This window comes from Pseudomonas brassicacearum (assembly GCF_003732265.1).
GTDB classification, from domain to species: Bacteria; Pseudomonadota; Gammaproteobacteria; order Pseudomonadales; family Pseudomonadaceae; genus Aquipseudomonas; species Aquipseudomonas brassicacearum_D.
The window spans coordinates 57,088-287,773 of sequence record NZ_MOBK01000006.1; the positions used below are offsets into that span (position 1 = coordinate 57,088).

The following is a 230,686-nucleotide window of genomic DNA, read 5'->3' on the forward strand; positions in this document are numbered from 1 at the left end:
CCGCGACAAAGGCCGCAGTTTGAACCTCGCTCCCTGCGCCTGACAACCCTCGGTTGTACGATCTTCAACGCATTGAGCGCCAGCTTGAGCATGCGCAGTGACAGGCGCACTCAATCACAGGATAATGCGCCATCTTTTTCGGCGGCTCTGCCCTGCGGGCTGTCTGATACGTTTGCTTGTTTGGCCGCCTTAGCCTGACAACCCTGGAGTGTCTGGTTTGATTGTCTTCCGTTATCTGTCCCGCGAAGTCCTGTTGACCTTGAGCGCCGTCAGCGCCGTGCTGCTGGTCATCATCATGAGCGGGCGCTTCATCAAATACCTCGCCCAGGCGGCCTCGGGCCTGCTGGATCCTGGCTCGCTGTTCCTGATCATGGGCTTCCGCCTGCCGGGCTTCCTGCAGCTGATCCTGCCGCTGGGCCTGTTTCTCGGGATCCTGCTGGCGTACGGTCGCCTGTACCTCGAAAGCGAGATGACCGTGCTGTCGGCCACCGGCATGAGCCAGCAGCGCCTGTTTGTCATTACCCTGTTTCCAGCCACGCTGGTTGCGCTGGTCGTGGCCTGGCTGAGCCTGAGCCTGGCGCCACAAGGTGCCAATCAGTTCCAGCTGCTGCTGAACAAGCAGGATGCGCTGACCGAGTTCGACACCCTCGAGCCGGGTCGCTTCCAGGCGTTGCGTGACGGGACCCGGGTGACCTATACCGAGCAGTTGACCGATGACCGTGTCAATCTGGCGGGTGTGTTCATTTCGCAGAAGAACACCAACTCTGACCAGAAGGATCGCGGGATTTCCGTGCTGGTGGCCGAGAAGGGCCGCCAGGAAATCCGCCCGGACGGCAACCGCTACCTGATTCTCGACAACGGTTATCGCTATGACGGTAATCCGGGGCAGGCCGACTATCGCGCGATCAAGTACGACGAGTACGGGGTATTGCTGCCAAAGCCGGACGTCAGTGACGAAGTGACCGACCGTGATGCAATGAGCACCCGTTCCTTGCTCGACAACACAGACCCACGTTCACGCGCCGAGCTGCAATGGCGTCTGTCCCTGCCGCTGCTGGTGTTCATCGTGACCCTGATGGCGGTGCCGTTGTCGCGGGTCAACCCGCGTCAGGGCCGCTTCCTCAAGCTGCTGCCGGCGATTCTTCTTTATATGGCTTACCTGACCATCCTGATTGCCGCCCGCGGCGCTCTCGACAAGGGCAAGATTCCACATGCCCTGGGGTTGTGGTGGGTTCACGGGTTGTTCCTGGTCATTGGTCTCGGGTTGCTTTACTGGGAGCCGTTGCGCTTGAAGATGGCGAGTCGCCGCAGCGCGCTGGAGGTGGCCCGTGGTTAAGCTCGATCGCTACATCGGTAGCAGCGTATTCATGGCCATCCTCGCGGTACTGGGGATCATTCTCGGTCTGGCGACGCTGTTTGCCTTCATCGACGAGATGGGTGAGGTCAGCGATACCTACACGCTGCTGGATGCTTCCAGTTACGTGTTGCTCACGGCCCCGCGTCGTCTTTACGACATGTTGCCAATGGCGGCACTGATCGGATGCCTGATTGGCCTCGGCAGTCTGGCCAGCAACAGTGAACTGACCATCATGCGCGCCGCGGGCGTGTCGATCGGTCGGATCGTCTGGGCGGTCATGAAGCCGATGCTGATCCTGATGGTCGTGGGTGTCGTGATTGGCGAATACGTTGCGCCGGCCACCGAAGTCACGGCGCAGGCCAATCGCTCGCTGGCCCAGGGCAGCGGTGATGCGCAAAGCGCCAAGCACGGCTTGTGGCATCGCCAGGGTGACGAGTTCATTCACGTCAACTCCGTGCAGCCCAACGGTATTCTGTACGGCGTGACGCGTTATCGCTTCGATAAAGAACGCCACATGTTGTCGGCAAGCTTCGCCAAACGTGCCGAGTTCGACAAAGATCACTGGCAACTCGGCGACGTCACGACCACGGTGTTCCACGACAAGAGCACCGAAGTGGTCACCACCCCCGTCGAGCGCTGGGATATTGCCCTGAGCCCGCAGTTGCTGGACACCGTGGTCATGGCGCCCGAGTCGCTGTCGATCAGCGGATTGTGGGGTTACATCCACTATCTGGCGGATCAGGGCTTGAGCAATGGCCGTTACTGGCTGGCGTTTTGGGTCAAGGTGTTGCAGCCACTGGTGACGGCGGCGCTGGTACTGATGGCGATTTCCTTCATCTTTGGTCCTCTGCGTTCGGTGACCCTCGGCCAGCGTGTGTTCACCGGCGTCCTGGTGGGCTTCACCTTCCGTATCGTCCAGGATTTGCTGGGGCCTTCGAGCCTGGTGTTCGGTTTCTCGCCGCTGTTTGCGGTGCTGATTCCGGCCGGTGTCTGCGCCTTGGCCGGCGTCTGGCTGTTGCGCCGGGCCGGTTGAACGAGGGTTTTTCCTGACTCCGCCGCCATCTGAAACGCCCCTGTCGCAAGACCGGGGCGTTTTTGTACGTGCCGTCTGACCTGCGAACGTGACGCTTGCGCCGTGGATCAGGTACAATTCCCGGCTATTTTTCGGCGGGCTATGCCTGCAGCCTTTTTGAGTGTTGATCCGTGAGTGATTTGAGTCATATCCGCAATTTCTCCATCATCGCCCACATTGACCATGGCAAGTCGACGCTGGCTGATCGATTCATCCAGATGTGCGGCGGCCTTGCCGAGCGCGAAATGGAAGCCCAGGTGCTGGACTCCATGGACCTGGAGCGTGAACGCGGGATCACCATCAAGGCCCACAGCGTCACCCTTTATTACACCGCTCGCGATGGCATCAAGTATCAGCTGAACTTCATTGACACCCCCGGCCACGTTGACTTCACCTATGAAGTCAGCCGGTCGCTGGCGGCCTGTGAAGGTGCGTTGCTGGTGGTCGATGCCGGTCAGGGCGTTGAAGCGCAGTCGGTTGCCAACTGCTACACGGCGATCGAGCAGGGCCTGGAAGTCATGCCTGTCCTGAACAAGATCGACCTGCCACAGGCCGATCCGGACCGCGTCAAGGAAGAAATCGAAAAAATCATCGGCATCGATGCCACCGACGCGGTCGAGTGCTCGGCCAAGACCGGCCTGGGCGTCGACGAAGTGCTCGAGCGCCTGGTCGCCACCATTCCACCGCCGACCGGTAACTACGAAGATCCGCTGCAAGCGTTGATCATCGACTCCTGGTTCGACAACTACCTGGGCGTTGTTTCCCTGGTACGCGTGCGCCAAGGTCGTGTGAAGAAGGGCGACAAGATCCTGGTTAAATCCACCGGCAAGATCCACCTGGTGGACAGCGTCGGTGTCTTCAACCCGAAACACACCCCGACTGCAGACCTGAAGGCCGGTGAAGTGGGCTTCATTATTGCCAGCATCAAGGACATTCACGGCGCGCCAGTGGGCGACACCCTGACCTTGAGCTCGACGCCAGACGTCGACGTGCTGCCTGGTTTCAAACGCATTCAGCCGCAGGTCTACGCCGGTCTGTTCCCGGTCAGCTCCGACGACTTCGAAGATTTCCGTGAAGCCCTGCAAAAGCTCACGCTCAACGACTCGTCCCTGCAGTACACCCCGGAAAGCTCCGACGCCCTGGGCTTCGGCTTCCGTTGCGGGTTCCTCGGCATGCTGCACATGGAAATCATCCAGGAGCGCCTGGAGCGCGAGTACGACCTGGACCTGATCACCACAGCGCCGACAGTAATTTTCGAGCTGTTGCTGAAAACCGGTGAGACGATCTACGTCGATAACCCGTCGAAGCTTCCGGACCTGTCCTCGATCGAAGACATGCGCGAGCCGATCGTGCGGGCCAATATTCTTGTGCCGCAAGAACACCTGGGCAACGTCATTACCCTGTGCATCGAAAAACGTGGCGTGCAACACGACATGTTGTTCCTCGGTTCCCAGGTCCAGGTGACCTACGATTTGCCGATGAACGAAGTGGTCCTGGACTTCTTCGACCGTCTGAAATCGACCAGCCGTGGTTATGCGTCGCTGGATTACCATTTCGATCGTTATCAATCGGCTAGTCTGGTGAAACTGGATGTGCTGATCAACGGTGACAAGGTCGACGCCCTGGCGCTGATCGTGCACAAGGATAACGCGCACTACAAAGGTCGCCAGTTGACCGAGAAGATGAAAGAACTGATTCCGCGCCAGATGTTCGACGTCGCGATCCAGGCCGCCATTGGCGGGCAGATCATTGCGCGGACCTCCGTCAAGGCACTCAGAAAGAACGTATTGGCCAAATGCTACGGCGGTGACGTTAGCCGTAAGAAGAAGCTGCTTGAAAAGCAAAAGGCCGGTAAAAAACGCATGAAGCAAGTCGGCAACGTGGAAATTCCACAAGAAGCCTTCCTTGCAGTGCTCAGGTTGGATAGTTAGGTCCTATGTCACTAAATTTCCCGCTGTTGCTGGTCATCGCCGTGTTCGTCTGCGGCCTGTTGGCGTTGCTCGATCTGGTTTTCCTGGCACCGCGTCGGCGTGCTGCCATTGCCTCCTATCAGGGCAGCGTCAGCCAGCCTGACGGGGTGGTGATCGAGAAACTGAACAAAGAGCCGATGCTGGTCGAATACGGCAAGTCGTTCTTCCCGGTGTTGTTCATCGTGCTGGTCCTGCGTTCGTTCCTGGTGGAACCGTTCCAGATTCCGTCCGGTTCGATGAAACCGACCCTGGACGTCGGCGACTTCATTCTGGTGAACAAGTTTTCTTACGGGATCCGCCTGCCGGTGATCGACAAGAAAGTCATCGAAGTCGGTGATCCGCAGCGCGGTGATGTGATGGTGTTCCGTTACCCGAGCGATCCGAACGTCAACTACATCAAGCGTGTAGTGGGCCTGCCGGGTGACACGATTCGCTACACCGCCGACAAGCGTCTGTTCGTCAACGGTGAGTCGATTGCCGAGCAACTGGTCGGCTCCGAGCCGGGCACGCTGGGCAGCGCTGAGCTCTACAAGGAAAAACTCGGCGTTGCCGAGCACCTGATCCGCAAGGAAATGAGCCGTTATCGCGCCACGCCGGACCATTCGTGGACCGTGCCCGCCGGGCACTATTTCATGATGGGCGACAACCGCGACAACTCCAACGACAGTCGCTACTGGGATGATCCAAGCATTCCCAAGGATCTGCTGGGCATGGTTCCCGACAAGAATATCGTCGGCAAGGCCTTCGCAGTCTGGATGAGCTGGCCGGAACCCAAACTCAGTCACCTGCCGAATTTCTCGCGGGTTGGCCTGATCAAGTAATCACACACGGCGCTGTTGAACACAGCGCCGAATGCTTTTCTGGAGTCGGCACAATCGGCCCCGGCAGCATGAAGCCAATGATATTCAGGACGTAATTTTTGAACACAGCGTTAATTGTCCCAGGCCTGCGCCGTATCACGGCGATGGCGGTGGAATCCAACCACGAACTCAGCGTGGGTAAACCGTGAGCGTCTCCTTAAGTCGTCTAGAGCGTCAGCTCGGCTACACCTTCAAGGACCAGGAACTGATGGTTCTGGCCCTGACTCACCGCAGCTTTGCCGGGCGTAACAACGAACGCCTGGAATTCCTCGGTGATGCCATCCTTAACTTCGTCGCTGGTGAGGCGCTGTTCGATCGCTTCCCGCTGGCCCGCGAAGGCCAGTTGTCGCGTTTGCGCGCACGTCTGGTGAAAGGTGAGACGCTGGCCGTACTGGCTCGCGGTTTCGATCTGGGCGACTACCTGCGCCTGGGCTCCGGTGAATTGAAAAGCGGCGGCTTCCGTCGTGAGTCGATTCTGGCCGACGCCCTGGAAGCGCTGATTGGTGCGATCTACCTCGACGCCGGCATGGACATGGCGCGCGAGCGAGTGTTGGCCTGGCTGGCCGGTGAGTTCGAAGGCCTGACGCTGGTCGACACCAACAAAGATCCAAAAACTCGCCTGCAGGAATTCCTGCAATCGCGCGGTTGTGAGCTGCCACGTTACGAAGTGGTGGATATCCAGGGTGAGCCGCATTGCCGGACGTTCTTCGTCGAATGTGAAATCACCTTACTGAATGAAAAAAGCCGAGGTCAGGGTGTGAGTCGTCGTATTGCCGAACAGGTAGCGGCCGCCGCAGCACTGATTGCCCTGGGTGTGGAGAATGGCAATGACTGATACAAACGCAACTCGCTGTGGCTATGTTGCCATCGTCGGCCGTCCCAACGTGGGCAAGTCCACGCTGCTGAACCACATCCTGGGTCAGAAACTGGCGATCACCTCGCGCAAGCCGCAAACCACCCGCCACAACATGCTGGGCATCAAGACCGAAGGCGCCGTGCAGGCGATCTACGTCGACACCCCGGGCATGCACAAGGGCGGCGAAAAGGCTCTGAACCGCTACATGAACAAGACCGCTTCGGCGGCGTTGAAAGACGTCGACGTGGTGATCTTCGTGGTTGACCGCACCAAGTGGACCGACGAAGACCAGATGGTCCTCGAACGCGTTCAGTACGTGACCGGCCCGCTGATCGTGGCACTGAACAAGACTGACCGCATCGAAGACAAGGCCGAGCTGATGCCGCACCTGAGCTGGTTGCAGGAACAGCTGCCGAACGCGCAGATCATGCCGATCTCGGCCCAGCACGGGCACAACCTCGAAGCACTGGAACGCGTGATCGCCGGTTACCTGCCGGAAAACGATCACTTCTTCCCGGAAGACCAGATCACTGACCGCAGCAGCCGCTTCCTCGCCGCCGAACTGGTGCGCGAAAAAATCATGCGCCAGATGGGCGCCGAGCTGCCGTACCAGATCACCGTGGAAATCGAAGAGTTCAAGCAGCAGGGCAAAACCCTGCACATTCATGCTTTGATCCTCGTTGAACGCGACGGCCAGAAGAAGATCATCATTGGCGACAAGGGCGAGCGCATCAAGCGCATCGGCACCGAGGCACGCAAGGACATGGAGCTGCTGTTCGACTCCAAGATCATGCTCAACCTCTGGGTGAAAGTGAAAGGCGGCTGGTCCGATGACGAGCGCGCGTTGCGTTCGCTGGGTTACGGCGACCTGTAATCGCTTAACTCTGGCTACACAAAGATCGAATGTGGGAGCGGGCTTGCTCGCGAATGCGGTGTGACAGACAACGAAGATGTTGAATGTTAAGCCGCCTTCGCGAGCAAGCCCGCTCCCACATTGGTTAGCGCTGTTTTCACTGGCTGTATTCTCCCTCTAGAGATACTCGACGCCCATGTCCCAAACCCCACCCATCGGCCAACCCGCCTACGTCCTCCACTCCCGCGCCTATCGCGAAAACAGTGCGTTGGTGGATTTCCTCACGCCGCAAGGTCGGCTGCGGGCAGTGTTGCGCAGTGCGCGGGGCAAGGCCGGGACGTTGGCGCGTCCCTTTGTGCCGCTGGAAGTCGAGTTTCGCGGGCGTGGCGAGCTGAAGAACGTCGGGCGCATGGAAAGTGCCGGTGTCTCCACCTGGCTCAGCGGTGAGGCGTTGTTCAGCGGCCTTTACCTCAATGAACTGTTGATCCGCCTGTTGCCCTCCGAAGACCCTCATCCCGGAGTATTCGATCACTACGCGGCGACCCTGCTCGCGCTGGCCGAAGGCCGCCCGTTGGAGCCGTTGTTGCGCTCGTTCGAATGGCGCCTGCTCGACGACCTCGGTTACGGCTTTGCACTGACCACGGACATCCACGGCGAGCCCATCGCCCCGGACGGTCTCTACCGTTTGCAGGTGGACGCTGGCCTGGAGCAGGTCTATCTGCTGCAACCCGGTTTGTTCAATGGCACCGAACTGCTGGCCATGGCCGATGCGGACTGGACCGCGCCCGGTGCGCTGTCTGCCGCCAAGCGTCTGATGCGCCAGGCACTGGCGGTACATCTGGGCGGTCGCCCTTTAGTCAGCCGCGAGCTGTTTCGCAAGCCGTAGTCTCCCCGTATGCTGTGCGCCGAATCTTTAAATTCAGGAGCGCTTCCGTGACCACCAGCAATCGCATTCTTCTTGGCGTGAACATCGACCACGTTGCCACCCTGCGTCAGGCCCGGGGCACTCGCTATCCGGATCCGGTCAAGGCTGCACTGGACGCGGAAGAGGCGGGCGCTGACGGCATCACCGTGCATTTGCGCGAAGACCGCCGGCACATCCAGGAACGCGACGTTCTTGTGCTCAAGGACGTGCTGCAAACCCGCATGAACTTTGAAATGGGCGTCACCGAAGAAATGATGCTGTTCGCCGAGCACATTCGCCCGGCGCACATTTGCCTGGTCCCGGAAACCCGTCAGGAACTGACCACTGAAGGTGGTCTGGACGTGGCAGGGCAAGAAGCGCGGATCAAAGCCGCGGTGGATCGCTTGTCGAAGATCGGCTGCGAAGTGTCGCTGTTTATCGACGCTGATGAGCGCCAGATTGAGGCCTCGCGTCGTGTGGGTGCGCCGGCGATCGAACTGCATACCGGGCGTTATGCCGATGCCGAAACACCGACTGACGTGGCTGAGGAGCTCAAGCGCGTAGCCGATGGGGTAGCGTTTGGCCTGGCTCAAGGGCTGATCGTCAACGCAGGGCATGGTTTGCACTACCACAACGTAGAAGCCGTGGCGGCGATCAAAGGCATCAACGAGCTGAACATCGGCCACGCGTTGGTGGCGCATGCGTTGTTTGTTGGCTTCAAGTCGGCGGTGTCTGAAATGAAAGCGCTGATCCTGGCCGCTGCAAAAGCCTGAGGCCCAAACACAAAACAACTGTGGGAGCGAGCCTGCTCGCGAAGGCGGTTTATCATTCAACATTTCTGTTGGCTGACACACCGCTTTCGCGAGCAAGCCCGCTCCCACATTTGATTTGTGTTGTCAGTGTTAGAGCGGCGCAGGTTCCTGAGCCGGTTTCGACTTGTCGATCCCCGGTACATGCAGGTTGCCTTCCGCCACCTGGTCACCCTCAAGCTGTGGCTGCGTGACCCACGTCAGGATGTCGTAGTAACGACGGATGTTCGCCACGAAGTGCACCGGCTCGCCGCCTCGGGCGTAGCCATAGCGCGTCTTGCTGTACCACTTTTTCTCGGACAGGCGCGGCAGGATTTTCTTCACGTCCAGCCACTTGTCAGGATTCAGCCCTTCCTTCGCCGCCAGTTTGCGCGCGTCATCCAGGTGACCGCTGCCAACGTTGTAAGCCGCCAGGGCAAACCAGGTGCGGTCCGGTTCCTGGATCGACTCGTCCAGCTGATCCTTCATATAAGCCAGGTACTTGGCGCCGCCCATGATGCTCTGCTTGGGGTCGAGGCGGTTGGACACGCCCATGGCTTGCGCGGTGTTCTGGGTCAGCATCATCAGGCCACGCACGCCGGTCTTGGACGTGACCGCCGGTTGCCACAACGACTCCTGATAACCGATTGCGGCCAGCAGACGCCAGTCGACCTGTTCCTTCTTGGCATACGCCTTGAAGTGTTGTTCGTACTTGGGCAGCCGCTGCTGCAAATGCTGGGCGAACGTGGTGGCGCCCATGTAGCCGAGGACGTCGACATGCCCGTAGTAGCGATCCTTGAGGCGCTGCAGGGTGCCGTTTTTCTGCACCTTGTCGAGGTAAGCGTTGATTTCGTTAAGCAGGCTGTTGTCTTCGCCGGCGGCCACGGCCCAGCTCTGGTTGCTGGCGTCGCCGAGGTCAAAGGCGACCCGGATGTTGGTGAAGTACACCTGATTCATCGCGACTTCGTTGGAATCGACCAGCGTCAGGTCGATCTGGCCTTCATCGACCATGCGCAGCAGGTCGACGACTTCAACCGCGTCGGATTCTTCGTATTCAATGCCGGGGTATTTCTTTTTCAGCTCTGCCAGCTGTTCGGCGTGGGTACTGCCCTTGAGCACCATGATCTTCTTGCCGACCAGATCACCCGCGTCGGTCGGCCGCGACTGGCCGTTGCGGTAGATGATCTGTGGGGTGACTTCCAGGTAGGAGTGGGAAAACCGCACCTGTTTTTTGCGCGCTTCGCTGCTGACCAGACCGGCAGCCGCCAGCACCGGGCCGTTAGGCTTGCCCACCTGATTGAACAGGTCGTCAAGGTTGTCGGCGGTCTCGATCTTGAGTTCCACCCCCAGATCGTCGGCGAAGCGCTTCACCAGCTCGTATTCGAAGCCGGTTTCACCGTTACGATCCTGAAAGTAGGTGGCGGGGCTGTTTCGGGTAACCACCCGCAGCACGCCATCCTCCTTTACGCGCTCAAGCGTGTTGGGTTTATCAACACAGCCACTGAGCATCAGGAAGAGTCCGGTTGCGATCAGCCATTTGGCGTACCGCGGACGCAAAGCCGTTGGGGAAAACATCTGCGCAGTATACGCAAAGGACCACGGCCGCCATATCTCGACAGAGAAGGGCTTGTCTGCTAGGCAATTGAAAACCGCTCCGGAGCCCGCAGGAATGGGCCCGAACAGGATTTTGTGACAGAAAAAATAACCCTTTTTGAGCGCCATTCTCAGGCCCGGATCCCCAGTCCGACACGCAGGTGTTGCCGCCTGTACCGTTTCGGGTGATGTCGCGGGCGGTTTAGGCTAGAATGCACGGCCTCAAAGCACACCCCTCCCGAGGCTGTCCCGAAGATGTTGATCCTGCGCGGCGCTCCTGCCCTTTCTGCCTTTCGCCACAGCAAACTCCTTGAGCAACTGAGCCAGAAGGTCCCGGCTGTCAGCGGCCTGTATGCTGAATTCGCTCACTTCGCCGAAGTGACCGGCGTCCTGACCGGCGACGAACAGCAGGTGCTCGCGCGCCTTCTGAAGTACGGCCCAAGTGTTCCGGTACAAGAGCCGACCGGTCGTCTGTTCCTGGTGTTGCCGCGTTTCGGCACCATCTCGCCGTGGTCCAGTAAAGCCAGCGACATCGCTCGCAACTGCGGCCTGAGCAAGATCCAGCGCCTGGAACGCGGCATCGCGTTCTATGTAGCCGGTCAGTTCAGCGACACCGAAGCACAGCTGATTTCCGATACCCTGCACGACCGCATGACGCAAATCGTTCTGGCCAACCTCGAACAGGCCGCCGGCCTGTTCAGCCACGCCGAACCGAAGCCGCTGACCGCGATCGACGTGCTGGGTGGCGGCCGCGCCGCGCTGGAAAAAGCCAACACCGAGCTGGGCCTGGCCCTGGCCGAAGACGAAATCGATTACCTGGTCAACGCCTTCGTCGGCTTGAAGCGCAACCCGCACGACATCGAACTGATGATGTTCGCCCAGGCGAACTCCGAGCACTGCCGCCACAAGATCTTCAACGCCAGTTGGGACATCGACGGTCAGAGCCAGGAAAAAAGTCTGTTCGGCATGATCAAGAACACCTACGTGATGCACAGCGAAGGCGTTCTGTCGGCTTATAAGGACAACGCCTCGGTCATCGTCGGCAACGTCGCCGGCCGTTTCTTCCCGGACCCTGAAACCCGTCAGTACGGCGCGGTGCAGGAACCGGTACACATCCTGATGAAAGTCGAAACCCACAACCACCCGACTGCGATTGCCCCGTTCCCGGGCGCATCCACCGGCAGTGGCGGTGAGATTCGTGACGAAGGCGCAACCGGCCGTGGCGCCAAGCCGAAGGCTGGCCTGACCGGTTTCACCGTATCGAACCTGCAAATCCCGGGCTTCGAACAGCCATGGGAAGTGCCGTACGGCAAACCTGAGCGCATCGTCACCGCGCTGGACATCATGATCGAAGGCCCACTGGGTGGCGCCGCGTTCAACAACGAATTCGGTCGTCCAGCCCTGACCGGTTACTTCCGTACCTTCGAACAGTCGATCACCACCCCGCGTGGCGACGAAGTTCGTGGTTACCACAAGCCGATCATGCTGGCCGGCGGCATGGGTAACATCCGTGCCGAACACGTACAGAAAGGCGAGATCACTGTTGGCTCCAAGCTGGTCGTGCTTGGTGGCCCGGCGATGTTGATCGGTCTGGGCGGCGGCGCAGCTTCCTCCATGGCCACCGGCACCAGCTCGGCTGACCTGGACTTCGCTTCCGTACAGCGCGAAAACCCTGAGATGGAACGTCGCTGCCAGGAAGTCATCGACCGTTGCTGGCAGTTGGGCGACAAAAACCCGATTAGCTTCATCCACGACGTCGGCGCAGGCGGTCTGTCCAACGCCTTCCCGGAGCTGGTCAATGACGGCAACCGAGGCGGCCGCTTCGAATTGCGCAACATTCCAAACGACGAGCCGGGCATGGCCCCGCACGAAATTTGGAGTAACGAATCCCAAGAGCGCTACGTGTTGGCGGTCGGCCCGGCCGACTTCGAACGCTTCCAGGCGATCTGCGAGCGCGAGCGCTGCCCGTTCGCGGTCGTCGGCGAAGCCACTGCCGAGCCGCAACTGACCGTCACCGACAGCCACTTCGGCAACAGCCCGGTGGACATGCCACTCGAAGTGCTGCTGGGCAAAGCCCCGCGCATGCACCGTTCGGCCGTTCGCGAAAACGAACTGGGCGACGACTTCGATCCGTCGACGCTGGAGATTGCAGACTGCGTAGAACGCGTTCTGCATCACCCGGCCGTGGCGAGCAAAAGCTTCCTGATCACCATCGGCGACCGCACCATCACCGGCCTCGTGGCCCGTGACCAAATGGTCGGCCCGTGGCAGGTTCCGGTGGCCGACGTTGCCGTCACCGCCACCAGCTTCGACGTCTACACCGGTGAAGCCATGGCGATGGGCGAGCGCACTCCGCTGGCACTGCTGGACGCTCCGGCGTCGGGCCGCATGGCCATTGGCGAAACCCTGACCAACATCGCCGCTTCGCGCATCAACAAGATTTCCGACATCAAGCTGTCGGCGAACTGGATGTCCGCTGCTGGCCACCCGGGTGAAGACGCGCGTCTGTACGACACCGTGAAAGCGGTCGGCATGGAACTGTGCCCTGAGCTGGGTATCACCATTCCGGTGGGCAAGGACTCCATGTCCATGGCCACGCGCTGGAGCGACGAAGGCGTCGACAAGACGGTCACTTCGCCGATGTCCCTGATCGTGACCGGTTTCGCGCCAGTGGCTGACATCCGTCAGACCCTGACCCCGGAACTGCGCATGAACAAGGGCACCACCGACCTGATCCTGATCGATCTGGGCCGTGGCCAGAACCGCATGGGCGCCTCGATCCTGGCCCAGGTTCACGGCAAACTCGGCTCGCAAGCGCCGGACGTCGATGATGCCGAAGACCTGAAAGCTTTCTTCGCCGTGATCCAGGGCCTCAACGCCGACGGTCACTTGCTGGCGTACCACGACCGTTCCGACGGTGGTCTGCTGACCAGCGTGGTGGAAATGGCCTTCGCCGGTCACTGCGGTTTGAGCCTGAACCTCGACGGTCTGGCTGAAACCTCCGCCGACATCGCCGCTATCCTGTTCAACGAAGAACTCGGCGCTGTGATCCAGGTTCGTCAGGACGCCACCCCGGACATCCTCGCGCAGTTCAGCGCAGCCGGTCTGGGCGATTGCGTGTCGGTGATCGGTCAGCCAATGAACAACGGCCAGATCAGCATCACCTTCAACGGCGAAACCGTGTTTGAAGGTCAGCGTCGTCTGCTGCAGCGTCAGTGGGCTGAAACCAGCTACCAGATCCAGCGTCTGCGTGATAACGCCGACTGCGCCGAGCAAGAGTTCGACGTGCTGCTGGAAGAAGACAACCCGGGCCTGAGCGTCAAGCTCAGCTACGACGTCAACCAGGACGTCGCTGCGCCTTACATCAAGAAAGGCATTCGTCCACAGGTTGCCGTGCTGCGTGAGCAGGGCGTCAACGGTCAGGTGGAAATGGCGGCCGCGTTCGACCGCGCCGGTTTCAACGCGATCGACGTGCACATGAGCGACATCCTGGCCGGCCGTGTCGACCTGAATGACTTCAAAGGCATGGTCGCTTGTGGCGGTTTCTCCTACGGCGACGTGCTGGGTGCCGGCGAAGGCTGGGCCAAGTCAGCGCTGTTCAACAGCCGTGCTCGCGATGCGTTCCAGGGTTTCTTCGAACGTAACGACAGCTTCACCCTCGGCGTGTGCAACGGTTGCCAGATGATGTCCAACCTGCACGAGCTGATCCCGGGCAGCGAATTCTGGCCGCACTTCGTGCGTAACCGCTCCGAGCAGTTCGAAGCGCGCGTGGCGATGGTTCAGGTCCAGGAGTCGAACTCGATCTTCCTGCAGGGCATGGCCGGTTCGCGCATGCCAATCGCCATCGCTCACGGTGAAGGTCATGCCGAGTTCGCCAGCGAAGAAGCATTGCTGGAAGCCGATCTGTCGGGTTGCGTGGCGATGCGTTTCGTCGACAACCACGGCAAGGTCACCGAAAAATACCCGGCCAACCCGAACGGCTCGCCGCGCGGGATCACCGGTTTGACCAGCCGCGACGGTCGCGTAACGATCATGATGCCGCACCCGGAGCGTGTGTTCCGCGCGGTGCAGAACTCGTGGCGTTCGGAAGACTGGAACGAAGACGCTCCTTGGATGCGTATGTTCCGTAACGCTCGCGTGTGGGTGAACTAAGCGTCGTGTACAAGCTGAGTTTTTTTGTTCCGGCCAGTCATGTGGAACAGGTCAAGAGTGCCGTTTTTGCCGCCGGTGGCGGGCGGATCGGCGCTTATGACCATTGCGCGTGGCAGGTGCTCGGCCTTGGCCAGTTTCGTCCGTTGGATGGCAGTCAGCCGTTCATTGGGGAAGCGGGGCAGGTTGAGCAGGTTGAGGAATGGAAGGTTGAGCTTGTGGTCAGCGATGAGTTGATTCGCGCGGTGGTGGTGGCTTTGAAAGAGAGCCATCCCTATGAGACGCCGGCTTATGAGGTGTGGCGGTTGGAGGATTTTTGATCTTCTGGCTGTTGAAATGAGGAACCCGCTGATGAAGAGCAGCGGGTTTTTTATTGCTCGAGATTTGGACTGATGTGCGCAGTTCTGACTGTGGACCTGGCTAGAAGGTAATTTGCGGTAACGGCTACATCGCTTGAGGAAAAATCAGACAGCCTTTTCAGGTTGTCCGTCGGAAGTGCCAAGTCCAGCCTTTGTCCATCACAAACACTTCAATCCACTTGAGGTTCAAAGATGGAATTGCGGGACATAATTACTCCCAGGATTAATTCGAGCAGCACGCTTGGGCAGGCGCTAATTTCGATGTTCAAATCCGTCGAATTTGAACTAGTCGCTGAGGGCAACAAAGAGCCACCGACGACCGTTCTCACCAATATCTTGCAAGATTACCTGGAGGCTACAGATGGCGACGCCCCATAGCAGCCACGTCCTCTCATTCGCTTTGGACACCTTGGTCAAAAAACCTTTGAATCAAGCAGATGACGCTGCGCTGGTCAGCGCTGCCAAAGCTGTTTGGTACTCTGGTTTGAATCTTGAGAGTGAAGTAGCTGCTTTTCTAAACTGCCACACTGATGAGGTGGAAGTTCGGCGGGCAGGCTATTTACTCGAACGGTTTGCTCGTTTTGCTTGCGTGTCCGATAGCCGTGTGTCGGAAACCCTCAATGCTCTTGAGCTTTTTGCGTACTCCACTTCCAAGCAAGGGGAGGCGCCCTGTGCAGTCGTACCCCTTCGTAGGCGCCGTGATGTACTTGCCGTTTCTTGGGGGCTGAATGAAGGCCTCGGCCTGAAGGCTCAAGCTCTCATGCCATTCCAGACTCGGCATTACGAGGCAGAGCAGCGCGCAACGTCTGCTCGAGCTTAGGTGGGCGGCATCCCGATCCGCAGGGGTAGTTGAAATGATCAAGCCCGCAGGGCCGGTGATGGTCTACGAGCGTTGAGACCAAGGTGTTATTTAGGGCCTCATCGCGAGCAAGCTCGCTCCCACAGTGGATCTGTGCACGCCGAACCATTGTGGGAGCGGGCTTGCTCGCGAAGACTGACTATCAGTCGCCAACAATCTAAACCTTGGCACTCACCTCACTACGATTCACCAACACCTCCAGCGCATCACTCAAACTGGCGGCCTTGTCGCCGATCAGCAGATGCCAAACGTCACCTTCCAACTGACTAACCCCCTGGCACCCCAGCGCCTTCAAATCACACTCAGACAATACCTTGCCATCCGCCAGTTGCAACCGGATCCGGGTCATGGCGATACAGTCCATCTGCAACACGTTCTCGCCGCCGCCCAGCGCATTCAGCCATTGCTGCGCTTCCGGAGTGGCCACCGCAGACGGTTTCGGCGCATCAATCACCGCAGCAGGTGAAGACACAATCGCCCGCCCCAACGCCGGCATCGCCAACCGAATTTCATCGGCAATGCTGTCCGCCATCGGCCCGACCACCACCTGCAAACTCCCACCTTTACCTGGACGCACTACCGCCATCGCCCCCAGCGCTTTCAACTCGGCATCGTTGGCTTTGTTGCGATCCACCATGTCCAGCCGCAACCGGGTGGTGCAAGCGCCCACCGTGATCAAATTCTGTGCGCCACCCAATGCCTTGATGTAAGCACCGGCTCGCTCATTCTCGGTGATCACAACCTTGTCGCCCGTCGGCACCTCTTCACGGCCCGGCGTCTTGAGGTTGAAGCGGCGGATACAGAAATCAAACACCCCGTAGTAGATCACCGCATACGCCAGCCCCACTGGAATCACCAGCCAGCCGTTGGTGGATTTGCCCCAGCCGAGAATCATGTCGATGAAGCCGCCAGAGAAGGTGAAGCCGAGATGGATGTTGAGTGCGTTGGTGATTGCCATCGACAGGCCGGTCAACAGCGCATGCAGCAAATACAGAAATGGCGCGAGGAACATGAAGGCGAATTCGATCGGCTCGGTCACGCCGGTCAGAAACGAGGTGAGGGCCATCGACAGGAAGATCCCGCCCATGACCTTGCGCCGTTCTGGCAGGGCGTTGCGGTACATCGCCAGGCAGGCGGCGGGCAGGCCGAAGATCATCATCGGGAACATGCCGGTCATGAACTGGCCGCCTTTCGGATCACCGGCGAAGTAGCGTGACAGGTCGCCAGTGACCATGGCGCCCGTGGTCGGGTCTGTGAAGTTGCCGAAGACGAACCACGCCATGTTGTTGAGGATGTGGTGCAGGCCGGTGACGATCAACAGGCGGTTGAATACGCCGAAGACAAAAGCGCCGAAGCTGCCGCTTTCCATCATCAAGGTGCCGAAGCTGTTGATGCCTTGCTGGATTGGCGGCCAGATCAACCCGAAGATCACGCCCAGGCCGACGGCGGCAAACCCGGTGACGATGGGCACAAAGCGCCGGCCACCGAAGAACGCCAGGTACTCCGGCAGCTTGATGTCCTTGAAGCGGTTGTACAGCGCACCGGCCATCAAGCCGCTGACGATCCCGGCGAGCATGCCCATGTTGATGCTCGCATCCAGCACCTTGAGGGTGGAGATCATCACCAGGTAACCAATCACCCCGGCCAGGCCCGCGGTGCCGTTGTTGTCCTTGGCGAAACCGACCGCAATGCCGATGGCGAAGATCATCGCCAGATTAGCGAAGATCACCTGGCCGGCGTCGTGGATGATCGCGATGTTCAGCAAATCGGTGTCGCCCAGGCGCAGCAGCAATCCGGCAATCGGCAGGATTGCGATCGGCAGCATCAATGCGCGCCCGAGGCGTTGCAGGCCTTCGATGAAGTATTGGTACATGGCGAATCTCCCTGTGCTCTTATTGTTTGAGAGTTGTTGTTTTCAGCTCAGAGGCCATTGCTGGTGACAGGCGTGACGCACGGCCGAAGCGCTGCTCAGCTTGAGCAGGTCGTGGCTGATGCGTCGGCATTCGGCGGCGTCGAGGTGGCGCACGCGGTCTTTGATTTCGCCGATTTGCACCGGGCTCACCGACAATTCGCTGACCCCCAAGCCGATCAACACTGGCGTCGCCAGCGGATCGGAGGCGAGTGCGCCGCAGACGCCCACCCAACGGTTATGCACCGCTGCCCCCGCGCAGGTCTGGGCGATCAAGCGCAGCAGCGCCGGGTGCAGGGCGTCGACGCGTGAAGCGAGACCCGCGTGGTCGCGGTCCATGGCCAGGGTGTATTGCGACAAGTCGTTGGTGCCGATGGACAGGAAATCCGCATGTTCGGCCAAGTGCTCGGCCATTAATGCGGCGGCCGGGACTTCGATCATCACCCCAAGCGCCGGGCGTTCACTCACGCCGAGTTCAGAACACAACGCGTCAAGGCGCTTGCGAATGTGCAGCAGCTCGTCGACCTCGGTGACCATCGGCAACAGGATCCGGCAGCGCGATATCGGGCGAACATGCAGCAGTGCGCGCAGTTGCTGATCGAGCAGTTCCGGGCGCACTTGAGCCAGGCGAATGCCGCGCAAGCCAAGCACCGGATTGGCCTCGACCGGCAGTGGCAGGTAGTCGAGTTGCTTGTCACCGCCGACGTCGATGGTGCGGATGATCACGGGCTTGTCGCCCATCGCATCGAGCACGGCCTGGTAGGCGCAACGCTGTTCCTGTTCATCCGGCGCGGTGTTGCGATCCACGAACAGAAACTCGGTGCGCAGCAGGCCGACGCCATCGGCGCCATTGGCCAGCGCGTCGGCCGCTTCAGCGCTGGAGGCGACATTGGCGGCCACTTCGATGTGCACACCATCGAGCGTCAGTGCGCGGGTGTGCGCTTGGGACTGTTGAAGCGCGCGGCGTTGTTGATGATCGAGTTGCGCCTGATGCACCTCGGCCAGGCGTTCAGCGGTTGGTGTCAGTTCGAGACGACCACCGTCAGCGTCCAGCACCACCGATTGACCTTGCTCCAGGTTCAGCAGCGCCGCGCCCAGTGCAACCATGCAAGGCAAGCCTTTGCCGCGCGCCAGAATCGCCACGTGGGAGGTCGCGCCGCCCTCGGCCATGCACAACCCGGCGACGCCTTGCTGGCTGAGTTGCAACAGGTCGGACGGGGTCAGTTCATGCGCCGCGACAATGGCGCCCGCCGGCACGTCGTAATGCCAGGCTTCGCCGAGCAAGGCGCGCAACACGCGTTGTTTGAGGTCGCGCAGATCATTGGCGCGCTCGGCCAGCAACGGGCTGCCGAGTTGTTGCAGGACTTCGCACTGGGCGTCGATTGACTGGCTCCAGGCGTGGGTCGCGGCGATGCCTTGGGCGATGGAGGTATTCGCCGCGTCCAGCAGTGCCGGATCTTCCAGCAGCGCCAGGTGCGCTGCAAAAATCGCTTCTTCGTCGGTGTTCTTGTGCTTTTTCGCTTGGGCCAGGGTGTGCTGGATTTCGTTGCGCACGACGGTCAGCGCGGTATCGAGCGCATGCCGTTGTTGCTCGGGATCATGACGGCCGGCGTCAACTGGCAGGCTTATGGCGTTCAATCGGAACAGTGGCCCGCCAACCAGACCCGGCGCGGCACAAACACCGTGCAACACACCGGCCTCGGCGGGACGATTGCGTTGGGCGATCGGCGTTGGCGCGGCGGCGTGGCTGTCTTCGGCCAGGGCGGTGGACAGCGCGATCAACAAGGCTTGCAGCGCCGCTTCGGCGTCCGCGCCCTGGCAACTGACTTGCACTTCATCCTGCTCGCCGATCGCCAGGCCCATTAGCCCGATCAAGCTGTCACAGGTCGCCGATTTACCGCCGAAATGCAGCTGCGATTTGCTCTTGAAACCTTGCGCGGTCTGACGAATCAGCGCCGCAGGACGCGCATGTAATCCGCCGCGAAAGGCGACGTGGACATGCCCATTAACTTCGATGCCCGAGGCGTCGGTTTCGACGTGCGCGCCAGAGGCCTGCCGGCGAATGATGTGCAGCAACGGCTCGCCGACCTTGACCGATTTTAGGGTGATCGGCCGTGCCTGAAATTCCTGGCTGTTGGTCAGGATCATCAGGCTGACCAGGCTTTTGCACTGCTGCGCAACCTTGTCCAGGTCATAGCGCAACAGCGGCTGGCCATTGCTGACCCGCGCGCCTTCCTTGACCAGCATCGAGAAGCCTTCGCCCTGCAACTCGACGGTGTCGAGGCCCAGGTGCAGCAGCAATTCGGCGCCGTTATCGGCACGCAAGGTGATCGCATGCCCGGTTCGGGCGACGTGGACGACGACGCCGGCGCAAGGGGCATGAAGGGTGTCGTTCAGTGGGTCGATGGCGATCCCGTCGCCCATGGCGCCGCTGGCGAACACCGGGTCCGGGACCTTGGCGAGCGTGAGCACCGGGCCGCTGAGCGGGGCGCTGAGGGTCAGCTCTTTATTGTTGTTATGCATGGCTCGGTCTCATGAATAAATAACGACGATTCGGATCAATGGGTGCGCGTGACTTTGCTCAAATGACGCGGTTGGTCCGGGTCCATGCCACGGGCGACCGCCAATCCGGCGGCCATGACGTAGAAACTCTGGATCGCCAGGATCGGATCAAGGGCCGGGTGTTCGGCGCGGGTCAGGGTGAGGTCGCGTTCGGCGATGTCATCCGGCGCGGCCAGCAATACCCGGGCGCCGCGTTGGCGCATGTCGGCGGCGAGGCTCAACAAACCGGCCTGCTCGGCACCGCGTGGGGCGAAGATCAGCAGCGGATAGTGTTCGTCGATCAAGGCCATCGGGCCGTGGCGGACTTCGGCGCTGCTGAACGCTTCCGCCTGGATCGCCGAGGTTTCCTTGAATTTCAGCGCTGCTTCCTGAGCGATGGCGAAACCGGCGCCACGACCGATCACCATCAGGCGCTGGCAATCGCGCAGGGCGTCGATGGCCACGCTCCAATCCTGTTGCGCGGCGTCACGCAGACCTTCCGGCAGGGCGTTGCCGGCTTCGAGCAATTCCAGGTCTTCTTTCCAGTGCGCGATCAGACGAGCGCTGGCGCTGAGGGTGGCGATAAAACTTTTGGTCGCGGCGACGCTGCTTTCGGTGCCGGCCAACAACGGCAGGCTGAACTCACACGCCGCCTCCAGTGGCGAACCTTCGGCATTGACCATGGAAATGCTCAAGGCACCACGCTTGCGTAGCAGCCGCAGGCTGTTCACCAGATCCGGACTTTGCCCGGACTGCGAGAAGGCAAACGCCACCTGGCCGCTGACCTTCAATGGCGCTTGCTGCATGGTCACCACCGACATCGGCAACGACGCCACCGGAATGCCCAGCAGTTGCATGGTCAGGTAGGCGAAGTAGCTGGCGGCGTGGTCGGAGCTGCCACGGGCGACGGTCATTACCACTTGCGGCGGCTGACGGCGCAGGCGCCCGGCGATCTCGATCATCGACGGGTCGAGTTGCTGCAGTTGGGCTTGCACGGCCTCGAACGAGGACAGCGCCTCTTCAAGCATTTTTGAAGTCAATGTCTTCTCCTTCGACCATGACGGCGGTCAGTGTGAGTGAGCGATCCAGCCGCACGCAGTCGGCCCAGCTGCCCGGTGTCAGGCGGCCGCGTTCTTCAAGGCCGAGGTAATCGGCGGGGAATTGCGAAAGACGTTGCGAGGCCTCGGCAATCGGCAAACCGATCTTCACCAGATTGCGCAACGCTTGATCCATGGTCAGGGTGCTACCGGCGAGGGTGCCGTCGGGCAAGCGCACGCCGCCCAGGCATTTGGTCACGGTGTGGCTGCCGAGTTTGTATTCACCGTCGGGCATGCCAGCGGCGGCGGTGGAGTCGGTCACGCAATACAGGCACGGTATCGAGCGCAGGGCCACGCGGATGGCGCCGGGGTGGACGTGCAGCAGGTCCGGAATCAGCTCGGCGTATTTGGCGTGGGCCAGTGCCGCGCCGACGATGCCCGGCTCGCGGTGATGCAGCGGGCTCATGGCGTTGTAGAGGTGCGTGAAACTGCTCGCACCCGCCGCCAGCGCCGCGACGCCTTCTTCGTAGCTGCCGAGGGTATGGCCGATCTGCATGCGCACGCCGCGAGCGCTGAGGGCGCGGATCAAGGCGTCATGGCCGGCGATTTCCGGGGCGATGGTGATCACGCGGATCGGCGCCAGCGCCAGGTATTCCTCGACTTCGGCCATCAACGCGGTGTGGGCGAAGTTCGGTTGTGCGCCGAGTTTGCCGGGGTTGATGTACGGGCCTTCGAGGTGCACGCCGAGTACTCGGGCGCTGCCGGTCGGGCGCGTCTCGCAGAACTCGCCGACCGCTTTGAGCACGCTGGAAATCTCTTCGCTCGGTGCGGTCATGGTGGTCGCCAGCAGCGACGTGGTGCCGAAGCGCACGTGGGTTCGGGTGATGGTCTCGAAGGCGGTTGCGCCTTCCATGATGTCTTTGCCGCCGCCGCCGTGAACGTGCAGGTCGATGAAGCCCGGCAGCAGATAGGGCAGGTCATTGTCCGCCGGATCGCAGGGCACGCCTTCGATCGACACGACTTTGCCGTGTTCGTGAATCAGCCGGCCGCGAACCCAGCCGTGGGCGGTGAGGATGTTGTCTTCGGTCATGATCGTTTTCCTGGCGCTTAGCGGCGAAGCTCTGCAACAAAGTCGTAGTAGTCATTGCGGCAATAGGTGTCGGTGACTTCGATGGGCGTGTTGTCTTCCAGATAACCGACCCGGGTCATCAGCAACATGGCGGTGCCGGGAGCGATGCCGACCAGGGCGGCGAATTCGTCCGAGGCGTTGATCGCCTGGATGTGTTGCAGCGCGCGCACGATCGGTTTGCCGATGCCATCAAGGTATTCGTAGAGGGAGTCGCCCACCGCTTGCGGCTTGGGGATGATCGAGGCGGGCAGGGTGCTCATCTCGATTGCCATCACGGTGTCGTCGGCTTTGCGCAGGCGTTTGAGCCGCGCGACCTTGTCGTTGGGCGACAGGCCCAGGCGAATCAGTTCTTCGTGGGTCGGCGGGGTGATTTCCCGTTCCAGCCATTGCGAACCCGGAACGAAGCCCTTGAGCCGGAGCATTTCGCTGAAGCCCGAGAGACGCGACAGAGGCTGTTCCAGACGAGGGGTAATGAAGGTGCCGGAACCTTGGTTGCGGCGGATCAGACCTTGCTCGAACAGCACTTCCAGCGCCTTGCGTGCGGTGACGCGGGAGATGCCGAGCATTTCGCTGAGGCTGCGCTCCGACGGCATGGCCTGTTCGGCTTTCCACTGGCCGGCATGGATGGCCGCTTCCAGATTGCGCGCCAGTTGCAGGTACAACGGCGTGGGTTGGGTGTCGTCGGGGCGCAGGGCCTGGAGATCGTTCATGTCAGGAGTCCGGGGCGGATATTGGAATGTTGTCGCCCGTGAATGGTCTGGAAATTAATACCACTTAAATACCATGTCAATGCCAGTGCTTTGCTGTGGGCGTGGAAAAGCCGGCCCTGTTAAGCGGACTTTTAGGCGGGTGGGTTGAAGTGGTATTAACGAGGGGGTTTTTGAACGCAAAGATCGCAGTCTGGGGTGACGCTTGCACGGGGCATTGGTATCACCCCGGCAGGCGTTGTCTCAGGCTGCGATCTTTTGAAATTATTTTTTTGCTGGCGACCGAAGGTAGCGGTCAGGGACCACAGTTACGGACGAATCTCGATCATCGTGCCGTCCGGCACCAGGCTCCAGACTTCGCGCATGTCCATGTTGCGCATGGCGATGCAGCCATCGGTCCAGTCCAGGGTGTGGAACAGGTCTTCAGGGGTGTCTTCCGTGTCCGGGGTGCCGTGGATCATGATCATGCCACCGGGATCGACACCTTCACGCCGCGAACGGGCGGAGTCGCTGATGTTCGGGTAAGAGATGTGCATCGCCAGGTTGAAGCGATCGCTGACCTTGCGCCAGTCCACCCAATAGAAACCTTCAGGCGTGCGTTTATCGCCCTCCATCAGCTTTGGCCCCTTGGGGTGTTTGCCCAAGGAAATGCGATAAGTCTTGAGCGGCTTGCCGTCATTGATCAATTGCAATTGATGGGCGGACTTGAGAACCAGGACTTTTTCGATGACTTTGCCGTTCACGGTTTCCACGACGGAAGCCTGCGACATTGCGACGAACGACAAGCAGAACACGGCAAGCAACCAGCGCATTGAAACGATATCCCTAGAGGTGTCGGCTATTTTAGTTATAGATGTTTTAAGTGATGGCAGGCTGAGCAAGCGGCGGGATCGACTCGGACCGCACAGGGTAATCCTCGGCCCGCCGGTCAGCGAAGAAGCATTCTAAGGTACGGCCCACGGTGCGGAAAGCCAGGTCGGACCAAGGGATGTCGGCTTCTTCGAAAAGCTGCACTTCCAGGCTCTCGGGGCCGGCTGAAAAGTCCAGGTCCGCCAGCTCCGCGCGAAAGAACACATGCACCTGGCTGATGTGCGGTACATCGATCAGCGTGTAGATGCTCAGGTTGCGTACCCGCGCACAGGCTTCTTCGGCGGTTTCGCGAATGGCCGCCTGCTCGATGGTTTCACCGTTTTCCATGAAACCGGCCGGCAGGGTCCAGTAACCGCGCCGTGGCTCGATGGCGCGTCGACACAGCAACACTTTCGAACCCCAGGTCGCGACACAGCCGGCGACGATATTGGGGTTCTGGTAATGAATCGTATCGCAGCTGTCACAGACAAACCGCAGGCGCGAATCGCCTTCGGGAATGCGCTGGGTCACCGGGTTGCCGCACTGACTGCAAAATTTCATGCTTGGGTTCCTGAATGCTGGGCCTATCTTGGCGTGCGGCGGTGTCAGTCGGCAAGTTGTCGTTTAGCGACATGCCGTGTTTATGGGGTTGGGCGGTCGGTTCGATTGGTGCATGATGCAGGGTAAGGCACAGATCGAGAGCACTCATGCTGGACGAGCTACTTCATCGGGTAAGCAACCACACGCCGACAACGCTGGAAACCGATAAACGTTTCCCCGAAGCCGCGGTTTTGGTCCCCATCACTCGCAGTGATCAACCGGAAATGGTTTTGACCCTGCGCGCCAGCGGGCTCTCAACCCATGGCGGTGAAGTCGCCTTCCCCGGCGGTCGCCGAGACCCCGAAGACCCCGACCTGATTTTCACCGCACTGCGTGAGGCCGAAGAAGAAATCGGCCTGCCGCCGGGTCTGGTCGAAGTCATCGGCCCGCTCAGCCCGCTGATCTCCCTGCACGGCATCAAGGTCACGCCCTATGTCGGGGTGATCCCGGACTTTGTCGAGTACCAGGCCAATGATGCCGAGATCGCCGCAGTCTTCAGCGTGCCGCTCGAATTCTTCCGCAAAGACCCACGTGAACACACCCACCGCATCGATTACCAGGGCCGTAGCTGGTACGTGCCGAGTTATCGTTATGGCGAATACAAGATCTGGGGCCTGACGGCGATCATGATCGTCGAGTTGATCAACCTGCTCTATGACGCCAAAATCAGCCTGCATCAACCGCCCAAGAGTTTTATCAACACCTGAAGCCATCGTTCGTATGGCGTGAACCGAGCCTGCGTGGCCTTGAGGACAACAAGATGAAATATCGCCTGGGCGACGCCCGCGTCGAAACCCATCCGCAGAGCTGGGTCGCCCCCAATGCCGTGCTGGTGGGCAAGGTCAAACTGGAAGAGGGCGCCAACGTCTGGTTCAACGCCGTGCTGCGCGGCGACAACGAACTGATCCTGATCGGCAAGAACAGTAACGTCCAGGACGGCACGGTGATGCACACCGACATGGGCTTCCCGCTGACCATCGGCACCGGCGTAACCATCGGCCACAACGCCATGCTGCATGGCTGCACCGTGGGCGATTACAGCTTGATCGGTATTAACGCGGTGATTTTGAACGGCGCGAAGATCGGCAAGAACTGCATCATCGGCGCCAATTCGCTGATCGGCGAAGGCAAGGAAATCCCCGACGGTTCGCTGGTCATGGGGTCGCCGGGTAAAGTGGTGCGGGAATTGACCGAGCCGCAGAAAAAGATGCTCGAGGCCAGCGCCGCCCACTATGTGCATAACTCGCAGCGCTACGCCCGCGATCTGGTCGAGCAGGAAGAATGAGCGCCACAGAACGACCGGTGCTGTCGCCCTGCGTGAATATTTGCGCGTTGGACGACGATGACATCTGCACCGGGTGCCAGCGCACGGTGGAAGAGATCACCCGCTGGAGCCGGATGACCAACGACGAGCGCCGCGCGGTGTTGGGGTTGTGTCATGAGCGGGCCAAATCCAGCGGGTTGCTCTGGATGATCGGCAAAACCCCGGACGTGTAGCAGCTGCCGAAGGCTGCGTTCGGCTGCGAAGCAGTCGTAAATACTGAGTTCACGGTTTACCTGAAAAACCGAGGTGCCTGATTTTACGACTGCTACGCAGCCGGACGCAGGCTTCGCCAGCTGCTACAAGGTTCGCGTCGGGTTTGGTTGTTGGGCAGGGCTGAAGTAATCTGTGCGCCAAATTGACAGGTATCCCCACGCCCCATGCTCTTCCTGATCGCCTACATCAGCAGCGTCGTGCTGATCAACTACGCCTTTTCCACCGCCCCGCACCTCGACATCATCTGGTCGGCCTGGGGTGGGTTGGTGTTCGTGCTCCGCGACATGGTGCAAACCCGTTTCGGCCACGGCGCCATCGCCGCGATGCTGGCCGCGCTGGTGCTGTCCTACGTCACTTCCGATCCGTCCATCGCCTTGGCCAGCGCCACGGCGTTCGCAGTGTCCGAGTGCATCGACTGGCTGGTGTTCAGCATCACCAAGCGTTCGCTGCATGATCGCTTGTGGATAAGTTCGGCGCTGAGCATTCCCCTCGATACCTTCATCTTCTTCGGCATGATCGACGCCTTCACTCCGGCCGTGATTCTTACCGCCATGGGCTCGAAGTTCGCCGGCGTGACCGCCGTGTGGCTGATCATGGCGTGGCGCTTGCGCAAACAGGCCGTCGTCAGCTGAAGCCAAACCCTCTGGTTCATGTAAAATGCCGCGCTTTCTCCCCATGGGAAGCGCGCCAGGCGCCGCATCCCTCGATGATCCGCTTCTTGAGGACCTGAGATGACCCGTATCGGAACTCCATTGTCGCCAACCGCGACCCGCGTATTGCTGTGTGGCTGTGGTGAGTTGGGCAAGGAAGTGGTGATCGAGCTGCAACGCCTGGGCGTTGAAGTGATTGCCGTCGACCGTTACGCCAACGCGCCGGCCATGCAAGTCGCCCATCGCAGCCACGTGATCAACATGCTCGACGGCGCCGCCCTGCGTGCCGTGATCGAAGCCGAGAAGCCGCATTTCATCGTGCCGGAAATCGAAGCCATCGCCACCGCCACCCTGGTAGAACTGGAAGCCGAAGGCTTCACCGTGATCCCGACCGCGCGTGCCGCTCAGCTGACCATGAACCGCGAAGGCATCCGTCGCCTGGCCGCCGAAGAGCTGGACCTGCCGACGTCGCCGTACCACTTCGCCGATACCTTCGAGGACTACAGCAAAGCCGTTGAAGACCTCGGCTTCCCGTGCGTGGTCAAGCCGGTGATGAGTTCGTCGGGCAAGGGCCAGAGCCTGTTGCGCAGCGCCGATGACGTCAAAACCGCGTGGGACTACGCGCAAGAAGGCGGTCGTGCCGGCAAAGGTCGTGTGATCGTCGAAGGCTTCATCGACTTCGACTACGAAATCACCCTGCTGACCGTGCGTCACGTCGGCGGCACCACGTTCTGCGCGCCGGTCGGTCACCGTCAGGAGAAGGGCGACTATCAGGAATCCTGGCAGCCGCAAGCCATGAGCCCGGTTGCCTTGGCTGAGTCCGAGCGCGTTGCCAAAGCCGTGACCGAAGCCTTGGGCGGTCGTGGTCTGTTTGGCGTCGAGTTGTTCATCAAAGGGGATCAGGTGTGGTTCAGCGAAGTCTCGCCGCGTCCGCATGACACCGGCCTGGTGACCCTGATTTCCCAGGACCTGTCGCAGTTCGCGCTGCACGCGCGGGCGATTCTGGGCCTGCCAATCCCGTTGATCCGTCAGTTCGGGCCTTCGGCTTCGGCGGTGATTCTGGTGGAAGGGCAGTCGACCCAGACCGCTTTCGCCAACCTGGGTGCGGCATTGAGCGAGCCGGACACGGCGTTGCGTCTGTTCGGCAAACCGGAAGTGAATGGTCAGCGCCGGATGGGTGTGGCGTTGGCGCGGGATGAGTCGATTGAAGCGGCTCGGGCGAAAGCGACCCGTGCTGCTCAGGCTGTTGTAGTCGAGCTGTAACCGAGGCGCGGCCTTCGCGAGCAAGCCCGCTCCCACATTTGATCAGCGCCGAGCACAGATTTTGTGTTCACCAAAGATCGAGTGTGGGAGCGGGCTTGCTCGCGATGGCGGTTTATCAGGCGACTCGATTCAAATCGTTATGCCGCGTCTCCTTCAGGCACAGCACCGCAATCAAGCTCAGCACCGCCGCCCCCGACACATACCCTCCGACGTAACTCAACCCCCCCATCGCCACCAGTTTCTGCGCAAAGAACGGCGCCGCCGAGGCCCCGACGATCCCGCCCAGGTTGTAGGCAGCCGAGGCGCCGGTATAGCGAACGTGAGTCGGGAACAACTCCGGCAGCAACGCACCCATCGGCGCAAACGTCACGCCCATCAGAAACAGTTCGATGCACAGGAACAGCGCTACACCCCAGGTCGAACCGTGCGTCAGCAGCGGTTCCATCAAGAACCCGGAGAGAATCGCCAACACGCCACCGATGATCAGCACCGGTTTGCGCCCGTAACGGTCGCTGGCCCATGCCGACATTGGGGTTGCAGCGGCCATGAACAGCACCGCGAAGCACAGTAAGGCGAGGAAAGTTTCACGGGTGTAGCCGAGGGTCGATACGCCATAACTCAGCGAAAACACCGTCGAGATGTAGAACAGCGCGTAGCACACCACCATCGACCCGGCGCCCAGCAGCATCGGTGCCCAGTATTGGCTGAACAGCTCGACCAGCGGGATTTTCACCCGTTCCTGACGGGCCATGGCATTGGCGAATACCGGGGTTTCGTGGAGCTTGAGGCGCACGTACAACCCGACCATCACCAGGACGGCGCTGAGCAGGAAGGGAATGCGCCAGCCCCACGAGCGGAATTGTTCGTCATTCAAAGTCATGGCCAAGGTCAGGAACAGCCCGTTGGCTGCCAGAAAGCCAATCGAAGGGCCAAGCTGCGGGAACATGCCGAACCAGGCGCGTTTGCCCTTGGGCGCATTCTCCGTCGCCAGCAACGCCGCGCCGCCCCATTCACCGCCCAGTCCCAGGCCCTGGCCAAAGCGCAGCACGCACAGCAGGATCGGCGCCCAGGCGCCAATGCTGTCGTAACCCGGCAACACGCCGATCAACGTGGTGCAGACGCCCATCAGCAGCAGCGAAGCCACGAGGGTCGATTTTCGCCCGATACGGTCACCGAAATGGCCGAACAACGCTGAACCCAGTGGTCGCGCAAGAAAGGCGATGCCGAAGGTGAGGAACGCCGACAGCATCTGGGCGGTGCCGGAGGTCTGCGGAAAGAACACCGGCCCGATCACCAGCGCAGCCGCAGTGGCATAGACGTAGAAGTCGTAAAACTCGATGGCGGTGCCGATGAAACTCGCAGTGGCCACCCGGGTGGCGGAGTTCGTCGGCGCAGGCGTGGTTTCGGTATAAGTCGTGCTGGTCGTCATGCGGTTATCCCTGACAGTCATGTGCCCCAGTGGAGCGAATTATTATGGTCGAACACCCAGGGATGTGGGTTTTGATGCGGAGTGCGGGTAGCACTGGGGTGGGGCGGGGCTTGGGTAAGCGCCCCGATTATAGGAAGGCACCTAACGATCAAACAAGGGCAAATCCTTGTAGCAGCTGCCGAAGGCTGCGTTCGGCTGCGCAGCAGTCGTAAAACCAGACGATGCGGTGTTTCAGGAAGTCCGCGTGTACAGGGTTTACGACTGCTGCGCAGCCGGACGCAGCCTTCGGCAGCTGCTACAGGGGGGGCGGGGTGATTAGAGGACGGCTGGCACCGAGCTGGTATGCCAGATCAGCACCCGCGTGACGCGGTTATCTTCGGTTTCCAGAATCTCCAGGCGATAGCGACCGATCTTCAGGCATACCGCGCTGTCCGGAATGGTTTCCAGGGCTTCGGTCACCAACCCGTTAAGGGTTTTCGGACCATCGCTGGGCAGATGCCAGCCGAGGCTCTTGTTCAGATCGCGAATCGACGCCGCCCCATCGATCACCAGGCGCCCGTCGGCCTGGGGATGGATGTGCGGATTGTCCAGACTGTGCTGGCTTTCGAACTCGCCGACGATTTCTTCAAGGATGTCTTCCAGGGTGACAATGCCGAGCACTTCGCCGTACTCGTCGACCACCATGCCCAAGCGCCGCTGCTGCTTGTGGAAATTCAGTAGTTGCAGTTGCAGCGGGGTGCTTTCCGGGACGAAATACGGGTCATGACTGGCCGCCATCAGCGCTTCCATGGTCAGGCTGGCATCCGCCAGCAAATGACGGATGTGCCGGGTATTGAGCACCGCCTCGACCTGGTTGATGTCGCTGTGGAAGACCGGCAGGCGCGTGCGCTTGTTGTGGCGCAATTGCTCGATGATTTCTTCAATTGGATCGTCGAGGTTGATGCCGTCGACGTCACTGCGCGGCACCAGAATGTCGTTGACCGTGATGTTGTCCAGCGCGTGGATCCCGGACAGCGGGTGCGGGCGGCAGACACTCTGGTCGTGATCGTCGTGGCGATCCCCGGGTATTTCGTCTTCGCTCTGCTGCACCACTTTGACTTTGCGGGCGAACGGTCGCATCAGCAACTGGCTGATGGCGTTGAGCAGCCAGGCGGCCGGGTAGATGATTTTCAGAGGAACACCGAGCAAGGTGTTGCCCAGGTTCAGCACGGCGTCAGGGTAACGAGAGGCGAAGGTGCGCGGCAGGTAGTCGGCGAATATCAGCAGCGCGGCGCCGGCGCCAATGCAGGCAGCCCACGGACCATTGGCCGACCAGGTGAAGATCGCCAGCAAGGTGCTGATGACCATGACCAGCGCCCGGCACAAGGTATTGCAGAAGATCAGGCTATTGAGCGGAAAGCTCAGCTTCGCCACCGGTTTGTCGCTCGAACGCGAGGCGGTGCGCTGGGCCAGCAAATGCTGTTGTGCCACTTCAATGGCGGTAAACAGCCCCGACCATAAAATCAGCAGGACCAATACCGCGAGCATCGGCCCTATGGGCAAGTCGTCCATTAATGCCGCTCGTCAGATATGCAGGATGTATTCACGAACCAGCTTGCTGCCAAAATACGCCAGCATCAGCAGGCAGAAACCGGCGAGGGTCCAGCGAATCGCCTTGTGTCCACGCCAGCCGAGGCGGTTACGGCCCCATAGCAGCACGCTGAAGACAATCCAGGCCAGGCACGCCAGCAAGGTTTTATGCACCAGATGCTGGGCGAACAGGTTGTCGACAAACAGCCAGCCGGAGATCAATGACAACGATAGCAGGGTCCAGCCGGCCCAGAGGAAACCGAACAACAGGCTTTCCATGGTTTGCAGCGGCGGGAAGTTCTTGATCAGCCCTGAAGGATGCTTGTGCTTGAGCTGGTGGTCTTGAACCAGCAGCAGCAACGCCTGGAACACGGCGATGGTGAACATGCCGTAAGCGAGGATCGACAAGAGGATGTGGGCGAGGATGCCCGGTTCTTCGTCGATGATCTGCACGGTTCCGGCGGGCGCAAACTGCGCCAGCAGCACGGTCGCGGCCCCCAATGGGAACAGCAATATGAGCAGGTTTTCCACCGGGATCCGCGAGCAAGCCAGCAGGGTCAATGCGATGACAGCTGCGGCAATCAGGCTGGCGGCGCTGAAAAAGTCCAGGCCCAGGCCGATCGGCGTCAGGAGATGGGTAAGCAGGCTGGCGCTGTGGGCCAGTACCGCCAGCACGCCAAGCGTGACCAGCAGGCGCTTGTTCGCCTTGGCGCCGGTGGCCAGACGAGAGCCCTGATAAAGAGTCGCAGCGGCATATAAGCAGGCGGCGGCGAGGGTGGTAAGCAAACTGGGTGACAAGGGGAGCATAAATCCTGTTAGGCAAGCCCGAAAGGCGCTGAGTTTGGCATAGAACCCCCGCCGCACGAAAGTGTGAGGTGTCCGCCAGACGCAGTCTTCGCTATAATCCGCGACCTGCCCACGCCGCAGGCTCGCCGAGCACATGTTTATTCCGGTCTGGGCCGCCATTATCCCGGTCTACACAGGGCCTGAAAGGATCGCGCAATGTTTGAAAACTTAACCGACCGTCTCTCGCAGACGCTGCGCCATGTCACCGGCAAGGCCAAGCTGACCGAGGACAACATCAAAGACACCCTGCGCGAAGTGCGCATGGCGTTGCTCGAAGCCGACGTCGCCTTGCCAGTGGTCAAAGACTTCGTCAATTCGGTCAAGGAGCGCGCTGTCGGCACCGAGGTGTCGCGCAGCCTGACGCCGGGCCAGGCCTTTGTGAAGATCGTCCAGGCCGAGCTCGAAAGCCTGATGGGCGCGGCCAACGAAGACCTGAACCTGAGCGCCGTTCCACCGGCCGTGATCCTGATGGCCGGTTTGCAGGGCGCGGGTAAAACCACCACCGCCGGCAAGCTGGCGCGCTTTCTTAAAGAGCGCAAGAAGAAGTCGGTCATGGTCGTGTCCGCGGACGTTTACCGTCCAGCGGCGATCAAACAGCTGGAAATGCTGGCCGGTGAAGTCGGTGTCACCTTCTTCCCGTCCGACCTGAGCCAGAAGCCGGTCGACATCGCGCAGGCGGCTATTAAAGAAGCAAAACTGAAATTCATCGACGTGGTCATCGTCGACACCGCCGGTCGTCTGCACATCGACGAAGAGATGATGGGCGAGATCAAGGCGCTGCACGCCGCGATCAACCCGGTCGAAACCCTGTTCGTGGTTGACGCCATGACCGGCCAGGACGCCGCCAACACCGCCAAGGCGTTTGGTGATGCACTGCCGCTGACCGGCGTGATCCTGACCAAGGTCGACGGCGATGCCCGTGGCGGTGCTGCCCTGTCGGTTCGCGCCATCACCGGCAAGCCGATCAAGTTCATCGGTATGGGCGAGAAGAGCGACGCGCTAGATCCGTTCCACCCTGAGCGTATTGCTTCGCGCATCCTCGGCATGGGCGACGTGCTAAGCCTGATCGAACAGGCCGAAGCGACCCTCGACAAGGACAAGGCCGACAAGCTGGCCAAGAAACTGAAGAAGGGCAAGGGCTTCGACCTCGAAGACTTCCGCGATCAGTTGCAACAAATGAAGAACATGGGCGGCCTCGGCGGCCTCATGGACAAACTGCCGAACATCGGTGGCGTGAACCTGGCGCAGATGGGCAATGCCCAGGGTGCGGCAGAAAAGCAATTCAAGCAGATGGAAGCCATCATCAACTCCATGACCCCGGCCGAGCGCCGCGACCCTGAGATGATCAGCGGTTCGCGCAAGCGCCGGATTGCCATGGGTTCCGGCACTCAAGTGCAGGACATTGGTCGCTTGATCAAGCAACACAAGCAGATGCAGAAGATGATGAAGAAATTCTCCGCGAAAGGCGGAATGGCCAAAATGATGCGCGGCATGGGCGGTATGTTGCCCGGCGGCGGCATGCCAAAAATGTAAAGAATTCGCGCGAGGGCTTGCTCTTGCGCATCCCCACACGGAAGTGGGATCTCCAGCAAACCCGCACTTGGCGGGAGCTGACTGGCCGTTTTCAACGACGGCTCTATAGCAAATCTGGATGGCGTCCGATAGGCCGCCGGAAAAAGACATTTGCAAAAGTCCGGATATTCCTTAGAATATGCGGCCTTTCGGGCACCTATGCCCGCTGTGCCTTTAGATTTGCAGCACCGACTACAGGAACGATGTTCACATGCTAACAATCCGTCTTGCCCTTGGCGGCTCCAAAAAGCGCCCGTTTTACCACTTGACCGTAACCGACAGCCGCAACCCGCGCGACGGTTCGCACAAGGAACAGGTTGGTTTCTTCAACCCTGTTGCTCGTGGTCAAGAAGTCCGTCTGTCCGTGAACCAAGAGCGCGTAGCCTACTGGCTGAGCGTTGGTGCACAACCTTCTGAGCGTGTTGCTCAGTTGTTGAAGGACTCGGCTAAGGCTGCGGCCTGAGCAATATGAACGCGACGCCAGCTGTTGCTGATGATTTGATCGTTATCGGCAAAATTTATTCGGTTCATGGCGTTCGCGGCGAAGTGAAGGTGTATTCCTTTACTGATCCGACAGAAAACCTGTTGCAGTACAAAACCTGGACGCTCAAGCGCGAAGGCAATGTGAAACAGGTCGAGCTGGTCAGCGGACGTGGGAACGACAAGTTCCTGGTCGCGAAGCTCAAGGGTCTTGATGATCGTGAAGAAGCTCGTCTTCTGGCCGGTTACGAGATCTGTGTGCCGCGCAACCTGTTCCCTGAATTGACCGACGGCGAGTACTACTGGTACCAGCTGGAAGGTCTGAAGGTTATTGATCAACTCGGGCAATTGCTCGGGAAAATCGATCATCTTCTGGAAACCGGCGCCAATGATGTAATGGTGGTCAAGCCTTGCGCTGGCAGCCTGGATGATCGCGAGCGCCTGTTGCCCTATACGGAGCAATGCGTGTTGGCCGTCGACCTTGCCGCAGGCGAGATGAAGGTGGAATGGGATGCGGACTTCTAAGCGTGGCTAACTTGCGCGTAGAAGTGATCAGTTTGTTTCCCGAGATGTTCTCCGCCATCAGCGAGTACGGCATCACCAGTCGGGCGGTGAAACAGGGGCTCTTGCAGCTCACCTGTTGGAACCCGCGAGACTACACGACGGATCGACATCACACTGTGGATGATCGCCCATTTGGCGGTGGTCCGGGCATGGTGATGAAGATCAAGCCCCTGGAAGATGCTCTGGTTCAGGCCAAGGCAGCAGCCGGGGAGGCGGCGAAGGTAATTTACCTGTCCCCCCAAGGCCGTCAACTGACTCAGTCGGCGGTGCGCGAGTTGGCGAATCTGGATGCATTGATCCTGATTGCCGGCCGCTATGAAGGCATTGACGAGCGATTTATTGAAGCTCATGTCGATGAAGAGTGGTCGATTGGCGACTATGTACTGTCTGGCGGCGAGCTGCCGGCGATGGTCCTGATCGATGCGGTTACACGACTGCTGCCTGGAGCTTTAGGGCATGCGGACTCCGCCGAGGAAGATTCCTTTACGGATGGTTTGCTGGATTGCCCGCACTACACCCGACCGGAGGTGTATGCGGATCAGCGTGTTCCCGACGTGTTGCTAAGTGGCAATCACGCGCATATCCGGCGTTGGCGTTTACAGCAGTCCCTTGGTAGGACCTTTGAACGACGCGCCGATCTTCTGGAAAGCCGCTCGCTTTCTGGAGAAGAGAAGAAGCTGCTCGAGGAATACATCCGCGAGCGGGACGATAGTTAACAACGTATCGATGGTAGATCCGACGATTTACCTTAGGAGCACAGCATGACTAACAAAATCATCCTTGCACTCGAAGCAGAGCAGATGACCAAAGAGATCCCTACCTTTGCCCCGGGCGACACCATTGTCGTTCAGGTGAAAGTGAAGGAAGGCGACCGTTCGCGTCTGCAAGCGTTCGAAGGTGTTGTTATCGCCAAGCGTAACCGCGGCGTAAACAGTGCATTCACCGTTCGTAAAATCTCCAACGGTGTTGGCGTAGAGCGTACTTTCCAGACCTACAGCCCGCAAATCGACAGCATGGCCGTTAAACGTCGCGGTGACGTACGTAAAGCCAAGCTGTACTACCTGCGTGACCTGTCCGGTAAAGCAGCTCGCATCAAGGAAAAACTGGCTTAAGTCCAGCTTCCGATGCAGAAAAAAGCAGCCTTCGGGCTGCTTTTTTGTTGCCTGCGATTTATGCCGGCAATGGTTCCGCGAGTGCGCGAGCCATGAAAGACTGTCCACCACTTTTTGGTTACCTGCCTTGCCTGAGTCTTTATGCCTGCCATTGATCATCCCCTGATAGACCAATTCCTCGACGCCCTGTGGCTGGAGAAAGGTCTTTCCGACAACACCCGCGATGCCTATCGCAGTGACCTGGCCCTGTTCAACGGCTGGTTGCAGGAGAAGGGCCTGGAGTTGGTCAATGCCGGTCGCGAGTTGATCCTTGATCACCTGGCCTGGCGCCTGGAGCAGAACTACAAACCCCGTTCCACCGCGCGATTTCTCTCGGGTGTGCGTGGCTTTTATCGCTACCTGCTGCGGGAAAAACTGATCGCCGTCGACCCGACCCTGCGCGTCGACATGCCTCAGTTGGGCAGGCCGTTGCCAAAATCCTTGTCGGAAGCCGACGTCGAAGCCTTGCTCAAGGCCCCGGATTTGAGCGAAGCCATCGGCCAGCGTGACCGCGCCATGCTTGAAGTGCTTTACGCCTGTGGCTTGCGAGTGACGGAGCTGATCAGCCTGACGCTGGAACAGGTCAACCTGCGTCAGGGTGTGCTCAGGGTGATGGGCAAGGGCAGCAAGGAGCGACTGGTGCCGATGGGGGAGGAGGCGATTGTCTGGGTCGAACGCTACATGCGCGACGCCCGTGGCGAACTGCTCAGTGGTCGTCCCAGCGATGTGTTGTTTCCCAGCCAGCGCGGTGAGCAGATGACCCGCCAGACGTTCTGGCACCGCATCAAGCACCAGGCCAAGGTCGCCGGGATCGGCAAGTCGCTGTCGCCGCACACCTTGCGCCATGCCTTCGCCACGCACCTGCTCAACCACGGCGCCGACCTGCGTGTGGTGCAAATGCTGCTCGGCCACAGCGATTTGTCGACGACCCAGATTTACACCCACGTCGCCCGGGCGCGCTTGCAAGACCTGCACGCCAAACATCACCCGCGTGGTTGAGTTGATACGGTTTTTCAATGGAATACCAACCTGTGGCGAGGGGGCTTGTCGGAACGCCGCACCGCCCCGTTCGGTTGCGAAGCAGCCCCATCCTGGCGATTTCTACCTGGAAAATAGACCGCAAGACGACTGCTACGCAGCCGAACGGGGGCAAGCCCCCTCGCCACAACGACCTTATGTGGTAGGCTTTGCCGGTTTGCACGATGGGCGGTTATGACCCGGTGTTTCGGCACGGGCGTTCTGATCGTCCCATTTGTCCGCCTTCAGGAGTTCTCATGCGTCTGACCCAGATTTTCGCCGCCGCCGCCATTGCGTTGGTCAGCACCTTTGCCGTCGCCGATGACGCGGCCGACAAAGCCATTCGTAAAAGCCTGGAAAACCTCCAGCTCGAAGTACCGGTAGAAAGCATTTCCGCCAGTCCGCTGCCAGGGATGTACGAAGTCAAACTCAAAGGCAGCCGTGTGCTCTACGCCAGCGCCGACGGCCAGTACGTCGTTCAGGGTTATCTGTTCCAGCTCAAGGACGGCAAGCCGGTCAACCTGACCGAGAAAACCGAGCGCCTGGGCATTTCCAAGCTGGTCAACGACATTCCGGTTGCGGAAACCGTGGTCTACCCGGCCATCGGCGAGACCAAATCGCACATCACCGTGTTCACCGACACCACCTGCCCGTACTGCCACAAACTGCACGCCGAAGTGCCTGAGCTGAACAAGCGCGGCATCGAAGTGCGCTACGTCGCGTTCCCGCGCCAGGGCCTGGGCTCGCCGGGTGACGAGCAACTGCAAGCGGTCTGGTGCTCCAAGGACAAGAAAGCGGCCATGGACAAAATGGTCGACGGCAAGGAAATCAAGGCCGCCAAGTGCGATAACCCGGTTTCCAAGCAGTTTGCCCTTGGTCAGTCGATCGGCGTGAACGGCACACCGGCCATCGTTTTGGCCGACGGTCAGGTCATTCCGGGCTACCAGCCTGCGCCACAAGTCGCCAAACTGGCACTGGGCGCGAAGTAAATTCGCATCGTCACGGTCAGCCATTGACGATCGTGGTCCGGCAGCGTCATCGCCGGGCCATTAATAGAGAACCGCGAGCACGCGGTTGTTTTCACGGCCGACCTTGAGTCGGCCGTTTTATGGGGAGTTCACAGTGAAACCGGTCAAAGTAGGCATCTGTGGGTTAGGAACCGTCGGTGGCGGTACCTTCAACGTACTTCAGCGCAACGCCGAGGAAATTGCTCGTCGTGCCGGGCGTGGAATCGAAGTGGCACAAATTGCCATGCGCACGCCAAAGCCTCAGTTCCAGACGACCGGTATTGCGATTACCAACGATGTCTTCGAAGTGGCCACGAACCCTGAGATCGACATCGTAATAGAGCTGATGGGCGGCTACACCGTTGCCCGCGAGCTGGTACTCAAGGCCATCGAGAATGGCAAGCATGTGGTCACCGCGAACAAGGCACTGATTGCCGTTCACGGTAATGAAATTTTCGCCAAGGCTCGCGAGAAAGGCGTGATCGTGGCGTTTGAAGCGGCTGTGGCCGGCGGCATTCCGGTGATCAAGGCGATCCGTGAAGGCCTGTCCGCCAACCGCATCAACTGGGTTGCCGGCATCATCAATGGCACCGGCAACTTCATCCTTACCGAAATGCGTGAGAAAGGTCGCACCTTCGAAGACGTGCTGGCCGAGGCGCAAGCCCTGGGCTACGCCGAAGCCGATCCGACCTTCGACGTAGAAGGCATCGACGCGGCTCACAAGCTGACGATCCTGGCGTCCATTGCGTTCGGTATCCCGCTGCAGTTCGACAAGGCTTACACCGAAGGCATCACCAAGTTGACCACCGCTGACGTGAACTACGCCGAAGCGCTGGGCTACCGCATCAAGCACCTCGGCGTGGCTCGCAGCACTGCGGCCGGTATCGAGTTGCGCGTGCACCCGACGCTGATCCCGGCTGATCGTTTGATCGCCAACGTCAATGGCGTGATGAACGCCGTCATGGTCAACGGCGATGCTGCCGGTTCGACGCTGTTCTACGGCGCTGGCGCTGGCATGGAGCCAACCGCTTCGTCGGTGATCGCCGACCTGGTGGACGTGGTTCGCGCCATGACCTCCGACCCGGAAAACCGCGTACCGCATTTGGCCTTCCAGCCGGATTCGCTGTCGGCGCACCCGATCCTGCCGATCGAAGCCTGCGAAAGCGCCTACTACCTGCGCATTCAGGCCAAGGACCATCCGGGCGTGTTGGCCCAGGTGGCGAGCATCCTGTCGGAGCGCGGCATCAACATCGAATCGATCATGCAGAAAGAAGTAGAAGAGCATGACGGTCTGGTGCCGATGATCCTGCTGACGCACCGTGTGCTGGAACAGCACATGAACGACGCGATTGCCGCCCTTGAAGCGTTGACCGGTGTGGTCGGTCCGGTTGTACGGATCCGCGTCGAGCACCTGAACTAAGCCGTTATCGTTCACCGGGCCTGCGTGCGGGCCCGGGTTTGCGAACACTGTCTATTGGAGCCAGTCATGCGTTATATCAGTACCCGCGGCCAGGCACCGGCCCTGAATTTCGAAGACGTCCTGCTGGCCGGACTCGCCACCGACGGCGGTCTGTACGTCCCGGAGAACCTGCCACGTTTCACCCAGGAAGAAATCGCTTCGTGGGCCGGCCTGCCGTATCACGAGCTGGCTTTCCGGGTGATGCGCCCGTTCGTCACCGGCAGCATCCCGGACGCCGATTTCAAAAAGATCCTCGAAGAAACGTACGGTGTGTTCTCTCACAACGCGGTGGCACCGTTGCGTCAGCTGAACGGCAACGAATGGGTCCTGGAGCTGTTCCACGGCCCGACCCTGGCGTTTAAAGACTTCGCCCTGCAACTGCTCGGTCGTTTGCTCGACTACGTGCTGGAAAAGCGCGGTGAGCGCGTGGTGATTGTCGGCGCCACCTCCGGTGATACCGGTTCGGCCGCCATCGAAGGCTGCAAGCACTGCGAAAACGTCGACATCTTCATCCTGCACCCGCACAACCGTGTGTCCGAAGTGCAGCGTCGCCAGATGACCACCCTCTTCGGCGAGAACATCCACAACATCGCCATCGAAGGCAACTTCGATGACTGCCAGGAAATGGTCAAGGCGAGCTTCGCCGACCAGAGCTTCCTCAAAGGCACGCGCCTGGTCGCGGTGAACTCGATCAACTGGGCGCGGATCATGGCCCAGATCGTTTACTACTTCCACGCCTCGCTGCAATTGGGTGGCCCGGCGCGTTCGGTGTCGTTCTCGGTGCCGACCGGCAACTTCGGCGACATCTTCGCCGGTTACCTGGCGCGCAACATGGGCCTGCCGATCAACCAGTTGATCGTCGCCACCAACCGCAACGACATCCTGCACCGCTTCATGAGCGGCAACCAGTACGTCAAGGAAACCCTGCACGCCACGCTGTCGCCGTCGATGGACATCATGGTCTCGTCGAACTTCGAGCGTCTGCTGTTCGACCTCCACGGTCGCAACGGCGCAGCGATTGCCGGGTTGATGGACAGCTTCAAGCAGGGTGGCGGTTTCAGCGTCGAACAGGAACGCTGGACCGAAGCCCGCAAGCTGTTCGATTCCCTGGCCGTGGATGACGCACAAACCTGCGAAACCATCGCCGAAGTGTACGAGCAAACCGGCGAGCTGCTGGACCCGCACACGGCCATCGGCGTGAAGGCCGCGCGCGAGTGCCGTCGCAGCCTGGACATTCCAATGGTGATCCTCGGCACGGCCCATCCGGTCAAATTCCCGGATGCCGTGCAGAAAGCCGGTGTAGGAAAAGCGCTTGAACTCCCTACACATCTTTCTGATTTGTTTGAGAGAGATGAGCGTTGCACCGTGTTGCCAAACGACCTGAAAGCCGTGCAGGCCTTTGTCAGTCAGCATGGCAACCGTGGCAAGCCGTTGTAAGCGGTAAAAGCTGTCACATTTTGAAGCCCGTCTCCTGACGGGCTTTCTCATTTCTGCGTGCCACACTTATTGCGTTTTCGCCCCATGAAGGACGGGCGAGTTGATCGCGAAGGAAGTGGTAATGCAGTTTTTCATAAGGCTCGGACCAGCCGTGTGCTGGATGTTTTTAGTCAGTGTCATGGGCTTTACCCAAACGGCGCTGGCAGCGCAATGGGTGAATTCCGAGGCGAAGGAGGCGGTTGTCGCTGCGGCGATCAAACTCGACGCAGAGGAGTTGCGATGGATTGCCGAGTACCCGCAAGTCACCGTTGCATCCGTGCAGTACCCGTTGTATCTGTTCAAGGATGAGCACGGCCAATGGAATGGCTTGAACAACGATTTGCTCAATCGCATCAGCGTCATGACGGGCTTGAAGTTTGTTCACGAAGAATCGTTTTCCACCGATCAGATGCTCGGGCGTCTGGAAAGCGGCGCGGCGGACATGAGCACGACACTGGCGATGAATGGCGAACGCAAAGGATTTCTGGATTTCAGTCATGCATTCGGTGGTGCTGGCTGGGTGTTCGTCGGGCGGGCAGAAGAGCCTCTGGTGCAGTCCCTCGAGCAGTTGTCGAAGAAAGTCCTGGTGTTGCCGACCCGGCATGCACTCGAAGGTACGATTCGCCACGACTATCCGGCGATCGAACTGCGCTCGGTCAAGACCTATGCCGAAGCCAGGGCATTGGTTGAAAGTGGTGAAGCCTTTGCCACCATCGAAAATGAAATCGGCGCGCAGCTTTATCCGCTGGGGCGACTCAAGGTCGGGCGTGCCGTGGAGGGCAAATGGGAGGCCGATCATCTGGCGGTACGCAAAGGTCAGTCGCCGTTGCTGAGCATCCTCAACAAGGCGCTTGAGGCCTTCCCACCTGCCGAGTTGCGGGCCATTCGCTTGAAGTGGCTTGGCGGAATCGGATCAATGAAGACTCCCTCCCTCTGGCAGCGGCTTAGCCCTTGGGGTTGTTGGGGAGTGATTGTCGTCGGTCTTTTTGGTCTGCTTTCATTGCTCTGGAACCGACGCCTTGCCGGCTTGAACCAGCGACGCCTGACTGACCAGAAAAACCTCAACGATCAACTCGCCTTCCAGCATGCCTTGATGGATGCCATGCCCGATCCGGTGTTTGTACGTGATTTGCAAGGGCGTTTGATCATGTGCAACAAAAGTTATGAAGAGAGTCTGTCGACCCGTTTCGACCAGATTCAGGGGCGACAGTTGATCGAACTCGATCTCTTGCCCAAAGCGACTGCAGAACGCTTGCATGCAGAGTTCATCACCCTGTTGAGTACACGCAAGCCCCGGTTCAGTGAGCGTCAATTGGAGTTCAAGAACGGTGTCAGGGATATCTATCAGTGGACGGTGCCGTTCTACAGTGGCGATGGCCAATTGCGCGGTCTGCTCGGAGGCTGGACGGATCTGGACCGGCGGCGGGGCGAGTGAGACGGCTGTTTTTTGCCTGTCATCTTTGCCGTGCATGCTCTATCAACCAGAGGCGCCGATGCGCCTGCACCTGGAATCCAGAACTTTCTTCTCGGGCCAGTGGTCATTTACTGTGAGCACGCCCCAGGCACTTTGTTTTCGGACTATTGAGTGGTGATCGAGATGGAAAGTATCAGTCTATTGCTCGGTGAGGCGCTGAGCCCGTATCAGGTCACGCTGACCCCGTCGGGTGCCCATGGCGAATGCCTGGTGACGCTGAAGAATGCCGCCGGCGCGATGGTGGTGGAACGAGCCTTCAATCAGGCTCAGTTGACCGACAAGCGTCAGCTGACCGATGTCGTCGACGGCTTGCACCGCGACGTGCTCATTGCCGAAGGACGGCTGGAGCCCTGTGTCATCGCGGCGTTGCGCAATGTGGCCCAGGAGAAAATGCTGGCTCGCAGAAATTGACGTGATTGTTGTGGGAACCTTCCTGCGCTTAAGTCAGTCAGACCATGTAACAGCAGGATCAAGCATTGTGCTCCGGTGCTTGTAGCTTGCTGCTACGGGTCTTTATGTAGACCACGTTTAACCCCGAGTCGTCTCCCCACTTCTCGGGGTTTCTTTTTGCCCGCGATTTGTCAGTGCTCGGCCTGATGCTCGAAAAACGCCTTGGTTTCTGTCAGGTAATCCTTTCGCCTTTCGGGATCGAGCCAGTCGGCGTACAGCTGATCCAGCCGCTCGCGAGGCAGCGTACGCAATAGCTGATTTATTTCGTTGATCGCCTGTCGGCCCTGGGCTGTGTTGGAGCAACCGATGTGCCCGGACAGATATTTGCCCGTGCCTTTGATCGGATAAAACTTCAGCTCGTCATCGGACATGTGTTCTTGACGAGCCAGGTAGCGAATTTCTGGCCAGTAACCCAGCACCACCTGCAATCGTCCCAGACGTTGCATTTGCAACAGGCTGCCGAGCGCGTCGTTACCGTAGTGAGGCATCAGAGCACCGACCGGTGCCTGTTTTAGCAATGTATCGAGGACTTGTCCGTAACTGCGCTCGGCCACCACTCCGACTTTCTTGCCACTGCCGGCCAGCAGCGCCGCCAGATCGACTTCACCGTCGATCAGAAAGGGTTCCAGCACCGATCGATCTTCCTTGCGAACAACAAGGCCATTGCTCACGGCGCGGAAGGCCGGTATCGAAAACGCAATCCACTGTTCCCGCTCCTTGGTCCAGACAAGCGAGGGATCACACGTAAACGACGCTTCGTGGAGCATTTGCATGCCGCGGGCGCGGTTGACCCGCATCAGGGTATGTTCGTACTGCGGCATGCCGGCGATTAATATCGGCAGCATCTGATCGATAATCCCCTGACCTTTTTTCGGTCCCTCGAAGATCATCACTGGCGGTATATCGCGCAGCAACCAGATCAGCGTCTCTTTAGGTTGCGCCGAGGCAGGTGAGGCCAACCCGGCCAATAGCCAGAAAGCCGCCATTGCGCACCCGTTGCGGGGGGCGTGGAGGGCTGATGAAAGCAGGCGCTTCAGCTTAGATGGCCCCGTCTTCACGCAGCTTTGCGATCTGTTCGTTGTCGTAACCAAGATCGTTCAGTACCTGCGCATTGTGTTCGCCCAACTGCGGCCCGACCCATTCCGAAGTGCCAGGTGTCTCTGAGAGTTTCGGCACAATGCCCGGCATCTTGAAATCTTTACCACCCGGAAGCTTGGCCTGCAGGAACATTTCCCGGGCCAGGTACTGCGGATCGCTGAACATGTCTTCGGCACTGAAGATCCGGCTGGCCGGCACGTCAGCCTGATTCAGCTGTTCGATGATCGTGTCCAGAGGCAGTGAATTGACCCAACGGTCGATCACCCCGTAAATCTCGTCGCGACGGCTGTCACGTCCGTCGTTGCTGGCCAGTACCGGGTCATTGGCCAGGTCTTCGCGGCCGATGACCAGCATGAACCGTTTGAAAATCGCATCACCGTTGGCGCCGATTTGCACATGTTTGCCATCGGCGCTGGTGTGGATCGAGGAGGGGGTGATGCCCGGCATGATGTTGCCGGTGCGTTCGCGAATGAAACCAAACACATCGAACTCCGGCACCATGCTTTCCATCATCGCGAAGATCGCTTCGTACAACGCCACGTCGACCACTTGGCCGAGCCCGCCGTTCACTTCGCGATGACGCAGGGCCATCAGTGCGCCGATCACGCCCCAGAGCGCCGCAATCGAGTCACCGATGGAAATCCCGGTGCGCACCGGCGGGCGGTCCTCGAAACCGGTGATGTAGCGCAGGCCACCCATGGACTCACCGACCGCGCCGAAACCTGGCTGGTCCTTCATCGGCCCGGTCTGACCAAAACCGGAAAGACGCACCATCACCAGCTTCGGGTTCAGCGCGTGCAGGACTTCCCAGCCCAGGCCGAGTTTTTCCAGCACTCCGGGGCGAAAATTCTCGATCAGGATGTCCGCTTCACCGAGCAGTTTTTTCAGAATCGCCAGGCCGTCCGGGTGTTTCAGGTTCAGGGTCAGGGACTTTTTGTTGCGCGCCTGGACGAACCACCACAGCGAGGTGCCTTCGTACAGTTTTCGCCATTTGCGCAACGGATCGCCGCCGTCGGGGGATTCGATCTTGATCACTTCAGCGCCAAATTCACCGCAAATGCGCGAGGCAAACGGCCCGGCGATCAACGTGCCCAATTCGATGACTTTCAGACCTGAGAGCGGTTTTCCGGTGAGCGGCATGCGGGATCCTGTAGGACAAAGACTGAGCAGAGATAGCGTTTTAACATAGCCGAACGTCAGACGAGCAAGCAGAATCGCCTTCAGTTCGATGATTGCCTACAGCATCGGTTAGACTTGCCGCCTTTCCTCGTATCAAGAAGCCCGTTCATGGCCCAGCCGTCCACGACCTACAAGTTTGAACTGAACCTCACCGACCTCGACCGCAGCATCTACGAGACCGTGAAGCAGACCATCGCCCGTCACCCTTCGGAAACCGAAGAGCGCATGACCGTGCGGCTGTTGGCCTACGCCTTCTGGTACAACGAGCAGCTGTCATTCGGTCGTGGTCTGTCAGACGTGGATGAGCCTGCCCTGTGGGAAAAGAGCCTGGACGACCGCGTCCTGCACTGGATCGAAGTCGGCCAGCCAGACGCCGATCGCCTGACCTGGTGCTCGCGTCGTACCGAACGCACCAGCCTGCTGGCCTACGGCAGCCTGCGTGTCTGGGAAACCAAAGTGATCCCTGCGATCAAGAACCTGAAGAATGTGCACATTGCTGCCGTGCCTCAGGAAATCCTGGAAACCCTGGCCAAAGACATGCCACGGGTGATCAAGTGGGACGTGATGATCAGCGAAGGGACGATTTTCGTCACCGACGACCGTGGTCAGCACGAAGTCCAGTTGCAATGGCTGCAAGGCGAGCGCGGCTGATCCTGCGCTGGCAACAGACTAATCCCACGTAATCAAGAGAAGCTTCCGTCACCCCATGCGCATCGAACCTCGCCTGTTGCCCGACACCCTGCCATTCCTCGGTGATCTGCCGCCACTGCTGACCCGCCTGTACGCGGCGCGGGGCGTGCTGACCGAGGCTGAACTGGACAAGAGCCTGGCGCGGCTGATTCCGTTCCAGCAGCTCAAAGGCATCGATGCCGCCGTGGATTTGCTGGTGACGGCGCTGGAACAGCGCCAGCGCATTCTGATCGTCGGCGACTTTGACGCCGATGGCGCGACGGCCAGCACCGTGGGCGTCTTGGGCTTGCGCCTGCTGGGCGCGGCTCATGTCGACTATCTGGTGCCGAACCGGTTTGAGTACGGCTACGGCCTGACGCCGGAAATCGTCGAAGTCGCCTTGACCCGTACGCCGCAATTGCTGATCACCGTGGACAACGGTATTTCCAGTGTCGAAGGCGTCGCGGCGGCGAAAAAGGCCGGCCTCAATGTGCTGGTCACCGACCACCACTTGCCCGGCGATGAACTGCCGCTGGCCGATGCCATCGTCAATCCGAACCAGCCAGGGTGTGACTTCCCGAGCAAGGCACTGGCCGGTGTCGGCGTTATTTTTTATGTGTTGATGGCGCTTCGCGCACGTCTGCGCAGCCTCGGCTGGTACGAGAGCAAACCACAACCGAATATTGGTGAATTGCTTGACCTGGTGGCGCTGGGCAGCGTCGCCGACGTGGTGCCGCTGGATGCCAACAACCGGATTCTGGTCCATCAAGGTCTTGAACGAATTCGTGCCGGGCGCGCGCGGCCGGGGATCAAGGCGATCCTCGAAGTCGCCAAGCGTGAGCCGGCGCGCATCACCTCTACCGATCTGGGTTTCATTGTCGGCCCGCGCCTTAACGCGGCGGGGCGGCTGGATGACATGAGCCTGGGTATCGAATGCCTGCTCACCGACGACGCGGGGCTGGCGCGGGAAATGGCCGTGCAGCTGGATGGCATGAACCAGGACCGCAAATCCATCGAACAGGGCATGCAGCGCGAAGCGCTGGCGCAACTGAAGGATTTGCCGGTCGAGTCGATGCCGTTCGGTTTGTGCCTGTTCGATCCCGAGTGGCACCAGGGGGTCATCGGCATCCTCGCTTCGCGGATGAAAGAGCGCTATTTCCGTCCGACCATCGCCTTTGCCGATGCCGGCGATGGCTTGCTCAAGGGCTCGGGGCGTTCGGTTCAGGGTTTCCACATTCGTGACGCATTGAGCGTGGTGGCGGCGCAGCACCCCAACCTGATCAGCAAGTACGGCGGCCACGCCATGGCGGCAGGGCTAACGTTGCCGGAAGCGAACTTTCCGCTGTTTGCCGAGGCCTTCGACGCGGAAGTGCGTCGGCAATTGCGTGAAGAGGACCTGACCGGGCGCTTGCTGTCGGATGGCACGCTGGCGGTCGAAGAATTCCACCTCGAACTGGCCCGCGCCCTGCGTCATGCCGGTCCTTGGGGACAGCACTTCCCTGAGCCGCTGTTCCATGGCGTGTTCCAACTGGTTGAGCAGCGCGTCGTCGGTGAACGGCACCTGAAAGTGGTGCTGAAAAGCGAATGTGGCTCGGTGAAACTCGACGGTATTGCCTTCGGTATCGACCGTGATATCTGGCCGAACCCGACCATCAAGTGGGTGGAACTGGCCTACAAACTCGACCTCAACGAGTTTCGCGGTAACGAGACTGTGCAGCTGATGATTGCCCACATCGAACCGCGTTAAGCCCTTCGCGAGCAGGCTCGCTCACACAAAGTTTTTGTGAACAATGCAGAACCCATGTGGGAGCGAGCCTGCTCGCGACGGCGATATCCCTGACGCCAAATATCCCAGGAACCCTCCCTCATCCCCCGATGTCGACTAGGCTCTAAGCACTGCTTGATTATCCTTGTGACGTCTTGTCGAATTTTTACCCGCGGGGGCGGGTGCTGCGCCTTTTTCCTGTCACTCGTCGACTTTTCAAACAGAACCCTGGAGCCTGCCCACTGATTCGAGAGGTGCCCCATGAGTCTGCTGCTTGAACCCTATACCCTGCGTCAATTGACCCTGCTCAACCGTATCGCGGTCTCCCCGATGTGCCAGTACTCCAGCGTCGATGGACTGGCCAATGACTGGCACCTTGTCCACCTCGGCAGTCGTGCGGTCGGCGGCGCCGGCCTGGTATTTACCGAAGCCACGGCGGTCACCGCCGACGGGCGCATTACCGCCCAGGACCTCGGCCTGTGGACTGACGAGCAGATCGAACCCCTGCAACGCATTACCCGCTTTATCGCCGCTCAGGGCGCTGTGGCCGGCATCCAGTTGGCGCACGCCGGGCGCAAGGCCAGCACTCATCGGCCGTGGCTTGGCAAACATGGCAGCGTTAAACCCGAAGACGGCGGCTGGGTGCCGGTAGGCCCGTCGACCATTGCTTTCGACCCGCAACACACCCACCCAAGACAACTCGAAGAAAGCGAGATCACTGAGGTCGTCCAGGCCTTCGTCGCCGCTGCCCAGCGCGCATTGACCGCCGGATTCAAGGTGGTCGAAATCCACGCCGCCCACGGTTACCTGCTGCATCAGTTTCTGTCGCCACTGAGCAATCAGCGGCGCGATCAATATGGCGGTTCGTTCGAGAACCGCATCCGGCTGGTGCTGCAAGTCACCGAAGCGGTGCGTGCGGTGTGGCCTGAAGAGCTGCCGCTGTTGGTGCGGGTCTCGGCCACCGATTGGGTGGAAGACGGCTGGAACCCGGATGAAACCGTGGAACTGGCGCGACGCCTCAAAGCGCTGGGCGTGGACCTGATCGACGTGTCCTCGGGCGGGACGGCGGCCAATGCCGAAATCCCGACAGGCCCCGGTTATCAAACCCGCTTCGCCGAGCGCGTGCGCAAGGAGTCGGGCATTGCTACCGGCACGGTCGGCATGATCACCGAGCCGGCCCAGGCTGAACATATCTTGCGTACGTGCCAGGCGGACCTCATCTTCCTGGCGCGAGAACTGTTGCGCGATCCGTATTGGCCGCTGCATGCCGATGACGACCTGGGCGGGCGCAAGGCTATCTGGCCGGCGCAGTATCAGCGGGCGACGCACCGGGATCAGCCGATACATGAGTCGGATTTGCGGGACTGAGTGAGGCTGAGAAAACAAAAAGCCCCGATCGTTGTGATCGGGGCTTTTGTGTTTCTGAGCCAGTATTTTGCTGACTGTCAGGCCGCCTTCGCGAGCAAGCCCGCTCCCACATTCGATCTCCGCTGGACACAGATTATGTGTATGACCAAGTTCAAATGTGGGAGCGGGCTTGCTCGCGAAGGGGCCAGCCCATACACCCAATTACCCTCAGGTGTACTTACGCTTATCCGGCGCCGGCGGAAAGTACTGATACAACCAGGTCTCGCTCAACGTCCGGTCATTGGTCCGGATGAACAACCGCAGCTCCACCGGCGCCACGCTGTCATTGGTCGGGTACCAGTCAAAGGTAATGCGATAACCCTTGATGTCGTCCAGCACCAACACATTGAAATCCTTCACCTGCCCGTTCGAGCACGTCACCACAGGCTCGATCCCTGCGCCTTCCGGCAAGCGATCCAGACCTCCACCGGTGAAGTCCACGGCAAAGCGCCGCGCCCAGACTTCCGGGTAATGCTCGCCCGGCGCCCAGCCTTCGGTGAAGCCGCCCATGCCCGAACGGGTCGCATTGACCCGCGCCAGCGGTGTGCCGACCGGTGGCAGTGCGCTCCAGTAGAGCTTGTAGCCGTAATTCAGGGAATCACCGGCCGCGACCGGTTTTTTCGGGGTCCAGAACGCGACGATGTTATCCAGCGTCTCGCCGGTCGTAGGAATTTCCAGCAGATCGATAGAGCCTTCGCCCCACGCCGTTGTCGGTTCGACCCACAGGCTCGGACGCTTGCTGTACCAATCGACGGTGTCCTGATAGCTGGCAAACTCATGGTCGGTCTGCACCAGACCGAAACCTTTCGGATCAGTGTCGGCGAAGGCATTGAATTGCAGGGTCGCCGGGTTGTTCAGTGGGCGGCAGATCCACTCGCCGTTGCCGCGCCACATCGCCAGACGATCCGAGTCGTGGATCTGCGGGTGAATGGTGTCGCACATACGCCGCTCATGGGTGCCACAGCTGAACATGCTGGTCATCGGCGCGATGCCCAGTTGCTCGATGGCGGTACGCGCATTGACGTGGGCATCGACAGCCATGACCACCTGGCTGGCCTGGCAATCGATGTCGAAACGGTAAGCACCGGTGGCGCTCGGCGAATCCAGCAGGGCGTAGACCACGAAACGCGTGCTGTCCTTGTCCGGTGTCTCGAACCAGAACTTGGTGAAGTCCGGAAATTCCTCGCGCTTCTTGGCGTACGTATCAATCGCCAGCCCGCGCGCCGACAGACCGTACTGGCCGGTCGCGTCTACCGCACGGAAGTAACTCGCGCCGAGGAAAGACAACACATCGTGGCGGTCCAGCTCCGGGGCCTTGAACAGCTTGAACCCGGAAAACCCCAGGTCGCCTGTCAGCTGCTTGGTGTCGACCGTGGTTTTTTCATAGTTGAACAGGGAAGGGCGGAAATGCACCTCCCGCGCCTGACGCGTCTTGGGATCGACGCTGTACATGCGAACCGGCTGCTTGAACCCCATGCCGACGTGGAAAAACTGCACGTCCAGCTGACCGTTCAAATCCTTCCACAGCGAGTGATTCGCGTCGTAGCGGATCGCGTTGAAGTTCTGCGGCGTCATGGTCGCCAGCGTCGGCGGCAACACCTGCTTGGTGTCCTGATAACGGTTGCCGGCGAGCTGTTTGGCCTGAATCTTCAGCGCTTCAAAATCGAACGCCTGAGCCTCGCCATCCGCCGTACCGTTGCCCGCCCAGGCACGGCTGGCCAGCAGGCCGGTGGCCGACAAACCGGTGTAGGCCGCGATGGCCATGGACGCTTTGAGCAAATTCCTGCGATGCATAAGTACAACCTGTCGTGAGCAATCCCGCGCCGTTCCTGGCACGTGCTGGATCAAAAATAACGGTTCGGACATGCCTTCGACCAAACGCAACGGACCTTAAACAGATGCCAAATAGCTTAAACCGTTCGGTTGCTGACAAAAATTGATTGGTAGCACTTTGGCAGAGCGGCAATGAAACAAGAAATTTCGGTTAACTTTTCCGACAGTACTTTCTGATTTATAGGGCATTTCTGCTTTTTTTGACTAATTACTCTAAAAACCGCTTTTCAGCGCCGGGAATGTTCCTATTCTGTGCTCATGACCGGCTTCAGCCCTTAAGGCCGGCGACAAACAAAAAGGAGAGGGCGATGCGGTTTTTGAAGTTTTCTCGGTCTTATAGAAGGACATCGTCGATGACAAAAGTACAAGGCATCACCGAAATGTTAGGAATTCTTCCTTGCCTGGCAAGCGGCCGGCGAAGGCGCCGGCTCAGCCCGGACGAAATGAAGTTGTTGGAAAGGTATCGAGAGCTGTCGGAGAGCGACCGGATTGCGATGCGGTATCTGGTGGATGCGATGAGGACTGTTTCGCGGTTTTGAGGGTTGGAGATTAAGTTTTGTTGGAAGCCAGGGGCGGACTGTGAGGTCTGCCCCTTTTTCATTTTTCACCCTGCCTTCAACTGCAAGTGCCCAAGATCTTGAAGGGGCGTTGTACTTGCATCAGGTCAGGCATGTCCCTCCATTTGATCCAGGCTTGATGTTGCCAGTGCAGAAGAGGAACGGAGACTCCGGCCCATTGCAATGAACTCAGGCTTGGAATGTTGTCCACAGCCGCTCCCGACTCGCGCAGCGTAGGTATGACTTCGTTGCTTAGCCATTGGCGCAGGTTTCGGTTTTCCGGGACGAAATGATGTACCAGAAGGGCGTACATCCCGGATTCGCTGACCATCAACGATTCGGTGGTTTTGCCGTTCCTCAGCAACAATACCTGCTGGCGCTGATCGGGATCGAGCTTCAGGGTGAGGCGTTGATCCAGAGGACGGCCCATCAAGCGACCGAGGTCCTGGACGCAGAACCAAGCCTGGTTGGCGTGCATGAAGGTGTGAAGAAAGCGGTTGTGGCGGGTGAAGACGGTTGGGGTGAAATGAGGATGGATTTCGGACGGATTTAGCGTGTGCTCAAGAATTTTTCGACTCCATGTTGAAAAAGGAGCCGCCACTGATCCTTCGACAGATTTGGGTGGCGGACCGTGCGGCGTTCGAAGTCGGGACATTCTCGATCAACATGTAAGCCAAGAGGCCCGCGCCACACGGCCCACCATAAAGCGAAACTGAAAGGCAAAATTTGCCCCAGTTCATATGGGGGCGCGGATGCGCCATGTTGATAGTGTTCCGGCTTCGACCCCGGGTCGCTGATTTGGCAGCGACGAGGTAAAGCCTATCGCTCAGGCGCTCGCGGCGCCAAGTCTACTCTGGCGACGCGTGCCGTAGGAATGGGTGTATTAGCTTGAAGGCCCGGTCTGTAGGAATTTCCTGTTTTTGCTTGAAGTGCACCGGTGCAGCATCGCAACCCTGGTTTTTCCTATAGGTTTTTCCGCTTTCAGGAACGAACTGCAGGTTTGCTACATGTTGATCGAATTCTCTGTTTCCAACTATCGCTCCTTCCGTGACAAGCAAACCCTGTCCATGGCTGCGACGCCGCGCTTGAGCAAAAAGCGCAACCTGTTCGCGCCGCCGGTAAGTGGAGAAAAACTGCCGGACTTGTTGAAGGTAGCGGCGATCTACGGGCCAAACGCGTCTGGCAAATCTTCGCTCATTCGGGCGATGGGGATCATCGGACAGTTGCTCACAGCATTACCGTCCGCAAATGACGAACCGCTTCCGGCCTCGCCCTTTCGTTTTGATCCGCAACTCCAGCATGAACCCAGTTGTTTTGAGTACAACTTCATTCAACGCGGGCTCCGATACCGGTTTGTCCTGCGTCTGACTGCCCAGCGGATTATCGAGGAACAGCTGGTTTCATACCCCAAAGGCAAGGAAGTGCTGCTGTATCAGCGTCGTTTTTCGGAGGAGGGTGAGCAGTATGTTTTTGGAGCGCACCTTGAGGGTGGTAGAGAAGTCCACAATGCGTGGCGGCGTCTGACGAGCCCCAAAACATTGTTTATTTCGCAGGCGATAGCGAACAGTAGCGAAGAGCTGACCCAGTTGCGGGGGCCGTTTAGCTGGTTTCAGACCGGTCTACTCGTGATCGAGCAGAACAACTTCATAGGGCTGTCGGCCGCGTCCATCAGATTTCTGAAGATTGCTTCGGATCAAACCGGCAATTTGCGAGATTTTCTAAAGGACGTGGACATCCCTGTGTCCGCTATCCACCTCAACACCGAAGACGCGGAATCTGTTCAACCTGCAAAAAAACTCACGCTGAAAGAGTTCTTTGCTGCTGCCCAAAAAGACAAGATCACCCTCACGCATACGAGCCATTTAGGTAAAGCCGATTTTGACTTTTCAGAGGAGTCCGGCGGTACCAAAAATCTGATCGGTTTCTGGCTGCCCTGGTTCATGATCAATCACGCCGATGGAAGTGGGATTCTCTCTGTCGATGAGTTGGACAGCAGCCTTCACCCTTCAATCGTTGATGACCTGATTGAGAAGCACTTGGACAGTGGGCTGGATACTCAACTGATCTTTACCACCCACGACACTCATCTAATGAACGCCAAAGCACTTCGGCGCGATCAGTTCTGGATTACCGAGCGCGATGCCAACGGTGCAACCTTTCTTTATTCGGTTCACGATTTTGAAGGACGAGAAGGGGAGGATATCGAGAAACGCTACTTTGAAGGCCGTTATCGCGGATTACCGTTGATAAGGCGGGGCTGATCATGGCGCGCCCTATACGGCTGTTTGATCGAAAGGCACCCCGGTTCAGGCCTCAGCCCAAAGTGCTGATTCTCTGTGAAGACAGCAAGTCAGGAAAACGATACCTGGAAGAGGCCGCCTTTCATTTTCGCGCCAATGCTCAAGTGGAAATTGCCCACTGCGGCATCACGCATCCAAGCGGCATTGTAAAAACAGCCATCTCCCGTCAGAAAGAATTCGACAAGGTATTTTGTGCCTTGGATCGCGATACGCATTTGTGCTTTGAGCGAGCCATTGATCTGGCGGGACCGCATCCGAAAATCAAAGTCATCGCTTCATATCCCTGTTTTGAGTTTTGGCTACTTCTGCATTTCGGGTTCAATCGAAAGCCTTTCCGTGCCGTCGGCAAGCGCTCTGCAGGCGACTTGGTAGCCAAGAGTCTCAGAGAAAAGCCCAACATGGATTTGTATGAGAAGGGCGAAGATATCAACTATTTCGCCAGACTCTTGGGGGAGCCATTTCAAAGGGCAAGAGCGTTAGCGCCAAAGATTATCGAGGATGTCGCCATTAGCGGCGAAGCCAACCCAAGCACCGAAATCCATCTATTGATGGACGAGTTTGAAAGTCTCTCCAAGCCTCAACCGATTTAGCGCCATCAACCCAGCCCGCATCGCTGCGGGCTGAGCAAGTACCTTTACCGACTAACCTTCCAGGCATCCCCCGCAGGCGCAGTCCCGTGGTCATATGGCTTGGCAATCCACATGTACAACAACCCCAAGCCAATCACGATGGCCGTGCTCAGCACCATGGCGTAGTTGATGTACCACGCCGCGTCCGGCGTGCGCGGCCAGGCCATGTTGATGATCGCGCCGACGCCGTAGACCAGCGCACCGATGTTCACCAGCCAACCCCAGGCACCGAGGGTAAATTTGCCACTCGGTTTCCAGCCTTTCATGCGGGCATAGAGGGCCCCGAGGACGATCATCTGGAAGGCCAGGTAGATGCCGATCGCCGCGAAGCTGACGATGGTTGCCACCGCATCCTGCAGGAAGAAGCCGAGGATGATGATCAGCGCCGGCAGGACGCCGGAGACGAACAGTGCCGCTACCGGTACCTGAGTGGTGGGCGAGATTTTCTTCAGCAGGGAGCTGCCGATGACCATTTCATCGCGAGCGTAGGAATACAGCAGACGACTCGCCGCCGCTTGCAGGCTGATGACGCAGGAGATGAAGGAAATCATCACCACGCCCATCACTACCTTCGAACCGACCGGGCCGAAGGCGTTGTTGAGGATGGTGGTGACCGGGTCCTTGTCGGTGCCGTTAATCACGGCTTGCATGTCTGGCACGGCGAGGATCAGCGCCAGGCAGGCGAACATCGCGGCGATGCCGCCGATGTAGATGGTCATGCGCATGGCCACCGGGATTTTCTTGCTCGGGTTCGGGGTTTCTTCGGCCACATCGCCGCAGGCCTCGAAGCCGTAGTACAGGAACATCCCCGCCAGCGAAGCGGTGAGGAAGGCTGGCAAGTACGAGCCGTCGACGCTGATGTCGAAGGTGTTGAACAACACGCTGAGCGGTTGGTGACGCTCGAACACCAGCAGGTAGACGCCGACGATCACCGCGCCGACCAGTTCGCACAGGAAGCCGAACATGGCGATGCGCGCCAGCACCTTGGTGCCGCTGAGGTTGACCAGGGTGGCGAACAGCGTCAGGAACAGGGCGATGACGATGTTGGTGTTGTTGCTCGGTTCGAAGCCCATCATGGCGGCCAGGTACGGACCGGCACCGACGGCAACGGCGGCAATGGTGACGCACAGGGCGATGGAGTAGATCCAGCCGACCATCCACGCCCAGCGTTTACCCACCAAGCGGCGGGCCCACGGGTAGACGCCTCCGGAAATCGGGAATTGCGAAACCACTTCACCGAAGATCAGGCACACCAGCAACTGGCCGCAACCGACCAGCAAGTAGGCCCAGAACATTGGTGGCCCGCCCGCGGCGAGGCAGAGGCCGAAGAGGGTATAAACCCCTACAACCGGCGAGAGATAAGTGAAGCCCAGGGCGAAGTTTTCCCACAGGCTCATGCTTCGATTGAAGTTGGATGTGTAACCCAGTTTGCGTAACTGCTCGGCGTCGCTGTCGGCGACGGCTGCAGCGAGTTCGGGTGTTGTACTCATAGTGTGTCAGCTCCGGAAAATCGGCAGATTTCGGATGTCCGAAACCGTGGCGGGGCCGTGAAGGCGCTGCCCGGATCGGTGGTTATTGTTGTGTTTGTCTGGATTTGAACCCTGGTGGTACGTAATACCGGTTTCGACCTTGAAACCGAGGTGACGCCTTCGCGAGCAAGCCCGCTCCCACAGGGGAATGCATTTCAAACTGTGGGAGCGGGCTTGCTCGCGAAGGCGATCCGACGAAGCTTTTAGTGCTTGAACATCACATGCCGAACGACGGTGTAGTCCTCCAGCCCGTACATCGACATGTCCTTCCCGTAGCCGGACAGTTTCTGACCGCCATGCGGCATTTCACTGACCAGCATGAAGTGCGTATTCACCCACGTGCAGCCGTACTGCAAGCGAGCAGACATCCGATGCGCGCGGCCGACGTCTGCAGTCCAGACCGACGACGCCAGGCCGTAGTCCGAATCGTTGGCCCAGCCCAGTACTTGCGCTTCATCGGTGAATTTCGTCACTGACACCACCGGCCCGAACACTTCTCTGCGAACGATTTCGTCATCCTGCTGCGCATCGGCCAACACGGTCGGTTCGAAGAAGAACCCGTTGCCTTCCACAGCCTTGCCGCCGGTGATCAGGCGAATGTGCGGTTGTGCGATGGCGCGTTCGACAAACCCGGCCACACGGTCACGGTGTTGCGCGGTGATCAGCGGGCCCAGTTCGGTCGACGGATCATCCTGCAAGCCGTACTTGATGCTGCTGACCGCTTCGCCGAGTTTCTCGACGAATTTTTCGTAGATGCCGGCCTGCGCATAAATGCGGCATGCGGCGGTGCAATCCTGGCCGGCGTTGTAGAAACCGAAGGTGCGGATGCCTTCCACGGCGGCGTCGATGTCGGCGTCGTCGAAGATGATCACCGGGGCTTTACCGCCCAGTTCCATGTGCATGCGTTTGACGCTGTCGGCGGTGCTGGAAATGATGTTCGAACCGGTGGCAATTGAGCCGGTCAGCGACACCATGCGTACTTTCGGGTGGGTGACCAACGGACTGCCCACGCTAGGACCACGACCAAACACCAGGTTGAGTACGCCGGCCGGGAAAATATCCGACGCCAGTTGAGCCAGGCGCAGGGCAGTCAGCGGGGTTTGTTCCGACGGCTTGAGCACCACGGTATTACCAGCGGCCAGGGCCGGGGCGATTTTCCAGGCGACCATCATCAGGGGGTAGTTCCACGGCGCGATGGAGGCGATCACGCCGACCGGGTCGCGGCGGATCATCGAGGTGTGCCCCGGCAGGTATTCGCCACCGGCCGAACCGCTCATGCAACGGCTGGCGCCTGCGAAGAAACGAAACACGTCGGCAATGGCCGGGATTTCGTCGTTCAGCGCGGCGCTGTAGGGTTTGCCGCAGTTGTCCGATTCCAGTTTGGCCAGCTCTTCGTCATGGGCTTCGATGGCGTCGGCGAGTTTGAGCAGCAGCAGCGACCGTTCTTTCGGCGGGGTTTGTGACCAGCTGTCGAAGGCAGCATCGGCGGCGCGCACGGCAGCATCGACCTGGGCTTCGCTGGCTTCATTGATCTCCACCAACACGCGACCGAGGGCCGGGTTGAACACGGGTTGGGCGGGGCCTTCGCCGTCGATCAGTTGGCCGTTGATCAAGAGTTTGGTTTGCATGGTTCTGTCCTCTTCGGAACTGTTGTTTTTCTTCTGTGGGAACCGGATCAATGTGGGAGCGGGCTTGCTCGCGAAAGCGGTGTGTCAGTCACCAACAATGTTGAATGTGATGGCCTTTTCGCGAGCAAGCCCGCTCCCACATTAAATTCGGTTTCCACAGTGAGTAAGTGTTGTTATTTATTTCCCGCCACTGCCCGCCACACTCTCGCCACCCCGGGTCAGGTAGTAGGCGCCAAGGATCGGCAGCATGGTCACCATCATCACCAGCATCGCGACGACGTTGGTCACCGGCACGTCCCGTGGGCGGCTGAGCTGGTTGAGCAGCCACAGCGGCAGGGTGCGTTCATGGCCGGCGGTGAAGGTGGTGACGATGATTTCGTCGAACGACAGGGCAAACGCGAGCATGCCGCCGGCCAGCAACGCCGAGCCGAGGTTCGGCAGGACGATGTAGCGAAAGGTCTGCCAGCCATCGGCACCGAGGTCCATCGAGGCTTCGATCAAACTGTGCGAAGTGCGGCGTAAACGGGCGATCACGTTGTTGTAGACGATCACTACGCAGAAGGTCGCGTGGCCGACGATGATGGTGAACATGCCCGGCTCGATCCCCAGCGTCTTGAACGTCGCCAGCAACGCGATCCCGGTGATGATCCCCGGCAACGCAATCGGCAGGATCAGCATCAGCGAGATGCCTTGCTTGCCGAAGAAATCCCGACGGTACAACGCCGCGGAAGCGAGGGTGCCGAGCACCATGGCAATCAAGGTTGCGACGGCGGCGATCTGCAGCGAGAGCTTGATCGCTTCCAGCACGTCCGGCCGCGAGAACGCCACGCCGATCCACTTCAAAGTGAAGCCCTTGGGTGGAAAGCTGAACGCTGCGTCTTCGGTGTTGAAGGCGTAGAGGAAGATGATCAGGATCGGGAAATGCAGGAACACCAACCCGCCCCAGGCTGCGATTTTTAAACCCAATGAAGCCTTTTCAGAGTGCATCGAAGGCCCCCAGTCGTTTGACGATAGTCAGGTAGATGGCGATCAGCACAATCGGCACCAGCGTGAAGGCAGCGGCCATCGGCATGTTGCCGATCGCGCCTTGCTGGGCGTAGACCATGCTGCCGACGAAGTAGCCCGGCGGTCCCACCAGTTGAGGCACGATGAAGTCGCCCAGCGTCAGGGAAAAGGTGAAGATCGAACCGGCCGCAATGCCTGGAATCGACAGCGGCAGAATCACCTGCATGAAGGTCTGGCGCGGCTTGGCACCCAGGTCCGCAGAAGCTTGCAGCAATGACGGCGGCAGACGTTCCAGCGAGGCCTGGATCGGCAGGATCATGAACGGCAGCCAGATGTAGACGAACACCATGAAGCGGCCCAGATGCGAGGTCGACAAGGTGCTGCCGCCCACGCCAGGAATGCCCAGCACAAACTGCAAAACCGGCTCCAGCCCCATGTGCTGGACGAACCACTGCGCGACGCCTCCCTTGGCCAGCAGCAGCGTCCAGGCATACGCCTTGACGATGTAACTGGCCCACATCGGCATCATCACCGCGATGTAGAAAAACGCCTTGGTCTTGCCGGTGGTGTAGCGCGCCATGTAGTAGGCGATCGGGAACGCGACGATGGCGCTGGCGATTGAGACGACGACCGCCATGCTCAAGGTGCGCAGGATGATGTCGAAGTTCGATGGCTGGAACAGTGCCGCGAAGTTCGCCAGGGTCAGGTCGGGTGTGACCGCCATGGTGAAATCATCGAAGGTGTAGAAGCCTTGCCACAGCAGCACCAGCAGCGAGCCGAGATAGATCGCGCCGAACCACAGCAGCGGCGGCACCAGCAACAGCGACAGGTACAGATTCGGTCGGCGATACAGCAGGTTGGAAAACCTGCGCAACGGCGAACCGCTGGCCGGGGTTTGAGGGATAGCCACGGTGTTCATCTCACACCCCGCCGACAACGGTGTCGTGCAGCGGGATCATCGCTTCCCGTGCCCAGCGAGCGCTGATGCGTTGCCCGGTCTGGTGCTGGGCGCTGATGTCCAGCCATTGGTTGTTGGCCTGGCTGATGTTCAGGGTCTGGCCGTTTTCCAGTTTCATCTCGTAGCGCGTGGCGCTGCCCTGGTACTGGATGTCGTGGAGCAAACCGCTGACTTCGATCTCATGGCTGGCCAACGGGCCTTCAGCGAAACGCACGTGTTCCGGGCGAATCGAAAACGGCTGTGGGTTGCCACTCAACTGCCGGGCCAGATCGCCGCGAATCACGTTCGAGGTGCCGACGAATTCGGCAACAAAGGTCGTGGCTGGTTTCATGTAGAGGTTGCGCGGGGTGTCGACCTGTTCGATGCGGCCCTTGTTGAACACGGCCACGCGATCCGACATCGACAGCGCTTCGGTCTGGTCGTGGGTGACGAAGATGAAGGTGATGCCGAGTTGGCGTTGCAGTTTCTTCAGTTCGCTTTGCATCTGTTCGCGCAGCTTCAGGTCGAGGGCGCCCAGAGGCTCGTCAAGCAACAGCACGCGTGGGCGATTGACCAGGGCGCGGGCCAGGGCCACACGCTGGCGTTGACCGCCGGATAGCTGCACCGGTTTGCGCTCGCCGTAGCCGCCGAGGGCGACCATGTCGAGGGCTTCTTCGGCGCGTTTGCGGCGCTCGGCTTTGCCGACGCCTTTGACTTTCAAACCGTAGGCGACGTTGTCGAGGACGTTCATGTGCGGGAACAGCGCGTAATCCTGAAACACGGTGTTGACGTCACGCTCATACGGCGGCAGCCCGGCGGCTTCTTCGCCATGAATGCGGATCGAGCCTGCGCTCGGTTGTTCGAAACCGGCGATCAGGCGCAAACAGGTGGTTTTGCCCGAGCCCGAAGGGCCCAGCATGGAGAAAAACTCGCCGTCCTGGATGTCGATGGAAACCCGGTCTACGGCTTTCACTTCGCCGAAGAGTCGGGAAACGTTGGTGAACTGGACTGCAAGCGTCATGGTGCGGTGCTCCAAAAAGGCGAGGGCCGTCACAGCGGCCCTGCCTGGACTTCTGAAAAATCTGGATCGAATACGATCTGCCAGTGATGGAGATCGAATGTGGGAGCGGGCTTGCTCGCGAATGCGGTGTGCCAGGCAGCATCAATGTTGAATGTGATGGCCTCTTCGCGAGCAAGCCCGCTCCCACAAGGGGACGGTGTCACGTCAAAGACTAGCGGCCGCCCATGATCGCGATGTAGTCCTGGGTCCAGCGGCTGTACGGCACGAACTTGCCGCCTTCAGCTTGCGGGGTTTTCCAGAAGGCGATCTTCTCGAACTGGTCGAAACCATTGGTCTTGCAGCCTTCAGCGCCAAGCAATTCGCTGCCGGTGCACGCCGCCGGCACCGCTGGCAACGAACCAAACCACGCGGCAACATCACCCTGGACTTTCGGGGTCAGCGACCAGTCCATCCACTTGTAAGCGCAGTTCGGGTGCTTGGCCTCGGCATGCAACATGGTGGTGTCGGCCCAACCGGTGGCACCTTCTTTTGGAATGGTCGAAGCAATCGGCTGCTTCTCGTTCATCAGGCCGTTGACCTGATACGGCCAGGCACCGGACGCGACCACGCCTTCGTTTTTGAAGTCGCTCATCTGCACGGTGGTGTCATGCCAGTAGCGGTGGATCAGCGGCTGCTGGGCGCGCAGCAGATCGAGCACGGCTTTGTACTGGGCTTCGGTCAGTTCATACGGGTTCTGGATACCCAATTCCGGCTTGGCGGTTTTCAGGTACAGCGCGGCGTCGGCGATGTAGATCGGGCCGTCATACGCCTGCACGCGCCCCTTGTTCGGCTTGCCGTCCGGCAGGTTTTCCGCGTTGAACACCACGCCCCAACTGGTTGGCGCGGTCTTGAATACGTTGGTGTTGTACATCAACACGTTCGGGCCCCACTGATACGGGGTGCCGTAGGTTTGTTTGTTGACCACGTACCACGGCGCATCTTTCAGGCGCGGGTCGATGTTCTTCCAGTTCGGGATCAACGCGGTGTTGATCGGCTGCACACGCTTGCCGACGATCAACCGCAGCGAGGCGTCGCCGGAAGCGGTGACCAGGTCGTAACCGCCCTTGGCCATCAAGCTGACCATTTCATCGGAAGTGGCTGCGGTCTTCACGTTCACTTTGCAACCGGTTTCCTTCTCGAAACCAGTCACCCAGTCGTAGGCCTTGTCGCTTTCGCCACGTTCGATGTAGCCCGGCCAAGCCACAATATCCAGCTGACCTTCGCCGGCACCCACCGCTTTCAGCGGTTCGGCGGCCTGGAGGCTGGCGCTGGCCAGCAGCGCCGTGGTGATTGCACTGAGCAGTGCGGTCTTGTGCACGAACATGGGAATTCCCTCTTCTTTAATTATGGTCGGGGCAGTTGTGAACGTGGTGAAGCATGCCGTGAGCGGCTTGTTATTAGCGTAGTCAGAGATGCTGTCCGTGGCGCGCCATGATGTGCCGCACCACGCTGTAGTCCTGAAGCGAATCGCTGGATAAGTCTTTGCCATACCCGGACCGTTTAAGGCCGCCGTGGGGCATTTCGCTGACCAGCATGAAATGGCTGTTGATCCAGGTGCAGCCGTACTGCAACCGCGCTGCGACCTGCATGGCTTTGTCGAGGTTCTGGGTCCAGACCGACGAGGCGAGGCCGTACTCCGAGTCGTTGGCCCAGTCCACCGCTTGTTCGAGTTGATCGAAACGGGTCACGGTGACCACCGGCCCGAACACTTCGCGCTGGACGATCTCATCGCTCTGTTTGCAACCGGCGAGCAGGGTTGGCTGGTAATAGAAGCCGGCGCCGGAATGCACCGCTGCGCCGGTCACCCGTTCGATGTGCGGCTGGCCAAGGGCGCGTTCGACGAAACTGGCCACGCGGTCGCGCTGGCGCGTGCTGATCAGCGGGCCGATTTCGTTGTCGGCATCGCGTTTACCGGCAAAGCGCAAGCTGCTGACCGCCGCGCCAAGCTCGGCCACCAAACGGTCATGAATCCCGGCCTGTGCATAAATCCGGCACGCGGCGGTGCAATCCTGACCGGCGTTGTAATAACCGTAAGTGCGCACGCCTTCGACCACCGCTTGAATGTCCGCATCGTTGCAGACGATCACCGGGGCTTTACCACCGAGCTCAAGGTGCGTGCGTTTCAAAGTCTTGGCGGCGGCCTGGAGGATTTTTTGCCCGGTGACGATATCGCCGGTCAGCGACACCATACGGATCTTCGGGTGGCTGACCAAATGGCTGCCGACGCCTTCACCGCCGCCGCAGACAATGTTGATCACGCCGCGTGGCAGGATTTCGGCCAGCGCCGGGGCCAGGGCCAGGATCGACAGCGGCGTGTGTTCGGACGGCTTGAACACCAAGGTGTTGCCGGCGGCGAGGGCCGGGGCGATTTTCCATGCGGCCATCATGATCGGATAGTTCCACGGCGCGATGGACGCGACGACCCCGATAGGATCGCGGCGCACCATGCTCGTGTAGCCGGGCAGGTATTCGCCGCTGAGCTGGCCGGTCTGGCAACGCACGGCGCCGGCAAAGAAACGGAACACATCCACCGTCGCGCTCAAGTCGTCCTGACGAGCCAGGTGCAACGGCTTGCCGCAGTTCAGGGATTCGAGGCGGGCGAGGAGGTCGGCTTGTTTTTCGATGGCGTTGGCGATGTCCAACAGTAAGTTTGAACGTTGCTGCGGTGTGGTCCGTGACCAACCGGCGAAGGCGCGGTGGGCGGCGAGGATGGCGGCTTCGACTTGCTCGGTGCTGGCCTCGGCGATGTGCGTCAGCACTTCCCCGGTGGCGGGGTTGAGGATCGGTTCGACAAAACCCTGGCCTGCGACCAATTCGCCATCGATCAATAACGCGGTAAACAACGGGGTCTGCGCGCCAGCCATTTTTCGGGTTCTCTTTTCTTGTGTGGCCATGCTGCTCCCTGTGACAGGGGCCCGGCCGTCTTATATAGATGCAGCAAGACTAGTGCGCGGACCCGAGGTCGACAAATACTAAATACTGAAGGTGGCGTTCGATTAAATAGATGGCTTGCGCCCGCCGTGGGGTTGTTCGCGGGCGACGGTCAGGAATGGATCGACCAGCGCCGGACGCGCAGTGCCACGACGCCAGGCCAGGCCGACGTCGAGGGTCTGGCTCAAGTCGGCAATCGGGCGTGCTTCGATGATGTCGCCCTCCAGCGACCATGGGCGATAGGTCATGTCGGGCTGGATCGACACGCCCAAACCAGCGGCCACCAGGCTTCGCACGGCTTCCGTTGAAGCGGTCCTGAGGGTGATGCGCGGTTGTAGCGAGGCTGCGGACCACATGCGCTGGGCGTTGCGGTCCATTTCATCGACGTTCAGTTGAATCAGCGGTTCGCGCGCGACGTCGGCGAGGTTGATGCTGTCGTGTTCCAGCAAGGGATGCTGCGCCGGCAGCCATAAACGGTGGGGCGAGTGCGTCAGGACTTCAGTTTGCAATGCATGACGGTCTTCGAGGTTGGAAAGGATCAGCACGCCGACATCGATCTCGCCGCTGACCAGCAAATGCTCGATGTAGGGGCGTTCATCCTCCATCACCCGGATCTCGACGTTGGGGTAGGCGCGCTGGAAACGGGTGAGTAGATCGGCGAGGTAGTACCCGGCTACGAGGCTGGTCACGCCGATGATCAACTGGCCGGCCACCTGATCGGTGCTCTGTTGCAGGCTGCGTTTGGCGTTTTCCACGGTGGCCAGAATCAGGTGCGCCTGGCGCAGGAATTGATGGCCTTGGTGGGTCAGGCTCATGCCCTTGGCGTGTCGGTTGAACAGACCGACACCAATCTCTTCTTCCAGTTGCTGGATCGCCAGGGTCAATGTCGATTGGGAAATGAATGCTGTTTGCGCAGCGGCGGAGATCGATCCGGTCTCGGCCACGGCGATGAAATGACGAATCTGACGCAAGGTCATCATGGGGAAATACCCGGTGGGCGGTTTTTATAGATTCGCTTGAGTGTATATCGTTTTAATCGATGGTCCTGTAGGCGTTACAGGATATGAGCAACATCTGGAAGCACTCTCACAGGGAGTCGCTGGGTACTTTAGATCTAGGCTGGTGGCCGGTTATCCCTTTTATGGAGGCGGCAAAATGAACACCCGTGGTTTGCTCGATCAACTGCTCAAGTCCGGTCAGGATCTGTTGCAGAACAAGGCCGGTGGCAATCAGAACAAGGCGTCCAGCGGTGGCCTCGGTGGTTTGCTCTCGGGGGCGAGCGGCGGTGCGATAGCGGCGGGTGCCATGGGCTTGTTGCTCGGCAGCAAAAAGGCTCGCAGTGTCGGCGGCAAAGTCGTCGTCTACGGCGGTCTCGCCGCGTTGGGCGTGATTGCCTACAAGGCTTTCGGCAACTGGCAGGCCCAGCAAGGCACGGCGCCAAACACTGAACCGCAAACCCTCGACCGTTTACCCTCGGCGCAAGTCGAACAGCACAGCCAGGCGATCCTCAAGGCGCTGGTTGCCGCCGCGAAAGCCGATGGCCATGTTGATGAGCGCGAACGAGCGTTGATCGAAGGCGAGTTCACCAAGCTCGACAACGATCAGGAGTTGCAGCAGTGGCTACATGCTGAACTCAGTAAACCGCTCGACCCTACAGAAGTCGCCCGCGCGGCCAGCACGCCGGAAATGGCTGCCGAGATGTACATCGCCAGCGTGATGCTGGTGGATGAGCAGAGCTTCATGGAGAAGTCCTACCTGGATGAACTGGCTCGGCAGTTGAAGCTGGAGCCTGGGTTGAAGGCTGAGTTGGAGAGGCAGGTGAGGCAGGCATCAATGTAGCCGACGAAGGCTCTCGAAACGGCCACTACTGCCTATTCATAATCCGCCGCTCATGCAAAAGCGGGGCGGGTTTTATCGCCTGTGGGGTGGGGGAAGAAAACCTCAACTAATGACCGTTCGTCTTGAAGTACTACGTACCTGTTATTTCTGACAGTAGCCGCAGCAACGTTTCAGGGATTTGATACCGCTACCTACGCCGCTCTCTTGCGGCCCGACAAGGAGCGTGTGCGATGACCGATCTTTCAAATGATTCCACTGCCCTGGCGCTGTCACCCCCTTATATTGTCGATGCAACGCCGGACGTCAAAAGCGAAGACCCCAGTGCAGGAGTGCCTCTGGTAGGGGTTCCTTTGAGGCTCACAGGAAGCGGGCATCTGAAAGTGGTTGTGGATCCGCCATCTCCCGGTGCGGATTCTGTGGCACTCCATTTCAACGGCAGTGCCACGCCTATCGATGCCCCTGTGACGGTCGATCCGGCCACCAAACGCACCACGTTCGAGGTGTCCAGGGCTCTGCTTCGCAATGGCCTGCAATTTTTCCATTATGTGGCCAAGCGTATCGGTGGCGCTGATGAGCCGTCCCCCAAGCTGTGGGTGCTGTACAGCAGAAACCGCCCAGGTGGCCTGGACCCGGTAGTCGACGACAAAGACATCCAAGAAGCGTTGGGCATTGATTTGCCTGAAGAGGTCAAACAAAAGGGCGTCGACCTGGTCGTGGCCGAGCAAGGCGTCGCGCTTACCATCTCTTACGTGTTTGCCAAACTGCACGACGAGGTGACGGTGGACTGCAACGGATTTCTGTTCACTTACACCGTGAAGACGAACGATCTCGGCGGGGCGTTCGACATACTGCTGCCCAAAGCCGCTTTCGTTGGCGGTGGCAACAGCCCGACCTTTGCGATTTTTTATAGAATAAAGGACCAACTGGGGAACCATACCCAGAACTCACTGCCATCGCCGTCACTCTCGATCAAGGTCGACCTGACGCCAAAAATAGAACTTCCACCGGCTCCTTTTGTGCCGACGCTGGTGGGCAATGTGATCTATCCCAACAAGCACACCACGGGTTTTGTGGTCCGGGTGGATTGGGCCAAAGGCTTCAAACCCGGCGATAAAGCCAAATTGGTGGCGAAGGGCGGGGCTGCGGGAGCAGGGACACCGGTATTCACATTTGTGGCACTGAATGCCAACTTCCGCGCCAACTTTCAGCTGACCCCGGCGTTCATTCTGGCCAACGCAGGCCTGGAGGTAGTGTTTACGTGGATCCTGTTGAGTGGCGGCAAGGAGACCGAGTCCGAACCGCTGACCCTTGCCATCGAAAGCGTCAACGTGACGGATCCCAACTTTCCGATACCGGAAATCGTGGAGGCCTATGGGGACGCCGTGGATCTGCGGACGTTTACCGGCGATGCGCACATCTTTTGTGCGTCCTGGCCGTTTATCGCGGCGGGGCAAAAATTCTGGCTGCATGTCCTGGGGACTGGCAAGGATGGCAACCCCAAGACCGTGGCGATTGCCGTGGCTAAAACCCTGACGTCGACGGAAATCCAGAACGGGCTCGATTACGTATTGCCACGCAAAGAACTGGAGCTGTTTGAACCGGGTAAAGAGTTGAGAGTACGACTGCGCGTGGACTTCTTCCCCAATAAAAATGCTGACACTATCCAGACGTTCACGTTAAAGCGCTACACGCTGGTCACGGCCGGAATGAATGCCACGCTGGAGTTCATCTACGCGCCCTATGTCATTGCTCCAGCCGGGATTAAGAGTATAGAACTGAAGGCGACTGACGAAAATGGGGAATATGTCAGAGATGCGAAAGTCTATGTGACTATTCCAAGTGTCTTAAAGTACTTCGATGGGGGTACAGGTCGGCGCGAATTTCAAACCGATTCATTCGGCAGGCTAGTGATTAAAGGTGTCACAGCGCCCGATCTCCCTAATACCCATTACTCCCTCAAGGCAGAGCTTGCCGGGCTTGCCGTTACGGCAGGACTGAGTGTCACGGGCAGGGGTAAAACAGGCGAGGCAGATGTTTATAATCCACTTAACGATTTAGCGTTGTCTCCCGATGGGAATTTGTTGTATGCCATTGGCGGACGGGGAGGGTGTTTTGATGTTCTGACATTGGAAAATACGGCGCTGAATAGGAATATTTTTGGCCATAATGCTTTCGCCATTAGTTTGGATGGGGAAATAGGTTGTGGTGGCAGTCATAATGGTTCGATATCGGTTCTGAACTTGAAAAGTTTTGAGCCGATCGCAAGCGTCCCCAACTCTTCCGGCTTCTGCCCACGTGTTTTCTCGAAAAACGCCGATCTGGTGTGGTGCCTGGAAAACAGCAGATTTGCACTTGTTAATGCCAGGTTTGCTCGTGTGGAAAAAATATTTCAACTTCGAGGTTGCTTTTTTTGGGATGCTTTGCTTTTGAGTCCTGATGAGCGGTATGTTTTTATCAGTAATCAAAGTGATGGGACGATAAATAAGTTTGATGTGCCGGCGAATGCCTTCGTTGGGAAAAGTGCCAAATATGCGCTAACGCCGTCTCCTTATTATGAGCTCTCATACTGTGCGTTAAGTCCTGATGGGCGTCGCATTTATGTGAGTTCTCATAGTGAAAACAGGGTTGTTGTACTGGATTCCGCGAATTTGCAAGTTATTCAATCAGTCAGTACTGGGAAGGAGCCCGGGGCAATCGCTATTAGCCCGGATGGCCGATTGGCTTTTTACGGTAGTCGTGTCGAGAATAAAATCAGGGTTTTTGACACCCTGAATTTTCAGGAGGTGCGAGCCTATGACGTGCCAGGAGTGGTGAACCAATTGCGCATCAGCCCCGATGGCGCATGCCTTTATGTTGGGTACAGAGTGTTAACGAAATTGACTGTTATTCGGATTAGATAGTTGAAATAGCGCACTTTGGGCGGATTTATTTGTTTTTTCACGGCGTTTCGAGAAAAACAGAAGCAACGATGCCGCGACGGATAAATTAAAGTGGGAAGGGCAGTCGATATGTACAAAACCTGCGTGATGCTGGTGGATGAGGAGAGCTTTATGGAGAAACCCTCCCGCCCATCTCTTCAAGTCTAAACATACCAATGAGCTTGTGTAGTGGTCTAATTTCCCCGGACACCTCGATAGGTGGAAAATGCACTTGTCGAGGAGTTTTCCATGTGCTCGCGAGGGCATTGCCAGCCGCGCCACAAAATTCAATGGCAACCACGGTCCATTTTCCTCCAACTCCCCCTTGGCGCCCCCTCGATCTAACGGAAAGACCCATCCAGAAGGCCTTCCTTCCGTTTTCTCTCCCAAGGTCAAGAACCGGCAAACCCTCGTCTTATAAATGAAACACCCTCAGCTATACTCCGCAGCATTTGAACCGCCCCGAGGACTGACTGTGAAGAACTGGACGTTACGCCAACGCATCTTGGCGAGCTTTGCGGTGATTATCGCCATCATGTTGCTGATGGTCGTCGTCTCGTATTCCCGGCTGTTGAAGATTGAAGCCAGCGAAGCCAGCGTTCGTGATGACGCGTTGCCCGGGGTCTATTACAGCTCGACGATTCGCGGCGCCTGGGTCGACAGTTTTCTCCAGATTCAGGAAATGCTGGGCCTGAAGGAAGGGCAGGGCATCAGTGCCGAAGACGCCGCAGACTTCAAAAACTACGAAGCGCGCGTGCAGGAAGCGATGAGTAACTATCGCGCCACCGTGACGACAGATGAAGACAAAGTCGAATTCGCGACCTTCGAAAAACTCCATGAGGAATACGGCAAGCTCCTGGCCGCGGTGCTCGATTTGCACAAGCGCAATCAAGAGGCCGACGCCATCAAGTTGTTCAACGAACAACTGACCCCGGCCTGGACTGCGGGGCGCGTCAAACTCAATGACATCCTGCGTGAAAACAAAGCGGTGGCCGACCAGGACATTGCGAACATCGACGACGCCGTGTTGACCGCCAAAATCATCATGGGCGTTTCCCTGCTGGTCGCTGTACTGGCCGCCGGCCTCTGCGGTCTGCTGTTGATGCGCGCGATCATGGCGCCGATGAACCGCATTGTGAAAATCCTCGAAATCATGCGTACCGGCGATCTCAGCGGGCGCTTGAACCTGGAGCGCAAGGACGAATTCGGAGCCGTGGAAACCGGCTTCAACGACATGATGACCGAACTCACTTCGCTCGTGTCTCAGGCCCAACGCTCATCGGTACAGGTCACCACGTCGGTCACCGAGATCGCCGCCACCTCCAAGCAACAGCAGGCCACCGCCACCGAAACCGCCGCCACCACCACCGAAATCGGTGCGACGTCCCGTGAAATCGCCGCGACGTCCCGTGATCTGGTGCGCACCATGACTGAAGTGTCCACCGCGGCCGATCAGGCCTCGGTGCTCGCCGGTTCCGGGCAGCAAGGCCTGGCGCGGATGGAAGACACCATGCACTCGGTGATGGGTGCGGCCGATCTGGTCAACGCCAAACTGGCGATTCTCAACGAAAAGGCCGGCAACATTAACCAGGTGGTGGTGACCATCGTCAAAGTCGCCGACCAGACCAACCTGCTGTCGCTGAACGCCGCCATCGAGGCCGAGAAGGCCGGTGAATACGGGCGCGGTTTTGCCGTGGTCGCCACTGAAGTGCGACGTCTTGCAGACCAGACCGCCGTGGCGACTTACGACATCGAGCAGATGGTGCGCGAGATCCAGTCGGCGGTATCCGCTGGCGTCATGGGCATGGATAAATTCTCCGAAGAAGTGCGCCGTGGCATGTCCGAAGTGCAGCAAGTCGGTGAGCAGCTGTCGCAGATCATCCATCAGGTTCAGGCGCTGGCGCCGCGGGTGTTGATGGTCAACGAAGGCATGCAGGCCCAGGCCACCGGCGCCGAGCAGATCAATCACGCGCTGGTGCAGTTGGGTGATGCCAGCAGCCAGACCGTCGAGTCGTTGCGCCAGGCCAGTTTTGCCATCGACGAACTGAGCCAGGTCGCCGTCGGCCTGCGCAGTGGCGTTTCGCGATTCAAAGTCTGATGAACGAACTCGCGGCCAAACGCGGCGCCGTGGCGCCGGTCAAGCACTCGCTGTACCTGGTGTTTCGCATCGGCAGCGAGCGCTTTGCCTTGCAGGCCATCGAAGTGGCGGAAGTGCTGCCGCGGCTTCCGTTGAAACCGATTGCTCAAGCGCCACATTGGGTCGCCGGGGTGTTTGCCTATCGTGGCGCGGTAGTACCGGTGATCGACGTCAGTGCGCTGACCTTCGGGCAACCGGCGCAGGCCCGGACCAGCACGCGGTTGGTGCTGGTCAATTACCGCCCCAATGAATCAACCCCGACGCAATGGCTGGGGCTGATTCTGGAGCAGGCGACTGACACGCTGCGGTGCAACCCGGCGGACTTCAAGCCCTATGGCCTGGACAATCGGCAGGCGCCTTACCTCGGGCCGGTGCGCGAAGATGCGCAAGGTTTGCTGCAATGGGTGCGTGTCGCCGATTTGCTCGATGATCAGGTTCGCGCGTTGTTGTTCCCGTCGCCGCCTCTCGATCCGGCGCTGCTTGAGGAGCGGCCATGAGCGGCGATCAACGATTTTTCGATTACCTCAAGGAGCGCATCGGCCTCGACGTGACGTCGGTCGGCCCGGCGATCATCGAGCGCGCGGTGCGCCAGCGCAGCATTGCCTCCCGCGCGCTGACGGCAGATGAGTATTGGCACACGCTGCAAGGTTCGCAGGATGAACAGCAGGCGCTGATCGAAGCGGTGATCGTGCCCGAGACCTGGTTTTTCCGTTACCCGGAATCCTTCGCGACGTTGGCGAAACTGGCCGGCAAGCGCCTGGCCGAGATCAACTACATGCGCGCGCTGCGGATTCTCAGCCTGCCGTGTTCCACCGGCGAAGAACCGTATTCCATTGCCATGGCCTTGCTCGATGCCGGGCTCAAGCCGCATCAATTCAAGGTGGAAGGCATGGACGTCAGCCCGCTGTCGGTAGAAAAAGCCCGACGCGCGCTGTACGGAAAAAACTCGTTTCGCGGTCAGGACATTGCTTTTCGTGACCGGCATTTCAGCGCCGAAGGTGACGTCTATCGCCTCAGTAATCGCGTGTTGGAGCAGGTGCGTTTGCAGGTCGGCAACCTGCTCGATCCGGCGTTGCTGGCCAGCGAGCCACCGTATGATTTTGTGTTCTGTCGCAACCTGCTGATCTATTTTGATCAGCCGACCCAGCAGCAGGTATTCGAGGTGCTCAAGCGCCTGACCCATGTCGACGGCGTGCTGTTTATCGGCCCGGCCGAGGGCGGTTTGCTCGGGCGTTTTGGTATGCGGTCGATTGGCATTGCGCAGTCGTTTGCGTTCAGCCGTCAGAGTGTGCCGGAGCCCGAACCGTTTCCCGTGTTCGTGCCAGCGCCGCTGCCGGTGCGCCAACCGGTGCGCAACGTGCCACCGCCCCCGGTGCGCAATCGACCGTTCGCCCCCGTCACGCCGCCCCCCCTCACGACGAAAGCCTCGGACGCCACCGCGTTGCTCGCGAACATCGCCGTGCTGGCCAACGAAGGCAAAAGTGTCGAAGCGCGCCTCGCGTGCGAACAGTATTTGCGCAGTCACGAACCGGTCGCCCAGGTGTTTTATTGGCTGGGGTTGCTCAGCGACGTCAGTGGCAACGCCCTCGAAGCCCAAGGCTTTTATCGCAAGGCGTTGTACCTTGAACCGCAACATCCCGACGCGTTGATGCACCTGGCAGCCTTGCTGCAATCCCAGGGCGATGCGGCGGGCGCGAGACGATTGCAGGACCGCGCCGCCCGCAGCGAGCGCGCCGACAGTGAGCGTAAACGATGAACGCCTCCGACACCTTGAACGTCACCCATGAAGATGCCCAGGCCATCGACGATTGCTGGAACCGCATCGGTATCCACGGTGACAAGTCCTGCCCGCTGCTGGCCGAGCACATTCACTGTCGCAACTGCGCGGTGTACTCGGCCGCCGCCACGCGTTTGCTTGATCGCTATGCGTTGCAGCAGGACGACCGCGTGCAACACTCGGCGATGGTCGAAACCGAGGTAAAAACCCGTTCGCTGTTGATGTTCCGGCTCGGTGAAGAATGGCTGGCGCTGGCCACTCGCAGCCTCGTGGAAGTGGCGCCGTTGCAAGCCATCCATTCCTTGCCGCATCAGCGCTCCCGGGCCTTGCTCGGCGTTGCGAATGTGCGAGGCGCGTTGGTCGCGTGCCTGTCTCTGGTGGAGTTGCTCGGGCTCGACGCCACCAATAATGTGGCGTCCAGTGCGCGGGTCATGCCGCGCATGTTGATCATCGCGGCCCATGGTGGCCCGGTGGTGGTGCCGGTGGACGAGGTCGACGGGATTCATGGCATCGACGAGCGCATTCTCGAGGCCGCCTCACAATCTGGCACTCAGGCCAGCGGCAAGTACACCCGTGGCGTGTTGCCCTTCAAGGGTCGTAGCTTGCGTTGGCTGGATGAAGAACAATTGCTGTCCGCTGTGACCCGGAGCCTCACATGACCCCCGAGCAAATGCGCGACGCCTCGTTGCTGGAGCTGTTCAGCCTTGAAGCCGAGGCCCAGACCCAGGTCCTGAGCGCAGGTCTGTTGGCGTTGGAGCGCAATCCGACCCAGGCCGATCAACTCGAATCCTGCATGCGTGCGGCGCATTCGCTCAAGGGCGCGGCGCGGATCGTCGGTGTCGACGCCGGGGTCAGCGTCGCGCATGTGATGGAAGATTGTCTGGTCAGTGCCCAGGAAGGGCGCCTGTACCTGCGGCCCGAGCACATTGATGCGTTGTTGCAAGGCACCGACCTGCTGATGCGCATCGCCACGCCCAACAACAGCGTGACGCCGGCGGATATCGAAACGTATGTGGGGCTGATGACGCGGTTGCTCGATCCGCTGGCGCCCGAGCGTCAACCCGAACAACCCCGCGTAGAGCTGCCGGTTCCGGTGGTTGAACCGCCGCCCGCCGCGCCAGTTGATGCTCCCAAAAAGAGCAAACGCACCACCGAAAACGGTGAGCGCGTACTGCGCGTGACGGCCGAACGCTTGAACAGCCTGCTCGACCTGTCGAGCAAATCCCTGGTCGAAACCCAACGTCTCAAGCCGCACCTGGCGACCATGCAGCGCCTCAAGCGCATGCAGAATAACGGTCTGCGGGCCCTGGAAAATCTCAATGTGCACCTCAAGGATCACGCCTTGAGTCTGGAAGCCCAGGAAGCGCTCGAAGATGCGCGACGCTTGCTGGCGGAATCCCAGCAACTGCTGATCGAGAAAAACGCCGAGCTGGATGAATTTGCCTGGCAGGCCAGTCAGCGCGCGCAAGTGTTGTACGACACCGCGTTGGCCTGTCGCATGCGCCCGTTTGCCGATGTGTTGACCGGGCAGGTGCGCATGGTTCGCGATCTGGGCCGGGACCTGGGCAAACAGGTTCGGTTGGAGATCGAGGGCGAGAAAACCCAGGTCGACCGCGACGTCCTGGAAAAACTCGAAGCGCCGCTGACGCACTTGCTGCGCAATGCCGTGGATCACGGCATCGAATCCCCGGAACAACGGCTGCTGGCCGGTAAACCGGCGGAAGGGCTGATTTGTCTGCGCGCCTCCCATCAGGCCGGATTGCTGGTGCTGGAATTGAGTGATGACGGACATGGTGTCGATCTGGAAAAGGTCCGCCGCACCGTCATCGAGCGGCAGTTATCCCCAGCCGAAACCGCCGCTCAACTCAGTGAAGAAGAGCTGCTGACGTTTTTATTCTTGCCCGGTTTCAGCCTGCGCGACACGGTCACCGAAGTGTCCGGGCGTGGCGTGGGACTGGATGCGGTACAGCACATGGTCCGCCAGTTGCGCGGCGCGGTGGTGCTGGAGCAGACGGCGGGCGAGGGCAGTCGTTTCCACCTCGAAGTGCCGCTGACGCTGTCGGTGGTCCGCAGCCTGGTGGTGGAGGTCGGTGACGAGGCTTATGCGTTTCCGCTGGCCCACATCGAGCGCATGTGCGACCTCGAGCCGCAAGACATCGTGCAGGTCGAAGGACGACAACACTTCTGGCACGAAGGGCGGCATGTCGGGTTGGTGGCGGCCAGTCAGCTGTTGCAGCGCCCGATCAACCCGAACAGTCAGCAAACCCTCAAGGTCGTGGTCATCCGCGAGCGCGACGCGATTTACGGCGTAGCGGTCGAGCGTTTTATCGGCGAGAGGACGTTAGTTGTATTGCCGCTGGACGAACGTCTGGGCAAGGTGCAGGACATCTCCGCCGGGGCCTTGCTCGACGACGGTTCGGTGGTGCTGATTGTCGACGTCGAAGACATGCTGCGTTCGGTGGATAAGCTGCTCAATACCGGGCGCCTGGAACGCATTGCCCGCCACAGCAATCAAGCGGTCGAGGCGGCGCGCAAGCGGATTCTGGTGGTCGACGATTCGCTCACGGTTCGCGAGTTGCAACGCAAGCTGCTGCTCAATCGCGGCTACGAGGTGGCGGTGGCCGTTGATGGTATGGATGGCTGGAACGCCCTGCGTTCGGAGGATTTCGATCTGCTGATCACCGACATTGATATGCCGCGCATGGATGGCATCGAATTGGTGTCATTGTTGCGCCGCGACAACCGCCTGCAATCGCTGCCGGTGATGGTGGTGTCGTACAAGGATCGTGAAGAGGACCGTCGTCGTGGACTCGACGCCGGGGCCGACTATTATCTAGCCAAAGCCAGTTTTCATGACGATGCCCTGCTTGATGCGGTGGCTGAGCTCATCGGAGGAGCACGGGCATGAAAATCGCAATCGTCAACGACATGCCCATGGCGGTGGAGGCCTTGCGCCGCGCCTTGGCGTTTGAGCCGGCGCACCAGGTGATCTGGGTCGCCAGTGATGGCCAGGAAGCGGTGCAAAAGTGCGCCGAACAGACACCGGACCTGATCCTGATGGATTTGATCATGCCGGTGATGGACGGGGTTGAGGCCACTCGGCGGATCATGGCCGAAACGCCGTGTGCCATTGTGATCGTCACCGTCGATCGCCAGCAGAACGTGCACCGGGTGTTCGAGGCCATGGGCCACGGCGCGCTGGACGTGGTCGATACCCCGGCGCTCGGTGCCGGCAACGCCCAGGAAGCGGCGGCGCCGTTGTTGCGCAAGATCATGAACATTGGCTGGCTGATCGGCGAGCGGGGTAATCGCGAGCGAACGGTGCCGAGCCCGCTGCGCAGTTCCGCCTCGCGCCAGCGCCTGATCGCCATCGGCTCATCCGCCGGTGGGCCGGCCGCGCTGGAAATCCTGCTCAAGGGCTTGCCGCGGGATTTTTCGGCGGCCATCGTGCTGGTTCAGCATGTCGACCAGGTGTTCGCCGCCGGCATGGCCGAATGGCTTGGCAGTGCCAGCGGCTTGAACGTGCGTCTGGCAGTCGAGGGCGAAGCCCCTCAGGCTGGAACCGTGTTGCTGGCCGGCACCAACCACCATATTCGATTATTGAAAAACGGCACGCTGGCCTACACCGCCGAACCGGTCAACGAAATCTACCGGCCCTCGATCGATGTGTTTTTCGAGAGCGTGGCCAATTACTGGAACGGTGACGCCGTAGGGGTTTTGTTGACGGGCATGGGGCGCGATGGCGCGCAGGGGCTTAAACTCATGCGCCAACAAGGTTACCTGACCATCGCTCAGGACCAGAAAAGCAGTGCGGTATACGGAATGCCCAAAGCGGCCGCGGCCATCGACGCCGCCATGGAGATTCGTCCACTGGACAAGATAGCGCCACGATTGCTGGAGATATTCGCCAAATGACCGCCAATAGCAGCAATCCTGGCGCAAGTAGTACTCAGGTGACCGAACATGAATGACTTACAGCTCGACGGCTTCAAAACCGACGAAAACGCCGCCATGGTGTTGTTGGTGGACGATCAGGCGATGATCGGTGAAGCGGTGCGCCGCGGGTTGTCGAACGAAGACAATATTGACTTCCACTTCTGCGCCGACCCGCACCAAGCCATCGCCCAGGCGATCCGCATCAAGCCGACGGTGATCCTTCAGGACCTGGTAATGCCCGGTCTGGATGGCTTGAGCCTGGTGCGCGAGTACCGCAATCACCCGGCGACCAAGGACATTCCGATCATTGTCCTGTCGACCAAGGAAGACCCGCTGGTCAAGAGCGCTGCTTTTGCGGCCGGGGCCAATGATTATCTGGTCAAGCTGCCGGACAACATCGAGCTGGTGGCGCGGATCCGCTATCACTCGCGCTCCTACATGACGTTGTTGCAGCGGGATGCGGCGTACCGCGCGTTGCGGGTCAGTCAGCAGCAATTGCTCGACACCAACCTGGTGCTGCAGCGGCTGATGAACTCCGATGGCCTGACCGGGCTGTCGAACCGCCGGCACTTCGATGAATACCTGGAACTGGAATGGCGCCGTTCGCTGCGTGACCAGAGCCAACTGTCGCTGCTGATGATCGATGTGGATTATTTCAAGGACTATAACGACAGCTTCGGCCACCTGGAGGGCGATGAAGCCTTGCGCAAGGTGGCGACGGCGATTCGCGAAGCCAGCGCTCGCCCGTCCGACCTGCCGGCCCGTTACGGTGGCGAGGAGTTTGCGTTGGTGCTGCCCAACACCACCCCGGGCGGTGCGCGCCTGGTGGCGGAAAAATTGCGTCAAACCGTGGCTGCGCTGAAGATTCCGCATATTTCACCGACTGAAGGCTCCAGCCTGACCATCAGCATTGGCCTGTCCACCATGGTCCCGCAACCTGGCAGCGATTGCCGTCAGTTGATCTCGGCGGCGGACAAGGGGTTGTATCTGGCGAAGAACAATGGGCGCAATCAGGTCGGGATCGAGTAGTTTTCCTGCCTGACGGGACCCTGTGGCGAGGGAGCTTGCTCCCGCTGGACTGCGCAGCAGTCCCATTTGTTGGGCGCGCTTCGCGTCCCAGCGGGAGCAAGCTCCCTCGCCACACCAAAACCATTCACCCCTAAAGCCGCCAGGCGGACTGCCGTTTCAGGCCGTTTGCCGTTATACTCGCCGGCTTTCAAAAGTTCGCCAACGAGTGCTGCCCGCCATGGAAATCAACCCGATCCTTAACAGTATCAAGGACCTGTCCGAGCGCTCCGAAACTATTCGGGGGTATCTTTGACTACGATCAAAAGCATGAGCGTCTGACTGAAGTCAATCGCGAGCTTGAAGATCCGTCTGTCTGGAACAACCCGACGTACGCTCAGGAACTGGGCCGCGAGCGGTCCCTGCTGGCGCAGATCGTCGAAACCCTCGACGAAATGCACACAGGCCTGGCCGACGCCAAAGACCTGCTGCTGATGTCCGCCGAAGAAGAAGACCAGGCCGCCGTCGATGACGTCGCCGCCGAAGTCGAGCGCCTGCGCGAGTCGCTGGAAAAACTCGAATTCCGTCGCATGTTCAGCGGTGAAATGGACGCCAACAACGCCTACCTGGACATCCAGGCCGGCTCCGGTGGCACCGAGGCCCAGGACTGGGCCAACATCCTGCTGCGCATGTACCTGCGCTGGGCTGACAAACGCGGTTTCGACGCAACCATCATGGAACTGTCCGCCGGTGAAGTCGCCGGGATCAAGGGCGCGACCGTGCACATCAAGGGCGAATACGCCTTTGGCTGGTTGCGTACCGAGATCGGCGTGCACCGTCTGGTGCGCAAGAGCCCGTTCGACTCCGGCAACCGCCGCCACACCTCGTTCTCGGCCGTGTTCGTGTCGCCGGAAATCGATGACAACATCGAAATCGACATCAACCCGTCGGACCTGCGCATCGACACCTACCGCTCCTCCGGTGCCGGTGGTCAGCACGTAAACACCACCGACTCGGCCGTACGTATTACTCACGTACCGACCAACACCGTGGTCAGCTGCCAGAACGAACGCTCCCAGCACGCCAACAAAGACACCGCGATGAAAATGTTGCGGGCGCGCTTGTACGAGCAGGAAGTGCAGAAACGCAACGCCGCGTCCCAGGCCCTGGAAGACACCAAGTCCGACATCGGCTGGGGTCACCAGATCCGCTCGTATGTACTCGATGCGTCGCGAATCAAGGATTTGCGCACTAACATCGAACGCAGCGACTGCGACAAGGTGCTCGACGGCGACATCGACGAATACCTGGTGGCCAGCCTGAAACAAGGCCTGTAACCCGCCAGTCAAGACCTCAAGTCCCCTGCCACCGGTGGGGGCAACGAACCTGTGATGGAATTTTTAAAGACATGAGCGACCTAGAACTCGACCCGCAAGCCCTGCAACAGGAAGAAAACTCCCTGATCGCCCTGCGCAAGGAAAAGCTTGCTGCCGAGCGCGCCAAGGGCAATGCCTTCCCGAACGACTTCCGCCGCGAAAACTACTGCAATGACTTGCAGAAACAGTACGCGGACAAGACCAAGGAAGAGCTGGCAGAGGCTGCAATCCCGGTCAAGGTTGCCGGTCGCATCATGCTCAACCGTGGTTCGTTCATGGTGATCCAGGACATGACCGGTCGCATCCAGGTCTACGTCAACCGTAAAACCCTGTCCGAAGACACCCTCGCCGCGGTGAAAACCTGGGACATGGGCGACATCATTGCTGCCGAAGGCACCCTGGCGCGTTCCGGCAAGGGCGACCTGTACGTTGAGATGACCAGCGTGCGCCTGCTGACCAAGTCGCTGCGTCCGCTGCCGGACAAGCACCACGGCCTGACCGACACCGAACAGCGCTACCGTCAGCGTTACGTTGACCTGATCGTCAACGAAGAAGTGCGCCAGACGTTCCGCGTGCGTTCGCAAGTCATCGCGCACATCCGCAGCTTCCTGATGCAGCGTGACTTCCTGGAAGTCGAAACGCCGATGCTGCAAACCATCCCGGGTGGCGCGGCAGCCAAGCCGTTCGAGACTCACCACAACGCGCTGGACATGGAAATGTTCCTGCGTATCGCGCCTGAGTTGTACCTCAAGCGCCTCGTTGTCGGCGGTTTCGAGAAAGTGTTCGAGATCAACCGCAACTTCCGTAACGAAGGCGTTTCGACTCGTCACAACCCTGAATTCACCATGTTGGAGTTCTACCAGGCGTACGCCGACTACGAAGACAACATGGACCTGACCGAAGAACTGTTCCGCGAACTGGCGCAGCTGGTTCTGGGCAGCACCGACGTGCCTTACGGCGACAAGGTGTTCCACTTCGGCGAACCGTTCGTGCGTCTGTCGGTGTTCGACTCGATCCTCAAGTACAACCCTGAGCTGACCGCAGACGACCTGAACGACATCGACAAGGCTCGCGCCATCGCCAAGAAAGCCGGTGCCAAGGTGCTGGGCTTCGAAGGTCTGGGCAAGCTGCAGGTGATGATTTTCGAAGAGCTGGTCGAGCACAAGCTGGAACAGCCGCACTTCATTACCCAGTACCCGTTCGAAGTGTCGCCACTGGCCCGTCGCAACGATGACAACCCGAACGTCACCGACCGTTTCGAACTGTTCATCGGCGGCCGTGAAATCGCCAACGCCTACTCCGAGTTGAACGACGCGGAAGACCAGGCCGAGCGCTTCATGGCACAGGTCGCCGACAAGGACGCGGGCGACGACGAAGCCATGCACTACGACGCCGACTTCGTTCGTGCGCTGGAGTACGGCATGCCGCCAACGGCCGGTGAAGGCATCGGTATTGACCGTCTGGTGATGCTGCTGACCAACTCCCCGTCGATCCGCGACGTGATCCTGTTCCCGCACATGCGGCCGCAAGCGTAAGTGTTTCAATTAAAAAGCCGCCTTTTCAGGCGGCTTTTTATTGCCTGTCTGGTACAAACGTATCAATTTATTGCTTTCATCTGAGAGGAAAGACCTGTCGTGAATCGTGCAATGGCTCAAGAAGGTGCAGCGGGTATCGCCACTGCGGTCGCTGAAAGTGTTCAGTACCAGGGCCGCAAGGCCAGCCGACAGGGCAGCGAGCAGCGTCGACAGGACATTCTCGATGCGGCGATGCGCATTGTCGTGCGCGATGGCGTACGGGCCGTGCGTCACCGTGCGGTAGCGGCCGAGGCCGGTGTGCCGTTGTCGGCCACCACCTACTATTTCAAGGACATCGATGACTTGCTCACCGATACCTTCGCCCAATACGTGGAGCGCAGCGCGGCGTTCATGGCCAAGTTGTGGGTGAACAACGAAGGCTTGCTGCGCGAGATGGTGATCAGCGGCGACGGCAGCCCCGAGGCGCGCTCGCAGCTGGCGGACGACATTGCACGGTTGATGACGGACTATGTTCACCGGCAATTGATCAACCGTCGCGAACACTTGATGGCTGAACAGGCGTTCCGTCAGGAGGCCTTGTTGAACCCGCGCCTGGCGGAACTGGTGCGCTCGCATCAGCAGATTCTCCTTCAGGGCACCTGCCAGCTTTTCGAGGTGTTGGGTTCGCGTGAGCCCCAAGAGGATGCCAAAGTGTTGACGGCGATTATCGGACGGATGGAATATCAGGGCCTGCTCAACGACGCCGAGCCTGCAGGTGAAGAAGAAATGCTCGGTATCCTCAATCGCTACATGCACTTGGTACTCGCGTCGGTGTAACCCCCAGTGGGACTGCGATCCTGTGGGAGCGGGCTTGCTCGCGAATGCGGTTGAACATTCAGCATCTGTGTTGACTGGTACACCGCATTCGCGAGCAAGCCCGCTCCCACATTAAGACAGTGTTCACTTGGGACCGTGTGTTCATAGGGAGTGTTGAATGAAAGCCTGGCGCGTCATCGTGATCGCCTTGTCGTTCCTGCTGCTCAGTGGCTGTCTGGTGACCTTCAAGGAACCGCTGCCCGCGAGCGACCCCGCGCCCAAAGGTTTGCTCGGCAAATGGACCAGCACCAACGCCTGGGGCGAGCCGATGAACCTGGAACTGACGCGCATCGGCGACCATCGCTATCAGGCGGTCAGCTACTTCAAGGCCAAACCTGGCGAACGCGAAGCGTATCCCTTCACCGTCTCGCGCCATGGCAGCCGCTGGTACCTGTCGGCGAAGGTGCCGGCCAAATACGGCGGCCATTTCACCATTGCCGGTTTCGAGCTCACGGACAAGCATGAACTGGTGGTCTACAACCTCGACCCCGAGCAGATCAACCAGGCCCTCGGACAAAAAGTCCTGAGCGGCGAAGGTTTCCAGACCGACGACGGCGATGGCGTATTGGTCGACAACGCCATGGATCAGGTCTTCAGCTACCTCGACGATCCGGCCAATTCCGATGTCTTCGTCGAAGCGGTGCGCTATCAGCGCCTGGCCAACAGTAAATAGACTCAGCACATAACGGTTTTTCTACAGGAGTTTCGGGTGGACGATTACCAGCAGACGATACGCATTTTGTCCGATCGCATTGTGCTGGCGCAGACGCCGATTCGCGTCCTCGATGCGGTCAAGTGGGACGACAGCATCCGCAAGGGATTCCTCAAGGCCAAGGGCAAGGAAATGCCGGCGGTGGACCGCGATTACTACCTCAATCGGCCACTGACGTTCGACTCCAGCAAAGTGAAACTGGAATTCCAGAACATCGAGCGCGACATCACCCGCCAGCTCGGCCAGTTCAACCCGGTCGGCCAGATCATGCGCCGCATGTGCAAGGAATACCGGATGGTGGTGCGTATGCTGGAAGCGCGCGGCACCGAAGATTTCGGCCTGATTTCCCAGGAGTTGTACGGCGCCGCGTCTGACGCGTTCCACGCCGGTGACCCGACCCTGGCCGATCTGGGGCTGATGCTCTCCGATTACCTGAACAACATCGACGGCCGTGGCGACCTCAAGGATGAGCCAAAAATCCTCACGGCCAAGGAAGCCGTGCACCTGCTGCAAACCCGCTTGAACAAGGTCTTTGGCGAGGCCGAAGAAACCATTCGGGTATTCGAGTCCGACGGGATCGTCGCCGATGCGGCGGCCGGCGCCGACTACATCAAGATCCGCACCGATGCGATGTTCAACGAACGTGACGTGCGCGCCCTGGAAGTCCACGAAGGGCTGGTGCATGTCGGCACCACGCTCAACGGTTTGAACCAGCCGATCTGCACCTTCCTGTCCAAGGGCCCGCCGTCGTCGACGGTAACCCAGGAAGGCCTGGCGATCTTGATGGAAATCATCACCTTCGCGTCCTATCCGAGTCGTCTGCGCAAACTGACCAACCGCACCCGCGCCATTCACATGGTGGAGGAGGGCGCAGACTTCCTGCAGATCTACGAGTTCTTCCGTGAGCAAGGCTTCGAAATGGCGGAAAGCTACGGCAACGCCAGCCGGGTATTCCGCGGTTCGGTGCCAAACGGTCTGCCGTTTACCAAAGACTTGTCCTACCTCAAGGGCTTCATCATGGTTTACAACTACATTCAGTTGGCCGTGCGTAAAGGCAAGCTTGAGCAGATCCCGCTGCTGTTTTGCGGCAAGACCACGCTGGAGGACATGCGCACGCTGCGCCAGTTGGTGGATGAAGGGTTGGTGGTGCCGCCGAAGTATTTGCCGGATCAGTTCCGCGACCTGAACGCGCTGTCGGCATGGATGTGCTTCTCCAACTTCCTCAATCACTTGAGCCTGGACCGGATCGAAGCGGATTACTCGAACATCCTCTAACGAATAACGCGGTCGAAATGTGGGAGCGGGCTTGTTCGCGAAAGCAGTATGTCAGACAACTAAAATGTTGAATGCTAGACCGCTTTCGCGAGCAAGTCGAACCGTCGCACCGCCGCTCCCACATTTGATCTTTATTTCAATCCATAATTGCGAGGTTTCAACGGATGAGATTCCTCGGCATTTTTTGCCTGCTTCTGACCTTGAGCGGTTGCAGCTCCCTACTGTTCTACCCCGAGCCCGGCCAGTTGTTCACCCCGGAAAAAGCTCATCTCGAATACCGTGCCGTCACCCTCGTCACTGCCGACGGCTTGAAGCTCAACGCCTGGTGGTTACCAGTGAAAAAAGGCGTCGAAGTCAAAGGCACGGTGCTGCACCTGCACGGCAACGGCGGCAACCTGCCGATGCACCTGGGCGGGAGTTGGTGGCTGCCCAAGGCCGGTTATCAAGTGCTGCTGATCGACTATCGCGGCTACGGTTTATCCGAAGGGAAACCGAGCCTGCCAGCGATCTATCAGGACATCGACGCCGCGTTCAAATGGCTCGACCAGGCCCCCGAGGTCAAAGGCAAACCGCTGATCCTGCTCGGCCAAAGCCTCGGTGGCTCGATGGCCGTGCACTACCTGGTTCAACACCCCGAGCGTGAGAAGCAGCTCAAGGCGTTGGTCCTCGACGGAGCACCGGCGAGCTATCGCAGTGTCGGCCAATTTGCCTTGAGCAACTCATGGCTGACCTGGCCGTTCCAGGTGCCGTTGTCCTGGCTGGTGCCGGACGGTGACAGCGCAATCAACTCGATGCCGCAGCTCAAAAACGTGCCGAAACTGCTCTACCACAGCATCGACGATCCGATCGTGCCCCTTTCCAACGGCATCCGTCTGTATCAAGCTGCGCCGCCGCCGCGAGTGCTGCAACTGACCCGAGGCGGTCATGTGCAAACCTTTGCTGACCCGGTCTGGCGAACAGTCATGCTGCGTTATCTCGACGACCCGCAGCATTTCAACGGCCTGCGCCGCCTGGGTGAAATCCCCAATTACCCGGCACCCCCGAATTCAGAAGATGAACCACCAGAGAGCCCGCAATGAGTGAAGAACGTAACGCCATCCCGCTGATCATCACCGGTATCTGCAGCATCCTCGGCACCGTGGGTGCCTTGTGGTTCTACGGCTACCTGCATTTCGCCAAGCCTGAGGACGCGTTGCTGCTCAACGAATTCACCATGCTCAAGACCGTGCCGGGCGAGGACTACAAAGTCTCCCTGGAACCCGCCGCGCAAGTGGCGCAGTGCATTGATGGCGTGCTGGTGCTGTTTGATACCGAGCAAAAAGGCCTGACCGGTGTGCTGGTCGACAGCAAGAAAAAAGCGGTGCGCTGCATGGGACAGGAAACTCCGCAGAAGCTGGAGCAGTAACCCCATCCAACATTCACCAAAGATCCACAGTTCGCTCCCACAGGGGGTTGTGTTTTGCCCAATGAAAAAGCCCCGACTGAGCGATCAGTCGGGGCTTTTTGTTTCAGCAGATGTTGCTTAGTTCGAGCTGACTGCCGAACGCGGAATCACCGGCTGGTTGTCATTTGAAATGGTCACCTCAACCCGACGGTTCATCGCCCGGCCCGACACGCTGGAGTTCTCTGCAACCGGGTATTCCTTGCCATACCCCTGAGCAACGATGCGTGCCGGATCAACACCCATCTTCACCAGCGCCGTGCGCACGGAACCGGCCCGACGCTCTGACAGCGACTGGTTGTGGCTCTCGGTGCCGGTGCTGTCGGTGTAACCCTCGACGATCACTTTGCGATCCGGGTTTTCCGAGAGGAACTGCGTCAGTTTGTTGATGTTCGCCAGACCGCTGGGCTTCAGGTCTGCGCGGTCGGTGGCAAACAACACATCACCAAACGTCACCAGGGTGCCGCGATCGGTTTGCTTGGCGTTCAGGCTGGCCTGCAATTGCTTGATCTGCGTATCGCGCGCATCCAGACGCGCCTGGGCACGTTGGGCCGAGGCGTTTTTCAGGTTGGCTTCAGCGGTGCGCAGGGCGATGGTCTGTTTGGCCACTTCAACGCGCTGATTGGTCAGGTAAGCCAATTGATCAACCTTGGCCGCGTCTTGCTTGTCGCGATACGCCTGATCGGCTTTGTCCAGGTAATCACTGGCGTCTTTGGTTTCCAGTGCCGCGACTTTGCTCGCTTGCGGGTTGGCTTGCAGGCCGCTGTAGTTGGTCCGCGCCTGTTCCAGGTTCGCGTTTGGCGGGGTGGAGCAGGCGGCCAGGGCAACGCTGGCGGCGAGGAGAGCGGGGATCATCAATTGTGTACGCATAATCATTCGTCCTTTTAATCGGTAAGAGCTTCAGGTCCGGGGTCTGGATGCGCGCTTACTGCACGGTGCGCTGACTTTCCTGACGCAGTTCCTGAACACCTTGCTGAGAGTCCTTCAACGTCTGTTGGGCTTTCGCCGCCTGAGCCTTGCGTTCGGCCACACGAGCGTCCCACTCGGCTTGCTCGGCGAGCATCCGCGCCTCGTCATACTTTTTGTCGTGCATGGCGATTTCGGCTTGTTTGAATTTGTCCTGCGCGGACTTCATCTCCACAGCCGCAAACTCCGTGCCGCCGGCACTGACCGCGTCATTGACGGCGGATTGGGTGACCGCGTATTGCTCGGTCGGCGGATTGCCGGCGCAACCGGCCAGAATGAAACTGCTGCCGATTGCCAGGGCAGCCAGTTTCAGGCCGCGCAAGTGGGTGGATGAGGTGGTTTTCATAGTCTTCAACTCCATTGGAATAACTCCTGTAACACTTGAATATCCATCCTGGTATGGAGCCGTATCCGACTGACGTGATGTGCGAAATGAAACGACCGTACCAGGCGTGGTTACTGGTTACGACCGAAGGCATTTTTTAAAAGTTCAGAGAAATTCACCGTCCCTGGAAAAAAGCACACAAGGCTCTAGATCGGGAACTTTGGCGGCGAGAGACGGTATTCCCGAGTTTTTTTTCGCTCAGGAACACACGTTTTTTGATGGGTATTACATCCCCTGCAGGAGCCCCCTTACCACAGGGCTGCCACAGTTTTACATCAGCAGGATCAGTGTTTTTGCTTGTCACTACCGCCCGACAAATCATGCAAATGCCGCCGCGACAACGCGAGAAAACGCGGCGTAGGGCCGACGTCTTCGTACAGCGGATCACCTTCTTCATCAGTCGCCACAACAGTCGAGCCCTTCACATAGGGAAAGCTTTTTTCCAGCTCTTCCAGGGCCGCGCCGATCAGCTCGCCGAGCAGTTCTTCAGGTTGGCGTTTGGGGTACATTTCGGTAATGGCCGCCAGCCGTGCGGCGGCTTCCACGTCCAGGTGAATCGTGTAGCCCGTCTCGGTCAGGCGACCCTTGGCGTTTTCTTCCCAATGCTGGGCAAGCTCGCGAATTTTCATAGTGACCTCAATGCGTTCCTGCTCGTGGCAGGCCGTTTCAGTGTCCGGCAGTGGCCGGCGAAAGCCGTTGTGCGGCTTCCTCTTCAGACTAGCTTCTGCGCGCCGGGTTTGAAGTCCCTTCGTCGTTTGCTTGTAAGAACGGTTTTACGGCGGCACTCTTGGGGTCAAAGCATGATGTTCATGGCCGCCCGGATTTTTTGCTGGAGAACTGCTGATGACCGATATTGATGCACGCTTGCGCGAAGACGTTCACCTGTTGGGTGAGTTGTTGGGCAACACCATTCGTGAACAGTACGGGGACGGTTTTCTCGACAAGATCGAGCAGATCCGCAAGGGCGCCAAGGCCGACCGACGCGGTTCCATGGACGCCGAACTGAGCGCCAGCCTCAACCAATTGAGCGAAGACGAGTTGCTGCCGGTGGCGCGAGCGTTCAACCAGTTTCTCAACCTGGCCAACATCGCCGAGCAATATCAGCTGATTCACCGCCGCGAAGCCTCGCAACCCGCGCCGTTCGAAGCGCGCGTGTTGCCGGAACTGCTCGCTCGCCTGCGCGCCGAAGGCCACAGCGCCGATGCCCTGGCCCGGCAATTGGGGCGACTGGAAATCGAACTGGTGCTGACTGCGCACCCGACCGAAGTGGCGCGCCGCACGCTGATCCAGAAGTACGACGCGATTGCCGCGCAACTGGCTGCGCAAGACCACCGCGACCTGACCCCGGCTGAACGCGAGCAAATCCAGGCGAAGTTGCAGCGCCTGATCGCCGAAGCCTGGCACACCGAAGAAATCCGCCGCACCCGCCCGACACCTGTGGATGAAGCCAAATGGGGCTTCGCGGTGATCGAGCATTCGCTGTGGCAGGCGATCCCCAATTACCTGCGCAAGGCCGATAAAGCCCTGTTTGACGCCACCGGCCTGCACTTGCCGCTGGAGGCCGCGCCGATTCGTTTCGCCTCGTGGATGGGCGGCGACCGCGACGGCAACCCCAACGTGACCGCTGCCGTGACCCGTGAAGTGTTGCTGCTGGCGCGCTGGATGGCCGCCGATTTGTACGTGCGCGACGTCGATCACCTGGCGGCGGAATTGTCGATGCAACAGGCCAGCGAGGCTTTGAAAGCCAAGGCAGGGGACAGCGCCGAACCTTATCGCGCAGTGCTTAAACAACTGCGCGAACGTCTGCGGGCCACACGCAACTGGGCGCACGCATCCTTGACGACCACCACCCCGGCACCGGCCGATGTGCTGCAAAACAACCGCGACCTGCTCGATCCGCTGGAGCTCTGCTATCAGTCGCTGCATGAGTGCGGCATGGGCGTGATCGCCGACGGCCCGCTGCTCGATTGCCTGCGGCGGGCAGTGACGTTCGGCCTGTTCCTGGTGCGCCTCGATGTGCGTCAGGATTCCTCGCGGCATACCGCCGCCATGACCGAAATCACCGACTACCTGGGCCTCGGTCGCTACGAAGACTGGAGCGAGGAGGAGCGCATCGCCTTCCTGATGCGCGAGCAGAACAACCGTCGACCGTTGCTGCCGGCGTACTTCAAACCCTCGGCCGACACCGCCGAAGTGCTGGCGACCTGCCGGGAAATCGCCGCCGCCCCCGGCGCCTCGCTGGGCTCGTATGTGATCTCCATGGCCGGTGCCGCCTCCGACGTGCTCGCCGTGCAACTGCTGCTCAAAGAGGCGGGCGTGCTGCGGCCAATGCGCGTGGTGCCGCTGTTCGAAACCCTCGCGGACCTCGACAACGCCGGCCCGGTGATAGAAAAGCTGTTGCTGCTGCCGGGCTATCGTTCGCGTTTGCAGGGGCCGCAGGAAGTGATGATTGGCTACTCCGACTCGGCCAAGGATGCCGGCACGACGGCGGCGGCCTGGGCGCAATATCGGGCGCAGGAACGCTTGGTCGTCATCTGCCGCGAGCAGCAAGTGGAACTGCTGTTGTTCCACGGTCGCGGTGGCACCGTGGGGCGTGGTGGTGGTCCGGCGCACGCGGCGATTCTGTCGCAGCCGCCGGGATCGGTGGCCGGGCGTTTCCGTACCACCGAGCAAGGGGAAATGATTCGTTTCAAATTCGGCCTGCCGGACATCGCCGAGCAAAACCTCAATCTATACCTGGCCGCGGTGCTGGAAGCGACCCTGCTGCCACCACCGCCACCAGAGCCTGCGTGGCGCCATTTGATGGACGAATTGGCCGCCGATGGGGTCAAGGCGTACCGCGCCGTGGTGCGTGAGAACCCACAATTCGTCGAGTATTTCCGCCAGTCGACCCCGGAACAGGAACTGGGGCGTTTGCCACTGGGCAGTCGCCCGGCCAAACGGCGCGCCGGCGGGATCGAAAGCCTGCGCGCGATTCCGTGGATCTTCGGCTGGACCCAGACACGCCTGATGTTGCCGGCCTGGCTCGGCTGGGAAGCCGCGTTGAGCAAGGCGCTGGAGCGCGGTGAAGGCGAGTTGTTGGGGCAGATGCGCGAGCAATGGCCGTTCTTCCGCACCCGCATCGACATGCTGGAAATGGTCCTGGCCAAAGCGGACGCGGACATCGCCCAATCCTATGACGAGCGTCTGGTCGAGCCGGATTTGCTTCCTTTAGGTGTGCACTTACGCGACCTATTGTCGCAGGCGTGTGCCGTGGTCCTTGGGTTGACTGGTCAGTCGCAGCTACTGGCACATAGCCCAGACACCCTTGAATTCATCCGGTTGCGCAACACCTACCTCGACCCGCTTCATCTATTGCAGGCTGAATTACTGGCCCGATCGCGGCAACAGGATGTGGCGCAGGGCAGCCCGGTGGAGCAGGCGTTGCTGGTGTCTGTGGCGGGGATTGCCGCCGGTTTGCGAAATACCGGCTAAGGTTTTTGCCGTGGGGCGAGGCACTCGGCGCGGGCGTCGGGTGCCTGTGGGCGAGGCCCGGAAAAGGTCGGTCAGGCGACAGTTAATGATGGGGTTGCGACTTGGGGCACTCCATCAAAAGGTCACATCAGGCAGCGGTTTCTCCGACTTTCGGCGGCTTGTGTGGTCCGGGCCTGCTGTGTATCTTGATCAGCCTTTGGCCGTTTGGGCGGTCACGACCCTATTTTTGAGATTGGCCCCACGAGGCGAATCTGACGTTATCCATATAAAAAATTGAGGAGCACATCGATGCGCGTCATTCTGCTGGGAGCTCCCGGGGCCGGTAAAGGTACTCAGGCTAAGTTCATCACCGAGAAATTCGGCATTCCGCAAATCTCCACTGGCGACATGTTGCGTGCAGCCGTCAAGGCCGGCACCGAGCTGGGCCTGATTGCCAAGAGCGTCATGGACAGCGGCGGTCTGGTCTCCGATGACCTGATCATCAACCTGGTCAAGGAACGCATCAGCCAGGCCGATTGCGCCAACGGTTTCCTGTTCGACGGTTTCCCGCGCACCATTCCTCAGGCTGAAGCCCTGGTGAAGGCCGGCGTCGAGCTGGACCACGTGCTGGAAATCGACGTCAAGGACGAAGACATCGTCCAGCGTATCGCCGGTCGTCGTGTCCACGAGGCCAGCGGCCGCGTGTACCACATCGTCTACAACCCGCCGAAAATTGCCGGTAAAGACGACATCACCGGCGACGAGCTGGTACAGCGCAAGGACGACACCGAAGAAACGGTGCGTCATCGCCTGTCGGTCTACCACGCGCAGACCGAGCCTCTGGTGAAGTTCTACCAGGAGCTGTCCGCCGCTCAAGGCAAACCGAAGTACAGCCACGTTGAAGGTGTTGGCTCGGTTGAAGCGATCACCGGCAAAGTGCTTGAAGCACTGAGCTAAAAAAACGCTTCATCTTCTACGGCCCGCTTGCGGGCCGTAGTTGTTTATACTGGCGCACTTTTTCTGACCTCTCTTACGGAAACATCGATGAGCACCTTGCTGGCCCTGGACACCGCGACTGAAGCTTGCTCCGTTGCCTTGCTGCATGACGGCAAAGTCACGAGTCATTACGAGGTGATCCCGCGCCTGCATGCGCAGAAGCTGTTGCCGATGATCCAGCAATTGCTTGCCGATGCCGGGACCACGCTGCAAGCGGTCGATGCCATTGCATTTGGCCGTGGGCCGGGCGCGTTTACCGGCGTGCGGATCGCCATCGGTGTGGTGCAAGGTTTGGCGTTTGCGCTGGATCGCCCGGTGTTGCCGGTGTCGAATCTGGCCGTGCTGGCGCAACGCGCGTATCGCGAACACGGTGTCAGCCAGGTCGCGTCCGCCATCGATGCGCGGATGGATGAAGTGTATTGGGGCTGCTACCGCGAAACGGCGGGGGAGATGCGCCTGGTGGGCAATGAAGCCGTGTTGCCGCCGGAAGTGGCGGCGTTGCCGGCAGATGCCAGTGGTGAGTGGTTTGGCGCGGGCACAGGTTGGGGCTATGCCGAGCGCATTGCCGTGAACCTGACCGGGCAGGACGCGGGCATGTTGCCGCATGCCGAAGACCTGCTGACGCTGGCGCGGTTTGCCTGGGAACGCGGTGAGGCGATTGTGGCGGATGAGGCGCAGCCGGTTTACCTGCGCGATAAAGTGGCGACGCCCAAGGCGCGTTGATTTCCGGCACCGAGTAGGTGCCATCGCGAGCAGGCTCGCTCCCACATTGTATCTGCGGCGTTCACAAATCCCCTGTGGGAGCGAGCCTGCTCGCGAAGGCGGACTACGCAACGCAGCCAATCGTCGATTTATACCCCCCGCTTTTAAACCTTTTCCCGATTCTGTGTTCTAGTTATCACCAAGCGGTTTGCGAAGCGTTCAATGCGCCACTAAACTGCCATCATTGATACCGGACATGTACTCATGCGTATAGACGGCCTTTCCTCTCAGTCCTACCCCATCAAGCGCAAGGCTCGCAAAGGCCCTGTGGCGGAAGACGATTACGTCGATATCGATGGTGAGCTGGAAATTCCGTCCGAAGAGCAAATGGCTGCCCGTGCCGCAAAAGCCTCGGCGCAGCGCCTGAGCAATCTGCCGGCGCGTCAGCAAGACATGATCTACCACCGCGCCATGAGCAAAAGCGTCGCCACCGCGCTCGCCAGCTACCTGAGCACGGCGACTTTTGTCGATTGGGATACGGATGTGCTGGGTCTCGACCTGTACATCTGATGCGGCTGCCTTACTACCTTGGCTGCCCGTCCTGGAGTGAAAACGCCTGGCGCGATTATCTTTATCCGCCAGACGCTAAATCCTCCGAATTTCTAAATCTCTATACCCAAGTATTCAATGCCGTGGAAGGCAACACGACCTTCTACGCGAGCCCGGCTGCCAGCACTGTCGAGCGCTGGGCCGAGGCCATGCCCGAGCACTTTCGTTTCACCGCCAAGTTTCCCGGTGACATCAGCCACGGCGGTGACCTGCGAGAGCAACTGACTGCCGCCGAAACCTTCGTGCAATTGCTCAGCCCCTTGGGTGAGCGGGTTTCGCCGTTGTGGCTGCAATTGTCGAAAAGCTTCACGCCGCAACGGTTGCCCGAACTGGCCGCGTTCATTGATGCGCTGGAACGGCCGCTGGCCGTCGAAGTGCGCCACGATGCGTTCTTCGCCAAGGGGGATGCCGAGCGCATGCTCAATCGCCTGCTGCTGGATCGCGGGGTCGAGCGCATCTGCCTCGATCCGCGTGCACTGTTCAGCTGCACGTCAACCGATCCGTCGGTGCTCCACGCCCAATCGAAAAAGCCCAAAGTGCCGCCACGTCCGGCCGCGTTCACCCAGTTCCCGCAGGTGCGTTTCATCGGCCATCCCCAGTTGGAAGCCAACGATCCGTTTCTGCTGCCGTGGGTCGAGAAAATCGCCGCGTGGATCGAAGAGGGGCGCACGCCGTACATCTTCCTGCACACCGCCGACAACCTGCTGGCCGCCAGACTGGCGCAACGTTTTCACGCACAACTGATGCTGCGTTTGCCTGGCCTGGCGCCGCTGCCTGAGCTATACAGAGAACCCGCAGCGGAGCAACTTGGCTTGCTCTGAGGCGGATTCGTTCCCCCTTTTCAGGAGCCTGCCCAATGGATGCGCAAACCCTTCGAGCCCAGGCGTTCAAAGCGCTGCACGAACGCGACGGGGCCTTCGTCATTCCCAACCCGTGGGACGCCGGCTCGGCAAAGATGCTCGCCAGCCTCGGTTTCGAGGCGTTGGCAACAACGAGTGCCGGTTACGCTTTTTCCAATGCACGCCCGGATGGCGCATTGAGCCTCGACGATACGCTGGCGAATGTTCGGGCGATTGTCGCGGCAACAGATCTTCCGGTGGCGGTGGATCTGGAAAACGGTTTTGCCGATGATCCGGTCGAGTGCGCCCAGAGCATTCTGCGTGCGGCGGAGGCCGGTGCGGTTGGCGGCTCTATCGAAGATGCCACGGGCCGTGAGGCGGCGCCGATCTACTGCTTCGAACATGCCGTGGCGCGGGTTGCAGCGGCGGTAGCGGCGGCGCGCAGCTTGCCGTTCCCCTTCATGCTGACCGCACGTGCCGAGAATTTCCTGCACGGCAATCCCGATCTTGCCGACACCATTCGCCGCTTGCAGGCGTTCGCCGAGGCCGGTGCCGATGTGCTCTATGCGCCGGGGCTGCGCAGTGCCGAAGACGTGTTAGCGGTGGTCCGTGCGGTGGCGCCGAAACCGGTCAACGTGTTGATGTCCGGCGGGCTCAAGTTGACGGTCGGGCAGTTGAGCGAAATGGGCGTCAAGCGTATCAGCGTCGGATCGGCACTTGCGCTGGCGGCGTATGGCGAGTTTTTCCGGGCAGCCGAAGAGATCAAGACCTCGGGTACGTTCGGATTCACCTCGCGCTCCATGCCGTACGCGAAGGCCAATCAACTGTTCAAAGGCTGACGATGCGGTGGTGGCTGTTGTTACTGTTGGTCATCGGTTTGTCAGGCCTGAGTGTCTGGCGCGGCTGGGTCTCTCTACCATCGCAGTGGAATCCCTGGGCGCCACTGGACGTAAACGCCGAGCCGAACCTGTTGACCCGCTACAAGTTGATGCGCTTGAGCGGTGATCCTCAGTTGTGCGATCAGGCCTTGAGCAGTTCCGGATTGCGCGTGACCCGCCAGGCCGACAGCCCCGACGCCACATGCCCGCTGATCAATACGTTGCGTGTGCAGGGTAGTGAAGTGGCCCTGAGCAGCAGCTTTCTCGCCAGTTGCCGTCTCGCGGTGTCGTTCGCATTGTTTGACCGGCATGTCCTGCAACCCGCGGCGCAGACGGTTTACGGGCAGGCGGTAACGCGAGTCGATCACCTTGGCAGTTTTGCCTGTCGCAATGTCTACAACCGCGATAAGGGTCGGCTCAGTCAGCACGCCTCGGCCGATGCCCTGGACATTGCCGGTTTCCGCCTCGCGGATGGGCGAACTGTCAGCGTGCTCAAGGACTGGCCCAAGGACAATCAGGACGCACGCTTTCTACGTCAGGTCCGCGACGGTGCGTGCGAGATGTTCAGTGTGGTGTTGAGCCCGGATTACAACGCCGCCCATCGCAATCATTTTCATGTGGATGTCGGGCCGTGGTGGGTGTGTCGCTGAGGGCCTGTTATTGAAGTCAGGCGGCGATGCGCAGGTTTTGCAGAACGATCGGGCGAGCCCAGCCGTTATCGAAGTCGAGTTGTTTCTGTTGCTCCACCAGCTCTTCGGGGGAGAACGGTGGGAACGGTTTGTCCAGCAGGTCCATCTCGAATTCGGCGATCGGCAGGTGCAGCGGACGCGGTTGTGGCGCCGGGCCGGCTTCTGGCACGGGTTGACCGGCGGTGAGCACGATAGGGCGAACCCAGCCGCTTTCGAAGTCCTGTTGTTTTTGCTGAGCGACGATTTCTTCCGGCGGGAATGGTGGGGCCGGTTTGTCGGCCAGGTCCATTTCGAACTCGGCAATCGGCAAAAACAGTGGCTCCGGTGGGCGGACCACGGTATCCGTCACATTGCATTCGCGCTGGGAGACGATGTGTGCCAGCAGATCGCTGCCGACGGTGGGCTCGACCGGGCTGTCGAGATCGACCGGTGGAAACTTGAGCGACTCGGGAACCCCATCACCTGGCTGATCGGCCAGCGCCCGGGCAAAAAAATCTTGCCACAGGTGACTGACACCGCCCAACGCCTGGGTGTTTCGCAGGTTGTAATCGCCGTAGGGCGAGATAAAACCTGTGATTGTGGGTTGAAAGTCTGACATTTCTCTCGGTCGACGCTCAGCTCTGGCAAAATGCCCGTTAGTTTTGTTATCGGCCGTTTTTGCCGATCATTAATTTTTTGAGCGTGTTTTCCGATGATTGATCAACCGGCAGTTTGCCGCATCCATGTCGAGGCCCTGGGCACGACCTTTCAGCCCCAGGCCGAGCAATGGGCCGAGCGCCTGGGCTTGCCGTTGCAGGTGGATGATGGCGAGTTCGCCTTGCAGGTCGGCGAGCAAGGCTTGCAGCTGCAACAACTCGGGGCGGATGCGCCGGGGCCGGTGCGGGTGGACTTCGTCGAAGGCGGCGCGGCGCATCGCCGGTTGTTCGGTGGCGGCACGGGACAGATGATCGCCAAGGCTGTTGGCATCGCGCAGGGCGTGCGTCCGCGTGTTCTGGATGCTACGGCGGGGCTGGGCAAGGATGCGTTCGTGCTGGCGAGCCTGGGCTGCGAGATGAGCCTGATCGAGCGCCAGCCGCTGATCGGCGCCTTGCTGGAGGATGGCCTGGCGCGTGGCGCGGAAGATTTCGACGTGGCACCTATCGTGGCGCGCATGCGGTTGCTCAAGGGCAACTCGATTGAAGTGATGCGCAATTGGGAGGGGGAGCCGCCGCAGGTGATCTACCTCGACCCGATGTTTCCCCATCGCGAGAAAACCGCGTTGGTGAAGAAGGAAATGCGCTTGTTCCGGCCGTTGGTGGGCGATGACCCGGATGCGCCGGCGTTGCTCGAGGCGGCGTTGGCATTGGCCAGCCATCGAGTGGTGGTCAAGCGGCCGCGCAAGGCGCCGTGTATTGCGGGGCCGAAGCCGAGTCATGCACTGGACGGGAAATCCAGCCGGTATGACATTTATCCCAAGAAAGCGCTGAAGCCTTAAGACCGAGTTGCCTGCTTCGCGAGCAAGCCCGCTCCCACATTCAACCGCATTCCCATGAGGGGACTCGATCAAATGTGGGAGCGGGCTTGCTCGCGAAGGGGCCAGTGCAGGCAGTCGAATCCTGTCAGGCTGTCTAGGGCCGATAAGCCCGCATAAACAACTCCACCACTTCCTGCACATGCTCCTCGGCCGCATCCCCGGTCACCGGCCCGCCGCAGCCATACAACAACCGAAAATTGCCCCCACCCTTGAGCAAGCAAAAGAAATGCTCAGCCGCATTGCGCGGTTTATCAATGCTCAGCACGCCGCTTTGGTCCACCTTGGTCAGCAACCGCTCCATGCCATCGAGCATGCGTTGCGGCCCGGCCTCGAAGAAGATCAGCGAGAGTTTCGGGTCCTGGCTGCCGAGGGTGATCATCAGGCGGTGCAGGTTCACCGATTCGTCGCTGTTGATCAGCTGATGAAAGCCGTGCGCGATGTTCAGCAGCACGGTTTCAACCGCAACCCCGTCCGCCAGTTCGAAAAACAGCGGTGGCAGTTGCTCTTCGCACTTGGCGACCACGGCGGCGGAGAACAGCGTCTCCTTGTCGTTGAAGTGGCTATAGACGGTCAGCTTGGACACGCCAGCCTCCGCCGCCACGGCATCCATGCTGGTGTTCGCGTAACCCTTGCTCACAAACAGAGTTTTCGCCGCATCGAGGATGGCCTGGCGCTTGGCCAGATCCTTGGGGCGGCCTGGACCGCTGGGTGCTGAAAGATTGTTCGGCATATTTCGCTTTAATACTGGACTGGTGAGTTTGCTATTAATACCATACTGCTCAGTATAATTATTCCAAGCACCATTAGCGAAAGGTCGTTCACCATGTTCCGCTATGCCTTGTCCCTCGCGTTGCCAGTCAGTCTGGCGTTTCTATTGACGGCGTGTGGTCACGAAGAGGCGCCGCAAGTCACCCTTCGTCCGGCCATGGTGGTGCAGCCAGAGCCTTCGGCGCAGGCGATGGAAAGCTATCCCGGTGAAGTCCGGGCGCGATACGAGCCGGACCTGGCGTTTCGCATTGGTGGCAAAGTCAGCCGACGACTGGTCGAGGAAGGGCAGCGCGTCAAGGCTGATCAGCCTCTGGCCGAGCTCGACCCTCAAGACGTGCGCCTGCAACTGGAAGCCACTCGCGCTCAGGTCGCCGCTGCCGAGGCCAACCTGAGCCTGGTGCGCACCGAGCGGGATCGCTACAAGACCCTGATGGATCGTCAGATGGTCAGCCATTCGCAGTACGACAATGCCGAAAACCTTTACCGCTCCGGTGAAGCCCGCCTCAAGCAAATCAAAGCCGAATTCAATGTATCGACCAATCAGGCGAGCTACGCGGTACTGCGCGCGCCTCAGGATGGCGTAGTGGCCAAGCGGGCCGTGGAAGTCGGGCAAGTGGTGGCCGCCGGGCAAACCGTGTTCACCATCGCCACCGACGGCGAACGTGAAGTGTTGATCAGCCTGCCGGAACAGAGTTTCGGCCGCTTCAAGGTTGGTCAGCCGGTGTCGGTAGAACTCTGGACCCAACCGGATCAACGCTTCGCCGGCCGCATCCGTGAACTGTCGCCCGCAGCCGATCCAAAGTCGCGCACCTTTGCTGCTCGCATTGCGTTTACCGCCGGAAAAGTCCCGGCTGAGCTCGGCCAAAGCGCCCGGGTGTTCATCCAGACGGCAGAGACCATTGCGCTGTCGGTGCCGTTATCGGCGGTCACCGCGGAAAACGGTGCGACCTACGTGTGGGTGCTCGGCGCCAACAACACCTTGAAAAAAGCCCCGGTGCGGGTCGGCCCGTTCGGCGAGAAAACCGTGTCGGTGCTCGAAGGCCTGAACGCCAGCGACTGGGTGGTGGCCGCCGGTGTCCATGTGCTTCACGACGGGCAACAAGTGCGTCCGGTGGATCGCTCCAACCGCGTGGTCAATCTGGCGGACAAGGAGTAATTCCCGATGCGCTTCAACCTTTCCGAATGGGCGCTGCGTAATCGCCAGATCGTACTGTTCCTGATGCTCTTGCTGGCCATCGTCGGTGCGCTTTCCTACACCAAGCTCGGCCAAAGCGAAGACCCGCCGTTCACCTTCAAGGCCATGGTGATTCGTACCAACTGGCCGGGGGCCACGGCTCAGGAAGTGTCGCGCCAGGTCACTGAGCGCATCGAGAAAAAACTGATGGAAACCGGCGAGTACGAGCGCATCGTCTCGTTCTCCCGTCCGGGTGAGTCCCAGGTCACCTTCATCGCGCGCGATGCCATGCATTCGAAGGACATTCCCGAGCTCTGGTATCAGGTCCGCAAGAAGATCAGCGACATCCGCTACACCTTGCCACCGGGTATTCAGGGGCCATTTTTCAACGATGAATTCGGCACCACTTTCGGCAATATCTACGCCCTGACCGGCGACGGTTTTGATTACGCGGTGTTGAAAGACTACGCCGACCGCATCCAGATCCAGCTGCAACGGGTCAAGGATGTGGGCAAGGTCGACCTGCTCGGACTGCAGGACGAGAAAATCTGGATCGAGTTGTCCAACGTCAAACTCGCCACCCTTGGCTTGCCGTTGGCCGCCGTGCAGCAAGCGCTTGAAGAACAGAACGCGGTATCGACCGCCGGATTCTTCGAAACCACCAGTGAGCGATTGCAGCTACGGGTCTCGGGGAATTTTCAGACGGTCGATGAGATCAAGAACTTCCCGATTCGTGTCGGTGATCGCACGTTCCGCATTTCCGATGTGGCCGACGTTCGCCGTGGTTTCAACGATCCTCCTGCACCGCGCATGCGCTTCATGGCCGAAAACGCTATCGGCCTGGCCGTGGCGATGAAGGACGGCGGCGACATTCTGGTGCTGGGCAAGGCACTGGAAATCGAGTTCGACCGCATCCAGAACAACCTCCCGGCCGGGATGCAACTGCGCAAGGTCTCGGACCAGCCCGCCGCGGTGAAAACCAGCGTCGGAGAATTCGTTCAGGTGCTGGTGGAAGCCTTGGCGATTGTGTTGCTGGTGAGCTTCTTCTCCCTTGGCGTGCGCACCGGCATGGTGGTGGCGCTGGCGATTCCGCTGGTGCTGGCGATGACCTTTGCCTGCATGTATTACCTCAACATCGGCCTGCACAAGATTTCCCTCGGCGCGCTGGTGTTGGCGCTGGGTTTGCTGGTGGACGACGCGATCATCGCTGTGGAAATGATGGCGATCAAAATGGAGCAGGGTTTCGACCGTATCAAGGCAGCCAGTTATGCCTGGACCAGCACGGCGTTCCCGATGCTCACCGGTACGCTGATCACCGCCGCCGGCTTCCTGCCGATTGCCACGGCGCAATCGAGCACCGGCGAATACACCCGCTCGATCTTCCAGGTGGTGACCATCGCGCTGCTGGCCTCGTGGGTGGCCGCGGTGGTGTTTGTGCCGTACCTGGGGGAAAAACTCCTGCCGGATCTGGCGAAAATTCATGCGGCGAAACACGGCACGGATCAGCCTGACCCTTACGGAACGCCGTTCTATGAGCGGGTCAGACGTCTGGTGGAATGGTGCGTACGGCGACGCAAAACGGTGATCGTGCTGACGATCATGATGTTCGTTGCCTCGGTCATGCTGTTCCGCTTCGTGCCGCAACAGTTCTTCCCGGCGTCGGGTCGGCTGGAGCTGATGATCGATTTGAAGCTGGCCGAAGGCGCGTCCTTGAGCAACACCGCCGACGAAGTCAAACGCCTGGAAGCCTTGCTGAAGGACCGCGCCGGTATCGACAACTACGTGGCCTACGTCGGCACCGGCTCACCGCGTTTCTACCTGCCGCTGGATCAACAACTGCCGGCGGCAAGCTTCGCGCAGGTGGTGGTCCTGGCCAAGACCATCGAGGATCGCGAAAGCCTGCGCACCTGGCTGATCGAAACCCTCAACGAACAATTCCCGTCCCTGCGTGGGCGCGTCACGCGTCTTGAAAACGGGCCGCCTGTGGGCTATCCGGTGCAGTTCCGGGTAACCGGTGAGCACATCGACGAAGTCCGCGCGCTGGCACGTAAAGTGGCGGCCAAGGTTCGCGAGAATCCGCACGTGGCCAACGTCCACCTGGACTGGGAAGAACCGAGCAAAGTGGTGTACCTGAACGTCGATCAGGATCGCGCCCGAGCGCTGGGTGTGAGCACGGCGAACCTGTCGAAGTTCCTGCAAAGTTCCCTGACCGGTTCCAGCGTCAGCCAGTACCGCGAAGACAACGAGTTGATCGAAATCCTGCTGCGCGGCACCCTGCACGAACGCACCGAACTGTCGTTGTTGCCAAGCCTGGCCGTGCCGACCGACAACGGCCGCAGCGTCGCACTGTCGCAGATCGCGACGCTGGAATACGGCTTCGAAGAAGGCATCATCTGGCACCGTAATCGCCTGCCGAACGTGACGATTCGCGCCGATATTTATGGCAAGGAGCAACCTGCCACGCTGGTGAAGCAGATCATGCCGACGCTTGATCCGATTCGCGCCGAATTGCCGGACGGCTACTTGCTGGACGTCGGCGGCACGGTCGAAGATTCCGCCCGTGGACAGAACTCGGTGAAGGCCGGTGTGCCGCTATTCATTGTGGTGGTGTTGACGTTGCTGATGCTGCAACTGCGCAGCTTCTCGCGCACCGTGATGGTGTTCCTCACTGCACCGCTGGGGTTGATCGGCGTGACTTTGTTCCTGTTGGTGTTCCGCCAGCCATTCGGTTTTGTGGCGATGCTGGGGACCATCGCGCTGTCCGGGATGATCATGCGTAACTCGGTGATTCTGGTCGATCAGATCGAGCAGGACATCTTGGCAGGCCTTAAGCCCTGGCAGGCGATTATCGAGGCCACCGTGCGCCGCTTCCGGCCGATTGTGTTGACCGCGCTGGCGGCGGTGCTGGCGATGATTCCGCTGTCTCGCAGCGTGTTCTTCGGGCCGATGGCGGTGGCGATCATGGGCGGTCTGATCGTGGCGACGGCGTTGACGTTGCTGTTCTTGCCGGCGCTGTATGCGGCTTGGTTCAGGGTGAAGAAAGAGCCGGTCTGACTTCCTACATGTATTTCAGAATCCTCTGATATTGAGTCAGCGGGATCTGAATGCTGTACTCACGACTCAGTTTCACGAGTTTTTGAGTCAGAAGTCATGAAAAAACCGCCTGGTTTAACGGGCAGGACCGATCCGGTGTTCGACCTGTTGATGAAATCCCCCCACAAGGAACGCCTCCCGGACTACCTGGCCCTGCTGAAACCGCTGGATGATCAGGGGCGTTACCTTTCATTTGATGAGTTGCGTTACCGCTGGGCGCCGGGGCTGGATTCAAGAGTGTGCTGGGCCTTGGTCAAAAAGGCGCGGACAGCACAGTACTCCAGCCTTCTGCCCTTGGGCGAACCGGTCCAGTGGGGCAATTTCGTGCTGACGCCATTGGCGCAGAAAGCCATTTCGGCAGTTGATCGGCAAACCACCACCGCCGCGCTGGAATACATGACCAGCCAGATCGGAGAGCGTGCGCATTTCAGCTACCTGCTCAATGACCTGATCGAAGACGAAGCCATCAGCAGCAGCCAACTCGAAGGCGCTGCAACCACCACGCGGGTGGCCAAGGACATGCTCAAGCGCCATCGCCTGCCGCGCACGCCCGACGAGCGAATGGTCATTGGCAACTACCAGATGATGAACTTTGCCTGGGAACAGCGTTATGAACCACTGAGTACGGAGCTCATCACCGCGATGCATCGTGTGGGCGTCTCGGGTATCGATGACGCGCAGTATTCGCCCGGCGAATTCAGAGGCACTGATGATGTAGTGGTGCAGGATGGCGAGGGCAACACCGTGCATACACCGCCGCCCGCAGCAGGACTGGTGTCACGCTTGCAGGTGCTGTCGAAGTGGATCAATCAGTCCCACAACGATATCAACCGTGAGGATTACCTCCATCCGCTGGTGAAAGGCATCGCGCTGCATTTTGCCTTGGGTTACGAGCATCCTTTCCGCGATGGCAATGGGCGTGTCGCGCGGGCGCTGTTCTATTGGTTCATGTTCAAGAATGACTTCTCGGCGTTTCGCTACATTGCGATCAGCGTGTTGCTGCGCAACGCCCCTGTGAAATACGGGCGGTCGTATTTGAATACCGAGGCGGATGATCTGGACCTGACTTACTTCATTGATTTCCAGTGTTCAGTGATCCTGCGGGCCATCAGCGGTTTTACCGAGGTCTATCGCAAAAGTCTGGCCTACGCCGAGCGCTTCGATCGCTGGTTGATGGCCTCAGGCTTTTTCGACCAGCTCACCGAGAAGCAACGCGCCGTTTATCAAGTGGCCAAGAGCGGGATGGCCAAGGAGTTCACGGCCGTCAACGTGAAGGAAAATCTCGACTGCTCTTACAACACGGCTTCGGCGACCTTGAACGGGCTGGTTGATCTGAAGGTATTTGAGAAGAGGAAGATGGGGCGCGAGTGGGTGTTCTTTTTACGGGCGGCACCCGTGGCCTCATCCATCTTGGAGGCCGTATAAAAGAAAGAGCCCGCTGAACCAGTAAAGGTCAGCGGGCTTTTTTACAGGTTTCAGTTGCTCGGAATTACAACGTCCCAAACACTTTTTTCGCCAGACTGGTCGCCGCTGCCGCGGGGTTCTGGCGGATGGTTTCTTCCTGTTTGCCGATCATCTCGAACAAACCGTTCAATGCTTGCTCGGTGACGTAGTTTTCGACGTTGGCGTTCTTGGCATCCAGCACACCCATGGTCGCCGCCTGACCGGCGAAGGTGTTGTATTGCTTGGCCAGGCCGACCTGATCAGTGGCCTGCTTCACAATCGGCAGGAACTTCACGCGGATCTGTTCGCGGCTGGTTTTGTTCAGGTATTGAGTGGCCGAGTCGTTGCCGCCGCTGAGGATGCCCTTGGCATCTTCCACACTCATTTTCTTCACAGCGTCCACGAGGATCGGCTGGGCCTGGGTCACGGCGGTTTCAGCCGCTTTGTTCATGCTGGCTTCCAGTTCGTCGACCTGATCACCCATGCCGAACTGCTTCATCTTGCCGGCGACCTTGCCGAGTTTGCCCGGTAAACCGATTTTCACCTCCGGGTTGTTGCTGAAGCCACCCGGTGTGCCGAGTTGCTTGACTGCCAGTTGTGCACCTTGGGTCAGGGCATCCTTGAGGCCGCCAGTGGCGTCTTTTTGCGACAGGTCGTTGAGCGACAGCGCCAGTGCGCTGGCGGAGATCATCAAGCCTGCGCAGAGGCCGGCGAAGCGAAGAGTAGGGCGGAACATGACGGCTTCCTTGTTCGGATTGAGGAGGAACGGACGTTGACAGCCGTTTCGCCGGTTTAATGTGGGCGTGCAGGTTATCAGGCTTTGCTGAAGGGTTTTAATACAACAGAGCGGGGATAGACTTCGATTGAATTGCGGTATTCATTCTCAGTCGCCGTCAGGGTATAGCGTTTACCCGGTACAACCGTGTCCGGATCGTACTCCAGATAAAACGCCTCTGCCATTTGCTCACTGATATGCACTTGAGTCAGTTGCACCGTCGCATTGTCGTGCTCATGGGCCACAATGGTCACCGCGTGTTCGGGTTCTACTACTTGAGGTTCCTGCGCCTGGATGTAGAGGCGACCGATCGGGCTCAGGTGCAGTGTCTGGCGGTGTGGCGTGCGGTGGACAATGATGAAGTGGTCCAGATCAATCAGCAGTGGCACACCGTTGTGGGTCATGCTGACACTCACGCAGTATTTGACGCTGACATCGGAATAAAGGTGTGCGAATGAAAAGTTCCAGCGGCCGCTGTACAGCATCGGTTTACGCGATTGCGCCACTTTGATGGGTGATTGGGTGTTTGCCGTATAAATGCTAATAAAAGTCTCGGCCTCGCCACCGGTGGGAGGCATAAAGTCTTCAGGCAAACTAAATGTCAGGGTTATATGTTGGCTGGTGTTATCTAAAGAGTTCATCGCGATATCCATATCGTGGTGGAGTATTTGGAGTGATCTATTAATCCATAACCGGGCAATTATAAGAACGTCCCTGTTCTTATAGTTATTGTCCGGAAGTTACGGGCAGTCCAACTAAACCTGGTCCGCCGCATCTTCACTGCGATGCAACGCGACCTGACGAATCGACAAGCGGATCTCCGCCGGCAATACCCGTTTGGCCGCGCCTTCGGCCAGTTCCCCGAGCAATTCGTGATAGCTCAACTTGCCGGCTTCGTCGCGCTTGAGCACGTCAAGATCGAGCATCGTCTGGATGAAGTGACGGAACAGGCTCTTGTCGAAGAATTCCGGGGCGTTCAGGCCATGGAGGATCGACAGGCGCTGGGCCATGACCGTGCACAGGTCTTCCAGCTCTTCGGCGCTGATGCTGTTCTGGCCGCTGTTGAGCAACAAGGACACGGTCATGTAGAAGCGCTGCAAGGTCTGGGCGATGCTCTTTGACAGCAAGGTCAGCAGCACGAAATGCCGTGAGCTGGGTGCCGGGCGCAGGTAGACATCGTTTTCAAAGCGCAGCAGGCCTTGTTCGACGAACGCTTCGAGCCATTGGTCGATCACGGCGTCGAGTTCATCCATGGACCAGCGAATGAACAGTTCCGATTGCAGGTACGGATACAGCGCGCGGGTGTAACGCAGGATCTGCTCGCGGTTCATGCGCGACGCGCTCTGGAAGAAACTCGCGAGCAGCGCCGGCAACGCAAAAATGTGCAGGACGTTGTTGCGGTAGTAGGTCATGAGGACAGCGTTCTGCTCGTCCAGGTACAGAATCTTGCCCAAGGCATCGCTTTGCTCGGACAACAGGTCCATGTCCTTCACGTGCTCGATCAGTGCGCGACCGTCACCTTCCGGCAGCGTGGTGTGCGGCGAATACGGAACCTTGCGCAGCAGCGCCAGATACAGATCGAGCACCCGCGCCATGGCGCGATCGTCCAGCGCCAGACGGCTGGTAGACAGCAACGCCAGGGCCACCAGGTTCACCGGGTTGATCGCTGCCGCTTCGTTGAGATGCTGCGCGACTTTATCGCCGAGACGGTTTGTCGTTTCGTTGAGCCAGGCCGGTTTGAATTGCGGGCCGAGTTCCTGTTGGCGCCAGTCCGGCTGTTCGCTGTCGAGGAACTCCGCCAGTTTGATTGGCTCGCCGAAGTTCACCGCCACCTGGCCGAAGCGCTGCTTGAGCGCGCCGATGACTTTGAAAATGTCGAAGATCGACTCTTTCTTCTTGGTCGCCCCGCGCAACTCGCCGAGGTAGGTCCGGCCTTCCAGCACGCGCTCGTAACCGATGTACACCGGCACAAACACGATGGGCATGCGCGATGAACGCAGGAAGCTGCGCAGGGTAATCGCGAGCATCCCGGTTTTCGGTTGCAGCATGCGCCCGGTGCGCGAACGGCCGCCCTCGACGAAGTATTCGACCGGAAAGCCTTTGGTGAACAGGGTGTGCAGGTATTCGTTGAACACCGAGGTGTACAGCGGGTTGCCCTTGAAGGTACGGCGCATGAAGAACGCACCGCCGCGACGCAGCAGGCCGCCGATCCCCGGCATGTTGAGGTTGATCCCGGCGGCAATGTGCGGCGGGGTCAGGCCATTGCGGAACAGCAGATAGGACAGCAGCAGGTAGTCGATGTGGCTGCGGTGGCAGGGTACGTAGATCACTTCGTAACCCGGAGCGACCTTTTGCACGCCTTCGATGTTGTTGACCTTGATGCCGTCGTAGATCTTGTTCCAGAACCAGCTCAGCACCACTTCCATGAAGCGGATCGCAGTGTAGGTGTAGTCGGAGGCGATCTCGTTGCCGTAGCGCAGGGCCTGGGCCTTGGCTTTCTCCGGGGAGATGTTTTCGCGCTCGGCTTCATCGAGGATCGCTTGCTTGACCAGTGGCTGGTTGAGCAGGCCCTTGACCAGATTGCGCCGGTGGGAAATGTCCGGACCGATGACGGCGGCTTTGAGGTTGCGGAAGTGCACCCGCAGGATCCGCTGGGCCATGCGCACGGTGCGCTCGTGGCCTTTGTTGTGATCGATCAGCTCGCGCAGGTGGATCGGCGCGGAAAACTGCACGCGGGTCTTGCGTCCCAGCACGATGATGCTCAGCAAGCGGCGCAGGCGGCCGGTGACTGCCCAGCTGTCGGCGAAGAGCAATTTCCACGGGCTCGATTCGCTGTCCGGCGACTGGCCCCAGAACACGCTGACCGGAATGATCTGCGCGTCTTCGGCGGCATTCTGGCTCAGGGCACTGACCAGGCGGGTCAGGGTTGGCGGTGCGCCGCGTTTGTCCTGACGGCCGAGCCAGTCGGGCTCTGGCGTCAGGTAGAAGAACGCGGCAGGTTCCACCAGGTTACCCACTGACACCGGCAACACCGGGCGGGGCAGGCCAGCCTTGCTGCATTCGGTGTCGACCACGGCGAGGTCGGTCAGCGAAGGGTTTTGCAGGACGTAGAACACCGGACGACTGCGGTCGAGGTTGAGGGTGAACGACGACTGGTTGATCGTCTCCGAGCGAACCCAGAGATACAACAGTCGGCGCAGGGTGCCAAACACAAGACGGCGGAACGGGGAACGGGTCATACGGCTTCTGCGTGAGTGGTTAAAACCGAGCGTTTGCTCGGGCGGTCGATAGTGTGCCGTATTCACCGAAAATCGGCAAAAAAGCGCCTAAGTAAAGTGAGTTGAGAGTTTTGATGGCTGTCATATACTCGGCCGTTCAAAATAAAAACAAGGGGGGTACTGATTCATGGCTACGCGCGAAACCGGCAATGTGAAGTGGTTCAACGATGCCAAGGGCTACGGCTTTATTCAACGCGAGGACGGGGTGGACGTGTTCGTGCATTACCGCGCGATTCGCGGCGAAGGGCACCGTTCGCTGGCTGAAGGCCAGCAGGTTGAATATGCCGTGGTGACCGGCGAGAAAGGCTTGCAGGCTGAAGACGTTGTAGGCTTGTAAACCCGATCTTCAGATCACCCAAAACCACTGTGGGAGCGGGCTTGCTCGCGAATGCGGTGTGTCAGTCGCCATAAACTTTGACTGATACACCGCATTCGCGAGCAAGCCCGCTCCCACATTTGATCCGTGTCGTTTTTTAAACAGTTTTCCAGGTGATCTCTTCTTCACCATCTGCGCTGATGCGCATCCAGCGATCCGCTGTCTCTTCACCTTCTTCCTCGACCCAGGTCCCCGGCGCGCAACGCACTTCGACGTTCAGCGCGGCAAAGGCTGCGCGGGCGCAGGCGATGTCGTCTTCCCACGGCGTCTGGTCGCTGTCCAGGAACAGGCTGTTCCACTTGCCCACGGCTTTTGGCAACCAGGTCACCGGTACGTTGCCGGCCTTGCACTTGTACGTCTGGCCTTTCTGGACCCAGTCGGTGCACGGGCCCAAAGCAGTGCCGAGCCAGGCCGCGATGGCCTTGTAGTCGACGTCGGCGTCTTTCAGGTAAATCTCGATATCGGGTTGGCGCATGGATGTCCTCACTGCGGGTCTGAAAAATCCATTCGCGGATTTAGCCGGCCTCAAGCCGTTGCTCAAGACCAAAAAATTAAGATTGAAGTATGAAGTAATCGTAGCGCATCGAAACGGTGACCTCGAACGGCTCGGCCTGTTCGATGACCGCTGCGCGGCGTTCGGCACTGGCACGCCAGCCATGGGGTGTCATGGCCAACAGGTTCGCGCGGTCCTGACCCTCTGCAAGCGTCAGTTTGAACTCCAGGGTTTCGCTGTGCGCCAACGCCATGCCGTCCGGCACCAGGGCCAGATGTTTGTCGTCGGTGTATTCGCGGACCTCGTCGTACAGCCGTTCGCGCAACTCCATCAAATGGCCGCTGGTCGGCCCGACTTTCATCAAGCCGCCACCGGGGCTGAGCAGGCGTTTGGCTTCTTCCCAATCCAACGGGCTGAAGACGCTGGCGAGAAACTGGCAACTACCGGAAGCCAACGGCACCCGTGCCATGCTGGCGATCAACCAGGTCAGCTGCGGGTTGCGTTTGCAGGCGCGTTTGACCGCTTCGCGGGAGATGTCCAGCGCGTAACCGTCGGCGTTGGGCAAGGCCTCGGCGATTTGCGCGGTGTAGTAGCCCTCGCCACAGCCGATGTCGAGCCAGCGTTGCGGCGCGTAGTGCGCCGCCAGTTCCGCCAGACGCTTGGCCACCGGCGCGTAATGGCCGGCGTTCAAGAAGTCGCGGCGGGCTTCGACCATGGCCAGGTTATCCCCAGGGTCGCGGCTGTTTTTGTGCTGCACCGGCAACAGGTTCAGGTAACCCTGGCGCGCGCGGTCGAAACGATGCCCGGCGGGGCAGGCCACGCCGTTGTCCACCGCGTTCAGCGGTTCACTGCAGATCGGGCAAGCGAGCATCAGGCGAGCAACTTGATCAGGGTCTGGTAGTAGATTTCGGTCAGCACGTCGAGGTCGGCGGCCAGTACACGCTCGTTGACCTGGTGGATCGTTGCATTGACCGGACCGAGTTCAACCACTTGGGTGCCCATGGTCGCGATGAAGCGACCGTCGGAGGTGCCACCGCTGGTGGACGCCTTGGTGTCGCGACCGGTGATGTCCTTGATGCTCGACGCCACGGCATCCAGCAACGCACCCGGCTCGGTCAGGAACGGCAGGCCGGACAGCGCCCAGTCGATGTGCCAGTCCAGGCCATGCTTGTCGAGAATGTCGGCGACGCGTTTTTGAAGGCCTTCAACGGTGGATTCGGTGGAGAAGCGGAAGTTGAACACCGCCACCAGGTCACCCGGAATCACGTTGGTCGCGCCGGTGCCGGAATTGACGTTGGAGATCTGGAAACTGGTCGGCGGGAAGAAATCGTTGCCGTGGTCCCAATGCTCGGCAGCCAGTTCGGCCAGGGCCGGGGCCGCGAGGTGGATCGGGTTCTTGGCGAGGTGCGGATAGGCCACGTGGCCCTGCACGCCGCGAACGGTCAGCTTGGCACCGAGGGAGCCACGACGGCCGTTCTTGACCACGTCACCCACCAGCGTGGTGCTCGACGGTTCGCCGACGATGCACCAGTCCAGACGTTCCTTGCGCGCGGCGAGGCGTTCAACCACCGCCTTGGTGCCGTGATGCGCCGGGCCTTCTTCGTCGCTGGTGATCAGGAAAGCGACCTTGCCCTTGTGATCCGGGTAATCGGCGACAAAGCGCTCGGCGGCCACGGTCATCGACGCGAGGCTACCTTTCATGTCCGCCGCGCCACGGCCGCAGAGCATGCCGTGTTCGTCGATCAGCGCGTTGAACGGGTCGATCTGCCAGGCGGTGACCGGACCGGTGGGCACCACGTCGGTGTGACCGGCGAAGCACAGCACCGGACCGTCGTGTTTACCGTGGGTCGCCCAGAAGTTATCCACATCTTCGATGCGCATCGGTTCCAGCATGAAACCGGCATCGCCCAGGCGCTGCATCATCTGCTTCTGGCAATCGGCGTCGACCGGCGTCACGGACGGACGGCGGATCAGGTCGATGGCGAGTTGAAGGGTCGGCGAAAGGTCGGCGTGGGCCGTCATGGAAAACTCCGGAAATCATGAATGTGGGCACGGACTAAATGTGGGAGCGGGCTTGCTCGCGAATGCGGTGTGTCAGTCAGCATAAATGTTGATTGTTACACCGCATTCGCGAGCAAGCCCGCTCCCACAGGTTTTGAGTACGGTCAGAAAGACCGTATATCACGCCAAGCCCTGCAAAATGGCGGTTATCTTAAAGCAAAACGGCGACCATTGGCCGCCGTTTAGTGCATCCGTACAGATTTAGACGGCGGGTGCCGGCTCCGGCTCGGCGGCCGGTTTGGGCAGCGAAGACAGGAACGCCATGATCAGCGCCGCCAGGTACGGCAGCGACTGCACCAGCAACATGGTCACCCAGAAGCGCATGTCGTTGCTCGGCAAGCCGTTGACCAGGAAGATCCCCAGCGCCGCGCCCCACAACAGCAACATGATGAACACCTCTTCACGGGCCTCCGAAATCGCCACCCAAAAGCCATGGTTGTCGGCGTTTTTCGGCGTGCGGAAGAACGGAATGCTGCTGGTGAAGAAGCCGTACAGCACCGCTTTGGCGATGGTGTGCGACAACGCCAGCCCGGCCAGTGCCGCGCAGAACGCATCTTTCAGGTTCACGCCAACGGCGCGGCGATACAGGAAGATGATCTTGCCGACCTTGAACACGAACAGCGCCAACGGCGGGATTGCGAAAATCAGCAACGGCGGATCGACCCGCTGCGGCACGATGATCATCGCCGCCGACCACAACAATGCGCCGACGGTGAAGAAGATGTTCATGCCATCCGCGACCCACGGCAACCAGCCCGCGAGGAAGTGGTAGCGCTGGCCACGGGTCAGCTCGGTGTCCTTGCCGCGCAGCAGGCTGGCGGTGTGACGCTTGATGATCTGAATCGCCCCGTAGGCCCAGCGGAATCGCTGTTTCTTGAAGTCGATAAAGGTATCGGGCATCAGGCCTTTGCCATAGCTGGTGTGGTAGTACGCCGCCGACAGGCCTTTTTCGAACACGCGCAGACCCAACTCGGCGTCTTCACAGATGCACCAGTCAGCCCAGCCGAGCTCTTCAAGCACCGAGCGTCGGGTCATGGTCATGGTGCCGTGCTGGATGATCGCGTCACGGTCGTTACGGGTGACCATGCCGATGTGGAAGAAGCCTTTGTATTCCGCGTAGCAGAGCTTTTTGAAGGTGCTTTCGTTCTGATCGCGATAGTCCTGCGGCGACTGCACCACCGCGATTTTCGGATCGGCGAAGTGCGGCACCATGTGCTTGAGCCAGTTCGGGTCGACGCAGTAGTCCGAGTCGATCACCGCGATGACTTCGGCATCCTTGGCGGTGTGCGGGATCAGGTAATTCAGCGCGCCGCCCTTGAAGCCGGCCAAGGGTGCAACGTGGAAGAACTTGAAGCGCGGGCCGAGGGTTTCGCAGTAATCGCGCACCGGTTCCCAGACCGCCGGGTCCTTGGTGTTGTTGTCGATGATCAGGACTTCGAAGTCCGGGTAATCGAGGTTGGCCAGGGCGTTGAGGGTCTGTTTGACCATCTCCGGCGGCTCGTTGTAGCAGGGCACGTGAATCGAGACTTTCGGTCTGTAGTCCGAGTCGCCCACCACCGGCAGGAATTCACGCCGACGCTTGTGGGTCCAGACCGCTTCGGCCAGTTCATGCGCCTCGGTCAGCAGAACAATAAAGACCCCGAGTGCGCCGAGCGCGAGCAGGAATCCGACCGTCAGGCTGAACCAGGTGCTGTATTGCTGGCTGTAGTCGTAACCGATCCACACCAGTACCGAACCGCACAGGAAGGCGATAAAAGTCAGGAAGGTACGGCCACGCTGGCGCAGGGCCGAGCCGTCGATCATCAGCAGGGTCAGGGACAGCAATGCCAATACGGCTGAGCCGATCGCCAGCACGCGCCATTGCGGGATCGCGACCACCGGGCCTTCGAAGTTGAATTTCTGCTGGCGCGCGGCGTTGAACACGCCCCAATACGCGCCCACCGACCCTTCGTCGCTGGCCTTCCACGGCTGGTCAAACGCTTCGATCACGAAGTAGTTGAAGCCCTGGCGGTTGAGTTTGTTGACCAGCGTGCGCAGGTAGATCGCCTGATCCGCCGGGCTCGCATCGGTGCCGCCACGCATACGGCCGTTGCTCGGCCAGCCAACCTCCGAGAGCAGCAGCGGTTTTTTCGGGAACATCTTTTTCAGGTCGCGGGCGCGGTCGAGGACAAACTGGCCGGCCTTGTCCACCGGAATAAACTCCCAGTAAGGCAGAACGTGGGCGGCGATCAGGTCGACGTGCTTGGCCAGTTCCGGGTGCTCTTCCCAGACGTGCCACTGCTCGGACGTGGTCACCGGCACTTTCACGGCGGCGCGGACGCGATCGAGGATCACGCTCAGTTCAGCGGCGGTAATTTCCTTACGGAAGATTGCCTCGTTGCCTACCACCACGCGAACCACGCTGCGCGAAGTGTTGGCGATTTCGATGGCGCGGGTGATTTCGCGCTCATTGCGCTCCTGGTCCGGGCTGATCCAGATTCCCAGAGTCACGCGCAGGCCGAATTCCTCGGCGAGCTTGGGAATGTCTTCCAGGGTGCCATCGACTGAGTAAGTACGGATGTTGTCCGTCAGCTTGCTCATGATCTCCAGGTCGCGACGCATTTGATCGTCGGTCGGGTACTGCTCTTTCTGCGGGTACTGGCCTTGCTGGAACGGCGAGTACGAAAAGCCGGAGATCTGTTCAGGCCAGTTGGGGGCGGTGACCGGGCGGTTGATCAGCGCCCAGAAGCCGGTAAACAAGGCTGCGATGGCGAGCACCACGACCAGGTTGAGTCCAAATTTGCGGGATGACATAGCTATTTCAGGTTCCAAAGACTGTGGAACGAAGGAACGGTTGGCGGTCGCCAAGGGGCGCGCATCCTACACCGGGCATTCTCTTTTCGTACAGCAGACAGGGAATTGCCGGACATTGGGCAATTTGCTTTCACATAAGTTCTTACACTTGTAGATTGAAATTCAAAACTTGACGCAGCGAAGCCCTATAATGCGCGCCGGTTTTTGGGGTAATGGTCATGAGTACAGAAGATCCGCGGTTTGCAGGCATCGCCCGTTTGTATGGCATCGAGGGGCTGGAGCGCCTGCGCGCGGCGCATGTGGCGATCGTTGGCGTCGGCGGCGTGGGTTCGTGGGCAGCGGAAGCCATCGCCCGCTGTGGCGTGGGCGAAATTTCGCTGTTTGACCTCGACGACGTTTGCGTCAGCAACGCCAACCGTCAGTTGCACGCGCTGGACAGCACCGTCGGCAAGCCCAAGGTCGAGGTAATGGCCGAGCGCCTGCGTGGGATCAACCCGGACTGCACGGTGCACGCGGTGGCGGATTTCGTCACCCGCGAGACCATGGCCGAATACATCACGCCGAACATTGACTGCGTGATCGATTGCATCGACAGCGTCAACGCCAAGGCAGCGCTGATTGCCTGGTGCAAGCGGCGCAAGATTCAGATCATCACCACGGGCGGCGCGGGTGGGCAGATTGATCCGACGCTGATTCAAGTGTGCGACTTGAACCGGACGTTCAATGATCCGCTGGCGTCGAAAGTGCGCTCGACCTTGCGTCGCGACTACGGCTTCTCCCGCACCGTGACTCGCCATTACAGCGTGCCGTGTGTGTTTTCCACCGAACAACTGCGCTACCCGAAACCGGATGGCAGCATCTGTTTGCAGAAGAGTTTTGTCGGTGATGGCGTGAAGCTGGACTGTGCGGGCGGGTTTGGTGCGGTGATGATGGTGACGGCGACGTTCGGGATGGTGGCGGCGACCAAGGCTGTGGATAAGATTGTTGCGGGTGTTCGGCGTCCTTCGGACCGGGTTAAACCTGGGGTTTGATGGGGGGCTGATGGCCCCTTCGCGAGCAAGCCCGCTCCCACATTTGATCGGTGTTGGATACAAAATCCGGATACACCACACATCCAATGTGGGAGCGGGCTTGCTCGCGAAGGCGATTAACCCGTCAACCCATTCATCCGCTGGAGCACGGCATTCAGGCCGTTACTGCGCGACGGCGACAGCTGCCGCGAAAGCCCAAGCTGATTGAACCACTCCGGCAAATCCACCAAGCGCAACTCGGCCGCCGACAACCCGTTGACCCGCGCCAGCAGCAACGCCACCAACCCGCGAATCAACCGCGCATCGCTGCTTGCCGCAAACTGCCAATGGCCGTCCTGCAACTCGCCCACCAACCACACCTGGCTTTCACAGCCATGCACCCGGTTGGCATCCACCTTATCCACATCACTCAATGCAGGCAGGCGATCGCCCCATTGCATCAGCAATCGCGCACGCTGTTCCCAGCCGGCAGCGTTCTGGAACGTGTCCAGCGCCGTCACCGCATCGGCAGGCAGACTCATCGCAACAGCTCCAGCGCCTGATCCAGCGCTTCAAAAAACCGCTCCAGGTCTTCGGAATCGTTATACAGCGCCAACGACACCCGAATCGCCCCGGCCAGTTCGAAGCTCTTGAGCAGCGGCATCGCGCAGTGATGACCGGCTCGAACGGCAATCCCCTGTTCGGTCAGCACATGCGCCAGATCCGAGTTATGCACACCCTCAACGACAAAACTCGCCAGGGCCAGTTGCGGTTTGCCCAGCAGGCGAATGCCGTTTCGGGCCTCAAGACCCTTCAGCAAATAATCATGCAGCGCGGCTTCATGGGCGTTAACGGCGTCCTGATCGAGCCCGGTGAGGTAATCCAGGGTCGCGCCCAGACCAATCACACCGGCAATGGGCGGCGTTCCAGCCTCGAAACCCAGCGGGGCAGGGCGGAAGCGTGCGTGGTGGTAGTCCGCATCCAGCACCATCTCACCGCCGAACTGCCAGTGACGCAGTTGCTTCAGTGCCTCGTTGCGTCCGAACAGCACACCGAGGCCATCGGGGCCATAGAGCTTGTGGCTGGAAAACACATAGAAGTCGCAACCCAGCGCCTGAACGTCATGCCGGCCATGCACCACGCCTTGAGCGCCGTCGACCACGGTCAACGCATCGTGGGTCTTGGCCATCGCCATTAAAGCCGGCAGTGGTTGCCAGACGCCGAGCACGTTGGACAGCTGACTGACCGCCAACAAACGGGTTTGCGGACCGATTAACTGCGCGGCGGCGTCCAGATCGATCAAGCCGTCGGCATCCAGCGGCAATATCACCAGTTTCAGCTCGCGCCGCTGGGCCAGTTGCTGCCATGGCAGCAGGTTGGCGTGATGCTCCAGGGCGCTGATGACAATCTCATCGCCCGGATTGAAAAGATGTTCCAGGCCATAAGCCAGGAGGTTCAGCGCAGACGTCGCGCCGTGGGTAAAGATGATCTGCCCGCAATCGCCGGCATTCAGCCATTGCGCGACTTTGCTGCGGCTGGCCTCGAACGCCTGGGTGGCGTGGGCGCCGGGCAAGTGTTGCGCCCGATGCACGTTGGCTGCGCCGTTGGCGTAGTAATGCGTCAGGGCTTCCAGCAGGGCTTGAGGTTTTTGCGTGGTGGCGGCGTTGTCCAGATAGGTCTGGTCTTGCCGTTGCAGAGCGGCGATGGCCGGAAAATCGGCGCGCCAGGGAGAGTGAATCATCATGTCATTCGGCCCATGCGCATGACCTTGTGGGAGCGAGCCTGCTCGCGAAGGCGTCCTTGAGGCCGCCGAAAAGCTTCGCGAGCAGGCTCGCTCCCACAGGTGATCGGTTACGTTGGCCGCAACGCTTAGTTGTGAGCGTGCAGCGCTTCGTTCAGTTCGATGGCCGATTTGTGGGTTTTGCATTCCACAGCACCGGTTTCCGAATTGCGGCGGAACAACAGGTCAGGTTGACCGGCCAGTTCACGCGCCTTGACGACTTTGACCAGCTTGTTGTTTTCGTCCAGCAGCGCCACTTTGGTGCCAGCGGTCACGTACAGGCCCGACTCAACGGTGTTGCGGTCGCCCAACGGAATGCCGATACCGGCGTTCGCACCGATCAGGCAGCCTTCGCCGACCTTGATCACGATGTTGCCGCCACCCGACAGGGTGCCCATGGTCGAGCATCCGCCGCCCAGGTCCGAGCCCTTGCCGACGAATACGCCTGCGGAAACGCGACCTTCGATCATGCCCGGACCTTCGGTGCCGGCGTTGAAGTTGACGAAACCTTCGTGCATGACGGTGGTGCCTTCGCCCACATAAGCGCCCAGACGGATACGCGCCGCGTCAGCGATACGCACGCCGGCCGGAACCACGTAGTCGGTCATTTTCGGGAACTTGTCCACCGAGAACACTTCCAGCAACTCGCCACGCAGACGGGCTTCGAGTTGATGTTCAGCCAGCTCGGCCAGGTCGATCGCGCCCTGGCTGGTCCATGCCACGTTCGGCAGCAGCGGGAATACGCCGGCCAGGTTCAGGCCATGCGGCTTGACCAGGCGGTGGGACAGCAGGTGCAGCTTGAGGTAAGCCTCAGGCGTGGAAGTCAGTTGCACGTCTTCGGCCAGAATGGTCGCGACCAGCGGCTTGTGGCTCTCGGCCAGACGGGTCAGCAGCGCAGCCTGTGCAGCGTCGACGCCTTTCAGCGCTTCAGCCAGTTGCGACGCCTGAGCGGTACTGAAGGCGATGGCCTGATTGCCTTCGGTGTAGCCCAGGACCGGCGCGATGGCGGCGATGACTTCAGCCGACGGATGCAGGACCGGGGCGGCGTAGAACACTTCCAGCCATGCACCTTGACGGTTTTGAGTGCCGACACCAAAGGCCAGGCTGAACAGGGAATTGGACATGTGAATACCTCTACAAAATTGAACGGGCAGGCTTACTTGAGCGCTGCCGCGTAGATATCTGGCTTGAAGCCAATCAGGGTTCGGTCACCGAGATCGAGCACCGGGCGCTTGATCATCGAGGGTTGTGCGAGCATCAGTTCGATGGCTTTCGGCTGGTCGAGATCGGCTTTGCGTTCGTCGTCGAGCTTGCGAAAGGTCGTGCCTGCACGGTTCAACACCACTTGCCAGCCGTGCTCGTCGCACCATTGGGTCAGGTGTTCACGGTCGATTCCGGCCGTTTTGTAATCATGAAAGTCATAGCTGACAGCGTGTTCATCGAGCCAGGTGCGCGCCTTTTTCATGGTGTCGCAGGCTTTGATGCCGAAAAGGTGCAACGTTTTGCTTGAAACGGTCAAGGAATTGCCCCCTTTGCAGGTGCTGGAAAAAAAAGGTGACGGATTATGCCATGGAAGCGCAAAACCTGTGGGAGGTTGAGATCCGCCTGCGACATTGGTGTAACGGCCGTCGTGCAGTCTATGCGGCTAATATGGCACTTCGATGCTGTCGATTGCCTGGGAACCGCGCGTTATGCAAACCGCTTACACCGTCCTGATCCTGTTAATGCTGGTCGGCGTTTCGCGCCTGATCGGCCGGGTGATCCCACTGCCGCTGCCCTTGGTGCAAATTGCTGCCGGGGCGTTGTTGGCGTGGCCGACCCTGGGGCTGCACGTGGCACTCGACCCGGAATTGTTCCTCTTTCTGTTCCTGCCACCGCTGCTGTTCTCCGACGGCTGGCGCATGCCCAAGCGTGAGTTCTGGCGACTGCGCGGGCCGATCCTGACGTTGGCGGTGGGGTTGGTGCTGTTCACTGTCGTCGGCGCGGGCTACTTCATTCATTGGTTGATCCCAAGCATTCCACTGCCGGTGGCCTTCGCCCTTGCCGCCGTGTTGTCGCCGACGGACGCCGTGGCGGTGTCGGCCATTTCCCGCAATCGCTTGCCCACGCCCTTGATGCACATGCTTCAGGGCGAGGCGCTGATGAACGACGCCTCGGGTCTGGTGACCTTCAAATTCGCCTTGGTCGCTGCGGTGACCGGCGTGTTCTCGCTGGCCAACGCCAGTCTGACGTTTGTATTGGTGGCGGTTGGAGGCCTGGCCGTCGGCGTAGCGCTGAGCTGGCTGGTCGGGCGCTTGCGGTCGTGGATGATTGCTCGCGGTTGGGATGACCCGGCGACTCACGTGGTGTTCATGTTGCTACTGCCGTTTGCGGCTTACGTATTGGCGGAACGGCTCGGTGCTTCGGGTATTTTGTCGGCGGTGGCGGCGGGGATGATGCAGAGTTGGCTCGACTTGCTGCCGCGCCAGACCAGCACCCGGCTGCTCAACCGCAGCGTCTGGTCGTTGCTGGAATTTGCCTTCAACGGCTTGATTTTTCTGTTGTTGGGCTTGCAGCTGCCGGACATCATCAAGGCGGTGGCGAGCCATGAAACCTCGCTTTGGCCGACACTGCTCTATCGCTGTCTGGATGTGGTGGCGATTTTTCTGGTCCTGCTGGTGTTGCGGTTTGTCTGGGTGCAGAGCATCTGGCGTTTGTCGGTGTTGCTGCGGCGCTTGCGCGGCAAAGGCGAGATGACGCATGTGCCGACGATGCGTTCCTGCTGGCTGCTGACGGTCGGCGGAGTACGCGGTGCGGTGACGTTGGCGGGCGTGCTGTCGGTGCCGCTGCTGATGGGAGGCGAGGCATTCCCTGAGCGCGACCTGATGATCTTCATTGCGGCCGGGGTCATCCTGTTGTCGCTGATTTCAGCGTGTATCGGCTTGCCGCTGTTACTGCGCGGCATTGAAATTAGTCCTGACGACAAGCGCCGCAATGAAGTGCGAGACGCGTGGCGCAAGACCGCTGAAGCGGCGATTCATGCGCTGGAGGTCGAAGAGGCCAAGCCTGTAGACGCGAGTGAGGCCGCACTGGCTGTCGAACTCAAGGCGCGGATCATGTCCGAGTACCGGCATCAGCTGGATGTGTTCAACGATTCGGCGGAAGCCCAGGCGCTGGCGTTCCAGATGGATCTGCTGGAACGCCGGTTGCGGCTCAAGGCGCTGCGGGCGCAACGCCTGGAGTTGTATAGCCTCAGTCGTCATCACCAGATTGGTGATGACGTATTGCGTGAAGTGTTAGGGGAGTTGGATTTAAGCGAGGCTAAACTTGGGCAAGTGAAATAGATCTGTCGGTGATTAGCGCTTGGGATAAAGCAACTTCATCAGTTGTTTGTCTTTTTTACTGATCTTTCGATTGATCGGAATTTCCCAATTGCCCAGCGTCAAGTCGTTGGCCACCGGGTGGTGCATGATGGAGTTCCTGTCGTATGGCGTGTAAATAGCTTCGATGGTATTGAACGGTGCGAAGAGATTTCTGTCGACGGCTTCTTTGCTTAGCGGGTTCATCTCGCGATTCTGATAGAACTCATACACTTTTGGCTTATCCCACGGGATATTGGCCTCGGGGTGCTGATGTTCGTGCATCGCACCTAATACATGTCCGAACTCATGAATCACAATGACCTCGAAATCTTCGTGGTCCGGCTTGACGCCCAGGTTCATGGTTGGCCAGTCGGGATGGATCAATAGCGCGTCGGTTCCCAATATTGAACTGTTGACGTTATTTTTTGTTGTGATTCGGATATCACCTTCAAGTCCGTCAACAAAATCGAAGCTCAGATTGATGTAAGGCAGCCACTGGACGGCCGCGTCAATGATCTTCTGTTTGTGTTCATTGTCGGTGTTATCGATAAAAGCGATTTTCAGTGTGCGTCCGTTTGCCCACAGCTTTGAGTAGTTAACCAAGGAGCGTTTGCGACGATGGGTGCCTGTGGTTCTTGCGTTCTCGGGATTTTCGTTGATGGCCGCTTCGTAGGATTGCTGGTCGTCGGGCCATTGGATTAGTGTGCAGTGATCAATGCTGTTCATTAGTAACTTCGTCCATGAAGTAAGAGTAATCGTTTTAAGGTGGTGCACAAAAATGCACTGCATGAGAGTAAAGGGCACTCCGCAGTTCGCTAAGGGTTATTTTTGATGAAGTGTAACTGACTATAAAATAACGCCCGCACTACATTGCGCAGTGCGGGCGGGGATGTTTACTTTTGACGTTTGATGAAGTCGCGAATCCGCTCGGCAGCCTCGACGCATTCCGCCAATGGCGCAACCAGTGCCATACGCACACGACCGGCCCCCGGATTGACACCATCAACTTCACGGGACAAATAAGAACCCGGCACCACCGTCACGTGCTCTTCAACAAACAGGTCACGGCAGAACGCTTCATCGTCGCCCGCAACATTGGGCCACAAGTAAAAACCGCCATCCGGACGCTGCACATCCATTACCGGGCTGAGGATTTCCAGCACGGCATCGTACTTCTCGCGGTACAGCGCACGGTTGGCGCGCACGTGCACTTCGTCATTCCACGCGGCAACGCTGGCCAGTTGCGTTTGAACCGGCATCGCGCAGCCGTGGTAGGTGCGATACAGCAGGAAGCCTTTGAGAATATCTGCGTCGCCGGCGACAAAACCCGAGCGCAAGCCCGGCAGGTTGGAGCGCTTGGACAGGCTGTGGAACACCACGCAACGCTTGAAGTCTTTACGACCCAGCTCCACGCAGGCGCTGAGCAGGCCGGCCGGCGGGGTTTGTTCGTCGAAGTACAGTTCGCTGTAGCACTCGTCGGCGGCGATTACGAAGTCGTATTCATCAGCCAGGGCGATCAGCTTTTTCAGGGTGTCGACCGGGATCAGCGCGCCGGTCGGATTGCCTGGCGAGCACAGGAACAGGATCTGGCAGCGTTTCCAGATGTCTGGCGACACGGCATCGAAGTCCGGATTGAAGCCGTTTTCGTCCAGGCATGGCAGGTAGTGCGGCTTGGCCCCGGCGAGAAAAGCCGCGCCTTCGTAGATCTGATAGAACGGGTTCGGGCTGACCACCAAGGCATCGTCGCCACGGTTGACCACGGTCTGGGTGAAGGCGAACAGCGCTTCACGGGTGCCGTTGACCGGCAGCACGTTGCGTGCCGGGTCGAGCCAGCCGTTCGGAATGCTAAAGCGGCGTTCGCACCAGGCGGCGATGGCTTCACGAAGGGCCGGGATGCCGAGGGTGGTCGGGTACACGGCCATCTGATCCAGATTGCTGGCCAAAGCTTCGGCCACGAAACTTGGCGAACGGTGTTTCGGCTCGCCGATGGACAGCGCGACAGGGCGTTTGTCCGGGTTTGGCGTAACGCTGCCGAGCAAGGCGCGGAGCTTCTCGAAGGGGTAGGGCTGCAACTGGTTCAGAGCGTTGTTCATCGGTGCGGGGTCTCGTTCAAAGCGGCTGAATCCTGGCACGCGGTCAGATACTGATGCGCGACAGTTTGATATCGGGTTCGTGGTTGACGCTCAGCTGTTCAACGATTGCATCCTGCAAGCGGCTGCACAGCAGCGGGTCCGACAACTGCTGGTTGTTCGCGTCGGTAATGAAGAACACGTCCTCCACGCGCTCGCCCAGCGTGGCAATCTTGGCGTTTTGCAGCGACAGGTCGAACTCCAGGAAGATCGTCCCGATCCGCGCCAACAGGCCCGGACGGTCGGGAGCCGTGAGTTCCAGGACCGTCACCGGGCGCTGGGCGTCGTTGTGGATCGTCACTTGTGGCGCAAAGGCGAAATGCTTGAGCTGGCGCGGCACCCGGCGCTGGATGATGGTCGGGTAGTCGTCCGGGTTGCGCAGGGCTTCGGTCAGGCCGTCGCGGATCTGTTTGACCCGCGCCGGGTTATCGCCAATCGAGTCACCGTCCGTGTCGAGCACGATGTAGGTGTCGAGGGTGAATTGGCTGCTGGAGGTGATGACCCGGGCGTCGTGAATGTTCAGGTTGAGCTGGTCCATGGCGGCCACGGTCACGGCGAAGAAGTCGTGCTGGTCCGGCGCATAGATGAAGATCTGCGTGCCGCCCTCGAACTCGCGCTGAGTGGTTTCCTTGATCAGCACCAGCGGCCCACCATCGGCCGGCTGCTGGAGAATCGCGTCGCTGTGCCAGGCCACGTCGCCGGCGGTGTGACGCAGGAAGTAGTCATCACCCAGCTGTGACCAGAGCTGTTCGACGTCGTCCGGGTCGGTGCCGCCGCGCACAAGGATGTCCAGTGCGGCGCTTTGGGTCTGACGGATCTGCTCTTCGCGATCGACCGGATTCTCCAGGCCACGGCGCAAGGCGCGCTTGGTCTCGGTGTAGAGCTGGCGCAACAGGCTGGCGCGCCAGGAATTCCACAGGGTCGGGTTGGTGGCGTTGATGTCGGCGACCGTCAGCACGTACAGATAATCGAGGCGTGTTTCGTCGCCGACAGTCTGCGCGAAATCGTGGATCACCTGCGGATCGGACAAGTCCTTGCGCTGGGCCGTGGTCGACATCATCAGGTGGTTTTGCACCAGCCAGACGATCAGGCGACTGTCCCACACTGGCAACTGATGGCGTTGGCAAAAGGCTTCGGCATCCACCGCGCCGATTTCCGAGTGGTCGCCATGCCGGCCCTTGCCGATGTCGTGGTAAAGCCCGGCCATATAGATCAGCTCGGGCTTGGGCAGCTTGCCCATAAGCTTGGCGGCGAGCGGGAATTTCTCCGACACTTGTGAGTACTGCAACTTACGCAAGTGTTTGATCAGGTTCAGGGTGTGCGCATCGACCGTATAGATGTGGAACAGGTCGTGTTGCATTTGCCCGACGATGAAGCCGAACTCCGGCAAATAGCGCCCGAGGATGCCGTAACGGTTCATCCGGCGCAGGTTGCGATGGATGCCGATCTTGCACTTGAACAGTTCGATAAACAGGCTGGTATTGCGAATGTCGTTACGGAAGTCGTCGTCGATCAGGTGCCGATGTTCGCGCAGCAGACGGATGGTATCGGCGCGGACGCCTTTGATTTCCGGCTGCTGGGCCATCAGCACGAAGATTTCGAGCATGGCGAACGGCGTGCGACGGAACACGTTGTCGTTGCGCGCCTCGATGTAGCCGTCGTGCAACTGGAACCGCGAGTTGATCGGCTGCGGTGGCGCTTCGTCTTCCGGGGCGAGGATGACTTCTTCGAAGTGCTGGATGATCAGGTCGCTGAGCTGGGCAATGCTCATGACCACCCGATAATACTGCTGCATGAAGTTTTCGATGGCTTGCTTGGCGTCATCGCCGACGAAGCCCAGCAGCCCGGCAATCGAGCGTTGGTGATCGAACAGCAAGCGATCCTCGGAGCGACCGGCGAGCATGTGCAGTGCGTAACGGACTTTCCAGAGGAATTCCTGGGACGAGGCCAGCAGGGCGTTTTCGCTCTCGACCAGAAAGCCTTCGCCGGCCAGTGCGCGCAGGTTCAGGGTGCCGTATTCGCGACGGGCTACCCACAGAATCGTCTGGATATCGCGCAGGCCGCCGGGCGAGCCTTTGACGTTGGGTTCCAGGTTGTATTCGGTGTCGTTGTATTTGTGGTGACGGGCTTTCTGCTCGGCACGCTTGGCCAGGAAGAACTCCTTGCTCGGCCACATGTGCGCGGTACTGGTGACATCCAGCATGCGCTGGCGCAGGCGCTCGGGGCCGCAAATGGTGCGGCTTTCCATCAGGTTGGTGACCACCGTCAGGTCAGCGCGGGCTTCAACGGCGCATTCATCCACCGAACGAACGCTCTGACCGACTTCCAGGCCGATGTCCCACAACAGAGTCAGAAAACGCTCGATGGAATCGCGGAAAACTTCGTGGTCGGCGCTGTCCAGAAGGATCAGCAGATCGATGTCGGAATACGGGTGCAGCTCACCGCGACCATAGCCGCCGACCGCGACCAGCGCGATGTCGGCGTCTTCGCTCCAATTGAACTGCTCCCAGGCCTTTTGCAGGATGTTGTCGACGAACCAGGCGCGATCCTCGATCAGTCGGCGAATGTCGCGGCCGCTGCGAAAGCGCCCGTCGAGCACCTCGCGAGCCTGGCGGATCGCCTTCTTGAAGGCTGCGATCGGGCTTGCCTTCAGGGCCAGTTCAGCCTGGAACTGGCCGCGGTCGAAGAGTTCGGGATCCACCTGCGGCATCGATTGGCTTTCCTGTCTATCTATAAGGCTGAGAGCGGTGCGGTCCGGATCAGGCCGAGACGCGCGCGATGGTGTCGTCGGCGCGCAGGGTAAAGATCTCGTAACCGGTTTCAGTGACCAGCAGGGTGTGCTCCCACTGGGCCGACAGCTTGCGGTCCTTGGTGATCGCGGTCCAGCCATCGCCCAACACTTTGGTGTCGGCCTTGCCCTGGTTGATCATCGGTTCGATGGTGAAGGTCATGCCCGCTTTCAGCTCCATGCCGGTGCCGGCGCGGCCGTAGTGCAGGATTTGCGGCTCTTCGTGGAACACTTTGCCGATGCCGTGACCACAGAACTCGCGAACCACCGAGAAACCGTTCTTTTCCGCGTGCTTCTGGATGATTTCGCCGATGTCGCCGAGGCGGCAGCCGGGCTTGACGATTTCAATCGCCTTGTACATGCATTCCTGGGTCACTTGCGACAGGCGCTCGGCCCAGACCGGCACGGTGCCGACGTGGAACATGCGGCTGGTGTCGCCGTGGTAACCGTCCTTGATGACGGTGACGTCGATGTTCAGGGTGTCGCCATCCTTCAACGGCTTCTCGTTCGGAATTCCGTGGCAGACCACGTGGTTGATCGAGGTGCAGATCGACTTCGGGTAGCCTTTATAGTTGAGCGGCGCGGGAATGGCTTTCTGCTCATTGACGATGTAGTCGTGGCAGATACGGTCCAGCTCTTCGGTGGTGATGCCCGGTTTGACATGTTCGGCAATCATTTCCAGCACATCGGCGGCCAGTTTGCCGGCGACGCGCATTTTTGCGATGTCCTCTGGGGTTTTGAGGGTGACGGTCATACAGGCTCTCTCTGCGCTCGATGGCGCTTGTTAAAACGAAATGGGCGGTGTGCGATCGATCTTCGCGGCCCTGAAAAACCTGATTCTAACAGACGATCAGCGCAAATCTGAGCCTCTGTGCGTCGCATCTCTCTATAGATAGGCGCATTCTTGAACGATTCCACGGGGCAATCGAGGGCTCGCGTCAGGATTTGAGAAACCGGGTTCCGTTTTTTTCAGCCTTGTGGTATAAAATGCGCCGCTTTCCGGGGATACCCCGAAAGGCTTAAATCCACACACGTGTCGACACGATGACCTGGGTGCCTTCAGCTGATGCTGCTGGTTGGTCATTGGGATACGTGGAGGCCAAACCCGACTTATTAAGGAACTATCATGTCCCAAGTCAACATGCGCGATATGCTGAAGGCCGGTGTGCACTTCGGTCACCAAACCCGTTACTGGAACCCGAAAATGGGTAAGTACATTTTCGGCGCGCGTAACAAGATCCACATCATCAACCTTGAAAAAACCCTGCCAATGTTCAACGAAGCTCTGACTTTCGTAGAGCGTCTGGCCCAGGGCAAAAACAAGATTCTGTTCGTCGGCACCAAGCGTTCCGCTGGCAAGATCGTTGCTGAAGAAGCAGCACGTTGCGGTTCGCCCTACGTCGATCACCGCTGGTTGGGCGGCATGCTGACCAACTTCAAAACCATCCGTGCTTCCATCAAGCGTCTGCGTGACCTTGAAGTGCAAGCCGAAGACGGTACTTTCGCCAAGCTGACCAAGAAAGAGGCGCTGATGCGCACTCGCGACCTGGAAAAGCTGGATCGTTCCCTGGGTGGTATCAAGGACATGGGCGGTCTGCCTGACGCTCTGTTCGTTATCGACGTTGATCACGAGCGCATCGCGATCACCGAAGCCAACAAGCTGGGCATCCCGGTTATCGGCGTAGTCGATACCAACAGCAGCCCGGAAGGCGTTGACTACATCATCCCAGGCAACGATGACGCAATCCGCGCTATCCAGCTGTACATGGGTTCGATGGCTGACGCTGTAATCCGCGGTCGCAACCACGTTGCTGGCGGCACCGAGCAGTTCGTTGAAGAAGCTCCGGTAGCAGCAGCTGAGTAATTGACGCCTTGGCGTTGACTCAGTAAGCAAAAAGGGGGCTTGGCCCCCTTTTTGCCACCTCGAAAACCGTTTGTCGGCCCCGCACTTGCAGAGCTGTAACGTGCAGCGGCTTACAACGGTGGTTCGGGAAGAATTGATCGCCCGTTCGATCGGGTGGAATGGTTGAAAACCTATCCAAGAGGATTTTGAAAATGGCAGCAATTACTGCAGCGTTGGTTAAAGAACTGCGTGAGCGTACCGGCGAAGGCATGATGGATTGCAAGAAAGCCTTGGAAAAGGCTGACGGCGACATCGAAAAAGCCATTGATGACATGCGTGCTTCCGGCGCAATCAAAGCTGCCAAGAAAGCAGGCAACGTGGCTGCTGAAGGCGCCATCGCTCTGAAAGAAGACGGCAAATCTGCTGTTCTGCTGGAAGTGAACTCGCAGACTGACTTCCTGGCCCTGCAGGACGACTTCAAGGCATTTGTTGCTGCTAGCGTTGAAAAAGCGTTCGCCGACAAACTGACTGACGTCGCTCCGCTGATCGCCGCTCAAGAAGCTGATCGCCTGGTACTGGTTGGCAAGGTTGGCGAAAACGTCAACATCCGTCGTCTGGTACGCGTTGAAGGTGATGTTGTTGGTGGTTACCTGCACGGCAACAAGATCGGTGTTGCAGTTGTCCTGAAAGGCGGCAACGTTGAACTGGCCAAAGACATCGCTATGCACGTAGCGGCCAGCAACCCAGAGTTCCTGCTGCCTTCGGAAGTTTCTGCCGAAGCGATCGAGCGTGAAAAAGCTGTGTTCCTGCAGCTGAACGAAGAAAAAATCAAAGGCAAGCCAGAAAACATTGTTGAAAATATGGTCAAAGGCCGTATCAGCAAGTTCTTGGCTGAAGCAAGCCTGGTTGAGCAGGCGTTCGTCAAGAACCCTGAAATCAAGGTTGGTGAGCTGGCCAAGAAAGCCGGTGCTGAAATCGTTTCTTTCACCTACTTCAAAGTAGGCGAAGGCATCGAGAAGCCAGTAGACAACTTCGCTGAAGAAGTTGCTGCCCAGCTGGCTGCTGCCAAGTCGTAAGACGGTTTTTTTAACTGTCGCCCTGAAGAGGCTGCCCGCTTACGCGCGCAGCCTCTTTTCAGATGGGCCGCCAATTTTTAATTGGTTTCCCGTTGGAACTGGCTTACAAAGCCATGTTCCGATGGCGCTGAAGCAGCGCCAAGCTAGAGTGAACGCAGCTGTAAACAGCTCGCAAAGAATTTTTTAAAATACGCCGCAGGAGAGATTCGCAATGGCTCAGCAGGGCAGTGGTTATCAGGCTCGCTATAAACGCATTCTACTCAAGCTTAGCGGCGAGGCCCTGATGGGCTCGGAAGAGTTCGGGATCGATCCGAAAGTTCTGGATCGCATGGCGCTGGAAGTCGGCCAACTGGTCGGTATCGGCGTTCAGGTCGGTCTGGTGATCGGTGGTGGCAACCTGTTCCGCGGTGCAGCGCTGAGCGCGGCCGGTATGGATCGGGTAACGGGCGACCACATGGGCATGCTGGCCACTGTGATGAACGCCCTGGCCATGCGCGATGCGCTGGAACGTGCCAATATCTCGGCCATCGTGATGTCGGCCATTTCCATGGTAGGCGTAACCGATCACTATGATCGTCGCAAAGCCATGCGCCACCTGAACGCCAAGGAAGTCGTGATTTTCGCGGCGGGTACCGGTAATCCGTTCTTCACCACGGATTCGGCAGCCTGCTTGCGTGCAATCGAAATCGATGCCGATGTCGTGCTCAAGGCGACCAAGGTCGATGGCGTCTACACCGCTGACCCATTCAAAGACCCGCATGCCGAGAAGTTCGATCATCTGACTTACGATGAAGTGCTGGATCGCAAGCTGGGCGTGATGGATCTGACGGCCATTTGCCTGTGCCGCGACCACAAGATGCCATTGCGCGTCTTTAACATGAACAAGCCCGGCGCCCTGCTGAACATCGTACATGGCGGCGCTGAAGGGACCCTGATCGAGGAAGGCCAACAATGATCAATGAAATCAAGAAAGACGCTCAAGAGCGCATGCAGAAATCCCTGGACTCTCTGAACCATGCATTTGGTCAGATTCGTACCGGCAAGGCCCACCCAAGCATTCTGGGTAGCGTGATGGTGCCGTACTACGGCACAGACACGTCCATTACCCAAGTGGCCAACATCACGGTAAAAGACTCCCGGACCCTGCAGGTCGTGGCGTTTGAGCGCAACATGCTCGCGGCCGTCGACAAGGCAATCCAGAGTGCTGGCCTGAACCTCAACCCGACCAACCTGGGTGAGTTGCTGCTGATCTCCATGCCTGCCCTGACTGAAGAAACCCGCAAGGGCTTCACCAAGCAGGCACGCAGTGCCGCTGAAGATGCTCGTGTTGCCGTGCGCAACATTCGTCGCGACGCCTTGGGTGACCTCAAGAAGCTGGTCAAGGACAAGGAAATCAGCGAAGACGAAGAGCGTCGTGCCGCTGCCGATATCCAGAAGCTGACCGACAAGGCTGAGGCTGACATCGATGCGGCCACCAAGCAGAAAGAAGCCGACCTGATGGCCGTATAAGGGTCGCGTTTTCATGGATAAGACCAAGCAGACTGCGCCGTCCGCGGTGCCGCGCCATGTCGCGATCATCATGGATGGTAATAATCGCTGGGCGAAGAAGCGCTTTATGCCGGGTGTCGCCGGGCATAAAGCGGGCGTGGATGCGGTTCGCGCGGTAATCGAGGTGTGCGCCGAGGCCAAGGTCGAGGTGTTGACCCTGTTCGCTTTCTCCAGTGAAAACTGGCAGCGCCCTGCAGATGAAGTCAGTGCCTTGATGGATTTGTTCTTCAAGGCATTGCGTCGCGAGGCCAAGCGTCTCAATGACAACAACATCAGTCTGCGAATCATCGGTGATCGCTCACGCTTTCACCCCGAGCTTCAAGCTGCCATGCGTGAAGCTGAGGCGATGACCGTCGGTGCCAACCGCTTTGTCCTGCAGATCGCCGCCAATTACGGCGGTCAGTGGGACATTGCGCAGGCCGCTCAACGTCTGGCGCGGGAAGTTCAGGCCGGGCATCTGCGCCCGGAAGACATCACCCCGGAACTGCTGCAAACCTGTCTGGCCACCGGCGATCTGCCGTTGCCGGATTTGTGCATCCGTACCGGCGGCGAGCACCGCATCAGCAACTTCCTGCTGTGGCAACTGGCTTACGCCGAGTTGTACTTCTCCGACCTGTTCTGGCCGGACTTCAAACACGACGCCATGCGAAATGCGCTGGCCGATTTCGCTTCTCGCCAGCGCCGCTTCGGTAAAACGAGCGAGCAGGTCGAGGCTGGAGCCCGGGTTTAATGCTTAAACAACGAATCATCACCGCACTGATCCTGCTGCCGATCGCTTTGTGCGGGTTTTTCCTGCTCGAGGGTTCCGGCTTTGCGCTGTTCATCGGGCTGGTCGTGACACTTGGTGCCTGGGAATGGGCGCGGCTGGCCGGTTTCAACGCTCAACCGATTCGCGTTGCCTATGCCGCAGTGGTTGCATTGATGCTGTTTGTCATGCACATCCTGCCGGGGCTTGCGCCCTGGGTGCTGGGCGCTTCAGTGCTCTGGTGGGGCGTGGCGACGTACCTGGTGCTGACCTACCCGCGTTCCAGCGAACACTGGTCCAGTGCCGCCTGCAAGCTGGTGATCGGTTTGCTGATTCTATTGCCGGCCTGGCAAGGTCTGGTCCAGATCAAGCAGGAGCCTTTGGGGAACTGGTTGATCATGGCGGTGATGGTGCTGGTCTGGGGTGCCGATATCGGCGCGTACTTTTCCGGTCGAGCCTTCGGCAAGCGCAAACTGGCGCCACAGGTCAGCCCCGGCAAGAGCTGGGAAGGCGTTTATGGTGGCCTGGTGCTGAGCCTGGTTATCACGGCGATCGTCGGCTTGGCGCGCGACTGGAGTTTCGCCCAGGTGCTGATGGGATTGATCGGCGCGGCAGTGATTGTCTTCATTTCGGTGGTGGGCGATCTCACCGAGAGCATGTTCAAGCGCCAATCGGGCATCAAGGACAGCAGTAACCTGCTGCCGGGGCATGGTGGTGTGCTGGATCGAATCGACAGCCTGACGGCTGCGATCCCTGTGTTCGCCGTGCTGCTGTGGATGGCTGCACCGTGAGCCGCCCTCAACAGATTACTGTGCTGGGGGCGACCGGTTCGATTGGTCTGAGCACCCTTGACGTGATTGCTCGTCATCCGTCGCGATATCAGGTGTTCGCCTTGAGCGGGTTCACTCGCCTGAGTGAGCTGTTGGCTTTGTGCGTACGTCATACGCCGCGCTTTGCGGTCGTGCCGCAAGCCGATGCTGCCCGAACCCTGCAGGACGACTTGCGCGCGGCCGGCCTCTCGACCCGTGTGCTGGTGGGGGAGGAGGGGCTGTGTCAGGTCGCTTCCGATCCTGAAGTCGATGCCGTCATGGCGGCCATCGTTGGCGCGGCGGGCTTGCGTCCGACCCTGGCGGCGGTCGAGGCGGGCAAAAAGATTCTGCTGGCGAACAAGGAAGCGCTGGTCATGTCCGGCGCCCTGTTCATGCAAGCCGTGCGCAAAAGTGGCTCGGTGCTGCTGCCGATCGACAGCGAACACAACGCGATTTTCCAGTGCATGCCGCAGGATTTTGCCCGTGGGCTGGGTGTGGTGGGCGTGCGTCGGATCCTTCTTACGGCCTCTGGCGGTCCGTTCCGACAGACACCTTTGGCTGAACTGGCGCATGTTACCCCCGACCAGGCGTGCGCTCATCCAAACTGGTCCATGGGGCGCAAGATTTCTGTCGATTCCGCCAGCATGATGAACAAGGGGCTCGAGCTGATCGAGGCCTGCTGGCTGTTCGATGCCAAGCCGTCCCAGGTCGAAGTGGTGATTCACCCACAAAGTGTGATTCATTCCCTGGTCGACTACGTCGACGGTTCGGTGTTGGCGCAGTTGGGTAACCCGGACATGCGCACCCCGATCGCCAATGCCCTGGCCTGGCCGGAGCGTATCGACTCGGGTGTGGCGCCGCTTGACCTGTTTGCCATTGCGCGCCTGGACTTCCATGCGCCCGATGAAGAGCGTTTCCCTTGCCTGCGCCTGGCGCGTCAGGCTGCCGAGGCTGGTAATAGCGCACCAGCGATGTTGAATGCGGCGAATGAAGTGGCTGTGGCAGCGTTTCTCGACGGGCGGGTTCGCTACCCGGAAATCGCGAGTATCATCGAGGAAGTGTTAAACCTCGAACCTGTCGTTGCGGTGGATGACCTCGAGGCCGTGTTCACGGCTGACGCGAAAGCGCGAGTACTGGCCGGACAATGGTTGAGTCGTCACGGGCGGTAAGTGCTGCAATACGTTGGTCCATGCAGCACCGGATAGGATTGCGGAGAAAGCAGATGAGCGCGCTCTATATGATTGTCGGCACCCTGGTAGCTTTGGGCGTGCTGGTTACCTTCCACGAATTCGGCCATTTCTGGGTCGCACGTCGCTGTGGGGTCAAAGTGCTGCGCTTCTCCGTAGGCTTCGGCATGCCGTTGCTGCGCTGGCACGACAAGAAAGGCACTGAGTTCGTGGTGGCTGCCATCCCGTTGGGCGGCTACGTGAAAATGCTCGATGAGCGTGAAGGCGAAGTACCGGCCGATCAGCTTGAACATTCTTTCAATCGCAAATCTGTCCGTCAGCGTATCGCTATCGTGGCGGCCGGCCCGATTGCCAACTTTCTGCTGGCCATGGTGTTTTTCTGGGTCCTGGCAATGCTCGGCAGCGCGCAGGTGCGGCCCGTCATCGGCGCAGTCGAGACCGGCAGTATTGCCGCCAAAGCCGGTTTGACGGCGGGTCAGGAAATTGTTGCCATCGATGGCGAACCTACGATTGGCTGGGCTTCGGTGAATCTGCAGCTGGTTCGCCGTCTTGGCGAGAGCGGTTCACTTCAATTGTTGGTGCGTGAACAGGGTTCCACCGCAGACTCTCCTCGCGAACTGATGCTCGATAAATGGCTCAAGGGTGCTGACGAGCCGGATCCGATTCGTTCGCTGGGTATTCGTCCTTGGCGTCCGGCATTACCGCCCGTGTTGGCCGAACTTGATCCGAAAGGCCCGGCGCAGGCTGCTGGCCTGAAGACCGGTGATCGGTTGCTGGCTCTGGATGGCAAGGCGCTGGACGACTGGCAGCAAGTAGTCGACACCGTCCGTATGCATCCGGATACCAAAATCATGCTGCGCGTCGAGCGCGATGGTGCTCAAATCGACGTCCCTGTGACGCTGGCTGCTCGTGGCGAGAGCAAGGCACCTACCGGTTATATGGGGGCCGGGGTGAAAGCGGTCGATTGGCCGCCAGAGATGATTCGCGAAGTCAGTTACGGTCCTGTGGCCGCGATTGGAGAGGGTGCTCGACGCACCTGGACCATGAGCGTACTGACCCTCGATTCGCTCAAGAAAATGTTGTTCGGTGAGCTCTCGGTAAAAAACTTGAGTGGACCGATAACCATTGCTAAAGTGGCGGGCGCTTCTGCCCAGTCGGGCGTTGCTGATTTCCTGAATTTCCTTGCTTATCTGAGTATTAGCCTGGGAGTTCTGAATTTGTTGCCTATTCCTGTACTGGATGGGGGGCATTTGTTGTTTTATCTGATCGAGTGGGCGCGTGGTCGTCCCTTGTCGGATCGGGTGCAGGGTTGGGGGATACAGATCGGTATCAGTTTGGTGGTCGGGGTGATGTTGCTTGCTCTGGTCAATGATTTGGGCCGTCTGTAACACTTCGCTGAATTGCGAATCTGCCGCATTTTGCGGCAGTTTGTTTATTGCCAGTTGGAATAAGAAAGGACTTCATGAAACGTCTGCTGCTAACTGCGGTTCTCACCGTATTGATGATCGCCGAAGTTCACGCCGAGTCCTTCACTATCTCTGATATTCGCGTCAATGGCCTCCAGCGGGTCTCCGCGGGTAGCGTCTTTGGTGCTTTGCCGTTAAACGTCGGCGAACAGGCGGACGATCGTCGCCTGGTGGAATCCACTCGTGCTTTGTTCAAAACCGGGTTCTTTCAAGATATCCAGCTGGGCCGCGATGGCAACGTCCTGGTCATCACGGTAGTCGAGCGCCCATCGGTCGCCAGTATCGAGATCGAGGGTAACAAGGCGATCTCCACTGAAGACCTGATGAAGGGCCTCAAACAATCCGGTCTGGCCGAAGGCGAGATCTTCCAGCGTGCCACGCTCGAAGGTGTGCGTAACGAACTGCAGCGCCAATATGTCGCTCAGGGTCGCTACTCGGCCACCGTCGACACCGAGGTGGTACCGCAGCCACGTAACCGCGTCGGCTTGAAGGTCAACATCAACGAAGGCACCGTCGCTGCTATCCAGCACATCAACGTGGTGGGTAACACTGTCTTCCCTGACGAAGACCTGATCGACCTGTTCGAATTGAAGACCACCAACTGGCTGTCCTTCTTCAAGAACGACGACAAGTACGCCCGTGAAAAACTGTCCGGTGACCTGGAGCGTCTGCGTTCCTACTACCTGGACCGTGGCTATATCAATATGGATATCGCTTCGACCCAGGTATCGATTACCCCGGACAAGAAGCACGTCTACATCACTGTCAACGTCAACGAGGGCGAGAAGTACACCGTTCGTGACGTCAAGCTGAGCGGCGACCTGAAAGTCCCTGAAGACCAGGTCAAGTCCCTGCTGCTGGTTCAGAAAGGCCAGGTGTTCTCGCGCAAGCTGATGACCACCACCTCGGAACTGATCACTCGCCGCCTGGGTAACGAGGGTTACACCTTCGCCAACGTCAGCGGCGTACCTCAGCCTCACGATGAAGACCATACCGTCGACATCACGTTCGCTGTCGATCCGGGCAAACGTGCTTACGTTAACCGCATCAACTTCCGTGGCAACACCAAGTCCGAAGACGAAGTGCTGCGTCGCGAAATGCGTCAGATGGAAGGTGGCTGGGCTTCGACCTACCTGATCGATCAATCCAAGACGCGTCTTGAACGTCTGGGCTTCTTTAAAGAAGTGAACGTCGAAACCCCGGCTGTACCGGGTGTCGATGACCAGGTTGACGTGAACTACAGCGTTGAAGAGCAGGCTTCCGGTTCGATCACTGCGAGTGTTGGTTTCGCACAAAGTGCCGGCCTGATCCTCGGTGGCTCGATCACCCAGAACAACTTCCTGGGTACCGGTAACAAGGTCAGCATCGGCTTGACCAAAAGCGAATACCAGAGCCGCTATAACTTCGGTTATGTCGACCCGTACTGGACTGCAGACGGCGTGAGCCTGGGTTACAACGCTTTCTATCGCACCACCGACTACAAAGACCTCGACGTCGACGTAGCAAGCTATGCCGTAGACAGCCTGGGTGCTGGCGTGAGCGTTGGTTACCCGATCAGCGAGACCTCGCGTCTGACCTTCGGCCTGACTGCACAGCAAGACAAGATCAAGACCGGTCAATACACCGTCGACGAGATTTTCGACTTCGTTAACCGTGAAGGCGACGAGTATCTGAACTTCAAGGCGTCGGCCGGTTGGTCCGAGTCCACCCTGAACAAAGGTGTACTGGCGACCCGTGGTCATTCTCAAAGCCTGACGGCGGAAGTCACTACACCAGGTAGCGACCTTTCGTTCTTCAAGCTCGATTACCGTGGCCAGTTGTTCCAGCCACTGTCTGAGAACTACACCATGCGCCTGCACACTGAATTGGGTTATGGCGACGGTTACGGTTCGACCGATGGCTTGCCATTCTATGAAAACTACTATGCTGGTGGTTTCAACTCGGTTCGTGGCTTCAAGGACAGTACATTAGGCCCGCGTAGTACGCCGAGCCGTGGTCAAGGTTCTACCGGTAACCCGGGTACTCTGGCTGACCCGGATCAAGACCCGCTGCCGTTCGGCGGCAACGTCCTGATTCAAGGTGGTGCGGAGATTCTGTTCCCGCTGCCGTTCGTCAAGGATCAACGCTCCCTGCGTACGTCGGTATTCTGGGATGTGGGTAACGTGTTCGACTCCAAGTGCGAGCAGACGACCAACACCAATCCTGCGTCGAAGTCCAATACGCAGTGCAACGACATCAGCCTCAGCAACATGGCCAGTTCCGTCGGTGTAGGTGTGACATGGGTCACTGCGCTGGGTCCGCTGAGTTTCGCGCTGGCGATGCCAGTAAAAGAACCGGATAACGCTGAAACTCAAGTGTTCCAATTCTCTCTTGGTCAGACGTTCTAAGCGTCTGCCTCAAAATAATGACAATGGATTTTGTAGGGGTGCATCGTGCGTAAGTTGACTCAATTGGTTCTCCTCGCCACCGTACTGGTCGCAGGCCCGGCTTTTGCCGACATGAAAATCGCCGTTCTGAACTATCAGATGGCCCTGCTGGAATCCGACGCGGCCAAGAAATACGCCGTGGATGCCGAGAAGAAATTTGGTCCGCAACTGAGCAAGCTCAAGACGCTGGAAAGCAGCGCCAAAGGCATTCAGGACCGTCTGATGGCCGGTGGCGACAAGATGCAACAAGGCGAGCGTGAGCGTCTTGAACTCGAGTTCAAGCAAAAGGCCCGTGACTTCCAGTTCCAGTCCAAGGAGCTGAACGAAGCCAAAGCCGTTGCTGACCGTGAAATGCTGAAGCAACTGAAGCCGAAACTGGACAGCGCTGTGGAAGAAGTCATCAAGAAAGGTGCTTTTGACCTGGTCTTCGAGCGTGGCGCAGTGATTGATGTCAAACCTCAGTACGACATCACTCGCCAGGTTATCGAGCGCATGAATCAGCTGAAGTAACTATGACAGCGACTATAAAGCTCGGCCAATTGGCCGAGTTCCTCGGCGCCACGCTACGTGGCGACCCGGAGAAAGAAATTACTGGGCTAGCCACTTTGCAAGAGGCTGGCCCAGCTCAGTTGAGCTTTCTCGCAAACCCTCAATACCGTAAATACCTGGCAGACAGCCGGGCCGCAGCCCTGTTGCTGAAGGCCGCTGATGCCGAAAGTTTTGCCGGTAATGCGCTGGTGGTGCCTGATCCGTATCTGGCCTACGCACGTATTTCCCACCTGTTCGATCCAAAACCGAAAGCGGCTGCCGGTATTCATCCGACAGCCGTTGTGGCCGAGGACGCGGTGGTTGACCCGGCTGCGAGTATTGGTGCTTTTGCGGTGATCGAAAGCGCGGCACGCATTGCTGCCGGTGTGACCATCGGTGCGCATTGCTTCATCGGTGCCCGTTGCGAAATTGGCGAAGGCGGCTGGCTGGCCCCGCGGGTCACGCTGTACCACGACGTGCGCATCGGCAAGCGTGTGGTGATTCAGTCAGGTGCCGTACTCGGCGGCGAAGGCTTCGGTTTTGCCAACGAGAAAGGTGTCTGGCAGAAAATTGCCCAGATCGGTGGTGTGTTGGTCGGTGATGATGTGGAGATTGGCGTGAATACCGCTATCGACCGCGGCGCATTGGCCGATACCGTTCTCGGGAATGGCGTGAAGCTCGACAACCAGATCCAGATCGCCCACAACGTGCAGGTTGGTGATCACACCGCCATGGCCGCCTGTGTCGGGATCTCCGGCAGCACCAAAATCGGCAAGCATTGCATGCTCGCTGGCGGTGTAGGGCTGGTGGGGCATATCGAAATTTGCGACAACGTTTTCATCACCGGGATGACCATGGTGACCCATTCGATTACCGAAAAGGGCTCCTATTCTTCCGGTACGGCCATGCAGCCAGCAGCCGAATGGCGCAAAAGCGCGGCTCGCATCCGTCAGCTCGATGACATCGCGCGGCGTCTGCGACAGCTGGAAAAGCGTGTAGGGGAAGTGACCCCTGACGGTAATGCTTCATCAGATGGCTGATACCATTTCCATATCAAGTGTGCACAGCCGTTAGACTGCCTGCTTGATTTGCTAGAGGGGCGCGCGTCAGTCGCGCGCTCCCAATCTTTACATAGGCTTCCCCCCGAAATGATGGACATCAACGAGATTCGCGAATACCTGCCTCACCGTTACCCGTTCCTGCTGGTGGACCGGGTCGTGGATCTGGATGTGGAAGGCAAGCGCATTCGCGCCTACAAGAATGTCAGCATCAACGAACCGTTCTTCAATGGTCACTTCCCTGCGCATCCAATCATGCCGGGCGTACTGATCATCGAAGCGATGGCTCAGGCTGCCGGGATCCTTGGTTTCAAAATGCTCGACGTGAAGCCGGCGGACGGGACCCTTTACTACTTCGTCGGCTCCGACAAATTGCGCTTCCGTCAGCCGGTACTGCCGGGCGATCAGTTGATCCTTGAAGCCAAATTCCTGAGCTGCAAGCGTCAGATCTGGAAGTTCGAATGCCAGGCTTCGGTCGACGGCAAGCCAGTCTGCTCCGCAGAAATCATCTGCGCGGAACGCAAACTATGAGTTTGATTGACCCTCGCGCAATCATCGATCCGACGGCCATTCTGGCCGACGACGTCGAGGTCGGCCCGTGGTCGATCGTCGGCGCAGGTGTGGAAATCGGCGAGGGAACAGTGATCGGGCCGCACGTTATTCTCAAAGGCCCGACCCGAATCGGTAAGCACAACCGCATCTACCAGTTTTCGTCGGTAGGTGAGGACACGCCCGATCTGAAATACAAAGGCGAAGAAACCCGTCTGGTCATCGGTGACCACAACGTCATCCGTGAAGGTGTGACGATTCACCGCGGGACCGTTCAGGACCGTTCGGAAACGACCCTGGGCGATCACAACCTGATCATGGCCTATGCCCACATCGGCCACGACAGCGTCATCGGCAACCACTGCATCCTGGTCAACAACACTGCGTTGGCCGGCCATGTGCACGTTGAAGACTGGGCGATCCTCTCCGGTTTTACCCTGGTTCACCAGTATTGCCACATTGGCGCCCACAGCTTTTCCGGCATGGGCACAGCCATTGGCAAGGACGTTCCAGCGTACGTCACCGTGTTTGGCAACCCTGCAGAAGCGCGCAGCATGAACTTCGAGGGCATGCGTCGTCGTGGTTTCAGCGAAGACGCGATCCACGCGCTGCGTCGTGCCTACAAGGTGGTTTATCGACAGGGCCTGACCGTCGAGCAAGCGCTCACCGAGTTGGCCGAACCCTCGGATCAGTTCCCGGAAGTCGCGGTGTTCCGTGATTCCATCCAGTCTTCGACCCGCGGCATCACCCGTTAATCATGGCTAATCTGCGTATTGCGCTGGTAGCGGGTGAGGCTTCCGGTGACATTCTGGGTGCGGGTCTCATGCGCGCACTCAAGGCTCAGCATCCGGCGGTGGAGTTCATCGGTGTCGGTGGTCCGCTGATGCAAGCCGAGGGCCTGACCTCGTATTTCCCGATGGAACGTCTTTCGGTCATGGGCCTGGTGGAAGTGCTGGGCCGATTGCGCGAGCTGATGGCGCGGCGCAAGAAGCTGATCGCCGACCTGATCGCCGAGAAACCGGACGTGTTCATCGGTATCGATGCCCCGGACTTCAACCTCAATATCGAACTCAAGCTGCGGCAGGCCGGGATCAAGACCGTGCATTACGTCAGCCCGTCGGTGTGGGCGTGGCGGCAGAAGCGCGTGCTGAAGATTCGCGAAGGCTGCGACCTGATGCTGACGTTGTTTCCGTTCGAAGCAAAATTCTATGAAGAGAAGGGCGTGCCGGTGCGGTTTGTCGGGCACTCCCTGGCCGATGCGATCCCGCTTGAGGCTGATCGCACCGCTGCGCGTGCCGAACTTGATTTGCCGGACGGTCCGCTGGTTGCTCTGATGCCCGGCAGTCGCGGCGGTGAAGTGGGGAGGCTCGGTGCGTTGTTCCTCGACACCGCGCAGCGCCTGCGCGCCCTGCATCCTGGCGTGCGCTTCGTCATGCCGTGCGCCAACCCGGAGCGCCGTGCGCAGCTTGAAGAGCTGCTGGTCGGCCGCGATCTGCCGCTGACCTTGCTCGACGGCAAATCCCATCTGGCCCTCGCCGCGTGCGACGCGGTACTGATCGCTTCCGGTACCGCGACCCTTGAAGCGTTGCTGTACAAGCGGCCGATGGTGGTGGCTTATCGACTGGCGCCCCTGACGTTCTGGATTCTCAAGCGCATGGTGAAAAGCCCTTACGTGTCCTTGCCCAACCTGCTGGCGCAGCGCCTGTTGGTGCCCGAGTTGCTGCAGGATGACGCAACGGTCGAAGCCCTGGCTCAAACGCTTTCACCCTTGATCGAAGGTGGCGAGGAGCAGACTCGCGGCTTCGACGAAATTCACCGTACCTTGCGTCTGGATGCCTCCAATCAGGCGGCGGACGCGGTACTGAACCTGATCGGCAAAACACAATGAGCAAAACCAGCGTTCAGATGGGCCTGGACTTCACCCTGGTCGCCGAAGTCGAAGACCTCGTGGCCGGCGTAGACGAAGTCGGTCGCGGCCCACTGTGTGGTGCCGTGGTCACGGCAGCGGTGATCCTTGATCCAAACCGGCCGATCCTCGGCCTCAACGATTCGAAGAAACTCACCGAAGCCCGCCGCGAAAAGCTCTACGACGAAATCTGCGAAAAAGCCCTGAGCTGGTGCATCGCCCGGGCCGAAGTGGAAGAAATCGACGAACTGAACATCCTGCACGCCACCATGCTGGCGATGCAGCGCGCGATCGAAGGCCTGCACATCCAGCCGAAGCTGGCGATGATCGACGGCAATCGTTGCCCAAAACTGTCCATGCGTGCGGAAGCGGTGGTGCAGGGCGACGGCAAGGTCCCGGCCATTGCCGCAGCATCGATTCTGGCCAAGGTCAGCCGCGACCGCGAGATGGCGGCATTCGAACTGATTTACCCGGGTTACGGCATCGGCGGGCATAAAGGCTACCCGACGCCCGTTCATCTGGAAGCGCTGGCCCGCCTTGGTCCTACCCCGATTCACCGTCGCTCGTTCGCCCCGGTACGCCTGGCGTACGAGGCGCGGGAAAGTCTGATCGAGAGTTAGTCGCAAGGCTGATGTTTTACTCAAGGCCCGGTACAATCCGGGCCTTGTTGTTTTCATGACATAACGCAGGATCACTATGCCGGCTTCATTCATTCATCTACGCCTGCACACTGAATATTCCCTGGTCGACGGTCTGGTGCGGATCAAACCGCTGGTCAAGACCCTGGTCGGCATGAACATGCCTGCCGTAGCGGTTACCGACCAGAACAACATGTGTTCCCTGGTCAAATTCTACAAAGCCGCCATGGGTGCCGGGATCAAGCCGATCTGCGGCGCCGACTTGTGGCTGTCGAACAAGGATCCGGACAACGCCCTGAGCCGGATCAGCCTGTTGGCCATGAACGCTGTTGGCTATCGCAACCTGACCGAACTGATTTCCCGCGGCTTCATCGACGGCCAGCGCAATGGTTCGGTGATCATCGAACGCGAATGGGTCGCGGAAGCCAGCGAAGGCCTGATCATGCTGTCGGCGGCGAAAGAGGGCGAAATCGGCCTGGCCATGCTCAGTGGCAATCCGGCTGAAGCGGAAAACCTCGCGCGTGAATGGATGGCGGTGTTCCCGGATCGTTTCTATCTGGAAATCCAGCGCACCAATCGCCCCAACGATGAAGAGCAGTTGCACGGTGCCGTGGCCCTGGCCGAGAAAATCGGCGCGCCACTGGTCGCGACGAACGATGTGCGTTTCATCAAGCAGGAAGACTTCGCCGCACACGAAACCCGCGTTTGCATCGGTGAGGGCCGTGCCCTCGACGATCCGCGGCGTTCGAAGAATTACAGCGATCAGCAATACCTCAAAAGCGCCGAGGAAATGGCCGAGCTGTTCAGTGACCTGCCCGAGGCGCTGGAAAACACCGTCGAGATCGCCAAGCGTTGCAACATTGAAGTGAAGCTGGGCAAGCACTTCCTGCCCAACTTCCCGATTCCCGATGGCATGACCATCGACGAATATTTCCGCAAAGTGTCGTTCGATGGCCTGGAAGAGCGCCTGACCGTTCTGCTGCCCAAGGACACCACGGAAGACTATGAGGCCAAGCGTCAAGTCTACGTCGACCGGCTGAATTTCGAGCTGGATATCATTATCCAGATGGGCTTCCCCGGTTACTTCCTGATCGTGATGGACTTTATCCAGTGGGCCAAAAGCAACGGCGTGCCGGTAGGTCCGGGCCGGGGGTCGGGTGCGGGATCGCTGGTGGCTTATGTACAGAAGATCACCGACCTCGATCCGCTGGAATATGACCTGCTGTTCGAACGTTTCCTCAACCCGGAACGGGTATCGATGCCCGACTTCGACGTCGACTTCTGCATGGACGGTCGCGATCGGGTGATTGAATACGTGGCCGAGAAATACGGTCGCAATGCGGTAAGCCAGATCATCACCTTCGGTTCCATGGCGGCCAAGGCTGTGGTCCGGGACGTGGCGCGGGTACAGGGCAAGTCCTACGGTTTGGCCGATCGTCTGTCGAAGATGATTCCGTTCGAAGTCGGCATGACCCTGGAAAAGGCCTATGAGCAGGAAGAGATCCTGCGTGACTTCATCAAGGTCGATGAAGAGGCCGCCGAAATCTGGGAAATGGCCCGCAAGCTTGAAGGTGTTGTGCGTAACGTCGGTAAACACGCCGGTGGTGTGGTTATTGCGCCGACCAAACTGACCGACTTCTCGCCGATTTATTGCGACGAGGCCGGTGACGGCCTGGTGACCCAGTTCGACAAGGATGACGTTGAAGCCGCCGGCCTGGTGAAGTTCGACTTCCTCGGCCTGCGGACCCTGACGGTTATCGACTGGGCGCTGAAAACCATCAACCGCGAACGTGCCAAGGTCGATCAGCCGCCGCTGGACATCGCGTTCATTCCGCTGGACGACAAGCCGACTTACACGCTGCTGCAAAAAGCCGAAACCACGGCGGTGTTCCAGCTCGAATCCCGCGGGATGAAGGAGCTGATCAAGAAGCTCAAGCCCGACTGCCTGGAAGACTTGATCGCACTGGTGGCCCTGTTCCGTCCGGGCCCGTTGCAATCGGGCATGGTGGACGACTTCATCAACCGTAAGCACGGTCGCGCCGAACTCGCGTACCCGCACTCGGATTACCAGTACGAAGGCCTCAAGCCGGTACTGGCACCGACTTACGGCATCATCCTGTATCAGGAACAGGTGATGCAGATTGCCCAGGTCATGGCCGGTTACACCCTCGGTGGTGCGGACATGCTGCGTCGCGCCATGGGTAAGAAAAAACCCGAAGAAATGGCCAAGCAGCGCGGCGGTTTCATTGAGGGCTGCGCGACCAACAACATCGACGCCGACCTTGCCGGTAACATTTTCGACCTGGTAGAAAAGTTCGCAGGCTACGGCTTCAACAAATCCCACTCCGCGGCGTACGGCCTGGTTTCGTACCAGACCGCGTGGCTGAAAACGCATTACCCGGCGCCGTTCATGGCGGCGGTGTTGTCGGCGGATATGCACAACACCGACAAGGTCGTGACCTTGATCGAAGAGATCCGCAGCATGAAGCTGCGTCTCGACGCGCCGGATGTGAATGCCTCCGAGTTCAAGTTCACGGTGAATGACGAAGGCCGGATCATTTACGGCCTCGGCGCGATCAAGGGCGTGGGCGAAGGTCCGGTGGAGGCGATCACCGAGGCGCGTCAGGATGGTCCGTTCAAGGACCTGTTCGATTTCTGCGCCCGTGTCGATCTCAAACGGATCAACAAACGCACCCTCGACGGTTTGATCCGCAGCGGTGCGCTGGATCGTCTGGGGCCTTATTTCCATGACGAACCGAAAGCCTATCAAGCGAGCATCGACCAGAATCGCGCGGTGCTGCTGGCGGCGATGGAAGGGGCGATCAAGGCTGCCGAACAAACCGCACGTACCCAGGACAGCGGCCATGCCGACCTGTTCGGCGGGCTGTTTGTCGAGGAAGACGCGGACGTTTACGCCAGCCATCGCAAGGCCAAGGAGCTGACGCTCAAGGAACGGCTGAAAGGGGAGAAAGACACCCTGGGCCTGTACCTGACCGGTCACCCGATTGACGAATACGAAGGTGAAATCCGTCGCTTTGCCCGTCAGCGCATCATCGACCTGAAGCCGGCACGCGATACCCAGACCGTCGCCGGCATGATCATCGCCCTGCGCGTGATGAAGAACAAAAAGGGCGACAAGATGGGCTTCATCACCCTCGATGACCGCTCCGGACGGATCGAGGCGTCGCTGTTTGCCGAGGCATTCCATACCGCGCAGTCGCTGTTACAGACGGATGCGATGGTGGTGGTCGAAGGCGAGGTCAGCAACGACGACTTCTCGGGTGGCCTGAAGCTGCGGGTCAAGCGCGTGATGAGCATGGAAGATGCGCGCACCAACCTTGCCGAAAGCCTGCGCCTGAAGCTGCAGACCAAGGATTTGAAGGGCGATCAGCTACGCTGGCTGGGTGAGTTGTTCAAGCGGCATCGCGGCGCATGCCCGATCACCATGGAGTACACGAGCCCCGATGCAAAGGCCTTGCTGCAGTTTGGCGAGACCTGGCGAATCGATCCGGCGGATGCGTTGATTCAAGCCTTGCGTGACCAGTTCGGGCGAGACAACGTCTTCCTCCAATACCGTTGACGGTCAGGTGCCTTCTGTACTCCCTGATCTCGACCTGAATTTTTAATCTCGACCTGAACGCGCCTGTCCCTTAAGGTAGGGCGCGAATAGACAACCGGCCGGCCCAAGCTCTCTTGGACGTCGACCCAAGACGGACGCCTATGAACCCGAATTTTCTAGATTTCGAACAGCCGATCGCCGACCTGCAAGCCAAGATCGAAGAGTTGCGCTTGGTCGGTAACGACAATTCGCTGAATATCGGCGATGAGATCTCCCGCCTGCAGGACAAAAGCAGCACGCTGACCGAAGACATCTTCGGCAAGCTGACCAGCTGGCAGATCGCACGTCTGGCGCGTCACCCGAAACGTCCTTATACCCTGGACTACATCGAACACATCTTCACCGAGTTCGACGAGCTGCACGGTGATCGTCACTTCTCCGATGACGCTGCCATCGTGGGTGGTATCGCCCGTCTGGACGACCAGCCGGTGATGATCATCGGTCACCAGAAAGGCCGTGAAGTGCGCGAGAAAGTTCGCCGCAACTTCGGCATGCCGCGTCCGGAAGGCTACCGCAAGGCGTGCCGCCTGATGGAAATGGCCGAACGCTTCAAGATGCCGATCCTGACCTTCATCGACACCCCGGGCGCTTACCCTGGTATCGACGCTGAAGAGCGTAACCAGAGCGAAGCGATCGCCTGGAACCTGCGTGTCATGTCGCGTCTGAAAACCCCAATCATCGCCACCGTGATCGGTGAAGGTGGTTCCGGTGGTGCTTTGGCAATCGGCGTTTGCGACCAGCTGAACATGCTTCAGTACTCGACCTACGCGGTGATCTCGCCGGAAGGTTGCGCCTCGATTCTGTGGAAAACCGCCGAGAAAGCACCGGACGCCGCTGAAGCCATGGGTATCACCGCCGAGCGCCTGAAAGGCCTGGGTATCGTGGACAAAGTGATCAGCGAGCCATTGGGCGGGGCACACCGTGACCCGGCTGCTGCGGCCGCCTCGATCCGTGCCGAGCTGAGCTCGCAACTGGCGATGCTGAAGAAGTTCGACAACGACGCGCTGCTGGCCCGTCGTTACGCGCGACTGATGAGCTACGGTCTCTGATCTGACCTCGGCCTTAATGTGGGAGCGGGCTTGCTCGCGAAGACGGTTTATCAGTCAACGATGATGTTGAATGTGATGGCCTCTTCGCGAGCAAGCCCGCTCCCACATTTGATTTATGCAAAGGGAAAGTTATGGATCGGCTCACGATTGATTTGTCCGCCAGGCTTTTGCTGAATCTGAAACCGTGGCGCAACGCCAAAACCTGGCGCATCGCGTTCTCTGGTGGGCTCGATTCCACCGTCCTCCTGCACCTGCTCGCCCATCTGGCAAAAACCGAATCCCTGCCTGCGCTCAGCGCAATCCATATTCATCACGGCCTTCAGCCTGCGGCGGATGCGTGGCCGGCACACTGCCAATCCGTCTGTGATGCCTTGGGTGTGCGGCTACACGTCGTTCATGTTCAGGTTCAGTCGGGCGCCAGCCTCGAACGTGCCGCCCGGGATGCGCGCTATGGCGCATTCGTTGAAGCCAGTCAGACCAGCGAGCTACTGCTGACCGCCCAGCACCGTGACGATCAGGCGGAAACCCTGTTGTTTCGGCTGTTGCGCGGGGCAGGGGTGAGGGGTTTGTCGGGGATGCCGAGCGCGCGTCCGTTGGGTCGGGGTTATCTGCTGCGGCCCTTGCTAGACGTCAGCCGCACCGAACTCGAAGCGTATGCCACAGAACATCAGCTGAGCTGGATCGAAGACCCTTCGAACCAGGACCGGCAGTTTTCGCGCAATTACCTGCGGCATCAGGTGTTCCCGGTATTGACCGAGCGCTGGCCGCAAGCGATGGCGACCATGGCGCGCAGCGCCGCGCACTTGAGCGAGGCGCAGGCCTTGCTGGATGAGCTGGCACACATCGATCTGGCCGAAGCGACGACGGTCAATGAGTTCGACTGGCTGGGCGTGCCTTCTCTGGAGCTCGCTGCTCTTTTACAACGCTCTGCCGCTCGCCAACGCAATGCACTAAGCCATTGGCTCGCAGCGCGGACCCGTTTGCCGGACAGCGACCATTGGTCGGGTTGGGAGGATTTGCGCGACGCTACCGGTGATGCGCGTCCGGTCTGGCGGCTGGCGGATGGCGAGCTGCATCGGTCGGCCGGGCGTATCTGGTGGCTGTCGGGCTGTTGGCTACGCAATCCACCGCCTGCCGTGCAATGGGCCGATCCGTCGAAGTCGCTGACGTTATCGGAAAATGGTCTGCTCACACTCACCGGCCAAATCCCCGATGGCCCGCTGCAAATCCGCTATCGTGAGGGAGGTGAGGTTATGCATTTATCTGAGCGTGGCCACCGCGACCTCAAGCGTTTGCTCAATGAACGCGGGGTTCCGGCCTTCGCCCGTGGCAGATTGCCGCTGCTCTATCGTGGCGACCAATTGCTGGCAGTGGCCAGCGTACAGGGCTTGAATGGCAGTGGGCAGGACGGCTGGCATTTGCACTGGCAGCCACCGGGCGAAGATCAAGGTTTGAGCTGAAAGGGGCTTTCCGGTAGACTACGCTCCCTTCTTGATACAACTTCTGTGGATTCGCCTGAATTGCAGGAGTTGCCGATTACCAAGCAGTCTTTGCTGGGCGATTCCAAAAAATGTGTAGCGAGCAACGTACCGGTGTTTCATCTGCCGGTCTGTCCCAACGCGGCGGTTTTTTTGAAAGGTGCACTGTGATTAATGCAGGTGATCGGGGGCTTCGGCCTTCCTTCGCTTTCCCCGGCGGCTCGGACCGCTTTAACGCAGACTTCTAGGGTTTTTCATGACGCGCTACATATTCGTCACGGGCGGTGTTGTTTCTTCATTGGGGAAAGGCATCGCATCGGCTTCATTGGCGGCCATCCTGGAGGCGCGGGGACTTAAGGTCACCATGCTGAAGCTGGACCCGTACATCAACGTTGACCCGGGCACCATGAGCCCGTTCCAGCACGGTGAAGTGTTCGTCACCCACGACGGCGCCGAGACCGACCTGGACCTGGGCCACTACGAGCGGTTCATCCGCACGACCATGACCCAGAACAACAACTTCACCACCGGCCGTGTCTACGAACACGTGCTGCGCAAAGAGCGTCGTGGTGATTACCTGGGCGCAACCATCCAGGTGATCCCGCACATCACGGACGAAATCAAGCGCCGGATCATCAAGGGCGCCGGCGATGCCGACGTGGCGATGGTCGAGATCGGTGGCACCGTGGGTGACATCGAGTCGCAACCGTTCCTGGAAGCGATCCGCCAATTGCGTTTCGAAGTCGGCGCCAAGCGCGCGATGCTGATGCACCTGACGCTGGTGCCGTACATCGCCACGGCCGGCGAAACCAAAACCAAGCCGACCCAGCATTCGGTCAAGGAACTGCGTTCCATTGGCCTGCAGCCGGACGTGCTGGTTTGCCGTTCCGATCACCCGATCGACATCTCTTCGCGTCGCAAGATCGCGCAGTTCACCAACGTTGAAGAACGTGCGGTGATCGCGCTGGAAGACGCCGACACCATCTACAAGATCCCGGGCATCCTGCACTCCCAGGGCCTGGATGATTTCGTCGTCGAGCGTTTCGGCCTGCAATGCGGCAGCGCTGACCTCTCCGAGTGGGAAGCGGTGGTTGACGCCAAGCTGAACCCGGAGCACGAAGTGACCATCGCGATGGTCGGCAAGTACATGGAACTGCTGGACGCCTACAAGTCGCTGATCGAAGCGATGAGTCACGCCGGCATCAGCAACCGCACCAAGGTCAACCTGCGCTACATCGATTCCGAAGACATCGAAAACCAGGGCACTGCGCTGCTGGAAGGTGTTGACGCAATCCTCGTACCGGGCGGCTTCGGTCTGCGTGGCGTGGAAGGCAAGATCACCGCCGTACAATACGCTCGCGAAAACAAGGTTCCGTACCTGGGCATCTGCCTGGGCATGCAGGTGGCCGTGATCGAGTTCGCTCGTAACGTGCTGGGTTGGAAAGACGCGAACTCCACCGAGTTCGATCGTGCCAGCGGCCATCCGGTCGTGGGTCTGATCACCGAGTGGGAAGACGCTACCGGCGCGGTCGAAACCCGTACCGAATCGTCCGACCTGGGCGGCACCATGCGCCTCGGCGCTCAGGATTGCCTGCTGGAGCCGGGCTCGCTGGTGCACGACTGCTACGCCAAGGACGTCATCGTCGAGCGTCACCGTCACCGCTACGAAGTGAACAACAACCTGCTGCCGCAGATCATGGAAGCCGGCCTGAAAATCTCCGGTCGTTCCGGTGATGGCGCGCTGGTTGAAGTGGTCGAAGCCCCGGATCATCCATGGTTCGTCGCTTGCCAGTTCCACCCTGAGTTCACCTCGACGCCACGCGACGGTCACCCGTTGTTCAGCGGTTTCGTTAAAGCAGCATTGATTCAACACCAGAAGAAGGCATAAATCTGATGGCGCAGAAGATCATCCGCGTTGGCGATATCGAGATTGCCAACGACAAGCCAATGGTGCTTTTCGGTGGCATGAACGTGCTGGAAAGCCGCGACATGGCGATGCAGGTCTGCGAAGAGTATGTGAAGGTCACCGAGAAACTCGGTATCCCTTATGTGTTCAAGGCCAGCTTCGACAAGGCCAACCGTTCCTCCGTGACCTCTTACCGTGGCCCCGGCCTGGAAGAGGGCATGCGGATTTTCCAGGACATCAAGCAAGCCTTCGGCGTGCCGATCATCACCGACGTCCACGAGCCTGACCAGGCCGCGGTCGTCGCTGAAGTCTGCGACATCATTCAGTTGCCGGCCTTCCTGTCGCGCCAGACCGACCTCGTGGTCGCGATGGCCAAGACTGGCGCGGTGATCAACATCAAGAAAGCCCAGTTCCTCGCACCGCACGAGATGAAACACATCCTGAGCAAGTGCGTGGAAGCGGGCAACGATCAGTTGATCCTCTGCGAACGCGGTTCGAGCTTCGGCTACAACAACCTGGTCGTCGACATGCTCGGCTTCGGCATCATGAAGCAGTTCGAATACCCGGTGTTCTTCGACGTGACCCACGCGCTGCAAATGCCCGGTGGTCGCTCGGATTCCGCCGGTGGTCGCCGTGCCCAGGTGACGGATCTGGCCAAGGCAGGCATGAGCCAGTCGCTGGCCGGCCTGTTCCTCGAAGCCCACCCGGACCCGGACAACGCCAAATGCGACGGCCCTTGTGCCTTGCGTCTGGACAAACTGGAGCCATTCCTGGCCCAGCTCAAAGCGTTGGACGAACTGGTGAAGAGTTTTCCGACGGTAGAAACCGCGTAAACCTCAATTCTCCGGTAAAGTACCGCACGATTTGTTGCTCAGGCCCTCGGGCCTGAGCCTTATCGTCCGCAAGTCTGCCCGCTGCACCTCACTTGCCGACGGTAAAAGATTTCCTCTAGCTGCGTCGTTTTCGTCAACTTTGGAGTGTTTACAACAATGGCAAAAATCGTCGACATCAAAGGTCGTGAAGTTCTCGACTCCCGTGGCAATCCCACCGTGGAAGCGGACGTGCTTCTCGATAACGGCATCATCGGCAGCGCCTGCGCGCCGTCCGGTGCTTCCACTGGCTCGCGTGAAGCACTCGAGCTGCGTGATGGCGACAAGAGCCGTTACCTGGGCAAGGGCGTTCTGAAGGCCGTGGCCAACATCAACGGTCCGATCCGTGACCTGTTGAAAGGCATGGACCCAAGCGACCAGAAAGCGCTGGATCACGCGATGATCAAGCTCGACGGTACCGAAAACAAAGGCTCCCTGGGCGCCAACGCGATCCTCGCCGTTTCCCTGGCTGCGGCCAAGGCAGCAGCACAGGACCAGGACCTGCCGCTGTACGCTCACATCGCCAACCTGAACGGCACCCCGGGTGTTTACTCGATGCCGGTTCCGATGATGAACATCATCAACGGTGGCGAGCACGCCGATAACAACGTCGACATTCAGGAATTCATGGTTCAGCCGGTTGGCGCCAAGTCTTTCTCGGAAGGCCTGCGCATGGGCACCGAAATTTTCCATCACCTCAAAGCTGTGCTGAAGGCCCGTGGCCTGAGCACTGCTGTCGGTGACGAAGGTGGTTTCGCGCCGAACCTGGCCTCCAACGAAGACGCTTTGAAAGTGATCTCCGAAGCGGTGGCCAACGCCGGTTACAAGCTGGGCACCGACGTGACCCTGGCTCTGGACTGCGCGGCGAGCGAGTTCTACGAAGACGGTAAATACAATCTGTCCGGCGAAGGCCAGGTGTTCACCGCCGAAGGTTTCGCTGACTACCTCAAAGGCCTGACCGAGCGTTATCCGATCATCTCGATCGAAGATGGCCTGGACGAGTCCGACTGGGCTGGCTGGAAAATCCTCACCGACAAGATCGGCGAGAAGACCCAGCTGGTAGGCGACGACCTGTTCGTGACCAACACCAAGATCCTGAAAGAAGGCATCGATAAAAAGATCGCCAACTCGATCCTGATCAAGTTCAACCAGATCGGCACCCTGACCGAAACCCTGGAAGCCATCCAGATGGCCAAGGCCGCTGGTTACACCGCCGTGATCTCGCACCGCTCCGGCGAAACCGAAGATTCGACCATCGCCGACCTGGCTGTGGGCACCTCGGCTGGCCAGATCAAGACCGGTTCCCTGTGCCGTTCCGACCGCGTATCCAAGTACAACCAACTGCTGCGTATCGAAGAGCAGTTGAATGGCAAAGCCAAGTACAACGGCCGCAGCGAGTTCCGCGGTTGATAGAGTGCCGTGCCTCGCCAATACTGCGCCTTTTTGACGGTGCCTGTTGTCGTCATACTGCGTTGCCGCTCCTCGCCATAGCCAGCTATGACTCGTCGCGGCGCCTTGTCTGACAACAACAGTCACTCGTCAAAAAGGCGCGTATTGGTGAGGCACGGCACTGCATGGTAAAAAGACACCGGATTGTGTCGGAAAAATCGCTACAGCGATGAATTTGCCACTAATCTGATGCCTTATAAGCACAAGCCTGGATTTTCCAGGCTTCGTGCTATCAGAAGCTTCAATGTTTTTGCATGGCTGTCTTTTTTCACTGGAAACCTGATATTCGATGCGCAGTCCCAATTGGTTGTTCCTCGTCTTGCTCTTGTTGCTGGCTGGCCTGCAATACCGCCTGTGGGTGGGTAATGGCAGTCTTGCGCAAGTGGCTGAGCTGACTCAGCAGATCAAGGATCAACAAGCAGAGAACGAAGGGTTGCTGGAGCGCAATCGGGTCATGGACGCCGAAGTCGGCGAGTTGAAAAAAGGCATGGAGACCGTCGAAGAGCGGGCTCGCCATGAGTTGGGCATGGTCAAGGACGGTGAAACCCTTTACCAGTTGGCTCGATGAACTCCTCATTACCGGCCTTCTGGGCCGTGATTCCTGCCGCGGGCGTCGGTGCCCGTATGGCCGCAGACCGTCCCAAGCAATACTTGCAACTGGGCGGGCGCACTATTCTCGAACACAGCCTCGGCTGTTTCCTTGATCACCCGTCCCTGAAAGGGTTGGTGGTCAGTCTTGCTGTTGACGATCCTTATTGGCCAAACCTGGCCTGTGCTGGTGATGCACGAATTCAGCGGGTTGACGGCGGTGCCGAGCGTTCCGGGTCGGTGCTGAATGCGTTGCTGCATTTGCATGCGTTGGGTGCTGATGATGAAGATTGGGTATTGGTGCACGATGCTGCGCGGCCGAATCTGAGTCGTGATGATCTGGACAAGTTGCTGGCTGAGCTGGCTGATGATCCGGTCGGCGGATTACTGGCGGTTCCGGCGCGCGACACGCTCAAGCGGGTCGACAAGCAGGGGCGTGTGGTTGAAACCGTGGATCGCAGTGTGATTTGGCAGGCTTACACGCCGCAGATGTTTCGCCTTGGCGCCTTGCATCGGGCGTTGGCGGACAGCCTTGTGGCGGATGCGGTTATTACTGATGAGGCGTCGGCCATGGAGTGGTCGGGTCTGGCGCCACGCCTGATCGAAGGCCGGTCCGATAACCTCAAGGTTACGCGTCCTGAAGATCTCGAATGGCTTCGTCAGCGTTGGGCTAATCGCCGCTGACTGCTGTGGTGTCTGGCAGATTCCTTTCGCGAGCAAGCCCGCTCCCACATTCGACCGCGTTCTTTCTGAAGACACTCGGTTAAATGTGGGAGCGGGCTTGCTCGCGAAAGCGGTAGCTCAGTCAACAAAACTGGCACTGAAGCATACTTCAGCTCCGATACTCCGGCCGCTCAGCCAACCCCTCCTTCAAATAATCCACCAACTTTCGCACCTTCGGCGACAGATGCCGCTGCTGCGGATAAAGCGCCCACACTGCGGTGTTAGGCGGTTGATGCGCTTCCAGCAACGAAATCAATTCGCCGCTTTTCAAATGCTCCAGCACGTAATAATCCGGCAGCTGACACAACCCCACGCCCTGTAGTGCCGCATCCAGCACCGCTTGCCCACTGTTGCAGCGCCAGTTTCCCTGGACCCGCTGCGAAAATTCCCGTCCGTTCTGTTCCAGCTGCCACATGTCCGAGCTGCCAATGAGGCAGTTGTGGCGGCTCAGTTCCGACAAGCTGTGCGGCCGGCCATAGCGTTCCAGGTAAGACGGCGAGGCGCACAGGTACATGCGTCGTGGTGCCAGACGTGTAGCAACCAATCGCGAATCCTGTAGACGTCCAAGGCGAATAGCCAAATCCAGGCCTTCGTGCACCAGGTCAAGCGGGCGGTTGCTCAGTTCGATGTCGACACGCAGCTGCGGGTAAAGCCCCATGAAACGCGTCACCAGCGGCACGATGAAGCGCTCGCCGTACGCCACGGCACACGTCATGCGCAGCATGCCTTTGGGTTCGCTGGTCAAGTCGCCCACTGCGCGCAAGGCTTCTTCGCGACCGTCTTGCAGGCGCTGGCAATGTTGCAGGAAGGTTTGCCCGGCTTCGGTCAGCGTGACCCGGCGGGTGCTGCGGTACAGCAAACGAGTTTGCAGGCGCTCTTCAAGGCGTACGATTTGTCGACTGATATGGGAGGAAGAAACCCCAAGACGTTCCGCTGCGGCCGTAAATTGACTGCATTCAGCCACGGCGACGAATTCGTCGATCCCTTCCCAGCGGCTTTCGGCCATTGTGGATTATCCCTGTGTGGCAATAATGTTTTGCTTTTGACCTGATTATTCACCGTAAGGCCGTGTATTACACTTCCTGTCTCGTTTTTATTCACTGGAGAATCCACATGATCAAGTCGCGCGCTGCCGTTGCCTTCGAGGCCAAGAAACCCCTCGAGATCGTCGAAGTCGATGTCGCCATGCCCAAGGCCGGCGAAGTCCTGTTGCGTGTGGTTGCCTCCGGTGTCTGCCATACCGATGCCTACACGCTGTCTGGTGCTGATCCGGAAGGTATCTTCCCGTCGATCCTCGGTCACGAAGGTGGCGCGGTGGTTGAAGCGATCGGCGAGGGCGTGACCTCGGTGGCAGTCGGCGATCATGTGATCCCGCTGTACACCCCGGAATGCCGCCAGTGCAAATTCTGCCTGTCGGGCAAAACCAACTTGTGTCAGGCGATTCGTGCGACCCAGGGCAAAGGCCTGATGCCGGATGGCACTTCGCGCTTTTCCTACAAGGGCCAGCCGATTTTCCACTACATGGGCACTTCGACGTTTTCCGAATACACCGTGTTGCCGGAAATTTCCGTCGCCAAAATTGCTAAAGAAGCGCCACTGGAAAAAGTCTGCCTGCTGGGCTGCGGTGTCACCACCGGCATCGGCGCGGTGCTCAATACGGCCAAGGTGAAACCGGGTGATACCGTGGCCATTTTCGGCCTCGGCGGCATTGGTCTGTCGGCGGTGATTGGCGCGGTAAAAGCCAAGGCTGCACGCATCATTGCCATCGACATCAACCCGGCCAAATTCGAGATCGCCAAGCAACTGGGTGCAACCGACTGTGTGAACCCGAAAGACTTCGACCGTCCGATCCAGGAAGTCATCGTCGACATGACCGATGGCGGCGTCGACTTTTCCTTCGAGTGCATCGGCAATGTGCAATTGATGCGCGCCGCCCTTGAGTGCTGCCACAAAGGCTGGGGCGAGTCGGTGATCATTGGTGTTGCCGGTGCCGGCCAGGAAATTTCCACCCGTCCATTCCAGCTGGTCACCGGTCGCGTCTGGCGCGGTTCGGCGTTCGGCGGCGTGCGTGGCCGCACCGAGTTGCCAAGCTACGTCGAAATGGCCGAGACCGGCGAAATCCCGCTGGACACGTTCATCACCCACACCATGGGCCTGGAAGACATCAACACGGCGTTCGACCTGATGCATGAAGGCAAGAGCATCCGTTCCGTCATCCATTTCTGAGGTCGGTCATGAGCCTGGAAAATATCTCCTGCCAGAAAAGCTTCCGCGGCTGGCACAAACGTTACCGGCACCGTTCCGACGTGCTCGGCTGCGACATGGTGTTTGCCGTGTACCTGCCGCCGCAAGCGGAGCAGGGCGGCAAACTGCCGGTGTTGTACTGGTTATCCGGCCTGACCTGCACCGACGAAAACTTCATGCACAAGGCCGGCGCCCTGCGCATGGCTGCCGAGCTGGGCTTGATCATCGTCGCACCGGACACCAGCCCGCGCGGTCCTGATGTGCCGGGTGATCCGGACGGTGCCTGGGACTTCGGCCTGGGTGCCGGGTTCTATCTTAATGCCACGCAGGAACCCTGGTCCCGGCACTATCGGATGCACGACTATGTCGTGCAGGAATTGCCCGCATTGGTCGAAGCCCATTTCCCTGCCTCGGACAAGCGCGGCATCAGCGGTCACTCCATGGGCGGCCACGGTGCGCTGGTTTGTGCGTTGCGTAATCCGGGGCGTTATCAGTCGGTGTCGGCGTTCTCGCCGATCAACAATCCGATGGACTGCCCGTGGGGTCAGAAGGCCTTCTCTCGTTACCTCGGCGAAGACCGTTCGAAGTGGCGCGAATGGGATGCTTGCGCGCTGATCGCCGAGGCTGACGAGAAGCTGCCGCTGCTGGTGGACCAAGGCGATCGTGATGATTTCCTCGCCACCCAGCTCAAGCATGAAGCCTTGCAACAGGCCGCAAAATTGGCCGGTCATCCGCTGACGTTGCGCCTGCAGCCGGGCTACGACCACAGCTATTTCTTCATCGCCAGTTTTATCGACGAACACTTGCAACATCATGCGCGCGCTCTAGGCGCCTAATGTTCGACAAAGCAGGTAGAATCACGCCCTGACAAAAATCGGGGCGTTTTTTTATGCGTATTGGCCACGGCTATGATGTGCACCGTTTCGCTGAAGGCGATTTCATTACTCTGGGCGGCGTGCGCATTGCACACGGCTTCGGGCTGCTCGCTCACTCCGACGGTGACGTCCTGCTGCACGCCTTGAGCGATGCCTTGCTCGGCGCGGCCGCGCTGGGTGATATCGGCAAACATTTCCCGGACACCGACCCGACCTACAAGGGCGCCGACAGCCGTGTGCTGTTGCGTCACGTCGTCGCACTGATCCACGCCAAGGGCTGGAAAGTTGGCAACGTCGATAACACCATCGTTGCCCAAGCGCCGAAAATGGCCCCGCATATCGAATCGATGCGCGCGCTGATTGCCGCGGATCTTCAAGTTGAGTTGGATCAAGTGAACGTGAAAGCTACCACCACCGAAAAGCTTGGCTTTGTCGGTCGCGAAGAAGGCATTGCCGTGCACTCTGTTGCCTTGTTGCTGCGCGCATGAACGAATCGCAATTGCTCGGCCCACGGGCCTATGGTGACGCACTCGGCACCGCTGTTCTGAAAGCCACGGCAGAAGATTTCCAGGTCGATGAAGTGCTCAACATCCCCCTCAGCGGTGATGGCGAACACCTGTGGATCTGGGTGGAAAAACGCGGCCTGAATACCGAAGAAGCGGCACGGCGGATCGCCAAGGCCGCGGGCGTGCCATTGCGCACGGTCAGCTATGCCGGGCTCAAGGACCGTCAGGCCCTGACACGCCAATGGTTCAGCGTGCAGTTGCCGGGCAAGGCTGATCCCGATTTGTCGGCGGCGGAAAACGACACGCTGAAAATCCTCAAGACCGGTCGGCACAAACGCAAGTTGCAACGCGGTGCTCACTCGGCCAATGGCTTCACGTTGCGCTTGACGCAATTCGCCGGCGACAAAGCCGCGATTGAAGAGCGACTGCAGCTGATCGCCAAGCAAGGTATTCCCAATTATTTCGGCGCCCAGCGTTTCGGCTTTGACGGCGGCAACGTGGTTGATGCCCGTGCCTGGGCTGCGCGCAAGGCGTTGCCGGAGCAGCGCAACGTGCGTTCGCGCCTGCTCTCGACGGCGCGCAGTTTCCTGTTCAATCAGGTGTTGGCGGCGCGTGTTGCCGACGGTACCTGGCAGCAAGCCCTGGTCGGCGACCTGCTGGCCTTCACTGACAGCCGCAGTTTCTTTCCGGCCGGTGAAGCGGAGTGCAGCGACCCGCGACTGGCGATTCTCGACCTGCACCCGACCGGCCCGCAGTGGGGCGAAGGTGACTCGCCGGCGACCGGCGTTGTCCATGAACTGGAGCAGGACATCGCCGCTCGCGAAGCGGACTTGCGAGATTGGTTGATTAACGCCGGTATGAGCCACGAACGTCGCATCCTGCGGCTGCCCATTGGCGGGTTGACGTGGCATTATCCCGAGCCTGACATTCTGCAACTGGAATTCGTCCTCCCGGCCGGATGCTTTGCCACCGTATTGGTGCGCGAGCTTGTTGATCTGGTGCCGGTGGGGCAGACGGACAGCCCATGCGTATTCTGATTTCTAACGACGATGGGGTAACCGCACCCGGTCTCGCCGCGCTTTATGCTGCGCTGGCGGATTACACCGAATGCGTGGTTATCGCCCCGGACCAGGACAAAAGCGGCGCCAGCAGCTCGCTGACGCTCGACCGTCCGTTGCACCCGCAAACCCTGGCCAACGGCTTTATCAGCCTGAACGGCACACCCACCGATTGCGTGCACCTGGGCCTCAATGGCTTGCTGGAGCGCCAGCCGGACATGGTCGTCTCGGGAATCAATCTGGGCGCCAACCTGGGCGATGACGTGTTGTATTCCGGCACCGTGGCAGCCGCCCTCGAAGGGCGTTTCCTCGAGCGTCCGTCGTTTGCCTTTTCGTTGGTGTCACGACAAGTAGAGAACCTTCCCACAGCCGCCTACTTTGCACGCAAGCTGGTCGAAGCCCATGGCGATCTCGACCTGCCGCCGCGCACGGTACTGAATGTGAATATTCCCAATTTGCCACTGGACCATATCCGCGGTATCCAGCTGACCCGCCTCGGGCATCGCGCCCGTGCGGCGGCGCCGATGAAAGTGGTCGATCCGCGCGGCAAATCCGGTTACTGGATCGCCGCTGCCGGGGATGCTGAAGATGGCGGCCCGGGTACCGATTTCCATGCGGTGATGCAGGGCTATGTTTCGATCACTCCGCTGCAACTGGATCGCACCTTCAACGATGCCTTCAGAAGTCTCGATGGCTGGCTGGAGGGACTGCGCTAATGTCTCGTGAACAAGACGATATGCTGCGCCGTGGCATCGGCATGACTTCTCAGCGGACCCGCGAACGCCTTATTCAGCGTCTTTATGAAGAAGGTGTTTCCAACGCCAAAGTGTTGGAGGTCATTCGCCGTACACCGCGTCACCTGTTCGTCGACGAAGCGCTGGCCCATCGCGCTTACGAAGACACGGCGCTGCCGATCGGACACAACCAGACCATCTCCCAGCCTTACATGGTGGCGCGCATGAGCGAGTTACTGCTGGAAGCAGGTCCGTTGGACAAGGTGATGGAAATCGGCACCGGCTCGGGCTACCAGACGGCCGTGCTGTCGCAGCTGGTCGAGCGGGTGTTTTCCGTGGAGCGCATCAAGGTTTTGCAGGATCGGGCCAAGGAACGCCTGGTCGAGTTGAACCTGCGCAACGTGGTGTTTCGTTGGGGCGATGGTTGGGAGGGCTGGCCAGCGCTGGCGCCTTACAACGGCATTATCGTCACGGCAGTGGCCACTGATGTGCCGCAGGCCCTGCTCGATCAGTTGGCTCCGGGTGGGCGATTAGTCATCCCTGTCGGCTCCGGCGAAGTGCAGCAACTGATGCTGATCATCCGCGAAGAAAACGGCTTTTCCCGACGTGTTCTGGGGGCGGTGCGATTCGTGCCATTGCTCAACGGGCCACTGGCCTGAGCATTTGTTTTGGCGCGCTGAATTCTCTTCGATTGGCCGTGTCTTACAGCGGCATCGATTGGTTAAACGGTATTTATCGTCAGTCAGCAAACGTGTGCGCGGAGCGAATTCGCTTCATTAAAGGTAAAGCCTGTTCGGCCCGTTATACTTGCGACATCTCGAGCCGGAACACGGCAATCCACAATTTCAGCCACCACAAAGGGAGCGGCGGGTGAGTCTCACAGTCATTGCGCAGCGTATGAGTACAACGAGCTTTCAGCGCCTGGTGACTGGCCTTGTCTTGAGCACCTTGCTGGTCGGTTGCTCCAGCACCAAATCGAGTAACGTCGGCGTCGTCGATCGCAACAACGCGGCCCCCCAGCGTCCGGCAACGACGACGGGCCAGTATGTCGTTCGGCCAAAAGACACCCTGTTCTCGATCGCTTTTCGCTACGGCTGGGACTACAAAGCCCTCGCAGCACGGAACAATATTCCTACACCCTATACGATCCATCCGGGTCAGATAATTCGCTTCGATGGTCGCACCGGATCAACGCCGACAGCGGTGAGCAGTACTACCGATTCAACACCTTCGTCGTCGCTGAAAACCACGGTAATCCGGCGCCAGCCGAATGGCGCAACCACCAGTACTACGGTGGTTGCACCGTCCGTCGCCAACAAACCTGCACCCGCTCCACTGCCTCCAGCCGGCCCGGCCCCGACCGGCTGGGGATGGCCATCTAATGGCATTCTGATTGGAAAATTCTCCTCAAACGGTAGTTTGAATAAAGGAATTGATATCGCCGGAGATTTGGGACAGCCTGTTTTAGCTGCGTCTGATGGGACGGTGGTATACGCCGGGAGTGGCTTAAGGGGCTACGGCGAATTAGTCATCATCAAACACAGCGAAACCTACGTCAGTGCCTACGGACATAACCGCAGGCTGTTGGTTCGGGAGGGGCAGCAGGTCAAAGTCGGACAGACAATTGCCGAAATGGGGTCAACGGGTACAGACCGGGTGAAACTGCATTTTGAGATTCGCCGCCAAGGTAAACCTGTAGATCCGCTGCAATTCCTGCCACGTCGTTGATTTGTTAGCCAGCCTGTTCCGTCACGTAGAGGGAACAGGCTCCAGCGTTGCCAAGGATAAAGGCGCCGCTCGAGCTTGAGGTCGAACTCACCAAAGGACTATAACAATGGCTCTCAGTAAAGAAGTGCCGGAGTTTGACATCGACGATGAGGTTCTCCTGATGGAGACCGGCATCGCCACGGATTCGATGTCGAATGATGAAGGGGCAGCTCCACCTTCCGTTCGTGCTAAATCCAAACACTCCGCTTCGTTAAAACAGCACAAGTACATTGATTACACGCGGGCACTCGATGCCACGCAGCTGTACCTCAATGAAATCGGCTTTTCCCCATTGCTCTCCCCGGAAGAAGAAGTTCATTTTGCGCGCTTGTCGCAAAGTGGCGATCCGGCCGGGCGCAAGCGCATGATTGAAAGCAACCTGCGGCTGGTGGTTAAAATCGCCCGGCGTTACGTCAATCGTGGGCTGTCGCTGCTGGACCTGATCGAAGAGGGCAACCTCGGCCTGATCCGGGCAGTGGAGAAGTTCGACCCCGAACGCGGCTTCCGCTTTTCGACCTACGCAACCTGGTGGATTCGTCAGACCATCGAGCGCGCGATCATGAATCAGACCCGGACCATCCGGTTGCCGATCCATGTGGTCAAGGAGCTGAACGTGTACCTGCGGGCCGCACGGGAGCTGACGCAAAAACTCGATCACGAACCCTCACCCGAAGAAATCGCCAACCTGCTGGAAAAACCAGTGGGCGAGGTCAAGCGCATGCTCGGCTTGAACGAGCGGGTCTCTTCGGTCGACGTCTCGCTGGGTCCGGATTCGGATAAAACCCTGCTGGACACCCTGACTGATGACCGACCAACCGACCCGTGTGAACTGCTGCAGGACGATGATCTGTCCCAAAGCATCGATCAGTGGCTGTCGGAGCTGACCGACAAGCAACGCGAAGTGGTGGTGCGTCGCTTTGGCCTGCGCGGTCACGAGAGCAGCACGCTTGAAGACGTAGGCCTGGAGATCGGCCTGACCCGGGAACGAGTCAGACAGATTCAGGTAGAAGGCCTGAAGCGTCTTCGGGAGATTCTCGAGAAAAACGGCCTGTCGAGCGAGTCGCTGTTTCAATAAGCGATCGGTTCAACCGGTAGTAAAAGACCCCGACTGACTCGGGGTTTTTTATTGCCTGCAAAGTGGGCGGGGATTGCCGCGGGTTTGTAGTCTTGCGCTGTAAGTCTTTGCTTACTCTTTCGTAAGTGTTCGTTATTTTTACACGGCAGTCGTCGTCCATCTTCCTACATTGTAGTTTCTATCTTGATGATTTATATGGATATTTGTTCTTGTTAAAAGCATATGACAAGCGTTTTTGGCGATCCCGGTCAATTGCGCCTGGCTGGGAACTCTCTAATATCTGAACTGTGTCGACGGACAGACACGCCCTTCAAGGAAGAGGGAACGGACATCGCAGGAAGCGATTCATCAGGACGATGAAAAGGAATACAGGGAATAGGGAAAAAATGTGGGCGGGTCAAACCGCCCCTTTTTTTGCCTGTAGAAAAGCAAAAAAGGCCCGCTAAGGGCCTTTTCGGGAACGCGGGGGAAATCAGCGTTCGAGGTCTTTGAGCTTGGGGCCTACGGATTTGTTGATGACACGATCAAACTCTTCAGCGTCAGGCATCGAGTCTTTTTTCTCGGTGATATTCGGCCAAATTTCAGCCAGCTCAACGTTCAGTTGAATGAATTCCTGCATTTCTGCTGGCACTTCATCTTCGGAGAAGATGGCCACGGCAGGGCATTCTGGTTCGCACAGTGCGCAGTCGATGCACTCATCCGGGTGAATCACCAGGAAGTTCGGGCCTTCGTAAAAGCAGTCCACCGGACACACTTCTACGCAGTCGGTGTACTTGCACTTGATGCAGTTGTCGGTGACGACGAAGGTCATTTCTAATTTTCTCCTCAGGCGGCGGCAGCGGAGCCCCTTCACGTTGGGGTCGCCAGGTTCGGGAGCGATAGTCTGCTGGCCAGGCTATTAGCCAGCAGCATCCCAAACCGCGCGAGATTCTAACAGCTTGCAGGCAAGTGCGTTAGATCCGGTTCTTTAGTGTATAGAGCATTTCGAGCGCACGGCGCGGCGTCATGTCATCCAGATTGAGCTTGGTCAATTCATCCAGCACCGGGTGCGGCAGGCTGGCGAACATGTCGCTTTGCTGCGGCGCGGCCGGTTTGCCCTTGGCAGGCGCAGGCATTTCATGGGGCAGGGCGGTGGCTTCCAGGCGACCCAAGTGTTCGCGAGCACGCACAATCACTTCGCTCGGCACGCCGGCCAATTGCGCTACGGCCAGGCCGTAACTCTGGCTGGCAGGCCCAGGCAACACGTGGTGCAGGAACACGATGCGTTCGTTGTGCTCGGTGGCATTGAGGTGAACGTTGGCCACTAGCGGTTGCGCCTCCGGCAGTACCGTCAGCTCGAAGTAGTGGGTCGCGAACAGCGTGTAAGCGCGCAAATACGCCAGTCGCTCGGCAGCCGCCCAGGCCAGGGACAGACCATCGAAGGTGCTGGTGCCGCGACCGACTTCGTCCATCAGCACCAGGCTGCGTTCGGTGGCGTTGTGCAAAATGTTCGCGGTTTCGCTCATTTCAACCATGAAGGTCGAACGGCCCCCCGCCAGGTCATCGCTGGAACCGATCCGGGTGAAAATCCGGTCCACCAGGGACAGTTCGCAACTGGCCGCCGGCACGAAGCTGCCGATGTGCGCGAGCAACACGATCAACGCGGTCTGACGCATGTAGGTGGATTTACCGCCCATGTTTGGACCGGTGATTACCAGCATGCGCGTGTTGTCGTCAAGGCTCAGGTCGTTGGCCACAAACGGCGTGCTCAGCACTTGCTCGACCACCGGGTGACGACCTTGGGTGATGCGCATGCAAGGCTCGTCGACGAAGCGCGGGCAGTTCAGGTCGAGGTTCAGCGCGCGTTCGGCGAGGTTGCTCAGTACGTCCAGTTCGGCCAGCGCCGCGGCGGTGTCCTGCAGTGGTGGCAATTGGGCGATCAGGTCTTCGAGCAGCGCTTCGTAAAGCATCTTCTCGCGGGCCAGGGCACGGCTCTTGGCCGACAGAGCCTTGTCCTCGAACGCCTTGAGTTCCGGCGTGATGAAACGCTCGGCACCTTTCAGCGTCTGGCGGCGGATGTAGTCGGCCGGCGCCGACTCGGCCTGTTTGCTCGGCAACTCAATGAAGTAGCCGTGAATGCGGTTGTAACCGACCTTCAGGTGCGACAGACCGGTGCGGGCTTTCTCGCGTGCTTCCAGATCAATCAGGAACTGCCCGGCGTTTTCGCTGAGCGATTGCAGATCGTCGAGTTCGCTGTCGTAACCGGTCTTCAACACGCCGCCGTCACGGATCACCGCAGGCGGGTTGTCGATGATGGCTTTTTCCAGCAGCGCCGCCAGTTCCGGGTAGGTGCTGGTGGTCTTGGCCAGTTGAATGATGTGCGGCGCTTCCAGCTCGGTCATTGCCACTTGCAACTCAGGCAAAGCGCCCAGAGCATCGCGCAGACGAGCGAGGTCGCGAGGGCGGGCATTGCGCAGGCCGATCCGCGCCAGAATCCGCTCGATGTCGCCGATTTCCTTGAGCTGCGGTTGCAGTTTCTCGAAGCGGTAGCCGTCGAGCAGGCAGGTGATCGAGGTCTGACGCGCCAGCAACACGGTCAAATCCCGCAGCGGACGGTTCAACCAACGGGTCAGCAAGCGGCTGCCCATGGCGGTTTGGCAGCGATCGACTACCGATTGCAGGGTGTTGTCGCGACCACCGGCCAGGTTGGTGTCCAGTTCCAGGTTGCGACGGCTCGCGCCATCCAGCACCACAGTGTCATCCAGACGCTCATGACGCAGGCTGCGCAAATGCGGCAGGGCGGTGCGCTGGGTTTCCTTGGCGTAGCTGAGCAGGCAACCGGCAGCGCCGATGGCCAGGGTCAGGTTCTCGCAGCCAAAACCTTTAAGGTCTTGAGTCGAAAACTGTTGGCACAGACTTTTCAGCGCCGAATCTCGCTCGAAATCCCACGGTGCACGGCGACGAACCCCACGACGTTTTTCCGCCGGCAGATCCTTCGGCCAATCGTCCGGGATCATCAGCTCGACCGGATTGACCCGCTCCAGCTCCGCCAGCAGGTTTTCCCAACCCTTGATTTCCAGCACCGTGAAATTGCCACTGGTGATGTCCAGCACGGCCAGGCCGAACAGACGCTCGTCCCCCAGCACGGCAGCAATCAGGTTGTCCCGACGCTCATCCAGCAGCGCTTCATCACTGACCGTGCCCGGCGTGATGATCCGCACCACCTGACGATCCACCGGCCCTTTACTGGTCGCCGGATCACCGACCTGCTCACAAATCACCACCGACTCGCCGAGCTTGACCAGTTTCGCCAGGTAACCTTCCGCGGCGTGGTAAGGAATCCCACACATCGGAATCGCTTGCCCCGCCGACTGCCCACGAGCAGTCAGGGTGATGTCCAGCAACTTGGCGGCCTTCTTCGCGTCTTCGTAGAAGATCTCGTAGAAGTCACCCATGCGGTAGAACATCAACTGGTCAGGGTGCTGGTTCTTCAGGCGCCAGTACTGCTGCATCATCGGCGTGTGGGAAGACAGATCGGAGATGGCTTTATTCATCGGAAATTCAGGAAGACTCGTTGAAAGATGTAGGGCAAAAGGAGGGGCATCGGCCCGGCTTTTCCGCGATGGGCGCAAGATTACCATGGGCGGTCCGCCCGACGCAGGCATGAAAGCCCCACGGCACATTTCCACCGGATATGCACGAGCTATGCAAAACAGCATTTGTTTTCGGCGAAAAGAACAAGCACTATGCGCGTTATGCAAAAACGCAACGTTTCTACCGTCTTAAGAGCACTGCTCGATCAACACGGGATCTCCCCCACGGAGCTTCACCGTCGCACCGGCGTGCCTCAATCCACACTCTCGCGGATCCTCAGCGGGAAGATCGTCGATCCTTCGGATAAGCACATCTCGAAGATCGCCGAGTACTTCGCCGTGAGCACCGATCAGTTGCGTGGCCGTGCCGATGTTGCGCCTGCCGCCCATGCCGCGCGCGATGAAGTGCATTCCGAACTCAAGGACATAAGTCTGTGGGACGACGATACCCCCGTCGATGACGACGAGGTATCGGTCCCCTTTCTTCGCGAGGTTGAATTGGCTGCTGGATCAGGAAGATTCGTCATCGAAGAGAGCGAGCGCTCTAGCCTGCGCTTCGGCAAGCGCAGCTTGCGCCACAACGGCGTGCAGTTCGACCAGGCCAAATGCGTGACGGTGCGCGGCAACAGCATGTTGCCGGTGCTGCGCGATGGCGCCACCGTTGGCGTGAACGCCGGCAAGTGCGGGATTGGCGACATCGTTGATGGCGACCTTTATGCGATCAACCATAACGGCCAATTGCGAGTGAAGCAGCTCTATCGCCTGCCGACCGGTATCCGCCTGCGCAGCTTCAATCGCGATGAGCACCCGGACGAGGACTACACCTTCCAGGAAATCCAGGAAGAGCAGATTGTCATCCTCGGTCACGTCTTCTGGTGGGGCATGTACGCCCGCTAACCTCGCCACCTACAGATAAACCCGCCATCGAGCGGGTTTTTTTCCGCCTGTCAAAAACCGCCTGAGCCTTTGTTCGTGGGGCTTTCATGCACCAATGCATTCTAAATGCATAAACAAATGCATTTGTACATTGACTGTATATGCATCCATGCATATTCTTTGTCTCAAGCCGCTCAACAAAGCAGCTCGAAACGAAGTTCTTGGTTCCACCACAAAGGCAGCGATGAACCGGCCTCAACGGTTCAAAGGGTTGGCAACTGACCCGGGTGTGCAGCGTAAAGCACCAGAAGCAGTTATCCGGCGGGCAGGGACCGCGGTCGGAAAAACAATATGAATGGACTCGTACCGCGCCAGTAGCGCCGAAAGGTCAACGCAGGACCGCATTACTGAAAAGCCCGGAACGATGCCGGGCTTTTTGGAATGCCTACCTTCCATCAGGCACCTCAAGAAAACACCGCTTAAAGAACCACTCATCAATCACTCCCGGAGGCGTGACATGACAAACGAGCAACTAGCGTTGCTGGACATGCCAATCTGGCTCGTCATCGTCCTTGCCCTGGTGGGTGGGGTGTCCGGCGAAATGTGGCGCGCCGACAAGGACGGCGCTCGCGGCTGGTCACTGCTGCGACGCCTGGCCTTGCGCTCCGGGGCCTGCATGGTGTGCGGGGTCTCGGCCATCATGCTGCTGTATGCAGCCGGCGTGTCGATCTGGGCGGCTTGTGCATTTGGCTGCCTGACAGCGATGGCTGGGGCCGACGTATCCATCGGGCTTTACGAGCGCTGGGCTTCGAAGCGCATTGATGTGTGCGATGTGCCCCCGCGTGACACCCATCAGGATCGCTGAAACTCAAGCCCAATGGATTGGCGAACAGTGGTGCCGACCGGCATCCGGCCTGCAAGGACGCAGGTCTCCCACGGCCAGTGCCGTTCATTCAAATCCACCATAAACGGTTTATTGACCGAGGACCTTTTATGCCGCTAACCGATGGGCAACTGCTAAAAATCATGCCCAACGCCCGCGTCCAAACGGGCGTTTTCATTTCTGCGCTCAATGCCGCCATGGCTCGTTTCAACATCAATACCCCGAAACGTATCGCCGTCTTCCTCGCGCAAGTCGGCCATGAGTCCGGGCAACTGCAATACGTTCGTGAACTTGGCGCTGACCACTATCTGAGCAAATACGACACCGGTGCCTTGGCCTCTCGCTTGGGTAACTCGCCCGCGCAGGATGGTGATGGTCAAAAGTACCGCGGCCGTGGCCTGATCCAGATCACCGGCCGCGATAACTACCGCCAATGCAGTCTTGGATTGTTCGGCGATGATCGCTTGCTGTTTATTCCGCAACTGTTGGAAAAACCCCAATGGGCCGCCGAGTCAGCGGCCTGGTTCTGGGCGCAGAACGGCCTTAACGAACTCGCCGATCACGACCAGTTCAACAGCATCACCCGACGCATCAATGGCGGGCTAAACGGCTTGCAGGATCGTCTGCAACTCTGGGCTCGGGCGAGGGCGGTGCTGTGCCAGCCTTCGGTCTGATCGCTTGGCGGGTTATTGGCGGTACTTGCCCCGGCGCATGCTCAACGAATTGTCGTCATCACCGACACCGGGGACCGTGGACTGATTGCCTTGCAGGCTTGTCAGGCCTATATCAGAGCCCTTGCGCCCTCACATCTTGATTGATCCTGCGCCTTGCAAGCGCGATACGCTCGTGTACGGTAGTTCTCATTCCGCTTCCGCTCGCTCAGGAGATGACCGTGAAAGAAATCACCCAACTGGCCGCTGAACTGGGCAGACGCTTGCAGGTGCTCAATGCCCACGTCACGGCCGCCGAATCCTGCACGGGCGGGGGGATTAGCGAGGCGATCACCCGTATTCCGGGGAGTTCGGCGTGGTTCGAGGCTGGATATGTCACCTACTCCAACCGGCAGAAAACCCAGCAATTGAACGTGCCGCTCGAGTTGTTTACGACGGTGGGGGCGGTCAGTCGCGAGGTGGTCGAGGCAATGGTCCGCGGCGCCCAGGAACAGAGCCGGGCGCATTTTGCCGTGGCGGTCAGCGGTGTGGCGGGGCCGGATGGCGGCTCTGCGAGCAAGCCGGTGGGCACAGTCTGGCTGGCTTGGGGCGTCGGTGAGCAGGTGTTCAGCGAGGTGCAGCACTTCCCTGGCAACCGCGACGAAGTCCGCCGACAAACGGTGAAGGCCGCGCTAGAGGGGTTGCTGCGACATGCCGCCACAGAAATCTCAAATCAGGGGTAGGCGATCCTGAATCGCTGTGGAATAATACTGGCTACTTATACAGGTGTTGGCCGTCAGGCCTTATTGATTACGTGAGGACTTTAATGGACGACAACAAGAAGAAAGCCTTGGCTGCGGCCCTGGGTCAGATCGAACGTCAATTCGGCAAGGGTGCCGTAATGCGTATGGGCGATCAGGACCGTCAGGCGATCCCGGCTATTTCCACTGGCTCTCTGGGTCTGGACATCGCGCTCGGCATTGGCGGCCTGCCAAAAGGCCGAATCGTTGAAATCTACGGTCCTGAATCCTCCGGTAAAACCACACTGACACTGTCCGTGATCGCCCAGGCTCAAAAAGCCGGCGCGACCTGCGCATTCGTCGATGCCGAACACGCCCTTGATCCTGAGTACGCCGGCAAACTGGGCGTCAACGTCGACGACCTGCTGGTTTCCCAGCCGGACACCGGCGAGCAGGCCCTGGAAATCACCGACATGCTGGTGCGTTCCAATGCCGTTGACGTGATCATCGTCGACTCCGTGGCCGCTCTGGTGCCAAAGGCAGAAATCGAAGGCGAAATGGGCGACATGCACGTCGGCCTGCAAGCCCGTCTGATGTCCCAGGCGCTGCGCAAAATCACCGGTAACATCAAGAACGCCAACTGCCTGGTGATCTTCATCAACCAGATCCGTATGAAAATCGGCGTGATGTTCGGCAGCCCGGAAACCACCACTGGTGGTAACGCGCTGAAGTTCTACGCGTCGGTTCGTCTGGACATCCGTCGTACTGGCGCGGTGAAAGAAGGTGATGAAGTCGTCGGCAGTGAAACCCGCGTCAAAGTCGTGAAGAACAAAGTGGCTTCGCCGTTCCGTCAGGCCGAGTTCCAGATCCTTTACGGCAAGGGCATCTACCTCAATGGCGAGATGATCGACCTGGGCGTGCTGCACGGTTTCGTCGAGAAGTCCGGTGCCTGGTATGCCTATGAAGGTACCAAGATCGGTCAGGGTAAGGCCAACTCGGCCAAGTTCCTGGCAGACAATCCGGAAATCGCCGCGAAGCTCGAGAAGCAGCTGCGTGACAAACTGCTGACCCCGGCACCGGACGTCAAAGCATCGCCAGTCAAAGAGACGGCTGATGACCTGGCTGACGCTGATATCTGATTGATCCGATGACTGCCGTACTCGATACACTCGTCGCGGTGCGGCGAACTGCAATGGACCTGCTCGCGCGACGCGAGCACGGTCGAGTCGAGCTGACGCGTAAACTGCGTCAGCGCGGCGCCCTCCCTGAGATGATCGACACAGCACTCGACCGCTTGACGCAAGAGGGCCTGTTGTCCGAATCCCGTTACCTCGAAAGCTTTGTTTCCTATCGTGCCCGTTCCGGTTACGGCCCTTTGCGTATTCGCGAGGAGCTTGGCCAGCGCGGCCTGCAACGTGCCGATATCGAACTCGCGTTGCGCGAGAGCGGTATCAACTGGCAGGAGCAACTGGAGGATACTTGGCGGCGTAAATTTTCCGGGCATCTGCCAATAGACGCCAGGGAGCGCGCCAAGCAGGGGCGCTTCCTGAGTTATCGGGGATACTCCATGGAGATGATCAGCCGCTTGTTCAGTGGCCGGGGAATGGATGATTGATAAAAAATGGCCCGCTATTTCGATGGCGGGCCATTTTTTTTGCCTCACGTTACCTTGGAGGGTTTGCGCGTGCGCTGCTGCGTTTGGGGGTTGGACTGTGCCCAGTTTCCCGGCAGGTTGATATAGTCCACCAGTTCACGCAGGCGACCATGATTACGCGCGTTGAAGTTGAAGGCCAGTCGCGCCAGGTGGCTGAACTGCGCTTCATCGTGCTCTTCGCCGCTGTAGGCGTGCTGATGGAAGCGATCGCTCAGGCACAGATCGGCAAATGCCTCCTGCATGTGATCGAGCGCTTGCTCACTGAGCGTGTGGTTCATGCGAATCACAAACTGATGCTTGAGCCAGCGGCTGGAGTGGAAGTTGCTGTAGAACTGGTTGATCTGTTCCACCGCTTCTTCAGCACTGTAGACCAGGCTCACAAGCTTCATGTCGGTCGGCAGGATGTAGCGATTTTCCTCCAATTGATGGTGGATGAAGTCCAGCGCACCTTGCCAGAACTTGCCGCCCGGCGCGTCCAGTAATACCACCGGCACCAATGGGCTTTTGCCGGTCTGAATCAGTGTCAGTACTTCCAGCGCCTCATCCAGGGTGCCGAAACCGCCTGGGCACAGGACCAGCGCATCCGCTTCCTTGACGAAGAACAGCTTGCGGGTGAAAAAGAAGTGGAAGGGCAACAGGTTGGCGGTGCCATGCACGGTGGGGTTGGCATGTTGCTCGAAGGGCAGGGTGATGTTGAAGCCCAGGCTGTGATCCCTGCCGGCCCCTTCGTGCGCCGCCGCCATGATGCCGCCACCAGCGCCAGTGATGACCATCAGATCCGAGCGCGCCAGCGCCGCGCCCAGTTCTCGGGCCAGACCATACAGCGGGTGTTCGATCGGTGTTCGGGCCGAGCCAAACACGGTGACTTTACGCCGGCCGCGGAACTGCTCGAGTACACGGAAGGCGTGCTCCAGTTCGCGCAGGGCTTGAAGGGTGATCTTGGCATTCCAGCGGTTGTGATCTTCCTGGGCCATGCGCAGCACGGTCAGGATCATGTCGCGGTAGATGGGGATGTTGGGGCTGTTGGGTGAAACCAGGTTGAGTTGTTCTTCGACCTTGCTGGTGAGGTCGTGGCCGCTTTCTTCAAAATGACGGCTTAGCAGGTCATTCGGTTGGTAAGGCATCAATTTCTCCTTCCATACAGGCTGTGTTTTCCCTTGAAGCAGGAAACATTCGCACAATTGGTACAACAAGACGCGTCGCGGGCGGCCCCTTTCCAGCCCGGAAAAGTGAAGGTGAACACTATGAATCTAGACCCTCGCAGAGATTTGCGCTGGCTTGATCATTGCGCCGCAAAGTCTTTCCTGGCAACCGCTTATTGACGATTTGCAAGGTGATTTCACCGCTCGTCTGAACGCACGCCGAGTGTCTGGCGCTCTGATTTACTAAGCTACAGGTGCGACACGACAACTTTGCGTCGAAGGCAGGACGCGCGGTTCAAAGAGTTGAAGGATTTTTCGCTCAAGCAGGGCGAGGAGCAGGGAGGCGGGATGTTATGGCCAGAGTGATTCTGGAGATCGATACGCAGCTGTATCGATTGCTCAAGTCATCAGCCGAGACTCATCATTTGAGTCTCGAAGAGGAGTGCTGCCGACGCCTGGAGGGAACCGAGCGACGGTCACATTACTTGCAGGCATTGCTGGCAGAACTGCGCGCCGAGGATGAACAGCGGCGCGCCAAATCCGGGTGATTACTTTTTCTTGGCTGGAGCCGCTTTCGGGCAGTCCGATTCCTGATAGCTGGCGGAGCCGATCGCCTTGTTGGTTTTCACTTCCGTGAAGTCGTAACGCATGATCGCGCCCTTGGCCATCAGCTTGCGGTACGACGGGTTGTTGCAAACCGAGGCGCCCAACTGGAAATACACGGCTTTAGGGTCCGCACGCATCTTGTCGGCGTGGCTCTTTTGCACGCTCAGGTGGTTGATCAGTTGCTTGCCGTCGACGGTGTAACCCTGATCGAGAATGTCTTCGTTGATTGCCCGTGGCGTGCCGACGCTGCTTTGGGCTGCGACGTTTTGCAGTTCTCTGTTGAGATTCTGCTCACTCAAGGACGCAGCCTGAGCGCTGAAGGACGACGCCAGCAGAATGGCAGCGGTGGGAACGATAAGGCGCAGCATGAAACTCTCCTGGTTCAGTGACTGGTGCTTCGACCCGTCACATGACTGTGCGTTCAGTGGCGGCGAATTATAGGGGACACGCTCCGGACGGTACAGGCTTGCGCCGGCTGCTCTGATAAACTGGCGGCACTTTTTGCCCAGCCGAGTGCTTTTCGTGTCGATTTCCTCCTTCTGCCGGCGCTGCCTGCGATGAACCCTGCCATTTCGCCCTTTGCTGCCAACGCCGTGGCCCGCTTGCGCGATTCTCGAGAAGAAGAGGGGATCAAGCCGATTCAGGCCCGAGGCTGGAGGGCGCCGCGTTGCCGTTCCTGCCGTGTCATCGAGAGTCATTGTCTGTGCGCCTGGCGCCCGCAAGTCGAGGCGCGTTCCGGCGTGTGCCTGATCATGACCAACAAGGAAGTATTCAAACCGAGCAACACCGGTTGGCTGATTGCCGACGTGGTACGCGACAACCATGCGTTTATCTGGTCGCGCACCGAGGTTGATGAACAATTGTTGGCGCTGCTGGCCGACCCGCAGTGGCAGCCGTATCTGGTGTTTCCGGGTGAATACGTCGAGCCTGAACGTGTCACCAATACGGTCGACACGGACAGTTCGAAGCGTCCGCTGTTTATTCTGCTGGACGCCACCTGGACAGAAGCCCGGAAGATTTTCCGCAAGAGCCCTTATTTTGATCGCTTGCCGATCCTGAGCCTGCTGCCCGAGAAACTGTCTCGATACCGATTGCGCAGGTCGACCCGCAGCGAGCATTTGTGCACCGCCGAAGTGGCTGCACTGTGTCTCGATCTGGCGGGGGATAGCGCCGCGGCATCGGCGCTGGACGCTTATTTCGACGTGTTCAGCCAGCATTATCTGGACGCGAAACGTCAGCTGGACATGAACGTCGCCACGCCCGCTCATGCCGAACTGATGCCCTTCGTGCAAAGCTCGGCCCCAGCCATCTGCTGATTGTCGCCCATACTGCAAAGAACTGTACTGCCCATGCACCTTGACCACCCAGTCTTCGCTGGGCATGCTTGGCGCCGATTGGGGCGCGGCCAGGTTTGATACGCCGTTTTTAGCTGTTATTGGCGTTGAACGTGCCCCGTTGGTGCAGCTCCGTGGCTGTGCCTTGAGTCGTTTGAAAAACAGGATCATTTGAAAAATGGCCACATACGAAATCCTGATTGCCGATGATCACCCGCTGTTTCGTAGCGCGCTGCATCAGGCCTTGACCCTGGGCCTGGGCCCGGATGTTCGTCTGGTGGAAGTGGCGAGCATTGCCGAACTGGAAGCCCGCCTGGATGAAAAATCCGATTGGGATCTGGTGCTGCTGGACTTGAACATGCCCGGTGCCTACGGTTTTTCCGGGCTCGTGCTGTTGCGCGGTCAGTACCCGCAAATTCCGGTGGTGATGGTGTCCGCGCAGGAAGAAGCGTCGATCATGGTCAAGTCCCGTGAGTTCGGCGCCAGTGGGTTCATTCCAAAATCCAGCGACCTGAGCGTGATCCAGAAAGCGGTGCGTGCCGTGCTGGACGGCGACGTATTCTGGCCGCCGCAAGCATTTGAATCGGTCAGCGTTTCCGATGAAGCAAAGGCCGCCAGCGAGGGCCTCGCGAGCCTGACACCCCAGCAATTCCGGGTGTTGACCATGGTCTGCGAAGGCTTGCTGAACAAACAGATTGCTTACGAGCTGAGTGTCTCCGAAGCAACGATCAAAGCCCATGTCACGGCGATTTTCCGCAAGCTGAATGTGCGGACCCGGACCCAGGCTGCGTTGCTCTTGCAACAACTTGAGTCAATTTCGAGCCACTAAACGGCTACATGTTCACGCTATTTTGACTTTGCTTGATCTAGCGTTCCCATTCCTATCTGGTCAGTTGCCCACTCTATGTCACCTTTCAAAGGCCAAACCGGCCTCAAGCGTATCCTCAATGCCTCCGGTTATTCGCTGGATGGCCTGCGCGCAGCCTTCACCGGCGAAGCGGCCTTTCGCCAACTGGTGTTGCTCAACGTCATCCTGATTCCGCTGTCGTTCTTCTTGAACGTCAGCCGTGTCGAGCAGGCGCTGTTAATCGCTGTCTGCCTGTTGGCGCTGATCGTCGAGTTGCTGAATTCGGCGGTGGAAGCGGCCATCGACCGCATTTCCCTGGAATTGCACCCGCTGTCCAAGAACGCCAAGGACATGGGCAGCGCTGCTCAATTCGTGGCGCTGAGCATGATCGCGCTGGTCTGGGCGGTGATTCTGCTTTAAGCGATGTTCGGCAGAACGATCTCGTCGCTGCGCTGAACCCCTGCGGTGAAAGCGCGGCACAGATCGAGGAACTCGCGCATCGCCGACGTCTGATATTTCTGTTTGTGCCAGATGAAGTAGAACTGCCGCGCCAGGTCCAGATCCGGTGTCTCCACCGGCACCAGGCTGCCACGGCGGAACGCATCGCGCAGTGCCAGCCGTGAAATACACCCAATCCCCAATCCTGACTCCACCGCGCGCTTGATCGCTTCGGTGTGTTCCAGTTCGAGGCGGATATTCAGCGAGCTGCGATGGTGACGCATGGCCTGGTCGAAGGTCAGCCGCGTGCCAGAGCCTTGCTCGCGTAATATCCACGCCTCGTGACTAAGCTCTTCCATGGTCGCGATGCCGCGTTTGGCCAATGGATGCTGCGGTGCGCAGAACACCACCAGCTCATCCTCGACCCAGCTCTGCACTTCGATGTCCGGATGGCTGCAGTCGCCTTCAATTAGACCCAGATCAATTTCGTAGTGGGCGACTTGTTGCACGATATTGGCAGTGTTCTGTACGTGCAGCTTCACCTGGCTTTCCGGGTGACGCTGCATAAAGCTGCCGATCAGCAGGGTGGCCAGGTAATTGCCGATGGTCAGGGTCGCGCCGACCGCCAATGAGCCGAAACCGGACTTGCCGTTGAGCAGGTCTTCGATTTCCTTGGACTGATCGAGCAGGGCCACGGCTTGGGGCAGCAGCTGTTTGCCGAGGGCGTTAAGGCTCAGCCGTTTGCCGGCGCGGTCGAACAGCTGGCAGCTGGACTGGCGCTCCAGTTCGGTGATCGAGGTGCTCGCCGCCGATTGCGAAAGGTTGAGCAGGCCTGCAGCACGGGATACGCTTTCCTGCTGGGCGACGGCGACGAATACTTGAAGTTGACGGAGAGTAAATCGCATATCGATATAACCGATAACCCTTATCTTAATAATCCATTTAACAGATATTGTCTCTGCCTTTAGAATGCGATGCAATTGCGCACATCATCGGCGCAGGCAAAATCTCCAGGAGTCCCACGTACATGAGCAACATGAACCACGAGCGTGTCCTCAGTGTTCATCACTGGAACGACACTCTGTTCAGCTTCAAGTGCACCCGCGATCCGGGCCTGCGCTTCGAGAACGGTCAGTTCGTGATGATCGGCCTGCAACAGCCCAACGGCCGCCCGCTTATGCGCGCTTACTCGATTGCCAGCCCGAACTGGGAAGAGCATCTCGAGTTCTTCAGCATCAAAGTGCCTGATGGCCCGCTGACTTCCCAGTTGCAGCATCTGAAGGAAGGCGACGAGATCATCATCAGCAAGAAGCCTACCGGTACCCTGGTGCTGGATGACTTGAAGCCTGGCAAACATTTGTACCTGCTCAGCACCGGTACCGGTCTGGCGCCGTTCATGAGCGTCATCCAGGACCCGGAAACCTACGAGCGTTTCGAAAAAGTGATCCTGTGCCACGGCGTACGTTACGTCAACGAAGTCGCTTACCGCGAGTTCATCACCGAGCACCTGCCGCAGAACGAGTTCTTCGGCGATGCCCTGCGTGACAAGTTGATCTACTACCCGACTGTGACCCGCGAGCCGTTCGAGAACGAAGGTCGCCTGACCGACCTGATGCGCAGCGGCAAGCTGTTCAGCGACATCGGTCTGCCACCGATCAACCCGCAGGACGACCGCGCCATGCTGTGCGGCAGCCCGAGCATGCTCGACGAGACCAGCGAAGTGCTGAACAGCTTCGGCCTGAAAGTGTCGCCGCGGATGCGCGAGCCGGGTGATTACCTGATCGAGCGAGCGTTCGTCGAGAAGTAAACAAACGCTCTGCTTCCCTGTGGGAGCGAGCCTGCTCGCGAAAGCGGTGTGACAGTCAACTTAATGTGGACTGACACGGCCCCTTCGCGAGCAGGCTCGCTCCCACAGTTGTTTCTGGTGCTCAGGTATTCGCGGGGATGACTTCGAGAACGCGGATAACCCCGGCCTCGGGATAATGCCAACGCACATCCAAGTCCCAGAACTGCGCGCCATATTCGCGCTCGGGCGTAGGAATCTGGTACGCCGGGCGTGGGTCTTGTGCCAGACATTGCTCGATCAACGCCACCAGCGGCTCTTCAAGGCGCTGAGCATGGCCATGAGCCTGTTGCAGCGCGGTATCCGTCCACTGCACGGGAATCAGCTGCGGCGCGGCGCTGGCGATGCTGTTGGAGGCGCTGTCGATGATGTCGGCATAAGGCACGTAGGGTTTGATGTCGAGAATCGGCGTGCCGTCCAGCAAGTCGATACCGGATATCCACAGGCGATTGGCTTCGACCTTGTCCAGCTTGACCACGGATTGACCGATGCCGTTGGGCCGGTGCGTGGCGCGGGTGGCAAATACGCCCATGGATTTGTTGCCGCCCAGGCGCGGCGGGCGGACTTTCAAGCGCGGTTTTTCTTCCAGGGCCTGATGGAACAGGAACAGCAGCCAGACGTGACTGACCTGTTCCAGGCCTTGCACTGCATCACCTTGATCGAACGGCGCAACCAATTCCAGAACACCGCGAGCGGCCGGGGCCAGTTGCGGCTGGCGCGGGATGGCGAATTTCTCCTTGAAGCAGGAGCGCACGAAGCCGATGGGAGAAACGCTGTAGGTCATGGTCTGGGGTCGAGGCGGGGGCAGGGTGGGCATGATAACCCGAGCGGTCAAAGGATCGGTGGTGCCTGTCAGTCCGCCATCGCGGGCAAGCTACGCTCCCACGGTTTGAAATGCATTCCCCTGTGGGAGCGTGGCTTGCCCGCGATGGCCGCGCCGCCGATCTAAAGACTAAACCCACCATCCAAAGGAATAACATTCCCGGTCATATACGCCCCCGCCGTACTCGCCAGACTGATCGCCAGCGCCGCCATCTCTTCCTCCCGGCCCCAACGCTTCATCGGTATCAGCGCCGTATCCTGCGCCAGCGCCTGTTCATCATTGCCAATGTGCTGGGTCATCTTGCTCGGGAAACGCCCCGGCGCAATCACGTTGACGTTGATGTGCTGGCTCACCAGCTCTCGCGCCAGAATCCGCGACAATTGGTGCAGGGCCGCTTTACTCGGCCCGTAGGCATACGCCTGCTCACCAAAGGACGAAATCCCGGCCACCGAGCCGATGTTGATGATCCGCGCCGGATTGGCTCCGGAGCCGGCTTTGCGCAACAGCGGCAAAAACTGCTGAATGCAGTTGAATACCGACGTCACGTTGAGCTGCATGACCTTTTCCCAGCCTTTGACCGGATAGCTTTCGAGCGGAGCGCCCCAGGTGGTGCCGGCGTTGTTCACCAGAATATCCAGATGGGTGATCTGCTCGCCCAGGCGCGTGGCCAGTTGAAGCACGCCTTCTTCGGTGGCCAGGTTGGCCGCTAGACCCTGGCAGCGTCCGAATGCGCTCAACTCGTCTGCCGTTTGCCGGCAGGCTTCAGCATCCCGGGCGCAGACGTACACAGTGGCGCCGGCTTCGACATAAGCCTTGGCGATCATTTTGCCGATACCACGGGTGCCGCCGGTCACGAGTGCGGTGCGGCCTTGCAGGGAAAAGTACGGGTGCATGGCAAATCCTGAGCGCTGAGGGTTAATACACCCTAGTCGTCAGCCGCCGTCAGCGGAGCCACTATTTTTGCGAGGAATGGGGGGCCATACAGCCTGGCCTTGAGCCGCTGGGTGCGACTCAAGGCTGGCAGGCGCTTACTGCGGGCGAACGCGCAGGGTCAGGCCTTTGAGGAAGTTGCGCAGCAACTGGTCGCCACAGGTGCGGTAGTTGGTGTGGCCGAACTTGCGGAACAGCGCGCTCAGCTCCGGCTTGGACACCGGGAACTCGGCAGCCTTGAGGATCGCGTGCATGTCGTCTTCTTTCAATTCGAAGGCCACGCGCAGCTTCTTCAGGATGATGTTGTTGGTCACCGGGACTTCGATCGGCTGCGGCGGACGGCTTTCGTCCTTGCCGCGCTTGAAGATCACCAGGCCATCGAGGAAGTGCGCCATGACTTCATCCGGGCAGCGGACGAAACCTTCTTCGTCTTCTTCTTTCTTGTCGAGGTACGTCAGCAGGTCTTCCATGGACACGTCCATGCCGCCGAGCTTGATGATCTCGATGACTTTCTTGTCGCTGATGTCCAGCATGTAGCGAACGCTGCGCAATACGTCGTTATGAATCATGGTGTGCAATCCTGATATTCAGCAGTGGGCGCCGCAGCAAACAGCGGCGCCGGAATGTGTGGCGGCGGGAGAAGCCTTAGAACTTCTCTTTGCCGGACAGGTAGCGCCATTGTCCCAGCGGCACTTTGCCGATGGACACGCCGCCGATGCGGATACGGCGGATGGCGACGACCTTCAGGCCGACGGCCTGGCAAAACAGGGCGATCACGCCCGGTTGCGGGTTCTTCATCGCAAAGCGCAGGCGGTTTTCGTTCTGCCAGCTGGCTTTGACCGGTGGCAGTTCCTTGCCCTTGTACGTCAGGCCGTGGTTCAGGCGGTTGAGGCCGTGAGCCACCATGTCGCCTTCAACCTCGACCACATACTCTTGCTCGATCTTGCTGGCATCGGCCGCGAGTTTGCGCAGAATCTTCCAGTCCTGGGTGAACACCAGCAAACCGCTGGCGTTGGCCTGCAGGTCGGTGCTGGCGGTCAGGCGCAGGAAATGGCCCTTGAGCGGACGTTTGCTGAAGCGGTGTTCTTTGCTCAGGGTCTCGGCGCTCAGGGTGGCCATGGCGGTGTCCGCGTCCATGCCCACGGGCACGTTCAAGAGGATAGTCACCGGCTCTGGCGCAGTGGCCTTGGCTTCGGGATCGAGTTCGACTTTTTGCGTGCCGACCTTGAATTGCGGCTCGTCGATGACTTCACCGTCCACGGTCACCCAGCCGCCCTCGATGAACAGCTCAGCCTCCCGACGGGAACAGCCGACGAGTTCGATGAGGCGTTTGGAGAGACGAATCGGGTCAGTCATGACAGGGCCGTAACAAAAAAGGGGTGGGCATTGTACCTGCCTGGCGCCGGTTAATCCCGGCTCCATTTGCGAGGTTCGGCTTTTTGTGGGAGCGGGCTTGCTCGCGAAAGCGGTTTTTCAGTCAGCATTGATGTTGAAACTGATGGCCCTTTCGCGAGCAAGCCCGCTCCCACACTTGTTCTGGGTTGTGTCAGCCATGCCGCGAATTCTGCTGATTTTGGCGCAAACGCATGTGCAACAGCGGATAAGGCTGCCCCATGCCGTCGAACTCGGAACGGCCAATCACTTCGAAGCCTTGTTTGAAGTAAAACCCCAGCGCTTGCGGGTTCTGTTCGTTGACGTCCAGTTCGTCGGCATTCATGTGCTCCATGGCATAGCGTAGCAACTGTTTGCCCAGGCCCTGGCCGCGGTGGGCCGGATCGATGAAGAGCATTTCGATCTTGCCGGCCGCCACCCCGGCGAACCCGGTGATGCGCTGGCGCGGGTCTTTGGTGCAAATCAGCATCACCGCATCGAGGTAGCGCGTCAGCACCAGGTCCTTGAGCAACAGGATGTAACTGTTCGGCAGAAAATCGTGGGTGGCGCGCACCGAGTCTTCCCAGACTCGGGTGAGTTCTTCGTAATCACTGTGTTTCGGGGTGTGGATGACCGAATGATGGCGCATGGCCGGATGCCCTATATGCAGTGGAGTGTGCGAGTCCTTTCTCACACAAAACGATAGACGTAAAAAAGCCCCGCATCTCGTCAAGAGAGCGGGGCTTTTCGTATTTTTTGCGTTTAGATCTGTTCAGCCCACAGGTCGTATTCGTCGGCGTCGGTCACTTTGCACCAGACTTTGTCGCCCGGCTTCAAGTTGCTGCCGTTGTCGATGAACACGTTACCGTCGATTTCCGGGGCGTCGAAGAAGCAACGGCCAACCGCGCCTTGCTCGTCGACTTCGTCCACCAACACTTCGATTTCACGGCCGATGCGCAGTTGCAGACGCGCCGAGCTGATCGCTTGCTGGTGCGCCATGAAGCGGTCCCAACGGTCTTGCTTGACGTCGTCCGGCACGATGGCCGCGTCCAACAGGTTGGCCGGGGCGCCTTCGACGGGCGAGTACTGGAAGCAGCCGACGCGATCGAGTTGCGCTTCGGTCAGCCAGTCCAGCAGGTACTGGAAGTCTTCTTCGGTTTCGCCAGGGAAGCCGACGATGAAGGTCGAACGGATGATCAGGTCCGGGCAGATCACGCGCCAGTTCTTGATGCGCGCCAGGGTCTTGTCTTCGAAGGCCGGGCGTTTCATGGCTTTCAGGACTTTCGGGCTGGCGTGCTGGAACGGGATGTCCAGGTACGGCAGGATCTTGCCGGCGGCCATCAACGGGATCAGCTCGTCGACGTGCGGGTACGGGTAAACGTAGTGCAGGCGAACCCAGACGCCGAGGGAGCTGAGGGCTTCGCAGAGTTCGGTCATGCGGGTTTTCACCGGCGCGCCGTTCCAGAAACCGGTGCGGTATTTCACATCGACGCCGTAAGCGCTGGTGTCTTGCGAAATCACCAACAGCTCTTTGACGCCGGCCTTGACCAGGCGCTGGGCTTCGTCGAGCACGTCACCGACCGGACGGCTGACCAGTTTGCCGCGCATCGAGGGGATGATGCAGAAGCTGCAGCTGTGGTTGCAGCCTTCGGAAATCTTCAGGTAGGCGTAGTGGCGCGGGGTCAGCTTGATGCCTTGCGGCGGCACCAGGTCGATCAGCGGGTTGTGATCCTGACGCGGCGGCACGGCGTCGTGCACAGCATTGACCACTTGCTCGTACTGCTGCGGACCGGTCACGGCCAGAACGCTCGGGTGCACCTTGCGAATGTTGCCTTCTTCGACGCCCATGCAGCCGGTCACGATGACCTTGCCGTTTTCCTTGATGGCTTCGCCGATCACTTCCAGCGACTCAGCCTTGGCCGAGTCGATGAAACCGCAGGTGTTGACCACCACGACGTCGGCGTCCTCGTAAGTGGACACAACGTCATAGCCTTCCATGCGCAGCTGGGTAAGGATGCGCTCGGAGTCGACCAGTGCTTTGGGGCAACCCAGGGATACGAAGCCAACCTTTGGATTGGCCGGCGCAGGAGTGGTGGACATGTCTAACCTCGGTATTTGTGACGCCTCCAGCCGAGTCGGCAAGGCGACAAACGGGCGCTTTTCTGCGCCTCTGATCAAAAAGTGCGCAATTCTAGCGATCAGTCGTTCACTTGACCAGCTTTATGCAGGGAAATACGACGAGTGCTGCGCTATGCTTCGCGCCGTTAGGCTTTACCAAATATTTACAGTCAACATATCGTCTGTAACCTGAAGTAAAACAGCGCATGCTGCGTGGCAAAGCATAGTGCTTCTTCCAAAGAAGTCCGTTCTGGGTAGTAGGAGTGGTGGATGGGTCAGGCAAGTAGTCAGGCAGCGAGCGCCGGGCATTCGGCGGCGAAGCCGATCGGCATGCTGGTGGCGGCGGTCGGGGTGGTTTACGGCGATATCGGCACAAGCCCGTTGTACACCCTCAAAGAAGTGTTTTCCGGCGGCTACGGCGTGCCGGTCAACCATGACGGCGTGCTGGGAATACTGGCGCTGATCTTCTGGTCGCTGGTCTGGGTCGTCTCGATCAAGTACATGATGTTCGTGCTGCGCGCCGACAACCAGGGCGAGGGGGGGATCATGGCCCTGACGGCGTTGGCCAGACGGGCGGCGTCGGGGTATCCCAAGTTGCGAGCGTTGCTGGTGGTCTGCGGACTGATCGGTGCGGCGCTGTTCTACGGCGACAGCATGATCACCCCGGCGATTTCCGTCCTCTCGGCGATTGAAGGTCTCGGGCTGGCGTTCGATGGCATCGATCACTGGGTGGTCCCGCTGTCGTTGGTCGTGCTGGTGGCGCTGTTCCTGATCCAGAGCCACGGTACGGCGCGAATCGGCATTCTGTTCGGGCCGATCATGGTCACCTGGTTTGTGGTGCTGGGGGCGCTGGGCGTCTACGGGATCATGCAGCACCCAGAGGTGTTGCAAGCGCTGAACCCGGTCTGGGGCGTGCGTTTCTTCACCCAGCACCCGGGCATGGGCGTGGCGATCCTCGGCGCGGTCGTGCTGGCATTGACCGGCGCCGAAGCGCTGTACGCCGACATGGGCCACTTCGGCCGCAAGCCGATTGCCCGCGCCTGGTTCATCCTCGTGCTGCCGGCGCTGGTGCTGAACTACTTCGGCCAAGGCGCGCTGCTGCTGGGTGATCCGGAAGCCGCTCGTAACCCGTTCTACCTGTTGGCACCAAGCTGGGCGTTGATTCCGTTGGTCGGGCTGTCGACCCTGGCCACGGTGATTGCCTCGCAAGCGGTCATTTCCGGTGCGTTCTCCCTGACTCGTCAGGCGATTCAGCTCGGTTACATTCCACGTATGCACATTCAGCACACCTCCAGCGCCGAACAAGGCCAGATCTACATTGGCGCGGTGAACTGGGCGCTGATGGTCGGCGTGATTCTTCTGGTGTTGGGTTTCGAATCCTCCGGCGCGCTGGCCTCGGCCTATGGTGTGGCGGTGACTGGCACCATGCTGATGACCACTATCCTGGTGTCGGCGGTGATATTGCTGCTGTGGAAATGGCCACCGCTTCTTGCTGTGCCAGTGTTAATCGGCTTCCTGCTGGTGGACGGCCTGTACTTCGCCGCCAACGTGCCGAAGATCGTCCAGGGCGGCGCCTTCCCGGTGATCGCCGGTATCGCGCTGTTCGTGCTGATGACCACCTGGAAACGCGGCAAGCAACTGCTGGTCGAGCGTATGGACGAAGGTGGCCTGCCCCTGCCGATTTTCATCAGCAGTATCGCGGTGCAACCGCCGCATCGCGTGCAGGGCACCGCCGTGTTCCTGACCGCACGCCCTGACGCGGTACCGCACGCGCTGTTGCACAACCTGCTGCATAACCAGGTGTTGCACGAGCAAGTGGTGCTGCTGACCGTGGTCTACGAAGACATCCCGCGCGTACCGCCGACCCGCCGCTTCGAAGTCGATGCCTACGGTGAAGGGTTCTTCCGGGTGATCCTGCACTTCGGCTTCGTCGACGAACCTGACGTACCGCAAGCGCTGAAACTGTGTCATCTCGATGACCTGGACTTCAGCCCGATGCGCACCACCTACTTCCTCAGCCGCGAGACGGTGATAGCCTCCAAGCTGGAAGGCATGGCCCGTTGGCGAGAAGGGTTGTTTGCGTTCATGTTGAAGAATGCCAATGGCAATTTGCGCTTCTTTAATCTGCCGTTGAACCGGGTGATTGAGCTGGGTACTCAGGTAGAAATGTAAGCCCCAACAAAAAGCCCCCGTTGCCGTGAAGGTGGCGGGGGCTTTTTTGTGTCCGAACACATAACTTGAAGACGACGGAGACTCAATGTGGGAGCGGGCTTGCTCGCGAAGGCGGTGTGTCAGTCACTGTATGTATTGACTGAGATACCGCCTTCGCGAGCAAGCCCGCTCCCACATTGGATTTGCGGTGTTATTTGCTTTGGGGCAGTTCTTCTTCGGACTCGGTTTTTGTCCGGGCTGGCCGCGGGGTCAGGACCTTCAGCACATCATCAATCACTGCCTTACCCATCGCCGTCAGGTAATGCGCGGCCCAGGCATGGCGGTCGGTGTCTCTTGCGTAGGCAGCATCCTCGGCGAATGATTTGCCAAGGAATAGCAGGTCAGAGGCTTGTGACAAGGCATCAACGATGGGGACGCCGGCGCGGACGTTGAATAGCGCTTGATCCGAGCAGTAGATGAGGGGGGTGAAGCCGATGGTTTTTAAATCTGAAATCGCGGACGGATCTGTTTTGCTCATTGTTTCGCTCCTTAAAACGAGGAGCTGCCACGTTCGTTACCACACGAATGGGTGGCAGCTGTACGCAGGGTGGTAAACCGGAAGAGCAAAGGAACCGGCAGACCCGAAGGTCTCCCACGCACAGCCGCCATGACACTGGATTACAGGCGAAAACGCATGAAATCGTGTTGGGAACGCTGTTGCACTTTGCTTTGCCGGGTTACCACACCCGATCACTGCATCTGCAGCGACGTCCCCAGACTATCCCGTCAAAGAAAAGCGCAACAAGGCGGCAAAGTGCCCAAACGCGAGATTCGGAGTTTGCCTACAAGGTCTGCGGGCGTCATCTGATATTGCGACATCAGAAGTAAACGAAACTAAACACGGCGGGAGCGTTTACACGTCCTTCGGCTCACTTTTTCTCAGGGTGAAAAACGCTGGATGAGAAACTCGCATTTTTTGCAGCTTGCTGTATGTCTAATTCAACGCAATACTCTGCGTAGAACTGTGTGTTCAAATTTGCATGATTGTGTAGAGAGGTGAGTATGACGGCATTACTGGAGCGTGCTGACCAAGCAATTTCGGTGACTGCAATGGTCAGGGGGTTCAGTGCGAGGCTAAAGGAGATTTCCAGCCGAGCCACTGAACGACTGGTCATTTTCAAAGACAACCAACCCGCAGCGGTCATTATCAATGTCGATGCGTATCAGGAAATGCTCGACGAGCTCGAGGACCTTCGGGTTGAAGCGGCGGCTCGAGAGCGACTGATCGGTTTTGATCAGGCCAAGGTTGTCAGCCACGACGATATGCGGGCGCGGTACGCCAAGAAAGACTAAAGGAGCTGTGGATGGTTTGGGGCGTTATCTATCATCCGGAGGTTCAGAAGGATCTGGATCTGCTGGGAGCTGTGGCGGCGAACCGCATTCTTGATGTGATCGAAGAGCGGATTATCAATGGTGAGCCAGATAAGAGCGGCAAGCCCCTAAGAGCCAGTCTTGCAGGTTGCAGACGGATCCGTACAGGCGACACACGAATTGTTTATCGAGTCGATGGCAAGGCCATTCAGGTACTGATCGTCGCAGTCGGAGCCCGACGTGATGAAGAGGTCTATGACGCCGCAGAGCGTCGCCTATAAGTAGAAGCCTCCGTTGCCGTGAAGGTAGCGGGGGCTTTTTTGTGTCCGAACACATAACTTGAAGACGACGGAGACTCAATGTGGGAGCGGTGTTACTTGCTCTGGGGCAGTTTTTCTTCTGATTCGGTCTTTGTTTGGTTCGGTCGAGAGGTCAGGATCTATTGAACGGTGTTGACGGCTCGATTTTTCCAATAACAAAAGTGTCCACGTTTTATGGAATGTGGACACTTGGACTTTCTAGCTTGATGAAGAGTCAAGACATTTAGGAAAATGGAGTCGAGGTCGAGTTCGACATACCGTCTACTAGCTGAAAGCACTTCACGTTTGCACATGTAAAAAAGCCCCCGCAACCAAACAGCTGCGGGGGCTTTTTCGTGGCGACGCTCAGATCACTCCTGCGCCGTCGCGTCTTCCTTGGCCTGTCGCTTGACGATGATGTCCACTATTCGCTGGGCCAGCGCCGGGTAGTTCTCGTCGAAGTGGTGGCCGCCAGGCAGTTTCATCGCCTCACCCACGGCGGTCTTGTCGGTGCAGCCGCTTTCGTCGACTTCTTCTTCACCGTAGATGCACACCACTTTTTCCGGTGGCAGCTTGGCCATTTCCGGGCCGGTGGCGGCTTCTTTGCCGGCGTTGCCGAGCCAGCCTTCGACTTCGATTTCGAAGCTGCCGGTGCGGGCGAAGGCCAGGAGGATGATGGCGTCGATGCGTTGCTGTTCCGATTCGGCCAGGCGGTTGTAGATCGCCGGCAGTACGTCAGCGCCGAACGAGTAACCGGTCAGGATGAAGCGCTTGGTGCCCCATTTCTGCCGGTAGTGCTGCATCAGTTCGGCGAGGTCCAGGGCGCTTTGCTCCGGGCTCTTGTGCTGCCAGTAGTAGCGCAGGGTGTCGATGCCGACCACCGGGTAACCGATCTTGGCCATCTCGCCCGCTACGTCACGGTCAAGGTCACGCCAGCCGCCGTCGCCGGAAAGGAACAGGGTGACGGTGTCCTTGGCCTGGCCGGCCGGTACTTCAACAACAGGGATCTGCAGGCCACCGGCGGCTTTGTCGCCACCGACGAGGATCTTGCGCAGTTCGTTGTTCAGCACTTGCGGCAGGTTGATGTCGTAGTCGCTGATGCTGGTTTCGGCGTTGGGTTGATCGCGCACGAAGCCGGCGCTGGTGTCGTCCGGGTTGTCGTTCCACGCCACCAGCCAGTGGCCGTGGGAGGCGCTTTTCGGCAGCAGGTGAGTGCAGCCCGGTTTTTCCAGGGCCAGGTCGACGGAAACGGCCTGGGCCTTGTCGCTCTTCTGTTCGGACAACCAGCGCCACGCCAGCACGGCGCCAGGGCCGATGCCGCTGACCAGGGTCGCCGGGCCTTTGAGTTCTCTCAGGCCCGATTGCAGGGCGCGGCTTTGCAGCAGGCAATCTTTGGGCAGGATCACCTGGACAATCTGCGCCGAACTGGAGCGGCTCAGGGTCATCAGCTGCTGGTCGCTGAGCTTCTGCTCTTCATTGACCGCCACCAGTACCTGGGCTTTCGGCGTAGTGCCGGGAATCACACGGGTCATCGCCGCGCCATCGGCCGGCGTCAGCAGTTCGAGCGTCGGAGCCGGTGCCGGGCGTTTCAGGTACCAGTAACCGCCACCGAGAATCAGGGCCAGCACTACCAGTGTGGCCAGTACGTACCGCAAGGAGCGTTGAATCATCAGCGTTTCACCAATCCAGTCAAGCCGCCCGCAATCAGGGCAGCAGTATCGGCCAGGGCTACCAGCGGATCGAGTCCGGCGGGCACGGCCATATAACGGGGTTCCCAGTCAGGCTGGAACTTGTCTTTGAAGCGGCGCAAGCCTTGGAAGTTGTAGAGCTGCTCACCACGGCGGAAAACCATCGAGCCCAGGCGCTGGGTCAGCGGTGCACCACGACGGGGTTGCAACCCCGACAGCGGCACCATGCCCAGGCTGAAACGCGCGTATCCATGATTTTTATAATGTTGAATCAGGCCGACCATCATGAACTCCATGGTCAGTTTGGGCGCGTCCGGGTGCGCACGCATCAGGTCGAGGCTGGCCAGGTCATGGCCATAAGTCTCGAGCAAGTTGGCGAACGCGACCGGGCGATCTTCGAAACGGATCACGGCAATGCGGAAGTGCTTGAGGTAATCATCGCTGAAACGCCCCAGCGAGAAGCCTTTCTCGCGCACGTTCTTGCCGGTCAGCCAGGCATCGGAAATCACCTTGAGCTCATCCATCGGCGCGTGGCCCGGCTCAAAGATCTCCAGCGACAAGCCATCGCGGGTGCCGCGGTTCCAGGTGTAGCGCAGGTCTTTCATCTCTTTGCCCTTGGCTTCGAGATCAAAGCGATGCAGATCGACCCGGGCTTCTTCGCCGAGCTTGATCGCGGTCAGGCCGATGTCCATGTAGTACGGCAGGTTCTCGGCACGCACCTGATAGAACACGGGGCGGGCGTGGTGGACGTCGCAGAGGTCGCGGAACTGCCAGATCATTTCCGCCCGTTGCTGGGTGGGGCCGATCGGGTCGTACAGCGCCACCAGGCTGCGCCCACGGCGGGCGTACATCAGAAACGCCTCGTCGTTAGGGTGGAACAGCAGCGCCTTGTCACCGGTCAGGGCGAGGCCGCCATCCGGTTGAGAGGAACTCATGAGAATCTTTACCGCGCGGTCCAGTTCATCGGGCGTTGGCAAGTGAATGACCGGGCGGGCGGTGCGCAGCAGCCACGTCAGGGACACCACGACCAGCAGCACGGCGGCGCCCAGCAGCGAGCGCAAGCCACGCGGGGCATCGGCATCGAGGGTGAACTGCCACCAGAGTTGATGGCTGTACGGAACGTCCTGATACGCAAACAGCAGCAGCCAGATCGAGGCACCCAGCACGCACAGGCTGGACACCAGATACAGCGGCGAGAACGGCAGTTCGGTGAGGCGGCTCGGGCGATAGAACGAGCGACGGAAAACCCCCAGCAAGCTGGCGATGAGGGTCATCAGGCAGGCTTCTTCCCAGTCAAAACCCTTGAGCAGGGAGAGCAGGGCGCCGACCAGCAGCAAAATGGTGGTCAGCATCCAGGCCGCAGACAGGCGCCGACGCAAGCCCTGCGCGAGCAACAGGCACAGCACGCCAATCAAGCTGGCGCCAAAGTGCGAGGCATCCACCAAGCGATGCGGGATGAGGAAACCGATGTGTTCCAGCCGGGTGTCAATTTCCGGGGTCACGCCGGAAAACAGCAGCACCACGCCGGACAGGAACACCAGCACCGCGAGAATCGGTGCGGCGAGACCGGACGCTGCGCGCAGGGACTGGCGCGACTGAAACAGGCGCTGGCCTTCATTAATCAGCAGGAAGATGCAGGCGACCAGCAGGGGCAGCACTACATAAATCAGTCGATACAGCAGCAGGGCGGCGGCCAGTGGCGCCGCGCCGAGAGAATCGGCAAAGGCCGCCAGCAGGATCGCTTCGAACACGCCCACCCCGCCCGGCACGTGGCTGAGCACGCCAGCGGCCAGTGCCAGCAAGTACACCAACAGGAAGGCGCCGAAGGGTGGCGCTTCTGGCAGCAACAGATAGAGCACGGTCGCGGCGGCTGCCACGTCCAGGGCGGTGATGATCAGTTGCAGGAAGGTCAGGCGGCGACCGGGCAGGCGCAGGGTGCGGCGGCCGACTTTGACCAGCAGGTTGTCTGGTGACGGCTGTTCCGGCAGACGACGGCGGTAGATGCCGATGGCCAGCACACTAAAGAGCAGCAGGACCGCAGCGGCAATCGCGCCGAGCAATGTCTCGGACAGACCCAGGGCGGTGGAGGCGGCCGGCAGGTCACTGAGGGTCGCCAGCGCGGCCAGCGGTGGCAGGGCGCAACCGAGCGAGAGGCTGGCAAACAACGTCATGTGAGCGACTTCTGAAGCCCCCAGACCATGACGTGCATATAAACGGTAGCGAACCGAGCCCCCCGAGAGCATCGAAAGGCCAATGGCGTTGCCGATGGCAAAGGCAGTGAAACCGCCGAGTGCGAGGATACGCGGCGCCAGCGTCACCCCCGCATAGCGGCTGGCCGACCATTCGTAGCCGAGCAAAATGATGAAACCGACGATAGTCGCACCCAGTGCGCCCAGCAGTGCCGGTTTCGGGACTTCCAGAATCGAGTCATGCAAAGCGTACAGGTCGAGTTCGCTCAACAAATGACGACAGGCAATCAGCGCGATCGCGAACAACAGCAGCGTGACCGCCAGGCCAATGGGCTGACGGTATTTGCTGATCAGATCGAGCAGGTGCAAACGCCCGGCCTTGATCGGTTGTGTCGCTGTGACGGTGTCTTGTGGATCAGACGAGTTGGCGCGCATCAATCACCTCTTGGATTGTGCGCGACAGGATGGAGGTATCGAGCCAAGTTACCAATCCCTGTAGAAAAAAATAATCACGAATATTAACGCCTCTCACCGGTTTGCGGCGATGGCCTGTCATGAGTCGTAGAGGGTGCTGCCTGAGTTGCAGAATAGTCTGAACTCAACAGTCTGATGATCCCTGACGCTTCACGACACTGTGACAGATCATTGTTGCGAAAGGACTTTTTCTGCAGATACAAAAAAGGCCACTCTTTCGAGTAGCCTTTTTTGATGTTTGGTTGCGGGAGCCGGATTTGAACCGACGACCTTCGGGTTATACCGACGACCTTCGGGTTATGAGCCCGACGAGCTACCAGACTGCTCCATCCCGCGTCTGTGTGGCGGCATTCTACAGGCGAACGGCGGGGTGTCAACCGTTAATCCCGATATAGGTCAAATAAGCGTAAATGAGCGGCGAACGGTTGCAGGGGAGACCTAAGTTTCGGAATCAGAACGATTTCTCATTTCTGGTCGTCATCGTCCTTAAGTGCAACTTTTATGTTCGCACCTGCAAAACAGGCGCGCACAAAAAAGGCCACTCTTTCGAGTAGCCTTTTTCGATGTTTGGTTGCGGGAGCCGGATTTGAACCGACGACCTTCGGGTTATGAGCCACCGACGACCTTCGGGTTATGAGCCCGACGAGCTACCAGACTGCTCCATCCCGCGTCTGTGTGTCGGCATTCTACAGAGGATCGTCGGGGTGTCAACCGCCAATTATGGAAAAACCTGTTCCTGTTCAACCGCTTAGGTTGAAAGCAGAGCCTGGATAATGGCTGAAAGGCACGCCCGGCAAGGCTTGCAGCTCTATTGGCTGCTCCCGGTCGATTGATAAAATAAATGTACGACGTGCTTTCCTACGTGCGAAAAAGAACATTCAGACTACTGGTGCTATATACAGGTGTCAGTGAGATACTGCTTATCCGACACGCCAACGCGCCCTTTCTTCGTCATGAACCGCGCTTTTATATGACTCAGCGAAAAATCATCCACGTCGATTGTGACTGCTTTTACGCCGCCATCGAGATGCGTGACGACCCGCGCCTGGCCGGTAAACCGTTGGCAGTGGGTGGTTCGGCGGATCGGCGGGGCGTGATTGCGACCTGTAACTATGAGGCGCGGGCCTATGGCGTGCGTTCAGCGATGTCTTCCGGGCATGCGTTGAAACTGTGCCCGGACCTGACCATCGTCAAGCCTCGCATGGATGCCTATAGAGAAGCGTCGAAGGAAATTCACACGATCTTTCGCGATTACACCGACATGATCGAACCGCTGTCTCTCGATGAGGCCTACCTCGATGTGTCGGACAGCGCGCATTTCGGTGGCAGCGCGACGCGTATCGCCCAGGACATCCGTCGGCGGGTGTCCAATCAATTGCACATCACCGTGTCGGCCGGTGTAGCGCCGAACAAGTTTCTGGCCAAAATCGCCAGCGACTGGAAAAAGCCCAACGGGCTGTTCGTCATCACGCCGGATCAAGTGGAAGACTTTGTCAGCGGCTTGCCCGTCAGCAAGCTCCACGGCGTGGGTAAAGTCACGGCCGATAAGCTGGGCAGGCTTGGCATTGTCGATTGCTCGCATTTACGCGAGTGGGACAAGTTGGCGCTGGTGCGCGAATTCGGCAGCTTTGGTGAGCGACTCTGGAGCCTGGCCCGTGGGATAGATGATCGTCTGGTCCACAACGACAGTCGGCGGCAGTCGATCAGTGTTGAAAACACCTACGACGTAGACTTGCCGGACCTGGTGAGCTGCCTGGATAAATTGCCCGAATTGCTGGAAACCCTGGCGGGTCGCATGGCGCGAATCGATAACAGCTATCGGCCGGGCAAGCCGTTCGTCAAAGTGAAATTCCATGACTTTACCCAGACCACCCTGGAGCAGGCCGGGGCAGGGCGGGATTTGGGGAGTTATCAGCTGTTGTTGACCCAAGCGTTCAATCGCGGCGGGAAACCGGTGCGGTTGTTGGGGGTTGGGGTCAGGCTGGAGGATTTGCGGGGCGGGTTTGAGCAGATGGAGTTGTTTGAGCGGTAGTGGCAGGTTTTGATGTCTCGGTGAATGTCAGACCGCCTTCGCGAGCAAGCCCGCTCCCACATTTGACCTTCGTCATAAGGAGATCAAGTGTGGGAGCGGGCTTGCTCGCGAAGCTTTTAGCTTTTGCTTTTAGTTCGGTCCGGGATCAGCTACCAAACGCCCGGCATCCTTGGTCAACGACTTGAGGAATTCGGTCTGCAACTCAGGATCATTGCGCGTCAGTTCGATCAGGCTTTGTTCCAGTTCGCTGGCTTCTTCTTCCAGACCCAGATCCGACAGACGCTTGACCCGGTGTACCCACTGGCTCACTTCGTCGTCTTCAAGGTCGTCATAAATCAGCCCGTGGGCTTCGAGCAGCTTGCCACGCAAAGAGCTGCTGACCGCCAGGGACGAGTCGGTATGTACATCGTCCTGCACATCTTCGACGCTGATCAGCAGGCGACTCAGATGATTGATGTCATGTTCGGCGAACGGGCTGTCCAGCAGGTTGATGCGCAAAACACCATTTTTGTCGGTGCTCAGCTCGAACGTTTCCTTGCCGGCCTTGACCACCACCGGACGCTCGCTCCAGGGCAGGCTCGAGTATTCGGTGCGTTTGTCGCGCTGAACCTCGTCGATACCGGCCAGGTTTTGCTGCGCACGACCGTGGGACTGCACGTTCATGAACGGGTTAAGCCCGGCGAAACCGTAGCTCAGCCAATCCTTGGTCACGCTGTCCGGCAGATTGCCGAGGGCAAACACGTTGACCACGTTCGCACCGACACCGGCCACGACGGCCACAGCACCCAGCGGGATCTCATAGACCTCCCGCCAGGGTTGGTAAGGCGTGTAGCGATCGTAGTGGCGCGTGACTTCGAATTCGGTGACTTCGAAGGTCTTCTGCTCGTGGATTTTCACCCGACGTTGCGGCAGATCAAGCACCTTGGGCTCGCCGACATCGATCTGCAGGCTGTGATCGAGCAATTTGCGCTCGACACGTTCCTCGTGCTCGCTGCGTTGCGACATGTGATTGGCGCAGCCGCTGACCAGCAGGGTGCCGCACAGGGCGGCACCACCGAGGCCTAAGGTGTTTCGCTTGAACATGACTTCTCTATCTGGTGTCAGCGGCGGATACGAGCCTGGAGGAAAGACAGCACGTCAGCGACCGGCAGCGCTTGCGCTTCAGGTTCGGTGCGGCTCTTGTATTCCAGATTGCCTTCGGCAAGGCCACGGTCACTGACCACGATCCGGTGAGGAATGCCGATCAGCTCCATGTCCGCGAACTTGATGCCCGGGCTGGTTTTCTTGTCGCGGTCGTCCAGCAGGACTTCGAAGCCGGCAGCCGTCAGTTCCGCGTAGAGCTTGTCAGTGGCTTCGCGAACCTGTTCGGTTTCGTAGCGCAATGGCACCAGGGCAACCTGGAACGGCGCAAGCGTGTCACTCCAGATGATGCCGTTGGCGTCGTTGTTCTGCTCGATGGCCGCCGCGACCACGCGGGAAACGCCGATGCCGTAGCAACCCATTTCCAGGGTGACCGGCTTGCCGTTCTCGCCCAGCACTTCGCACTTCATCGCCTTGCTGTACTTGTTGCCCAGCTGGAAGATGTGCCCGACTTCGATGCCGCGCTTGATTTCCAGAGTGCCCTTGCCATCCGGGCTTGGGTCGCCAGCGACCACGTTGCGCAGGTCGGCAACGGTCGGAACCGGCAGATCACGCTCCCAGTTGACGCCGAAGTAGTGCTTGTCGTCGATGTTGGCACCGATGCCGAAGTCGCTCATCAGCTCGACGGAACGGTCGATGATGATTGGCAGTGGCAGGTTCAGCGGGCCGAGAGAACCGGCGCCGGCGCCAATGGCGTCGCGCAATTCGCTTTCGGACGCCATCACCAGCGGGCTGGCAACGCCAGGCTGGTTGGCGGCCTTGATTTCGTTCAGCTCGTGGTCGCCACGGATGATCAGGGCAATCAGCTTGCCTTTCTCTTCTGCGTGAACCACCAGGGTCTTGATGGTCTTTTCAATCGGCAGATTGAATTTTTCCACCAGCGCGGCGATGGTCTTGGTGTCAGGCGTATCGACCAGACGCAATTCTTCGGCCGGAGCTGGGCGCGATGTTTCGCGCGGCACGGCTTCGGCCTTCTCGATGTTCGCCGCGTAGTCGGAACCGTTGCTGAAGACGATGTCGTCTTCGCCGGATTCAGCCAGTACGTGGAACTCGTGGGAACCGGCACCGCCGATGGAGCCGTTGTCGGCTTCTACAGGGCGGAACTTCAGGCCCAGACGGGTGAACACGTTGCAGTACGCCTGGTGCATGCGGTCGTAAGTGACTTGCAGCGAAGGCTGGTCAGCGTGGAAAGAGTAGGCGTCCTTCATGATGAATTCGCGGCCGCGCATCAAGCCGAAGCGTGGGCGGATTTCATCACGGAATTTGGTCTGGATCTGGTACAGGTTGATGGGCAGCTGTTTGTAGCTGCTCAACTCGTTGCGCATCAGATCGGTGATGACTTCTTCGTGGGTCGGGCCGGCGCAGAAATCGCGACCATGACGATCCTTGAAGCGCAGCAATTCCGGGCCGTATTCTTCCCAGCGACCGGATTCCTGCCACAGCTCAGCCGGTTGTGTGCTCGGCATCAACACTTCGAGAGAACCCGCGGCGTTCATTTCTTCACGAACGACGGCTTCGACCTTGCGCATGACTCGCAAGCCCATCGGCAGCCAGGTGTAGAGGCCCGAGGCGAGTTTGCGGATCATGCCGGCGCGCAGCATCAGCTGATGGCTGATCACGACCGCGTCGGAAGGCGTTTCTTTCTGTGTGGCGAGCAAAAATTGACTGGTGCGCATGGTTGGCCGTTGTCGGTTGCTGATGACGAGAAATGACGGAGCATTGTACGGGCGAGATCCGCTGGCGTACAGGCGTGCGGTCGGTGGTGTGGCGCGAGGGCGGGATTCTCACCGCCCTTTGCGATGCTTCCTACGATTCTTCCACAATCTGGGTCGGCACCGGTTCCGGCGTTGGCGTCGGACCCGCGCGACGGCTCTCCTGGAACCAGTGCAGGGCGATCAGCAGCAGTGTCGGAACGCCGAGCAGGGCGGTGATCAGGAAGAAGTTGTGATAGCCGAATTTCTCGACCATGACCCCCGAATAGCCGCCGATCAGGCGTGGCAGCAGCAGCATGATCGAGCTGAGCAGGGCGTATTGGGTGGCGGAAAACTTGAGGTTGGTCAGGCTCGACAGGTAAGCAACGAACGCCGAGGTCGCCAGGCCGGAACTGAAGTTGTCCAGGGAAATGGTGACGATCAGCATGTTCAGGTTGGCGCCCATGTCGGCGAGCATCAGGAACAGCAGGTTAGTGCCGGCCGACGCAATGCCGCCGATCAGCAGGATCGGCAGAATGCCGAAACGCACAATCAGCAGGCCGCCCATACCGGCGCCAACCAGGGTCATGATCAGGCCGAAGATTTTACTGACACCGGCAATCTGATCCTTGGTGAAGCCCTGATCGATATAGAACACGTTGGCCATGACGCCCATGACCGTGTCGGACATGCGGTAGGTGGCGATCAGGCCCAGCAGCAGGAACGCTTGCCAGCGGTAGCGTGTAATGAAGTCGTTGACCGGCGTCAGCACTGGCGCCAGGCCGCGACGGCCCATGGTCGACAGGCACAGGGCGGTCAGCGTGGTGTAGAGAATCGCCCGAAGCAGCGCCCGGTCTTCGAGGACCAGATCGAGCAGGCTTACGCCGCCGAACAGCACGCTGGCGAAGTCGGTGTTATAGAGCTGGGTGAACATGGCGGGCACGGACACCAGCAGCACGATCAGCACAAACACCGACGCCAGTTGATGCACAAAGCTGTAGCGGCCGGCCTGAAGCTGGGTGCGCAGTGGCACCGGCGGTTCGCGCATGAATATCGAGGTGAGCAGAGCCGGGATCATCAGGGCGCCGAACAGCACGTAGGTGCCGGCCCAGGCCGAATGCTGGTAGTTGAAACCGGTAGAGCCGAAGCCCTCGGCGAAGAACAGTGCGCCGGCGGTCGCGAGTAACGCGGCGATCCGATAACCGGACATATAGCTGGCGGCGAGGGCGGCCTGGCGACTGTCTTCGGCGATTTCCAGGCGATAGGCGTCTACCGCGATGTCTTGTGTCGCCGAAGCGAACGCAACGACCACCGCAATAGCGATCAACCAGGACAAATGTTTTTGTGGGTCGCAAAAACCCATGCCGATCAGGCCGAGGATCACCAGCGCCTGCGATAGCACCAGCCACGAGCGTCGCCGCCCCAGCTTGCCGAGAAATGGCAGGCGCCATTGGTCCAGCAACGGGGACCACACCCATTTAAAGGCGTAGGCCAGGCCGATCAGGCTTGCATAACCAATGGTTTCGCGGGCTACACCGGCCTCGCGAAGCCAGACGGAAAGCGTTGAAAACACCAGCATGTAGGGCAGGCCGGCGGCGAAACCAAGCAACAACAACACGAGCGTCGAGGGGCTGGCATAGGCGGCGAGCGCGGCGCGCCAGGTTTTACGGGGCATGGGCTGGAGTCTGCCTCAAGAAATACGGAAACAAAGGGCGCACTCTAACCGCTGTGCTCTACCGGACGCCAGCCATGGCGCTGAATATCAACACGATTATTCAGGACACTGATGCCTTCAGCGCGTAATCGCGCACGCTGCTCATCCCCCGAAGGGCTGCCCACCGGCAGGCTGATCCGACCACCGGCACCCAGCACCCGGTGCCAAGGCAGTTTCGTATCACCCGGCAATTGGCTCAGTGTGCGTCCGACCCAGCGGGCGGCACGACCGAGTCCGGCCAGTTCTGCCAATTGACCATAGCTCACCACTTTGCCCTCGGGCACTTGTGCCAGGGTCAGGTAGAGCGCCGTGCGTCGGATTTGCGCCGGACTTTCGGTATCAACGGTTGGGTCGGTCACGTCCGGGGTTCCTGGAGAAGGTCGCATTTGCCGTCTGTAGAGTAAGTCGTGGATCACTGATTGAGAAATGAACTCAATAGAAATAGTCGGGTCAGTCCTTGCTATGGCTTTATCCCTGAGGATAATGCCGACTTTTTTTCGCAATCTTGAGCCTGTATTTGCTTATGTTGTCCAGAACCTTGCTGTGCCTCGCTGTTGCCAGTGCCTCCTCACCTTTGCTCGCCGATACCGTCTGGTTGAAGAACGGTGACAAGCTGAGCGGCAAGATCACGCTGTTCGATGGTGGCAAATTGCTGATTCAAACCGAGTACGCCGGTGCGGTACCGATCGACTGGAAACAGGTCAAAACCCTGGAGAGTGATCAGGAGTTGCTGGTCAAGCAGGATGCCTACACCGGCGAGAAAGCCAAGTCGCTGCATGCGTCAGACGACGGCAAGGTGACGCTGCAAAATGGCGAGGCACCGAAGACGGTCGAGCTGGCCAGTATCCAGCAGATCCTCAAGCCCAAACCGGTGGTGGAAGATTTGGTGTGGAAGGGCAATATCGACGCCGCGCTGGATTACCAGCGGGCGGAAAATGACACCGACGACTACGACATCGACTTCAAGACCACGGCGCGCCACGGTAAATGGCGGCATATCGCAGAAGGCGAGTACAACCGAGAATTCCAGGATGACGTCGTAACGACTGACAACTGGCGGGCTGAATACTCGCTCGACCGCTTCCTGACCGAAAAATGGTTCTGGCAAGGTCGGGCTGTTTATAAGCGCGACAAAGTCGAAGACCTGTCCCGTCAGCGCACCGTCGGTACCGGCCCGGGCTACCAGTTCTGGGACAACGAACTGGGCGCATTCTCCCTGGGCTCGTTGGTCAACCGTACGGACTACGAGTTCACCGACGGCAGCAAGGAGAACTTCTATTCCCTGGCGATGAAGTGGGATTACAACCGCTACCTGATCGGCAAGAAGGTGGAGTTCTTCACCAATGGGGAGATTGGCAAGCCATTGTCGGGCGTGGCGGACTACGCCCTGGATTCCGAAATTGGCTTGCGCTACAAGGTGACCGAGTGGGCGTCGCTGAACCTGAAGGCGGAGCGGGATATCATCAGCGGTACCGATGAATCTGATCTGGACAAGACGCGCTACACCGCAGGGTTTGGCGTGGCCTGGTAAAGCGCCAAATAAAAATCGCAGCCATGGGCTGCGATTTTTTTGTGCCTGCAAAAACATACCGGCACAAAAAAGCCCCGCTTTTAAGGGCGGGGCTTTTTACTAAAGCAAGTACAAGTTAGATAACTTGAACTTCTTCAGCTTGCATGCCTTTCTGACCGCGGGTAGCGATGAAAGAAACCTGTTGGCCTTCTTTCAGGCTTTTGAAGCCGTCGGATTGGATAGCTTTGAAGTGAACGAACAGGTCGTCACCGGATTGTGGAGTGATGAAGCCGAAGCCTTTTTCATCGTTGAACCACTTAACGGTACCGGTTTGGCGATTAGACATGGTGTAACTCCTTGAACAAAGATAACTGCGACGCAGGAAGAACCCTGGCCGAGACTGAGTGCAAAGAGCAGGAAAAATTCTTGTAGATGGTTGGATCGAAATTCAACATATCGTGTAGAGATTCTCAGTGACACAAGCAGCACAGTGGCGCCACCTTAACCCTTTTTCCGGGACGTGCCAATGCTTCTTGCGAAGGTTTCTCTGTTTTCAGGACTGACGGTCCATTGGATTGGGTGAAAGGCCCTGAATTCACGGGACATCGGCGAGAATTGTGCCCCGGACTTTGAACCCGGAGCGCGCGCCCGGTAAGATGCCGGACAGAATTTTTCCACCTCGCTATTCAGGACACCCGCCATGAGCATCAAATCGGACAAGTGGATTCGCCGCATGGCGCAAGAGCACGGGATGATCGAACCTTTCGTTGAGCGCCAGGTGCGCGGCAGCGACGATAGCCGTGTGATCTCCTACGGCGTGTCCAGCTACGGCTACGATGTGCGTTGCACCAATCACTTCAAGGTGTTTACCAACATCAACTCGGCGATCGTCGACCCGAAAAACTTCGATGCGGGCAGCTTCGTCGATATCCACAGCGACGTCTGCATCATTCCGCCGAACTCCTTTGCCCTGGCCAGCACCGTCGAATACTTCCGCATTCCGCGCAATGTATTGACCATTTGCCTGGGTAAAAGCACCTACGCGCGCTGCGGCATCATCGTCAACGTCACGCCGCTCGAGCCAGAGTGGGAAGGTCACGTGACCCTGGAGTTCTCCAACACCACCAATCTGCCGGCGAAAATCTACGCGAACGAAGGTGTGGCGCAGATGCTGTTCCTTGAGTCTGACGAAGAGTGCGAAGTCTCCTACAAGGACCGTGGCGGCAAGTATCAGGGCCAGCGTGGCGTGACGCTGCCGCGCACCTGATCCGTTCATCTGGCCAATCAGCGGGAATTCTTGAGCGGGTAGACACTCTATTGGGTGTACTGCCCGGTTCGCGCACAGCGGACGGGGCCTTCGCTCAGGAGTGCTTTATGAAGATCGATCCGCGAATAAGTGCCGAACTGGCAAGGCTTGAGCCCAATCAGATTGGCGTTTTAGCCTGGTCCTTGTTGGCACATCCACCCGTCAGCATGGCGGGGGGCATCCCCGGTCAACCCGACCCCGATACCCCGAACGAGCAGCCTACCGAGCCCGGTGAACCCACCTTGCCGGATGAGCCGCCTCCCGCGCCTGTCGCGTGATCTGTTATTGAAAATGAATGGCCAGTCAGCTGACGTCCTTGAAGACGTCAGCTGACTGGCCATGTTTCGTTGTCGCCGATCACAAAGATCCTGCAGCTGTCGTCCCGCTCGGCCTGATACCCGCCGGTAAACGCTCCGAAAGCCGGAAGCAGGCTGATGCTTTCGCCCAGCCTGAAACACGCCAGGCGCAAACTTTGCCGGCCCCTGCCTCTTAACCGATAAACGGGATGGACGTGTCCGGCAAGCACGTGGCGATCAGGATGAGGGTCGGGTTCATGCTGCAAGGCGAATGGCCCCAGTAGCAACGGCTCAGGCACGACCCGGATGTTCAGCGAGGCCGGTGGGTCGCCCGCTCGTTTGTCGTGGTTGCCGCGAATCAGCGTCATCGGCAAATCAGCATGCCGCGCCCGCCATTCGGCCAGCGCGCCCAACGTGGTCGCTGCATGAGAGCCGGGTCCGTGAAGAAAATCACCGAGAAAAATCAGCTGTCGACAGGGCAGGGCCGCCAGCAACCCGTCCAGCACCGCGATATTGCTGACGGTTGTGCCATGGGGCACCGGTTGGCCAAGGCTTCGATACGCCGCCGCTTTGCCAAAATGCACATCGGCAATCAGCAGGGCTTGTTGCGCCGGCCAGTAGAGGGCTTTTTCCGGCAGCAGCCACAGGTCTTCACCGGCCAGTCGCACGGGATAGGGCGTACTCATCAGCTTTTCCCGGTTTCGGCGGTTTTCTCGAGGTCGGTCACCATGCGCCGGATACGGTCTGCGAGTTTTTCCGAGCTCATGCTTTCGCGCATACGCTCAACCAACAGTGGAAACCCCAGCGGTGTAGGACGTTTGAGCTGATGCAGGTCCAGCCTCATTCGGTTGATACGCTCCAGCGTCTGTTCCAGCCGCTGAATATCCAGTTCTTCCCGTAGGACTTCTTCCCCGGCCTGCGCCAGCAACAGATTCCCCGCGTCGTACTGTTTAAACACTTCAAAGAACAACCCGCTCGACGCCTGAACCTGACGTGTACTTTTCGGCGCGCCCGGATAGCCCGCAAACACCAGCCCGGCGATCCGCGCGATTTCCCGGAAACGGCGAAGTGCCAGTTCACCGGCGTTCAGACTGGCGAGCACGTCTTCCAACAGGTGCTCGGGGCTCAACAGTCCGGGACTCAAGACCTGCGGCCAGTCCACAGGCGTGGCGCTGAGCAACTCCAGCCCATAATCATTCACCGCGATGGAAAACGTGACCGCCTGCTGCTGACTCACGCGCCACGCCAACACACTCGCCAGCCCCAGATGCACCTGACGCCCGGCAAAGGGATACAGGAACAGATGCCAGCCTTCGCGAGACTTGAGCGCTTCGGCCAGCAACGTCGTCGAGGTCGGCAAGCCAGACCAGCGTTGCTGCACCGCTAAAAGAGGCCGCAATGCGCGCATTTCCGGGCCGACAAATTCGCCCTGCGCCGCCGCACTGAAACGCTCGACCACCGCTTGCGCCAGCTCATTGGAAAGCGGCATCCGTCCGCCATTCCAGCGCGGCACCGCGGCTTTTTTCGCGGTGCCACGTTTGACATAAGCGGTCATGTTTTCCACCCGGACCAATTCCAGCAGGCGCCCGGCAAACAGAAAACCGTCGCCCGGTTTCAAGCGCGCGATAAACCCTTCCTCGACGCTGCCCAATTGCTTGCCACCACCGCCCTTGCTCCAGAACTTCAGCTGGATACTCGCATCGCTGACAATGGTGCCGATGCTCATGCGATGTCGCCGCGCCAGTCGCGCATCGGGTACGCGCCACACGCCTTGTTCATCCGGTTCAACCCGGCGGTAGTCCGGATAGGCTGTCAGAGACAGTCCGCCATGGCGTACGAACGCCAGCGCCCAGCTCCAATCCGCGACGCTGAGGTCGCGATAAGCCCAGGCACCGCGTACCTCTTCGTACAACTCATCGGGCAGAAACCCACCGCCCAGCGCCATGCTGACCAGATGTTGAACCAGCACATCCAGGGGTTTATGCGGTGACTCGCGGGGCTCGATGCGTCGTTGCGCCACGGCGTCTTGTGCCGCAGCCGCTTCAATCAATTCCAGGCTGTGCGTCGGGACCAGCGTCACCCGCGAAGTCCGTCCCGGCGCATGCCCGGAACGGCCGGCTCGTTGCATCAGTCGCGCCACGCCTTTGGCCGAGCCGATTTGCAGCACCCGCTCGACCGGTAAGAAATCCACGCCCAAGTCCAGACTCGAGGTGCAAACCACCGCTTTGAGTTGACCTTCCTTGAGTGCTCGCTCGACCCAGTCACGTGTGTCGCGCGACAGTGAACTGTGATGCAAGGCGATCAGCCCGGCCCAATCGGGGCGAGCTTCCAGTAGCGCCTGATACCAGATCTCGGACTGGGCGCGAGTGTTGGTGAACACCAGGCTGCTGGGGCTGGACTCCAGCTCCGCGACGACCTGCGGCAACATCTTCAAACCGATATGCCCGGCCCATGGAAAGCGTTCGATGGCGGGCGGCAGCAAGGTGTCGACGAGCAGCGCCTTGGACGTCTGGCCCTGAACGCTGATGCCGCCCCCTTGTGGGATAAGTACCTCTTCCGCGTGAGCTTGATTACCCAACGTCGCGGAAACACCCCACACGATCAGCGCCGGATTCCAGCGGCGCAGGCGGGCCAGGGCCAGTTGCAATTGCACGCCGCGCTTGTTGCCCAGCAACTCGTGCCACTCGTCGACCACCACCATGCGCAGAGTCGCCAGCGCCGTTTGCGCATCGGCGCGGGCGAGCATCAGGGTCAGGCTTTCAGGCGTGGTGATCAGCGTGGTGGGCAGGCGCCGGCTCTGTCGTGCCCGTTCGCTGGTGCTGGTGTCGCCGGTGCGCAGGCCGACGCTCCATGGAATCTGTAAGTCGAGCAGTGGCGTTTCCAGGGCGCGAGCGGTGTCGGCCGCGAGTGCACGCATGGGGGTTATCCACAGGACTGTCAGAGGTTGGGCGACGGGTTTTCGTTTACGAGGGGTTGCAGCGGGTGTGGCAGACGAGGCATAGCGATTGAGCGCAGCAAACCAGACTGCATAGGTTTTACCGGCACCGGTGCTGGCGTGCAGCAATCCGGACTCGCCACGTTTAACCGCCGTCCACACCTGTTTCTGAAAGGCGAACGGCTTCCATCCACGGACGGTGAACCATTGTCTGGCGTAGTCGGGGGAGGTTCCCATGCCGGCGGTGTGCGCTCTGAAAGTCTTCTTTCAGTGACCGCGGCGCAAGGGGACAAGTTTAAAAATCCCTTGTGGGAGCGAGCTCGCTCCCACAGGTTTGCGGTGTTACTTGAGGTTGCCGCTGAGGAACTGCTTCAGCCGTTCGCTCTTCGGATTGCCCAGCACGTCGTCTGGCGCACCTTCTTCTTCCACCAGCCCCTGGTGCAGGAACAGCACCTGACTTGAGACTTTGCGGGCGAAGCTCATTTCGTGCGTCACCATGATCATGGTCCGGCCTTCTTCGGCGAGGCCCTGAATCACTCGAAGTACTTCACCCACCAGTTCCGGATCGAGCGCCGAGGTCGGTTCGTCAAACAGCATGACTTCCGGTTCCATCGCCAACGCGCGAGCAATCGCGACACGTTGCTGCTGGCCGCCGGACAGGAACGCCGGGTACTGGTCGGCGACGCGCGCGGCCAGGCCAACCTTGTCCAGATAACGCCGGGCGCGGTCTTCGGCCTCTTCCTTGCTGCAACCCAACACCCGGCGCGGAGCCATGGTGATGTTTTCCAGCACGGTCATGTGGCTCCACAGGTTGAAGTGCTGGAACACCATGGCCAGGCGGGTGCGGATCCGTTGCAGTTCATTGGCGTCGGCCACGTGCATGCCGTGGCGATCCTTGATCATGCGGATGTTCTGGCCGTCCAGGCTCATCGCGCCGTCGTTGGGCTGTTCGAGAAAGTTGATGCAACGCAGAAAGGTACTTTTACCCGAGCCGCTGGCGCCGATCAGGCTGATGACGTCGCCGGTGTTGGCCTTGAGCGAAACGCCTTTGAGGACTTGATGATCGCCGTAGCTTTTATGCAGGCCTTCGATGGTCAGTTTGTACATGGGGCAGACATCCTCAAGGCGAAAGTAGGTAGCCACTGCGATAGGCTTCGGCGCCCGCGACATGCGCGATCACCATGCCGGCAGTGGCCATGCGCCGTAGCGAGCGGGCGTACATCAACCCGGCGGCGGTGCAATGAACGGGGGTGACGCGATCGTTGATCGGGTCAATGATTTCGGCGATCAGTTGCCCGGCTTCCAGGTATTCCCCCGGTAGTGCGGTGAACACCAGCAGACCGCCGACCGGAGTTTCCACCGGCTCGACGCCGGCCAGCGGTGTGGCCGGGTAGGGCAGCTCGGGCAGTGGCGCCGGTTCGCCGGCGATGGCGCCGAAGTGAATCAGGTAATCGATCAGCGCCTGACAATCGAGGCTCGCCAGCGGGTGATTGACGTCACCCTGGCCGCGCAATTCGACGGTCACCGAGAAACTGCCCAGCGGAATGTCGAAGCGTTCGCCGAAGCGTTCCTTCAACTGCCACCAGAGCAGGGTGAAACATTCATCGAACGACTGACCGCCGGAGTCCGTGGCCAGCAAACTCGCCTCGGCACCGATGTAGCGTGCCAGCGGCTCGACCTGCGGCCAGGCTTCCGGCGTGGTGTAGAGGTGCGCGACGGCTTCGAAATCGCAATGCAGGTCCAGCACCATGTCCGCGTCGCAGGCGAGGCGTTGCAGGGTCAGGCGCTGGGATTGCAACTGGGTGCTGGCGGTTTGCCGGGCGAGGGCGTTGCGCAAGCTGTCGCGGATCAGCCCGAGGTTGCGCTGCGGATCGTCACCGAGTTGGGCTTCGATCTCGTTGCCGACCGCCTCGCTGACATCGACGAACCAGCGATTGAAGTTCTGCCCGCTTTCGAGCTCGTAACGGCCCAGCGGCACATCCATCACCACTTGCTCCAGGCCCACCGGGTTGGCCACGGGGACCAGCACGATTTCGCTGCGCAGGCGGCCGCTGGCTTCAAGCTCCGCCAGGCGTTGCTTGAGGTGCCAGGCCACGAGCATGCCGGGCATTTCGTCGGCGTGCAGGGACGACTGGATGTAGATCTTGCCTTGGGCCGACGTCGGGCCGTAATGAAAACTGTGAATCTGTCGTGCAGTCCCCGGCAGCGGGGCCAGCAGGTCATGAATCTGGTGGCGCATGTCTCTTTATCCCTAAAGCGGGTCCTAGTGGGTCGGCCCGAGGAAGGCCAGCCAGCGGCGTTCGGCGAGACGGAACAGGCCGACCAGCGCGAAGGTCACGGTCAGGTAGATCAGCGCGGCAATGCCGAACGACTGAAAGGTCAGGAAGGTCGCCGAGTTGGCGTCCCGAGCGACTTTCAATATGTCCGGGATGGTCGCGGTGAACGCCACGGTGGTCGAGTGCAGCATCAGAATCACTTCGTTGCTGTAATACGGCAACGAGCGACGCAGGGCCGACGGCATGATCACGTAGGCATACAGCTTCCAGCCAGTCAGGCCGTAGGCTTTGGCGGCTTCGACTTCACCGTGGTTCATGCTGCGAATCGCCCCGGCGAAAATCTCCGTGGTGTAGGCGCAGGTGTTCAGGGCGAAAGCGAGGATGGTGCAGTTCATCGCGTCGCGAAAGAACGCATCCAGTACCGGTTGTGCACGGATGGCGGCCAGGCTGTAGATGCCGGTGTAGCAAATCAGCAGCTGGATATACAGCGGCGTGCCGCGAAACAGGTAGGTGTAGAACTGCACCGGCCAACGAACGTAGAAGTGCGGCGACACCCGGGCGATGGACAGCGGGATCGACATCAGGAAACCGATGAAGATCGAGGCGCTGAGCAGCCACAGGGTCATGGCCAGGCCGGTGATGTTGTTGCCGTCGGTATAAAGGAAGGGTTTCCAGTATTCCTGCAAGAGTTCGATCATCGTACGGCCTCCCGGGAACCGGCGGCGTAACGGCGTTCGAGCCAGCGCAAGACGAAGTTGGAGGCGCTGGTAATCAGCAGGTAAATAACCGCGGCCAGCACCAGGAAATAGAAGAGTTGATAGGTGCTTTTACCGGCGTCCTGAGCGGCTTTGACCAGGTCGGCGAGGCCGATGATCGACACCAGCGCAGTGGCCTTGAGCATCACCATCCAGTTATTGCCGATCCCCGGCAGGGCAAAACGCATCATTTGCGGGAATACCACGATCCAGAAACGCTGGCCACGCTTGAGGCCATATGCGGTTGCGGCTTCAACCTGGCCACGCGGGACTGCGAGAATCGCGCCACGGAAGGTTTCGGTGAAGTACGCGCCATAGATGAAGCCCAGGGTGATGACCCCGGCGCTGAACGGGTTGATCTCGATGTATTCCCATTCCATAAAGTCGGTGAACGACGTCAGCCAGGTTTGCAGGCTGTAGAAAATCAGCAGCATCAGCACCAGGTCCGGTACGCCGCGAATCAGCGTGGTGTAGACCTGCGCCGGCACGCGCACCAGTTTGACTTTGGACAGTTTGGCACTGGCGCCCAGCAAGCCGAGCAAAACGGCCACCAAGAGCGACAACGCCGATAATTTGATGGTCATCCAGGTGCCTTCCATCAGCAACGGACCGAAGCCCTTGAGGCTGAAGGCAGAGAGCCCCAGATTTTGTAATAGGTTTTCGAACATAAATCAGCAACCTGATCGGATAAAAAAAGCGCCCATCGTGAGATGGGCGCCGGGCATTATTTGCCGCTGTACAGGTTCAGATCGCCAAAGTGTTTCTTTTGAATCTCGGCGTATTTGCCATCATCGTGTAACGCTTTGATACCTTTATCCAAAAGCGCTTTCAGCTCGGTGTTACCTTTCTTAATACCGACAGCCGTTTTGGCCGGCAGCAAAGCGTTGTCGACTGGCTTGCTGACATCGTAATCGGCGCCTTGTGGCGACTTCAGGAAGCCCAGTTCGGCTTGCAGCATGTCCTGAATGCCCGCGTCGAGACGACCGGAAGTCAAGTCGGCATAGACCTGATCCTGGTTGGCGTAGGCCTGGGTTTTCACGCCAGCCTTGTCCAGAACGGCTTTGGCATAGGCTTCCTGAATGGTGCCTTGCTCGTAGCCGACGGTTTTGCCCTTGAGCGAAGCGACGTCTGCGGTGATGCCAGAACCTTTCTTCGACACGTAAGCGGTTGGGCCGGAGAACAGCTCGCTGGAGAAGTCGATGACTTTTTCGCGGGCTTCGGTGACGGTCATCGAAGAGATCACACCGTCGAATTTATTGGCCTTGAGGCCCGGAATCATGCCGTCGAAATCGCTTTCGACCCATTTGCACTTGACCTTCAGCTCGGCGCAGATCGCGTTCCCCAGATCGATGTCGAAGCCTACCAGGCTGCCGTCGGCCGCTTTCGACTCGAACGGTGCGTAGGAAGGGTCAACGCCAAAACGCAGTTCCTTGTATTCCTTTGCCATGGCGGAACCAGCAGCCATGCACAACGCCAGTGCAGAAAGGGTCAGCAATGCTTTTTTCATTATTCAATCCCTAAGAACCAATATGAGCGCTTGTGGCGCAGAATTATTGTTACTGGTAAGCGTAAGACCTATTGAAAGTAGCAATTTCCGAACCAGAGTCCCGAACAAGCGTTTTAAAAGGTCATACAGGAAGTGACTGCGGGGGAATTGTGCACGAAAACGGGCGCGGTGGAAGGGCTGCACCAAGATGGTTCGGGTCGGCACAAATTAATGTAGGGGGAATCGGGTCAGCCGAGCAGATTTTGCAGGGTCCCGAGATTGTCAGCCTCTTCGACTGACTTGTCCTGACGCCAGCGCAGCATCCTGGGGAAACGCACGGCGATCCCGCTCTTGTGGCGTTTTGACAGGGCGATGCCTTCAAACCCCAGCTCAAACACCAGGCTGGGTTTCACACTGCTCACCGGGCCGAATTTCTCCACCGTGGTTTTGCGCACGATGCTGTCGACCTGACGCATTTCTTCATCAGTCAAGCCTGAATAGGCTTTGGCGAAGGGCACCAGCGCGCGTTCGCTGGCGTCGGGCGGGCCGTCCCAGACCGCGAAGGTGTAATCGCTGTAGAGACTGGCCCGCCGTCCATGGCCGCGTTGGGCATAGATCAGCACCGCATCGACGCTGAACGGGTCGACTTTCCATTTCCACCACACGCCCATGTCCTTGGTCCGACCTACGCCGTACAGCGAATCCCGGGCCTTGAGCATCATGCCTTCGACGCCGAGGCGGCGGGAGGCTTCCCGTTGGCGGGCGAGGTCGAGCCAGTCTTCACCGGTCAACACCGGGGAGAGCAGTAACACCGGGTCGTGGCAGGTGGCGATCACCTGCTCCAATTGAGTGCGACGCCTGGCCTGTGGTTGCGTGCGCCAGTCTTCACCGGCCCATTCCAGCAGGTCGTAAGCGAGCAGGACCACGGGCACCTCATCGAGGATTTTCTTGCCGAGGACTTTGCGTCCGATGCGCTGCTGCAACAGGGCAAATGGCTGCACGGAGGGGGCGGCGGGTGAGGCTGGATCGAAGGCATCTTCGGTGCCGGGGCGGGCGCTTTTCCAGGCGACGATTTCGCCGTCGATCACGGTGCCGTCAGGTAAGCCGTGCACCAGATGATCGAACTCGGGAAAGCGCTCAGTCACCAACTCTTCACCCCGGGACCAAATCCACAAACGTCCGTCGCGCTTGACCAGTTGGGCGCGGATGCCATCCCATTTCCATTCCACCAGCCATTGGCTGGTGGGGCCAAGCAACCCTTCAAATTGCTCGACCGGTTGCGACAGCGCATGGGCCAGAAAGAAAGGATAGGGCTGCCCACCCCGTTCAGCATGTTCACCCGCGGATTCGGCGGCGATCAGTTTCAGGTAACTCGCCGCATTCGGGCGATGCGACAGGTCGGTGTACGCGACCATGCGCTGGGCCACGCGTTTGCTGTCGAGACCGGCCATGGCCGCCAGCGCACGGGTCACCAGCAATTTGGAGACGCCAACGCGGAAGCTGCCGGTGATCAGTTTGATGCACAGCATCAGACTGGCGCGATCCAGTTGTGCCCAGAGTTCGGGCAGGCGCTCGGCGAGCACTTCGGGAGACTCGCCGCGCAGTGGCAGCAGCTTGTCTTCAATCCATACCGCCAACCCGTCGGTGGAGCGGTGCGGCGATTCGGGCAACACCAGCGAGATGGTTTCCGCCAGATCGCCCACCGCTTGATAACTTTCTTCGAACAGCCAGGGTTCAAGCCCGGAAACCGCTTCCGCCAACTCACGCAGCACGCGCACCGGGACCAATTGCCGAGGCCGCCCACCGGACAAAAAATACACCGCCCAGGCGGCATCTTGCGGTGAGGCCTGGGCAAAGTAATGTTGCATCGCGGCCAATTTGGCGTTGCTCGACGTAGTGGCGTCGAGTTCGGCGTACAGCTCGGCGAATGCCTTCATGCCGGCACCTTGTCTTTCTCAGGTTCGATCCCGGCGTGTTCTTCCTCGTCATCGCCGTACTCGGTGGTGAAACCCTGCGCATCCAGTCCCCGTTCACGCAGATGGCGCACCAGCACGCCGACCGAACCGTGGGTCACCATCACCCGCTCGGCGCCAGTCTGTTCGATCGCCCACAGCAGGCCCGGCCAATCGGCATGGTCGGACAGGACAAATCCGCGGTCGACTCCGCGCCGGCGGCGGGTGCCACGCAAACGCATCCAGCCGCTGGCGAAGCCGTCGCTGTACTCGCCGAAACGCCGCATCCAGGTGCTGGCGCCCGCTGATGGCGGGGCGATGATCAGGGCTTTGCGCATCATCGGGTCGCTTTTTTTGACGTCACCGGCATAGATCGTGGGCGGCAGGTAAACGCCGCTCTGGCGATACACCTGGTTGAGCGGTTCCACGGCGCCGTGCACCAGAATGGGGCCGAGGCTGGCGTCGATGCCGTGGAGAATGCGCTGGGCTTTGCCGAACGAGTAGCAGAGCAGCACGCTGGCGAGGTCGGCGGCGGCATTGGCCTGCCACCACTGATTGATCTCGGCAAACACTTCTGCCTGGGGCTGCCAGCGATAGATCGGCAGGCCGAAGGTCGATTCGGTGATGAACGTATGGCACCGCACCGGTTCGAAGGGCGCGCACGTGCCGTCGGCTTCAGTCTTGTAATCCCCCGAGGCGACCCAGACCTCGCCGCCGTATTCCAAACGCACCTGGGCCGAACCGAGGACATGGCCGGCGGGGTGAAAACTGAGGGTGACGCCGTGATGTTGGAGGGGTTGCCCGTAAGGCAGGGTTTGCAGGTTGATGTCGGCACCGAGGCGAGCGCGCAGGATGCCTTCGCCGGCTGACGCGGCCAGGTAATGAAGATTGCCGCTACGGGCGTGGTCGCTGTGAGCGTGGGTGATGATCGCGCGCTCGACCGGCCGCCACGGGTCAATGTAAAAATCCCCGGCCGGGCAGTACAAACCTTCAGGACGCGCGATAACAAGATCCATGTCGTTACCAATATGGAGGGACTTGTTAGCTATGAGGTTGGCGTGAAGCCAGAAGTTCTATCGAGATTTCATTGGCGAACAACATTCCAATGTGGGAGCGGGCTTGCTCGCGAAGGCGGCTTAACATTCAACGACGATGCTGAATGTCAGATCGCTTTCGCGAGCAAGCCCGCTCCCACATTTGCTCGGTGGTGAGCCTTACTTCCCGGGTGTCAGGGTCAGTTGAGTCTTGCCATACACCTTGTCAAAGTTCTGCGGCTGCATCGGCAGGCTCATGTATTGCCCTTTGAGCCAAGGATCGATGCTGTTCAGATAGTTCGGGCTGGCCGGGTTGCCCGACTGACCGGTGCCGTTCTGGCCCATCAGCGGCTCGGCCTGGCCGAAGTCGACGATAAAGCGCATGGCCGGTGCCAGCGTGGTGTTGAAGTCCTGGCCCCAAGCGAACGCCGCGGTGTTCAGCGTGGTGTGGTCCCCGCCTGCCGCAACCGGGCCGCGAACGGTCTGGCCATTGGCGTTTTTCCATTCGTAGCGGTGCAATTTGCCCCACTGCCAGGCTTTGTGATCGCCACCCAACTGGCTGTCGCCGGCGCTGATCGCTGCGGCCAGACTGCGGGCGAGGATCGTCGGCTTATCTTCTTTCTGCGGTGTGCGGGCGTCATCCCAGAACGGGCTGTCCTCGCGCCCCAGCAGATGATCGGCCTGCGCTGCGTAGGACAACTTGCCATTGGCCACGAAGGCTTTCCACGTCGGGCTGCTTTCCGGACCCAGTTCGTCGAAGAAGATTTGCTTCATGCTTTCTTGCAGGAACAACTGGTAAATCGCTGCGTCAGCCGAGGTCGTGCCGAGTTTGCCGTCGAACGCCATCAGACGGGTATACGCCTCGTGAGCCTTGCCGCGATCGGCAGCCGGCAGCGCTTCAATCGCCTGCTTGAGCGGTTGGGACATGCCCGGTGCTTCAAACATTTTCTTCAGTTTGGCGGCGAAGGTGGTGGTCTGGTCGTATTGCATCGCGATCACGCTGCGCGTGTCGTGTTTGCCGGCGCCCGCCAGTTCGGCCAGGCGTTCGCCACGTTCCGGTGCGGCCCAGGAATTGGACAGTTGCATGCCGTAGCCATGGGGAATGACGCGCTGGTTGGCAGTGCCGAGCCAGCCTTGGGCGGGGTCCTGGTCGTAGGGGTGCAGCATCGGGTCGGCGTAACCGTCCCAATCGTAGCGTCCTTCCCAGCCCGGCGACGGCAGCAGACCTTCGCCTTCGCGGCGGTTCGGGTAGCGGCCGGTGACTTGCCAGCCGATGTTGCTCGCATCGGCGAACACCAGATTCAGGGCGATGGCGCGGATTTCGCGGCTGGCGTCCGAGGCTTTCTCGACGGTCTGGGCCCGGGACAGGTCGAAAAACGCGTCCAGGGATTTGTCGTCGGTGAAGCTCGGCATTTGCAGGGCCAGGCCGAAACCGTTGGCCAGCGTGGTGCCTTGGGCGCTGTTGAGCAGCGGGCCGTGACGGGTTTCGTACACCGCTTCGCGAATCGGCCGCTGGCCTTTGACGAAGTAGGTTTCGTTGCGTACGACGGCAGGCTGCCATTTGCCGGCCACTTCGTACGTCAGGCCGTTGCCCTGGCGTTTGATTTTTTCCAGGAACAGGTCCTGGTTGTCGCCCATGACCGTGGTCATGCTCCAGGCCACTTTGCCGTTGAAACCACCGAGCACCATCGGCAAACCGGCAATGGTCACGCCCGCCGCCTGATATTTCGGCGCGCGGATCTGCACGTAGCTGAACAGCGACGGCACGCCCAATGGGCCATGGCTGTCACTGGCCAAAATGCTTTTGCCAGTGCGGCTGCGTTGCGGGCCGATCGCCCAGTTGTTCGACGAAGTGGCACCCAACAGATTCAGGTCGGAAAGTTGCCCTGTGGCTTTGCTGATTTCGGCCAGGCCGGGGATCGCGCCGTTGAGCTTGATGCCCTGCAGTTTGTCGGCTTCGCCCAGCGGCAGTTTTTCATCGGGCGCGGACGGGGTCAGCCAGGCGAGTTTGTCGGTGGTGACGGTCTGGGCCAGCATCAACGAGGAAATTTCTTCCGGCAGGTTGGCCGACTGGCTGAAGTTCAGCAGGCAGAAGATCAACGCCGAATCTTCCGGTTTCCAGTATTCAGGCTTGTAGCCAGTGGCCGCGAGGTCCGCTGGCAGCTTGTCGCGGTAGCGGAACAGGTAGGCGTTGACGCCGCGCGCATAGACTTCAAAGAAGCGTTTGAGGCGCGGCGAAGAGGCTTTGTACAACTCGCCGGCGCTTTTCTTCAGATTGACCGCGCGCATGTAGCGGTCGGCGTCGAGCAGGTCGGCGCCGGACATCTCTGCCAGACGGCCTTCGGCCAGCAGGCGCAGGGTAACCATTTGCGTGATGCGGTCGCTGGCATGGACGTAACCGAGGGCGAACAACGCGTCGTGGAAGCTGTTGCTTTCGATCAACGGCATGCCCATGGCATTGCGGCGCACCGAAACGTTCTGCGCCAAGCCCTTGAGCGGCTGCACACCGGAGGTCGGCGGGAGGGTGTCCTGAGCGTCCCAGGTCTGACAACCGGACAGGCTCAAGACACCGGCCACTGCTGCGGCAACGCCGAACCGGGGAAGGAAATGTGTAAGGGCTGGCGAGGCCATGGCAAAGCTCCTGCGGGGGTAAAGGCGCAATAAAGGCGCTACGTTAGTGAGCAGGAGGAGGGCGCGCAAGCGGCGGGCGGGGTTATTTCAAGATTTGTCTGATAAACCACAACTTCGGGGGAAATGATGGCTCTTGTGGCGAGGGAGCTTGCTGTGGCGAGGGGGCTTGCCCCCGTTGGGTCGCGAAGCGGCCCCAATCCTTTCAGCGCAGTCTGTCAGTGATACCGCGCCTATCGTATTGCGACGGCTTCGCCGCCGAACGGGGCGGTGCGGCGGTCCGACAAGCCCCCTCGCCACAGGAGAAAGCGTTGTCTTCAGGATTTTGGTGGGTTGATTTTGGCCGCCAAGGCATAGGCCTTCACCGTCGCCGGGCGGTTCTGGATGTGGTTGAACCAGCGCAGCACGTTCGGGAAGTCTTCCAGGTTCTGGCTCTGCCACTTGTGGGACACGATCCACGGGTAGATCGCCATGTCGGCAATGCTGTATTCGCTGCCGGCGACAAACTCATTGTTCGCCAGTTGCTTGTCCAGCACCCCGTACAGGCGCGCGGTCTCATCGATGTAGCGTTTGATCGCGTAGGGAATTTTTTCCGGGGCGAACTGGCTGAAGTGATGGTTTTGCCCGGCCATCGGCCCCAAGCCGCCCATTTGCCAGAACAACCATTGCAGCGCCAGTTGACGACCGCGCAGGTCCTTGGGGAGGAACCGGCCGGTTTTTTCCGCGAGGTACAGCAAGATCGCTCCCGACTCGAACACCGACAACGGCTCACCGCCATCCACCGGCTCATGATCGACGATGGCCGGGATCTTGTTGTTCGGCGAAATTTTCAGGAACTCGGGTTTGAACTGCTCGTTCTGGCTGATGTTGATCGGGTGCACGTTGTACGGCAGGCCGGCCTCTTCCAGGAATATCGAGATTTTGTGGCCGTTGGGGGTGGTCCAGTAATACAGGTCGATCATGAAGTGCTCCACATCAAGGAGGGTGTCAGGTGGGACAGCAACCGCGGGCATCAGGTCGTCCTGTTTGCGTTCGATGGCTTGCCTGTTAAAGGAGGTGATGCTGAAGTGGATGAAATTCAATGACCCCGCAGGAGAAAAGCCGGAATGGAGCTCAAGACCCGCGCAGCGCTGATCATCATCGATCAACAAAAAGGCATTCTGCATCCCCGGCTCGGTCGCCGGAATAATCCTCAGGCCGAGGAGCGAATCGTTGATCTGTTGGCGTTTTGGCGCCGAACCGGGCGACCGGTGATTCACGTGCAGCACTTGTCCCGCTCACCGGATTCAGTGTTCTGGCCGCAGCAGTCGGGAGTGGAATTTCAGGAACGGTTCCAGCCAATGACCGGCGAACAACTGATCCAGAAACAGGTACCGGATGCCTTTTGTGCGACGGGGCTGGAGGCGAGTTTGCGCGAGGCTGGGATTGAGCAGTTGGTGATTGTGGGCGTGGCAACGAATAACTCGGTGGAGTCCACGGCGCGCACGGCCGGGAATCTGGGGTTTGAAGCGTGGGTGGCGGAGGATGCGTGTTTTACCTTCGACAAGGCGGATTATTTTGGTAAGGCACGTTCAGCTGAAGACGTGCATGCGATGTCGCTGGGGAATTTGCAGGGGGAGTATGCGACGGTCGTGAGCACTGTGCAGATCCTGACTGGAGAGTGACCTTGGCGGCCTCTTCGCGAGCAAGTCGAATCGTCGCACCGCCGCTCCCACATTTAACCGGGTTCTTCCAGGAAGAATGCGATCGAATGTGGGAGCGGGCTTGCTCGCGAAGGCGATTCAACAGGCGAAAAAGTTCTCCGCCCGAAGCATCAAGCGCCGTGGCACTTCTTGAATTTCTTGCCGTTGCCGCACGGGCAAGGGTCGTTGCGGCCGACGTCTTTCAGGGCGTTGCGCACCGGTTCCTGGTGAGCGTGGCCGCAGTTCGGGCCGTGAACGTGGCCATGGTCGTGATCATGGTGGTCGTGATGGTCATGATCGTGATTGCAGTCAGGGCCATGGACGTGGGGTTGCTGGGTCATCGGGTGTGCTCCGGAATTAAATCGGCGGGGATTATCACGCCATTGCGCGCAAGGTGCACGTCATGCGCGATGAATAAACCGGTTTGCAGTACACCTTCCAGACGATAGGGGATGGGTTGGTCGGGTTTTTTCAGCATTTTCACCAGATCGCGCACCTTGGGCCACAGGTTGGTGCGGATCGGTACTTTGAAGTAGGCGCTGTGTTTGGGGCCGACCGTGAACCAGTGGTCGTGCTCGCCTTCGGTCAGCAGGATGTCACCCAAATGAATCCGGTATTCGAGGCTGCGCACGGTCAAGTCGCTGTCGTTGGGATTGTCGATGCGAAAGTGCAGGATGAATTTTTGCTCCAACAGTTTCGCGCGCACCACTTCGACCTTGACCAGATGCACCTCGGGGTCCGGCTCGTCATCCTCGAACCACGACGCACAGCCAGCGAGCCCCAGAAACAGGAGCAGGCTGAGCAGATTAAGTGCGTGTCGCCGGGTGATCATGGTCGTGTATCTCCCTTGAACCTGTTGCTCACCTCAACTGTTGAAATACCCCGCGCAGCATTTCTTGAATTTCTGCCCGCTGGCGCACGGACAGGCGTCATTGCGCCCGGCCTTGAGTTGCACGGTCGGGTCGATGAAGTACCAATGGCCGGCGTTCTGCACGAAGGAGGAGCGCTCGCGGTGGCTGTGTTCGCCGCTACCATCGTGCCAGCGCGCGGTGAAAGTCACGAAGGCGTGTTCCGGCTGGCCGCCGAAGACTTCTGAGCTTTCCACTTCCAGGCCGAGCCAGGTGCTTTGCGCGCTCCAGTCGCTGATGGACTGACGATTGAGGCCGGCCTGTTGCGCGGGCAGGGTGGTCGCCACCAGATAGTCGATCAGCCCCAGCACGTAGGCGCTGTAGCGCGAGCGCATCAAGGCTTCGGCACACGGCGCCGGATGCCCGGCGTGGTAATGACCGCAGCAGGCATCGAGCAGGGTGCCGCTGCCGCAAGGGCAAATGGATGTACTCATGGCATTACCACCAATATTTCCCGAAGTTTTCCGGATTGGCCCAAAAGCGTGAGTTGAGCCAGTCGGGTACTTGCTTGTAGTCAAGCAGATCATAGGTGAACAGGGTCAACACTTGTTCATCGCGCTGAAAGCGTTCGCTGGCTTGCAGGGCCAGGGAGAAAAAATCCGTCTCCTGCCAGCCACTGGCCGACAAGTCCGCCAGTACCGCAATACGGCTGGCGTTGAGGTTGCGGATCCCGCCGAGCAGGTTCAGGCCATCGCGCTTGGGCAAATGTTCGAGGCAATCGACCGCCAGCGCCAGATCGAACCGGCGTGCCGCCAGTTCCGCCGGCAACGGCCCCGGTGCCGCGTGGGCGACACACGTATCCGGGTGGGCAAGCTTGAAGGCTTCCAGGGCGGGGAACTCACTGGCACCGATCAGCAACAGCTGCGCGGGGGCGTAACGGTCCAGCAAAGCGGCCAGCGCCTGTTGCGGCGTGCGCGAAGAAATACCTGCAATCATCAAAGATCCTCAGTCAGAGCGCGAAGATTAGCCTGCCCAAACGTCCGGGCCTAGAGCGGGTTTACCGCAAATGCGCCAATCCGTCGTGAACACAGGATAAAACAGCAATGGCCTATTGCTGGCGGAGATTAAAAGTCGGGTCTTTACTACCTGAATCGGTTCTAAGCCGATCCCTCAGGAGAAAACTAGATGAGCATAGTTCGGACAGCATTACCCTTGGTTCTGCTCACCAGTGTGTTGACTGGTTGCGCAGGTTTGCAGAAAACCGACTGGCCGACCTGTGCGGCTGTCGGTGGTGTCGTGGGTGCGGGTCTCGGCGCGACCGAGAGCTCCGCATGGGCAGGCTATGGCGCGCTGCTCGTCGGCGGCACGGCAGCGGCCTATTGCTGGGTTCACGGTGATGGCGACGAAGACGGTGATGGTGTACCGGATAGCCGTGACAAGTGCCCGGGCACACCGCACGGCGTGAAGGTCGATGCCAACGGTTGCCCTCCACCGGCACCGGTGGTTGAAGAGGCTGTAGTGGTCAAGGAAGAAACCATCGTCATCCGCGATGTTCACTTCCAGTTTGACAAAGCCACACTCACACCATCCGACAAGCAGGTTCTGGACAAGATCGCCACTAAATTGAAGGCGGAAGCGCCTACAGCTCAACTGACCGTTACCGGTCATACCGACAGCGTGGGCAGCGATGCCTACAACCAGAAACTGTCGGATAAACGCGCTCACTCGGTGGTTGAATACCTCATCGAGCAAGGCGTGCCACGCAGCAGCTTCGTGTCTGTGGTCGGTGCCGGTGAAAGCCAGCCGGTCGCCGATAACAAAACGGCTGATGGCCGCGCGCAGAACCGTCGTACGGAAATCCATATCCAACGCTAAGTCCCTCCGCTCCGCGGCTTGTATAGTCGCGGATGCGGGTCTTTACTCCTGTGTAACCGGTATGGGCCGGTAACACAGGAGCTTTCAATATGAGCGTTCTCACAAGGACCGTCCTACCGGTTCTGCTGCTTGGCAGCCTGTTGACCGGTTGCGCAACTCACAGCGATGGCACTGCCCCCCTCAATCAACGTACCTGGCCGATCTGCAGCGTCATTGGCGGGCTGGTGGGCGGCGGTTTGGGCGCCATCGAAAGTGGCGGCTGGGCGGCCGGCGGAGCAGCGCTCGGAATCCTCACTGGCGGTTTGATCTGTTACGCCCAGGATGGCGATGAAGATGGCGACGGCGTTTTCGATCGACGTGATCGTTGCCCCGATACCCCCGCCAATACGCCTGTCGAACATCATGGTTGTCCGCTGCCGCAATACCCGGCCAGCGTGAAACCTGCCGAACCTGAAGAAGTCATCACCCTCAGCGATGCGGGCGACGTACTGTTCGCGTTCAATAAATCCGACCTGACCCCGTCTGCGCAGAATCAGCTGACTGCGCTGATGCCGAAATTGCAGAGCGCCGATGTGGTGAGTATCAAAGTGGTCGGCCATACCGACAGTGTCGGTTCCGATGCCTACAACCAGATGTTGTCGGAACGTCGCGCCACCAGCGTGGCGGCCTATCTGATGAACCAGGGTCTGGACCCGAACAAACTCACCAGTGAAGGCAAGGGCGAAAGTCAGCCGATAGCCGATAACGAGACTGATGAAGGCCGCGCGAAAAACCGTCGCGTGGAATTGCACATCAATCGCTAAGCCGCGAAATAGAGCCATCGGCACACCCGGGCGGTGATGCCGATGGCCATTCGGCAGTCTTCATGAAGATTTTTCCGTTGCCCTCTGGCGCATTCCTCTTGGAAGCCGTTACTGTGCGTCCAAAGAATAATGATCAACGGGGGAGCGTATGAAGGTGTTTTGGGGGCTGGGGAAGTTATTGACCCTGCTGTTCTGGTTGGTGGTGCTGGTCAATCTGCTCACGCCGTTTGTTTATCCGCTGCACCCGTTGGTCAATCTGGCCGGGGGCGTGCTGGCGCTGTTCCATCTGCTGGAGCTGGTGTTCTGCAACCGCAGCCTCAAAGGCCGCGCCCACCCTTGGCGTGATCGCCTGCAGATTGCCATTTTCGGCGTCTTCCATCTTCAAACTATCCCGGCTCCCTCCGCACTGAAGGCTTCCCATGCGTAATCTTTGTCTGCTCGCGGCATTTATCAGTCCATTGGCCTGCGCTCAGGTTGTCAGTGTCGAAACCAACTCGTTGATGCGCTTGCCCAACACGGCCAGTACGTTGCAGCTGGAACGACTGGAAGTCGCCGATTACGGCACCTTGCTGATTCCTTCGAATGTCACCGAAGTAATGGTGGGCGAATTGCACCTGGGGCGTGAGGCGCGAATTGCCATCGTGCCGAGTGAGCAACCACTGGAATTTAAAGTGCACCGTGCCGATTTGTCGGAAGGCAGCCAGATCACCGCGAGAGGCGCGCCGGGGAGTTTTCAGAAGGCTGCACGTTCGGGGCGCAACCTGAATTTGCAGATCAAGGCGTTGAACGCTCCGCAATTATTGGTCGATGCTCGCGGCGGCGCGGGCGCACCGGGGTTTTTCGGTCTTGACGGCGCCAATGGCCAGGACCCGGGCTGCACGTGGGGCCAGGCCGGTCGCGGAGCCGATGGCAGCGACGGCAGTGACGGTCAACCGGGTGCTCCGGGCGCGCTGGTTAGGCTGGAAGTGCCGCGCGATTACCCGGCGGATAAAATCAAGGTGCAGGTCGCTGGCGGTGCCGGTGGACTTGCAGGTCCTGGTGGTAAACCGGGGGCGGGTGGCCAGTCCAAAGGCTGTCTGGTGTACAAGGCTGATGGCGGCAAAAGTGGCCGTCCGGGTGCGGATGGCCAGCCTGGGCCTGCCGGTGCGGCGGGTTCTGTGACCGTTCAGCGCCTATAAGAACAACCGAGAACTCTGTGGCGAGGGAGCTTGCTCCCGCTGGGTTGCGGAGCAGCCCCAAGTGCGTGAGCGTTTCCGAGATTTTGCCAGTGCTACGCACTGGAGCGCGAGCAAGCCCCCTCGCCACAGGATGTGAACGACTCAGAACATCGGCCGGGCGGCAGCAATCGCCACCAGCAGCAAACCCACCATCAGATTAATCCCAACCAACCGCCGAATCTTCCCGAGCACCGCCGCCCCCGCCGGCCAATCCTGCGCCGTCACCGCAATGCGCAACTCCGGCAGCATCAACGCCTGGATCCGGATAAACAGCGCCGTCATCACCACGTACAACCCCATCATCACCTGCACATAGCGCGGCGCGGCCTCGAACCCGGCGTATTGCAGATGAATCATGCCGACACCGCTGATCGGCAGCAGCACTACCGCGACCCAGACCCAGCGGAAAAAACCTTGAAACACTTCCACCCATAGCTTCAAGCGGGCAGGGCCTTCCAGCGCTTTCATGGCAGCGGGGCGCAAGACCATCCAGGCGAAAAACATGCCGCCCACCCACACCAGGGCGGACAGGACATGCAGGGTATAAACGATGCCAAAAGGTGTCATTGGGGTACTCCGTTCTGCGCGGGATTAATTAGCGGGGTATGATAGCCGCCGAACCGAACCACTGAAAATTTATCCAGCGTTTTTAGCGCCCGACAATCCATGATCAGCACCGAACTCAAAACCACGATCCAGGGCGCCTATTCGCGTTTTCTCGAAGCCAAGAGCCTCAAGCCGCGCTACGGCCAACGCCTGATGATCGCCGAAATTGCCAAGGTCCTCGGGGATATCGACACCGACGACGAAGGTCGGCGCAGTGGCGACCCCGCGATTGTTGCGGTGGAAGCCGGCACCGGTACCGGCAAAACCGTGGCCTACAGCCTGGCGGCGATCCCGACTGCCAAGGCTGCCGGCAAACGCCTGGTGATCGCCACGGCCACCGTCGCCCTGCAAGAGCAGATCGTCTACAAGGATTTGCCGGACCTGATGCGCAACAGCGGGCTGAATTTCAGCTTCGCGCTGGCCAAGGGTCGTGGGCGCTACATGTGCCTGTCCAAGCTCGACATGTTGCTGCAGGAAGGTCACGCACAAACGGCCACGGCGCAGTTGTTCGAAGAAGAAGGCTTCAAGATCGAGGTCGACGAGGCCAGTCAGAAGCTGTTCACCAGCATGATCGAAAAACTCGCCGGCAATAAATGGGACGGCGACCGCGACAGTTGGTCCACGGCGCTGGAAGATGCCGACTGGGCGCGTCTGACCACCGATCACAGCCAGTGCACCAACCGCCATTGCCCGAACTTCGGCCAGTGCGCCTTTTATAAGGCCCGCGAAGGCATGGGCAAGGTTGACGTGATCGTCACCAACCACGACATGGTGCTGGCCGACCTGGCCCTGGGCGGCGGTGCCGTGTTGCCGGACCCGCGCGACACCATCTACGTGTTCGACGAAGGCCATCACCTGCCAGACAAGGCCATCGGCCACTTCGCCCATTACACGCGCCTGCGTTCCACTGCCGACTGGCTGGAAACCACCGCGAAAAATCTCACCAAACTGCTGGCCCAGCACCCGCTGCCCGGCGATTTGGGCAAGTTGATCGAGCAAGTGCCGGAACTGGCCCGCGAGATCAAGACCCAGCAACAATTCATGTTCACCGCCTGCGAGCAGGTCGCCGATTTCAAACCCGGCGAAGACGTCGAAGGCCGCGAACGGCCGCGACATCGCTTCGTCGGCGGGGTGATTCCCGAACATATGCGCGAGATGGGCGTCGAGCTGAAGAAGGGTTTTGCCCGGCTTACCGACCTGTTTACCCGGCTCACCGAGTTGCTCAAGGAAGGCATGGACGGCGAGGTCAACATCGGCATCGCCAGCAACCAGGCCGAAGAGTGGTACCCACTGTTCGGCAGCCTGTTGTCCCGTTCTTCGGGCAACTGGGAATTGTGGGTGGCGTTCACCGCTGAAGACCCGGAAGACAACCCGCCCATGGCCCGTTGGCTGACGCTGGCGGAAAGCGGTTCGCTGTTCGACATCGAGGTTAATGCCAGCCCGATCCTTGCGGCGGAGATGCTCCGGCGCAACCTGTGGAACGTCGCTTACGGCGCTTTGGTAACGTCGGCAACCCTGACGGCCCTCGGCACTTTCGACCGTTTCCGCATGCGCGCCGGCCTGCCGAAAAAAGCCGTGACCGCCGTGGTCCCGAGCCCGTTTCACCACGCCGATGCCGGCGTGCTGCGAGTGCCGGACCTGAAAGCCGATCCGCGTGATGCGCCGGCCCACACCGCGGCGATCATTCGTGACCTGCCGCAACTGGTTGAAGGGTCCCGGGGCACGCTGGTGCTGTTCTCTTCGCGCAAACAGATGCAGGACGTGTTCGACGGCCTCGACCGTGACTGGCGCAAGCAAGTGTTCATTCAAGGCAACCTGTCGAAACAGGAAACCTTGAACAAGCACAAGGCGCGCGTCGACGGCGGGGATTCCAGTGTGCTGTTCGGCCTCGCAAGTTTTGCCGAAGGGGTCGACTTGCCGGGCGCATACTGCGAGCACGTGGTGATCGCGAAGATTCCGTTCTCGGTGCCGGATGATCCCGTCGAAGCGGCGCTGGCGGAATGGATCGAGGCCCGTGGCGGCAATCCGTTCATGGAAATCTCCGTGCCGGATGCCTCGCTGAAACTGGTCCAGGCCTGCGGTCGCTTGCTGCGTACCGAAGAAGACCGCGGCACCATCACCTTGCTCGATCGACGTCTGGTCACCCAGCGTTACGGCAAAGCCATCCTCAATGCGCTGCCGCCGTTCCGTCGCGAAATTTCCTGATACATCGGTGGGCACATTTGCCCGCCGCGTTGTCTATCTCTCTACCATCGCTTTTCCACTGACCATTGAAGGTCGTTAGGGAGAACCACGTTCCTATGATTCGCCGTTCGTTGCCCGCTGTATTTGCCCTGATGTTCGCAGCCCCTTTGCTGGCGGCCCCCGCCGGTCAACAGACGCTGTTCAACTTTGTGCGCCCCGCTGACGTAGTCCAGGTGGCGACTCAGGACGCCAGCCTGCCGCAATCCAATGCGGAGCAAACAGCCGAAGGTGAAGTGTTGCGCCGGGTGACGTTCAATCCGGTGGCCCAGCCGAGTTTGCGTTTGACCCCGCAAACCGGCGCCTGGGACTGGTCGCAGTCGGGCGCCATGAGCTTGCGAATCCAGAGCGCAATGGATTGGGCCGTGACCCTGTACGTGAAAATCCAGAGCAATGACGGCAAGACGCTGGTCAGTCGCGTCGATTTGCCGGCCGGCCCGGCGCAGACCTTGCTCGTGCCATTGGTGGCAAGCTCATCGTTGAGCCAGGGCATGAAAGCCGGGCCGCCGATGCCAATGACGGTCGACGGGCAGCGCATTTTGCTGGCCAGCAGTGCCGGTGAACTGGATCGCAGCCAGGTGGTGTCGGTGACCCTGTCGATGGATCAACCGAAAGTCGCCCAAAACATCTTGCTCGAACGTTTTGGTGTGCAGGACGGTGATGCCGTGACCCAGGCCGTTTATGGCGGCTTGGTGGATGCTTACGGTCAGTCGACCCGGGCCAAATGGCCAGAAAAGATCAGCAGTGATGAGCAACTGAAAAGCGCCGCCGCCAAGGAACAGCAACAATTGAAAACCTGGCTGGCCGAGCGTGAGAAATCCTCCCTGGACACCTTCGGTGGCTGGACCAAAGGTCCAACGTTCAAGGCCAGTGGTTTTTTCCGCACCGAGAAACGTGACGGTCGCTGGTACCTGGTGACACCGCAAGGGCATCCGTTCTATTCGCTTGGGGTCAACACCGTGACCCCGGACGTCAACCAGACCTACGTCGCCGGCCGTGAGTGGATGTTCGAGTCCCTGCCAAAACCCGGCGAGCCGCTGGCCAGCCATTTTGGCGACGGTGACAACCGTGGCGGCAACGGTGCCGATCAGGGCCGCGGCTACAACGCCGGGCGCTGGTACGATTTTTACGGCGCCAACTTGCAACGCCTGTATGGCGAACCGTGTGCGCTGGGCAGCGACACCAAGGCCGGCGTCGCCGAAGCGGCCAAGGCTGACGCGGTCGAAGCGACGGTCGAGAAAGCTGCCGAGCCACCGGTAACGCCTTCGAACGCCGAATCCGGTGTCGCCGAAGCGGCCAAGACCGGCGCCGCAGAAGCGACCGAGGCGAAAGCAGTTGAGCAGAAACCCGCCGAACCCTGCAAAGCGGTGGTGGATGAACAACGCTGGACCGGCCACACCCTGGACCGCCTGCAAGCCTGGGGTTTCAACACCCTCGGCAACTGGAGCGCCCCGGCGCTCGGCGATGCTGATCGCGTGCCGTACACCTTGCCGCTGTCGATCGTCGGCGATTACGCCAGCATCAGCACCGGCACCGACTGGTGGGGCGGCATGCCCGACCCGTTCGACCCACGTTTCGCCATGGCCACCGAACGCGCCGTGGCCATCGCCGCCCGCGATCATCGCGACGACCCTTGGCTGATCGGCTACTACGCCGACAACGAATTGGCCTGGGCCGGTCCGGGTGACGACCCGAAAGCCCGTTATGCGCTGGCTTACGGCACTTTGAAAATGACCACCGACGTGCCGGCCAAACGCGCGTTCCTCAAGCAACTGCGCGACAAATACCGCAATCAGGCGGGGCTGTCCAAAGCGTGGGGCATCGACCTGCCGGCCTGGGAACTGATGGAAGACCCGGGCTTCGTGCCGCCGCTGCCAAGCGCGGATCACCCGGAAATCGAGGCCGACTTCAAATACTTCCAGAAGGTATTCGCGGATACCTACTTCAAGACCATCTCCGATTCGCTCAAGTGGCACGCGCCGAACCAGCTGTTGCTGGGTGGTCGTTTCGCCATCAGCACCCCGGAAGCCGTGGACTCCTGCGCCCAGTATTGCGACGTGTTGAGCTTCAACATGTACACCCTGCAACCGCAGGACGGTTACGACTTCGCCAAGCTGCGCAGCCTCGACAAACCGGTGCTGATCACCGAATTCAACTTCGGCTCGGCGGATCGCGGTCCGTTCTGGGGTGGCGTGACGCAATTGGCCAAGGAAGAAGACCGTGGGCCGGCCTACGCAAACTTCCTCAAACAGGCGCTGAGCGAGCCTTCGATTGTCGGTGTGCATTGGTTCCAGTACCTGGACCAACCCGTGACCGGGCGTTTGCTGGACGGTGAGAATGGACACTTTGGTCTGGTGGGGATTACGGATCTGCCGTTCCAGGGGTTTGTCGATTCTGTGCGCAAGAGCAATCTGGCGGCTGTCGATCAGTTGGGCAAAGAGGCCGCGAAAGCAGCGGCCGAAGCAGACAAAGCCAGCCACGATGCCGAAGGCGGCAGAAAGGCCGAGGCCGGCAAAGGCCCGGGCAGGGGAGCCGGTGGGCATTCTGGCCAAGGGCACTGAGTCCTGAAATACCGCGTTATCGTTCTTCGCGAGCAAGCCCGCTCCCACATTTAACCGAGTTCTTCCAGAAAGAATGCGATCGAATGTGGGAGCGGGCTTGCTCGCGAATGCGTCATCAGCATCAGCGATATGTTCAGGCAAGCAGATAACCTGCCGACCGCCCAGCCCAACCCTGTTCCCAAATCCCTCTAGGGCTGGAACAATGCGGGCCACTTTGTATAGCGATTATCCGGGAGCATTGCGGGTGCAGATTCAGGGTCATTACGAGCTCAAGTTCGAAGCCGTGCGCGAGGCTTTCGCGGCACTGTTCGACGATCCTCAGGAACGTGGTGCAGCCTTGTGCATCCGGGTCGGCGGTGAAACCGTCCTCGACCTCTGGGCCGGCACCGCCGACAAGGATGGCAGCGAAGCCTGGCACAGCGACACCATTGCCAACCTGTTCTCCTGCACCAAGACGTTCACCGCGGTCACGGCCCTGCAACTGGTGGCTGAAGGCAAGCTGCAACTGGACGCCCCGGTTGCCCGCTATTGGCCCGAATTTGCCGCCGCCGGCAAAGAATCCGTGACCCTGCGTCAATTGCTCTGCCATCAGGCCGGCTTGCCGGCGTTGCGCGAGTTACTGGCCCCGGAAGCGCTTTACGACTGGCAAACCATGGTCGATGCCCTTGCGGCCGAAGCGCCTTGGTGGACGCCGGGCCAAGGCCACGGCTACGCCGCGATCACTTATGGCTGGCTGGTGGGCGAGTTGCTGCGTCGTGCCGACGGTCGTGGGCCGGGCGAATCCATCGTCGCTCGCGTCGCCAAGCCATTGGGCCTGGATTTCCATGTCGGTCTGGCGGATGAAGAATTCCATCGCGTGGCGCACATCGCGCGTGGCAAGGGTAATGTCGGCGATGCCGCCGCCCAGCGCCTGTTGCAAGTGACCATGCGTGAACCGACCGCCATGACCACCCGGGCCTTCACCAATCCGCCGTCGATCATGACCAGCACCAACAAACCCGAGTGGCGGCGCATGCAACAACCCGCTGCCAACGGCCATGGCAATGCGCGCAGCCTGGCCGGGTTCTACGCCGGCCTGCTCGATGGCAGCCTGCTCGAAGGCGAAATGCTCGACGAGCTGACCCGCGAACACAGCCTCGGCGACGACAAGACTCTATTGACCCGGACCCGTTTCGGTCTGGGTTGCATGCTCGATCAACCGGACGTTCCCAACGCGACCTACGGCCTCGGCCCGCGTGCGTTCGGCCATCCGGGCGCTGGCGGCTCCATCGGTTTTGCTGACCCGGAACACGATGTAGCCTTCGGTTTTGTGACAAATACCCTGGGGCCGTACGTCTTGATGGATCCACGCGCGCAAAAGCTTGCGCGAGTACTGGCCACTTGTCTGTAAAACCCGCTCAAGGGTTCCAGTACCGGAACCCGGCAGCCTTTTCGGTTTCAAAGCGTCAGTTTGTGCGGGCCGCTTCGGTCTGACTTTTCATTACTTCATTTTTCGTGGATATCCGATGTCATCCAAACCAACTCTCGCCCTGGCCCTGTGCTTTGCTATCACCGGTTGTGCACAGACCCCAAAAAGTGATTCCGATGGTGGCAGCTGGTGGCCGTTCGGTTCGTCCGACAAAGTCGCCGCTAAAGAACCGAGCCCAGTTCCAACCCCGGCCCCGGCCCCGCTGAAACCTGCTGCCACCGCACCTGTTGCCAAAAGTGAGAGCGCCAGCCCTTGGTACTGGCCATTCGGTTCCGATGATGCCGCTGCCAAGACCACTGCCAAGCCTGAAGTAAAACCTGAAGCCAAACCGGTCCCGGTCGCCAAGGCTGATGCCGACGCGGGTAACTCGTGGTGGTGGCCGTTCGGCGGCAAGGATCAGAGCGCTGCCAAGGTTGCGCCAATCGACCCGAAAGTCACCCAGGCCTGGCTCGACGACTACGAACCGCGTCTGCGCGAAGCGATCAAGGACAGCAACCTGCAACTTGAACGCCGCGAAAACGTATTGGTAGTGACCGCGCCGGTAGAAGGCTCCTTCAACCCGGATCGTCCAGCCATGCTGCTGCCGGTCACTCTCGGTCCGTTCACCCGTGTCGCGAAAATCCTTGAAGTCGATTCGAAAACGGCGGTGCTGGTACTCGGTCACAGCGATACCTCGGGTGCCGCACCGGCCAACGTGAAACTGAGCCAGGAACGTGCACAAGCCGTCGCCGCCATCTTCCGCCTCAGCGGTTTGCAGCGTGATCGCCTGATGCTCCGCGGTATGGGCGGCGACGCCCCGCGTGCAGCCAACGACAGTGTTGAAGGGCGTGCCTTGAACCGTCGAGTGGAATTGCTGGTGACCCCGCAGAACACCATGGTGGCGCTGCTGGCCAAGTACAACATGCCGGCCCCGGCGCCAGTGACCCTAATCGCGGCCAAGGACATCAAGCCAGTGGCGACACCGGTCACCCCTGCGCCAGCAGCTAAAAAAGCAGCTGTACCGGCGACCAAAAAGGCCCCGGCCAAGAAAGCCACCGCCAAGAAGGCACCAGCTAAAACTGCAACGCCGGCGAAGAAGACGGTGCCGGCCAAAGCCGTTGCCGACGCCAAGAAAGTCGACGTCGCGGCTGACGCCACCAAAAAGTGATTCGTTAACCAAAAGGAATGCGCCATGACCCAAGGCCTGGCTGATATGCGTCGTGACTACACTCGAGATGGCCTGACCGAGGCGCAAGCCCCGGCAGAGCCGTTCGGGCTGTTCCACCAGTGGTTCGCCGACGCGGTGAAAACCGAGCAAGCGCCGGTGGAGGCGAACGCCATGACCTTGGCGACGGTCGATCAGGACGGTCGGCCTCATTGCCGCATTCTGTTGCTCAAGGGGCTGGACGAGCACGGTTTTACGTTTTTCACCAACTACGAAAGTGCCAAGGGTCAGCATCTGGCGGCGAATCCGTTCGCGGCCATGACCTTTTTCTGGCCGGCCCTGGAGCGCCAGGTGCGCATCGAAGGTCGGGTGGTGAAGGTCTCGCCGCAAGAGTCCGATGCTTATTTCCAGGTACGTCCACTGGGCAGTCGCCTCGGTGCCTGGGCGTCACCACAGAGCCGGGTGATTGCCGATCGTGCCGAGCTGGAAGCGCTGCTCAAGAACACCGAGCAACGGTTCAGCGACACAGCGCCGCACTGCCCGGATCACTGGGGCGGATATCGCTTGCTGCCGGAACGCATCGAGTTTTGGCAGGGCCGTGCGAGCCGCCTGCATGATCGCCTCAACTACCTTCTACAGGGCGCCGACTGGATTCTTGAACGTCTGGCACCCTAGGCAGTCTACCGTTCGGGATACCCTGCTGCAGCGGCCTCAAGCCACTGGGGCAGGTCCCGACGCTTGATTTTCTGTGCGTGAGCATTCGCCAGTTGCTGGAGCATGAAAGCTTTTTTCTGTTCGTCCTGCCCAGCCAACGCCAATGCCAGGTCGCGGTCCATCCAGCGTTTGATCCGCACGTACAGCCACCAATGGAAGTACAGACCGGCGACGGTTGTGATGAGAACGATGAAGTAATCCATGACAATCCTTGGGGTGTGAATGTGTTGGGGCGCCTGTACCGGGCCTGAATCAAAACATTTTTATCCCGGCGATGCCGTGACAGGCGTCAAGCTGCGGGGTTTAATGATCACCTGTCCTTTGGAGTTGATGCTATGCGTAAGTCTGTTTTGTTGGTTGCTTCCTTTTCCACGATGGCGATGTTGCTCACTGGCTGCCAATCCAGCCTGACCGGTGACTCCTACTCCCGTGATGAAGCGCGTCGTGTTCAAACGATTCGTATGGGCACCATCGAAGCGTTGCGTCCAGTGAAAATCGAAGGCACCAAAACCCCAATCGGCGGCGCTGCAGGCGCAGTGGTCGGCGGCGTTGGCGGTAGCGCCATCGGCGGCGGCAAAGGCAGCATCGTCGCGGCGGTCATCGGCGCAGTTGCCGGCGGTCTGGTAGGTTCGGCAGCCGAAGAAGGCCTGACCCGCACCCAAGGCGTCGAAATCACCGTTCGCGAAGACGACGGCAGCATGCGCGCCTATGTTCAGCAAGTTCAGGAGAATGAAGTGTTCCGCGTTGGCGAGCGGGTGCGGATTGCTACTGTAGACGGTACGAGCCGCGTTTCGCACTAAGCGGGAATGGGTAAAGAAAAACCCCGATCAGGTGACTGGTCGGGGTTTTTTATTTGGGATAAACATTGAGCGCCGTTTCTATCTAGGCGTTGCAGGTCAACTGAAATAGATACGCCGGATCATAAATTTTCTTGCCCAGTATTCCTTCCAGCGCACCAAGCTGCTCGATGGTGAGGTTGTATCCCTCCCAGCCTTGTTGCTCTGTCGTCCAACCCATAATTTCTTTTAGTTCTTTTTCGTAACCACCCGGCAATTTTTCTTCGAATGCGATGAGCTCCGTTTTCTTATCAAATACTTCTATGACGTAAATCATGGTTCCACCCTCCTAGTCTTATCTGCGGGTTTTGTCTGCTCGCCCGTAGTTGGATCAAATTCGCCGAGATGGTGGCCACGTTTGTCGTACATCTCGACAGCTCCGTGCTGTGAGTCCCATTCGAAAATTATCCCTTTTGGGTTTTTCCATCGCTTCCTAAGACCGCACCGCCCTTTATGGGAGTTTTACGATTTTATTTTGTCGCCTGAGGAAAAGCAGTAAGGCTTCTCGGTGCCGGATAGTAATTCTGATCAGAAACACTCACCACAATGTAAACCGGCTTCACCCCCGACCCCACCGGAAACACAAGAATGAAATCCTTGTACTCAGGCGGATACACCGGGTTCACGATGATGCTGGCCGCCGCCGGCGTTGGCGGATACACCCAGATATGCGGCGCCTGCGGTGCAGCCTCCAGCGCTGGAATGCCAAGGGTGTCCGAGCCATCAACGGCCGGCGTCCAGATCAGTTCAACGCCTTCTCCGAGATCCGCCACCTGCTGGCTGCCGCGCCGTGTGAACTGCACGACATCGACCATTTCCCAATCGCGATTCTTGCCGGTGTAAAACCCGTAGCCCTTGAGACTGCCATCGGCCTGTTGCTCGACCTGCAAACGAACGCGGGTTCTGGCCTGTTTCAGGGTACGTAGTTGATCTTCGGTATAGAGCGCGCTGTCACCCAGGCTCGGCGTCCAGAACAACGCGATGACACCGGCCAATGTGGCGGCAGTGGCAGCCTCAAGGGCTAATAAAGGTACAGCGAGCGCCGGGGCTCTAAGTGCCAGTCGACCTACGCCGAGCGAGACGGTACTGCCGCTGATGGTTTCGAGATTCAGCAGTCCGGCATCGTCTGCACCACGAGCACCGAGCCAGGCAATTTCGCCGTAATCCTTGAGGCTGTCGGTCGGAACCACACCTGAAGGATTCGAGTAATCGATGATGGCGTCCGGCAGGTTGCAGGACTTGGCGAAGACGCATCCCGCGCGAGGGATTTCGGGTTTTTTTGTCGAGGCCTGAAACCGATCTTCAAAAGCCTGCTGACGCGCGAGCATGGCGTCATAAGCGCTTTGCCGGGCATCGCGCTCAGCCAGTTCGGTGGCCGTCATGAAGCGGTGGGTGACGTGATGACCGTCACCGGAGGACGGGTTTTTAACCCTTGGGACTTCCTTGTTGCCAGCCACTGATCTTCCTTGCGTTCGTCCGTCGACAGCCCCCGATAAAGGAGCTGTGCGACGTTAACGAACGAGGCGAATCGTGGCTGTAGGACGAATCCTTGATGCTTCTAGGAGCGTTCTCTTTCGCTCAGGATTGCAGCACGGCGCTCTTGCGACTCGCCATCGCAGTCACCGCATAACCGATCAATGCCGCGAGAATCGAACCGGTCAGAATGCCCATCCGGTCCATCCCGGCGTAGTCGCTGACGCCTGGCTCAAACGCCAGGGAACCGACGAACAGGCTCATGGTGAAACCGATCCCGCAGAGGATTGATACACCCAGCACATGGCCCCAGTTGGCGCCTTGGGGCAGGGCGGCGATGCCGATTTTCACCGCCAGCCAGGTCAGGCCGAACACACCCACGGTTTTACCCAGCAGCAGGCCGGTGGCGATACCCATCGGTACATGGTGAGTGAAGCTCTCCATGGTCACGCCGCTCAGGGACAGGCCGGCGTTGGCGAAGGCGAACAGCGGCAGGATGCCGTAAGCCACCCACGGATGCAGGGCGTGTTCAAGGGTCAGCAGTGGCGAAGACTCGGCGTTTTTGGTGCGCAGCGGAATGCAGAACGCCAGGGTCACACCGGCCAACGTGGCGTGGACGCCGCTCTTGAGCACGCAGACCCAGAGGATCAAACCAATGATCATGTACGGCCCAAGCTTCACCACGCCGAGCCGGTTCATGGCAATCAGCGCGATGATGCAGGCGGCCGCCAGCGCCAACGACAGCGTCGACAGGGTGCCGGAATAGAAGATGGCGATGACGATGATCGCGCCCAGGTCGTCGATGATCGCCAGGGTCATCAGGAAGAGCTTCAGCGATACCGGCACGCGCTTGCCCAGCAAGGCGAGTACGCCGAGGGCAAAGGCGATGTCGGTGGCCATCGGGATGGCCCAACCGCCCAGGGCTGCCGGGTCGTCACGGTTCAGAAACCAGTAGAGCAGCGCCGGCACGACCATACCGCCGATCGCCGCGGCGCCGGGCAGGACGATTTGCGACGGTTTCGACAACTGGCCGTCGAGGACTTCACGCTTCACTTCCAGGCCGATCAGCAGGAAGAACATCGCCATCAGGCCGTCGTTGATCCACAACAACAACGGCTTGGCGATTTTCAGCGCGCCGATCTGCGCGACGACAGGGGTGTCGAGCAGCCCGCTGTAGAGCCACGACAGTGACGAGTTGTTGATGATTAAAGCCAGGGCTGCCGCGGCGATCAGTAACAGACCGCTGGCAGCTTCCAACTGAAAGAAACGCGTGAAAGTGCTACGCAGAGGCAAGGTCGCTCTCCATCGATGAATTCAAAAGGTGGCACACCCTAACCCGTACTCTTAGTTGTTAAAACAAAAGTTATATTCTTTTTTGTTATATGCCGTAACAACGTGAAGGACGGGACCGGACTTGAGCCTAGCAGTTGCCGGCCGTATTGAACGTCAGCTGTACCTGTGCGTGCTGTAGGTTTTTTCCTAAGCTTAAAGGCTGAGCCTTACAAGAAGGCCGACTCAACGAGAAAACCACCATGAGCGACAACCGACAGTGGGCCCGCGAAGCCATCCGGATCATCGAAGCGGACTTTCAGCGCAGCGCCGATACCCACCTGATCCCCTTGCCGCTGCCGGGTTTTCCAGGCATTGAATTGTATTTCAAGGACGAGTCCAGCCACCCCACCGGCAGCCTCAAGCACCGTCTGGCGCGCTCGTTGTTCCTGTATGCGTTGTGTAATGGCTGGCTCAAGCCCGGTGCGCCGGTGATCGAGGCGTCCAGCGGTTCGACAGCGATTTCCGAGGCGTACTTCGCCAACTTGCTGGGTTTGCCTTTTATTGCGGTGATGCCGGCGACCACCTCGAAAGAGAAGATCGCGCAAATCGCTTTCTATGGTGGCAAGAGTCATCTGGTCGACGACCCGACCCAGATCTACGCCGAATCCGAACGGCTGGCGCGCGAGCACGATGGACATTTCATCGACCAGTTCACCTACGCCGAGCGCGCCACTGACTGGCGGGCGAACAACAACATCGCCGAATCAATCTTCCATCAGATGCGTTTCGAAAAGCATCCCGAGCCGAGCTGGCTGATCTCCAGCCCCGGCACCGGCGGCACCACCGCAACACTCGGTCGTTACGTGCGTTATCGCCAACATTGCACCCGTGTGTTGTGCGCCGATGCCGAGCGCTCGGTGTTTTTCGATTACTACCAGACCGGCGATGCCAGCCTGCGCCTGGAGTGCGGTTCGCGGATCGAAGGGATCGGCCGGCCACGGGTGGAAGCGTCGTTCCTGCCCAAGGTGATTGATGCCATGGTCAAAGTACCGGACGCGTTGTCCCTGGCGGCCATGCACTATCTGGCGCAGCGGTTGGGTCGGCGAGTGGGCGGGTCGAGCGGGACAAACCTGATCGGCGCCTTGATGGCGGCTCAGCAGATGGCAGCGGCGGGGGAGTCGGGGTCGATCGTGGCGATTCTGTGTGATGGCGGCGAACGTTATGCCACCACGTACTACGATCAGGATTGGCTCAAGGGCCAGGGGTATGAGTTGAGTGGTTTGATGGAGACGGTGGCGGCGAGTGTCGAGCGTGGTGAGGCGCTACCATCGACGGTGCTGCGCGCCAACATCTGACACACCGAAGATCAAATGTGGGAGCGGGCTTGCTCGCGAAAGCGGTGGATCAGTCAACATATCTGTTGAATGTGAAACCGCTTTCGCGAGCAAGCCCGCTCCCACATTTAGTTTGTGTCAGGCTTCCAGGCCGAGGATGTCGCGGGCCACAGCTTCCGCAATCCGAATACCATCCACACCCGCCGACAGAATCCCGCCCGCATAACCCGCGCCTTCACCCGCCGGGAACAAGCCCTTCACGTTCAGGCTCTGCATCGACTCATTGCGAGTAATGCGCAGCGGCGACGAGGTGCGTGTCTCGATCCCGGTCAACACCGCGTCATGCAGCGAATAACCGCGAATCTGCTTCTCGAATGCCGGCAACGCTTCACGAATCGCTTCAATGGCAAACGCAGGCAAGGCCAACGCCAAATCACCCAAAGCAACGCCCGGCTTGTAGGACGGTTCAACACTGCCCAACTCAGTCGACGGCTTGCCGGCAATGAAGTCGCCGACCAGTTGCGCCGGCGCTTCATAGTTGCTGCCACCCAGCACAAAGGCATGGGATTCCAGGCGTTCCTGCAATTCGATGCCGGCCAGCGGGCCGCCCGGGTAATCGACTTCCGGGGTGATGCCGACCACGATCCCGGAGTTGGCGTTGCGCTCGTTACGCGAATACTGGCTCATGCCGTTGGTGACCACGCGGTTCGGCTCGGAAGTCGCCGCGACCACGGTGCCGCCCGGGCACATGCAGAAGCTGTAGACCGAACGACCATTCTTGGCGTGGTGCACCAGTTTGTAGTCGGCGGCCCCGAGTTTCGGGTGCCCGGCGTACTTGCCCAACCGTGCGCGGTCGATCAGCGACTGCGGGTGTTCAATGCGGAAACCCACAGAAAATGGCTTGGCTTCCATGAACACGCCACGGCCGTGGAGCATGCGGAACGTGTCCCGGGCACTGTGGCCGAGAGCCAGAATCACGTGTTTCGAATGGATCTGCTCGCCACCATCGAGCTCGACGCCGACCAGTTGGCCATCGTCGATCAACACATCGGTGACGCGTTGCTGGAAGCGGACTTCGCCGCCCAGTGCGCGAATCTGCTCACGCATGTTTTCCACGACACCGGTCAGGCGGAACGTACCGATGTGCGGTTTGCTGACGTAGAGGATTTCGTCCGGCGCACCGGCCTTGACGAACTCGTGCAGGACTTTGCGGCCGATGAATTTCGGGTCCTTGATCTGGCTGTAGAGCTTGCCGTCGGAGAACGTCCCCGCGCCGCCTTCACCGAACTGCACGTTCGACTCCGGGTTCAGCACGCTTTTACGCCACAGGCCCCAAGTGTCCTTGGTGCGCTGACGCACTTCGGTGCCGCGTTCGAGGATGATCGGCTTGAAGCCCATTTGCGCGAGCAGCAGCCCGGCGAAAATACCGCACGGCCCGAAACCGACGACAACAGGACGTTGCTGCAGATCGGCCGGGGCGTGGCCAACCACTTTGTAGCTGACATCCGGCGCCACGTTGACGTTACGGTCATCGGCGAACTTGTGCAGTATTGCGGCCTCATCCTTGGCGGTGAGGTCGATGGTGTAGATGAAGCACAGTTCGGAGGACTTTTTGCGCGCATCGTAGCTGCGCTTGAACAAGGTGAAATCGAGCAGGTCATCGCTGGCGATGCCCAGGCGCTGCACGATGGCAGGGCGCAGGTCTTCTTCGGGATGGTCGATCGGCAACTTCAGTTCAGTGATTCGTAACATGGCAAGACCCGGTTCGCGGGGCGCACAACTGCGCCAAGGCGTTGGAAACCGGTGATTATAAGCCCCAAAGACGGATTCCGTGAGGCTTAAACGATCAGTCGTTACGCGCACCGCCGAAATACGCGCAACCGCGCTGTACCTGGCCATTGATGCGCAGTTCGGCGCTCATGTGCTGGACGCTGCCGGTGGTGCTGTCGGTGCAGCGTTGCGGTGCGACCCACAGTTCGATGTGCTGGTTATTGGCTTCGGTACTGAGATTGAAGCGGCCATCGCCCAGCTGTTCTTCCACATAAGGGACGGCCAGGGGCGGTTGACCGGCGTGATCGATCACCATGCCTTTGCCGCTGACCTTGACGTTCCACTCAGGCGAGTGACCGGTCGCGCGC

General features: G+C 59.5%; 208 protein-coding genes, 2 tRNA genes and 2 pseudogenes (1 of these 212 cut by a window edge). 125 read left to right on the top strand and 87 right to left on the bottom strand.

What is annotated here, in order from left to right; all coding sequences use genetic code 11:
• Positions 1-217 precede the first annotated feature (217 nt).
• The 8 genes from lptF (BK660_RS12925) (at position 218) to pdxJ (ending at position 8,645) form a co-directional block, all read left to right on the top strand.
• A complete protein-coding gene (gene lptF / locus BK660_RS12925; RefSeq protein ID WP_123433615.1) occupies positions 218-1,336 on the top strand; it encodes an LPS export ABC transporter permease LptF in 1,119 nt (372 codons plus the stop codon).
• Positions 1,329-2,390 carry an LPS export ABC transporter permease LptG gene (lptG, locus tag BK660_RS12930; RefSeq protein WP_123433616.1) on the top strand — a complete coding sequence of 354 codons (1,062 nt, stop codon included), beginning with the start codon at positions 1,329-1,331 and terminating at the stop codon, positions 2,388-2,390. The genes lptF (BK660_RS12925) and lptG overlap by 8 nt, the downstream gene beginning before the upstream one ends.
• Before the next feature lie 170 nt (positions 2,391-2,560).
• On the top strand, positions 2,561-4,360 hold the full coding sequence (gene lepA, locus BK660_RS12935) for a translation elongation factor 4 (RefSeq protein WP_123433617.1): 1,800 nt from the start codon (positions 2,561-2,563) through the stop codon (positions 4,358-4,360).
• Between the two features lie 5 nt (positions 4,361-4,365).
• A complete protein-coding gene (gene lepB, locus BK660_RS12940; RefSeq protein WP_123433618.1) occupies positions 4,366-5,220 on the top strand; it encodes a signal peptidase I in 855 nt (284 codons plus the stop codon).
• A 184-nt stretch (positions 5,221-5,404) separates the two neighbouring features.
• Entirely contained in the window at positions 5,405-6,094 is a 690-nt protein-coding gene (gene rnc, locus BK660_RS12945; RefSeq protein WP_027924885.1) for a ribonuclease III, read from the top strand.
• Positions 6,087-6,989, top strand: a complete 903-nt coding sequence (gene era / locus BK660_RS12950; protein WP_027924886.1) for a GTPase Era — start codon at positions 6,087-6,089, stop codon at positions 6,987-6,989. Before rnc ends, era begins: the two co-directional genes overlap by 8 nt.
• Before the next feature lie 175 nt (positions 6,990-7,164).
• The gene (gene recO / locus BK660_RS12955; RefSeq protein WP_123433619.1) at positions 7,165-7,854 is read left to right on the top strand and encodes a DNA repair protein RecO; all 690 of its coding nucleotides are present in this window, start codon (positions 7,165-7,167) and stop codon (positions 7,852-7,854) included.
• Positions 7,855-7,901: 47 nt separating this feature from the next.
• Entirely contained in the window at positions 7,902-8,645 is a 744-nt protein-coding gene (pdxJ, locus tag BK660_RS12960; protein ID WP_123433620.1) for a pyridoxine 5'-phosphate synthase, read from the top strand.
• Between the two features lie 129 nt (positions 8,646-8,774).
• On the opposite strand, the gene mltF is transcribed toward pdxJ, so the two are convergent.
• A complete protein-coding gene (gene mltF / locus BK660_RS12965) occupies positions 8,775-10,235 on the bottom strand; it encodes a membrane-bound lytic murein transglycosylase MltF (protein WP_123433621.1) in 1,461 nt (486 codons plus the stop codon).
• Between the two features lie 273 nt (positions 10,236-10,508).
• Between mltF and purL the strand changes: the two genes are divergently transcribed.
• The 3 genes from purL (at position 10,509) to BK660_RS12985 (ending at position 15,581) form a co-directional block, all read left to right on the top strand.
• Positions 10,509-14,405, top strand: coding sequence for a phosphoribosylformylglycinamidine synthase (gene purL, locus BK660_RS12970; RefSeq protein ID WP_123433622.1), 3,897 nt, complete (start codon positions 10,509-10,511; stop codon positions 14,403-14,405).
• Positions 14,406-14,410: 5 nt separating this feature from the next.
• Positions 14,411-14,722, top strand: coding sequence for a YqfO family protein (locus BK660_RS12975; protein ID WP_059181570.1), 312 nt, complete (start codon positions 14,411-14,413; stop codon positions 14,720-14,722).
• A 400-nt stretch (positions 14,723-15,122) separates the two neighbouring features.
• Positions 15,123-15,581: a hypothetical protein gene (locus BK660_RS12985; protein ID WP_123433623.1), complete on the top strand. Its 459-nt coding sequence runs from the start codon at positions 15,123-15,125 to the stop codon at positions 15,579-15,581.
• Between the two features lie 196 nt (positions 15,582-15,777).
• Here the strand turns inward: BK660_RS12985 and nagE are convergent, their stop codons facing one another.
• The 7 genes from nagE to BK660_RS13020 form a co-directional block, all read right to left on the bottom strand.
• The gene (gene nagE, locus BK660_RS12990; RefSeq protein WP_123433624.1) at positions 15,778-17,493 is read right to left on the bottom strand and encodes an N-acetylglucosamine-specific PTS transporter subunit IIBC; all 1,716 of its coding nucleotides are present in this window, start codon (positions 17,491-17,493) and stop codon (positions 15,778-15,780) included.
• Between the two features lie 42 nt (positions 17,494-17,535).
• On the bottom strand, positions 17,536-20,052 hold the full coding sequence (gene ptsP, locus BK660_RS12995) for a phosphoenolpyruvate--protein phosphotransferase (protein WP_123433625.1): 2,517 nt from the start codon (positions 20,050-20,052) through the stop codon (positions 17,536-17,538).
• A 35-nt stretch (positions 20,053-20,087) separates the two neighbouring features.
• Positions 20,088-21,110 (bottom strand): SIS domain-containing protein, encoded by a 1,023-nt coding sequence (locus BK660_RS13000; RefSeq protein ID WP_123433626.1) that lies wholly within the window; start codon positions 21,108-21,110, stop codon positions 20,088-20,090.
• Positions 21,091-22,197, bottom strand: coding sequence for an N-acetylglucosamine-6-phosphate deacetylase (gene nagA, locus BK660_RS13005; protein ID WP_123433627.1), 1,107 nt, complete (start codon positions 22,195-22,197; stop codon positions 21,091-21,093). The genes BK660_RS13000 and nagA overlap by 20 nt, the downstream gene beginning before the upstream one ends.
• A 17-nt stretch (positions 22,198-22,214) precedes the next feature.
• Positions 22,215-22,946: a GntR family transcriptional regulator gene (locus BK660_RS13010; RefSeq protein ID WP_123433628.1), complete on the bottom strand. Its 732-nt coding sequence runs from the start codon at positions 22,944-22,946 to the stop codon at positions 22,215-22,217.
• Between the two features lie 305 nt (positions 22,947-23,251).
• On the bottom strand, positions 23,252-23,755 hold the full coding sequence (locus tag BK660_RS13015; RefSeq protein ID WP_123433629.1) for a L,D-transpeptidase family protein: 504 nt from the start codon (positions 23,753-23,755) through the stop codon (positions 23,252-23,254).
• 46 nt (positions 23,756-23,801) lie between these two features.
• Entirely contained in the window at positions 23,802-24,353 is a 552-nt protein-coding gene (locus BK660_RS13020) for an NUDIX hydrolase (protein ID WP_123433630.1), read from the bottom strand.
• 146 nt (positions 24,354-24,499) lie between these two features.
• Here BK660_RS13020 and BK660_RS13025 point away from each other — a divergent pair, with 146 nt between their 5' ends.
• The 5 genes from BK660_RS13025 (at position 24,500) to purT (ending at position 27,842) form a co-directional block, all read left to right on the top strand.
• Entirely contained in the window at positions 24,500-25,099 is a 600-nt protein-coding gene (locus BK660_RS13025) for a CoA pyrophosphatase (protein WP_123433631.1), read from the top strand.
• A 53-nt stretch (positions 25,100-25,152) separates the two neighbouring features.
• Positions 25,153-25,677, top strand: coding sequence for a gamma carbonic anhydrase family protein (locus BK660_RS13030; protein WP_034154816.1), 525 nt, complete (start codon positions 25,153-25,155; stop codon positions 25,675-25,677).
• On the top strand, positions 25,674-25,889 hold the full coding sequence (locus BK660_RS13035) for a DUF1289 domain-containing protein (RefSeq protein WP_123433632.1): 216 nt from the start codon (positions 25,674-25,676) through the stop codon (positions 25,887-25,889). Before BK660_RS13030 ends, BK660_RS13035 begins: the two co-directional genes overlap by 4 nt.
• A gap of 204 nt (positions 25,890-26,093) precedes the next feature.
• Positions 26,094-26,561, top strand: a complete 468-nt coding sequence (locus BK660_RS13040; protein WP_123433633.1) for a 7-cyano-7-deazaguanine/7-aminomethyl-7-deazaguanine transporter — start codon at positions 26,094-26,096, stop codon at positions 26,559-26,561.
• A 99-nt stretch (positions 26,562-26,660) separates the two neighbouring features.
• Positions 26,661-27,842 (top strand): formate-dependent phosphoribosylglycinamide formyltransferase, encoded by a 1,182-nt coding sequence (gene purT, locus BK660_RS13045; protein ID WP_123433634.1) that lies wholly within the window; start codon positions 26,661-26,663, stop codon positions 27,840-27,842.
• 115 nt (positions 27,843-27,957) lie between these two features.
• Here purT and BK660_RS13050 read toward each other — a convergent pair whose 3' ends face one another.
• The 3 genes from BK660_RS13050 to BK660_RS13060 all read right to left on the bottom strand — a co-directional run bounded on the left by BK660_RS13050 (position 27,958) and on the right by BK660_RS13060 (position 31,647).
• Positions 27,958-29,271: an MFS transporter gene (locus BK660_RS13050; RefSeq protein ID WP_123433635.1), complete on the bottom strand. Its 1,314-nt coding sequence runs from the start codon at positions 29,269-29,271 to the stop codon at positions 27,958-27,960.
• A 315-nt stretch (positions 29,272-29,586) separates the two neighbouring features.
• Complete coding sequence (locus BK660_RS13055; RefSeq protein WP_123433636.1) at positions 29,587-30,822, bottom strand: transporter associated domain-containing protein; 1,236 nt, start codon at positions 30,820-30,822, stop codon at positions 29,587-29,589.
• 12 nt (positions 30,823-30,834) lie between these two features.
• A complete protein-coding gene (locus BK660_RS13060) occupies positions 30,835-31,647 on the bottom strand; it encodes a cytochrome C assembly family protein (protein WP_123433637.1) in 813 nt (270 codons plus the stop codon).
• Between the two features lie 195 nt (positions 31,648-31,842).
• Here BK660_RS13060 and ffh point away from each other — a divergent pair, with 195 nt between their 5' ends.
• From ffh to BK660_RS13115, 11 genes are all read left to right on the top strand, one after another.
• On the top strand, positions 31,843-33,219 hold the full coding sequence (gene ffh, locus BK660_RS13065; RefSeq protein ID WP_027924907.1) for a signal recognition particle protein: 1,377 nt from the start codon (positions 31,843-31,845) through the stop codon (positions 33,217-33,219).
• A gap of 250 nt (positions 33,220-33,469) precedes the next feature.
• On the top strand, positions 33,470-33,721 hold the full coding sequence (gene rpsP / locus BK660_RS13070) for a 30S ribosomal protein S16 (RefSeq protein ID WP_045059142.1): 252 nt from the start codon (positions 33,470-33,472) through the stop codon (positions 33,719-33,721).
• A 5-nt stretch (positions 33,722-33,726) separates the two neighbouring features.
• The gene (gene rimM, locus BK660_RS13075) at positions 33,727-34,263 is read left to right on the top strand and encodes a ribosome maturation factor RimM (RefSeq protein ID WP_008014731.1); all 537 of its coding nucleotides are present in this window, start codon (positions 33,727-33,729) and stop codon (positions 34,261-34,263) included.
• Complete coding sequence (gene trmD, locus BK660_RS13080) at positions 34,245-35,018, top strand: tRNA (guanosine(37)-N1)-methyltransferase TrmD (RefSeq protein ID WP_154503229.1); 774 nt, start codon at positions 34,245-34,247, stop codon at positions 35,016-35,018. Before rimM ends, trmD begins: the two co-directional genes overlap by 19 nt.
• Before the next feature lie 45 nt (positions 35,019-35,063).
• A complete protein-coding gene (gene rplS / locus BK660_RS13085; RefSeq protein ID WP_003175895.1) occupies positions 35,064-35,414 on the top strand; it encodes a 50S ribosomal protein L19 in 351 nt (116 codons plus the stop codon).
• Positions 35,415-35,555: 141 nt separating this feature from the next.
• The gene (xerD, locus tag BK660_RS13090) at positions 35,556-36,452 is read left to right on the top strand and encodes a site-specific tyrosine recombinase XerD (RefSeq protein WP_123433638.1); all 897 of its coding nucleotides are present in this window, start codon (positions 35,556-35,558) and stop codon (positions 36,450-36,452) included.
• Between the two features lie 275 nt (positions 36,453-36,727).
• Positions 36,728-37,459, top strand: a complete 732-nt coding sequence (gene dsbC / locus BK660_RS13095) for a bifunctional protein-disulfide isomerase/oxidoreductase DsbC (protein WP_123433639.1) — start codon at positions 36,728-36,730, stop codon at positions 37,457-37,459.
• A 133-nt stretch (positions 37,460-37,592) separates the two neighbouring features.
• The gene (locus BK660_RS13100) at positions 37,593-38,897 is read left to right on the top strand and encodes a homoserine dehydrogenase (RefSeq protein ID WP_027924910.1); all 1,305 of its coding nucleotides are present in this window, start codon (positions 37,593-37,595) and stop codon (positions 38,895-38,897) included.
• A 66-nt stretch (positions 38,898-38,963) separates the two neighbouring features.
• On the top strand, positions 38,964-40,373 hold the full coding sequence (gene thrC, locus BK660_RS13105; protein ID WP_123433640.1) for a threonine synthase: 1,410 nt from the start codon (positions 38,964-38,966) through the stop codon (positions 40,371-40,373).
• 121 nt (positions 40,374-40,494) lie between these two features.
• Entirely contained in the window at positions 40,495-41,847 is a 1,353-nt protein-coding gene (locus BK660_RS13110; protein ID WP_123433641.1) for a transporter substrate-binding domain-containing protein, read from the top strand.
• A gap of 162 nt (positions 41,848-42,009) precedes the next feature.
• On the top strand, positions 42,010-42,297 hold the full coding sequence (locus BK660_RS13115; protein ID WP_123433642.1) for a DUF3509 domain-containing protein: 288 nt from the start codon (positions 42,010-42,012) through the stop codon (positions 42,295-42,297).
• Positions 42,298-42,467: 170 nt separating this feature from the next.
• On the opposite strand, the gene BK660_RS13120 is transcribed toward BK660_RS13115, so the two are convergent.
• Both BK660_RS13120 and BK660_RS13125 read right to left on the bottom strand, forming a co-directional pair.
• Positions 42,468-43,394, bottom strand: coding sequence for a TIGR02285 family protein (locus BK660_RS13120; protein ID WP_123433643.1), 927 nt, complete (start codon positions 43,392-43,394; stop codon positions 42,468-42,470).
• Entirely contained in the window at positions 43,375-44,574 is a 1,200-nt protein-coding gene (locus BK660_RS13125) for a CaiB/BaiF CoA transferase family protein (protein ID WP_123433644.1), read from the bottom strand. Before BK660_RS13125 ends, BK660_RS13120 begins: the two co-directional genes overlap by 20 nt.
• Positions 44,575-44,721: 147 nt before the next feature.
• Here BK660_RS13125 and BK660_RS13130 point away from each other — a divergent pair, with 147 nt between their 5' ends.
• From BK660_RS13130 to BK660_RS13140, 3 genes are all read left to right on the top strand, one after another.
• Positions 44,722-45,264, top strand: coding sequence for a YaeQ family protein (locus BK660_RS13130; RefSeq protein ID WP_027924916.1), 543 nt, complete (start codon positions 44,722-44,724; stop codon positions 45,262-45,264).
• 55 nt (positions 45,265-45,319) lie between these two features.
• Positions 45,320-47,029: a single-stranded-DNA-specific exonuclease RecJ gene (gene recJ, locus BK660_RS13135; protein WP_123433645.1), complete on the top strand. Its 1,710-nt coding sequence runs from the start codon at positions 45,320-45,322 to the stop codon at positions 47,027-47,029.
• Between the two features lie 279 nt (positions 47,030-47,308).
• Positions 47,309-48,415, top strand: a complete 1,107-nt coding sequence (locus tag BK660_RS13140; protein ID WP_123433646.1) for an NADH:flavin oxidoreductase/NADH oxidase — start codon at positions 47,309-47,311, stop codon at positions 48,413-48,415.
• Positions 48,416-48,622: 207 nt separating this feature from the next.
• On the opposite strand, the gene BK660_RS13145 is transcribed toward BK660_RS13140, so the two are convergent.
• Positions 48,623-50,248: a glucan biosynthesis protein D gene (locus tag BK660_RS13145; RefSeq protein ID WP_123433647.1), complete on the bottom strand. Its 1,626-nt coding sequence runs from the start codon at positions 50,246-50,248 to the stop codon at positions 48,623-48,625.
• 392 nt (positions 50,249-50,640) lie between these two features.
• Here BK660_RS13145 and BK660_RS13150 point away from each other — a divergent pair, with 392 nt between their 5' ends.
• The gene (locus tag BK660_RS13150; protein ID WP_027924920.1) at positions 50,641-50,826 is read left to right on the top strand and encodes a hypothetical protein; all 186 of its coding nucleotides are present in this window, start codon (positions 50,641-50,643) and stop codon (positions 50,824-50,826) included.
• 76 nt (positions 50,827-50,902) lie between these two features.
• On the opposite strand, the gene BK660_RS13155 is transcribed toward BK660_RS13150, so the two are convergent.
• The gene (locus BK660_RS13155) at positions 50,903-51,412 is read right to left on the bottom strand and encodes a BRO-N domain-containing protein (protein ID WP_123434604.1); all 510 of its coding nucleotides are present in this window, start codon (positions 51,410-51,412) and stop codon (positions 50,903-50,905) included.
• 439 nt (positions 51,413-51,851) lie between these two features.
• On the opposite strand from BK660_RS13155, the gene BK660_RS13160 reads away from it, so the two are divergent.
• Complete coding sequence (locus BK660_RS13160; protein WP_123433648.1) at positions 51,852-53,105, top strand: AAA family ATPase; 1,254 nt, start codon at positions 51,852-51,854, stop codon at positions 53,103-53,105.
• Between the two features lie 2 nt (positions 53,106-53,107).
• A complete protein-coding gene (locus BK660_RS13165; RefSeq protein WP_123433649.1) occupies positions 53,108-53,734 on the top strand; it encodes an RloB family protein in 627 nt (208 codons plus the stop codon).
• 44 nt (positions 53,735-53,778) lie between these two features.
• On the opposite strand, the gene BK660_RS13170 is transcribed toward BK660_RS13165, so the two are convergent.
• The 8 genes from BK660_RS13170 to BK660_RS13205 all read right to left on the bottom strand — a co-directional run bounded on the left by BK660_RS13170 (position 53,779) and on the right by BK660_RS13205 (position 63,843).
• Entirely contained in the window at positions 53,779-55,263 is a 1,485-nt protein-coding gene (locus BK660_RS13170) for an APC family permease (RefSeq protein ID WP_123433650.1), read from the bottom strand.
• A 242-nt stretch (positions 55,264-55,505) separates the two neighbouring features.
• Positions 55,506-56,930 (bottom strand): gamma-aminobutyraldehyde dehydrogenase, encoded by a 1,425-nt coding sequence (locus BK660_RS13175; RefSeq protein ID WP_123433651.1) that lies wholly within the window; start codon positions 56,928-56,930, stop codon positions 55,506-55,508.
• Positions 56,931-57,107: 177 nt separating this feature from the next.
• Positions 57,108-57,917 (bottom strand): ABC transporter permease, encoded by an 810-nt coding sequence (locus tag BK660_RS13180; protein WP_123433652.1) that lies wholly within the window; start codon positions 57,915-57,917, stop codon positions 57,108-57,110.
• Entirely contained in the window at positions 57,907-58,854 is a 948-nt protein-coding gene (locus tag BK660_RS13185; RefSeq protein ID WP_123433653.1) for an ABC transporter permease, read from the bottom strand. Before BK660_RS13185 ends, BK660_RS13180 begins: the two co-directional genes overlap by 11 nt.
• A 1-nt stretch (position 58,855) precedes the next feature.
• The gene (locus BK660_RS13190) at positions 58,856-59,893 is read right to left on the bottom strand and encodes an ABC transporter ATP-binding protein (protein WP_123433654.1); all 1,038 of its coding nucleotides are present in this window, start codon (positions 59,891-59,893) and stop codon (positions 58,856-58,858) included.
• 211 nt (positions 59,894-60,104) lie between these two features.
• Positions 60,105-61,256: a putative ABC transporter substrate-binding protein YdcS gene (gene ydcS / locus BK660_RS13195; protein ID WP_123433655.1), complete on the bottom strand. Its 1,152-nt coding sequence runs from the start codon at positions 61,254-61,256 to the stop codon at positions 60,105-60,107.
• 82 nt (positions 61,257-61,338) lie between these two features.
• Positions 61,339-62,826, bottom strand: a complete 1,488-nt coding sequence (locus BK660_RS13200) for a gamma-aminobutyraldehyde dehydrogenase (protein WP_123433656.1) — start codon at positions 62,824-62,826, stop codon at positions 61,339-61,341.
• A gap of 102 nt (positions 62,827-62,928) precedes the next feature.
• Positions 62,929-63,843: a LysR family transcriptional regulator gene (locus BK660_RS13205; protein WP_123433657.1), complete on the bottom strand. Its 915-nt coding sequence runs from the start codon at positions 63,841-63,843 to the stop codon at positions 62,929-62,931.
• A 175-nt stretch (positions 63,844-64,018) separates the two neighbouring features.
• Here BK660_RS13205 and BK660_RS13210 point away from each other — a divergent pair, with 175 nt between their 5' ends.
• From BK660_RS13210 to BK660_RS13295, 16 genes are all read left to right on the top strand, one after another.
• On the top strand, positions 64,019-64,702 hold the full coding sequence (locus tag BK660_RS13210; protein WP_123433658.1) for a tellurite resistance TerB family protein: 684 nt from the start codon (positions 64,019-64,021) through the stop codon (positions 64,700-64,702).
• A 230-nt stretch (positions 64,703-64,932) separates the two neighbouring features.
• On the top strand, positions 64,933-67,602 hold the full coding sequence (locus BK660_RS13215; RefSeq protein ID WP_123433659.1) for a beta-propeller fold lactonase family protein: 2,670 nt from the start codon (positions 64,933-64,935) through the stop codon (positions 67,600-67,602).
• A 493-nt stretch (positions 67,603-68,095) separates the two neighbouring features.
• Positions 68,096-69,718: a methyl-accepting chemotaxis protein gene (locus tag BK660_RS13220; RefSeq protein WP_123433660.1), complete on the top strand. Its 1,623-nt coding sequence runs from the start codon at positions 68,096-68,098 to the stop codon at positions 69,716-69,718.
• Entirely contained in the window at positions 69,718-70,254 is a 537-nt protein-coding gene (locus tag BK660_RS13225) for a chemotaxis protein CheW (protein ID WP_123433661.1), read from the top strand. Before BK660_RS13220 ends, BK660_RS13225 begins: the two co-directional genes overlap by 1 nt.
• Positions 70,251-71,513 carry a CheR family methyltransferase gene (locus tag BK660_RS13230; RefSeq protein WP_123433662.1) on the top strand — a complete coding sequence of 421 codons (1,263 nt, stop codon included), beginning with the start codon at positions 70,251-70,253 and terminating at the stop codon, positions 71,511-71,513. The genes BK660_RS13225 and BK660_RS13230 overlap by 4 nt, the downstream gene beginning before the upstream one ends.
• A complete protein-coding gene (locus BK660_RS13235; RefSeq protein WP_123433663.1) occupies positions 71,510-72,193 on the top strand; it encodes a chemotaxis protein CheW in 684 nt (227 codons plus the stop codon). Before BK660_RS13230 ends, BK660_RS13235 begins: the two co-directional genes overlap by 4 nt.
• Positions 72,190-74,442, top strand: coding sequence for a hybrid sensor histidine kinase/response regulator (locus tag BK660_RS13240; protein ID WP_123433664.1), 2,253 nt, complete (start codon positions 72,190-72,192; stop codon positions 74,440-74,442). The genes BK660_RS13235 and BK660_RS13240 overlap by 4 nt, the downstream gene beginning before the upstream one ends.
• Entirely contained in the window at positions 74,439-75,449 is a 1,011-nt protein-coding gene (gene cheB / locus BK660_RS13245; RefSeq protein WP_123433665.1) for a chemotaxis response regulator protein-glutamate methylesterase, read from the top strand. Before BK660_RS13240 ends, cheB begins: the two co-directional genes overlap by 4 nt.
• A gap of 48 nt (positions 75,450-75,497) precedes the next feature.
• Entirely contained in the window at positions 75,498-76,499 is a 1,002-nt protein-coding gene (locus BK660_RS13250) for a response regulator (protein ID WP_123433666.1), read from the top strand.
• Positions 76,500-76,716: 217 nt separating this feature from the next.
• A protein-coding gene (gene prfB / locus BK660_RS13260) for a peptide chain release factor 2 (RefSeq protein ID WP_111451403.1) occupies positions 76,717-77,812 on the top strand; the annotation gives its coding sequence in 2 pieces (ribosomal slippage) (positions 76,717-76,788 and positions 76,790-77,812; 1,095 coding nt in all).
• A gap of 71 nt (positions 77,813-77,883) precedes the next feature.
• A complete protein-coding gene (gene lysS / locus BK660_RS13265; protein ID WP_123433667.1) occupies positions 77,884-79,386 on the top strand; it encodes a lysine--tRNA ligase in 1,503 nt (500 codons plus the stop codon).
• Positions 79,387-79,485: 99 nt separating this feature from the next.
• Positions 79,486-80,202 carry a TetR/AcrR family transcriptional regulator gene (locus BK660_RS13270; RefSeq protein WP_185045084.1) on the top strand — a complete coding sequence of 239 codons (717 nt, stop codon included), beginning with the start codon at positions 79,486-79,488 and terminating at the stop codon, positions 80,200-80,202.
• 157 nt (positions 80,203-80,359) lie between these two features.
• On the top strand, positions 80,360-80,914 hold the full coding sequence (locus tag BK660_RS13280; RefSeq protein WP_123433669.1) for a hypothetical protein: 555 nt from the start codon (positions 80,360-80,362) through the stop codon (positions 80,912-80,914).
• Between the two features lie 36 nt (positions 80,915-80,950).
• Positions 80,951-82,228: a flavohemoglobin expression-modulating QEGLA motif protein gene (locus tag BK660_RS13285; protein WP_123433670.1), complete on the top strand. Its 1,278-nt coding sequence runs from the start codon at positions 80,951-80,953 to the stop codon at positions 82,226-82,228.
• 164 nt (positions 82,229-82,392) lie between these two features.
• Positions 82,393-83,307: an alpha/beta hydrolase gene (locus BK660_RS13290; RefSeq protein WP_123433671.1), complete on the top strand. Its 915-nt coding sequence runs from the start codon at positions 82,393-82,395 to the stop codon at positions 83,305-83,307.
• A complete protein-coding gene (locus BK660_RS13295) occupies positions 83,304-83,633 on the top strand; it encodes a PA3694 family proteiin (RefSeq protein WP_123433672.1) in 330 nt (109 codons plus the stop codon). The genes BK660_RS13290 and BK660_RS13295 overlap by 4 nt, the downstream gene beginning before the upstream one ends.
• Positions 83,634-83,750: 117 nt before the next feature.
• Here the strand turns inward: BK660_RS13295 and lptF (BK660_RS13300) are convergent, their stop codons facing one another.
• The 3 genes from lptF (BK660_RS13300) to BK660_RS13310 all read right to left on the bottom strand — a co-directional run bounded on the left by lptF (BK660_RS13300) (position 83,751) and on the right by BK660_RS13310 (position 85,649).
• Complete coding sequence (gene lptF / locus BK660_RS13300; RefSeq protein WP_123433673.1) at positions 83,751-84,539, bottom strand: lipotoxin F family OmpA-related lipoprotein LptF; 789 nt, start codon at positions 84,537-84,539, stop codon at positions 83,751-83,753.
• A 55-nt stretch (positions 84,540-84,594) separates the two neighbouring features.
• Complete coding sequence (locus tag BK660_RS13305; RefSeq protein WP_123433674.1) at positions 84,595-84,996, bottom strand: DUF4398 domain-containing protein; 402 nt, start codon at positions 84,994-84,996, stop codon at positions 84,595-84,597.
• A 308-nt stretch (positions 84,997-85,304) separates the two neighbouring features.
• The gene (locus tag BK660_RS13310) at positions 85,305-85,649 is read right to left on the bottom strand and encodes a pilin assembly protein (RefSeq protein WP_123433675.1); all 345 of its coding nucleotides are present in this window, start codon (positions 85,647-85,649) and stop codon (positions 85,305-85,307) included.
• 214 nt (positions 85,650-85,863) lie between these two features.
• Here BK660_RS13310 and ppc point away from each other — a divergent pair, with 214 nt between their 5' ends.
• The 7 genes from ppc to BK660_RS13350 all read left to right on the top strand — a co-directional run bounded on the left by ppc (position 85,864) and on the right by BK660_RS13350 (position 93,147).
• Positions 85,864-88,494 (top strand): phosphoenolpyruvate carboxylase, encoded by a 2,631-nt coding sequence (gene ppc, locus BK660_RS13315; RefSeq protein ID WP_123433676.1) that lies wholly within the window; start codon positions 85,864-85,866, stop codon positions 88,492-88,494.
• 288 nt (positions 88,495-88,782) lie between these two features.
• Positions 88,783-89,430 (top strand): adenylate kinase, encoded by a 648-nt coding sequence (gene adk / locus BK660_RS13320; protein ID WP_027924949.1) that lies wholly within the window; start codon positions 88,783-88,785, stop codon positions 89,428-89,430.
• An 87-nt stretch (positions 89,431-89,517) separates the two neighbouring features.
• Positions 89,518-90,192 carry a tRNA (adenosine(37)-N6)-threonylcarbamoyltransferase complex dimerization subunit type 1 TsaB gene (tsaB, locus tag BK660_RS13325; protein ID WP_123433677.1) on the top strand — a complete coding sequence of 225 codons (675 nt, stop codon included), beginning with the start codon at positions 89,518-89,520 and terminating at the stop codon, positions 90,190-90,192.
• Between the two features lie 243 nt (positions 90,193-90,435).
• Positions 90,436-90,741 (top strand): hypothetical protein, encoded by a 306-nt coding sequence (locus tag BK660_RS13335; protein WP_123433679.1) that lies wholly within the window; start codon positions 90,436-90,438, stop codon positions 90,739-90,741.
• Entirely contained in the window at positions 90,741-91,601 is an 861-nt protein-coding gene (locus tag BK660_RS13340) for a DUF72 domain-containing protein (RefSeq protein ID WP_123433680.1), read from the top strand. The genes BK660_RS13335 and BK660_RS13340 overlap by 1 nt, the downstream gene beginning before the upstream one ends.
• Before the next feature lie 35 nt (positions 91,602-91,636).
• On the top strand, positions 91,637-92,458 hold the full coding sequence (locus BK660_RS13345; protein ID WP_123433681.1) for an isocitrate lyase/PEP mutase family protein: 822 nt from the start codon (positions 91,637-91,639) through the stop codon (positions 92,456-92,458).
• Between the two features lie 2 nt (positions 92,459-92,460).
• A complete protein-coding gene (locus tag BK660_RS13350; RefSeq protein WP_123433682.1) occupies positions 92,461-93,147 on the top strand; it encodes an extensin-like domain-containing protein in 687 nt (228 codons plus the stop codon).
• A gap of 16 nt (positions 93,148-93,163) precedes the next feature.
• On the opposite strand, the gene BK660_RS13355 is transcribed toward BK660_RS13350, so the two are convergent.
• Positions 93,164-93,784, bottom strand: a complete 621-nt coding sequence (locus tag BK660_RS13355) for a hypothetical protein (protein ID WP_027924955.1) — start codon at positions 93,782-93,784, stop codon at positions 93,164-93,166.
• A gap of 93 nt (positions 93,785-93,877) precedes the next feature.
• On the opposite strand from BK660_RS13355, the gene BK660_RS13360 reads away from it, so the two are divergent.
• Entirely contained in the window at positions 93,878-94,660 is a 783-nt protein-coding gene (locus BK660_RS13360; RefSeq protein WP_027924956.1) for a class I SAM-dependent methyltransferase, read from the top strand.
• A 133-nt stretch (positions 94,661-94,793) separates the two neighbouring features.
• Here the strand turns inward: BK660_RS13360 and BK660_RS13365 are convergent, their stop codons facing one another.
• Positions 94,794-95,429, bottom strand: coding sequence for a TetR/AcrR family transcriptional regulator (locus BK660_RS13365; RefSeq protein ID WP_123433683.1), 636 nt, complete (start codon positions 95,427-95,429; stop codon positions 94,794-94,796).
• Between the two features lie 93 nt (positions 95,430-95,522).
• Between BK660_RS13365 and BK660_RS13370 the strand changes: the two genes are divergently transcribed.
• The 3 genes from BK660_RS13370 to BK660_RS13380 all read left to right on the top strand — a co-directional run bounded on the left by BK660_RS13370 (position 95,523) and on the right by BK660_RS13380 (position 101,159).
• Positions 95,523-96,623 (top strand): efflux RND transporter periplasmic adaptor subunit, encoded by a 1,101-nt coding sequence (locus BK660_RS13370; protein ID WP_123433684.1) that lies wholly within the window; start codon positions 95,523-95,525, stop codon positions 96,621-96,623.
• A 6-nt stretch (positions 96,624-96,629) separates the two neighbouring features.
• The gene (locus BK660_RS13375) at positions 96,630-99,695 is read left to right on the top strand and encodes an efflux RND transporter permease subunit (RefSeq protein ID WP_123433685.1); all 3,066 of its coding nucleotides are present in this window, start codon (positions 96,630-96,632) and stop codon (positions 99,693-99,695) included.
• A gap of 96 nt (positions 99,696-99,791) precedes the next feature.
• Positions 99,792-101,159, top strand: a complete 1,368-nt coding sequence (locus BK660_RS13380) for a Fic family protein (protein WP_123433686.1) — start codon at positions 99,792-99,794, stop codon at positions 101,157-101,159.
• Between the two features lie 64 nt (positions 101,160-101,223).
• Here the strand turns inward: BK660_RS13380 and BK660_RS13385 are convergent, their stop codons facing one another.
• From BK660_RS13385 to plsB, 3 genes are all read right to left on the bottom strand, one after another.
• On the bottom strand, positions 101,224-101,913 hold the full coding sequence (locus tag BK660_RS13385) for a DUF4197 domain-containing protein (RefSeq protein ID WP_123433687.1): 690 nt from the start codon (positions 101,911-101,913) through the stop codon (positions 101,224-101,226).
• Between the two features lie 77 nt (positions 101,914-101,990).
• Positions 101,991-102,593, bottom strand: a complete 603-nt coding sequence (locus tag BK660_RS13390) for a hypothetical protein (RefSeq protein WP_148057437.1) — start codon at positions 102,591-102,593, stop codon at positions 101,991-101,993.
• A 114-nt stretch (positions 102,594-102,707) separates the two neighbouring features.
• Positions 102,708-105,191 (bottom strand): glycerol-3-phosphate 1-O-acyltransferase PlsB, encoded by a 2,484-nt coding sequence (gene plsB, locus BK660_RS13395; RefSeq protein ID WP_123433689.1) that lies wholly within the window; start codon positions 105,189-105,191, stop codon positions 102,708-102,710.
• A 166-nt stretch (positions 105,192-105,357) separates the two neighbouring features.
• Between plsB and BK660_RS13400 the strand changes: the two genes are divergently transcribed.
• Positions 105,358-105,567: a cold-shock protein gene (locus BK660_RS13400; protein WP_010462862.1), complete on the top strand. Its 210-nt coding sequence runs from the start codon at positions 105,358-105,360 to the stop codon at positions 105,565-105,567.
• Between the two features lie 136 nt (positions 105,568-105,703).
• Here the strand turns inward: BK660_RS13400 and BK660_RS13405 are convergent, their stop codons facing one another.
• From BK660_RS13405 to BK660_RS13425, 4 genes are all read right to left on the bottom strand, one after another.
• A complete protein-coding gene (locus BK660_RS13405) occupies positions 105,704-106,081 on the bottom strand; it encodes a hypothetical protein (protein ID WP_123433690.1) in 378 nt (125 codons plus the stop codon).
• A 76-nt stretch (positions 106,082-106,157) separates the two neighbouring features.
• Entirely contained in the window at positions 106,158-106,970 is an 813-nt protein-coding gene (locus BK660_RS13410) for a putative RNA methyltransferase (protein ID WP_123433691.1), read from the bottom strand.
• Positions 106,970-108,121 carry a succinyl-diaminopimelate desuccinylase gene (dapE, locus tag BK660_RS13415; protein ID WP_027924964.1) on the bottom strand — a complete coding sequence of 384 codons (1,152 nt, stop codon included), beginning with the start codon at positions 108,119-108,121 and terminating at the stop codon, positions 106,970-106,972. Before dapE ends, BK660_RS13410 begins: the two co-directional genes overlap by 1 nt.
• Positions 108,122-108,361: 240 nt before the next feature.
• Positions 108,362-110,953: a glycosyltransferase gene (locus tag BK660_RS13425; RefSeq protein WP_059181551.1), complete on the bottom strand. Its 2,592-nt coding sequence runs from the start codon at positions 110,951-110,953 to the stop codon at positions 108,362-108,364.
• Positions 110,954-111,165: 212 nt separating this feature from the next.
• On the opposite strand from BK660_RS13425, the gene tcdA reads away from it, so the two are divergent.
• Positions 111,166-111,984, top strand: coding sequence for a tRNA cyclic N6-threonylcarbamoyladenosine(37) synthase TcdA (tcdA, locus tag BK660_RS13430; RefSeq protein ID WP_123433693.1), 819 nt, complete (start codon positions 111,166-111,168; stop codon positions 111,982-111,984).
• Positions 111,985-112,100: 116 nt separating this feature from the next.
• Here tcdA and BK660_RS13435 read toward each other — a convergent pair whose 3' ends face one another.
• From BK660_RS13435 to BK660_RS13450, 4 genes are all read right to left on the bottom strand, one after another.
• Entirely contained in the window at positions 112,101-112,505 is a 405-nt protein-coding gene (locus BK660_RS13435) for a SufE family protein (protein ID WP_123433694.1), read from the bottom strand.
• On the bottom strand, positions 112,502-113,707 hold the full coding sequence (locus BK660_RS13440) for an aminotransferase class V-fold PLP-dependent enzyme (protein WP_123433695.1): 1,206 nt from the start codon (positions 113,705-113,707) through the stop codon (positions 112,502-112,504). Before BK660_RS13440 ends, BK660_RS13435 begins: the two co-directional genes overlap by 4 nt.
• A 125-nt stretch (positions 113,708-113,832) precedes the next feature.
• The gene (dapD, locus tag BK660_RS13445) at positions 113,833-114,867 is read right to left on the bottom strand and encodes a 2,3,4,5-tetrahydropyridine-2,6-dicarboxylate N-succinyltransferase (RefSeq protein WP_123433696.1); all 1,035 of its coding nucleotides are present in this window, start codon (positions 114,865-114,867) and stop codon (positions 113,833-113,835) included.
• Between the two features lie 32 nt (positions 114,868-114,899).
• Positions 114,900-115,262: an ArsC family reductase gene (locus BK660_RS13450; RefSeq protein WP_007949322.1), complete on the bottom strand. Its 363-nt coding sequence runs from the start codon at positions 115,260-115,262 to the stop codon at positions 114,900-114,902.
• Positions 115,263-115,434: 172 nt separating this feature from the next.
• Between BK660_RS13450 and BK660_RS13455 the strand changes: the two genes are divergently transcribed.
• On the top strand, positions 115,435-117,066 hold the full coding sequence (locus BK660_RS13455) for a Na+/H+ antiporter (RefSeq protein WP_123434605.1): 1,632 nt from the start codon (positions 115,435-115,437) through the stop codon (positions 117,064-117,066).
• A 12-nt stretch (positions 117,067-117,078) separates the two neighbouring features.
• Here BK660_RS13455 and BK660_RS13460 read toward each other — a convergent pair whose 3' ends face one another.
• The 4 genes from BK660_RS13460 to map all read right to left on the bottom strand — a co-directional run bounded on the left by BK660_RS13460 (position 117,079) and on the right by map (position 122,755).
• Positions 117,079-117,810 (bottom strand): zinc metalloprotease, encoded by a 732-nt coding sequence (locus BK660_RS13460; RefSeq protein ID WP_123433697.1) that lies wholly within the window; start codon positions 117,808-117,810, stop codon positions 117,079-117,081.
• A 167-nt stretch (positions 117,811-117,977) separates the two neighbouring features.
• Positions 117,978-119,177 (bottom strand): succinyldiaminopimelate transaminase, encoded by a 1,200-nt coding sequence (gene dapC, locus BK660_RS13465; protein WP_123433698.1) that lies wholly within the window; start codon positions 119,175-119,177, stop codon positions 117,978-117,980.
• A gap of 43 nt (positions 119,178-119,220) precedes the next feature.
• Positions 119,221-121,923, bottom strand: coding sequence for a [protein-PII] uridylyltransferase (locus BK660_RS13470; RefSeq protein WP_123433699.1), 2,703 nt, complete (start codon positions 121,921-121,923; stop codon positions 119,221-119,223).
• 49 nt (positions 121,924-121,972) lie between these two features.
• Complete coding sequence (gene map, locus BK660_RS13475) at positions 121,973-122,755, bottom strand: type I methionyl aminopeptidase (RefSeq protein WP_123433700.1); 783 nt, start codon at positions 122,753-122,755, stop codon at positions 121,973-121,975.
• Positions 122,756-123,127: 372 nt separating this feature from the next.
• On the opposite strand from map, the gene rpsB reads away from it, so the two are divergent.
• The 23 genes from rpsB (at position 123,128) to ispD (ending at position 149,422) form a co-directional block, all read left to right on the top strand.
• The gene (gene rpsB / locus BK660_RS13480) at positions 123,128-123,865 is read left to right on the top strand and encodes a 30S ribosomal protein S2 (protein ID WP_003219330.1); all 738 of its coding nucleotides are present in this window, start codon (positions 123,128-123,130) and stop codon (positions 123,863-123,865) included.
• 191 nt (positions 123,866-124,056) lie between these two features.
• Complete coding sequence (gene tsf, locus BK660_RS13485) at positions 124,057-124,920, top strand: translation elongation factor Ts (protein WP_007949329.1); 864 nt, start codon at positions 124,057-124,059, stop codon at positions 124,918-124,920.
• A 211-nt stretch (positions 124,921-125,131) separates the two neighbouring features.
• Entirely contained in the window at positions 125,132-125,875 is a 744-nt protein-coding gene (gene pyrH, locus BK660_RS13490) for a UMP kinase (protein WP_003172271.1), read from the top strand.
• Positions 125,872-126,429, top strand: a complete 558-nt coding sequence (gene frr, locus BK660_RS13495) for a ribosome recycling factor (RefSeq protein WP_007949335.1) — start codon at positions 125,872-125,874, stop codon at positions 126,427-126,429. The genes pyrH and frr overlap by 4 nt, the downstream gene beginning before the upstream one ends.
• A gap of 13 nt (positions 126,430-126,442) precedes the next feature.
• The gene (uppS, locus tag BK660_RS13500; RefSeq protein ID WP_008015050.1) at positions 126,443-127,198 is read left to right on the top strand and encodes a polyprenyl diphosphate synthase; all 756 of its coding nucleotides are present in this window, start codon (positions 126,443-126,445) and stop codon (positions 127,196-127,198) included.
• The gene (locus BK660_RS13505) at positions 127,198-128,004 is read left to right on the top strand and encodes a phosphatidate cytidylyltransferase (protein WP_123433701.1); all 807 of its coding nucleotides are present in this window, start codon (positions 127,198-127,200) and stop codon (positions 128,002-128,004) included. The genes uppS and BK660_RS13505 overlap by 1 nt, the downstream gene beginning before the upstream one ends.
• Complete coding sequence (gene ispC, locus BK660_RS13510) at positions 128,001-129,191, top strand: 1-deoxy-D-xylulose-5-phosphate reductoisomerase (protein ID WP_123433702.1); 1,191 nt, start codon at positions 128,001-128,003, stop codon at positions 129,189-129,191. Before BK660_RS13505 ends, ispC begins: the two co-directional genes overlap by 4 nt.
• A gap of 53 nt (positions 129,192-129,244) precedes the next feature.
• Positions 129,245-130,597: a sigma E protease regulator RseP gene (gene rseP, locus BK660_RS13515; RefSeq protein WP_123433703.1), complete on the top strand. Its 1,353-nt coding sequence runs from the start codon at positions 129,245-129,247 to the stop codon at positions 130,595-130,597.
• A 74-nt stretch (positions 130,598-130,671) separates the two neighbouring features.
• Positions 130,672-133,062, top strand: coding sequence for an outer membrane protein assembly factor BamA (gene bamA / locus BK660_RS13520; protein WP_123433704.1), 2,391 nt, complete (start codon positions 130,672-130,674; stop codon positions 133,060-133,062).
• Positions 133,063-133,107: 45 nt separating this feature from the next.
• Positions 133,108-133,611 (top strand): OmpH/Skp family outer membrane protein, encoded by a 504-nt coding sequence (locus BK660_RS13525; protein ID WP_010462812.1) that lies wholly within the window; start codon positions 133,108-133,110, stop codon positions 133,609-133,611.
• 2 nt (positions 133,612-133,613) lie between these two features.
• Positions 133,614-134,669 (top strand): UDP-3-O-(3-hydroxymyristoyl)glucosamine N-acyltransferase, encoded by a 1,056-nt coding sequence (gene lpxD, locus BK660_RS13530; protein ID WP_123433705.1) that lies wholly within the window; start codon positions 133,614-133,616, stop codon positions 134,667-134,669.
• Between the two features lie 108 nt (positions 134,670-134,777).
• Positions 134,778-135,218, top strand: a complete 441-nt coding sequence (gene fabZ / locus BK660_RS13535) for a 3-hydroxyacyl-ACP dehydratase FabZ (RefSeq protein WP_007907157.1) — start codon at positions 134,778-134,780, stop codon at positions 135,216-135,218.
• Positions 135,215-135,991, top strand: a complete 777-nt coding sequence (gene lpxA / locus BK660_RS13540) for an acyl-ACP--UDP-N-acetylglucosamine O-acyltransferase (protein ID WP_027924980.1) — start codon at positions 135,215-135,217, stop codon at positions 135,989-135,991. Before fabZ ends, lpxA begins: the two co-directional genes overlap by 4 nt.
• A gap of 2 nt (positions 135,992-135,993) precedes the next feature.
• Positions 135,994-137,124 (top strand): lipid-A-disaccharide synthase, encoded by a 1,131-nt coding sequence (lpxB, locus tag BK660_RS13545; RefSeq protein ID WP_123433706.1) that lies wholly within the window; start codon positions 135,994-135,996, stop codon positions 137,122-137,124.
• A complete protein-coding gene (rnhB, locus tag BK660_RS13550) occupies positions 137,121-137,762 on the top strand; it encodes a ribonuclease HII (RefSeq protein ID WP_123433707.1) in 642 nt (213 codons plus the stop codon). The genes lpxB and rnhB overlap by 4 nt, the downstream gene beginning before the upstream one ends.
• A gap of 76 nt (positions 137,763-137,838) precedes the next feature.
• Positions 137,839-141,360, top strand: a complete 3,522-nt coding sequence (dnaE, locus tag BK660_RS13555) for a DNA polymerase III subunit alpha (RefSeq protein WP_123433708.1) — start codon at positions 137,839-137,841, stop codon at positions 141,358-141,360.
• A gap of 140 nt (positions 141,361-141,500) precedes the next feature.
• A complete protein-coding gene (locus BK660_RS13560) occupies positions 141,501-142,448 on the top strand; it encodes an acetyl-CoA carboxylase carboxyltransferase subunit alpha (RefSeq protein ID WP_027924984.1) in 948 nt (315 codons plus the stop codon).
• Between the two features lie 131 nt (positions 142,449-142,579).
• Complete coding sequence (gene tilS, locus BK660_RS13570) at positions 142,580-143,908, top strand: tRNA lysidine(34) synthetase TilS (protein WP_123433709.1); 1,329 nt, start codon at positions 142,580-142,582, stop codon at positions 143,906-143,908.
• 274 nt (positions 143,909-144,182) lie between these two features.
• A complete protein-coding gene (locus tag BK660_RS13575; protein ID WP_046029209.1) occupies positions 144,183-145,814 on the top strand; it encodes a CTP synthase in 1,632 nt (543 codons plus the stop codon).
• A gap of 5 nt (positions 145,815-145,819) precedes the next feature.
• Positions 145,820-146,665 carry a 3-deoxy-8-phosphooctulonate synthase gene (gene kdsA, locus BK660_RS13580; protein WP_007949350.1) on the top strand — a complete coding sequence of 282 codons (846 nt, stop codon included), beginning with the start codon at positions 145,820-145,822 and terminating at the stop codon, positions 146,663-146,665.
• A 156-nt stretch (positions 146,666-146,821) separates the two neighbouring features.
• Positions 146,822-148,111 carry a phosphopyruvate hydratase gene (eno, locus tag BK660_RS13585; protein ID WP_046029212.1) on the top strand — a complete coding sequence of 430 codons (1,290 nt, stop codon included), beginning with the start codon at positions 146,822-146,824 and terminating at the stop codon, positions 148,109-148,111.
• A 328-nt stretch (positions 148,112-148,439) separates the two neighbouring features.
• A complete protein-coding gene (gene ftsB / locus BK660_RS13590; protein ID WP_027924988.1) occupies positions 148,440-148,718 on the top strand; it encodes a cell division protein FtsB in 279 nt (92 codons plus the stop codon).
• The gene (gene ispD, locus BK660_RS13595; protein WP_123433710.1) at positions 148,715-149,422 is read left to right on the top strand and encodes a 2-C-methyl-D-erythritol 4-phosphate cytidylyltransferase; all 708 of its coding nucleotides are present in this window, start codon (positions 148,715-148,717) and stop codon (positions 149,420-149,422) included. Before ftsB ends, ispD begins: the two co-directional genes overlap by 4 nt.
• A 148-nt stretch (positions 149,423-149,570) precedes the next feature.
• Here ispD and BK660_RS13600 read toward each other — a convergent pair whose 3' ends face one another.
• Entirely contained in the window at positions 149,571-150,467 is an 897-nt protein-coding gene (locus BK660_RS13600; RefSeq protein ID WP_123433711.1) for a LysR substrate-binding domain-containing protein, read from the bottom strand.
• Positions 150,468-150,574: 107 nt separating this feature from the next.
• Here BK660_RS13600 and BK660_RS13605 point away from each other — a divergent pair, with 107 nt between their 5' ends.
• The 8 genes from BK660_RS13605 to rpoS all read left to right on the top strand — a co-directional run bounded on the left by BK660_RS13605 (position 150,575) and on the right by rpoS (position 157,720).
• Positions 150,575-151,687: an S-(hydroxymethyl)glutathione dehydrogenase/class III alcohol dehydrogenase gene (locus BK660_RS13605; RefSeq protein WP_123433712.1), complete on the top strand. Its 1,113-nt coding sequence runs from the start codon at positions 150,575-150,577 to the stop codon at positions 151,685-151,687.
• A gap of 8 nt (positions 151,688-151,695) precedes the next feature.
• Positions 151,696-152,541 carry an S-formylglutathione hydrolase gene (fghA, locus tag BK660_RS13610; RefSeq protein ID WP_123433713.1) on the top strand — a complete coding sequence of 282 codons (846 nt, stop codon included), beginning with the start codon at positions 151,696-151,698 and terminating at the stop codon, positions 152,539-152,541.
• A gap of 53 nt (positions 152,542-152,594) precedes the next feature.
• Positions 152,595-153,068: a 2-C-methyl-D-erythritol 2,4-cyclodiphosphate synthase gene (gene ispF / locus BK660_RS13615; protein WP_008154023.1), complete on the top strand. Its 474-nt coding sequence runs from the start codon at positions 152,595-152,597 to the stop codon at positions 153,066-153,068.
• Positions 153,065-154,123 carry a tRNA pseudouridine(13) synthase TruD gene (gene truD, locus BK660_RS13620; protein ID WP_123433714.1) on the top strand — a complete coding sequence of 353 codons (1,059 nt, stop codon included), beginning with the start codon at positions 153,065-153,067 and terminating at the stop codon, positions 154,121-154,123. Before ispF ends, truD begins: the two co-directional genes overlap by 4 nt.
• On the top strand, positions 154,111-154,860 hold the full coding sequence (gene surE, locus BK660_RS13625) for a 5'/3'-nucleotidase SurE (protein ID WP_123433715.1): 750 nt from the start codon (positions 154,111-154,113) through the stop codon (positions 154,858-154,860). The genes truD and surE overlap by 13 nt, the downstream gene beginning before the upstream one ends.
• 41 nt (positions 154,861-154,901) lie before the next feature.
• Positions 154,902-155,537 (top strand): protein-L-isoaspartate(D-aspartate) O-methyltransferase, encoded by a 636-nt coding sequence (locus tag BK660_RS13630; protein WP_172825954.1) that lies wholly within the window; start codon positions 154,902-154,904, stop codon positions 155,535-155,537.
• A gap of 211 nt (positions 155,538-155,748) precedes the next feature.
• Complete coding sequence (locus tag BK660_RS13635) at positions 155,749-156,606, top strand: peptidoglycan DD-metalloendopeptidase family protein (protein WP_123433716.1); 858 nt, start codon at positions 155,749-155,751, stop codon at positions 156,604-156,606.
• A gap of 106 nt (positions 156,607-156,712) precedes the next feature.
• Complete coding sequence (gene rpoS / locus BK660_RS13640) at positions 156,713-157,720, top strand: RNA polymerase sigma factor RpoS (protein ID WP_027924998.1); 1,008 nt, start codon at positions 156,713-156,715, stop codon at positions 157,718-157,720.
• Between the two features lie 472 nt (positions 157,721-158,192).
• Here the strand turns inward: rpoS and fdxA are convergent, their stop codons facing one another.
• Both fdxA and mutS read right to left on the bottom strand, forming a co-directional pair.
• The gene (gene fdxA, locus BK660_RS13645; RefSeq protein WP_123433717.1) at positions 158,193-158,531 is read right to left on the bottom strand and encodes a ferredoxin FdxA; all 339 of its coding nucleotides are present in this window, start codon (positions 158,529-158,531) and stop codon (positions 158,193-158,195) included.
• A 142-nt stretch (positions 158,532-158,673) separates the two neighbouring features.
• On the bottom strand, positions 158,674-161,241 hold the full coding sequence (gene mutS, locus BK660_RS13650) for a DNA mismatch repair protein MutS (protein ID WP_185045121.1): 2,568 nt from the start codon (positions 161,239-161,241) through the stop codon (positions 158,674-158,676).
• Between the two features lie 213 nt (positions 161,242-161,454).
• On the opposite strand from mutS, the gene BK660_RS13655 reads away from it, so the two are divergent.
• The 7 genes and pseudogenes from BK660_RS13655 (at position 161,455) to recX (ending at position 166,056) form a co-directional block, all read left to right on the top strand.
• Positions 161,455-162,189, top strand: coding sequence for a LexA family transcriptional regulator (locus tag BK660_RS13655; protein ID WP_123434606.1), 735 nt, complete (start codon positions 161,455-161,457; stop codon positions 162,187-162,189).
• Positions 162,190-162,685: 496 nt separating this feature from the next.
• A complete protein-coding gene (locus BK660_RS13660; RefSeq protein ID WP_123433719.1) occupies positions 162,686-163,033 on the top strand; it encodes a phage holin family protein in 348 nt (115 codons plus the stop codon).
• Between the two features lie 128 nt (positions 163,034-163,161).
• The gene (locus tag BK660_RS13665) at positions 163,162-163,725 is read left to right on the top strand and encodes a glycoside hydrolase family 19 protein (RefSeq protein WP_123433720.1); all 564 of its coding nucleotides are present in this window, start codon (positions 163,162-163,164) and stop codon (positions 163,723-163,725) included.
• Between the two features lie 18 nt (positions 163,726-163,743).
• Positions 163,744-163,869 (top strand): annotated as a pseudogene (locus BK660_RS33000) (lysis protein); the annotation flags it as partial.
• Between the two features lie 74 nt (positions 163,870-163,943).
• Positions 163,944-164,444, top strand: coding sequence for a CinA family protein (locus BK660_RS13675; RefSeq protein ID WP_123434607.1), 501 nt, complete (start codon positions 163,944-163,946; stop codon positions 164,442-164,444).
• An 83-nt stretch (positions 164,445-164,527) separates the two neighbouring features.
• Positions 164,528-165,580 carry a recombinase RecA gene (gene recA / locus BK660_RS13680; protein ID WP_007907270.1) on the top strand — a complete coding sequence of 351 codons (1,053 nt, stop codon included), beginning with the start codon at positions 164,528-164,530 and terminating at the stop codon, positions 165,578-165,580.
• 8 nt (positions 165,581-165,588) lie between these two features.
• Positions 165,589-166,056, top strand: a complete 468-nt coding sequence (gene recX, locus BK660_RS13685; protein WP_123433721.1) for a recombination regulator RecX — start codon at positions 165,589-165,591, stop codon at positions 166,054-166,056.
• Positions 166,057-166,100: 44 nt separating this feature from the next.
• Here the strand turns inward: recX and BK660_RS13690 are convergent, their stop codons facing one another.
• Complete coding sequence (locus BK660_RS13690; RefSeq protein ID WP_123433722.1) at positions 166,101-167,219, bottom strand: LOG family protein; 1,119 nt, start codon at positions 167,217-167,219, stop codon at positions 166,101-166,103.
• Between the two features lie 371 nt (positions 167,220-167,590).
• Here BK660_RS13690 and BK660_RS13695 point away from each other — a divergent pair, with 371 nt between their 5' ends.
• Entirely contained in the window at positions 167,591-167,785 is a 195-nt protein-coding gene (locus BK660_RS13695; protein WP_123433723.1) for a hypothetical protein, read from the top strand.
• Here the strand turns inward: BK660_RS13695 and BK660_RS13700 are convergent, their stop codons facing one another.
• Positions 167,786-168,211 carry a PA3611 family quorum-sensing-regulated virulence factor gene (locus BK660_RS13700; RefSeq protein ID WP_123433724.1) on the bottom strand — a complete coding sequence of 142 codons (426 nt, stop codon included), beginning with the start codon at positions 168,209-168,211 and terminating at the stop codon, positions 167,786-167,788.
• 189 nt (positions 168,212-168,400) lie between these two features.
• On the opposite strand from BK660_RS13700, the gene BK660_RS13705 reads away from it, so the two are divergent.
• From BK660_RS13705 to BK660_RS13715, 3 genes are all read left to right on the top strand, one after another.
• Positions 168,401-169,159 carry a tRNA-uridine aminocarboxypropyltransferase gene (locus BK660_RS13705; RefSeq protein ID WP_123433725.1) on the top strand — a complete coding sequence of 253 codons (759 nt, stop codon included), beginning with the start codon at positions 168,401-168,403 and terminating at the stop codon, positions 169,157-169,159.
• A gap of 196 nt (positions 169,160-169,355) precedes the next feature.
• On the top strand, positions 169,356-170,006 hold the full coding sequence (gene erdR / locus BK660_RS13710; RefSeq protein ID WP_123433726.1) for a response regulator transcription factor ErdR: 651 nt from the start codon (positions 169,356-169,358) through the stop codon (positions 170,004-170,006).
• 75 nt (positions 170,007-170,081) lie between these two features.
• Positions 170,082-170,444, top strand: a complete 363-nt coding sequence (locus BK660_RS13715; RefSeq protein WP_008010143.1) for a diacylglycerol kinase — start codon at positions 170,082-170,084, stop codon at positions 170,442-170,444.
• On the opposite strand, the gene BK660_RS13720 is transcribed toward BK660_RS13715, so the two are convergent.
• Positions 170,441-171,367, bottom strand: coding sequence for a LysR family transcriptional regulator (locus BK660_RS13720; RefSeq protein WP_027925011.1), 927 nt, complete (start codon positions 171,365-171,367; stop codon positions 170,441-170,443). The two genes, BK660_RS13715 and BK660_RS13720, sit on opposite strands and share 4 nt — an antisense overlap.
• Positions 171,368-171,489: 122 nt before the next feature.
• Between BK660_RS13720 and fpr the strand changes: the two genes are divergently transcribed.
• On the top strand, positions 171,490-172,269 hold the full coding sequence (fpr, locus tag BK660_RS13725) for a ferredoxin-NADP reductase (protein WP_008054100.1): 780 nt from the start codon (positions 171,490-171,492) through the stop codon (positions 172,267-172,269).
• A gap of 121 nt (positions 172,270-172,390) precedes the next feature.
• Here fpr and tsaA read toward each other — a convergent pair whose 3' ends face one another.
• The 6 genes from tsaA to rimO all read right to left on the bottom strand — a co-directional run bounded on the left by tsaA (position 172,391) and on the right by rimO (position 177,529).
• Positions 172,391-173,089, bottom strand: a complete 699-nt coding sequence (gene tsaA, locus BK660_RS13730) for a tRNA (N6-threonylcarbamoyladenosine(37)-N6)-methyltransferase TrmO (RefSeq protein WP_123433727.1) — start codon at positions 173,087-173,089, stop codon at positions 172,391-172,393.
• Between the two features lie 161 nt (positions 173,090-173,250).
• The gene (locus BK660_RS13735) at positions 173,251-174,021 is read right to left on the bottom strand and encodes an SDR family oxidoreductase (RefSeq protein ID WP_123433728.1); all 771 of its coding nucleotides are present in this window, start codon (positions 174,019-174,021) and stop codon (positions 173,251-173,253) included.
• 135 nt (positions 174,022-174,156) lie between these two features.
• Positions 174,157-174,627 carry a YehS family protein gene (locus BK660_RS13740; RefSeq protein ID WP_008010137.1) on the bottom strand — a complete coding sequence of 157 codons (471 nt, stop codon included), beginning with the start codon at positions 174,625-174,627 and terminating at the stop codon, positions 174,157-174,159.
• Positions 174,628-174,703: 76 nt separating this feature from the next.
• Positions 174,704-175,414, bottom strand: a complete 711-nt coding sequence (locus tag BK660_RS13745; RefSeq protein ID WP_123433729.1) for an rRNA pseudouridine synthase — start codon at positions 175,412-175,414, stop codon at positions 174,704-174,706.
• A gap of 190 nt (positions 175,415-175,604) precedes the next feature.
• Positions 175,605-176,078 (bottom strand): GNAT family N-acetyltransferase, encoded by a 474-nt coding sequence (locus tag BK660_RS13755; protein WP_123433731.1) that lies wholly within the window; start codon positions 176,076-176,078, stop codon positions 175,605-175,607.
• 113 nt (positions 176,079-176,191) lie between these two features.
• The gene (gene rimO / locus BK660_RS13760; RefSeq protein ID WP_123433732.1) at positions 176,192-177,529 is read right to left on the bottom strand and encodes a 30S ribosomal protein S12 methylthiotransferase RimO; all 1,338 of its coding nucleotides are present in this window, start codon (positions 177,527-177,529) and stop codon (positions 176,192-176,194) included.
• Positions 177,530-177,817: 288 nt separating this feature from the next.
• Here rimO and BK660_RS13770 point away from each other — a divergent pair, with 288 nt between their 5' ends.
• Positions 177,818-179,719, top strand: coding sequence for a potassium transporter Kup (locus BK660_RS13770; protein WP_123433733.1), 1,902 nt, complete (start codon positions 177,818-177,820; stop codon positions 179,717-179,719).
• A 190-nt stretch (positions 179,720-179,909) separates the two neighbouring features.
• Here the strand turns inward: BK660_RS13770 and BK660_RS13775 are convergent, their stop codons facing one another.
• The gene (locus BK660_RS13775; protein ID WP_123433734.1) at positions 179,910-180,236 is read right to left on the bottom strand and encodes a DUF3077 domain-containing protein; all 327 of its coding nucleotides are present in this window, start codon (positions 180,234-180,236) and stop codon (positions 179,910-179,912) included.
• 524 nt (positions 180,237-180,760) lie between these two features.
• Here BK660_RS13775 and BK660_RS13780 point away from each other — a divergent pair.
• A complete protein-coding gene (locus BK660_RS13780; protein WP_123433735.1) occupies positions 180,761-181,051 on the top strand; it encodes a type II toxin-antitoxin system Phd/YefM family antitoxin in 291 nt (96 codons plus the stop codon).
• Between the two features lie 11 nt (positions 181,052-181,062).
• Positions 181,063-181,350: a type II toxin-antitoxin system RelE family toxin gene (locus BK660_RS13785; RefSeq protein ID WP_038979200.1), complete on the top strand. Its 288-nt coding sequence runs from the start codon at positions 181,063-181,065 to the stop codon at positions 181,348-181,350.
• A 389-nt stretch (positions 181,351-181,739) separates the two neighbouring features.
• Here BK660_RS13785 and BK660_RS13790 read toward each other — a convergent pair whose 3' ends face one another.
• The 4 genes from BK660_RS13790 to BK660_RS13805 all read right to left on the bottom strand — a co-directional run bounded on the left by BK660_RS13790 (position 181,740) and on the right by BK660_RS13805 (position 186,389).
• Positions 181,740-183,038, bottom strand: a complete 1,299-nt coding sequence (locus BK660_RS13790; protein ID WP_123433736.1) for a virulence factor family protein — start codon at positions 183,036-183,038, stop codon at positions 181,740-181,742.
• On the bottom strand, positions 183,038-185,680 hold the full coding sequence (mprF, locus tag BK660_RS13795; protein WP_123433737.1) for a bifunctional lysylphosphatidylglycerol flippase/synthetase MprF: 2,643 nt from the start codon (positions 185,678-185,680) through the stop codon (positions 183,038-183,040). Before mprF ends, BK660_RS13790 begins: the two co-directional genes overlap by 1 nt.
• A 278-nt stretch (positions 185,681-185,958) precedes the next feature.
• A tRNA-Met gene (locus tag BK660_RS13800) sits at positions 185,959-186,055 on the bottom strand.
• A 232-nt stretch (positions 186,056-186,287) separates the two neighbouring features.
• A tRNA-OTHER gene (locus BK660_RS13805) sits at positions 186,288-186,389 on the bottom strand.
• A gap of 300 nt (positions 186,390-186,689) precedes the next feature.
• On the opposite strand from BK660_RS13805, the gene dinB reads away from it, so the two are divergent.
• Positions 186,690-187,751, top strand: a complete 1,062-nt coding sequence (dinB, locus tag BK660_RS13810) for a DNA polymerase IV (RefSeq protein ID WP_123433738.1) — start codon at positions 186,690-186,692, stop codon at positions 187,749-187,751.
• Between the two features lie 129 nt (positions 187,752-187,880).
• Here the strand turns inward: dinB and BK660_RS13815 are convergent, their stop codons facing one another.
• The 4 genes from BK660_RS13815 to BK660_RS13830 form a co-directional block, all read right to left on the bottom strand.
• The gene (locus BK660_RS13815; protein ID WP_123433739.1) at positions 187,881-188,834 is read right to left on the bottom strand and encodes a hypothetical protein; all 954 of its coding nucleotides are present in this window, start codon (positions 188,832-188,834) and stop codon (positions 187,881-187,883) included.
• Positions 188,835-188,851: 17 nt separating this feature from the next.
• A complete protein-coding gene (locus tag BK660_RS13820) occupies positions 188,852-190,567 on the bottom strand; it encodes a proline--tRNA ligase (protein WP_027925671.1) in 1,716 nt (571 codons plus the stop codon).
• A 130-nt stretch (positions 190,568-190,697) separates the two neighbouring features.
• The gene (locus BK660_RS13825) at positions 190,698-192,257 is read right to left on the bottom strand and encodes an AmpG family muropeptide MFS transporter (RefSeq protein WP_123433740.1); all 1,560 of its coding nucleotides are present in this window, start codon (positions 192,255-192,257) and stop codon (positions 190,698-190,700) included.
• A gap of 44 nt (positions 192,258-192,301) precedes the next feature.
• Positions 192,302-192,682, bottom strand: coding sequence for an MGMT family protein (locus BK660_RS13830; protein WP_259698504.1), 381 nt, complete (start codon positions 192,680-192,682; stop codon positions 192,302-192,304).
• 137 nt (positions 192,683-192,819) lie between these two features.
• Between BK660_RS13830 and BK660_RS13835 the strand changes: the two genes are divergently transcribed.
• Positions 192,820-193,827, top strand: coding sequence for a DUF481 domain-containing protein (locus BK660_RS13835; protein WP_123433742.1), 1,008 nt, complete (start codon positions 192,820-192,822; stop codon positions 193,825-193,827).
• 115 nt (positions 193,828-193,942) lie between these two features.
• Here BK660_RS13835 and BK660_RS13840 read toward each other — a convergent pair whose 3' ends face one another.
• On the bottom strand, positions 193,943-194,152 hold the full coding sequence (locus BK660_RS13840; protein WP_002554837.1) for a cold-shock protein: 210 nt from the start codon (positions 194,150-194,152) through the stop codon (positions 193,943-193,945).
• Positions 194,153-194,506: 354 nt separating this feature from the next.
• Between BK660_RS13840 and dcd the strand changes: the two genes are divergently transcribed.
• Positions 194,507-195,073: a dCTP deaminase gene (gene dcd / locus BK660_RS13845; protein WP_007904652.1), complete on the top strand. Its 567-nt coding sequence runs from the start codon at positions 194,507-194,509 to the stop codon at positions 195,071-195,073.
• Between the two features lie 107 nt (positions 195,074-195,180).
• Positions 195,181-195,390, top strand: a complete 210-nt coding sequence (locus BK660_RS13850; protein WP_007947208.1) for a hypothetical protein — start codon at positions 195,181-195,183, stop codon at positions 195,388-195,390.
• A gap of 47 nt (positions 195,391-195,437) precedes the next feature.
• On the opposite strand, the gene pdeM is transcribed toward BK660_RS13850, so the two are convergent.
• From pdeM to BK660_RS13905, 11 genes are all read right to left on the bottom strand, one after another.
• Positions 195,438-196,094, bottom strand: a complete 657-nt coding sequence (pdeM, locus tag BK660_RS13855; RefSeq protein ID WP_123433743.1) for a ligase-associated DNA damage response endonuclease PdeM — start codon at positions 196,092-196,094, stop codon at positions 195,438-195,440.
• Complete coding sequence (locus tag BK660_RS13860) at positions 196,094-198,580, bottom strand: ligase-associated DNA damage response DEXH box helicase (protein WP_123433744.1); 2,487 nt, start codon at positions 198,578-198,580, stop codon at positions 196,094-196,096. Before BK660_RS13860 ends, pdeM begins: the two co-directional genes overlap by 1 nt.
• 105 nt (positions 198,581-198,685) lie before the next feature.
• A complete protein-coding gene (locus tag BK660_RS13865) occupies positions 198,686-199,450 on the bottom strand; it encodes an ABC transporter ATP-binding protein (protein WP_027925665.1) in 765 nt (254 codons plus the stop codon).
• Between the two features lie 13 nt (positions 199,451-199,463).
• Positions 199,464-200,582 carry a succinylglutamate desuccinylase/aspartoacylase family protein gene (locus tag BK660_RS13870; RefSeq protein ID WP_123433745.1) on the bottom strand — a complete coding sequence of 373 codons (1,119 nt, stop codon included), beginning with the start codon at positions 200,580-200,582 and terminating at the stop codon, positions 199,464-199,466.
• Between the two features lie 24 nt (positions 200,583-200,606).
• The gene (locus BK660_RS13875) at positions 200,607-201,317 is read right to left on the bottom strand and encodes an ABC transporter permease (RefSeq protein ID WP_123433746.1); all 711 of its coding nucleotides are present in this window, start codon (positions 201,315-201,317) and stop codon (positions 200,607-200,609) included.
• Positions 201,314-202,042: an ABC transporter permease gene (locus tag BK660_RS13880; RefSeq protein ID WP_033058975.1), complete on the bottom strand. Its 729-nt coding sequence runs from the start codon at positions 202,040-202,042 to the stop codon at positions 201,314-201,316. Before BK660_RS13880 ends, BK660_RS13875 begins: the two co-directional genes overlap by 4 nt.
• Positions 202,043-202,098: 56 nt before the next feature.
• Complete coding sequence (locus tag BK660_RS13885; protein WP_123433747.1) at positions 202,099-202,881, bottom strand: transporter substrate-binding domain-containing protein; 783 nt, start codon at positions 202,879-202,881, stop codon at positions 202,099-202,101.
• A gap of 227 nt (positions 202,882-203,108) precedes the next feature.
• Positions 203,109-204,797 (bottom strand): ATP-dependent DNA ligase, encoded by a 1,689-nt coding sequence (locus BK660_RS13890; RefSeq protein ID WP_123433748.1) that lies wholly within the window; start codon positions 204,795-204,797, stop codon positions 203,109-203,111.
• Positions 204,794-205,828, bottom strand: a complete 1,035-nt coding sequence (locus BK660_RS13895) for a ligase-associated DNA damage response exonuclease (RefSeq protein ID WP_123433749.1) — start codon at positions 205,826-205,828, stop codon at positions 204,794-204,796. Before BK660_RS13895 ends, BK660_RS13890 begins: the two co-directional genes overlap by 4 nt.
• 198 nt (positions 205,829-206,026) lie before the next feature.
• Positions 206,027-208,477 (bottom strand): penicillin acylase family protein, encoded by a 2,451-nt coding sequence (locus BK660_RS13900; protein ID WP_123433750.1) that lies wholly within the window; start codon positions 208,475-208,477, stop codon positions 206,027-206,029.
• 314 nt (positions 208,478-208,791) lie between these two features.
• Entirely contained in the window at positions 208,792-209,436 is a 645-nt protein-coding gene (locus BK660_RS13905) for a glutathione S-transferase N-terminal domain-containing protein (RefSeq protein WP_123434608.1), read from the bottom strand.
• Positions 209,437-209,580: 144 nt separating this feature from the next.
• Between BK660_RS13905 and BK660_RS13910 the strand changes: the two genes are divergently transcribed.
• On the top strand, positions 209,581-210,138 hold the full coding sequence (locus tag BK660_RS13910; protein ID WP_123433751.1) for a cysteine hydrolase family protein: 558 nt from the start codon (positions 209,581-209,583) through the stop codon (positions 210,136-210,138).
• Between the two features lie 149 nt (positions 210,139-210,287).
• On the opposite strand, the gene BK660_RS13915 is transcribed toward BK660_RS13910, so the two are convergent.
• The 4 genes from BK660_RS13915 to BK660_RS13930 are packed head-to-tail and all read right to left on the bottom strand — an operon-like array spanning position 210,288 to position 212,000.
• Positions 210,288-210,497 carry an SEC-C metal-binding domain-containing protein gene (locus BK660_RS13915; RefSeq protein WP_007906737.1) on the bottom strand — a complete coding sequence of 70 codons (210 nt, stop codon included), beginning with the start codon at positions 210,495-210,497 and terminating at the stop codon, positions 210,288-210,290.
• A complete protein-coding gene (locus BK660_RS13920; RefSeq protein ID WP_123433752.1) occupies positions 210,494-210,988 on the bottom strand; it encodes an LEA/WHy family protein in 495 nt (164 codons plus the stop codon). The genes BK660_RS13915 and BK660_RS13920 overlap by 4 nt, the downstream gene beginning before the upstream one ends.
• A gap of 33 nt (positions 210,989-211,021) precedes the next feature.
• Positions 211,022-211,498: a YchJ family protein gene (locus tag BK660_RS13925; protein ID WP_027925655.1), complete on the bottom strand. Its 477-nt coding sequence runs from the start codon at positions 211,496-211,498 to the stop codon at positions 211,022-211,024.
• Positions 211,499-211,502: 4 nt separating this feature from the next.
• A complete protein-coding gene (locus BK660_RS13930) occupies positions 211,503-212,000 on the bottom strand; it encodes a DUF6231 family protein (protein WP_123433753.1) in 498 nt (165 codons plus the stop codon).
• Positions 212,001-212,189: 189 nt separating this feature from the next.
• Here BK660_RS13930 and BK660_RS13935 point away from each other — a divergent pair, with 189 nt between their 5' ends.
• The 4 genes from BK660_RS13935 to BK660_RS13950 all read left to right on the top strand — a co-directional run bounded on the left by BK660_RS13935 (position 212,190) and on the right by BK660_RS13950 (position 214,860).
• Positions 212,190-212,879 carry a PA1041 family peptidoglycan-binding anchor lipoprotein gene (locus tag BK660_RS13935; RefSeq protein WP_123433754.1) on the top strand — a complete coding sequence of 230 codons (690 nt, stop codon included), beginning with the start codon at positions 212,190-212,192 and terminating at the stop codon, positions 212,877-212,879.
• A gap of 89 nt (positions 212,880-212,968) precedes the next feature.
• Positions 212,969-213,682 carry a PA1041 family peptidoglycan-binding anchor lipoprotein gene (locus BK660_RS13940; RefSeq protein WP_123433755.1) on the top strand — a complete coding sequence of 238 codons (714 nt, stop codon included), beginning with the start codon at positions 212,969-212,971 and terminating at the stop codon, positions 213,680-213,682.
• 148 nt (positions 213,683-213,830) lie between these two features.
• The gene (locus BK660_RS13945) at positions 213,831-214,109 is read left to right on the top strand and encodes a DUF1145 domain-containing protein (protein WP_123433756.1); all 279 of its coding nucleotides are present in this window, start codon (positions 213,831-213,833) and stop codon (positions 214,107-214,109) included.
• Positions 214,102-214,860 (top strand): collagen-like protein, encoded by a 759-nt coding sequence (locus BK660_RS13950; protein WP_123433757.1) that lies wholly within the window; start codon positions 214,102-214,104, stop codon positions 214,858-214,860. The genes BK660_RS13945 and BK660_RS13950 overlap by 8 nt, the downstream gene beginning before the upstream one ends.
• A 141-nt stretch (positions 214,861-215,001) precedes the next feature.
• Here BK660_RS13950 and BK660_RS13955 read toward each other — a convergent pair whose 3' ends face one another.
• Entirely contained in the window at positions 215,002-215,466 is a 465-nt protein-coding gene (locus tag BK660_RS13955; protein ID WP_123433758.1) for a CopD family protein, read from the bottom strand.
• Positions 215,467-215,565: 99 nt separating this feature from the next.
• Here BK660_RS13955 and dinG point away from each other — a divergent pair, with 99 nt between their 5' ends.
• The 5 genes from dinG to pdxH all read left to right on the top strand — a co-directional run bounded on the left by dinG (position 215,566) and on the right by pdxH (position 223,594).
• Complete coding sequence (gene dinG / locus BK660_RS13960) at positions 215,566-217,710, top strand: ATP-dependent DNA helicase DinG (protein ID WP_027925648.1); 2,145 nt, start codon at positions 215,566-215,568, stop codon at positions 217,708-217,710.
• 95 nt (positions 217,711-217,805) lie between these two features.
• Positions 217,806-220,307, top strand: a complete 2,502-nt coding sequence (locus BK660_RS13965; protein WP_123433759.1) for a beta-galactosidase — start codon at positions 217,806-217,808, stop codon at positions 220,305-220,307.
• 244 nt (positions 220,308-220,551) lie between these two features.
• Entirely contained in the window at positions 220,552-221,697 is a 1,146-nt protein-coding gene (locus BK660_RS13970) for a serine hydrolase domain-containing protein (RefSeq protein WP_123433760.1), read from the top strand.
• A gap of 115 nt (positions 221,698-221,812) precedes the next feature.
• A complete protein-coding gene (locus BK660_RS13975) occupies positions 221,813-222,922 on the top strand; it encodes an OmpA family protein (protein ID WP_123433761.1) in 1,110 nt (369 codons plus the stop codon).
• Between the two features lie 24 nt (positions 222,923-222,946).
• Complete coding sequence (gene pdxH / locus BK660_RS13980; protein ID WP_123433762.1) at positions 222,947-223,594, top strand: pyridoxamine 5'-phosphate oxidase; 648 nt, start codon at positions 222,947-222,949, stop codon at positions 223,592-223,594.
• Between the two features lie 5 nt (positions 223,595-223,599).
• Here the strand turns inward: pdxH and BK660_RS13985 are convergent, their stop codons facing one another.
• On the bottom strand, positions 223,600-223,836 hold the full coding sequence (locus BK660_RS13985; protein ID WP_123433763.1) for a hypothetical protein: 237 nt from the start codon (positions 223,834-223,836) through the stop codon (positions 223,600-223,602).
• 132 nt (positions 223,837-223,968) lie between these two features.
• On the opposite strand from BK660_RS13985, the gene BK660_RS13990 reads away from it, so the two are divergent.
• On the top strand, positions 223,969-224,433 hold the full coding sequence (locus BK660_RS13990; RefSeq protein ID WP_123433764.1) for an outer membrane lipoprotein: 465 nt from the start codon (positions 223,969-223,971) through the stop codon (positions 224,431-224,433).
• 82 nt (positions 224,434-224,515) lie between these two features.
• Here the strand turns inward: BK660_RS13990 and BK660_RS13995 are convergent, their stop codons facing one another.
• The 3 genes and pseudogenes from BK660_RS13995 to nhaA all read right to left on the bottom strand — a co-directional run bounded on the left by BK660_RS13995 (position 224,516) and on the right by nhaA (position 227,235).
• Complete coding sequence (locus BK660_RS13995) at positions 224,516-224,746, bottom strand: DUF7683 domain-containing protein (RefSeq protein WP_123433765.1); 231 nt, start codon at positions 224,744-224,746, stop codon at positions 224,516-224,518.
• A pseudogene (locus BK660_RS14000) lies at positions 224,743-225,926 on the bottom strand (colicin E3/pyocin S6 family cytotoxin). Before BK660_RS14000 ends, BK660_RS13995 begins: the two are co-directional and overlap by 4 nt.
• Before the next feature lie 121 nt (positions 225,927-226,047).
• Positions 226,048-227,235 carry a Na+/H+ antiporter NhaA gene (gene nhaA / locus BK660_RS14005; protein WP_123433766.1) on the bottom strand — a complete coding sequence of 396 codons (1,188 nt, stop codon included), beginning with the start codon at positions 227,233-227,235 and terminating at the stop codon, positions 226,048-226,050.
• A gap of 239 nt (positions 227,236-227,474) precedes the next feature.
• Here nhaA and BK660_RS14010 point away from each other — a divergent pair, with 239 nt between their 5' ends.
• On the top strand, positions 227,475-228,569 hold the full coding sequence (locus tag BK660_RS14010) for a PLP-dependent cysteine synthase family protein (protein WP_123433767.1): 1,095 nt from the start codon (positions 227,475-227,477) through the stop codon (positions 228,567-228,569).
• A 117-nt stretch (positions 228,570-228,686) separates the two neighbouring features.
• Here the strand turns inward: BK660_RS14010 and BK660_RS14020 are convergent, their stop codons facing one another.
• Positions 228,687-230,300 (bottom strand): NAD(P)/FAD-dependent oxidoreductase, encoded by a 1,614-nt coding sequence (locus tag BK660_RS14020; protein ID WP_123433768.1) that lies wholly within the window; start codon positions 230,298-230,300, stop codon positions 228,687-228,689.
• Between the two features lie 94 nt (positions 230,301-230,394).
• Positions 230,395-230,686 carry the final stretch of a COG3650 family protein gene (locus BK660_RS14025; protein WP_123433769.1) on the bottom strand. 362 nt of this gene lie beyond the right edge of the window, so 292 of the gene's 654 nt are visible here — the last part of the coding sequence; the start codon falls outside the window, past its right edge — the gene reads right to left on this strand; it ends in the stop codon at positions 230,395-230,397.

Excerpts from the sequence above, each read along its gene's own strand:
- surE (WP_123433715.1), top strand. The coding sequence starts at position 154,111 with ATGCGTATTCTGATTTCTAACGACGATGGGGTAACCGCACCCGGTCTC.
- dapC (WP_123433698.1), bottom strand. The coding sequence starts at position 119,177 with ATGAACAACGCTCTGAACCAGTTGCAGCCCTACCCCTTCGAGAAGCTC.
- BK660_RS13040 (WP_123433633.1), top strand. The coding sequence starts at position 26,094 with ATGCTCTTCCTGATCGCCTACATCAGCAGCGTCGTGCTGATCAACTAC.
- dnaE (WP_123433708.1), top strand. The coding sequence starts at position 137,839 with ATGCCGGCTTCATTCATTCATCTACGCCTGCACACTGAATATTCCCTG.
- BK660_RS12985 (WP_123433623.1), top strand. The coding sequence starts at position 15,123 with ATGGCGACGCCCCATAGCAGCCACGTCCTCTCATTCGCTTTGGACACC.
- BK660_RS13165 (WP_123433649.1), top strand. The coding sequence starts at position 53,108 with ATGGCGCGCCCTATACGGCTGTTTGATCGAAAGGCACCCCGGTTCAGG.
- BK660_RS13345 (WP_123433681.1), top strand. The coding sequence starts at position 91,637 with ATGGATGCGCAAACCCTTCGAGCCCAGGCGTTCAAAGCGCTGCACGAA.
- BK660_RS13390 (WP_148057437.1), bottom strand. The coding sequence starts at position 102,593 with ATGAACTCTTTAGATAACACCAGCCAACATATAACCCTGACATTTAGT.
- BK660_RS13020 (WP_123433630.1), bottom strand. The coding sequence starts at position 24,353 with ATGAAATTTTGCAGTCAGTGCGGCAACCCGGTGACCCAGCGCATTCCC.
- rplS (WP_003175895.1), top strand. The coding sequence starts at position 35,064 with ATGACTAACAAAATCATCCTTGCACTCGAAGCAGAGCAGATGACCAAA.
- BK660_RS13280 (WP_123433669.1), top strand. The coding sequence starts at position 80,360 with ATGAAAGCCTGGCGCGTCATCGTGATCGCCTTGTCGTTCCTGCTGCTC.
- BK660_RS13370 (WP_123433684.1), top strand. The coding sequence starts at position 95,523 with ATGTTCCGCTATGCCTTGTCCCTCGCGTTGCCAGTCAGTCTGGCGTTT.
- ffh (WP_027924907.1), top strand. The coding sequence starts at position 31,843 with ATGTTTGAAAACTTAACCGACCGTCTCTCGCAGACGCTGCGCCATGTC.
- rpoS (WP_027924998.1), top strand. The coding sequence starts at position 156,713 with ATGGCTCTCAGTAAAGAAGTGCCGGAGTTTGACATCGACGATGAGGTT.
- BK660_RS13050 (WP_123433635.1), bottom strand. The coding sequence starts at position 29,271 with ATGACGACCAGCACGACTTATACCGAAACCACGCCTGCGCCGACGAAC.
- purL (WP_123433622.1), top strand. The coding sequence starts at position 10,509 with ATGTTGATCCTGCGCGGCGCTCCTGCCCTTTCTGCCTTTCGCCACAGC.
- BK660_RS13905 (WP_123434608.1), bottom strand. The coding sequence starts at position 209,436 with ATGATCGACCTGTATTACTGGACCACCCCCAACGGCCACAAAATCTCG.
- BK660_RS13060 (WP_123433637.1), bottom strand. The coding sequence starts at position 31,647 with ATGCTCCCCTTGTCACCCAGTTTGCTTACCACCCTCGCCGCCGCCTGC.
- lpxD (WP_123433705.1), top strand. The coding sequence starts at position 133,614 with ATGACAGCGACTATAAAGCTCGGCCAATTGGCCGAGTTCCTCGGCGCC.
- BK660_RS13235 (WP_123433663.1), top strand. The coding sequence starts at position 71,510 with ATGAACGCCTCCGACACCTTGAACGTCACCCATGAAGATGCCCAGGCC.
- BK660_RS13895 (WP_123433749.1), bottom strand. The coding sequence starts at position 205,828 with ATGGATCTTGTTATCGCGCGTCCTGAAGGTTTGTACTGCCCGGCCGGG.
- bamA (WP_123433704.1), top strand. The coding sequence starts at position 130,672 with ATGAAACGTCTGCTGCTAACTGCGGTTCTCACCGTATTGATGATCGCC.
- tsaB (WP_123433677.1), top strand. The coding sequence starts at position 89,518 with ATGAGCACCTTGCTGGCCCTGGACACCGCGACTGAAGCTTGCTCCGTT.
- BK660_RS13115 (WP_123433642.1), top strand. The coding sequence starts at position 42,010 with ATGGAAAGTATCAGTCTATTGCTCGGTGAGGCGCTGAGCCCGTATCAG.
- BK660_RS13950 (WP_123433757.1), top strand. The coding sequence starts at position 214,102 with ATGCGTAATCTTTGTCTGCTCGCGGCATTTATCAGTCCATTGGCCTGC.
- BK660_RS13930 (WP_123433753.1), bottom strand. The coding sequence starts at position 212,000 with ATGATTGCAGGTATTTCTTCGCGCACGCCGCAACAGGCGCTGGCCGCT.
- BK660_RS13995 (WP_123433765.1), bottom strand. The coding sequence starts at position 224,746 with ATGATTTACGTCATAGAAGTATTTGATAAGAAAACGGAGCTCATCGCA.
- lpxA (WP_027924980.1), top strand. The coding sequence starts at position 135,215 with ATGAGTTTGATTGACCCTCGCGCAATCATCGATCCGACGGCCATTCTG.
- BK660_RS13560 (WP_027924984.1), top strand. The coding sequence starts at position 141,501 with ATGAACCCGAATTTTCTAGATTTCGAACAGCCGATCGCCGACCTGCAA.
- BK660_RS13435 (WP_123433694.1), bottom strand. The coding sequence starts at position 112,505 with ATGAGTCTGCCTGCCGATGCGGTGACGGCGCTGGACACGTTCCAGAAC.
- BK660_RS13955 (WP_123433758.1), bottom strand. The coding sequence starts at position 215,466 with ATGACACCTTTTGGCATCGTTTATACCCTGCATGTCCTGTCCGCCCTG.
- lysS (WP_123433667.1), top strand. The coding sequence starts at position 77,884 with ATGAGCGACCTAGAACTCGACCCGCAAGCCCTGCAACAGGAAGAAAAC.
- BK660_RS13470 (WP_123433699.1), bottom strand. The coding sequence starts at position 121,923 with ATGCCGCAGGTGGATCCCGAACTCTTCGACCGCGGCCAGTTCCAGGCT.
- rseP (WP_123433703.1), top strand. The coding sequence starts at position 129,245 with ATGAGCGCGCTCTATATGATTGTCGGCACCCTGGTAGCTTTGGGCGTG.
- BK660_RS13405 (WP_123433690.1), bottom strand. The coding sequence starts at position 106,081 with ATGCGCCAACCCGATATCGAGATTTACCTGAAAGACGCCGACGTCGAC.
- BK660_RS13290 (WP_123433671.1), top strand. The coding sequence starts at position 82,393 with ATGAGATTCCTCGGCATTTTTTGCCTGCTTCTGACCTTGAGCGGTTGC.
- BK660_RS13935 (WP_123433754.1), top strand. The coding sequence starts at position 212,190 with ATGAGCATAGTTCGGACAGCATTACCCTTGGTTCTGCTCACCAGTGTG.
- BK660_RS13815 (WP_123433739.1), bottom strand. The coding sequence starts at position 188,834 with ATGTTCAAGCGAAACACCTTAGGCCTCGGTGGTGCCGCCCTGTGCGGC.
- BK660_RS14010 (WP_123433767.1), top strand. The coding sequence starts at position 227,475 with ATGAGCGACAACCGACAGTGGGCCCGCGAAGCCATCCGGATCATCGAA.
- BK660_RS13035 (WP_123433632.1), top strand. The coding sequence starts at position 25,674 with ATGAGCGCCACAGAACGACCGGTGCTGTCGCCCTGCGTGAATATTTGC.
- dinG (WP_027925648.1), top strand. The coding sequence starts at position 215,566 with ATGATCAGCACCGAACTCAAAACCACGATCCAGGGCGCCTATTCGCGT.
- xerD (WP_123433638.1), top strand. The coding sequence starts at position 35,556 with ATGCCTGCCATTGATCATCCCCTGATAGACCAATTCCTCGACGCCCTG.
- dcd (WP_007904652.1), top strand. The coding sequence starts at position 194,507 with ATGAGCATCAAATCGGACAAGTGGATTCGCCGCATGGCGCAAGAGCAC.
- BK660_RS13920 (WP_123433752.1), bottom strand. The coding sequence starts at position 210,988 with ATGATCACCCGGCGACACGCACTTAATCTGCTCAGCCTGCTCCTGTTT.
- BK660_RS13225 (WP_123433661.1), top strand. The coding sequence starts at position 69,718 with ATGAACGAACTCGCGGCCAAACGCGGCGCCGTGGCGCCGGTCAAGCAC.
- BK660_RS13780 (WP_123433735.1), top strand. The coding sequence starts at position 180,761 with ATGACGGCATTACTGGAGCGTGCTGACCAAGCAATTTCGGTGACTGCA.
- kdsA (WP_007949350.1), top strand. The coding sequence starts at position 145,820 with ATGGCGCAGAAGATCATCCGCGTTGGCGATATCGAGATTGCCAACGAC.
- BK660_RS13695 (WP_123433723.1), top strand. The coding sequence starts at position 167,591 with ATGGCCAGAGTGATTCTGGAGATCGATACGCAGCTGTATCGATTGCTC.
- BK660_RS13990 (WP_123433764.1), top strand. The coding sequence starts at position 223,969 with ATGCGTAAGTCTGTTTTGTTGGTTGCTTCCTTTTCCACGATGGCGATG.
- BK660_RS13145 (WP_123433647.1), bottom strand. The coding sequence starts at position 50,248 with ATGCATCGCAGGAATTTGCTCAAAGCGTCCATGGCCATCGCGGCCTAC.
- recA (WP_007907270.1), top strand. The coding sequence starts at position 164,528 with ATGGACGACAACAAGAAGAAAGCCTTGGCTGCGGCCCTGGGTCAGATC.
- BK660_RS13410 (WP_123433691.1), bottom strand. The coding sequence starts at position 106,970 with ATGCTCGCTTGCCCGATCTGCAGTGAACCGCTGAACGCGGTGGACAAC.
- BK660_RS13865 (WP_027925665.1), bottom strand. The coding sequence starts at position 199,450 with ATGTACAAACTGACCATCGAAGGCCTGCATAAAAGCTACGGCGATCAT.
- BK660_RS13880 (WP_033058975.1), bottom strand. The coding sequence starts at position 202,042 with ATGTTCGAAAACCTATTACAAAATCTGGGGCTCTCTGCCTTCAGCCTC.
- BK660_RS13785 (WP_038979200.1), top strand. The coding sequence starts at position 181,063 with ATGGTTTGGGGCGTTATCTATCATCCGGAGGTTCAGAAGGATCTGGAT.
- BK660_RS13660 (WP_123433719.1), top strand. The coding sequence starts at position 162,686 with ATGACAAACGAGCAACTAGCGTTGCTGGACATGCCAATCTGGCTCGTC.
- recO (WP_123433619.1), top strand. The coding sequence starts at position 7,165 with ATGTCCCAAACCCCACCCATCGGCCAACCCGCCTACGTCCTCCACTCC.
- ftsB (WP_027924988.1), top strand. The coding sequence starts at position 148,440 with ATGCGCAGTCCCAATTGGTTGTTCCTCGTCTTGCTCTTGTTGCTGGCT.
- tsaA (WP_123433727.1), bottom strand. The coding sequence starts at position 173,089 with ATGACCTACAGCGTTTCTCCCATCGGCTTCGTGCGCTCCTGCTTCAAG.
- ispF (WP_008154023.1), top strand. The coding sequence starts at position 152,595 with ATGCGTATTGGCCACGGCTATGATGTGCACCGTTTCGCTGAAGGCGAT.
- BK660_RS13975 (WP_123433761.1), top strand. The coding sequence starts at position 221,813 with ATGTCATCCAAACCAACTCTCGCCCTGGCCCTGTGCTTTGCTATCACC.
- lpxB (WP_123433706.1), top strand. The coding sequence starts at position 135,994 with ATGGCTAATCTGCGTATTGCGCTGGTAGCGGGTGAGGCTTCCGGTGAC.
- BK660_RS13190 (WP_123433654.1), bottom strand. The coding sequence starts at position 59,893 with ATGACGCTTGCAGTCCAGTTCACCAACGTTTCCCGACTCTTCGGCGAA.
- BK660_RS13185 (WP_123433653.1), bottom strand. The coding sequence starts at position 58,854 with ATGAACACCGTGGCTATCCCTCAAACCCCGGCCAGCGGTTCGCCGTTG.
- BK660_RS14020 (WP_123433768.1), bottom strand. The coding sequence starts at position 230,300 with ATGTTACGAATCACTGAACTGAAGTTGCCGATCGACCATCCCGAAGAA.
- BK660_RS13205 (WP_123433657.1), bottom strand. The coding sequence starts at position 63,843 with ATGATGACCTTGCGTCAGATTCGTCATTTCATCGCCGTGGCCGAGACC.
- fghA (WP_123433713.1), top strand. The coding sequence starts at position 151,696 with ATGAGCCTGGAAAATATCTCCTGCCAGAAAAGCTTCCGCGGCTGGCAC.
- recJ (WP_123433645.1), top strand. The coding sequence starts at position 45,320 with ATGCGCATCGAACCTCGCCTGTTGCCCGACACCCTGCCATTCCTCGGT.
- purT (WP_123433634.1), top strand. The coding sequence starts at position 26,661 with ATGACCCGTATCGGAACTCCATTGTCGCCAACCGCGACCCGCGTATTG.
- pdeM (WP_123433743.1), bottom strand. The coding sequence starts at position 196,094 with ATGAGTACGCCCTATCCCGTGCGACTGGCCGGTGAAGACCTGTGGCTG.
- BK660_RS13790 (WP_123433736.1), bottom strand. The coding sequence starts at position 183,038 with ATGATTCAACGCTCCTTGCGGTACGTACTGGCCACACTGGTAGTGCTG.
- BK660_RS13240 (WP_123433664.1), top strand. The coding sequence starts at position 72,190 with ATGACCCCCGAGCAAATGCGCGACGCCTCGTTGCTGGAGCTGTTCAGC.
- BK660_RS13820 (WP_027925671.1), bottom strand. The coding sequence starts at position 190,567 with ATGCGCACCAGTCAATTTTTGCTCGCCACACAGAAAGAAACGCCTTCC.
- BK660_RS13230 (WP_123433662.1), top strand. The coding sequence starts at position 70,251 with ATGAGCGGCGATCAACGATTTTTCGATTACCTCAAGGAGCGCATCGGC.
- rpsP (WP_045059142.1), top strand. The coding sequence starts at position 33,470 with ATGCTAACAATCCGTCTTGCCCTTGGCGGCTCCAAAAAGCGCCCGTTT.
- BK660_RS13655 (WP_123434606.1), top strand. The coding sequence starts at position 161,455 with ATGCAAAAACGCAACGTTTCTACCGTCTTAAGAGCACTGCTCGATCAA.
- BK660_RS13690 (WP_123433722.1), bottom strand. The coding sequence starts at position 167,219 with ATGCCTTACCAACCGAATGACCTGCTAAGCCGTCATTTTGAAGAAAGC.
- BK660_RS13835 (WP_123433742.1), top strand. The coding sequence starts at position 192,820 with ATGTTGTCCAGAACCTTGCTGTGCCTCGCTGTTGCCAGTGCCTCCTCA.
- nagA (WP_123433627.1), bottom strand. The coding sequence starts at position 22,197 with ATGACCGAAGACAACATCCTCACCGCCCACGGCTGGGTTCGCGGCCGG.
- ydcS (WP_123433655.1), bottom strand. The coding sequence starts at position 61,256 with ATGTTCGTGCACAAGACCGCACTGCTCAGTGCAATCACCACGGCGCTG.
- nagE (WP_123433624.1), bottom strand. The coding sequence starts at position 17,493 with ATGTACCAATACTTCATCGAAGGCCTGCAACGCCTCGGGCGCGCATTG.
- BK660_RS13775 (WP_123433734.1), bottom strand. The coding sequence starts at position 180,236 with ATGAGCAAAACAGATCCGTCCGCGATTTCAGATTTAAAAACCATCGGC.
- BK660_RS13305 (WP_123433674.1), bottom strand. The coding sequence starts at position 84,996 with ATGGAGTTGAAGACTATGAAAACCACCTCATCCACCCACTTGCGCGGC.
- trmD (WP_154503229.1), top strand. The coding sequence starts at position 34,245 with ATGGGATGCGGACTTCTAAGCGTGGCTAACTTGCGCGTAGAAGTGATC.
- BK660_RS13340 (WP_123433680.1), top strand. The coding sequence starts at position 90,741 with ATGCGGCTGCCTTACTACCTTGGCTGCCCGTCCTGGAGTGAAAACGCC.
- BK660_RS13575 (WP_046029209.1), top strand. The coding sequence starts at position 144,183 with ATGACGCGCTACATATTCGTCACGGGCGGTGTTGTTTCTTCATTGGGG.
- thrC (WP_123433640.1), top strand. The coding sequence starts at position 38,964 with ATGCGTTATATCAGTACCCGCGGCCAGGCACCGGCCCTGAATTTCGAA.
- BK660_RS13910 (WP_123433751.1), top strand. The coding sequence starts at position 209,581 with ATGGAGCTCAAGACCCGCGCAGCGCTGATCATCATCGATCAACAAAAA.
- lepB (WP_123433618.1), top strand. The coding sequence starts at position 4,366 with ATGTCACTAAATTTCCCGCTGTTGCTGGTCATCGCCGTGTTCGTCTGC.
- BK660_RS13965 (WP_123433759.1), top strand. The coding sequence starts at position 217,806 with ATGATTCGCCGTTCGTTGCCCGCTGTATTTGCCCTGATGTTCGCAGCC.
- BK660_RS13600 (WP_123433711.1), bottom strand. The coding sequence starts at position 150,467 with ATGGCCGAAAGCCGCTGGGAAGGGATCGACGAATTCGTCGCCGTGGCT.
- BK660_RS13885 (WP_123433747.1), bottom strand. The coding sequence starts at position 202,881 with ATGAAAAAAGCATTGCTGACCCTTTCTGCACTGGCGTTGTGCATGGCT.
- BK660_RS13310 (WP_123433675.1), bottom strand. The coding sequence starts at position 85,649 with ATGAAAATTCGCGAGCTTGCCCAGCATTGGGAAGAAAACGCCAAGGGT.
- BK660_RS13030 (WP_034154816.1), top strand. The coding sequence starts at position 25,153 with ATGAAATATCGCCTGGGCGACGCCCGCGTCGAAACCCATCCGCAGAGC.
- recX (WP_123433721.1), top strand. The coding sequence starts at position 165,589 with ATGACTGCCGTACTCGATACACTCGTCGCGGTGCGGCGAACTGCAATG.
- dapD (WP_123433696.1), bottom strand. The coding sequence starts at position 114,867 with ATGTCCAATTCCCTGTTCAGCCTGGCCTTTGGTGTCGGCACTCAAAAC.
- dsbC (WP_123433639.1), top strand. The coding sequence starts at position 36,728 with ATGCGTCTGACCCAGATTTTCGCCGCCGCCGCCATTGCGTTGGTCAGC.
- BK660_RS13160 (WP_123433648.1), top strand. The coding sequence starts at position 51,852 with ATGTTGATCGAATTCTCTGTTTCCAACTATCGCTCCTTCCGTGACAAG.
- erdR (WP_123433726.1), top strand. The coding sequence starts at position 169,356 with ATGGCCACATACGAAATCCTGATTGCCGATGATCACCCGCTGTTTCGT.
- era (WP_027924886.1), top strand. The coding sequence starts at position 6,087 with ATGACTGATACAAACGCAACTCGCTGTGGCTATGTTGCCATCGTCGGC.
- BK660_RS13180 (WP_123433652.1), bottom strand. The coding sequence starts at position 57,917 with ATGCACTCTGAAAAGGCTTCATTGGGTTTAAAAATCGCAGCCTGGGGC.
- BK660_RS13830 (WP_259698504.1), bottom strand. The coding sequence starts at position 192,682 with ATGCGACCTTCTCCAGGAACCCCGGACGTGACCGACCCAACCGTTGAT.
- BK660_RS13025 (WP_123433631.1), top strand. The coding sequence starts at position 24,500 with ATGCTGGACGAGCTACTTCATCGGGTAAGCAACCACACGCCGACAACG.
- fabZ (WP_007907157.1), top strand. The coding sequence starts at position 134,778 with ATGATGGACATCAACGAGATTCGCGAATACCTGCCTCACCGTTACCCG.
- BK660_RS13890 (WP_123433748.1), bottom strand. The coding sequence starts at position 204,797 with ATGAAGGCATTCGCCGAGCTGTACGCCGAACTCGACGCCACTACGTCG.
- BK660_RS13375 (WP_123433685.1), top strand. The coding sequence starts at position 96,630 with ATGCGCTTCAACCTTTCCGAATGGGCGCTGCGTAATCGCCAGATCGTA.
- BK660_RS13840 (WP_002554837.1), bottom strand. The coding sequence starts at position 194,152 with ATGTCTAATCGCCAAACCGGTACCGTTAAGTGGTTCAACGATGAAAAA.
- BK660_RS13425 (WP_059181551.1), bottom strand. The coding sequence starts at position 110,953 with ATGTCATCCCGCAAATTTGGACTCAACCTGGTCGTGGTGCTCGCCATC.
- uppS (WP_008015050.1), top strand. The coding sequence starts at position 126,443 with ATGGATAAGACCAAGCAGACTGCGCCGTCCGCGGTGCCGCGCCATGTC.
- BK660_RS13015 (WP_123433629.1), bottom strand. The coding sequence starts at position 23,755 with ATGCGCTGGTTGCTTGCCGTGTTCTGCTTGTCGTTCGTCGCAATGTCG.
- BK660_RS13380 (WP_123433686.1), top strand. The coding sequence starts at position 99,792 with ATGAAAAAACCGCCTGGTTTAACGGGCAGGACCGATCCGGTGTTCGAC.
- BK660_RS13055 (WP_123433636.1), bottom strand. The coding sequence starts at position 30,822 with ATGGACGACTTGCCCATAGGGCCGATGCTCGCGGTATTGGTCCTGCTG.
- BK660_RS13250 (WP_123433666.1), top strand. The coding sequence starts at position 75,498 with ATGAATGACTTACAGCTCGACGGCTTCAAAACCGACGAAAACGCCGCC.
- BK660_RS13740 (WP_008010137.1), bottom strand. The coding sequence starts at position 174,627 with ATGATTCATAACGACGTATTGCGCAGCGTTCGCTACATGCTGGACATC.
- BK660_RS13745 (WP_123433729.1), bottom strand. The coding sequence starts at position 175,414 with ATGACTGACCCGATTCGTCTCTCCAAACGCCTCATCGAACTCGTCGGC.
- pdxH (WP_123433762.1), top strand. The coding sequence starts at position 222,947 with ATGACCCAAGGCCTGGCTGATATGCGTCGTGACTACACTCGAGATGGC.
- rpsB (WP_003219330.1), top strand. The coding sequence starts at position 123,128 with ATGTCCCAAGTCAACATGCGCGATATGCTGAAGGCCGGTGTGCACTTC.
- rnhB (WP_123433707.1), top strand. The coding sequence starts at position 137,121 with ATGAGCAAAACCAGCGTTCAGATGGGCCTGGACTTCACCCTGGTCGCC.
- BK660_RS13110 (WP_123433641.1), top strand. The coding sequence starts at position 40,495 with ATGCAGTTTTTCATAAGGCTCGGACCAGCCGTGTGCTGGATGTTTTTA.
- BK660_RS13010 (WP_123433628.1), bottom strand. The coding sequence starts at position 22,946 with ATGAACGATCTCCAGGCCCTGCGCCCCGACGACACCCAACCCACGCCG.
- ppc (WP_123433676.1), top strand. The coding sequence starts at position 85,864 with ATGACCGATATTGATGCACGCTTGCGCGAAGACGTTCACCTGTTGGGT.
- BK660_RS13700 (WP_123433724.1), bottom strand. The coding sequence starts at position 168,211 with ATGCTGCGCCTTATCGTTCCCACCGCTGCCATTCTGCTGGCGTCGTCC.
- BK660_RS13460 (WP_123433697.1), bottom strand. The coding sequence starts at position 117,810 with ATGAACAGCATTGATCACTGCACACTAATCCAATGGCCCGACGACCAG.
- fdxA (WP_123433717.1), bottom strand. The coding sequence starts at position 158,531 with ATGACCTTCGTCGTCACCGACAACTGCATCAAGTGCAAGTACACCGAC.
- BK660_RS13150 (WP_027924920.1), top strand. The coding sequence starts at position 50,641 with ATGACAAAAGTACAAGGCATCACCGAAATGTTAGGAATTCTTCCTTGC.
- BK660_RS13900 (WP_123433750.1), bottom strand. The coding sequence starts at position 208,477 with ATGGCCTCGCCAGCCCTTACACATTTCCTTCCCCGGTTCGGCGTTGCC.
- frr (WP_007949335.1), top strand. The coding sequence starts at position 125,872 with ATGATCAATGAAATCAAGAAAGACGCTCAAGAGCGCATGCAGAAATCC.
- BK660_RS13870 (WP_123433745.1), bottom strand. The coding sequence starts at position 200,582 with ATGCGCCACCAGATTCATGACCTGCTGGCCCCGCTGCCGGGGACTGCA.
- BK660_RS13715 (WP_008010143.1), top strand. The coding sequence starts at position 170,082 with ATGTCACCTTTCAAAGGCCAAACCGGCCTCAAGCGTATCCTCAATGCC.
- fpr (WP_008054100.1), top strand. The coding sequence starts at position 171,490 with ATGAGCAACATGAACCACGAGCGTGTCCTCAGTGTTCATCACTGGAAC.
- tsf (WP_007949329.1), top strand. The coding sequence starts at position 124,057 with ATGGCAGCAATTACTGCAGCGTTGGTTAAAGAACTGCGTGAGCGTACC.
- BK660_RS13505 (WP_123433701.1), top strand. The coding sequence starts at position 127,198 with ATGCTTAAACAACGAATCATCACCGCACTGATCCTGCTGCCGATCGCT.
- BK660_RS13125 (WP_123433644.1), bottom strand. The coding sequence starts at position 44,574 with ATGCCGCTCACCGGAAAACCGCTCTCAGGTCTGAAAGTCATCGAATTG.
- BK660_RS13860 (WP_123433744.1), bottom strand. The coding sequence starts at position 198,580 with ATGGGAACCTCCCCCGACTACGCCAGACAATGGTTCACCGTCCGTGGA.
- dapE (WP_027924964.1), bottom strand. The coding sequence starts at position 108,121 with ATGACGGCCCACGCCGACCTTTCGCCGACCCTTCAACTCGCCATCGAC.
- BK660_RS13755 (WP_123433731.1), bottom strand. The coding sequence starts at position 176,078 with ATGCGCCATCATTCGGTCATCCACACCCCGAAACACAGTGATTACGAA.
- BK660_RS13925 (WP_027925655.1), bottom strand. The coding sequence starts at position 211,498 with ATGAGTACATCCATTTGCCCTTGCGGCAGCGGCACCCTGCTCGATGCC.
- BK660_RS13200 (WP_123433656.1), bottom strand. The coding sequence starts at position 62,826 with ATGGCCACACAAGAAAAGAGAACCCGAAAAATGGCTGGCGCGCAGACC.
- BK660_RS13215 (WP_123433659.1), top strand. The coding sequence starts at position 64,933 with ATGACCGATCTTTCAAATGATTCCACTGCCCTGGCGCTGTCACCCCCT.
- rimO (WP_123433732.1), bottom strand. The coding sequence starts at position 177,529 with ATGTCCACCACTCCTGCGCCGGCCAATCCAAAGGTTGGCTTCGTATCC.
- BK660_RS13140 (WP_123433646.1), top strand. The coding sequence starts at position 47,309 with ATGAGTCTGCTGCTTGAACCCTATACCCTGCGTCAATTGACCCTGCTC.
- mltF (WP_123433621.1), bottom strand. The coding sequence starts at position 10,235 with ATGTTTTCCCCAACGGCTTTGCGTCCGCGGTACGCCAAATGGCTGATC.
- cheB (WP_123433665.1), top strand. The coding sequence starts at position 74,439 with ATGAAAATCGCAATCGTCAACGACATGCCCATGGCGGTGGAGGCCTTG.
- tcdA (WP_123433693.1), top strand. The coding sequence starts at position 111,166 with ATGGTCATGAGTACAGAAGATCCGCGGTTTGCAGGCATCGCCCGTTTG.
- BK660_RS13295 (WP_123433672.1), top strand. The coding sequence starts at position 83,304 with ATGAGTGAAGAACGTAACGCCATCCCGCTGATCATCACCGGTATCTGC.
- BK660_RS13940 (WP_123433755.1), top strand. The coding sequence starts at position 212,969 with ATGAGCGTTCTCACAAGGACCGTCCTACCGGTTCTGCTGCTTGGCAGC.
- BK660_RS13175 (WP_123433651.1), bottom strand. The coding sequence starts at position 56,930 with ATGCAAACCAAACTCTTGATCAACGGCCAACTGATCGACGGCGAAGGC.
- BK660_RS13770 (WP_123433733.1), top strand. The coding sequence starts at position 177,818 with ATGGGTCAGGCAAGTAGTCAGGCAGCGAGCGCCGGGCATTCGGCGGCG.
- BK660_RS13605 (WP_123433712.1), top strand. The coding sequence starts at position 150,575 with ATGATCAAGTCGCGCGCTGCCGTTGCCTTCGAGGCCAAGAAACCCCTC.
- BK660_RS13170 (WP_123433650.1), bottom strand. The coding sequence starts at position 55,263 with ATGAGTACAACACCCGAACTCGCTGCAGCCGTCGCCGACAGCGACGCC.
- BK660_RS13335 (WP_123433679.1), top strand. The coding sequence starts at position 90,436 with ATGCGTATAGACGGCCTTTCCTCTCAGTCCTACCCCATCAAGCGCAAG.
- ptsP (WP_123433625.1), bottom strand. The coding sequence starts at position 20,052 with ATGCATAACAACAATAAAGAGCTGACCCTCAGCGCCCCGCTCAGCGGC.
- BK660_RS13130 (WP_027924916.1), top strand. The coding sequence starts at position 44,722 with ATGGCCCAGCCGTCCACGACCTACAAGTTTGAACTGAACCTCACCGAC.
- BK660_RS13350 (WP_123433682.1), top strand. The coding sequence starts at position 92,461 with ATGCGGTGGTGGCTGTTGTTACTGTTGGTCATCGGTTTGTCAGGCCTG.
- pyrH (WP_003172271.1), top strand. The coding sequence starts at position 125,132 with ATGGCTCAGCAGGGCAGTGGTTATCAGGCTCGCTATAAACGCATTCTA.
- BK660_RS13735 (WP_123433728.1), bottom strand. The coding sequence starts at position 174,021 with ATGCACCCGTACTTTTCCCTGCAAGGCCGCACCGCACTCGTGACCGGC.
- BK660_RS13360 (WP_027924956.1), top strand. The coding sequence starts at position 93,878 with ATGATTGATCAACCGGCAGTTTGCCGCATCCATGTCGAGGCCCTGGGC.
- mprF (WP_123433737.1), bottom strand. The coding sequence starts at position 185,680 with ATGCGCGCCAACTCGTCTGATCCACAAGACACCGTCACAGCGACACAA.
- adk (WP_027924949.1), top strand. The coding sequence starts at position 88,783 with ATGCGCGTCATTCTGCTGGGAGCTCCCGGGGCCGGTAAAGGTACTCAG.
- BK660_RS13455 (WP_123434605.1), top strand. The coding sequence starts at position 115,435 with ATGCAAACCGCTTACACCGTCCTGATCCTGTTAATGCTGGTCGGCGTT.
- BK660_RS13210 (WP_123433658.1), top strand. The coding sequence starts at position 64,019 with ATGAACACCCGTGGTTTGCTCGATCAACTGCTCAAGTCCGGTCAGGAT.
- rimM (WP_008014731.1), top strand. The coding sequence starts at position 33,727 with ATGAACGCGACGCCAGCTGTTGCTGATGATTTGATCGTTATCGGCAAA.
- ispD (WP_123433710.1), top strand. The coding sequence starts at position 148,715 with ATGAACTCCTCATTACCGGCCTTCTGGGCCGTGATTCCTGCCGCGGGC.
- BK660_RS13440 (WP_123433695.1), bottom strand. The coding sequence starts at position 113,707 with ATGATGATTCACTCTCCCTGGCGCGCCGATTTTCCGGCCATCGCCGCT.
- plsB (WP_123433689.1), bottom strand. The coding sequence starts at position 105,191 with ATGACCCGTTCCCCGTTCCGCCGTCTTGTGTTTGGCACCCTGCGCCGA.
- BK660_RS13705 (WP_123433725.1), top strand. The coding sequence starts at position 168,401 with ATGAACCCTGCCATTTCGCCCTTTGCTGCCAACGCCGTGGCCCGCTTG.
- tilS (WP_123433709.1), top strand. The coding sequence starts at position 142,580 with ATGGATCGGCTCACGATTGATTTGTCCGCCAGGCTTTTGCTGAATCTG.
- BK660_RS13825 (WP_123433740.1), bottom strand. The coding sequence starts at position 192,257 with ATGCCCCGTAAAACCTGGCGCGCCGCGCTCGCCGCCTATGCCAGCCCC.
- BK660_RS13720 (WP_027925011.1), bottom strand. The coding sequence starts at position 171,367 with ATGCGATTTACTCTCCGTCAACTTCAAGTATTCGTCGCCGTCGCCCAG.
- BK660_RS13665 (WP_123433720.1), top strand. The coding sequence starts at position 163,162 with ATGCCGCTAACCGATGGGCAACTGCTAAAAATCATGCCCAACGCCCGC.
- BK660_RS13355 (WP_027924955.1), bottom strand. The coding sequence starts at position 93,784 with ATGTCAGACTTTCAACCCACAATCACAGGTTTTATCTCGCCCTACGGC.
- BK660_RS13850 (WP_007947208.1), top strand. The coding sequence starts at position 195,181 with ATGAAGATCGATCCGCGAATAAGTGCCGAACTGGCAAGGCTTGAGCCC.
- eno (WP_046029212.1), top strand. The coding sequence starts at position 146,822 with ATGGCAAAAATCGTCGACATCAAAGGTCGTGAAGTTCTCGACTCCCGT.
- BK660_RS13945 (WP_123433756.1), top strand. The coding sequence starts at position 213,831 with ATGAAGGTGTTTTGGGGGCTGGGGAAGTTATTGACCCTGCTGTTCTGG.
- truD (WP_123433714.1), top strand. The coding sequence starts at position 153,065 with ATGAACGAATCGCAATTGCTCGGCCCACGGGCCTATGGTGACGCACTC.
- dinB (WP_123433738.1), top strand. The coding sequence starts at position 186,690 with ATGACTCAGCGAAAAATCATCCACGTCGATTGTGACTGCTTTTACGCC.
- BK660_RS13875 (WP_123433746.1), bottom strand. The coding sequence starts at position 201,317 with ATGATCGAACTCTTGCAGGAATACTGGAAACCCTTCCTTTATACCGAC.
- BK660_RS13400 (WP_010462862.1), top strand. The coding sequence starts at position 105,358 with ATGGCTACGCGCGAAACCGGCAATGTGAAGTGGTTCAACGATGCCAAG.
- BK660_RS13915 (WP_007906737.1), bottom strand. The coding sequence starts at position 210,497 with ATGACCCAGCAACCCCACGTCCATGGCCCTGACTGCAATCACGATCAT.
- BK660_RS13385 (WP_123433687.1), bottom strand. The coding sequence starts at position 101,913 with ATGTTCCGCCCTACTCTTCGCTTCGCCGGCCTCTGCGCAGGCTTGATG.
- BK660_RS13985 (WP_123433763.1), bottom strand. The coding sequence starts at position 223,836 with ATGGATTACTTCATCGTTCTCATCACAACCGTCGCCGGTCTGTACTTC.
- lptF (WP_123433673.1), bottom strand. The coding sequence starts at position 84,539 with ATGCGTACACAATTGATGATCCCCGCTCTCCTCGCCGCCAGCGTTGCC.
- BK660_RS13630 (WP_172825954.1), top strand. The coding sequence starts at position 154,902 with ATGACTTCTCAGCGGACCCGCGAACGCCTTATTCAGCGTCTTTATGAA.
- BK660_RS13365 (WP_123433683.1), bottom strand. The coding sequence starts at position 95,429 with ATGCCGAACAATCTTTCAGCACCCAGCGGTCCAGGCCGCCCCAAGGAT.
- map (WP_123433700.1), bottom strand. The coding sequence starts at position 122,755 with ATGACCGTCACCCTCAAAACCCCAGAGGACATCGCAAAAATGCGCGTC.